Raw genomic sequence first — 230,686 nt, 5'->3', positions numbered from 1 at the left:
CACAGTTATTTTTTTGTGCCAAGCCAAGCAATTCTTCCGCTTCCCATAATTCTCGAGTGAATGGCTTTTCGACAAGGACGTGTTTGCCGCGTAACAAGCAATCTTTTGCGACTTCGTAGTGATACTGCGTTGGCACTGCGATAATGACACCATCAACGAGGTCAATCCACTCTTTGTAGTCAGCAGATTTGATGACATGAGGTGTTGTTATTTTTTTTAAGTTTTTTTCGTTTGGATCAGCCACACCAACGAGTTTTATATGTGATGATGTAGCGCACACAGAGGCGTGATAACCACCCATGCGACCAAGGCCAATAATACCAATTGTTACCATAGTTTGTTACTGTTCTGTTGATGGGTTAATCTTGTTTTCATCTAGTAAGCTGCGGCGCGATACGCCTCGTTCGCTTGTTTCAATAAAAGCAATAAAGTCTTGTACGAAAGAATTTATTCCCCAGGACTCAGTATCTTGTAAACGTTTAAGTTGGTCAAGTGGCTTTTTATCCTGATAGAAATATCTACAGACTTTTTTAAGCGCATTGATATCGTCACTTGTTATGCCAGCACGACGTAGGCCAATTGCATTAAGCCTAACAAAATGGGCCGGCTTTCCATCAAAAAGGCAGAATGGTGGGGCATCTTGACGAATACCACTAAAGGGAGCAAGTGCACTATATTTCCCAACGCGACAAAATTGATGGGTTGCGCTATATGCCATGAGCACGGCGTTGTGCTCGACGTAGGTGTGTCCACCCAGACTGACATTATTCGTTAAAATAACATTGTTTTCAAGTGTTGCATCGTGTGAAACGTGCGCATAGCACATGATGTAGCAATTATCACCAATACGCGTTTGGCCGTCGGCATACTTGGATGCGTGGATGCTTGAATATTCGCGGATTTCACAATTTTTACCAATGCTAATTGAACCCTGTGCAACATTTACGCCAAGGGCTTGAGCTGAGAAGCCGATGCTAACATGTGGATAAATTTTGGTCCCCGCACCAATTTTGACATTGCCGGTGATGACGCTAAACGCACCAACTTTAACTCCAGGTTCCAAAATTACGTCTGGCCCAAGCAGGGCCGTTGGATCAACAAAGGTCTGTGTACCTGTAAAAAATTGTTCGTGCTTGAATGAAGTATGAGGTGTTGTCATAGTGATAGTTGTTAAATAACCCAGAAAAAAAATGATAACCACTCTAAAGTGGTTATCATTTCAATAAATTCATTGGTTGGGGTGGTAGGATTCGAACCCACGCATGGCGGTACCAAAAACCGCTGCCTTACCACTTGGCTACACCCCAAAAAGTTCAAAGTAAAATAACAAAAGTTAAGCAGTTTGCTCTTCGCCAGACGATTTTTCGTACTCAGCAATGATTCTGTCTTCAATCATTTTTCGCGTGTCTGCATTCAATGGATGGACGATGTCTTTAAAAGAACCGTCTTTTTTCCTGCGGGATGGCATTGATACAAACAACCCCTTATCACTCTGGATAATTTTCATATCACGCACAATGAAGCAGTTATCAAAAACCATTGTTGCATAAGCCTTCAACTTTCCTTCATTAGCAGGAAAAATCTTTATTTCAGTAATCTCCATTGACCATCCTTTGTGTAAAACTAAAGGCTGCGAGACCTTGTTACTGCGCTCTCCCTCGCACCTGTTCCTTAGATAACGTTCAATCATGTGCAATAATCTAAAGCTTAATGGGCCTTTTGTCAAATTTTTTTACTATTTAATGCAAATAGCTGCTCGAAGCTTAGCAGATCGTGATGATGGGTTTTGTTTAATTTCTTCGTCTGTAGCAACTATTGGCTTTTTGGTAATAATTTTTAGGGCGTCTGAGTGTTCTTTAAAGAAGGTTTTAATTATTCTATCCTCCAGTGAATGGAAGCTGATACAAACCAATTTTCCATCAGGCGCGAAGTGATCAAGGCATGCCTTAAGAAATGAATGAATATGTGCAAATTCGTCATTAACTTCAATGCGTAGTGCCTGAAAAGTTCTTGTAGCAGGGTGAATGTGATGCTTAGCTTTGAAAAACGCCGCGGGCATGATACGTTCGATGACCTCAATGAGGTCGCCGGTTGTTTCAAAACGTTTCTTTTTCCGTTGCTCAACAACTGCGTGTGCAATTTTACGTGATTGTTTCTCTTGCCCATATTCAAAAAGGACATCGGCAAGTTTTTTTTCTGTGTATGTGTTGAGTATGTGAGCAGCCGTTTTCTTGCTGTGAGCTGCGGACATGCGCATATCAAGAGGGGTGTCTGTTTGAAATGAAAAGCCTGCTTTTTGATGAATTTGGTGCTGAGAAGTGCCTAGATCAACAAGTGCACCATCAATGTGTTTGATGTTTTCTTTTTTGAGCACTTTTGCCAGGTGAGCATAGTTTGCCCACACGACATTGCATCGATCGCCAAACTCTTCTTCTAGCGCGGCAGCATTGTGTTCAATCGCTTCTTGGTCCCAGTCTAGGGCTAAAACGTGTGCCTGTGGTTCTGCTTGTAATATGGCACGGGTATGGCCACCCCCACCGAACGTTGCGTCGACATAGAGCTTGCCTGGCTGAGGGTCAAGGTAGGTTAAGACTTCATTGGTCATAACACTAATGTGGTGGTAGTTTTTTGTTTGTAACGTGCCATTTGGGGTTAATTTTTTTTTCATTGTTTTAGTGTGCCAATCGAAATATTTATTTAATGTTTGTAAAGTCTATTTTCCGTGTTGGTTTAATGGTGTAGTCGATAAAGTCACTGGTTAAGCCATATTCTTCAACTTTAATGATAATCTTTTGATTGTGCAATCGCCTTAATTCACCAAGGTGAAGCTTTCGGTGAGAGTCAAGCAACTCATACGTTGCTTGTTGTGCAATTTCAAATTCATTTTCGTTAAAGAGTGCTAGATAGCCTCGTACATATGTTCTGTCTCGGTTTGCAAAGAGCGTGTCTACATCAATCATTGCTTCTTGGCCTGGCTCAAGTCTGAGTAGCTCAGTTTTGTCAAAACGCCACACGGTCATGTCATCCTTGGGCTCAATTGCGGCGATCCATTGTCCCTTTGCTCTCTTCTGGTAAACGAAACAGGTTACATAAATTGCTTGGCCTGTTTGGTTTTCAATCATGAAGTCAAGTTCTTTAACTGCTTTGACCGGTTTCTGCTTGTCGATAAAGTCATACTCCAACTGTTCTCCGTGAAAGCCATAGCGTTCAATTTGAATAACGACCTTCTTTCCTTTGAGTTTACTGAGCTGATCAAGGTCAAGCTTCTTTCTGTCTGGTAGCAGCTGATAAGAGGAAAGTTCAGCCTCTTCAAATGATTCACAGACACCCAGATATCCAAAAACATAATTTCTGTCACGTTCGTCAGGAATGGTGTCTATATCGATGGTTGTTTTTTGGTTTGGGTTGAGTTGATAAATTGGTGATTTATCCCAACGCCAGTTTCCAAAGTCACGGTTCTTGATGTATGAGAAACAGGTAACATACAACGTTTTTCCCGTTTGGTTTTCAACATCAAAATCAATTTGAGGTACTTGCTTAGGGCTATCTTGACCACCTTCTATGACGGCGCGCAATGTGTAGTCAACCATGTTTGTAGGTAGCGTTGTGGGAATATGCCCCTCGCTGCTTGCGGCCTGCAAGGCTTCAGTGGGTAGTGCTGCGGGTATAGTCGCATTATTTGCAGGATTTTGGTTTTGCTTTTCTTCTTTGCCGCAGTTTGCCAGCATTAAGCAAGCGTGGACAATACAAGCATACAAAAGATATGATTTCTTTTTATTCATAACGTACATCTCCTTGGCTAAGCTTTCTTGCAGCTTAATCGGTCAAAATTTCTTGTTCAATAACTTTGATTTTTTGCTCAAACGAATGGTCAGTTTTAAGTAGGCTGTCAATTTTTGTTAGTGCGTGAATGACAGTTGAGTGATCGCGTTTTCCGATGAACGATCCAATTGTTTGTAGCGAGCTATGGGTTAATTTTTTCATGAGGAAGAATGAGATTTGCCGTGCGAGTGCAATGTTTTTGTGGCGTTTTTTTGATTTGATTTCTTGCGGTGAAACACCGTAGTGTTTGCCGACAACCTTGACAACATGCTCAAGTGATGTGTCTTCATTGCGTTGCTCATTGAGCGTTAAAAGTACTCGTTTGGCCATTTCAAGCGTGATGGGCTGATGTGTTAAATCTGCAAAGGCAGCAACCCGCACCAATGCTCCCTCAAGTTCACGAATATTTGAGCGAACGCGTGAGGCTATGTAGTCGGCAACTTCGTCAGGCAAGTGAATGTTGTGTTGGTCTGATTTTTTTTTCAGGATGGCGATTTTTGTTTCCAAATGAGGCATTTGAATGTCTGCGACAAGCCCCCATTCCATACGTGATTTAAGTCGACCTTGCAGACCTTTAATGTCCTTGGGAAAAGTATCTGACGAGAAAACAATTTGTTTATGTTTTTCATGAAGCGAATTGAATATGTGAAAAAAGGCTTCCTGTGTTTGTTCCTTGTTTGACAGGAACTGGATGTCGTCAATAAGAAGCAGGTCAATTTTTTGATATTTACTACGAAATTCGCGTGAGCGGTCAAAGCGTATACAGTTGATGAATTCGTTGATGAATCGATCAGCTGTTTCGTAACGAACATGCAGGCCGGGGTTGTGGCGACGTACTTCATTGCCAATAGCATGTAGCAGGTGTGTTTTGCCAAGGCCAGTTCCGCCATAAATGAAAAGTGGGTTGTAGACTTTTCCTAAATTCTTGCAGATTGCAAATGCAGCAGCATGTGCAAGTGAGTTGCTTGGTCCAACAATAAAGCTACTAAACTGATACTTATCATTGAGGTGGCTTGATGTGACGGGGCGTGCCTTTCTCGTTACCTTAAGCGCCGCAAAATTTGTATGGGGAGCCTTTCCAACAGCTGTTATACGAGTGTCATCACCCTGGTTTCTGGGGTTGTAATGAACAATTGAAGCTGGCAAAATTGTGTGCGTAGGTTTTGGTGGTTCAGGTTCAGTGTCTTGTTGGCTGCAAGTTAGGTTTAATTTTAAATCGGTTGAGTGAAGAAGACGACCGAGGTGTGTTTTGAGCAATGTGAGGTAGTGATCGCGAATCCATTTGCTTACAAACTCGTTTGGCATTTTTAATGTCACGGTTTTTGTGGCAGGATCCCATTGTTCAAGATTGACCGCCTTAAACCAAGTTTCAACAATTTGGCTACCAGCTTCAGCTTTCATGATTTTTAGAAATTCATCCCAAACAAGCTGCACAAGACCTCTTTTTATTTTGCTCAGTGACAAGATTTTGATGTTGTGTTAAAAACATATATCAATGATGTGTAAGGTGATACGTGTGCAAGTCAGTATATCAAACAGAGGTCGTCTTGAACACGAAAAATTTAACATCGGGTTGTTATGATCAGAAAATATCGGCACTTATTTGTTCTGTGTTCTGTTATATTTTTTTCTCCAGGCTGTGGAAAGAAGGGCAATAAAGGTTTGGCTCGTACATACCACAAAATGGCGGTGGCTCACCTTACCGATCAAACGATGAGTGATAGCTCTCTCAGGCAAGCATTGGCATATGTTGATCAGGCACTTACTTTGGTGCCGGATGCTTGGCAGTCTTTGGCACTCAAAGCAACATTGTTATTCAAACTTTCTCGGCATCAACAAAGTATGGACTGCTTTGTTCGGGCGCTCAGTTGTTGTACAACGTTACAGCAAAAAGCTGATGTGCGTAACAATTATGCTTGTGTGTTAGCGCAAAACGGCAAGCAGGAGCAGGCTCTTGAGCTTTGGCATGAGCTGGCATGCGATCAGCATTATCTCACCCCTGAGGTAGCACTCGTCAATCAAGGTAAGGTATTGGTTGAGCAGGGTAAATTTTCTCAAGCAAAGCGCTGTTTTGCAGATGCTGTAATGCGTGCTCCAGATTTTTTAGATGCGCGTTATTATCTCGCGCTTGTTGCCAGTTGGCTAGATGATTGGCTGTTGGCAAACCATGAGCTTGAAAATATTCTATTTGTGGCACCTGATCATGCTGGTGCGCAGGCACTCAAGGCATATGTTGAGCAATGTAAGAATGGTCTGTACAAACAAGCATGAGCTGCTAAGCTGAAAACTTTCTTCAGATAAGCATTTTTACGAAATTTAAGGGGAGTGATATGAGAAAAATTAATTATTGTGCTTTGCTTGCTTGTGTTATGAGCATGGCAAGTTGCGGTGATAGTACAACCAATAAACATTCATTACGGCGTGGAGCAGATAGCATGCAGGTCAGATTAGTGCAGTCAATAGATGACATTAAAGCCTCATTTCCTAAAACAATAGAAGAGATTGAGCATATTATTGAAGATACCATCAAACACGTTAGTGCACAGCTTGATGTGATTATAGCAATTGACAAAAGCGATCGCACCTTTGACAACACAGCTCGCGCTTTTGATCTTGCTGAAGAGTTTTACCACACGAGTTTGACGCCCCTGCATGTGCTTGAAATGCTCAGTCCGGAGCAAACAATGCGCGAAGCGTGTCATAAGGCTATCATAAAACTACAGACGTTTTATATCGAGGCTTTTGAGAAAAAGCCTCTCTACCAGGCGTTTGTAGATTTCCAGGCAGATGGAGCAACACGTGAACAACTCTCTGATGAACAACATTATTTTTTAACTGAATCAATCAAAGATTTTGAACGTGCCGGCTTCAAACTTCCTGATGAGCAGTTTGCACAAGCGCAGGCGCTTAAAAAAGAATTATCAGAGCTATCATTGCAGTTTGAGACAAACATAGCTCAGGACAAAAGCGCAATTACAGCAACGGAAGGCGAGCTTGATGGTGTTGATCCAGACTATATTAAGACGTTAGAGAAAAATGAAAAGGAACAGTACGTTGTCAAGTGTAATTACCCGGCACGTTCTGAGATTATGGAAGAGTGTCATAACTCAAAAACCCGAGAGCGTTTTTACCGAGCGTTTCAAAATCGTGCCTATCCGGCTAACAAAGAAGTTCTTGAAAAAATTATTGCAAAACGTGATCAACTGGCAAAACTGCTTGGGTTTGAAAGTTTTGCGGCACTCAATGTTGACAGTGTAATGGCTAAAACGACTGATCGCGTCGAGCAGTTTCTTGACGACTTGACGGGAACTATTGGCAGTAAGGTGGAAAAGGAACGAGCAGAGTGGACCAAGCAGCTTCCCGATGGTGTTCAGCTAGACGGCGATGGCAAACTTAAGCCCTGGGACATGGCGTATCTTAAAAATCAGTATAAAAAGAAGCACTATAGCTATGATGAGCGTGAAGTTGCAGATTACTTCCCTGTAGAGCATGCGCTTAAAGGTGTCTTTGATATTTACCAAGAATTTTTGGATTTGCAGTTTACAATGTTGCCGATTGACCAAAGTTGGCATGACCAAGTACAACTCATTGAAGTACGTGATCGTCAGTCAAAAGCATTACGTGGATATGTGTTGCTTGACCTGTATCCTCGTGACAACAAATACTCTCACGCTTGCGAAATTGGTGTCGTTTCGACCAAGCTTGACAAAGGCGTGCCAACGCCAGCTTTGGTTGTTGTTGTTGCCAACTTTCCTCAGGCAATGGGTGACAAGCCAGCGCTGCTTAAATATAACGACCTGACTACCTTCTTTCATGAATTTGGCCATGCAATGCATCAAATCCTGGGTGTGACGGAAATGGCGTCGTTTTCGGGAACAAGTGTTAAGCGAGACTTTGTGGAAATGCCTTCACAGATGTTTGAAGAGTGGTTGTATGACAAAAAGATGCTCAAGATGGTTAGTTCGCACTACAAAACTGGTGAACAATTGCCAGATCATTTGATTGAAAAAATTCAGCAACTCAAGAGTTTTGATTCAGGTTTTTGGATTGCGCGTCAAGCCGTGTTTTCATACCAGGCGCTTGAATATTTTAAGGCTGGTGGTGTAAAAGATCTTGATGGTATTTGCAAAGAGCTTCAGACGCGTCTTCTGCCATATGTTGCGTACGAACCAGATGCTCATCATTGGGCATCGTTTGGACACTTGACCGGTTATGGCGCCAAGTACTACGGCTATTTGTGGTCAAAGGTGTTTGCACTTGATATGTTTGAGCACGTTAAACGTGAAGGGTTGTTGAGTAAGACTGCCGGGCAGCGTTTGATTAAAACAGTGCTTGGTCGAGGTGGTAGTGTTGACCCAGAAATCTTGCTTAAAGACTTTTTAGGCAGAGCGCCAAGTCAAGATGCGTTCCTAAAAGATTACGGTATTCGCTCGTAATAAAAAAAAGTCCCCAGTCATCAGACCGGGGACTTTTTTTGCAGGTGCAAATTTTATTTGCATCCACATTTATCTTTAGACATGTTGCATTTTTTGCACATTTTTTTGCCGTTTTTTTCTTGCTTGCTACTGCATTCTTTACCTTTTTTCTTGCAGCAGCAACCTGGAGCAATGGTACAAGCAGCAAGTAATGCACAAAGTGCAAGTGCAGATTTTTTTGACAACATAACGTGTCCTCCTAAAAATAGTGTTGAACATTCACATTAATTTTTATTTTTCTTCATCACTCTTGCACAGGATAGTCTTTCAAAACAAGATTTTACACAAATCAAATGTTATTGATGTTATCCTGGATGATTGTTTCACCAGATTTTTGTTTTTTGCGCGTAATTTGTTCAAAGTAACGGGTAATGTCAAGGCTTGCCAAAATCTGTGCTTCGGTTTGCACATTGCCAACAACAAAGATGCGTGGCAGAATTAGCTGTTTAGTTTCATTTTCTATGAAAAAGTTCCCCTGTTCGATATACAAATTTTTTGGGTCAGTCAAAATCGTTACCGTGATGGGGCTTATTTGTTTATTTTCAGGCAAGTGAACTTGCTGCACCTTCCACCATCGTTGCTGTTTGTTCTCGTCAGTTTCTACGTCTAATTGGTATAGCTCGGTGGGGTTGTTGTTACTGTCTACATACTGCGCGTGTGAGACGGTGTGCCCCTGCACCCGTACCAGTTCAATGCGCGGGGTCAGTGCTACGTACAATCTTGATATGTCATGACGCAGTGGAAAGGTAATTTGTCCGTCTGTGTCGGAATAATCAACATAACCGCCATACAATGCGATAAAACCACTTACCTTGGGTAGTAGGCGTGAGCGGAGTCCGTTTTTCACCATTGTTTTGCTCACTTCTGCCGGTGTTTGTTTTTCTAACATGTCAAAGTCAGCCTTGAGCTTCTCATCATCTTTAACGTTTTGCGCTACAGCTGCAAGCACATCGGCCGGAGGCGGCTCAAGATACATAACAATGCGGGTGTCAGCTACCAAGCTGGTTATCAGCATGCATACCAACATAAAGATGGTGATGGCAACGGTCGCCTTTGTTTTGTTTAGTATCATGATCGTTCTTCCCCCTAAATTATTCGGGGCTATTTTCTTTCTAGTCAATGCCCTTTATACTGACATCGTAGCAGATTTATACAGTGAAAATCTATATTTTTTAATAATTGAAATAATAAAAAGGGAGCGGTATGGTCAAAATGAGCCAAAAATCACCCGATCTTCTTTGGCAAGAGTTTGCCGATCAGGAAGGATTAAATCCCCAACAGGTCGAGCAATTCAAGCAGTATGAGTCATTTTTAAACCTGCATAACCAGCAGTTTAACCTGACAGCGATTACTGATCTTCGTTCGATTTTACGCCACCACTTCAGTGACAGCCTTGTACTGCGCCAATGTTATGAGCTACAGGCTATTTCTTCAATTGCTGACATTGGTACAGGAGCAGGGTTTCCAGCGATTCCACTCAAAATTGTCTTTCCCCACCTTAAGCTCGTGCTGATCGAGGTTAACCACAAAAAGCGTCAGTTTTTGACCGATTTGGCTAATGTGCTTGGCCTTGATGATGTTCAGGTCTGTGAGTATGACTGGCGTACATTTTTGCGTATCACCGACTATGAAATTGATCTGTTTGTTACCCGTGCTGCGCTGGATCCACTTGAGCTGATCAGGGTCTTTAAGCCAGCATGTGTTTACAACAAGGCAGAGCTTGTGTATTGGGCAAGCAAAGACTTTACACCGCAGACCAAAGTGGTGCCGTTTATCAAGCGTGAGCATGTATACAAGATTGGTAGCCGCTCGCGTAAGCTTTTGTTTTTTGGTAAGCCGTAAGGATAAAAGTTGGTGGTTGATTTTGAAGTGGTGGTGTGAGAGGACTAAAGTGATTTACAAAAAAAGAAGCTCCCGAAAATCGGGAGCTTCTTTTTTTGTTTTTACAGAGTAGATGACTATTTATTGAGTTTGTCTAGTACAGCCTGGACTGTTTTGACGTCATTGTCAAAGTCCTCATCACCAAGGCCCCATTCTTTTTCGGTACCTTTAAGGGTAAGATTTCCGTCTTGGTCTTTTCTGAAGTATCTATCAGCAATAGCGGTAAGACTACTTTGCTCTGTAGGAGTCAGCTGTTTACCTACAGTACCAAATTTGTTGTGTGCAATAACTTGGAATAACAGGGTCACCGCGTCGCTTGCATCCTTGCCAGCGCCATTATTTGTTGTAACTTTGTAGGCGAAATTTTCAGGTTTCTGGTTATTTTCAACTGCATTTTTAACCAACGTGTGTAATGCTTGACGGTCTGCTTTGTTTAATGGTTGTGAGTCGTTACTAAATCCACCAGCACCGTTTTGAGTGAATTTTGTAGCGTTTGCTAGGTTTCTGCCAAGAGCAGTTCGACGTGTTGCAATAGCGTTTGCGACAGCTGCAAGTTTGTCTTTTTCACTTTGAGCTTGAGTTGCTGCTTTATATTTATCATTCAACTTCTGCATACGAGCTTCCATGGCTTTCAGATCAGCTTCAGTTTTGTTATCAGCGTTGAAGCCATCAAGGGAAGCAAAGTGGTAAGTTCTTAAGTCAGCATTTTTGCCAGCAGCAGCTTTTACTTTGTCGCGTAATGCTGTAAAGGCTGCATCATCAAGATTGTCTTTGTTTGCATCTTTAAGTGCGTTGATTTCTTTTTCAATATCAGCTTCAACAGTAGCTTTTACTTCTTGATCAAGAGGATCTGAGCTTGCGCCAATAGCGTTGAGTTTTGCAAGCAATGGCTTGAGCTGACCTTCAAGAGCTGTTGTATCAAAGGCAGGAGGATTTGGCAGTGTGCTTGTGCCTTGGCCAAAGCTACCAGCTTGGTCAGCCAAGAGTACTACTGCATTAGCAGCAAGTGCGAGTGCGCAAAGCTTACGTTGCTTGGAAAAGTTTTTGCTTTCCAAAAAGTGTGAGAATGAGTAGAGCAGAGCATCAATGTCTTTAGCAACAAGACGGAAGCGTTCTGTCATTTCGCTTTCTTGGCATACAAGTTCTACACCGTTTGGCAACACTCTGAAAAGACCACGTCCTACAGGAAGACCGTAGCGATGAAGTTGCATCATTTTTTCATTGTCCAATGTTGTTCCAGTTTTGTCATCAGCAGGTGCTTCGTACGCATCTTTTTGTTGGATTGCTTTGATGTCTTTGTAAACAGCTTGTGACTTAAGAGCAAGAAGTGCAAGATCACGTAGCAATGCAGGTGCATGGCTTAAAGCATTTGTGCGTTTATGTTCTGACTCAGCATAGTCAATGATTATGCTGACTGCATCATGCGCAGCATCGAGTGCATCAGCCGCAAGTTTTGGCTTACGTGCTTCAGCACCAAAACGATCATCATAGTGTTTTTTGTGCAAATTCAATTGTGCAGCGGTTGCACCAGCACCGGTTAGCATGCCAGCAACACGCAGCGGTGTGTTGGCTTCAGCTAGCAATGAGCTGCCCAAAAGCGCAAAGCTCAAGGTTGAGCTTAAAAGCTTTTTAGAAAGGGACGAAATATTTGTTTTGGGGGAAAAAAAGTCCATAGAATCCTTCATATGGTAAAGTGTAACTTTTGTTTTCTACAACGACGGCAAAAAGTCTATCAGCTTGTAGGCAAAAAGCAAATGCTTTGGATTTTGCAAGCAATTTTGCTTAACTCGCTACGTTTTTTGTCTTTGGTTGTGCGGGTCATGTCATGGGTATCCTCTTGCAAGTTTTGTTGGGCCCTCATTTTTTGAAAGTGATCCAAGAACATAGCACAATCACCTAGCGATGTCACGTTTTGTGGGTAAAGTGCATAAAAAGAGCCCCGACGTTTTGCGCGGGGCTCTTTTTAGTATCTTCTGATTTTGATATGGGTGAATTATTCCGCTGCACTTTCGATAGAGTGTTGAGCGATTGCAGCGTTTACTTGTTGTTCGAGTTCTTCGAGTGTTGTTGGTTTGTCGCCTTGCTTAAATGCTGTGTGTGCTGTCTTGAGTCCAACAAATTTCTCAAACTCTTCAGTGTACAAAACGTCTATGAGCGCAGTTGTCAATGCATCGGGTGTGTCGCTTTGGATAAGGTTTGTTATGGATTCTGCTGTAAAGCATGGTATAAGCCCGTCAGGAATGTTTTTCAGTTCTGGGAAAAATTTGCATGCTTCTTGCAGGACTGTGCGAATGATATTGTCATCTATTCTGACGGCAGGGTGACCGGGCTGCCTGGTTGTCGGATCAAGTTGCTTAAGCATTGTTAGCCACTGTCCTTTGAATTGGGTATCGAATGCTTTTTGAAGTACGCTTTTATACAACTCCTCGCTCAAGCCTGTAAGCTTTTTTACTTCGGGCACAGTAGTGCTTGCAGTTGCCTCTTTTCTTTTTTCTTCTTCTTCACGAGATTCGCGTTCTTCACGCTCCTTGCGTTCTTGCTCCTCTTCTTCGCGTCTGCGCTTTTCTCCAGCTTCGCGTTCTTCACGTTCTTTGCGCTTGCGCTCTTCGGCTTCACGTGCTAATTCTTCTTCGCGGGCCTTTCGTTCGCGCTCTTCTCTCTCTTTTTGTTCGCGTTCTTCGCGTTCACGTTCTTGCTCGGCAGCGCGCTCTTCTTCTTTGCGTTTGCGTTCTTCAGCTTCTCGTTCTTCACGCTCTTTGTGCTCGCGCTCTTCAGTTTCACGTGCTAATTCTTCTTCGCGGGCCTTACGTTCGCGCTCTTCTCTCTCTTTCTTTTCGCGTTCTTCGGCTTCACGTTCTTGCTTGGCAGCGCGCTCTTCTTCTTCTTTGCGTTTGCGTTCTTCAGCTTCTCGTTCTTCACGCTCTTTGTGCTCGCGCTCTTCGGCTTCACGTGCTAATTCTTCTTCACGCTTACGTTCTTCGGCTTCACGAGTTTCTTGTTCTTCTCTCTCTTTCTTTTCACGTTCTTCACGCTCGCGTGCTTCACGTTCCTTGCGTTCTTGCTCTTCTCGTTCACGTCTGAGTCGTTCTTTCTCAGCTTCTTGTTCCGCTCTGCGCTTACGTTCTTGTTCTTCACGGACTTTGCGTTCTTGTTCAGCCTTGCGTACTCGTTCTTGCTCGGCTTTGATTCTCTCTTGCTCTGCCCACCATGCATCTTCAGGTGTTTGAGTGAGCACATCGTGGCACATTGTTGCTGCTTCAACACACAAGAGCGCCATGAGTGCTAAGGGGAGAGCGCCTTCATGTGCATGCGTGCTGATATCATAGCCGGTTCGTGCAATCATACTACAGTCATGCAAAACGCGTCGTGCATATGGTGATGTGTTGGGAAGTGCTGCAACGATGTCTGCCGTTGTTTGGGCAAGATGTGCAATATCGTCTTTAGTTAGGAGTGTCCAATTTTCTGGCTCTTGTTGAGCGTGTGAGTTGTTAGTGTAGAGGGTATCGCAATCTTCTGGCTCTTGAACCCATGCTAAGATGCTTTGTGCAAGCTGGTGGCTTGAGCGCGCTGTCAATGCTAGGTGTGCAAGTGTATGCGGACGCGTCAAAAAACTTTGCTGGTCAGTAACACTTTCCCGGTAATCGGTAATGAGCTGAACCAGGTCGGTGCATAGTGTTGCACCATCAAGGGCTAGCTTACTGGGAAGGTGTGGTGGGGGTGATGAGGATAGATGATCGTCAGGCAACGCGTGCGTATGGTATACATGCAGCCCACTGCGTGCAAGGCTTGCTATAACTTCGGCACTACGTCCCCACGTGCAAGGCGTGGGTTGGTGTGGGGAAGCGGCTCTGAGCGGTGTGCTCAGTCCAGCTATCAACAGTGCCCATACCATCATCTTTTTATTGATACCGTTCATGAAATTCTCCTTTAAAACGGTGAAACAGGTTTTTATGGTACAAAAAAGCACTGGATAAAAATGTCATACACCAAGTGTATGAAGACATACACGCAATGTAAATAACAAAAAAAGAAGAGGGCAACATGCGTTGCCCTCTTTTAAGTTCTCTGGTTGGTTGTTAGTCTTTCGGTTTTATCGCTTCAAATCGCTTTGTTATATCGGCTAGCTTTGCACGAGTTTCTGGCTCGTTAAGTGTGCATTTGCTTTCACCTTGTAGCTGCCCAAGGATCCCTGTAATTTCGCCTTCAAGCGCTTCAAATTCTTTGACTTCGTCGTCACCAGAATTGTGATCACCAGCTCGAACCTTAGTCGAGCCATACGGCAGAATTTTGTTCATTAAAGCTTCAAAATCTTTGTTGAAACTATCGATTGTTTTTTGGTCCATAGTTTTTTTGTTTTTCTCGTGGTATGCACGCACAAGGTTGCCAAGCTCTTCGTAGTTAGGCTTAATGGTTTGATTATAACGCCCGATGTTTTTACTTACTTCACCTTCTTTATCCGTAACTGACTGATAACCAGTCACCGCTCTGGCAGCCTGTGAAATGCCACTATCTGGGTGATATAGAAGAGTCTCTGCACGCTGGTATGCCTGGCTAAGTAATTCCTGTACGTTAGCCTCTGTTGCTTCATTGCCTGAAAGAGGTGGTAGTTCTGTTATTGCAACAGCTTTTTTATATCGATCCCTAGCAAGTAAGTCAGAAATAAGTGTGGCAGGGTAAGTTGCACTCCAGTGAACGTTGTGTTCTTTATCATACTCTACGTTGATTACTGCTTTTACTTGCTCAAATAAGTCCATGTTCTCAAGGTACGACCTCGTGGCAAGTTCTTCTTCTGGTATTTGATCTGTGAGACTATCACTATGACTATTTCGTTCAAGATAGTATGCATTTATAGCCTCTTGCAAGATTTCTCTTCTTTCTTCAACGTTCATTTTTTCGATTTCTATACAGCGCTTGAGGCGATTAAGGTCGTTTAGATACATTGAGTCGTTGTAGGCTCCAACTTCTGTTTTCTCTTCTTTAGTGCCTGCAATATTTACCGTGTACTTTTTGACAGTCATGTCTTCAAGCGATGCACGAGCGATGCTGCCGTTGTACACATGAGTGGCAGCATAAGGGAGGCGTTGCATGTTAGCCGATGCAAATGGTCGATGTGCACCCTTGCATTGAGAGCCGTCAGCACAAAAGTAGATTGGGGTGTCGCCAAGCACACCGAAGTCAATCCCTGAAGTCTTAAGATGGGCAAGCGTCGCTTCTTTTTCACACTCGATGGCCATGAGAGTAACCATCTTGCTCAGGCGTTGTTTGATGACCTCGGCCGTCTCTGGAGAATTGCTTGTTACAAGTTCGGTAAGCATGCGCTTGATGTCGATGACAAACTGTTGCTTTTCTTTTTCTTCTCTTTGTTTATGATTCTCACTAACAGCACATACCTCATACAGAGCTTCAATGCCAGTGGCAAATGCTGTAGCAAATTCACCCATAGTTTTAGGTGCATCAAGAGCAGTTTCTAGCTGGCCAAGTGCAGTATCTGCTGATTTGTACTGTGCTTTAGCCTCTGTGCATGCTAGTTTAGCCATGGCAGCGACATCGGTAATTGTTTCTGGTGTAATTTGTCCTAGTATAACATCTAGTGCTGCTTCAGTTTTCATGACCTGCGCGTACACTGACTCGTCTTGGACTGCTGCGCGCGCCTGGCCAAATTCACTTTTGTTCAAATGTTGGATAACGCTATTTACTTGTTGATGTGCTTTGGCTGCCAGTGCAAGCAGTGCTTTGCCTTGAGGGGTGTCGTTGCCTGCTTTTGCAGCTTCGGTTTTAAGTTTGAGTTCAGTCAGCTTCAGCTTAAGAATTTTTGCAGATGCTTGTGCAAATTCATCGTATGCTGCGTAGTAAAGTTTTTGACATACATCAACTTGCTGGAGAAGAAAGTTTGTGTCGATAAAGTGTTTGACTCCAATCCATTTGGTGTATTGGGCATGCATTCTATCAAAAGCATCTTGGTAGGCTTTAGTTGCATCCGCATCGTTAGCGTCTTGTGTGTGAGCTACAATGGTGGTAACAAGCTTCATAAACTCTGGAAACTGCTCAGGGGCCTTTTCAGGCATTGCAACGCCCAGGTCTGCAAAGAGTGGATCGTTGAGTTGCTCTTGACATAGCTTGACAACGTTTTGTAAGAAATGTGTAAGATCGGCAGCTACTACTGCATTTTTTTCTTCAACCTTGGGCTCTTTAAACAAGCTAGCCAAATCAGCGCCATAGTTTTGGTAGAGCTTTGTTACAGCCGCTGCGCGTTTAGACTCGTCGGCCAGATCGCACATGATTGCAAACAGGCTTGGTTTTTCTTTTTCTTGTGCAAGTGCAGCCTCTTTTGTTTCCTCGCTTGCCAACGCGTTTTTCACATCAACTAAATGAAGGAGGTCGTCGAGTTCTTTCTTGAGTTTGATCAGTTCTTGTAGCGCGGCTAATGGGTTATTAGCATTAATGTTGACACCTTTAATCTCATTAATTTTTTGCACTACAGGGTGTGTTGGTGCCAAGTCAGTAACATCTAATGCCGCAACTTGCTGTTTGATTTGTTGAGCACGCTGTGCATCTTTTTGTTTACGTGCTTGGTGTGCAGCTTCAAGATCTTTTTTCATTTGTTCAAGTTTAGTTTTTTCTAGCTCAAGCTCTGCTTTTTCTTGTTCGGCTTTTTGGCGAGCAGCAGCCTTTTGTTCATTTTCTTCCGAACTGTTGGTTAGTTTTTGAAAGAAGTTAGGCGAGGCTGCATTCTCTTCGCGTGCTTTGTCTGCAATAGCTGCTGTATTCTGCGCGATTTGTTTTTGAAGCTCTTGCTCGGCTTGGGTAAGGTCGGCCTCGCTTGCAGATGCTAGAAGCTCTTTCATTTGTGCTTGCTGAGCAGGGTTAGCGGCTTGTATGTCAGCAGCCATTTCGAGTGGTTTTTTCTTGGCAAATGCTGTCAGGTCGCATGCTTGTAGTGTTGCAAGCTTTTCTGTAAGTTCAGCTTTAGCAGCAGCAATTTTTTCGGAGGTGTCAGCAGCTTTTTTTATTTCTCTAGCTTGTTTGACCTGCTCGTCAATGACTGTATTTGCTCGCTCTTGATCTGCTGTGAGTGCTGGTTGGCCAGCAGGTGCAGGTGTTTTTGTTTTTTCAATGTCAGAGATAATTGTTTCTAGTTCTCCACGAGCTTTCAAAAATTCTTTTTTGAGTTCAGTGATGGCTTTGGTGATTGCTGAAACCTTAAATTCCCAGGCAATGATTTCTTTGGCGATGGTTTGCTCGTTTGCATCAGCTGGGACAGCTTTTATTTGAGTTGCTATTTTTTCAAGTATTTGTTTGTGTGTTTCAAGTTCTGTGTGTTTGTCGGCTGGTACCCGTGCTTTGCCTGCGTCTGTAAAAATTTCATCATTGAGAAGTGAGGTTACTTTGGTGTCGAGTACATCAAGGCCAAGGCGCTGTTTGTCTGCGGCAGCTTGTTCGATTTGCTTGTCAATGGCAGCGGTATCTTGTTGTCTGCGTTCAAGTAGTTTTCTTTCTTCTTCTTTGAGCTTTCTTTGAGCATCTAGGTGTTTGCGCTGTGCGTTACGGTTTTCTCTGCGCGACACATCTTTCGCTGCTGGGGCTTTCTTGAGATCTTGGTGTGCCTGATCAACAGCTTTCATTTGCTCAATCTCGGCAAGTTTGCTATCGATGCCTTTGACTACATTGTCAGCATCGGCAATTTTTTGACTCTCTTGCGTAGAGAGGTCTGTGTTTGTTCGCAGCTCGGCTACTTTGTCTGCAAGCTTGGTTTTTTCAGCCTGTAGAGAAGTTTGTTGTTTTGCGTAAAAATCATTGAGTTGCTGTTGAAGTTCTTCTTGGGTAACCGTTGATACATCAGCTTCTTCTTTAAAGGATTTTTGAGCAAGGGGGCTGTTGTCTGATTTTTTACCAAGATCGACGCTTGATGAACGTTGACGTTTGGGTTTGTTTTTAACTTTTTGATCGGCTATTTTTTTGTGTTCTTTTTGTAGATCAATTTTTTGGATAGTCTCGTTGACCTGGGTTTTTAGTGTATCAAGTGCGTCAAAATTTGCAGCGCGTGCGATCGCATCAGCTTCAAGCTGCAGACGCTTTGCTTCTTTTTCTTCCCAAATTTGTTCCGGTGTTTGTGTTGCAGCATCAGCAACAAGGTTAGCTGTTTGGGCCAGTAAGCATGTTGTCATAAGCAGCGTGAGCGCACTGTCATATCTGTGCTGGCGAAGCTCTTGGCAAGTACGCAACATGGTACCAATGTCGTGCAGGAGGCGGCGTGCATAGTCTGATGTGTTTGGTAGTGCGGCTGCTACGTTAACTGCACCTTCAGCCACAGGAAAGCCATAAGTGTGTGCAAGCACGAAATATTCATTGGTTACAACTTCAAAGAGTGTGTCAATGATGGGTTGCAATGTTTGTGTTATTTGTTCTGGCAACTGAAGTGGAAACTCATGTTCAAAGAGCTCTATTTGCTCGTCTGAAAAAAGTTTTGAAGCTGAGTGTGCACACTGGTAGCCGCTGCGAGCGGTTAGTGCAAGGTGGACCCAGGTATTAAGTCGAGCTAGAAACGCACGCTCTTGGGTGGCGCTTTCGTTGTACGAAGAGATGAGGCGCGTAATGTCACTAGCCAGTGTTGCTCCATGAGCTGCGGTTTTGATAGCGATGCTTTCTGTATGATTTGCACACAGACATGCTACAGTGTTTACCACACTGGTTGCTATTTCAGCGGTGCGGCCGTGGTTATTTGTTTTTGCAAAAATATGAGTAGGCGCTAAAAACATACTTGCAACATAAACCGTTGCGGTAAGGCGTGCAATTTTTTTCTGTAATCGTTTGTCGACCATAGTTAAATCCTTTGTTTTACGAGGTCAATTGGGGGTGTTATTTTTTCTTTTTGTACATTTTTTGTGCAAGACCATGAAAGTTTAACAGGGTTTTTTTTCCAGTTCAATTTTTGTACAGTTTAGATACTTTTTTAATGTTTTTGTGGATTTGGTTTTTACGTAACCTCAAGTGTTTGACTTGCGGTGTAGGCAACACGCATGCACTGACATAGTACGAGTACTAAGCATATGCCTTTCTCTTTTGAATATGGTGATTGAATGAGCATAGTTTGCACAAGCCTGCAGAGCAGGGCGCATGCGCGAGCGCATTGACGAACTGCCTTTTGTTGCGCAGCGTTAAGACTTGTTGTGTGCGTGTACAGATGGGCCAGCGTACTGACCAGTTCAATAGTTGGTGCAAGGTATAAATATGTTGTTTGCGCCAGCGCATCGTCTGTTAATGTTGTGCGCAAAGCACTTGGTTCAAGGCAGTCTTTGTCCTCATCAGGCATAAGTTGTAGGTCAAGCGCACGGTCAAGGCTGCTAGCAGCAGTGCCAATGTTGCTCAGCATGAGCGCGAGTTGCGTTGCTGCGTCATAACCATTTTCAACAATGCCATCACTTGCGCACGTGCTGACAAGTGTTGTCAGGTCATGGGCAAGGGTGAGTAAGACGCTTGCTACCTCACAGCTTGCCAGTTGCTCGGGTGTGGCTGTTTTCGCTTGGCTGAGTTGCTGTTGAGCCGTCAGCGTGTGGGAGAGTGTACGCGCAGTGGCCAGCGTTGCGTTAATGTGCTCCAGCCATGGCGATGCAGAGGTAGGTATGATGAGCAAAAGTATAAGCAGTAGTATTTTTTTGTTCATGGTGCGTGGTGTTATGTTCTGTCTGTACCATCAGGATTTTTGCCAGCTTTTATGTTGTTCCAGGCTTCTTGGACTGCTGCGCGCTGTGTTTTAGTATCACTGTCTTTTGCCCTGGAGTTGGGAACAAGATCGATGAGTTGGTCGACCTTGCTGGTATTGGTGTTGATACTTGCATAGCCCGTTTTTGATCCTTGCCCTGTATAGAGACGAAAAAGAAGGTCGGTTATTTTTTTCTGTAGCTTACTTTCTGGGATAAGTCTTGCTAGTTCAATTTCTTCCTCGAAAATGTTGTTTCCACCAGTGAACCACCCCCCTCCCAAAAAGCCGCCAGTACGGAGAAGTGGCTGCATTAAGCTGACCAATGCATCATAGACCAGATCTGCGACTGTTTGATCATCTGCAGAGTTATCATTGAGTTTAGTTTTGAGTTCTGCTAGTTTTTCGACCCACAGTTTTCGAGTTGCAGTTCGCTTGTGGCTTGGGGTTTTGGAGATAAGATATTTTAAACGCTTTGTTATTGTGTCAACAACGGCAACTTTATTTTCACCCATCTTGCTCTTGTAGTATTGATATCGAGCGGTTTCATCTTCTTTGCTTGCGTTGCTTGGTGCGTCTATAAATCGTTCTGCAGCGGCGACAGCTTGTACTGGTACAGGAAGGGTTTCAATCGCTTCTTTTTCTGCGTCAGGTGATTGTTGTACATTGTTAATTTTCGAGAGTGTACTTAGCCATGTATTGAAATATTGTTCTTCAAGTTTTTTAACTGCAGATTCATCAAGACCTTGCCGTGTTGCTTGAGTAGCAAAGTGTAAATCAAGTACGTCTGTTGCTTTAAGGGGTTGGCCAGTTCTTTGCTTGTTTTCTACTTCAGCTTTCCAGCGTTGATAATCAAGCAGCCTTTCATTGAGAGGTCTATGCTCAGTGTCGCTGCCATCATCATCATCTGAGTCTCCACCCCCATCGCTACCACCAGTATCTTCGAGTGCAGTCTTAATTGTATTGAGTGTAGCTGCAAGGTCTGCGTGTGCATTGATTGCTGTGGCAGCATCCTGAAGAGGTTCAAGATCATCTTTGAGACTGTTTGCTGCAGTTTTGAGAGCATCGATGTCTGCTTGATCTGGGTCAATAAGATTTGCAAGTTCTTCTGTAAATTTTTCTTCATCTTGGTCAACATTATTTTTCAGAAAGTCTTTAAAGAGCGGTGACTTTTGGATGTATTCCAGATGTGTTTTGTGTTGAGCAAGTGTTTCTTGGTTTTTGTCAAAGAGTGTGTTTGCTTTGAGCGCTTTGGTAAGTGCTTGCTGATCAGCATTAGTTATTTTCGCTTCAATGGTGTGCTCATCGGTTGCCGCAGCTCTGATTTGTTTGATGAGATCAAAGTTGTCTGCGAGTGTTTCTAGCTTTGTTGGCAAATCTGCGTCAAGCGACGCATGCTTTTTGAGTTGATCTTTATGGGATGCGTCTTTGTACAGGTCATCAAGAACTTTTTGCTGCAGCGTTGACAGGGTGAGTTGCGGTGGGCGTGGTGGCTCTTGCTGTATGATGCGGGCAACATCCCAGAGCAGATTAACGCATTCTAAAAATAAAAAGAGCATGAGGCGTTTGCGGTCTTGCGAGTAATATTTGCTTTGCAAAAAGAGTGGGAGCAGTCGAGTGACTGACTCAAAGTTTTGCAAAATGGTACAGGCGTTTTTGTTTGCAGTGTGGGCATCTGCTAGTTGAAGACTCGCGCGTAGTGGTGGGAAAGCATAGACGGTGAGTTGTTCAAGCAGTTTCTTGCCATCAAGCATTGAGCGTCGTGTATCCTCAGGCATGAGGTCTGGGTCAAGGTCGTCGACATCGATGGTGAGTAAGTCGGCAAATAAATTTTTAGCATCGTAGAGTAGGTAGACGGTACGACGCAGTGTCATAATGTTTTTGCCTGCGTTGTCATCAACATATGCTTTAAGCAGAGCGCTGATATCGGTCAGAAGTGCACATGTGTCTGCCGTGATTTTTGCATAGATGGTGTTTCGGCCAAACGGATTTTTTTTATCCATGTTGTGCTGGTAGTACAGTTCGCTTGCACAGCTTGCCGCAGCGCTTAGGCCATACGCTGCGCGTACGCCAGTGTTAGCGTTGGCGCTGGTGTGTGCCAGCAAAATCGTGCTTACAAGGTAATAGATCGTTGCTTTGGAAAAAAAATTCATACAAAGCCCTTTGATGTAGAGACGTATTCATACTTACTGAAAGTGAGGGCATTGTACCACTGTAGGGGGTAAAATTCAAATGATCTGTCTATAATGGTGGTTTTGAGCAGATGGGGCTTTTTTTGTGTTTCTGCTTGTCGTGAGGTAGAATTAAAAAATGTTAACTTTAGCCTTTAAGTTGGAGCATAAAATGGAAAAAGAGTCTGTTACATCTTATTCATTTTTTAAAAAGCTTACGCAATTGCCGTTTGTTGATGCGATATATTTGTTTGGTTCTCGTGCGCGCGGTGTGAGTGATGAGCATTCGGATATAGATTTGGCCATTGTTTGCCCTCAGGCAAATGAGTATGATTGGCTCGAAGTTGTTAAAATTATTGAGCAGGCAGATACACTATTAAAAATAGATTGTCTTCGTCTTGATGCCTTAAGTAGTAAAAAACTTAAAAAAAATATTCTAGAAGAAAAAAAGATCTTGTATGAAAGGAATAGCCATGACTGAACAAGCGAGGCGGCGAGATAGTGTTGAGAGCTTGGAACAGGCACTAAAGAGATTGGGGGAGGCATTGGCTGAGTCGGTTGATGATAATCCCATTGCGATTGATGGAACAGTTCAGCGCTTTGAGTTTAGTATAGAATTATTCTGGAAGGTCTTGCAAAAACTTTTAAGAGATGAGCAGGTGGTTGCCAAGAGTCCTCGTCAGGTTATGCAAGAAGCATATGCCCTTGGCTGGCTTAAGGATGAGGCGTTGTGGCTTGAGATGGCCAATGCGCGCAATCAAACATCACATACTTATGATGAAGATTTGGCGGTAGAGATTTATGGGAAAATAAAAAAGTTTTACCCTCACCTATGTTCTACATTTGAGTTTTTGAAAGAGAATGTTATTAAAGATCGTGTGTAATGAACTTACAACTTCTTGATTCCTGCTCGGAATTCGGGACCGTGAGTGAGTTAGCATAAGAGCTTGTATTGCTAAACAAAGACGAGGGCTACTATGATAACGGTAGCCCTCGTCTTTGTTTGTTATGCTTATTTCAGTGCTTGTTGTAAGTCATAAAGAATGAGTAGGCCATTGGCCAGGGTAAGCATGTTAATTGTTTGGCGTGCATTGGGTTTATCTAAGAATCTGATTTTGTTTGAACGCAGGCGTGCTAGATTTTCAAAATCGTTTGCAAGATTGCGTACGTGTGCGTTGATATCGCCGTGTGCTTGTGAGGCGATAACTGCCGCAGCTGCTTCAAAGGCTGCATAAACATACTTGTGTTGTTTTTCTTGGTCATTACGTTCGAGATAGCCGACTAAGTCATCGTAGGTTACTTTAGAAAGATCTGGAAATTCTGACAGATCAAGCATCTTAACAATTTTTTGAATATCTTCTTGTGTGGGTTGAGCTTGGTCTGGGGTAGTATTTGCTTCTGGTTGAGCTGATGGTTGTTCTACCGCTTCGGTAGTTGTTGTGGTATCTGTGGGTGAAGCACCTTCTGGTGCAGGGCTTGGGTTTGGTTCAATGCCTGGTGATGTTGCTTCTTGTTCTTGTTCGTCGGAGAGCTCTTCTTCATTGCCATATATTTCTACCAGGCGCATAAGGTTGTTTGAAAGAGAGTATGCATCGTACAAGCTGCCGAGTATTTTGCGCCAACAACCTTTAATGTTTTCTCGCTCACCGGCTATGGCCAGTATGGTATTTGCTAGGTGCATGCTGTCATTTGCGGTGCTTGTTGCAAGACAGCATTTTTCCGACTTGTCATCGTGAGAGACGTATGTGTGCATCATGCTTGTCAGGCCTTTTGCGCCAGCAGTTGCTGCTTCAGCGCGATTCAGCCACTTGTCAGCATTAGTGGATGCTGCATTGACTGCGGTAAGCGATAATGTGCCCAGCAGTGCAAGCACACACGTTATGTTTTTGTTGTGTGTGTCCATGAAAACCCTTTCGGAGGTTTTGTGGTTAAAAAAATATTAGTGGCTGTAGAAAAATGGTGCATGTAGTACACGTTATACTTCAACAATACTTTCATTTTTAACGTTCTAATAATGCATCAACGGGGTTGAGTTGCGATGCTTTGTAGGCAGGATAGTATCCAAAAAAGATGCCGACCATGACTGACGAACAAACAGACAACCCAACAGATGTTGTGGAGACAAAAATTGGCCAGCCGAGAACAAGACCAATGATGCTTGCTGCGCTTACGCCAAGCATCAGGCCGAGCAGACCGCCTATTAAACAGATGACCATTGACTCAAGTAAAAATTGGGTCAGTATGTTTTGGGTCGTAGCGCCCAGAGCCATGCGGATGCCAATTTCTCGTGTTCGCTCGGTGACAGAGACGAGCATAATATTCATAATGCCAATACCACCAACAACGAGTGAAATTGCAGCGATAATGAGGAGTAAGACGTTAAGCACCGCAGTCGCTGCATCTGCTGCCTGGGCAATGTCATTTTGAGTAAACAGCGTGAAATCATCGTCGTCCTGTGGTTTGAGGCGGTGTTGTTGGCGTAGGACAGCACGCACTTGGTTGCTTGCAACTTTAACGAGGTCTTTGCTGGTGGCATTCATGATCAAGGCGGCATAATTTTTTGTCCCAATCACTTTGCGTTGAATGGTTGTAGTTGGTGCATAGACCATATCATCTTGATCTCGTCCGTCTGGTGTTTTACCCATTTCTTCAAGAACGCCAATAACTTTGAATGGAAGTTTTTTTATGCGAATGACATGGCCAATGGGATTGGTGTTGCCAAACAATTCTTTCGCGACGGTTTTGCCTAGCAGCGCAACTTTGGTTGCGCTGCGCAGGTCTTGCTCAGTAAAATATTCACCCTTGGTAAGCTTCCAGTTTCGAATGTCAAAATAGTTGGCATCGACGCCAGTGATCATGGTTTGCCAATTTTGTCCTTCAAAGACAACAGTTTCATTAGTTTGAAGCCCGCGTGACATTTGAAAGATTGCGTCACACTCGTCTCGTATTGCATCAAAGTCAGAATCTTTTAGGTTCAAGCTTATGCCACCTCGTTGAGCCATATTTTTGGGCGTTGTTGCCAAGACAATGATAAAGTTGGGGCCAAGTTTTTGAATTTCTTTGGTGACTTGATATTTTGCGCCATGACCGATTGCCATAACGGCAATGATGGAGACGACACCAATGATGATGCCGAGCGTGGTAAGGAGTGCGCGGGTTTTATGCTGACCAAGAGAGCGTAGCGCTGTAGTGACCAGCATGTTGATGTTCACTGTTTTCCCCCCTTGTCTGTGTCGGTGTCTGTTGGAGCATCTGTGCCTTGCTTGCTTTCTTTGTCTTTGATTTTTTCTTGAAGGACGAGCTTTTTGTTTATGTGGTTTTGGGCTGCACTGTTGCGTTGTTCATTTTTTTCATGTTCAAGCGAACCATCTGATAGTTGTCCATCTTTGAGATGCACTATGCGATGGGCCTTTTGTGCAATATATGGTTCGTGCGTTACCATGATGATTGTCATGCCTTTTTGATTGAGCAGCTCAAGCATTGCAAGAATTATTTCGCCAGTTTCTGTATCAAGGTTTCCGGTAGGTTCATCAGCAAACATAATGGCCGGATCATTTACCAAAGAACGCGCAATAGCAACGCGCTGCTGCTGCCCGCCTGAGAGTTGGTAGGGAAAATGGTCCATGCGATCAGCTAGTTCGACGTTGGTTAATATTTCTCGCGCTTTTTCGCGTGCCTTGACCTCGCCCGTTTTTGCATATAACGCAGGTAGGGCAACGTTGTCTAATGCTGTTAAGTTTGGCAGTAGGTGGAATTTTTGAAAAACGAAACCAATTTTTTTGTTTCTTATGTGTGCAAGCTCATCGCGCGTTGCACTCATAATGTTTTCGCCTTCAAGTAAATATTCACCTTCGGTGGGCTTATCAAGGCAACCAAGGAGGTGCATAAGTGTTGACTTGCCCGAGCCTGAGTATCCCGTAATTGCAACAAATTCACCTTTTTCAATGTTGATGTCCACGCCTTTGAGCACGTGAATTTTGTTATTGCCTATGGTAAATATTTTGTGCAGGTTTTTTGCTTCGATCAGTTTCATTTTATCTGCCTATGCTGCCTGGCTTTGAAAATATTCTGTCGAGCACAACGTTTGCATTATTATTTGTTTCGTCAATGCGTGTTATAATGTGGTCATTTTCAGTTAGGCCCTTTAAAACGTGTGTGTAACGACCATCATTAATGCCGAGTAAAACCTCAACTTGCTCAATGGTATTTTCTGGCTCTTTAAAAAGCCAGACGAAGTCTTTGTGCTCGGTGGCTACTTTGCTGCGGGTTATTTGTTTTGAATGGTCAACATAATGTTTATGTTTTTTGAGCGTTATATTCTCTTTTTTGCATATATCTTTGAGGGTTAAATAGTTGATGCGCAGTGTTTTGTTGGGGATAGTAAGCGCATTTGTTTGCTCGGAAACTTTAATATCAACGTTCGTCGTCATGCCAGGACGGAGCTTAAGGTCTGGATTTTCGACATCGAGTTTTGTTGCAAAGGTAACAACGTTTTCAACGATTTTTGCTTGATATTGGATTTGAACGACTTTTGCATGAAAGACTTCTTTGGGAAATGCATCAACTGAAAAGATGGCCTCTTGGCCCTCTTGTATCATGCCAATATCAGCTTCATCAACGTCGATTCGGGCTTCCATTTTTTTAAGGTTGGTTGCTATCTTGAAGAGTACGGTAGTTGAAATAATTGCTGTGACACCTTCCCCGAGGTCAACTTTTCGTGCAATAACAGTACCGTCGTCGGGTGATTTAATAAATAAATTTTCATAGGTTTTTTTTTCTACTTCGTAGGCATAAAACGCTTCTCGAACACGAGCCTGGGCGACCGTGTAATCCTGTGTAAATTTATCAAATTGATCTTTTGCGAGTTGACCAGCTTCGTAAAGTGCTTTTTGCCGTTCGTAAAAAGCTTTTTGGTATTCAAGTTGTGCTATTGCTTGATCGTGAAAAGCCTTTGCTTTGTTCATGGCTGAATCGCCGACTCCATTGTCAATAATAGCCAGTACTTGACCTTTTTTGACGATGTCGTTGTCATCTACAAGAAGCTCTTGAACAATACCTGGTACGAGTGGACCAATGGTGATGTGGTCTTTAGCCTCAAGGTTGCCGGATGAGTTTACATACTGAACAAGGTTGCGTCGTTGCGGTTGCTGCGTATGGAATAATGTTTTTTTTTCTTTTTCAGGTTTGAAGATGAGGTACATGGTACCGGTAATGATACCGATTAGCACCATTGAAAAAACTATTTTTTTTATCATTACACTCTCACTCTCTCTGCTCTGCGCACGTGTCTGTTATTTACGCGCTCTAGTATAGCGATGAGTATAACAAGGTGTGTAGTATTTTGTACAATTTTTGCTGCTACTGTTCGATGAGTGCTTTGACAGGGTCCATGCGTGCTGCCTTTTGTGCTGGATAGTAGCCAAAAGCAACGCCTACACTTATCATGCTTGCGGCAGCGATAATGATTGCTGATGGTGTGTGGATAACTAACCAGCCGGTAAATGGCTTGACCAGGTAGGGTATGCTAAAGCCAAGTGCAATGCCAATTGTTCCACCAATAAAGCATAGTACGAGCGCCTCGTATAGAAACTGGCACAAAATGGTTGAGTAGGTTGCACCCAGTGACATGCGAATGCCGATTTCTTTTGTGCGTTGGCTGACTGAGGCGAGCATAATGTTCATAATGCCGATGCCGCCGACAATAAGAGAAATAAGGGCGATAATTATTAACAGCAAGGAGAGCGTGTGAGATGACTTTTGTGCTGCTTGCAACATTGAGAGTTGGTCGTAAATCATGAAGTCATCGGGCATGCCACGGGTAAGCCGGTGTAGTGTTCGTAGCCGTTGTCTGATTTTTTTTACTGCTGTTGGAATAAGTGAAGCGCTTTTTGCCGATAGAGCAATGCCATGGATATAATTTGGCCGACCAAAGTTTTTTTGCACCGTTTTTATGGGCATAAAGCTTTCATAGTTTGGGTTATTCATGCTCATATCGATAGTAGACTTTGCAAGAACTCCAAGGACGGTGTAGTGGTGTGGGCCAATTTGAACTGTTTTACCAACGGGGTTTTGTATGCCAAATAAATCACGTGCTACTTGCCAGCCAAGCACAATGACGCGGGATCCTTTTTGTACATGGTAATTGAGAAAAAATGAACCGAGTTCTATCTTATTGTTGTTAATTTTTAAGGCATGCTCGTTTGAGCCCTTGAGGAGCGATTTGACCGTGTTGCCTGAGTAGCTAATTTGTTGTGAGGTGTACGTGAAGGGTGATATATGAGCAATTTCAGGGACCGTTTTTTGCAGGAGTGCAGTATCAGATGATTTTAGTTTTCTGATGACACTTTTTGTTTTGGCTGACACCTTGCCTTCTGCCATAAATGAGCCGGGGCTTATGTAAATGCTGTTTGATCCGGTTGCAAGAATGTCTCGTTTTATTTTTTCTTCAGCACCTTTGCCTATGGCCATTATGGCAATAATTGATGCTGTGCCAATGATGATACCAAGGCAGGTAAGCAGCGAGCGGCCCTTGTGATGGTTGAGCGTGTGGAGAGCTGTTTTTATCAGGTAAATATTATTCATGGTTATGACAGTCCGGAGCCGAACATTTTTTGATAAAAATTTTCCATTGGATTTTTTTCATCAATGTCGATAATGACATCATCATACTCAGAGAGTCCGTGTAAAACTTGCCAATGTAAGCCGTCGGTAATGCCGAGCGTGACGGCTCGTTGAGTAAAGTTATCGTTGGCTAAAATCCATACAGACTTTATGTGTTGGCCTGCATGTGCTTGTTTGTACTGTCTACGTTGATCTTTACTGAGTGGGGTGTGGGTTTTATCAAGTATTTTTGCAATGGCCTTGATCTGATCAAGCGTAATTTGAAGGGCTAAGCCGTTGAGGGCCAGTGTATTTGATACTTTATTTATGTTGATTGTGGTGTTGACGATCATGCCTGGACGGAGTAGCAGGTCATTATTTTGTAGGTCCGCTTCAGCTTTGTAATTTATTTGTTGCTCTGCATTTTTACCTTGAGTGTGCGGGGTAATGCTGATTTGTTTTATGATCGATTTAATTTTTTTGTCAGGAAATGAGTTTACGGTGCATGAAATTCTTTGTCCTTGACGAATTAAGCCTATGTCGCTTTCGTCAATATCAATGACTGCTTTCATGGCAAAGGTGTCTGGTGCTATTTCAAATAAGGTAATATTGCTAATGTCGTTGGCTATCATTCCCTTGGTTGCGTTGATGGCAATGACGATGCCATCATCAGGGGCTTTAATGCGTGTAGAATCAAATTCCATTTTTGCTTTAGCTTCTAACGCTTGTTCAGTTAAAAGGTCTTGAAGGGCCTTCTCTCTGTCTTTACTGATTTGTTCAAAGCGGTCTTGGGCAAGTTGGCCTGCCCTGTGAAGTGCCTCTTGACGACTGAAAAAGTTTTGTTGGTAATCGTATTCTGCCGCTGCTTTTTTTACACGGTGTTGGGCGGCGATGTAGTCGAGGTCTTCTTTGCCGGTGTCTATGATTGCAAGGAGCTGATCTTTTTTTACACGATCATTTTCATTGACCAATATTTCGCGCACAAAGCCAGGCTGAATGCTTCCTATCTTCATCACATTTTTGAGTTCGAGCACGCCAGCAGCAGTGACGGTTTGTTGCAGCGTTTTACGAGTTGGTTTTTGTGTTGTGTAGGGTAGGGCGGTGGGGTGCGTGAAATGTTTTTTGTATAGATAGGTGCTCAGTAGAGTGATGACAGCAATAGCTAAAGTGATGGTAATAAACGTTGCTTTTTTCATAACAGCTCCAAACAGAGGGGGCTTTGGTGTTTTTTAAGCTATCACCAGTGTAGCATGATTTTTTGGGGATCGTGTGAAAAAGCTGGTGCGTGGACCATATGTGTCAGTTTTTTATGCACCCTGTGGGTTGAGGTAGTTAAGAAAGTATGACAGCATGGTGGTTATGAGCGTGCAGAGAAGCATGATTTTGGTGTCATGTTGGCTTGGTACAAATTCTTTAATGTTGGGAATTTTTGCAAGCGTCTCGGAGCATTTTTTATGGCAGCTGTCGATGAGCTTTTCAATTTTTGTGTCTTTAATTGTCTGCTTTAGGGTGTGTTCGAGCAAAAAACTGTGCATGTAAAAAATGACGGTGCAGAGTGCAACTATTAACTCGTTATTGTGTGTGAGTTGTTGTTTGGCAAATTCTATGACGTCAAAGTTAGAATCGGTGAAAAATTCTGACTTGTAGATGAGTGCGAGAATAGTTCCGTTAAGAATGAGATCAGCAATTTTTTTTGAGTTGGAAACTTTTTGGGATGCATCATTGGTTGCTTTACACAAAAGGCAAAAGTTAACTAATTTTTGAAGTAGTTTTTGTGCGCCACGAGTTTGTTCGCTAACAGCAGGTATTGCTAACGCTAACGAGTCTATGGTTACATTGTTGGGGACACTTTGGTTCATTGCCCAGAGTGAGTTTGGTGTCACAATGCACGAGATCGCATATGCAAAAAATAGTATCGATTTTGATGATATGTTCATTAGAACCTCCAGTCTTACTCATTGTTAGTAAGTATCCATTTCTAATAGAATATACCGATTTTATTTTAATGTCAAATGGGATATCTTGATAAAGAAGGGGGGTGATTGTCAGAGGTTTGAATGGGGGAAAGTTGGGTGTTTTTTCGTAGCAATAAAAAAGACCGAGCGTTAGACTCGGTCTTTTTTGTCCAGGTGTTAATTTTTAGGCGTTTATTGTTTTTCCTCAAACTCAGCGTCAATACTGTCGTCTTTGCCTCTAGTTTGTTCCTGTTGTTCGCCTTGGTGTGTTTGATCTGATTGGGCTTGCTGATTTTGTTGTTGCTCTTTGTAAATGTGCTCTGCAAGCTTATATGATGCCTGAGTTAGTTGTTCGTTTGCTTTTTGGAGTTGTTCCGCATCGTTCTCATGTTCTTTGAGCACTTTTTTAGCATTTTCAATTTCGGTCTCAACGGTGCTGACATCAGCCATTGGAAGCTTATCTTTGTTTTCCTTGATCATTTTTTCGGTTTGCATGATTGTGTTGTCGAGTTGGTTGCGTTTTTCAATGGTCTCTTTGGTTTTCTTGTCTTCAGCTTCGTGTAGTTGTGCATCTTTAACCATTTGATCAACTTCATCTTTTGACAGACCCGATGAATTGGTGATGGTGATGTGTTGCTCTTTGCCAGTTCCTTTGTCTTTTGCTGAAACGTTAACAATACCGTTTGCGTCAATATCAAAGGTTACTTCGATTTGAGGAACGCCGCGAGGAGCTGTTGGAATGCCATCAAGGCGGAAGCGTCCAAGCGTTTTGTTATCTTTAGCAAATTCGCGCTCACCCTGAACCACGTGAATATCGACAGCTGTCTGGTTGTCTTCTGCCGTGCTGAATACCTGTGATTTTTTGCTTGGGATTGTTGTGTTGCGCTCGATCAGCTTTGTTGCAACACCGCCCATTGTTTCGATGCCAAGCGAGAGTGGAGTAACGTCAAGAAGTAGTACGTCAGTTACATCACCAGCCAGAACACCACCTTGAATTGCTGCTCCAACAGAGACAACTTCATCTGGATTAACTGATTTATTTGGTTCTTTACCAAAAAAGTCTTTAACCATTTCTTGGATTTTTGGCACACGGGTTGAGCCACCAACTAAAATGACTTCTTGGATGTCTGAAGCCTTAAGGCCTGCATCATCGAGTGCTTTTTGGCATGGGTTGAATAGACGCTTGAAGACGTCTGCACATAGGTTTTCAAACTTGGCGCGGGAAAGTTTTGTGACCAAGTGTTTTGGTCCCGACGCATCGGCAGTGATGTATGGCAAGTTGATTTCAGTTTCTGTTGTTGATGAAAGTTCTATTTTTGCTTTTTCTGCAGCCTCTTTAAGTCTTTGAAGCGCCATTTTGTCGTTGTGCAGGTCGACGCCATGTTCTTTTTTAAATTCATCAGCTAAGTATGAAATGATGATTTCATCGATGTTGTCACCGCCAAGCATGGTATCGCCGTTGGTTGATTTTACTTCGACGACGCCGTCACCAACTTCAAGGATTGAAACGTCAAATGTTCCCCCACCGAAGTCGAACACAGCAATCATTTCGTTCTTTTTTTTGTCTAGACCGTATGCAAGAGCAGCTGCAGTTGGCTCATTGATGATTCGTTTAACATCGAGCCCTGCGATTGTACCAGCATCTTTGGTTGCTTGTCGCTGAGCGTCATTAAAGTAAGCGGGTACGGTTACCACTGCTTGGGTAATCTTTTGTCCAGTGTAGTCTTCTGCCGCTTGTTTGAGTTTTTGTAGGATGGCGGCCGAAATTTCTTGAGGCGTCATGGCTTTGCCATTTATTTCGATGGCGACATCGCCGTTCTTGCCCTCTACCAGCCTGTAAGGCATGGTTTTAATTTCTTTTTCAGTGAGCGAAGAGAACTTTCTACCAATGAATCGCTTTGCTGAGAAAATAGTATTTTCCGGATTTGTGATTGCTTGACGTTTGGCGACTGAACCAACTAGGCGTTGCCCATCTTTGGTGAAAGCAACAATGGACGGAGTTGTGTTGTTACCTTCCTGATTTGGGATGACCTTTTGGTCCCCACCTTCCATGAACGAGACAACCGAGTTAGTTGTTCCTAAATCGATACCAATTATTTTTGACATAATGACCTCGAGTTCCTTTTAAATAGGCTTTGATAGGGAGTTTTACTTCTAATTTTTGACTAAGAATAGTTTAGTGGGCTAATGAAGATGTGTCAAGTTGCACTTAAGAAAATTTTAGTGCAATCGACTCAAGATTTGCGAGGCGCTCACCCTGTAATTACTATTTGTGTCTGATAATTAACCAGCTCACTGTGAGTGCAAAGCTGCTTTGTCTGCCGTGTTTATAGGGGGGCTGATCTATACTCGTTGCCTGTTTTGCGCGATCGCGCACTCCACCTCCCCCCTCATGCCGTTTACTCTGGAGCTTATGGGTTCGGGATGGATGCTTGAGGGTGTGATATGAAAGTTTTTTTAACGAGGCATGATGGGCTTGGTTACGTGTTTATATAAGGAAGATTATTAGAAAGGGTGTGACAGTGGGCTGACCTGGGGAATAGACGGGCTTGTACGCAGCCTTGCTCAACCAATCGGACGACATGCTTGAAAGCTTTGCAGGCAGACCTATCGAACGATGATAAACGCAAAGTACCTATTTGTTGTGCATGCAGCAAACTTTGCTAAACGCTGATCGAGGAAATGATGAATAGACACAAGAGAGAACATGCAAGCGTCACCAGCATGTACGATGTATTGGTAACGAACCGCGGCTTAAGCCTCCATTGGAAAAATGCATGAGAGGCTATAATTGCAAAAACAATGCAACGAATAACAATGAGGAAAGTGAGTATAGAGAAGGGCGTTGCATAGGGATTTGCTTCGAAAGCAAAGTAGAGCAGGCCAAGCTCAATGAGCTTAATAAGCAAAAACTTGCTGGATTCTTGTTCTACGATATAAAACTGCTCATAGATCATAAAGAAAAATTCGGTGAAGGTAATAAGCAAAAATATCAGTGAAAGGGAGACGGTAATACTTGTAACTTCGTGTCGCTGACTGAGCCTGACGATAGGGTGATAGTTGATTAAAAGAAACAGGGTTGGGGGTGCTATCAAATTGACCATGCTTTGGCATAGCATGCCAAATGCTTCTTTCTTTGTGCTTAGGGGGCTTTGCTTAAGACTTGCAAGAAGCGCATTGCCCGAAAATCCTACCGAGTATCTAATGATTGATTGTAATGAGTGAGCAAATGAGCTTGACAGGTAGAAGAAGCCAGCAGACTTAAGGCCAAACTTGTAGGCGAAGAGTGGGGTAAGAAGATTGGATGTGAACATATGGCGTGCAAACCTTAATATACAATTGCATATACGCATAGCATAGGTTTTTGAAATTGACGCCTTACGAATCTGGTCTATATCATGATCTGTTAGATCAGTGCTTGGTAGTCGTATGACGTATCTAACTGTTAGAACGGAGAAAAGAAGTACGCACAAAAGAGAGTCAACGAAATGTGGGAAGAATATAAGCTCAAGCGAGAGGGTCCACCCCATAACAAAGAAGCAAAACCATATTGATGCTTTATACAAAAAAAACAACGTTAACTCAATGACGACCACCTGCTTGTTAAGAAATATTGTATGAAGCAAGTAACGCATAAAGCTGCGCACCGTCTCAAGTACGATGATACACGGGGCTATCCAAAACATTGAACTTTGAGTGGATAGGAACTTGGGAAGAAAAATATAGGTACACAGCCCTGTGCATAGGATGATAAATGGAGTATTGGGCAACAAATAATAATGCACAAAGGTGTACACAAAACTTTTACGACTTTGCGTAAACAGTGAGGCGTATGAGGGGATGGTGTTAGAAGCCCCAAAATCCGCAATGTAAGTTGTAAGGTAAATAAGAGAGAATAAAGCTCCGACGATACCGTAGCTTGCATGTGTCATATAAGAGAAGAGCAAAAAGATATGAAATGATTTAACCACTTCATACATAATGCTTCCCGCAAGGGTCCATTTAAACCCGTATTTGAAGCGCTGGGCCTTGCCCAAATCAATGGTTTGCGTATTACTCATAGGCTTTATATTATTAAAAAACGAAAAAACTTTCTCACTAACAGTTCATTATACATCAAGATTACGCCATTGGGAAAGGTCATTTCGCAATAAATTTAAGAAAATTATTATCTTTGCTTATAATAGTGTATCATAATAACATGATTACAAATGACACCAAAGAGGGGCTAGCCGGAGCGGTTGGAGGGGGTTGGCACTCTGCACTTTTTCGGGTATCATATATATCAGGTGAAAGTGTAGGAGTAGTTACTAACCTTGGGGTTTAGGAATGCTCGTGAATTATGCTGGGGGTGCCCTTCGTAATTTTACGCAAAGGGATTGGTTTAATGTTTGAACTTAATGAGCATGTTGTATATCCTGGCCACGGCGTTGCCTTGATCAGCGATATTGTTGAAAAAGAAGTTGCTGGTAACAAAATACAATTTTTAAAACTTTCTTTTCTCTTTAGTGATACGACCATTTTGGTTCCTACCTATAATGCCAACAATGTTGGCATACGAAGGCTGAGCTCCCCCGATGTGGTTTCTCAGGCGCTTAAGGACTTAGCTACGGCAAAAAACAAGAAAATTGACGCTATCGATTTTACCCCAAGTGGCTGGAACAAGCGCAGCAAAGAGTATCAGAATGGGATTCAGGGTGGTGATTTGTTAGAAATAGTAGACATCTACGGCGACTTAATGAATATATCACAACACAAGGAGCTTTCTTTTGGGGAAAAGAACATACTGCAGCTTGCTGAAGATCTTATTTGTCAGGAGATTCAGACGGTGAATAAGAAAGACTCCGACGCAGTCATTCGATTGTTGCGTGCCCCATTTCGTCAATTTTCTTACCAAGGGGAGCAAACCCTCAAGGGTGGCGATTATACCTCATCAGTTAATATGTAAGCCATGAATCGCATAAGCCATGCTCAATAATCGCATCATTGTAATAACAGGACCCACCGGTTCGGGAAAAACAGCGCTATCGGAGAAGATTGCCCAGCGACTAAATAATATAGAAGTCATCAATGCTGACGTTGGCCAATTTTATAAGCCATTGAGTGTTGGGACTGCTAAGCCTGATTTGGCAAAGCAGCCTTTTAGGAGTCATTTGTTTGATGTTTTAGATGAACCCGAAGACCTTGATGTTGCCGCCTACCGCGATCGCGTTAAGGTACTGATACGTGACATTTACGGTCGCGGGAATGTGCCGGTTGTTGTTGGCGGCTCTCTTTTTTATATCAAGGCTCTCTTTTTTGAGCCACACCATCATGTCGGTGAGGTAAATGGCTCTGTTGGTCCAAAAAATCCCTGCAAGCTTGAGGTCCATGAATCTGGCAATTGGGATTTATTACGTGATATAGATCCCTGTCGCGCAGCAAAGATTCATCCAAATGATGTGTATCGGATTAATCGGGCGCTAGAGTTGTGGCGCAAAACAGGTCGTTTGCCGTCTGAGTTTGTTCCTCAGTTTAATCCCCTGTGTGACGCTTTTATTGTATACCTCGGTTGTGAAAAAGATTATTTACGAAGTCGACTTAAACAAAGAACCGATGAGATGCTTAGTCATGGTTGGCTTGAGGAGGTCGAGGGGATTCGCGGTACAAAGTGGGAAGCATTTGTCCGGAGAAAAAAGCTTATAGGATATGTGCAACTTCTTGATTTCATCGAAGGTACATTGTGTGAAAATCTGGATGAGGTTAGTAAAACAATTTTTGAAAAAACATGGCAATATGCAAAAAGACAAAGAATATTTTGGGATAAATTTGAAGATGATCTCCTGGAGGGTCTATCTGGCAAAGGTGATCATGATACGATTATTAGCAGGCTATCTATATCGGGTGATTTATGGATAAGCGCCATGGTTGATGATATTGAGGGGTATATTAATAAATATGACCTGCAGGTTCGTGATAATAGTGAATTGTTTTGAATTTTGGCCGGGTTGTTTTTCGTTGGCTTGCCATGTTACCACATTGTCCCTCGTTGAAAGTTTGCGTGGCGAGCGATTTTGTTTGCCTTTCTCTTTTGCTTTATCTGGACGACATTTTGGTGAAATGTTAAAAAAAATTTGGAAAAAATATTGAGTTGCGATAGACTCCATTCTAGTTTTTTATTACAAAACCTTAATACTTGGAGAAAATAGTATGATTGGTTCATTTAGAAAAGAGATGAAAAAGTGGCACTCAGTCCTATGGATCGTTTTTATTTCCATGGCCTTTGGTACCGTTGGATTTTTATTTTTTTCACCACAAAACGTTAACTTTATGCGGGTTGCTCGCGTTAATGGTAGATCAATACACCTTAAAGAGTACTATCGCTCTCTAGCTCAGCTTCAGGAGCGCATTAACACGCTCAAACCATATGCAAAAATGTATGGACTCTCTGAGGATATGTTTATTAAATCTGTGTTGGGTGTTTCAAATCCAGCCGAATTTGCGCTTAACAGTGCTGTCAAAGACCAGTTGCTAGATAGCATTGCAGAAGATCTTGCGGTGCGCGTAGATGGTGAGTGGTTTAAACAGGAGTTGGTCAAGTCATTACCCGAGCTTGTTGATCAAGATTCAAAATTTGATGTAGATGCTTACGAGCGTTATTTGCAGCGCATGTCAATAACTCCAGCAGCCTTCGAGAAAGAGAAGGAGAGAGAGTTTTCTCGTAACCTTGTTCAGCAGCTTGTTTACAATATGGCGTATGTGCCCAATAATGTAGTGAATGACTTTTTGCAAGCGGACTATGGTAAAAAAAGCTTTGAGATTATGGTTTGTCCGCAATCATTTTTTGACAAGAAGGCGGAAGAAGAAAAGGTATCAGATCAAGATTTAGAGGCTTACTTTTCTAAACATACGGATAAATATAGAGTTCCAGAAAAACGATCTGGTCGTTATTGGGTTCTGTCAATTGATGAGTTTAAAAAACAAATTGAGATCGACGATTTAGCTGTAAACAGATTTTATGAACGGAACAAATCAAGCCTATTCAGAGTTGCGCCTCAAATCCAGCTTCGCCGCATTTTGCTTGCGTTGCCTGAAGGGCACACTTCTAAGCAGCGGGATGATTTATCGTACAAAGCAAAGAATTTGCAAAAACTTCTTATTGAAAGTCCAGAGCGCTTTGCAGAGCTGGCAAAAAAACATTCTGATGACAAAAAGACTGCAGCCAATGGTGGCTTAACAGAGTACTTCTCTCGTAATACCTATTCACAAGCAATGGAGGCGCTAGCGTTTAAGCTTCGTGACAATGAAGTCTCCGAGCTAATCCGTACTCCTGAAGGGTTTGAAATTGTGCAGCTTGTGGGCAGAAAGAAAGCTTACGAAAAACAGCTTAACGATGTTCGCGAAGAAATAGTGGATACATTGCGCGCTAAAAAGGCTCTAGCAAGTGTTAAAGCCGACCTAGAGCGCCTTGTGCACACGTATAAACAAGAGCCCACTGCTTTAGATGAATTTATTCAAAAACATGGGCTGAAGGAAAATAAAACATCGTTGCTTTCTCAGGAAGATACACAAAAAACAGAACTTGAGGGCAGTCTGGCTGCAAAGCTTTTTGCTGGCAACAAAGCAATTGATGCCATTGGTCATTTTGCACATGAAGAGAAGTTTGTGCTTTATCAGATCTCAGACATACAGAAGTCATATGTTCCAAAGCAATCGATCTTGCAGGATCAAATAAAAAGTGACTATTTGAAATCAAGGTCCCGCGACAAAATGAAATCTTTTGCGCAGGATTGGAAAAAGGCACTTTTAAATAATCAGATAACCTTGGAAGATCTTGCAAAGAAAGAAGGATTTGCCCACGTAGTTACAGATAAGATCATAAAAAACACAACCAAAGTTAAAGGGCTGGAAAACTTCGGGACGCTTATCCAGAAAATGTTTGTAATGAGTGACCCATCTCAAGTTGTGCAGCATAGACATGAAAACACTCTATATTTTGGTCGACTAAAAGAAGCCGATGATCAGCTTAATAAGAGAGCTGAGCGAGATCGGTCAAAATTAATTGAACAAGAGAAATATAAAACAAGGACTACGTTGCTTGGAGCATTTATTGCATCTTTACAAAGAAATGCTAAAATAGAGATTGACAATAAGGTGTTAGAAGCCCCTTATGGCAGACAAGCAACCACATAAAAAAGAGAAAGCTATTTTATGGCAGCAAATACAGCAACAACAAAAAAAGATACTCAGCCAAAAGATGGTATTATTCCTGCTTTGAGTGAGGAACGAGCCAAAGCCCTGAAAAGCACTTTTGAACAAATTGATAAGCAGTGCGGAAAAGGGTCGGTTATGCTTTTGGGTCAAAAGCCCAACCTGAATGTTGAAACTATCTCGACGGGGTCGATCCTTGTTGATGATGCTCTTGGCGTGGGTGGCTTACCGCGTGGTAGAGTTGTTGAAATTTTTGGGCCTGAAGCATCAGGTAAAACCACGCTGACTTTGCATGTTATTGCGCAAGCACAACTGGCAGGAGGTGTGTGTGCATTTATTGATGCAGAACACGCTATGGATCCAACCTACGCTGAGCGTGTTGGAATTGACATAAATAACTTAATTATCTCTCAACCTGACTATGGTGAGCAGGCTCTTGATATTGCAGAAATGCTGGTTCGCTCCAATGCTGTTGATCTAGTTGTAGTTGATTCTGTGGCGGCGCTTGTTCCTAAAGCTGAACTCGAGGGTGATATGGGTGACCACCATGTTGGCCTACAGGCTCGCCTAATGTCGCAGGCCTTGAGGAAATTAACCGCTATTGTGAGTAAGTCACGTGCCTGTTTAGTTTTCATTAACCAAGTGCGTAGTAAAATTAATGCTATGCCTTTTGGGGATAAAGAGACAACAACAGGTGGTAATGCGCTTAAATTTTATGCATCATTAAGACTTGATGTACGTCGAATTGGCGCTCTCAAAAAGAATGACAAGCATTTTGGCAACAGGGTATTAATTAAAGTTGTAAAAAACAAGCTTGCTCCGCCATTCAAGCGTATAGAGGTAGATTTGATCTTTGGTAAAGGTATCAGTCAAGAGTTAAGCCTACTAGATGCAGCAATAGAGCATGGCATCATCAAGCAATCTGGTGCATGGTTTACCCTAGGTGACGAAAAGCTTGGTCAAGGCCGAGATAACTGTCACAAGAGATTAGAAGAAGATAAAAAACTTTATCAGGAAATTTTCAATCAAGTCAAAGAGAAAATGAAAGAGAAGAGCTAAGGTGTTCATGGTGAACAATAAGAAAAAAGAAGGTAACCTGGCAAGTAAATATTTTGTAAATGACCAAATCAAGGCCCGTGAGGTCATTGTGATTGATCATGAAGGGCAAAACTTGGGAACCATCCCAACATCTCAGGCATATCATCAAGCTCAGGATGTGGGAATGGATTTAGTTCAGGTTGGTACTAAGGATAATGTTCCTGTAACGAAATTCATGGATTTTGGGAAATTCTTGTACATCAAGAAAAAACAAATGCATGATGCCAAAAAACACCATAAAGTTATTCATATTAAAGAAATTAAGATGCGACCAAACATTGGCGATGGTGACTATCAGACGAAACTACGCAAGGCTTCAGAATTCTTTCGTGATGGAAAGAAAGTTAAGTTTACCTTGCAGTTTAAAGGTCGTGAGGTCACTATGATGAATGACCTGGGACCACGCTTTTTTGATCGAATAGCTGAAGATATAAAGAAGATGGATCTTGGTTCATTGCAAGAAGAAAAAGATAGTAGAAGCCATATGTATTGGTCAAAAATATTTGCAATAAAGTAAGCTTTAAAATATTAATGTTATTTAAGTAATTTAAGATAATTGTACGGGATATATTTATGCCAAAGATGAAAACACACGCTGCATGTAAAAAGCGTTTCAAAAAAAACCGTAATGGTAAAGTGAAAAAAACAAGTGCTTACAGAAGGCACCATGCATGGGCGAAATCCCCAAAGCAAGTGCGTGAGTTACGTTGTGCTTCTTATGTTGAAGGACAACAGCGCAAAAATATTTTAATTTTAATGCCATATTAATTGATTAATAATTTTATAGAAACGAGGTTTTAAATAATGAGTAGAGTTAAACGCGGCGTTGTAACCAGAAAAAGACATAAACGCCTCCTCAAGCAAGCAAAAGGTTTCTGGGGTCAGCGTAAAAATATTTTTAAACGTGCAAAAGAAACATTGCTCCGCGCGATGCGCTTTGCCTATATCGGCCGTAAACTAAAAAAGCGTGACATGCGTTCACTGTTTATTACCAGAATCGGTGCGGCTTGCAAACAAAACGAAACCTCCTATAGTAGCTTCATGCATGGACTGAAAAGCTCTAATATTGAGCTTAATCGAAAGATGCTTAGCCAGTTGGCAATTTTTGAACCAAAGGCGTTTGTTGAACTAGTGCAGATTGCAAAAAAATAAAAATGTATTGCAATTCCCTTTGGGAAAGCGCTAGGCTCTTTTTAGAATAAAACATAAAAAGCACAAATATTTCTTTGTGGAAAAGGAAGAGAATGAAGTATTTAGAAGAGCTTGAACAGAAGGTTCTTCGACTCATTCAACAAAAAGAAGAGCTTCAGATGCGTTACGATGGGCTCAGCCAGCAGCATAAGCAATTGCAGGAGCAATATTGCCAGCTTGAAGCTTCATTAATGAAAGAAGTTACGACAAATAAAGAGCTAACTCAAGAAAAAGCTACAATTATTACGACCATAGAAGAATTACTTTCGACAATTGATTCTCTCGAAAGTCTAGAATAATGGTTTTGTTATGCGTAAAAAGATAAAAATATCATTGCTTGGAAAGTCATATTCTATCGTTACTGATCAAGAGGCTGAAACAATTGAGCGGGCAGCTCGACTTGTTGAAAAAATGATCAAAGAAAAGATGGAAAAAATGGTACTCCCTGATACTGAAAAAATTGCGCTTGTTGTAGCCCTTGAGCTTGCTACGGATCTTGAATTAAGTAATCAAAAGCTTGATGCGTGGGAAAATAAGCTAGAACGCTTATCTGCTACGATTGATAAAAATTTTAGCGTTTGAGCCGTTTTTTGCTCTTCTTTCTTATACTTTTTTCCTTTTCTCTTCCTCAAAGAATCTAATTTTTTGCTTTTCTGATTTTTAAATAATACAGATTGGGGAACAATCATGATTATAGGATTTGAACCGCTTTTGTTTTTAGGTGGTACGGTTTTGGGCTGCCTATTAACGGGTGTTTATTTCTTTTTAAAGAAACAGCAGCTCGTTAGAGCAAAGTCAGCTGTACAAAAAATGATGAAAAACACCAAGGAAGACATTGAAAAAGAACGCAAAGAACGACTTCTCGAACTCAAAAGTGAAATAAACCGTAAGCGCAGTGAATTTGATATAGAGATAAAAAAAGCTCGTATGGAGCTCCAACATATCCAGAATAAATCTCAAAAAAAAGAACAATTGCTTGATCAACGCGAGTTGATGATTGATGAGTTGCGCCGCGAGCTTCAGCAAAAAGAACGTGATCTTGCAAAGCGTCTTGATAGGCTTAGTTTTGATGAAACAAAAGTCAAAAAACTGTATGAAGACTTAATGAGCAAGTTAGAGCGTTTAAGTGGCCTCAAGCAAGACGATGCTAAACGCATTTTATTTGAATCACTTGAAAAGGAAGTACGCCTTGCAAATCAAAAATGGATTGCCAAGGTGGAATCGGAAACCAAAGAAATTGCTAAGGAAAAGTCTACCTCAATACTTGCTTCAACTATGCAGCGTTACCTTGCGGAGTCTGTCACATTGCATTCTTCAAGTGTCATTCAGCTTCCTAACGAAGAAATGAAGGGTCGCATCATTGGTAAGGAAGGAAGAAATATTAAGGCTCTTGAGATGGCAACGGGTATGGAGTTTGTCATTGGTGATACTCCCGAAATTATTACCATTTCGGGGTTTAACCCGATCAGGCGAGAGATAGCCCGTCGCTCCCTGACAAAACTTATCCAAGATGGTCGTATTAACCCAACAAGAATTGAAGAAACTGTTGCTAAGTGTGAGGCTGAACTTGACCAAACGGTGCTCGAGATTGGTCATCAAACAATTCTAGAATTTGGCTTTCGTGGTGTTCATGAAGAGATTGTCAAACTTCTGGGCAAACTTCATTTCAGAACCAGCTACACACAAAATAACTTAATTCACTGTAAGGAAGTTGCCTATTTCTCACGTATGATCGCCACAGAACTTGGCCTCGATCCAGACCTTGCTGCTCGCGGGGGACTATTGCATGACATTGGTAAGGCTGTTTCTGCAGAGGTAGAGGGACCTCACGCTATTATTGGTGGAGATTTAGCAAAGGAGTATGGTGAAGATCCTCTGGTGGTCAATGCTATTGCAGCTCACCACGAAGAGGTTCCGCCCATCAGTGTGTACTCATTTATTGTGCACATTGCCGATGCTATTTCGGCATCTCGCCCAGGCGCTCGAAAGGAAACGTTGTCAACATACATCAAGCGTTTAGAGCAACTTGAAGAAATCGCTGGTGGATTTGATGGTGTTAAAAAAGCATACGCGTTGCAAGCTGGCCGTGAAATTAGGGTTATTGTTAATGAAGACTCACTTGACGATGAGAAGGCGCAAATACTTTCACGTGACCTAGCTAAAAAAATAGAAGAAGAAATGGCATTTCCTGGCGAAATTAAAGTAAATGTAATTCGCGAAAAACGCTTTATTCAAGCAGCTCGATAGTTAGGAACGATGAGTACAGTACGAATTTTATGCATAGGTGACATTATTGGCCTGCCGGGGCAACAAGTTTTTGCAAAGTGGATTGATAGGCTAAAGCAAGAGCATGCTGTCGATGCGGTACTGGTCAATGGTGAAAATGCTGCCAAAAATGGTCGCGGTATTACACCTCAAATTATTGATTTTTTCAAAGAACATGGCGTGTCGGTGGTTACCACCGGCAACCATGTTTGGGGTCAGAAAAACGTTTATAACGCACTCAATGAACGCAATGATATTGTGCGTCCAGCTAATTACCCTCCAGCTTGTCCTGGTAGGGGGTATGCTTTTTTTACCGTTAATAAAACAACGGTAGCTGTTATTAACGTCCATGGGCGTGTTTTTATTCCAGATTCTTTAGATTGTCCCTTTAGAACCATAGAGTCATTGTTGACGTTTGTAGGCAGCAAAACAAATGTAATCTTGGTTGATATGCATGCTGAAGCAACATCTGAAAAGCGAGCCATGGGATTTTTCCTTGATGGCAAGGTTTCTGCGGTGTATGGCACCCACACCCATATTCAAACGGCTGATGAGCAAATTTTGCCTCAAGGCACTGGATATCTAACCGATCTTGGTGGATGTGGGCCGCTGAATTCTATTATTGGTGTAAATTATGATCAGGTAATGGCTAAAATACTTTCGCACCCAAAAGCTTCGCAGTTTACCGTTCAGACCACGGGCCCCATGGTTCTTTCTGGAATTTGGTTTGATATTGATACTGCTACTGGCAAAACGGTAGCCTTGAAGCGAATTCGCCTTGTTGACAATGACATTGTCATTGATACAAGCAAAAAATAACTAACGCCATGCTTGCACGCTTTTTTTATCAACGGTTTATGTCTTTTTTCCTGTTGGCTGCAAGTGTCTGTTTTGTTTTTTTTACTTCGTGTAATGTTTTTTTGCGTTTGCAATTTATTCCGTTTCTTGGCGCCATTCCTCTGGTATGTTGGTACATGCTTCCGCTTATTGGGATTTATGCCTTTCCTTTTGCATCAAGCTTTGCCGTAGCTCATGTTTTGGGGAACATTATTGCGTACAATCAAGATGGAATGATTTATTTTTTGTCTGCAGCCAGATCTTCACTCCATAGGGCCGTACTGCTGTTTTCGCTTACACTTGCGGTTTTGTATGCACCACTTGTATTTGAGTATGGACCACAAAGCTATAGCAAGGGGAAGCAGTTTTTGCTTATTGCGGCAAAAGAGCAACTTGCAAAACTGGAGCCCGGCAAAATTCATACACCATTTCCCGGATTTATGGTGTCATTTGCTCAAAAAGAGTTTTTAGAGAATGGCTATGTCGAGCTGCAAAAGATAATGGTTGCACTTATGCATAAAAAACGGGGAGCCCAGTTTTTTGTTGCACAACGTGGTCAACTGCGTGACAATATTTTTCAGTTGTATAATGGCTCTGCGTGGATGCAGCAACAATCGGGTAAAGAACACGTTGTGCACTTTGGGCACAGCAGGCTTGACCTCAAGAGTTTCTTTCAGTCTGATTCTATTCAAGAAGACAGCAAGCTTGGGCATGTTAAATTTACGTCGCTGGCTAAACTGCTTCAGCATGCCAAACATAGTCGAGAAGCTTTGTTTGAGTTACATAAACGTGTCACAACGGTGTTATGGCAACTGTTCTTTCCACTTTTGGCCTGCTTGGCCATGATGCTCTGGGGTCAAGGTTATAGCAACATACTCCGCTCGATTATGCTTTCGGGTGGTTTATATTTCATATACTTTGCAAATCTTGGTATTGCACAAATGTGCTCGAAAAATCATCTATTGAGCTTCTTTTTATTATATATTCCTGTGTTACTATTTTTCTCAATACTGCTTGTATTGTACAGGCGTCGTTTTTATTAACTCACCCCAAAATGCTCGACTTCAATTTACCCTGCCTGCAAAACTAAACATGGTGGGTGTATGATAGTTTTGTAAAACAAAAAAGGGGGGGGAGGGTTATGAATAATTACGTGTGGGGGCTGCTTATTTTATGTTTGGCAAGCTCTTTGTGTGGTCAAGGAGAAGAACGCTCACTTGATCAAGCAAAAGACGGTTTGCTTGCAATTTTGGTGCATGTTGGCCAAGAAATGCAAAAACTTAATAAAGATAATGATCCCAGTGGCCGTCTACTGTACGGTGTGTTGTTTCAAGATATATTCAATGCAAATGGAGAAGCCAGGGCTGTACTGACCAATCTGGGCAAACGCTGCGATCATGCAATAGCAGCATTTTATACACTATGGAGTGGTACGGGACTAACGCCTTGTACTGCGTGGCACTTGTATCAAATACATCAAGAGTTGGCAGATTTTTTTAATCAAACTATAAGCCAAATTGCTCAAAACTATGGGTTCAAGGTTGAGTTGGACTCAGCCAGAAGATTGGTGCTGTACAATCAAAATGGCTTTGATAAGCAGAGTTCCATACGCTACAAGGGGGTATGCAAGGTGGTTCAAGCCCTCGTGCGAATTATGGACAAGATTCACCTCAATCTTGAACTAAAATTTCGTAGCATCCTGACCAAACTTGGCTATACGGGAGCAATACTGGCTCTTTATACCTGCTGGTCGATCATATCAAATTATATAGAAACCTGCTGAACCTCATAGTGTGTCTGATAATTTTTATCAACATCAAAAAGAAGACGCTTTAAAATCTATAAACCCGTCTTCAAGGTGAGGGTGTGCGTTACAAAAACTTTCAATTTTTCATTTTGTGTCGGATAATATTTTTTATCTCTTGAATTGCTTCATCTAAAACATCATTTCTAACACGATACTCAAAGGTTTCATCCTGCGCCAGTTGCTTCATTTCTTCAGCTGCAAAAGCAATTCGTTGCTCAAGAGCTTGACCGTACTCGCGACCACGCTTTGTTAGCCGATCTCTAAGTGCTGTAGAGTCTGAAACATATAGGCCAATCATAACCGCTTCAGGAATCAATCGTTTAAGTGTGTGAACCCCAGCCAGATCTGTCACCATTACATACACATTCCCCGTAGCCATCCCGTTAATAATCGAACGCGGAGAGCCATAGTAATGGCCAGCGTATTGAGTCGTTTCCAAAAAAAATCCCTCATTAATTTTACGCTTAAATTCAACGGGCGACAAAAAGTAATAATCATAACCCTCAATTTCTCCTGGCCCCATTGGCCGAGAAGTGTACGTAACTACTTTTTCAATAGGCAATTCTACTGCAAGTTTATCAACCACCCCACGTGCTACCGTTGTTTTGCCAGCACCCGATGGTGCAGCTATAACAAAAAGTTTGCCGTTATTCATTATTTTCCCTCTATTTATATCCTTTATGCACATGCTGTAAATGACATTGTGTTTTATTATGTTAAACTATCAGTTCTATTGCAAGAATAGATAACCAGTAAAACCCTTATAGAGGCGAAACACTATGGAAAAGCTAGCCGATATTAAAACAAATTTTGCACAATGGTATCAGGACGTTATTGTTCAGGCTGAACTTATTGATGAAAGTCCAACCAGAGGGTGTTTTGTGTTTCGCCCCTACGGATATGCTATCTGGGAAGAAATCCAAAAAGAGCTTGATGCTCAAATAAAAGCAACCGGTACCAAAAACGCTTATTTTCCATTGCTCATTCCAGAGTCATTTATAAAACGTGAAGCAAAACATATTGAGGGTTTTTCGCCAGAGCTTGCTGTTGTCACCATTGGTGGAGGTAAGGAGCTTGAAGAACCTTTCGTGGTACGACCAACCTCTGAAACCATTATTTACCACATGTTTGAGCGCTGGATTAAATCATGGCGAGATTTACCGCTCAAAGTAAACCAATGGGCCAACGTTGTCCGCTGGGAAATGCGCACACGTCCATTTGTCCGAAGCCTTGAGTTTTTGTGGCAAGAAGGACACACTGCCCATCGTACTCAAGAAGAAGCGCGTGAGATGGCTCTCCAGGCACTCAATATTTACAAGCAGCTGTATGAGGAAATGCTGGCAATACCAGTTTTTGCCGGTGAAAAATCAGAAAGCGAACGTTTTGCGGGAGCCGACACAACCTATACCATTGAAGGACTCATGCAGGATGGTAAGGCGCTACAAATGTGTACCTCACATATGCTTTCACAAAGCTTTCCAGCATCATTTGGCGTACAATATCAAGATGATGATGGGTCACTTAAAACACCGTTTTGCACAAGTTGGGGCATGACCACACGCAGTATTGGGGCCTTGCTTATGACGCACGGCGACGAATTTGGCTTGCTTATGCCTCCACGAATCGCTCCAATCCAGGCAATTATTATTCCGATTTACAAAAAAGACGATCAACGAGAAGCCGTAGAACAGCAGTGTAAAAAAATTAAGTTGATGCTTGATGAGCACAATATTCGCGCTGAACTTGATCTGGACACACAAACATCTCCTGGCGCAAAATTTTATGCATGGGAACTTAAAGGAGTTCCAGTACGAATTGAAGTTGGCCCTAAAGATCTTGAAAAAGATCAAGCGGTCTTGGTTAACCGCGCAGAGCATGATAAAACAAAGAAAAAACAGTTTGTCAGCACAGACATGCTCGTCAGCCAAACAACACAGCTTCTTGAGCTTATTCAAAAGCAACTCTTTGCACAGGCAAAAGAACGCATCGAAAAACAGCTGCACCATGGGGACAAACTAACAGAATTTGGCCCGAAGCTTGAGCAAGAGCAGGGAATGTATCAGACTGGCTGGTGTGGCAGCGCTGCATGCGAGAAAGAAGCAAAAGCTTACAAAGCAACTATCCGCTGCCTGGTAAACAATGGAACTCATAAAGACTGCTTTGCCTGCTCCAACGCAAGCACAACCGATGTATTTGTCGCAAAAGCATATTAAGGGAGACGTGTATGCCTCAGGCAATCGATTACATTGCTCAGTTTCATGCATTTTTACTTACCGAGAAACGTGTTTCACAAAACACGTTTCTCTCATATCGCAACGACCTTGCTCAATTTGAGCAGTTCTTGAAAAAATCAAAAGTAACGTTAAAAAAAATTACCAAAGTCAACTTGAGTGCATTTTTAAAACACTGTAAAAAACAAGGCGTTTCTGCCCGAACATTGTCACGAAGAATCTCAAGCTTGAAACTTTTTTTTAATTTTTTACACGAACGATTTGGTTTTACAAACTACGGTAAAACACTTGTTTTTCCCAAAGTTGAAAAAACATTACCCCATTATCTAACCGAGCAAGAAATCGAACGCTTACTCAATGCTGCAAACAAAGATTCGTCTCCAAAGGGCATACGCAATAAAGTCATGCTGTATTTGTTGTATGCAACGGGTATGCGTGTTTCAGAACTCGTCAACATTACTGTTGATCAACTTCATTTTGACACGGGCTTTATTCATTTGATTGGTAAGGGAAAAAAAGAACGCATGGTACCACTACCAAAAAACATTCTAGAGCTACTCACATATTACCTTGAAAACGTCCACATCAAGCTTTTGCCTAAAAACATGATGGCGCTACAACGTAGTAGTACTTACCTTTTCCCTACGCGAACCGTTGGCACCAAAACAAAACCCATGTCACGCCAAACTTTCTGGCTTATTCTTAAAAAGTTTCTTTCACAAGCTGGTATTTTTAAAGATATCTCACCACACAGCCTACGTCACTCTCTAGCAACACACTTACTCAAAAGCGGCGTTGATATCCGCTCACTACAGATGATTTTAGGACATGAAAGTCTGGCAACAGTACAAACCTACACGCATCTTGGTAACAACGAAGTTCGTAAGATTTACAACAAAAAACATCCACGTGCATAGGTCGCCGACTTTTACATTTTTGAACAGGCATTGTATACTTTCTCCAACGAACTTTGAACATAAACTTCTCAAAAAAATGGGTAGATCATGAGTGGACAGTTTACCGTCAATCCAAAAGAATTACTCAGTCTTTTAAGCGCGATGCAGCCAATTTGCAACAAGCGCACGACACTTGATGTAACCGAGACAATTTTATTTCATGTTGCTCCTCGCGAATTAACATTGAAAGCAACCGACCTTGAAGTAAGTTTGCAATCAACAATGCCTATTGAAAGCGACCTGGATGGCACAACAAGCTTTCTTATTTCTGGACGCCGCATTTTTGAAGTCGTCAAGGAACTGGACGAGCCGATTACGCTTCATCTACATGACACCAGCTTGAAGCTTGTCTCAGGCAGCGTTGAGCTTGTTCTCAATATTAAAGACGCGCAACAATTTCCACCATTTCCAGAACGCATAGAAAATTTAATGGAACTTGACGGACAGTTTTTACTCACACTGCTTAACAAAGTTGCATTTCTTATACCAAGCAATAACGCAAATCCAGCGCTTAACGGTTTGTTGTTTGAGGTTGGGCCGCAACATCTTGCAATGGTCGCCACTGACGGACACTGCCTTGCACGCATCACAACGGCAAAATACACACTTGAAGAAGAAAAAAACTGGCTTATGCCTAAGCGTGCCATCGTTGAACTTAAAAAAATTCTTGAAAGTGGTGATGACAGTCAAGCAGTGTTTTTGGGAACCTGTGGCAACCAAGTAGTATTTTCCGGCAAAAACTTCAATTTTTTCACCAAACTTATTTCTGAAAAATTCCCTACTTACCAAGCAGTGCTTGACCGCGAAGGCTTTATGCCTGCGCGTCTAAGCAAAGACGCTTTCCTGCGCACACTCAAGCGTACAAGCTGTCTGCTCGCAGGCCAATTTGTCTCAACCAACTTTACCTTTGACAAAGGCGCAGTCCACGTTAATTTGCACAACAAAGATGTTGGTCGCTTGGAGGAGTCGCTCACACTGGAAGAGTACGATGGTGACGCTATTGAAAGCCGCTTTTATTCACCGTACCTGCTTAATGGCCTCCAGGTTTTCCCGGACCAGCAGGTAGCATTTCACATCAAAAATAATATTAAGCCAATTATTTTTGACACAAAAACTGAAGAATACGACATGACGTACTTGGTTATGCCGGTCTCACTCAGTCAAACAGGCCAAGAACAATAGCATTGTAACGTGTTTGTTAATACGCTTACGCTAAAAAATTTTCGTTGTTTTACCGAAAAAACATTTGAGTTTGATCGTAAATGTGTTGTTATTGAGGGTCTGAACGGGTCTGGTAAAACCAGCATTTTGGAAGCATTACACTACTGTTGTTATCTTCGCTCGTTCAGAACACATGTACAACGAGAGCTGATCAATCTTAACAATGACTATTTTTTTGTTACCATTAATGCACAGGCCGATAATGGCTTGGAAACAAACGCCATAAAGATCGGTTATAATCAACGTGAGGGCAAAGTTGTCAAACTCAATGACAAAGCAGCAACCTCATATAAAGATCTTATAACTCATTACCGGCTCATCACACTCACTGCAGGTGATCTGCAGCTTATTCACGGCGCACCTGAGTTGCGCCGTGACTTTTTAAGTTATGCCTTGCTCTTACAAGACCCAAGCTTACTGCCTGTTTTTAAGCGTTACAGGCAAATCATGCAACAACGTAACAAAATGCTTGCTGATGCACACCGAACACGAGCCGCAGTCAAGTATAGCGATCAGATTGAGGTGTGGAGCCAAAAGCTCTGGGAAGAGTCATTTGCTATCTGCGACCAGCGTACGCATTACCTTGAACAGCTTGGCCAGGTTATTAACCAGCTTCTTGAGCAATATTTTACTAATGACAATACGGGGCTTTCGGCTAGCTTGACCTACAAACACAAGCAAGCATATGGGCAAAATTTCACTTCTTTCTGGCCTGCATACCGCGATAAACAGCTGCATCGAGAACTTGCACTTGAGCGCAGTTTATTTGGGGCACATTTAGACGACTTTTTAGTAACGTTTCAAGACAAAAATGCCCGTACCTACGGCTCACGTGGCCAACAAAAATTACTTACACTTTTACTTAAAATTGCTCAGCTAAAGCTACTTTGCGACCAAGGGCTTTCAAGCATTTTGCTTCTTGACGATTTTATGACTGATTTTGACCAAAACTACCTTGCCCGCTGCCTACAACTTTTGTACGACTTACCTGGCCAGTTCTTTGTCACAGTGCCAGCTATTACCACACCAGTCCAACAGCTACTTGCAAGCAAAGACTGTCAGTTTATTAAGATTGATTAAATCACTATTTTTTATTTTGAACCAACCATACCTATCAGCCTAAGCATCTTAAGCTTGAGTACATGGAGTAGACTGGTAACATCATTAACCTTCGGGGTTCCTGCTTTAGAGCCTTTTACTGGAGCAAAAAGATAATCGATGATTGGTTGAGCATCAGTTTTAAATTCTTTCTTTAATGCTGGAACAATACCTGGATAGTTCTCATCCTCACGGTTTTTCAATTTATTGACCGACACAACAAATGAATCTTCATGCATATCCCAATCCTTACGCTTAAGACCTTTAACAGCTTCATAGTAACCTTCATAGAAGGCTTGGGCAAAAGTGTATCTCAATCTATATTCTTTGAAGGTTTCAAGATTTTTTCCCGAATCATAGTATGGATTAATATGCTTGCCTTTACCTTTATCCCATTGTTCGGTAAATGTCTTAACATTCCTTTCAAAAAATCTAAACCAAACTCCCTTGAAAATAAACTCCTCTGCGCTGTAGTAACTAGCAAGTTTACTTGAAAAGCCCAACAACCTTGGAGTGTCTTCTTCGTACTCAACTTCCCAGGTATTTGCTAGGTCTATTCGATAGAGCTGCTTTTCACTGGGTTCATATAAGCAATTTTGTGATTCTGGATCACCGTATCGCAAAATTGAGTTCTTTTCTGTGAAATATGCACAGGTTAAATTGCCCATTTGCTCACCAATGTCACGTCCCATTTCATCCAATTGCTGTTCACTATAGTTTGTAATATTATTTGCCACCACATCCAATGGCTTACCTTTAGCAGCAGACATAAGAACAAACGAGATATCGTTGCTGCCGTCACCACCTTGGGCAATAGTCCCGGTCTCGTAATATTTGACATGTATCGGTAGTTTTTTACTTGTATTCTTTTTTTTGTATTTGTTGATAACAAGATCAATCTTATCGACAATCCCTTCGGTAATGATTTTTTGTTCAGAGTCTATGCCATCCCGGTCTCTCAATATTTTAACCACATAGCCAGCCGATTGATTTGTATTATCAGTTGCCGTAATAAAAATAATATGAGTCGAGTTAGATGCAGAGCCTATAGCACTCGAAGGATCTGACCCACCCCCACTTGTTTCATGAATTTTTTGATTTGATATCTTTGTAAACAACTTCTTGTACGGCGAGTTTTGTCTAAGATAAGCTACTACCTCATCCAAGATATGCTGACTTTCAAGCATTAGAACAAAATGTATTACTTCGCTATTTTTGATGATACCACCACTCTTATACCCCTTATCTTTGGTGAACGCATTCAAATTGCTCTTATTATCAAAAATTTTAACAACATAACCCACAGTCAACCAATTGTCGCCTTGAGTTGATATAGAAATAATATGAGTTAGCCCATTTTTTTTACTACTTGGAACATAGATCTTTTGTTCTGTGATACTTTTAAACTTATCTTTGATAGTCGCCTCTTTTTGAAGATAGCCGACAACTTCATCGAGAATATCTTGCTCTGAGAGAGCTCCATCTACTGACCCCGCCCAAGCGACCAGTCCTAAAAGAAAAACCGTTACTATTTTTTTCATGATCTTTAACCTTCCCCTTAACCCTTAACCCTTAACCCTTAACCCTTAACCCAAGGGTTAAGGGTTAAGGGTTAATTAATTACCATTATTGTAAAGTATTTATGTAGGTTTTTTCAATTAAACAGAACAGATCAAGCAAACCATACCCCAAAATTATTGTAGTATTGTCCTACCATAGGACTTTTCATCGTTTTTCGACCATTCCTTAAATTACCATTAAAAATTATTAATTTACCATTTGACAATATACGTGGGCCTGGTAGGATAAAAGAGTGCTCGGGTGGCCTAGGCCAGCTGGGACAAGGAAAATAGAGGTTATTTGTGAATGGAGGTTATATCGTGAATAATGGCATAAAATCATTATCTACAGCGCTTATTGCGGCCCTAACGGCTGTTGGTACGCCATGGATATTGGTCGATCGAACCCCGGTTGAACCAATCGCTCCTGTCCGTCCAGCAAACGTTTGTGTTGTTGCCAGACGTCCTGTTGCCCCAAACCAGGGTATTGTGGATCGTAGCAGTGCTGTGCAGACCCCATCTATCAGCTTTTCGCGGCAAAAGTCGGCCCAACCAGCTGGCCAGCAAGGCCTTAACTGGGGAACACAGACCCAAAGCCCATTTATTCAAAAATCAGTCGTAACAGGCCGAAATTCGGTCCAAGCGCCTATTTCACACCTTGGATGTGATGCCTTCCATTCAGAAGGTAATTATAGCAAACGCGGTAGCATCAGCCCCAAAACTATGGTTGCTGGCTCAGGTAGCCACTACCAGCCACGCATTAAACAGCCCAAAAAATCTCAAAATACGGCTTCTTGTGATAGCATCACCATAACCAATGGACAAGATAGTAGCCTTAAGCCACTCATTCCTCTAGTCAATCAGGCTACAGACCCTGAGCTGCTGTTAGAAACATATGGTGATGATTTAGACCCAGCAATGAGCTATGATCCGGAATCAATCAATGAGTTTGCCCCAGAGCAAGGAGCAGAAACCGAAAATAGACCAGAAACAACGCCTAAAACGGCAATACCTGGTATACCTGTACCACCAGCAATCCCAGCTCCTGGCCTAGGTGGCTCAACAGGGCCAAGCGCATCAAAAGCAACCCCAGGCGGACCAGCTAAAGGCATGAGTGGTGATAATGCTGACGATTCATTCCCATTTTCAGCTGCAGACTTTGCCCACGGTGGGGAATCAACAGACAAGAAGCCACGCGAGGAACGCAAAAGATATGGTCGCAATAATGCCCGTTTTATCGCCGGAATAAAGCGCAAGCAAGAAGATGAAAAACAAAAAAATAATCGTCTTGATGCCGAAAAACGCAAGTTTGATAAACAAAATAAACAAGATTTCCAGGATCAGGTCAATAAGCGTAAAGCTGAACTACAAGCGGAACAATACCAAAGAGGCGCAGAAAAATTCAATAAAGCGCGTCAGGCAATAAAAGATGCCAAATCGATAGCCGACAAAGAAGCTGAAAACGCTCGCTTGCTTTTGGCGGAAAAGAAAGAAAGCAAAGAAAAACGTGATCAAGAAAAGCTTCAAGCTGAGGCCGAAAAGCGCAAACTTGCCCAAGCACGCAAAGAGCTTGAACAAGCCAAAAAAGAAATTGAAGCTCAAGAAGCCGAAGAGCAAGCAAAACTTGAAAAACTAGCAGAACAGGCAAAACTTGAGCGCGAACAAGAAGTTAAAGAACTTAAAGAAAACAAGCCTGTTAAAAAGAGACTTGCACAAGAAGAACAGGCGCGCAAACAACGCCTTGAAGATGCTGCTCGTAAACGTGCTGAAAAAAAGCAACTGCGCAATCAAGCGCGGCAAGAACGTCTTGCCAAAGAACATGAGCGCCAGGCACGCTTGAAAAATGCTACTAACAAGTCATTATCCCAACAAGAAAAAGCATTACAAGCTCAGACGCGCCAGGATCTGGCAGCTGAGCGTACAAAAATAGATGCAGAACTAGCGCAAGAGACAACTCAGCAAATACTACGTGAAGAGCAAGCTCGCCAAAAGCAGCTTGAGCAAGAAAAAGAAGCACATGAGCTTAAACAACGTCAAGCACAAGAAAAACTTGAGCAAGAAGAACAGCAAAAAGCATTAGAACGTGAACGGTACCGTGATAAACTTGAGGAAATCAAACAAAAAAGGCTTGCTCGCCAACAAGCAGATCAAGAACACTTAGCACAACAACAAGCTGCTCAGCAGGCTCGTCAAGCGCAAATCGCTCAAGAACGCCAAACAAAACGTGATGCACTCAAGCAAAGACAAGAGGAGCGTAAGCAAATAAAATACAATGATAATCGAGCGCAATTTGAACAAACGATTAAAAACAAATCTCAACAAGAAAAGCTAAAAACACAAACAGCGCAAGCAAAAGCCCTAGCTGATCAAGAAGCAGAAATAGCTAAAAATACAGGTTTTACTCAAGCCATAGAAAAACGTAAAGCAGAGCTTGAAAAACAAGTCAATGAAGTAGCACAGCGAGCAGAACAAACAAAAAAACAAGAACTTGCTGAACTTAAAGAGCGTGCTCCGGTTACACAAAGACTTACACAACTCGAGGAGCAAGCTCAACAAGAACGCATTGCTAAAGAACGTGAAGAGCAAGCGCAATTGGAAGCTATTAAAGAAAGAGAAAACAAGAGAGAAATCGCTACTGAGCAAGTACGTGACAACTTCGCCCAAGACGCGTGGAAGATTCAAGATGAACAAGACCTTATCAGCCGCTTGGAACTAGTAAGTGAACGGGCAAAAAAAGATGTATTACAAACACTCAACTTTGGCGATGCTCAAAAAACTGAAAATCCGTTTGACGTTGTAGAAAAAAGTAAAGGTACATCAGAGCCTGCCGGACAGGTAGGTCCGTCAACCGAACAAAGTTTTGTGGCAGACGATATAATAACCGCACAATATGAACGTGGTGGTGATAGTGCCCAAGCAGAACTTGCACAACGTGAATTGGAACTAGAAGCTTTGCAAGAAGCGCTTGCTGCACACCACAGGCAAATACCAGAAAGTGTGGATACTCCTCAAGTAGAATGCCAATGGACCCAAGAAGAGCTAGAACAGTTTGAACAAACACTCAGGCAAAACATAGCTTCTCAAGGTCATGGTCAAGCAACTGTTACACTTGATCCAGCATTTACGCAAAAACTTTTACGTGAAGTACAAAAGCGCAACGGTAAAGGATCTGCAAAATCTGCACCTGTTCCAGCTGCAGGAAGCACAGTAAGTTTGCCAAGCCTTCAAACAACTACACAACAACCACTGCCTTTTGATAGAGATGCAGTGTCAGCACAATTGCAACAGGCACAAAAAGCCGTCCAGCAGCAAAAACAAATGAGGCTTCCTGTTGGTAGACCGCAGGGGCAATCTTTTGCAATACCAAATCAGGTAAATACGCCATCAGTGCCGATTCAGCACTTAAACTTGAGTAGGACTAGCATCATACCACAACAGCCATTACCTCAACTGCAGCCACAGTTTAACCAAGGTAACCATGGAAAAAATATTAACTTTAGCTTTAGACCGCAGCAACAACCACAACTACCTCGCCAGGCAGTAGCAACACCAAGAATGCCACAACAATTACACACACCGACACCTCCGCGTGTAAACATGCCTCGCGCCACAAACATAGGTAGGTCTGTAAGCAAAATTGGCAAATTTATTAAATAAAAATGGAAGGGAAACTAATGAATACAAAAATAGCCACAATTCACACTGATAAACTCGCTAAAATAGCAATTCTTTTTTTAACCTCACTCACATGGTTTGGGCCGCAACCAACAAAAAGCGGCCTAAACCAAAGTACTGAGAATCAACCATTTTATGCCTTATTTGGCATTGATCCTGTGCAAGTACAACAAGAAAGCGTGGGGCAAAAGCAGGGGGAAAATAATGGCTTTGAGAATGCACAAGTGGTGCTAAGCTCATCAACAACAGGGCCTACTAAAAAAACTATAAGCCCAAAAAGGCTCTCAAAAAAAGACGCAAACGAGAAAAGAGCCACCCCTCAAAAGGCATCACAAGGTAAAAAGCCTATTTCGCAAACTGCTGTTTCTACTGACGGGAACAACTGGCACGTAGGAGCGCAGATGCAAAACCCGTTTGAATATTATCCTGTAATCGATGCTGAAAGTACAACAAATCACAAGCTTGCTGACTCAGACAACATTGGGTATAGTTTACCATTTGCAAACACGGGTTTTGGCAACTTTGGTTCACCCGATTATTCAAAGACAGAAGCGGGCGAGCGCAATGTACCTGACTATAATAACTCCCCAAACACCGAATACAGCAACCGCGGCGATGGAGAAAACCTTGGCAATATCAAGCAACCAAGCAATGACACTGTAAAAGATGAAAACAAAGACGACGATGCAGGCCAACTCCTTACAAAAGGGGATGGTAACGATGGTCTGCCAGCACCTCTACAACCCGTAACTGATTCAGGGCCACTGTTTCAAGGACAAGAGGACACTGAGCAGAGTCAGCCGCAGCCACAACCTACTAACGTTGACGGTGAGCAAAACAGCCAAGATCTTTCCAACACCGTGCCAACACAAACCTCTGATCAACCAACGGTACAAGTGCCAGCATGCATCGAAGCATTTGCAAACTTAGATAAGGCTCTGGATCATTATATCAACAAGGTACTAGGTTCAGAAATTTTGAAAAAACACGGAAAAAGTTACCTTGTTTTAGACTTTTTAACGACAAAGCCACAACGTAAAGAACTGCTTGAAAAGCGTGTACAAAGCGCTATTGCAAGCCTGAGCTCATTACAACAAGACCTCGCTTACGCAAGCCCAGAACAAAAGCAAGCCATTGCACAAGCGCTTACAGGATATGAGCAGCAGATTACACAAAAATTTGATACGATCATTGACACCGTTGATAAAGTGTCTGGGGATGACCCATTAATACTTAAAACATTAAACAATAATCACAATGCAAGCTTTACATTAGCCGACCTTGACATTGCAGGACAGTTCAAAACATGGAAAAGCCAGATTTGCAGTCCACAGGAACATGGCTCCAGTTGGACCTGGACAGGCTTTATGAAATGGGGTGGACTTGCACTAGGTGCTGCTGGGGCAGCTTATTACTGTTGGAAAAACCCTGGGCAAGTGCTTTCGCTCCTTGCTAAAGCAGGTTTTAGAAAGGGCATATAGTGAAAATGTTAACTGGTAACAACATCCATAATGCATTATCGTTCTTTTTGGCTATAAGCTTTTTTACGGTGCAGGGGGCTGAGCAACCCTATCGTAATCAACTAAAAAGAGACGGCGGAAAAGAGCACCATGCACAAATATCTTACCTGGTACCATTAATGAAAAAACTTGATGAGGCAAATCAAGCTTTTAATACGAGCTTTCCATGGAGTACGGTGAATAATTTTTTGAATGAACTTAAGCCTGAAGAGATCATTGGAACAAAAACGAGTCAAGGAGAGCAGGGTAAGGTTTTATCTATTAAACAACTGGAAGAGCTAAGCAAAGCTGTCGAAGTTTTTAAACGGAATCTTACACAGCATAACAATCAATCACCAAGGCGAATGGATACTGCAAATGAAAAACTTTTTAAACCCTATACAGAACTGATGGCTACTCAGCTAAAAAATGCCTCAAATAATCAAGATGCAGCTCGCACAAAAAGGCTTGTCGACATTGTAGAGCAAAGCAATACTCTTCAAGAAGCATGTAGCAACAATCCGACAATAAAAGAAGCTGTAGAAGCTACCAAACAAGCTAAACATGACCGTGAGCTTGAAACGTTTGAGCAAACACCTAAAAATAAAGCCCAAGAAGAAGTAGCAGGCCAAGCAGAATCCAACGTGGTGATGGTTACCGATTCAGAGCCAGCAGAAGTTCAAGATGACTCAATAGATCCGCTTCCTACCATAATTCCATCCGAACAACAAGGCCAAAGAACCCCCACAGAGGCAAAAATTTCAACAGGCCCTATAAAACCTGATAATAGTACCTCTTGGACCTCTTATTGGGCTCTATACACTGGCATTGTCCTTGCATTATGCCTTGGTTTCTATTGGTATTACAACCAAATGCCAATACCGGCCTCATCTGCAGTAACGGCTCCACTTCGCGTAGTAAAACCTATGCCAGTAGTACAAAAATCAACCCCAATTATTAACCCAATCAAGGCCCCGAAGATGATACCCCAAGGCTGTGAGTACTTTCACACCTTCTTTGATGATGGAACCATACTTCTCGGGAGCCCTAACTCTTAGCCAATCATGTCATCCTGAAGCATCGTGATTATTCAGTTTGTACGCATCAATCGATAATATTCCAAACTGCATTATAAAAATAGTAAAAAATAAATAAAGTTATAATTTTATTTATTTTTTACTATTGCCTATCAGAGGCCCTTATCGGCAACTACAAATCCTTAAATTTACTAAGTGTATATAATAATACCCATTTTTTATATAATCCATTTGCAATAACCAATCCTTACTATAAGCTCATAGTAATACAAAGGTGAAATTTAAAAAATTAAGGTGAGGTTAGTACGAGAAGCCCTTCATGTCCAACCAAGTTTTCCTCCATTTTCTTGGGGACTCCAAACGAGGGGCTTTTTGTATTTTGGCTGAAAAGGGTGGTTGTTCATTTTACTCTTTTCCCCATATCTTGGATTTCGTTCGATTGGTTTATCCTCCCATATTTTTTTAGTGGTGACGTTAACTGGTGAGGCGTTTGACTTTCCTGGCAAATAGTTTACCATGGTTCTCCCATTGGATAGTTAAAGTATTAAGCATTCTCGGGTTGAGATTACTTGCCCAAGACCTTTGTTTTTATATACAAACTGTCTTTATGTTGAAATTTATTCAGATTATCAGCTTATTTATATTTTTCTTGATTTTTTCATAAAGTGTAATAAGCTATAGCTATCATGAAGTTGAGATTCATTTTTTGACTTCATTACTACTCTCCTTTCTCCTTTTTCCGTCATGCAGGATTTTCTTGCATGACGGTTTTTTTTGATATCAGCATTATTGGAATGCATAGCTTTTGACAAAATTACTACATTAGAAAAACACGAGACAAGTACTGCCGCGACCCCAAGTTTGTTGACCAACGACCAATTGGATTACCTCCCCATGATTCTTTTCTCTGTGGTCAAATTTGACTGCCTTTTTTTAACCCTGCCAACATAGAAAAAATGATTATAGTTATTGAGGTTAATTCTGCAGAATTAACCTCAATAGATTAGCTTTCCACTCAAAATAACACGGCGCATAAATTTAACATAATATTTATTATCGGAATCGATGAATATTACAAACCTGCAATAGCAGGCTATTTTGATTTGCTTTAACGAGAAAGTTTACATGTAGTTTTTTGCTATATTGGAATACGCCTGCTCAGTCCAAACACCACACAGACAAACTGCAAGCGCATCAGTTATATCGTTTTTTGAGATGAGAAATTTTTGGTGTAAGTTTGGAAACAACCGGTGCACCATCAAGGCAACTTGGTCCTTACTTGCACCCCCAAAACCGGTGACGGTTGTCTTGACCTGTTTGGGGGCAAACTCGGAAGTTGGAATTTGATGTTGGTCGGCAAGCAGGTATAAGATTCCACGTAAGTACCCCAACTTCAAAAATGTCTGGGCATTCTTTCCCAAAAATGGAGTCTCGAGTGCTATGTGAGAAATGTGAAGTTGTTCAATTTTGTCTTTGAAGAAATGGTAAAATATTCCAGTCCGCCTAACAAGCGAATCCGATGAACGCATTTTGAGGTAACCACAATCAAGGAGTTGAACCCCATTTGGCTTTCTTTGCATTACCCCAAAACCCGTAACCGAAAAACCCGGGTCAACCCCTAGGGTAATACATGAGGTTTTGACCTTTTCCACTTTTTTACTCCCTCTCCTTTTTTGATTTTTTTAAATGAGCGCTTGCTCGTCTGCAATGTCTACAAACTGAGCAATGTCTCCTTTGAAGTTTGCGTAAAACGAACCAACGGGTCCGTTGCGCTGTTTGCCAATAATGATTTCGGTCAAATCAGGATGTTCGGTATCAGGATTATAGACCACATCCCGATAGATGAAAAAGATAACATCGCCATCTTGTTCGATAGCTCCCGACTCACGAAGGTCAGAAAGCATAGGTCGCTTGTCCATCCTGGTTTCAAGGGAACGCGACAACTGTGAACAAGCCAAAACGGGTACATCAAGTTCCTTGGCCAGCGCCTTAAGCCCTCGAGAAATTGCCGATATTTCTTGTGTCCGATTCTCAAACCGCTGGTGTGAACCAATAAGTTGTAGATAGTCAATAATGATAAGACCTATATTTTCTTGAGCTTTTAGCTTTCTTGCCTTTGCTCGAAGCTCCATAATGTTGATGGTGGCGGTATCATCAATGAAAATACCGGCTTCTGCCAGTTTGGCAGCCGTATTTGTTAAAGTCATCCACTCCTCAGAGCTAACCATGGCATTACGAATCTTTTGATGGGCAATGCCTGACTGGGTCGATAACATACGCAAGACTAGTTGTTCGGCAGACATTTCCAAAGAAAAGATGGCAACTGGTGCGCCACTGTTCCAAGCGCTAAGCGCCATATTAAGTGCTAAGGCCGTTTTACCCATTGACGGTCGGGCTGCCAAAATAAGCAGGTCGCCCCGCTGCATACCCGAAGTCATCATGTCAAAATGAGTAAACCCACTGGGAACCCCAGTCACACCCTCGCGGCATGTTTTGACTTCAGCCAGCTGCTGAAAAGTTTTTTTTAGTACCGCGTCAAGTTTGACAAAGGTGGGAATGGTCAGGTTGTTTGAAATCTGGAATACTTTTTTTTCTGCAAAATCAAGCACTTCATCAATTTCGTCTACTTTTTGCTCATAGCAGTGTTGTATAATTTCCGATGCTGTACTAATAAGCTCTCGCAATGTTGACTTATCTTTTACGATTGCCGCGTGCTGGGCAATAAGGCCAAGAGCAGGTATATTTTCTTGAAGCTCCATAAGGTATGGGATACCGCCAACTGCTTCAAGATTATTTTTTGTTGCAAGCAAGTCTTGCAATACCAACAAATCTATGCGCTTGTTTTCTTGAGCAAGTTCAATAATTGCTTGATAAATAACCTGATGGGCATAACTGTAAAAATGATGTGGTTTTAAGATGTCCGAGACAAGCGTCAAATTTTCATCATTAAGCAGTATCGCTGCCAATACTGCCTTTTCTGCCTCGATGTTAGTGGGTATATTTTTCCCACCAACATCGGACAATGAAAACTTCTGCCTATCCTTTTTGCTTTGGGGGGCATGAGGCATAGGTAAATCCAGATATGAAACGTGGCTTTTTTATTCGCCTTCTTTTGCTACTACTTTAAGGGTGAAAGCTGGTCTTAATTTTGATGAAAGACGCACAATGACCTTATGTTCACCAACCGAACGAACAGACTTTTCAAATTCGATCTGCTTTCTGTTGACCGTAATGTCCTTATCTTTGAGGAGTTGCACAATCTCATCGGCGCCAACCGACCCGTACAATTTACCGTCATCGTGTACACGTTCTTTAATGGTCAAGTGCATAGTTTTAATACGTTCTGCAAGCATACCAGCCTTTGACGCAATTGCTTCTGCGGTTACTCGTACCTGTTGTTGCTTACTTTCTAAAAATGACATATTTTTGCCTGTCACTTCCAAAGCAAACTTGCGTGGTAGCAAAAAATTATTTGCATAGCCGTCAGAGACATTGATAATTTGTCCTGACATACCAACTTTTTCAACATCTTTGAGCATATAAACTTTCATACGCCATCCTCTTTTGTGATGCATTATCCTACAGTTTTTTGAATTTTCCTTAGTATACCTAAAAAAGCAGGTAATTGGTACGTCATCTGAGTAATTGTTTATACCCAAAATGTCCTACATATACCGTTGGCATTTGTATGCAAGCAGCTTTTAAAGTTGCCGCTGTCTGCATCAATTCTCTAAAGCTGGGAATGAACCAGCTATCATTAATGAATAAAAAAATGACAAATTGCTTATCAGAGCCCGCATGCCTCCGTTCTGCTAAAAAATCCACAATCCGTGATGTACAAAAAAATTCAGAACAAATTTGAGGCAGAATAATAACCTGGTCATTGAGAATGAATTGTTGAACGCCAATTCCTGGTTTCCCCCGAGACAAATTGCAGGCTAGATCAAATAAACTGTGTCGACTATTTGATAATCCTTTAAGAATTTTCTTGGTAAATTTGGGAAGATATTCGCATAGTGGAATTTTGTGTTTTTTGACATAGATTTGCATTATCGGACACGAATGTAAGTATTTAAATCCTGGTCGAAGAAAAGCTACACTTTGATACACTTTTTTTTCATATTCGTAAACTGTCCCAATAAGAAAAATGCTGTTTTTATACAGTGCCGCATTCCATAACTTCTGGTCATCGTTATAGTCATTTATAGCGAAAGGAAAGGCGCTTTCCGGAGCGCACAGTATATGTATTTTTTCGTAGTCATTAGAGTTTTTCTGTTTGCTGACAGCGCTGGTTAATTGGTGGTATACACGTTGCGCAAGATGCGCAGGCGTTATTAGCGCCCGCTCCTCTTTGCTCATTGCGCGATTAACGAGCGGTTCAATGTATGTAAGATCGCATGATTTATTAAATCGACGATAGCTCTCAGAAAGTGTTTGTCCCGGAAAATACACAGAGCTCACGCTAGCAAGCAGAATGCAAAACCACCGGTATCGCGCAAGCGGAATAAACGGATTTAAAAAAGGATAACCCTCTACTCTACCAAACAATGAAAGTGCATAATGTTCGATCGCCACAAAATAGGCTACAGCTGTAACAAAAAAAGCCGCGGTAAGGCTATGGGTTTTTGTTAACCCCAAAAAATTACGAACAAGGGTATAACTCAAAAACCAACATCCTGTGAGCAGTGAAAAATAGAGGACTATCAAAAGATACAGTGACGCTGAGCCAGTAAGTGCGCATGTACTCTGTGTTCGTAATAACTCAAAAAGCCAAAAAAAGTGGCTGCCATGCACACAAACTCCCCATAAAACCCCGTATCCCAACGAGCGCTTCAACGTAGGCACAGTTGCAGATAATACATATGCAAGGATACCTATGGATGCAATAACCAAAAATGATAACCCCGGGTAAAGAAACGCACTATTGTGACAAAGTGCCGAGAGTAAAACCATCAAGTACATATGCTTCCTTGCCCTCATGCTCTATGCGCCTCATCAGACAACGAAGGCTACATATAACTTTATGGTTCTTGCTCAGCAGGGCCTTTATAAAAAGTACGTCATCGTTTGGTTTTTGTGCAAGCTTATCGACCATAAAAACAAGCTGCATTCCTTGCAGGGACCTCTGTAAGTTAAGGTCTATTTGTGGTAACTGTGACAACGGAAAAATGAGTGGTAATTCCTTTTGTACTTGTTCTGTATTCAAGAGTGAGAAATTTGACCGCGCAAACATAATGCCCTCTTGCAATGCTATTTCTGTATAATAAAAACGCTGGTAAAAACGTACGCGTTCTCTTGCAATGTCAAGATCTAAACCGCTCTGTATCCACCACGATATACCAATCATGCTTATCAAAGCAGCGAATGTCATAACCAATAAAAGAGCCGATCCTCTTTTTATATCGTTCATAACACTATTCGATTACGCAAAGATACCGTTTGTCGAATGACAGTACCCTTTTTGTCGGTGATAACAACATCAATTGCTTTAATATGGCGTGTTTTACTGTCCAATTGGGGCTGAAACTTACACACGGCACAATCAGCCTTAACAACACCAACAGACCGCTTATTCCAAACACAACGAGAAAAATCATATTCACCCTGACTTCGAGCAAATCCGTATGGCTTAGTAGCCCATCCAACGCACACAGTCGTTACCCCGCCCTGGTGATTCAAAACTTTTTTTTTAAAAATATTGTACTCAAAGTCCCAATCTCGCAAAAAGCATGATGCACCAAGAATATCCCGATAGATGAGGTCACTAACCATGCCATACTCAAGGTGCTTGCTAGCATTTACAACAACCGAAGTCCCCTGTTGATAGCTTCTGCTCAAAAATAGATACATCATAACCACAAAACTTGTCAGTAATACCATATAGCATATAAGCTCAATGAGCGTAAAACCACACCGACCACGTACAATCATGAGGGCTATAACAATGTCAGAAGTGTTAAAAAATCTCTCTTATTGTTCTGTTCTTGCTTGTATGCGCACACCCACAACAGGGGCACCTGCGTCACCTGCAACCGAGAGCCAGGCAAAATCTTGCGCCACGCCATCATATATAATGGCGTCAGTGAGTGCAGGCTGCGCCCCTGCTCAACCTGTATATCATTACTCATTACACCCTCTTCCTGCTCCATGTCCAACCTCCCTTTAATTCGCTCAACATGACTAACAATCTTTAATAAAGCCTGGTTTTTTTGGCGGGCATGTCCACACTGAACCGCAATAATGGATTGCAAATGCACAAAACAACACAGCACAATACTCCCGGTAGCCAATGCAATAAGCATCTCAAGTAACAAAAATGCTTTACTATTTGCTTTCATCGCACAATAATTACCGATTTATTTACTTGCCTACCATGAATCATCTAACCTGAAAAATATACCATGGGTGGGTTTTCTTTTTAATCATACTTACAAGACGCAAGGATTATTATGGTGGTATCAGCATTAGCCCGTATGCTGTCTGTTTTTACCTGCGCACTTTTTATAGTTATTTGCTGTAACCATAGTGTTGCACAAGACGCGGCTACACTTGAAGATTTTTTCAAAAATATTGATATGGAACAACTAGCCAAAGATATGGAAAAAGTCTTCGCAGAAATTGAGGAGATGGAACAAAAAGAGAAAGCCGAAAAACAACGTCAAACCGAAGAAAAAACCTCTACAAAATCGCCACAACAAGCGGCTCCACACAAACCCCCTGTGCCAACAAGCAAAACAACCAAGCAGCTTTTTCTTGAACCTGAAACAATGACTATTCAGCAAGGCGGAAAAACTCAAACTGTCCCCACGCCACAATCACTCCAGGCAGCACAAGAAATACTCTCCTTATTTGCCCAATATACTCAAAAAATAGACACTCGCATTCAAGGTTCATCACTCTTTGGCCCTGAATATCAAGAACGCTTTTTGAAACGATTTGGTAAAAACATAGATGCGGTTCAAGTCGCCTCAGACCATATCACAAGCAAGCGCGCTTATCAAAGCGTTTTATTAACTCCACCGGCGCAAAATAAACAACTTGCCGACCAAATGCAGGCTATGCGAAAGAAAATTATTCAGGCAATTAATGAGCTGGAAAAGGCCCATGAAAAAATTGTTGCCACATCACTTGATGCCGCTCAAAACGAAGAGGACAGCGACTTTGACAAATTACAGCAAATCAAAAAACAGCAGGAACAACAACCACTCCAAAGTATCGACGCACCTGAGCGTCAACAAAAACAGCGTGGCAAAAAATATGAGCCAGAAGCTGATGTAGACGAAGATGAAATAGAACACGCAGTTCAAGAACAATCAATACCTGAAAAACCTACACAACATCAACCTCGCCGGACTCCACCTCAAACAGATTACTTTTCCTACATAATGATTGCCCTGGTAATACTACTGTTAATTGGCTTAGGTTTTATAAGCATTCAAAAATTTATAGCCAGCCAACAGCAAGAAAATAATGACAAAGATGAAGAACAGGGAGAAAGCAAACAGGATAATAAGGAGCAAGATCAAGATGATAAATAAAAAAAATACATTCTTGTTTACCCTGATTGCCCTAGCACACGTAACAACACTATATCCAGCAAGCCTTGAGCAAGAGATTATTGATCTTTTTATAAAGTATGTTGAGCCTCTCTCGATAGATCTTATGAAACTTACGCAAAGCAAGGAGGCGCAGCAGCTCCTTGAGGAACGTAAAAAACAACGGGAACAAGAAATTAAAGACTTGCAACGCAAACAGCAACAGGCACAGCGCTCATCGGGCTATCGTCCATCATCTTCCTACTATCGTCCATCTTCTTATTCATCTTCATACTCTTCTCCTTCTTCGTACTCAGGATCTGGGCGCAGTAGAGACTATTCAAGCGCAGGTAGTTACCAGGACACAGGAGGCGGGTCAAGCTGGCAACCATCATCATTTGATAAAAAATCACCATCATCTAAAACCATGCTTCCGGATCAAAAAGATGACACAAGCAAAAAGAAAGAAGATGCCGAAAAAAAGAAAAATGATGAAAAAGGTCTTTTGCAAGATGAACAAGCAAAACAGCGCTACATGGAAGCGCTAAACGCACACAAAGCCCTTATTGGTGCGCTTAAACAATTTATTAAAGATACAAGCAAGCAGCCTGCACAACAGCAACCTGCAAAAGAATCCTTAGAAAAAGACACCAAGCTCTACTCCTCACTCCTCAAAACAAAATCTTTAAGTAAGGTTAATGATGCATTTGTCCAACGAGAAAGCTCACTGCGAAAGCTCCTAGAGCCCGAAGTGAAAAAGCTACAAACAACTCCCGACTGGAAAAACACCTTTGACTCATATAAAAGCGCATTACCTAAAATACTCGACATCGTTAGTTATCAACCAGACCAGAAGCTTGCTGAAGCTGAGCTTGCCGAACAAAAGGCTGGGACTATGCTATTGATCAATATTAGAGATGATCTGGCCCGCAGCAATCGTGAAAAAGAATTTGCTAAATTCATTAGCGATCATGATGGTAAGCTAACCGCTCGTTATAACCAACAAGCACAACCACTTATTGCCAAAGCAAAAGGAAAAAAGAAAGAAGATGTCGAAAAATTACAGGCACTTCATGACAAACTCGACGTTGTTTTAAACAGATTCCCAGCCCAGATGCAACTTGAAAAACTCAATACGCTCAAAAATAACTTGGCACAAAGCCTTCCAGCACCACCAACACCACAAGAGCTGGCACAGTCGGCCCACAAAGAATTAATCGACCAAATTAAAAAAGGAACCGAGGCTGCAAAAAAATCACCCGAAAATTTTCTAAAAAATAAATACGTGGCAAAATTGATCCAAAATTTTGCTGTCCGTGACAAATTTTTGCAAGCACTTGATGAAGAAAGTAAAACGAAGCTAACTGGCAGCGCACGGGAATGGAAAGCAATATCTCAAGAGCTGCAAAAATTATTACCACCACTTGTAATATGCATCACAACGCTATCAACGGGTGCGGCTCATGGCCAAGAACATCAAAAGGCCCAATCGTTAATGCATAAAATACAAGATGAACTCGAACAATTTGGTGACGAAAAGTATTTTGAAGACGCGCTAGAAGTGCGTGAGAAAAAAATCCTGGAAGAATACCAAAAAGAGTTCAACGCTATAGAGGGAAAATTAAAAGCAGGTGGTCTCACCCCTGACGCAGGTAAAAAACTCGGGGCCCAACGCCTTCAGCTTGTTGAAAAATATCAACAGATTATCGTTATTTTGTCCCAATATGGCCGACAACAGCCCCCCTTTCCTGCTTCGTTTAGCGAGTTATTAAAACACCACGAGGCCTGCAGGAAAATAGTCCCAGCCCCCACTCCATAATCACTAAAACATCGAGTCAATCGACCTTTAGTCAATGCCCCCCAGGAGTTTATTGACTATTTGAATATTTAGGTGATATTATTATAGATAAGGACTCATACGCCCATGTAATCGATTTAAAAGGAGAATAACCATGAAAATGTTTCGTTCAAATGAAGCAATTCAAACAATAGTGCTGCTCACTACCGTATTTGTTGGACTCTTTCAAGCATCGCTTCAAGCTCAATCAAAAGTAACCTTCCATAAATCACCTGATGAGCGCATTGAGGTTGTTAAATATGATAGCCAAACAAAAGTCCCTGACGATAAATATGTAGACGAACGCCTGTCAGAAATAAAAGCAAACTTTGAAAATATTGCACTGGCAATTCAAAGTAGACAGCAGAAAGCAAAAGAGTTTTACGATCAAATGCTTGCAGCAAAAAAAGAGCTTACCGATCAGGTAGCAACCGTCAATTCGATTAAACAGCAACGCACGGCTGTCAATGAGGCTATCAAAGTTGCAAAGTCAGAAGTCGAGCAAGCACAAAAACAATTACGCGCAACAAAAAAAGAAGAAGAAAAGCAACGCATGCGTACTCAGCTGGGGGAAAAACAGGAACAATACAAGTCGCTTTTAAACCAGCGCCAAACGCTTAAAGCATCTATTGCTCAAGCCCGCACCCAACTTCAGGCCGCCCGTAGCAAATTCAAAACTATACGCCAACAAACAAAGAATGAATTAAATCATGTAGACAGTATGGTCGACAAGTTCAAATCATGGGCAGGATCCCAACGAGCACACCTTGATCGCATAAAAACAGCTGCAGAATATGGACGAGCAGTTTCATCAGACAAGGTAACAACTATCGAAAACGTTATCGCAAGCGGTATCAACGCACAGCAGAGTGTTGTTACACCAGCAGCAACAAACAATAAATTGTTACGTGATCAAATGTCGGTTGACGAAAAGGCAGAAGATGACCTTGAGGCTGCTGCTGCAGGGACAAGTGTGGAAGCCACATCATGAAAATCAATCACAATGCCTTTATAAAAGTCATTACTGCTAAAATACTTTTTTGGATGTCATTGATTATTGTTATTTTAAGCATTTCACACATCACACGCATTTAAAATAAGGATACCATGCTCCAGCGCCTACGTTATAACATACTTTTTTGTAGCCTGGCACTACTGGCAGGAGGCATTTCAGCACAAACAATGCCCGCACAGATACACGTTGATCAGGCAAATAAGGATTTGTCCCAGTATTTTTATAAATTGAAACAACGATATAACCTCGTCATGACACAAGAGGCTGTACAAAAACACATCCGCAAAATTGATGAAATTGTTCATCATACAGCAGGGCAAGACATGTATATTCGTTCCACGACCCTTGTTCCATTGAAAAAGCAACTCAAAGAGTATCTCAAGTTTATGTATCCTGACCAATTTCGTCTAACAGCAAGCTCTCAGGGATTTTTTTCACGAGGCATCGCACGCAAGCGTATAAAAGCTGAGCTCATGCACTATCTTGAAAATCAACTGAGCATAGCTGACAAAGATCACAGGCAGGCGCTCTATCAACAAGTTAAGCAAAACATTATTAGACCTCAGCTCACATCACTTTCACTAGCAGAAAATGGACAAGTCACCATTAGTGGAAAAAATGTTGAAACAATTCTCGATCTAGCACGCAAAGAACTTTCAAACGTACTTGTCCCTAATTTCACGAAGACGCAATATTCGAAACAGGCTTCAAAAAAAGGCCGCTCCCAAAAAGGACGCTTGCTGGGGTTATTCAGACATTAAAGCACAAAGGGCACCTTTAAATGGTGCCCTTTGTTTTTTTCTCATTTATCGTGCTTCAACAATCACACTGCAACGAGGACATAGCTCCTGCTGATCGCTTTCAGTTGACCACTTCCAACAACGTGGACACTTAACACCTTGTGCGTGTTCAACCGCTACTTTCAGCCAGTCAACACCAGTCTGTTCAAGACCTTCTTTACTCTCAGGGCGCTCAACCTGAGAGACAATACACCAATCTTTAAGCAGCCCATTGAGGGTTTCATAGTCTGCCAGCGTCTTTTCAAAGTATGAAAGCATATTTGCCTCGTGAGAATCAGGTTCAATAAAAATCCGCACGCTTGATTCCAGTGAATGTTTTATCAAACCTTGCTCTCGCTTGCCCTCGATTGCCTTGAGGACATTGTCTCGCAGAATTTCAAGAATCTCCCAACTACTACGCATAAAAATTGGATGGGAAAGTGTAAAGGTATTTTGCGTTTGAGTGTGAAGAGGTATTGTCGGATCGTTATTTGATCCATCTTCCCAAATGTCCCGAATGTAGGCAAAGTCCTGTAGATGAATGGAGTCACCTTTACCACTTTGGTAGTAATCAGAAACCTCTTCTGCTAGAAACGACAAAATAGGAGCCATTAATTTGGTAAGAACATCAACAGTATGAAAAATAACTGTTTGAGCTCCGCGGCGTTGCTTGCTTTGAGCATGCTCAACATATAATCGATCTTTGACAATATCAAGATACAAAGCACTAAGATCATTCGTACAAAAGTTATTGAGCAGGTGCACAACCGAAGTATAGTTGTATTCATCGTAAGCTTCTTGAACTTTTTGGCTTAGATCATACAGCTTAACCATTGCATATTGATCAAGTGCATACAGATTTTCAAACCTTGTTGCATTTTTTGCAATATCAAAGTCATATAAATTGGACAGTAAGAAGCGACAAGTGTTACGAATTTTTCGATACATTTCTGCAACATTTTGTAACAGCTTTTCAGAGATAACAATATCTCCCGAAAAATCTGAACTCGCAACCCACAAACGCAAAATATCGCGGCTATAGCGATCAACAACATCTTGCGGAGCAACAACATTGCCAACCGATTTTGACATCTTACGCTTTTGCTCATCAACAATAAAACCGTGTGTAGCAATAGCACGCATTGGTGCATGATTATAAAGAACAACACCACACAATAGAGCACTCTGAAACCAGCCACGATGTTGATCTGATCCTTCAAAATAAAGGTCAGCCGGAATACCCAGTCCTTGATTATTTTTTTGAGCAAGCACTGCGTAGCTACTCACACCAGAGTCAAACCACACATCGAGAATATCTTTTTCTTGTTTAAATGTTGTAAGGTCGGCATTTGCGCATGACGGGCAGGCAAAACTTTGATCCAACAAGCCTTCACTTACCATCTTGTCTGGGGTTATGCTATCCCAGTACTCGATACCATTTTTTGCCACACGTGCAGCAACACGTCTAACAAAGTCAGCCTCCAAAAATGGCGCTTCACACTTTTCACACAACAGCGCTGGAATAGGTACGCCCCATTGTCGCTGACGAGAAATACACCATTCAGAACGATTTTCCACAAATGAGTAAAGTCTATTTTTACCCCATTCTGGCACAAATGTTACTCCCTCAATTGCATCAAGTGCACGACGGGTTAAGCTATTTTTTTTCAAATCACAAAACCATTGTTTTGTCGCACGAAAAATAAGCCCGTTATGACACCGCCAACAATGGGGATATGAGTGTCTGATACTTCCTTTGTGCGCTAACTTGCCTCGCTCAGTTAATGTTTTAAGTACCCAAATCTGACCGTCGGGAACAGTCATACCTTCAAGTGCTGCAGGCTTAATTTCATTGGTGTAACGACCTGCCCCGTCAAGAGGCGAATAGATTTCAAGGCCATACTTGAGCCCAAGCTGATAGTCTTCAGGGCCACACCCTGGCGCGGTATGAAGTACCGCAGTCCCTTCTGAAGTTAAAACTGAATCATCAAGCAACACCGGCACGTAAAAATCATCATGGAGCGGATGTAAAACTTTTTTGCCCTGAAAAACTTGGGCATCCGCACATGCGAGTTCAACTTTTTCAATTCCCAATGCAGCACAGACACTGTCAGCAAGATTACGTGCCACCACAATGGCCTGGCCCTCTTCTTTACTTTGTATTAAGGCGTATTCTGTTTCTGGATTCAAAACAACAGCCCGGTTAAGTGGAATCGTCCAGGGCGTTGTTGTCCAAACAAGCAAGCTAACATTTATCGCTGGATCTTTTTCAAAAACAATTGGAAAAACCTCACGTGCAACATCACTGTCCAATGTAAAGCAAACATAGATTGATGGATCTTTACGCTCATTGTATTCAATTTCAGCTGATGCCAACACAGTTTGACATGATGCGCACCACGGAACCGTCTTGCCCTTGTGCTCGATATAGCCACCTTCTACAAACGATGCAAATGCTTCAAGAATTTTGCTTTCGTAAGCTGGATCCATTGTTCGATATGCATGCTCATAATCTGCAAACTTACCAAGCTCTTTGAGCTCTTTTTTTTGAATCTCTATCCATCGCTTTGCGTAATCACGACAATACTTTTTAAAGACGATCGGATCAATAGAGTCTTTTTTATTTTCAATATCATGCTCAGCAGTTACCTTTAACTCAATGGGTAAACCATGACAATCCCAACCAGGCACAAGTGGCGCATGATAACCCAACATGCGTTTTGACTTACACACAATATCTTTAAGAATATACGTTAACGCATGCCCCAAATGAAGATGTCCGTTTGCGTAGGGTGGACCATCGTGCAAAATAAAAGTAGACTTGGTTCTGTTTTTATCTGAAGCCCGCTCAAAAATATTTTGGTTTTCCCAGTGCTGCAAGATATCTGGTTCTTTTTGATTTGCATTTGCTCTGATTGAAAAATCAGTTTTTGGCAAATTAAGTGTCGATCTAAAACTATTTTCTTTTTTCTGCTCAGCCATAGCGTTGGTCCTTGCCATCAAGTATGTCTTATTTTTACTGCCTCGAGTAACGTTTGAGAGCATCTAGAGTAGCACGTTTTGCGCAAGCTTTCAAAAAGTAATACCCTACTCTTTAGGGTTAAAATTACAAAGAGAAGAGTAAAATGGGGCAGCGAGAAAGAAGTAACAGGGCAAGATTGACAAAAATGCGACATAAATATTGATTATCAGACGCATTGATTAGTTTCTGACTTAAAGGTCCAAATCGATCATATCAAGTCTTTTTTGATAGATCCCCTGCTTAAATGAAGCATTATGCCATTGCTGAAAGATCTCTACCGCCTGCTCAGGGGTAATAAAATCTGCGGGCAGCACCAACACATTCGCCCCATCATCTTCGCGAGCTAATCGGGCAATGTCCGCACTCCAACAAAGTGCTGCATATATCTTCTTATGCCGGTTAGCAGCTATGGAAATCCCAACACCAGAACCACATAGCAACACACCCTGCTCTGCCTTACCCTGCAAAAGATCATTGCATACACGCTTTGCAAAAACCGGATAATCTGAGCGTTGCTCAGAAGTGGCACCTTGGTCTATCCAAGAATAGGCAGAAAAATAGGTTATTAAGTGTTGTTTAAGCTCATACCCCCGATGATCAGCTCCAATAGAAATCTTCATCTTTAAACAACTTCTTTTCTTTGAGGTTTTTTAGGTTCCACTCAAAATCACAACTATGGTACGGTGAGCTCATGACCAGCACTGGAACAATATCATGTCCATCAGCCCGCTCTGATTGATCTAGTTGCTCCAGTTGCTCATACCCATCGTCTCCACCCTTAGGCTCTTTTGGTTCAGATTGCTCGCTGCCAAACACAACTCTATACGCCGCTTTCACGGGCTTAAAGCAACGATAACGTGTTCCAAATAATGCCTGTAGCTCAGGCTCCAGGTCAACCTCTTTAATGTAAGTCGCCTTCATATGCTTAAACGGCTTTTGCTCTAAATCAAGCTCCGGATTTTTGCCTCCAGTATCATACAACTCAAGGCGAGGTAGCCACAGTGCATCCTTATCATTCAGGTTATCGTGCATCCGAGCTTCACGTATATCTGCCAAAACATAAAAAATATGCGATTTTTTCAACTTTTTTGCGTAATCATCATGCAACCGTTCTCGCTGCTGCTCATTCAGGCCCCGGCGAGTTGCATAGGCATCGCAGTATTTTTTAGCTACTTTCTCACTGAACCAAAGTACATCAAACGCCGCCAGTGTCTGAAACTCGTCATAGGCAGTTTTGCTGCGCAGATAGTGATAACGGAGCTGTAGCTCGTCTTCAATAGTCTCCGCTTGAGGAACCTCTGGACCAATAATGTCATGATATTTAACACATGAACTCGTCAAAAATATTACACACACACCCGCAATAAGCCTTGCTACGGCACCCTTTTCAATCATATACCTGTCTTTCATTGCTTACACTGATTGGTTTCTATCCGTACGGTCTTAGTATAGCCATACTGACCCAATTTTGAATAAAAATAAATACAGGGCCATGACATCAACCTAGACACTCTAAACGGCATACCTACGCCCCCCAATGGCCCAAAGTGCCGTCTAGATGGGCACTTGACAAATATAATTTCTCATTGTAAATTAATAAGAAAATGGATATTGTGTGTATAAAACTGGAGGTTACTCATGAATTATCTAAAGAAAAGCTTATTACTCACGCTGTTTTGCTTGTTCGCCCTAGGGCAAACAACGGTTGCCCCAATGGCGGCAGCTCAGCCGTTTCTTAGACCTATTATGCGTCCAACTGTTTCGATTCTTAATGCTTTGGGGGCAGTATCCACAGTAGTAACACTCAAGCACTACCTACAGGATACCAATAACACCAACACTCGAACCGTTATGCCTTCAAACATTGGCACTAACGCTCCTATCTCACCATCAAGCGCCCTGCCTCCGTGCCCAAATTACATTAGTTGGCCAACTCATGGACTCTATCAAATACAAAAAACATTGTCGTCAAACCCTTTTATTAATATTCCATCAGAAGCGGTCATGAGCCTTGTTACTGCATGGCCATATTTTCTCACCAATGACATCAGAACAGCATCAATACTTGCTTGTGCTGACAATGCAAGCCGCTTGATTGAAAACAAACTCAACCCTGCAGCTCCAACTCTTTTAAGCACCTTTGCATTTGCTTTATTTGCACATGGTGGCAGCATTATCAAGCCTTTTGGCCTAACCGGAAAAACATCCAACATCATCACAGGCCTCAGTCTTGCAATGATTGCATACAATTATGCTAGCACGTTTCGTTCACTGCCCGAAAAAGAAAAAACTATCAAACGCATATCTAAAGAATATACAAATAAGTACACAAGTGCTGCCAAACCAGAAATAAGTGCAGACCAATCTAGTAAATTTTGTGAGTCAATGGGACAAACAAAAGAACTTGAGAACAAGAAAACACACCTACAGCTCATGCCCGCAGCAATTCTACTTCGCTCAGTTCCACTGGTTCTTCCATGGATAATGAGCAACTATTTCCCAGCACGCGCATAGCCGCACACAAAGAAAAGCAGCACAAACTTTACAAGAGGCCGCCTCTTTCGTTATTCTTGGGCTTGATAAACTCTTCAACCCATAAATCAAAGTTTTTTTATGAGCCCTACACGTCTGATTACTTGGCGATACTTAACCTACAGACACAAAAATAGCAACATCGCGTTCATGATAAAGGTATGTTTTCTAGGTATTTTTATCGGGACTTTTTCGTTAATGCTCACCCTAATAATCACCAATGGCTTTGAAAAAGTTATCAGCGAAAAAATGCAAGGCCTTAATGCGCAAATTATCTTATCATCACCAGGTAATCGCCTTGACTACTTACAGCTCAGTTCAGTGCTTAAGCGGGAATTTTTTGACAATATTCAAGCCATTAGCGGTAGCAGTATCAAGCAGGCACTTTTAGAGCAAGATGAGCAACACACCGTTCTTTTTTTAAAGGGAATAGATCCTGTCAATGAGGGCAACGTTACCTCGTTCAACAGCAAAATCACGCATCCCAAGCAAGCAACACTGCAAGCGTTGATTAATGAGAACAACCTATTTATAGGCCATCGAACAGCAAGCGATAAAGGCTTATCGGTGGGAGATGATATCACTCTGCTCATTCCTGAGCCCGGCGGAAAAAAGAAAATTAACTTACGGAAAAAACAATGCAAGGTAGGCGGTATTTTTAACGTTGGTCTAGAAGAATATGACAGCAATTTTGCTTTTATAGATCTTGAAACATTCAATGAACTCTTTGACCAACAAGGCGTTGAAACCATCACTCTCAAGTTAGCACAGCCACAACTTATCTTCCCACAACTCAATACTATAACCCAACTCATTTCACGCTCATGGTGGAAAGATGTTTATCTCTGGGTCCAAAATCGATTGACACAATCCCTATGGCCAGAGCAACATGAACAACAAGTCGTAAACAAGCTAAAACAACGCTTCCCCCGCCTACAAATCAACACATGGAAAGACTTATACCCATCGCTGGCATCATCGCTCAAGCTTGAAAAATATGTGAGCTTTTTTGTGCTTGCGCTCATCACGCTTGTCGCATGTATGAATATGGTCTCACTGCTGTTTATGCATATCGAACAAAAGCGCCCAGACATAGCCCTACTAAAAACAATTGGTATGTCGCATACGCACATCCGCTCAATTTTCATTCGAATCGGGCTGAGCATCACCCTTTTTGCATCATCGCTCGGCCTTGCATGCGCGGCTATCGCTGGTTATTGCTTGCAAGCATACCCCTTCATCAAGCTGCCCGACGTATATTTTGTCTCACATCTGCCAGCTCGTATGGACTGTGAAATTTTTGTTGTTGTATTTTTAGCAACATTACTACTCGGTTTCTTGGCAACATGGCTGCCTGCACAACGAGCAACAAAAATTAATGTCACACAGGTGCTTCGCCACGAGTAAACATAAAAATCCCCCCAGGTTATTCTGGGGGGATTTTATTTCAGACAATTAATAGTCTTTATTCTTTTCCTGAGGTAGCAACTCCTCCAGTACTTAATGAACTCACAGGACTTCTGCGTCCACCAACTAAAGTAGTTTTTACTCTTAATTTACCAATTTTTTCTTCTATATATTTTTCGTATTTTTTCAAGTAAGCGTTATACCTATTTTCTATTTTTCGGTATTGTTCACTGTTTGGATCAATAATACAGGCAAACGTTCCTAAGCAGGAGTCTCTTAACGCACGAAAATCACTAAGAAAGCTTTCTAGAAAGCCATCCTCAAAGGCCTTACAAGAAACATTCTCGTCAAGAAGAAAAGCAGCATTCAACCGAGCAAGCAACTTTTTCTCTTGCTCTCTAAAGCTTTCTGCATAAGCAAGCGCTTCATCTTCTTGATCTACATCAACATACAAAGCCACTGAATTACTAAATCGTATAGCAACTTTATCACCTTGGTCATCCCCATAATACTCAGCAGCGCTAACAAAGCCAAAGCTCGACCCTAGTAAAAGCCCTACTACAAGCACCTTCGAAATAGTATTCATAATAACCTCCATTGAGAAAAACAAACCGGGGAACAAGTCCCCGGTTCTACCATTTTATTTTTATGCTTTCTTACTTTTCGCTCGCTCAAGCTCTTCTTGCATACTTTGCTCAAGCAGCTGCATAAACTCATTCATTTGCGTACGCTCTTCCTCGTTCATGCTGGTATCACTTGCAACTTCACTGCGCATTTGATCAATAGCTGCACGGGCTTTCTGCTCACGCTCTTCTGGCGTCATACGCTCAAACTCTTCTTGAGCTTTTTTCATTTCTTCGCCAAGCTTTGCAAGCTCTTCCTGATTAATGCCACTCGATGCAACGTCTCCACCAGTAATGCCTGGCAATTGTACGCCTTTGCTCAGGTCCTGCGCAGATTCCTCTTGCTCAGTAGCTTCTTGAGTAACATCGCCTTCTACCTTTTTCTTTTTCTTGTTTTTGTCTTCTGACTGATCACCACCTAGAACGTCTTCCTTTTTTGACTCTTGCTCAACTGGTTGCTCAGCATCCTGATTTTGCACTTCTTGCTGGTCAGTTTCAACTGCATCCTTTTCTTGTCCATCAACTTCTGTTTGCTCAGGTTCTTGAGCTTGAGGTATTTGACCAACTACTTTTTGGTCACTTTCCTGCCCAAGATCAACTTGCTCAACCACCTGCGTAGTCGCCTGTTCCTGCTCTGCACGAACACAGCTCGAGCCCAAAATAATGGTAATAAACATTAATACAAGAATATTCATCATAACCTCCTTTGGTTAAATAACATTTTCTCCATTTTGCTACATATTTCCATTTGTATATATTAATCTTACCATCCGATAAAAATAAGTCAAACGGGACCCCAAAGCAATAAAAACTACCTTCCAGAGGGTAATTTCATAAAATCTTGTCCCGTTACGAGGCCTCTATCAAAAAAAGGCCTATTTTTTCCCATAACCGCTACAGGAAGCCTTTTTGGCAAAAAACCTGATAATTTCCCTTGCCCAGTACGCAACCCCAGTAACACCCGCCACGGTACTTATGCCTAAACAAACAACTCCCCGCTTCGTAGCCCATTCTCGATCACGCTTCCACTGCTCGCCAGACACGCTTGAATCAAACATGGCGTCTTGCACTCGGCCAAAATCCCTAGCAAGCAGGCATAAAGGCCCAAGTACCGCTATAACCCAACAGCAAAACAAAACAGGCGTAGATACATTTAAATGAGCCCGTTTACAATCAAAATCTTGCTCACAACAATGCCGCTCAACAAGCTTTATCAGAATATCTCGTTGTTGTTGGCTCAATGTCAGTGTTTGATCATTAATAAACTGCTCACGCTGGTTGTAACTTACGTCTTGCTGGGCAAAACATGAAGATGTCAGAAATAAACAAAATATCGTAATAAATAATCGCACCATCGCTATTGCCCCCTTGTGCTAGGTCTTTAAACAAATGTAAACAGAGCATGGTTATACCATAAAAAGGGATGAAACAAAATTTTATACTGCTTCGTCTATCTTTTCGCTATGCTTGAAAAAAGGTTTTTTTCAGAAAGGAGAGAAAATGGCACTCAGGACCATTAGACAACTCGACGTTGCAAACAAACGCGTTTTGCTACGTGCAGACCTCAATGTTCCCCGCCGTGAAGGCAAAATACTGCATGATTATCGTATCAAAATGCTTGTCCCAACAATTAACTACCTGCTTGAGCAAAATAGTAAAATTATTCTGGCGACACATATCGGCAGACCAAAACCACAACAGGAACATGACTTCGTAACCCATCCACTTTCAACGCGCATGCTAGTCAGCTGGTTCAAAGAGCATGGCTTTGCGATTGAGTATGAATCAAATCTTGAGCAAGCGCAGCACCTCAGCCACGAAAAACCCCAAACCATTCTGCTGCTTGAAAATATGCGTTTTTTTGAAGGGGAACAAAAACCAAGCAGCTCCTTTGCGCAACAGCTGTGCAACCTTGCCGACATTTATATTAACGATGCCTTTGGCGCCGCTCATCGCACAGACACATCGCTTACGCTCGTACCAAAACTATTTGATAAAAAAAGCAAAGGCATAGGCCTACTCATTGAGCGAGAAATGTCCGAACTTGAAAGACTCCAACATACCCCAGACCAACCATTTATCCTCGTGCTTGGTGGCTGCAAAATAGGTAAAAAAATTCCAATCATTGACCATTTTCTCTCACAAAAAGCACACCGAGCGGAGCACGTTTTACTTGGAGGAGCAATTGCCCTAGTGTTTCTAAAGGTACAAGGTCTTTTCCAAACAACGCTCGAAATAGAACCAGCATCACTGGCCTGGGCAGAAACACTTCTTAAAAAAGCAACCCACAAACAAATTAACCTACACCTTCCACTTGACCTTGTTTGGCATGGGCACGATAGCACACAGCTACAGACAACGTCAGTTCAGGAACTGGGCAAAAGCACTATTTCAGTTGTTGATATTGGCCCACAAACGATTGAACTTTTTACCGAAAAAATTAAAAATGCTGCCACCATTTTTGCAAATGGACCAATGGGTATTTATGAAAACAAGACCTCTCAAAAAGGCACTAGAGACGTGCTAACCGCCATCGCTGACGCTGAAGCATTTGCTATCATTGGAGGGGGAGACATTGTTGCTGCAGCTCATACATTTGGTGTCGCCGATCGGATTAATTTTTGCTCAACCGGCGGTGGAGCAACGCTGGCTTACTTAGCGGCACAAGATCCCCATCAGCAACTTTCGGGGCTAATGCACTTATAGCGCTCGTAGCACAACATTAATCCCAAAGTGACCTCACGTGAAATGACCACGCAGGCTTATCAGGTTTTTTGAAATAATGGCGCAGTGACCAGCCATGCGCGGCAGATATAAGTACAAATGAATGCATATGAGCAATATGACTCGCCGTTGCAAGCGTATACACCGTACCATCCCATTGCCGCACCATACCCTTGCCCACAACGATACGCTCACGCATATTGTTGGTACCATTAAGCTGACTAAGTTGTTCATCAAGGTGTTGATGCCCACGAATAACACCTCTAACCGCAACGCGCCGGCTTGAAGCGCGCTCAAACCATCGCCAACTCATAGCCTTGCCCCAAATGAGCACTTTTCTACGGTAAGAAATAGTCGCAAGCTCTGCCCCAAACTGTTCAGTCAAAAAATCGTTCCAACACCCGCCAAACCGAAGCGAATAAAAACTTTGAGGCTTACAAAAATCAATTACCCCCTGCTGGCCAATCAAATCAAAGCGCTCATGCTCGGTCCATAACTGCTGACATTCCTGTTCAAGGTGCTTACGACTTTGCTCACTAACCAACTCATGCATCCCATGTAAACGGTCAAGTTTTGTCAGCAACTGAAAGTTACTCTGTTCATCAGCAAGAAAATCATGTGGATTCCAACCAAGTTCAAGCCCTCCATGAGTAAATAATTGATACTCAACCTTATCAGTCTTGCCATTTCGATTACCAACAAAGACTGCATGGGGTAAATATTCAAACCAGTGAAGCAGTTGAGGAAAAACATAATCGGGAATAAAATCACGCAGCTGATCAAGCAGCGTTACATGCTCTTGAAACTTTCCCTGGCTTTGTTGTTCACGCAAACGCGCCTGAAACCGAGTACACGTATACGCGTCTTCGTGGTTTCCTCGACATAAAAAAACATTGCCTGGGTTGGTTACAAACAAATCAAACAGGAGCGCCATAACGGGAATGCTGGCAGCTTCACGATTAACGTAGTCCCCCAAAAAAACAAGATAAAAATCGTTAGTAAGAATTCTAAGTCTCTGATCAAGATATCCAGCTTCGATTAATTCAGTCAATACGCTGCCCAGAGCATACAGGTCTCCGTGCACATCAGCAATAACCGCAATCTTTGCATGCTCACCAACAATTATTTTTTGAGCGAAAGGAGTCTTAAAACGATCAACATCATGCGCTGCATTATCATAACCTACAGCATTTGCATCTAAAAAATTTTCATCTGGCCTACATTGTTCATGCCACGCACCTTGCTTAAGATTATCTGTTGCAGCACACACAAATTGCGTAAGCTTTTTTACAAAGACATCTGGTGTAACTGCCTGAGCATACTGCTGACACCACACTTGCAACTCCTGCCTGTTTCCCGTCCACACTACGCCTTGATTCATAATTTTAGCCCTTTTAACATGTCTTTGTTTTTTTGCGTTGAGTGCTGATCATCCTAAAAGGTTTGCCTACCTCTGTCAAATGGACGGCAACACAAAACCTCCATCGCTACGTTATTTTAATTATGCACTAAAAAAATAAGTGTTGTCTGCAAACAAAAAAAGGCGTATCTAACAACCGTTAGCTACGCCTTTGTGTACCTTTGTCACACGTGCATGGTGCGCGACAAAGTATACGAATGAATACTACTTACCTCCAAGAACATAAATTAATTATAAACAAGAAAATTTTTTAAGTAAATATATTTTAAATAAAGCACATTTTTTGCCGCGATAAAAATACAATATGAATTCACCAAAAGATTTAAAACACAACCATGAAAAAACAATAAAGAACGTCCTACCTTACAAGCTCAATAGTAATTTGCCACAAAGCTTGAATCTTGTAATAACTGGGTGATAAGCTTACAGGCAGTCCGGGGGGCACGCGCAAGACAGAAGTTTAGTCCAACGGCAAAGGAGCGCCATGATGCTCAACGATCAAGAGAAAAAAGAGGCAACAACAAACGACGTACTACAGTCAGAGCAGCATCCACCTAAGCAACCATCTCCCCCCCCTCCATCATCACCACCCGAAGACGCTACAGGATCAATACGATACAACCGTATTTTTATTCTTGATACTAATGTACTTATTCACGATGAGCGTGCAATCTATGCGTTCAAAGATGTCGTTGTTGGCATTCCTTTCATTGTACTTGAAGAGCTCGATACATTTAAATCTGACACTGGAGAGCGCGGACGCAATGCGCGCGCTGCCATTAGAACACTCGACAACTTACGATTTCAAGGAAGCTTAAGTGAAGGAATCCCATTATCAGACACAGCAGGCACATCGCTACTCAAAGTATTTCCAAACCCACGAGCCTGTACCGTAACCGGCGAAGATATTGTTTGTGACATTAAAGATAACATCATCATACAAACCGTGCATGACCTCACGCAACAAGGAAAACAGGTCACGTTAGTAAGTAAAGATATTAACGCCCGGGTCAAAGCGGACGCATTGGGCCTGGAGGCGGAAGACTATGCAAAGGGCAAGGTAAACTACGATCAATTCTATAAAGGCTGGTTTAGCATTCAAGTTCCAGCTATGGAGCTTAAAACCCTGACGGGAAAACGTCTAGCCCCATTCGTGAGTGATCGGGAACTCTACGCAAATCAATTCATTATCTGCGAAAGCGAAAATAACCCAGAAAATTACCGCTTATTCAGATTTATGGGTGGCAGCACATTTAGAGAAATACATCCAAGCATGATCATGAACTCATTCGGCCCTAAAAATATCCAACAAACCATGGCGCTTGATCTGCTGCTTGATGATGATGTACAACTCCTTACTTTACTTGGCCCAGCTGGAACAGGCAAAACATTTCTCGCACTCCTGGCCGGTCTTTTTAAAGTTGCCCATGAACGAGTGTACCGACGCCTTTTGGTAACGCGCCCCGTTGTTGCACTCGGTTCTGATATTGGTTATTTGCCCGGTGATCTGCAAGAAAAGCTCCACTACTGGATGCAGCCCATTCATGACAACCTCGAGTTTATTTATAGCCAGTTTTCAAAAGATGAAGACGCTTTTGACAACCGGGAGAGGGACAAGAAAAAGGGAGACAAAAAACATAAACAGCACAACGGACACCGTACCTTTCATCAAGACCAGGCAAGCCGTGTTCAACAGCTTCAACAAAAAGGAATCCTCAGCCTTGAGGCCATTACCTACATGCGTGGACGCTCAATCCCTTTTCAATTTTTATTCATCGACGAGGTACAAAACTTAACACCACACGAGGTAAAAACCATTGTAAGCCGTGCAGGCGAAGGAACTAAAGTTATTTTGGCCGGCGACCCCTACCAAATTGACTCTCCGTACCTTGATTTTACAAGCAACGGCCTGACCGTCACCACTGAAAAATTCAAAGAACACTCAATCTTTGGCACGGTCTTTCTAGAAATTAGCGAACGTTCGGAACTGGCTAAACTAGCCATCGATGTGTTATAAACTTACTGATGTTTTTCAATCTCAGTCAAGAAGCGGCCAACGGTCTCTTCTTGATTGAGATTAGTATTGTCAATAACAATTGCACCGTCAGGAATTTTGAGCGGGGACTCGTCACGCGTGCTATCACGCTGATCACGCTCTTTTAAATCTTGAGCAACCTGCTCTCGCTCCATGTGAATCGACTTACGGTTGCTGTCAGAACAAACACGATCTAGACGCGTATCAAAATCAGCGGTTAAAAAAAACTTAACATCAGCATCGGGAAAAACAACTGTTCCACAATCGCGGCCATCAGCTACTAAGTTATAATGGTCCGCAAGGGAACGTTGAAAGTCAAGAAGCTTTTGCCTAACGAATTTAAACGTACTCAAGTATGAAACAAGGTTTTCAAGTGACACATCACGAATGCGATGTGTGATATCCCGGTCCTGAAACAAAATATGAATTCCTTGATCATCATACTTGTATGTTATTTCAGAGACAAAGTCTAAATCTTTTTCATTGATAAGCTCTGGCTTGCGCAAAAACTTTTGACAACAGATGGTGCCTTTTTGCAAGATCAAGATATAAGCAAGTGTCCGATATAAAAGCCCAGTGCTCAGATGGTAATACCCCAATTTTTTAGCAAGTGCTCGGGCAACGGAGCTTTTTCCACTTCCAGCGGGACCATCAATCGTTATAATCATGTTTATACCTTTTTATTCTTTTGAGAATAAAGTCTTAAAAAGCATATCAAAAATCATCCACACCTTGTCTTTCTCCCCCTTTAGAATAGACTTTCATACAAGAAAGGCAAATGAGTTTACTGTTATTTAGACGAGTACGCAACTATGATGATGAAAAAAAATATACATGATAAACCAACCCCACTCATGCAGCAATATTTCGATATTAAGGCCCAATACCAAGACACGCTGCTCTTTTTTCAAGTTGGTGATTTTTTCGAGCTGTTCTTTGACGATGCCAAACTCGCCTCATCATTTCTTGCAATCGCGCTAACCAAGCGTGGTAAAAATAAGGGTGAAGATATTCCACTCTGTGGCATTCCGGTTCATGCCCTCAATCACTATCTGATCAAGCTCATCAAAGGCGGTTTTAAGGTAGCATTATGCGAACAACTCTCAAAGCCCCAACCAGGCACCGTGGTTGAGCGCGGCGTCACCCGAGTGCTTACCCCCGGAACGCTGACTGACGGCCTTATGCTTGATGAAAAATCAGCATCCTATCTGCTGACACTGTTTCCAACACGCGAAAACCTGGGTATGGTTTTTTCAGAGCTACTCACTGCACAAATCTTTGCAACCGTCATTCCCACGAGTCAACAACGGTTGCTCGAATCTGAGCTCACCCGTTTTTTCCCAGACGAAATTGTACTCCCGGCCACGGCACAAAACTCAAACTTGCTCACACAGCTAAAAAAAATGGGATACTGTACCAGTATCATAGATCATCCAGGTCTTAATATCGAGCCTATTCATGTGGACGAACAAGAGTACGAAACTAAAAACTGGCTCCAGCAACAATTCAAACAAAGCGTACATGAACAAATTAACCAGCAGCCCATAGTTTGCAGCAGCCTGGCACTCTTGCATCGCTACCTACAAAAAAATAACGCGCCGTCACTCACACAATTCAAAACAATACAATTTTACCAACCAGACGACTACTTACTCCTTGATAGCACCACACAAAAACACCTCGAACTGGTTAAAAACAATAACGATGGAAGCAGAAAAAACACCCTTCTCTTTGTCCTGGACCAGGCAAAAACTCCGATGGGATCGCGTACCATCAAAAAATGGCTAACCAAGCCACTGGTACAAAAAGATGCCATCACCGCACGCCACGAAGTTGTCAAACAACTTCACGCACGACCAACATTGCTCCAACTACTTGCTGATCAGCTCAGTTCAATTGCCGACATTGAACGCATCATTGGCCGCATCGCACTTTGCTCTGCAACGCTGCACGATTATACCACGCTCAAAACCTCACTCACCCATATCCCACAGCTCAAGCAGTTTTTGCATGACAACCTCACGGGGGATATAGCCCATACCATGCACAAAAGCATGTGTGACTTTACCCCGCTAGTTCAACTGCTTGATGCAAGTCTGAACGATGACCCCAGCCAACCTTACATCATCAAACCAGGTTTTGACCAACGTATTGATCAACTCAGAAACCTGATTGAAAACAGTCAACAGTCAATTGCTCGCCTCGAAGCGCATGAGCGCAGTAAAACAGGCATTGGTAGCCTTAAAATTGGCTACAACCAAGTTACCGGCTATTACATTGAGGTGACCAACACACATCTTGATAAAGTTCCCATTCACTACCTTCATCAACAGAGCCTTTCTGGCAGAAAACGCTTCATCAACGAGCCACTTAAAAATCTTGAGCAAGCCATTTTGAGCGCCAATGCAGATATTGATCAAGCACAAAAGGCTACCTTTGAACGAATCAAAAAAGATGTCGCCACATACCTCAACTCGCTGCGCACGCTCGCGCAAGCAGTTGCACAATGCGACGCACTTTACAGCTTTGCAGCAGTTGCCCATGACCAACACTACACCCAACCAACATTTAATGATGCACATCGTTTTTCCATCACACAGGGCCGACATCCAGTTGTTGAACGAACACAGCCCATTCGCTTTGTTCCCAACGACACAGCCCTGGACGATGACCAGTCGGTATGGGTAATCACCGGCCCAAATATGGGTGGTAAGTCAACCTACCTGCGCCAGGTCGCCCTGATCAGCATAATGGCACAATGCGGCAGCTTTGTACCTGCTCAGGCAGCTAGCTTGGGCATTGTCGACCAAGTCTTTACTCGAATCGGCGCATCAGACAACGTTGCCGATGGCAAAAGTACTTTCATGGTTGAAATGGAAGAAACAGCGCTTATCTGTGCCAATGCAACGCAAAGCAGCCTCATCATCCTTGACGAAGTTGGACGGGGCACCAGCACCTTTGACGGTATTGCCCTGGCTCAGGCCATTTTAGAGTATATCGCCGACACCATTAATGCCCGCTGCCTATTTGCTACCCACTACCATGAGCTGACCACATTGGCACAACATAAGCCGCACATCGCCAACTACCACATGGCGTGTCACAAACAGGGCCAACACCTTAATTTTTTGCACACCATCATTCCCGGTATTGCCAGGGGCAGCTTTGGACTCGATGTTGCAAAACTTGCCCATTTGCCCGATGCAGTCATTGCTCGAGCACACGAAGTTCTACACCTGCTCAATACCTCCTCCCTGGCAAGCCAAGACGCATCAAAGACACAAATAACACCTGCCAGTAGCACCAATCAAACATATCACCCTGCTCTTGAGTCCCTGCAATCACTTGATTTAGATGAATTAAGCCCCAAACAGGCTTTCGATCAACTATGGAAACTCAAAAAGCAGCTCCAGCAGAGCATTTGACAAAAATAAGATACTATGTGAAAATAGTACCATGTAATACTAAATTACAAATAACATTTATATAGTTTTTCAAAATGGAGGTATCATGAAAAAATATATTCTACTCTCACTCATGCTTGTCGCTGCTACCAACCAAACTCATGCTGGCTGGTTTTCCTCTGATGAGGGTGAAAATGTTCGCACGGAAAGGAAAGAAACTGCACATCAAGCTGCACAAAAATTTGCTATCTTTTCTTTCTTAACTAGCTTGAGCTTTTATCGTAGTACCAAAGCGTTTTTTTCAAAACCACTTAAAAACGAAAACGGCTTAAAAAGAAAAGCGTATCACTTCGCATGCCTAGCCATGACAATGCCATTTCTTGCTTATTTTACAGCAAGCACATGGGGAGCGATGCAACAGGCTCATAAAAAAAACAACAACTCGCCATTTTATGAACCACCAATAAACTTTACAAAAAGAACTATACGCGACCTAGCAATCGAAACAGACAACATGGCAACACTTTCACGCAGCACCTTGTCAAGTATAGCCGACTTCTGGACAAAAACGTACAACACAGGCGCTGACACTTGTAAGTGGATTAAAGAACGAGTAGGTGCAAAAAAAGGTTAACCACGCACCCCGGCATGGAGGCTTACTATGAAAAAACGTATCACCTTGGCACTTTTGATTGCGTGCTTGGCGCAAACCGCAAACATGCAATCGCCAAAACAAATCAACCACGAAGAACACGAGCGAGCGGTTAAGTTTAGCCTTCTCTGGGCTTTTTGTTGGACAATGAAAGTGAAATCTTTTATCCCGGAAGCACTTCAAAAAATTACACGCCTGTATCCACGGACAGCCCCAGCAGTAACTAAGGCTAAAACCTTAATGCCAAGTTTCTTCAAAACTCAAAAATCACGTTTGATTAGAACATGCCAATTTGCATTTTGGTGGCCCCTCAATATCTACTTCGGCTTAAAAACACTACAGGCCATTCGCCAAGCACATCCAGCAGCCAACTTCATACATTCGGGCTCACATTTTGTTTCAACCATACGCAAAGATATCGTTGAAGAATCCAAAGAAATTAACAAAATAATCACCCAACTTTTCAGCTATACTAAACAATAGCACGCCTTTTTTATCGACTTTTAATGACCCCAATTCTTTTACAATGTGGTTTCAACACACACTCGCTACACTTAGGGGAAATCGGCACGCACACATTTTGTCCCCACATAACCAGCAAATGATTCCACACCGTCCAATATTTTTGTGGTAACACCTTTTTAAGCTGCTGCTCTGTCTGCTCAACCGTCTTTGTCTTAATCAGCCCTAGCCGATTTGAAATACGGTGCACGTGCGTGTCAACGCAAATAGCCGGCTTGCCAAACGCCATGCCAAGCACCAAGTTGGCAGTTTTAGGCCCAACACCATCAATGCTGATCAGCTCATCATACTTATCGGGCACTTTACCACCATACTGCTCAAGCAACACATTGCTTACACCACGCAACACTTTTGCCTTATTTTTGTAAAACCCCGTTTTAAAAATGATGCGCTCAAGCTCACTAACCGGCAACTTCAACAGCTGCTGTGGCGTTTTTACCCGAGCAAAAAGCTCACGACATACATGTACGGTGGTACTGTCTTTTGCTCGCAAGCTCAACAAGCATGCAATCAAAATAAGATATGGCTCGTGCCCAAACTCATCAATGACAATGTCAATAAGCGGCTGCATAAAACTTTTTGTGTTTTTTTGCAGCAGGTTAATCAATTTTTCGATATACTCATGCTCGCTCACACTTTTCCTCTTAGTTGGGACTGTTTGAAGCCAATAACAAAACGCTTTGCCATCTGCCAAATGGTTTGTCTACACTGATGAATGTTTCGTCACTATCATACAAACGCGCAGACGTACAAGGAGGCCTTTGTGGATATTGCACAGTTTAAAGAAAAAGTAAAAGATTTTTTATCATTTTTAGAGGTTGAAAAGAATGCCTCAGCTCACACGCTGCGCGCATACGCAAGTGACCTTGACCAGCTTTGTGCCTTTTGGGAGCGTATTAAAGAAAAAGAGAAAAAGGTTAAACTCGATTTGGACACCGTTTTGCGTCGCTACGCTGTCTCACTTTTTTATAAAAAGGTAAGTAAGTCATCACTAGCACGCAAACTCTCAACACTACGCTCATTTCAGCAATTTTTACACAACCAAGGCATTAAACTCACCATCAATCTCAAGTCACCACGTCTGGACAAAAAACTACCCGCAACACTCAGCGTTGATGAAATCTTTTATCTGCTTGATGCTATCAAAAACGACAACCTCCCCACCAAGTTTCCACACCGCGATAAGTCAATTTTTGAGTTAGTGTACGCAACCGGCATTCGCTGTAGCGAATTGGTCAACATCAGGCTTAACGACATCAGTTTTAGTGAGCGAGCAATCAGGATTTTGGGCAAAGGCCGCAAAGAACGCATTGTCTTGTTTGGCGCAAAAGCACAAAAACAACTTGAGCAGTACATCAATATTGAACGGCCAACGCTGCTCAAAGATGACAATGAACCCTACCTTTTTTTAAACTATGCCGGCAGCAAAATTACCACACGCTCAGTGCAACGTATTTTTGAAATGTTTCGCAAATTTTTAAAAGTCGACCGTACCCTGACACCGCACAAAATCCGCCACTCATTTGCCACACACATGCTTCATCAGGGCGTTGACCTACGCGTCATTCAAGAACTGCTCGGACACAAAACAATTTCAACCACCGAAATTTACACACACATTTCAAACCAGCAGCTGGCTAAAATGTGTGACGAAAAACATCCTCTCAACAAACTTGACCACTTGGTAAATAGCGATGACTAGAAATTAATAAATTTATATGCTCTCACTCAGACTAAGATAGCTACCCGTACAAAATTTGCTTGCTAAAAAAAATTGTCATTCCCGACGCCGTCCATTACTGTCCAAAGTGATACAAGAATAGTTGTAAAGAGACGAATTGTTACGCATCTTGATATTCCAAATTCGTCGTTCCCGCGAAGGCGGGAATCCAGAACTTGACTAACCATTATCTGGATCCCCGACCGAGCCGGGGACGACCCAAGGGGGGAATGTGTGTCCCGCAAAAAAACTTATTTCAAAACACTTTGGACAGTAATGGACGGCGATCGGGAATCTAAAAAATTCAAAAACCACCTTAAAACTTAATTATTTTTTGCAATAACTGTAAAATAAAAAAGATCCCCGATCGTCCCCCTGATCAAGCCAGAGGACAGGCTCGGGGATGACGACAAAAAAATAACATACGCCACCCAAATACCATACCTACACACAGGACCTTACGATAATTATGATAACAAACACAAACTATCAACTACTCGACTCTGGCCACGGCCGCAAACTCGAGCAAATCGGCTCAACACGCATCATCAGACCAGACACAAACTGCGTCTGGCAACCACGCCTGCCCAAGCACGAATGGAGCAAAGCACACGCAACATACGCAAAAAACAATGCTGACAAATGGGCTTGGCAGCATAAAAAGGGCTTACCCCCTGACTGGCATTTCCAGTACGAGTACAAAAAAATATCAATCTCCTGTCAGCTCAAAGCGAGTGGCTCTAAAAACATTGGCGTCTTTCCCGAACAAATGGCCAACTGGTCATGGATGATTGATGCAATCACCCAAAGCAAAAAAGACTTGTCAGTTCTCAACTTATTTGGCTACACCGGCGCAGCCACTCTTTGTGCAGCTGCTGCTGGGGCACAGGTTTGCCATGTTGACGCGTCAAAGCCCAGCATCAGCCAAGCTCGAACCAATGCCCAAAACAGTGGCCTTGCCAATGCACCAATCCGCTGGATAATTGACGACTGTGCAACCTTTGTCAAACGAGAGCTTAAACGGGGCAAGCGTTACGACGCACTCATTATGGACCCACCCTCATTTGGCCGCAGCCACAAAGGCAAAATCTTTGAGTTTGAAAAACACGTACTTGAGCTGCTCCAATTATGCACACGTCTGCTCGTACCCCAGCCTCACTTTGTTATTTTTAACGGGTACTCGATGGGCTTTTCGCCTACCGTACTTGCCAACGTACTTACCGACTTTTACCCAGACGTGACCCTTGACGTTGGTGAACTTGAACTAGCTCATGCCAGCGATAAACGCATGCTGCCCTGCAGCCTTTATGCCCGGTTCAAAGGATAAATGCTACCAAAACTTTCTTTATTTCTTTAAATCTGTTATTCTTTACTTAAGAGCAAGTAAAGAATAATTAAAGGAAAAGAAAGGCCAACCATGAAACCTCAAACGAATGAATTTTCTCGCCTAACAATCGATATTCCAAAACAAGACCACAAACGCCTGAAAGCTCTTGCTTTGGTAACCGGAAAAAGCATGCGGCAGCTTGTCATTGACTCAATTGAGCACCTCTACACAGAAAAAAAACCCAATAAAACAACATGCCAAGCAATCAAGGATACTGAACAAAAGAAAAATCTTGTAAAAGCAAAAAATATCGACGATTTATTTGAGAAATTGGGCATCTAGGCAATGTTAATAGCTATCTACCAAAAACAATTTACAAAAGACATCCAACGCCAAAAAAAGCGCTCCAAAGATATGTCCAAGATAAGGCAGATCATGCAAGCTTTACTTGAGTCAAAAAAATTACCCGTAAAAAATCGTAATCATAAACTCAAGGGCCCATACAGTACCTATTGGGAATGTCACATCGAGCCAGACTGGCTTCTCATTTACAAAAAAACTGACACCGAAATCATTTTTATTAGGACTGGCACACACGCCGACCTCTTTTAAGTCTGGCTCATGCCAGTGACAAACGCATGCTGCCCTGCAGCCTCTATGCCCGGTTCACATCATAAAGACATCAAGTCCTACAAATTATTGACCACTTCGCCCAACTTCTGCCAGCATAAGATTGTTATTCTTTTTTTTAATAACAATCATATGTCTTGCTGAGCTATGTGCTCTGATTTATCCAGGTACTGTTTGAGCATGACACAAACAAAGGACGAGTGGTATGAAAATAAAGACACGTTCCCTTCTATTGTTGGCCTTATCAATTGCAATGCTTTTAAACTCTGGCACCATCTCCCACGCAGCCGATCCAACCCCACCCGCACAAGACCTCAACCTTAACTCACCAGAAGCTGTTGAGCAGCTCAAGCAAGACGTGCTTGCAACAGAAGATATGAAAAAACTCATTGCACAAGCCCCTCCGACTAACCTATTTGTTACCTCCATTACCAGTAACACACAAAAAATACTTGAAGCACTTGTTGACCATATCTGCTCACTCCTCACTGGTACCCACATAAAAAAAGAAAAAAATCCCCTCACACTCCCTTCAGAAATTACTACATTCTTTATCAACAGCAGTTATCTTGAATTAACAGAAACAAAAATAACAGAGATCCACAATACCAACATGTTTCAACAAGGCAGTAAGCTTGATGAGCTGACACAAAACTTTGCAAACAAAATAGACACATGGATGCAAAACATACAAACAACATTTGGCATAGACCTGACACAGACAGCTTACCATTACTATGCACACGCAGGCCCTACAAGCATTAACACCAGAGATAGTCTTGCCGAAAAAATAACAGCAACACTCAAAGCATACAATGACGAGCATGGCAAGCAGACACAAACCGAACCAACGCTGACTTTACTACAAATTATGAAATTAAAAATGATGGATCTTATACACAAAATTAGTGCTAAATAAAAAGGGAAACCCATGGCAAAGCAGTTATCCCATACAATGTTTGTAGTACTAATAGTTACTTTTTTGTTTACGAGCAGTGCGTGGGGAGCCGAATCATCTCAGAAAGAATCTGATCTTTCCCTAAAAACAGACACTGATATAACAACACTTTATAACAACGTCTTAGAAAAAGATTCGATTAAAAAGCTTATAGCTGAAGTTAGCCCCAGTTGGATTCCCTGGTCTTCAGGTCAGCCAAAAACTAAAAAAACTCTTGAAGATCTCATCCTACTTTTTTGCGAACTACATCAAGGCATCGTCATTCCTAGAGATAGACAACCGAGCCTTTTCTCTGCAGGGTTAGCCACATTTTTCACAAGCAACAAGTACATAAGCTTAACAGAGGAAACACTTAAAAACATTAATGATGACGAAAGCAAAATCAGCAACCAACTTGTAAAGCCATTCATAGCAAAAGTGAACACATGGTTTCCAAGTGACCTTCCATCCTTCACAGGTACAACCAACCAAAACTTTGTCCACCAAAAATACTTAGTCGATGTAACACAGGCCTTAAACATCAACCACCTAAAAGAAAAAGTAAACAATGCTAAAGTAGCCTGGAAAAAGACACAAACTTCAACACCCCCCGAAAAGAAAAAAAGTACTCCAGAAAAACCATCACAAGATGCAACACTCACCCAGCTACAAATTATGAAGCTAAAAATGATAAATCTCATGCACAAAATTAGTGCCAAATAAAAAGGAAAATGATGGCAAAACTAAACGTGTTTAGATTTTTTGTCGTACTAGCCCTAGCGCTTTTGCTCAGTGGTCAGGCATGGGCCATGTTTAGTGGTACGCCAAAATCTGTAACGCTCATAGTCGATCAAACAAAAGTACAAGAGATTACCAATCAAGTTAAAGGGCACCCAAACATAGAACCGCTTTACAACGAGCTTAAAGGGCTTGAGCCAAAAAAGGGATTTTGGGAAAGCGTAGGCTCCGTGCTTGGGGTCTCAGGAACAAAACCTAATACAACGGCTTATGAACAAACCAAAACAGCGCTTAATCAATACATTGAATTAACATGCAAACTTCTCACCGGAGCACAATATAGTGGAGCTATAATGACTCAACAGAGAGTTATGCCCACGCTACCTCAAGTCACAACAAAGCAATCTGCTATGCAACAAGCGCTGGCCAACAACATCGCAAACCAGCTAGCACAAGTGATAACAGCAAATGATATACAAACTATCCACAATGACAGAAGTTATAATCTCTTAGTCTCCAAATTGAACACACACCTCCTGCAAAAGACAACCGAAGAGAAACCAAACACGTTTAAAACCCAAGTTATAGACACTGTTACCGATTCAGACGGAGTAACCAAATATAAAAACACAGCACCCCAAACAACTGCCTACACTTTCTTTGCAGGAGCTCAACCTCAAGATCCAAAAACTATACATGACCTCTCAACAAAAGTAGAGGCAGCAATCAAGCTACAAAGCGAGGCAAAAAAAGCTGCTGAAGATGCAAAGAAAAAAGAAGCAGAGAAGAAAAAAACTGATCCTCACCCCGAACCAGAACCTAAATCGGCAAAGCCGGAGCCTGAACCGACGGAGCCGGAGCCAGCCACTGAACCAACCCCAGAGCCCACGATATTATCTGCATTAAACAAAAACCATGAATACAAAATAACATTCGACGAATCCTGGAAGCTACCGCAACAACAACAAGGGCTGATCACCTTTAACGTTGGCAAAGGGCAAAATGATTTTTATGTCGGGCTCTCACCCACAAAACAAGACCCCGTCAAAACAGAGGAATTGCAAGGCTATGCCATCGTCTTTGGCGGATGGGAAAACTCAAAATGGGCAATTTTTAAACATGGAGACAGTGAACTAGTTCACACTGCAGACCATGCCGTACAAGCCGACAGCGAAAGCAATCCATTTTGGGTTCAATTTTTTGGCAACACCATTACCGCTGGCTACGGCGACAGCCCAAGCGAAGAGAACACGATCCTCAAGCACCGCGTAGATAAAGGTATAAAAAATATCGCCTATGTTGGCTTTGGTGGTGCCGGTACCATTAACTTTAGTGATATCAAGATTGCAGTAGCTGAAGAAGACGGAGCAAAGGCAGACGAGCTAGAAGCAAGAAAAGCATCACTACCAAAAGCTGAACACGATGACTACAAGAAGAAAACCAAAGATCAAGACAAAGCAGCAGAAGCTGAGAAGCGTGCATATGAACGTCTACGCAAAGAGCGCGAGCAACGCGAACAACGTGCAAGGGAAGAGCGAGAACAACGCGAACGTGAGGCACAAAGAAACCAAGAGCAGCAACTCGTTGAACGAAACAAAAAGCTTGAAGAACTGAAAAGCCTAAAAAACAAGCATATTAAAACACACAAAGCAATATTAACAGAGCTTGAATCAGAACCAGAGTCCCCTGAGAAACAAACTGTTATACAAGCAGTTAATGAACTGATCTTACTTCTTGAAGCATCACCTGATGCCTACAGCACAGAACAACTTACCCAACGAATTGCACAGATACAACCTCAAATTAAAAAGGTTCTCAGCGCCTTAAAAAACATGAAGACTAAAAAACCAGAACCTGCTTCAGAGCCAGAAAAACCTAAAACCGTCGACGTTGATCCAGTGTTTGCCCAAGTAGCACTCACCAAACTCAAACTCAGCAACCTCATGTATCTGGTAAGCGGTGCAAGCGCGCCAAAGGCGGAGCCAAAGAAACCAGAGAGCGAGCCGAAAAAAGAAGAGCCAAAGCAGCCAGATACAGAAGCTAAAAAATCTAGTCCCGGCGCTGGCGTACCCTCAGGCGGTAGCGGCCCAAGAATGGGGCAAGAAACAAAAGGTCGAGCAGCTCCTAAAAAAAGAGCCGCTGCAACTCAAAAGAGCTTTGAACAAAGGCAAAGAGAAAAAGAAGAACGTGAACGCAGAGAAAAAGAAGAACGTGAACGCAGAGAACAAGAAGAGCGTGAACGCCTAGAACGTGAGCGCAGGGAAGAAGAAGAAGAACGTAAACGTAAAGAGTCAGAAGCACCACCAGAAGAGGGTGGTGTAGAAGTTGATGAAGACGATGATGCTCAGTTTAATGCAGTCAAAAACCTGTATGAAGACAAGCAAGACTATACCAACTCACAGCACAAAACAGAAATAGACACCCTAGCAGCCAATCTTCTGCGTTACACCAACCAGTTACTGCAAGGTTCTGGGGTAGATAAAAAAGAAGTTAATGAACTTGTTGCAAGTTGGGTATTAGCTATGGGTGAAGATTTTCATGGGTATTTTGAACACCTTTTCAAAACCTATAGTGATACAAAAGCTCCTATTGAATATTTCGATTTTAATAAAGCTGGCGAGCTGCACATACAAAGACAAAGAGGTCAAATGAAAGAGCTTGCCCAAAAATCATTTAAAGCAAAAAGACTTGTTCCAACCATTCACTCAGACGACGCAGAGCAACTTGTCGCAGATGCTGTAGCAGAATGGCGAGAGGCGCAGAAGAAGTAGTAGCTGTAGGAGAATGGATCACGGCTCGTGGGCTCCCCTGGTCAAGCCAGAGGACAAGCTTGATGACGCGTGTTCGGTCCGGGTGACTCCCCTGATCACGCAAGAGGGCAGGCTCGTGGCTCCGGACTTGATGATGACGAGTATTACATTGCATGGCACTAAAAAACAGAGGGGGAGCTATACGCTCCCCATAACTTTGAAACGTCATGCAGCAACTTGTACTTATAACATAGCATTCAATCTCGTCACCCTGGACTCCGATCCATTACTGTCCAAAGTGTTACTTTACGTTTGAATGCGATATTTTTTTATAGACGTTTTTTTCTGGGGGTCATCCCCGACGCCGATCGGGGATCTCCTTTGTAAGAATCATACAACCCTTACATCATTTATTTCACTTTTAATTTTTTAGATCCCCGACCAAGCCGGGGACGACGATTTTTTTTTCGCAAGCAAACTTGTCAGTCGTAGCCACCTATCTTCTCAGCAGGCTTTCTCAACACTTTGGACAGTTGTAGACGCTGCTCATGAATCGTTATCCCCCTGGTCAAGCCAGAGGATGACGAGAAGAAACCCGGATGCCCCCTGAGCAAGCAAGAGGGTAGGCTCGCTCGATGACTATTCAAAATCTAAAAATAATCAATCTTCATCGCCGCTTTAACCGACTGCATGGTCTGACTGGCAACAGCACGTGCTTGTTCTGTGCCTTCCTGCAGCAACTGCATAACTTGGCCACGGTCTTTGGCAAGCTCCTGACGGCGCGTTCTAATCGGTTCAAGTAATGTCTGCAACACTTCATTAAGGCGTTTTTTCAGTACCACGTCACCAAGCCCACCACGCTGGTAGTGTGCCTTAAGCTCAGCCACTTCATCAGTGCGCTGGTCAAAAATATCAAGGTAGGCAAACACCGTGTTGCCCTCAACTTGACCCGGGTCGTTAACATGCACATGGTTAGGGTCGGTGTACATGCTCATAACCTTTTTGGTCAGTTCATCAGGCTGGTCAGAAAGAAAAATAGCATTGCCCAGTGACTTACTCATTTTTGCTTTGCCATCAAGGCCCGGCAAACGCCCAGCCGTTTGCGGGATAACCGCCTGCGGCTCACGAAATACAGGCCCATACAAACGGTTGAACTTGCGCACAATCTCAGCCGTTTGCTCAATCATGGGCAGTTGGTCACTGCCTACCGGCACCAGGTCAGCATTGACAATGGTAATGTCGGCAGCTTGGTGAATAGGGTAGACAAAAAAACCGACGGGCAAGCTGTCGCCAAAACCACGCTGTTTAATTTCGTCTTTGACCGTTGGGTTGCGCTGCACACGCGCAACGGTCACCAAATTAAAATAAAAAATGGCAAGTTCGGCAATTTCTGGAATCATTGACTGCACAAAAATAGTGCTGAGCTTGGGGTCAATACCAACAGCCAAATAATCTAACATCACTTCAAAAATATTGTTACGCACTTTTTCTGGGTTGTCTGCGTTGTCGGTTAGTGCCTGCACGTCAGCCAGCATAACATACTGCTTGCCCTCATGTTGCAGTTTAAGTCGATTTTGCAGCGAGCCAACAAAGTGGCCCAAGTGCAGTGGGCCAGTTGGACGATCACCCGTTAAAATAACCTTTTGTTGTGCCATGATATCCTTTAAATTTATAAATTTTCTTGTTTCCATTCACCGATTGTTTTTGCCTGCACATCAAACGAAATACCAAGCAAAACAATCCGTTTACCTTTATTTAAGAATTTTTCGTAATAACGCTTTTCATGTATTTGTGCAAGCGCGTTGTCAGCGCTACAACCAATTTTAAGTTCAATGATATAAATAACATGTTCGTGTTCAAATGTTACATCAATGCGTCCACGCGCTGTGTGATCTTCAGCAATAGGCTCAAAACCTGCAACCAAACAGGTCACATAAAAAATAGTCTGATAATGTTTTTCTGTTGATGCATACAAATCATATGGAATTTGTGTCATCAACTCTTTAAACAAATCTATAAATTTTTCTAGCCTTGACTGGCAAAGAGCATCACGCAACGCCTCGGCATAACTCTCAACAAGCGTCGGCTCAGTTTTTAGTAAGTTTTGAATAATACACTCTATAAATGACTGCTTAACCTCATGATTTGGATAACCAAGCAGATAGCGGGAGCGATTATTTTTAAACACATAATCCTTGATTGTTAAATATCCAGCCTGAACCATAACTGTTTGCAAGTTAATATTGCTCAGCTCAAAACTGCTGAGCGTACTTTCACTTACCCAACTGTTGTCAATGTCCTTGGGGGCAAGCTGCCCCTGCACAAACAGTTTTATTAAAAATGACGGGCTACCAGTCTCCATCCAAAAATTTTTGAATTCTTTTCGATCAAGCAACGACAAAACAGATATGGGATTGTACAAAGAAATTTCTGAGCAGGCGCTAAACCGATATCCATTGTACCAAGACCTCACCTGGTCGATGAGCACAGATTTGTGCAAGCGTAACCGCTGAGCAACGAGATCCAAGTGGTCTGCAAAATAATGCTCTATCTCAGCTTGCGTATACCCACATAACGCAGCATATGTTCCATGCATGCTTAAGTCAGTTAAATTGTTCAATCCAGAAAAAATAGATGTTTTTGAAAACCTACTTACCCCGGTCAGAAAAACAAACCGTAAGTATTTCTGCAAATCCTTAAGCGGAGCATACAGGCAACGCAATTCAGTCCTGATACACTCGGCATCTTCAATATTGTGCAAATGTTGTAGTAGCGGCGCATCGTATTCATCAATTAACACCACCACAGGACCTTTTCTGGCACACTGCTCAACAATTGCCTTAAGTTTGTCACCTGCATGCCAACTTTGGTCGATAACAATATTGTGCCTACGTGCAAGTAGATCAAGGCAAACACCTAAGCTTTGCCTAAAGGCCTGAACATTTTGACAGGAAACACTGGACATATCCAGGCGCAGCACAGGATATTTTTTCCATCCCCAATCACTCTTATCAATCCAAAGGTTTTTGAACAATTCCTTTCTGCCTGAAAAAATAGCATCCAACGTTGAAAGCGTCAGCGACTTACCAAAACGACGTGGACGTGAAAGAAAGTAGCACGACCCGGAAGAAATCATGGCATAAACATATTCGGTTTTATCGACATAAACATAGTCATGCTCGATAATTTGTTCAAAAACTTGTATACCTAGTGGCAATTTTTTTAGCTTCACCGTGTTCTCCACACGCAATAGTATCACGCAATAGTATAATGCTAAGCTATCTCTGGCAACCTGCTTATGCGCTTTGTATGCTTTGCAATTTTTTTGTGTTAGGTTGCTTACAATTCAAACTCGTCATCCTGCCTACGAACCGGAAGCCACGTCTTTCCCAGATAAAATAGTAGGTTCTATCTTTAGAAATGGACTCCGGATCAAGCCCGGAGTGACGAGCCTTGGATCGGGATCTGGCCTAGCCAAAGCCAGAAAACAGACCTGGTGACGAGAAAAACATCAGGGCGACAATAACATAGTCAACCTGGAACTTTTTGCCGTAACTCTTTGATTCAATCATGTCAAAAAGGAGCATGGAATCTATGAAAATATTATACTATTGTAGCAGAGCACGCGAGCTCGGTATAGGTGGCACCTGCAATGCGCTAAAAACACGCCTCCATCGAGCCACATTTGGTCACACCTGGCGCACCAAGGCATTAGCAGGCTCAGCTGGACACCACTGGAGCCAAGTAGCAAAAACACACACCCTTTCGGCCGACTTTGAGCAATTTTGGCAGAACCTACCGGCAAAAAAAATAGTGCACAAACTCATTGCACACCCCCTCATTACAAGGCTTGCGCCAGAACTGAGCACCGACCCGTTTGAGCTGATCGACCAAGCAGACCAAATTTGTGACGGCAACATTGCAGTACTTGGATACGAGCCATTTGCCTTTGGCCAAGGCCCGATAGACTGGCACACTGACCACCAAGCCGCACGTCACGGTTTTACCAGCCCTACCAGCTGGCAAACTGCATTTTACCAACGTATAACCGCCTCACCCTGCGCACACGGCAAAGACCAAATGCCCGGCCCCGATGTTAAAACCTGCTGGGAGCTCTCACGCTTGCATCAGCTTGTCACACTCGGGCTGGCTTACCAACAAGCAGAACAAGAACGTGCCGTTGGCTATGCACAAACATTTCAAAAACAACTCACTGACTGGATCACCAATAACCCATATCTGCTAGGCATCAACTGGGTCTGCCCTATGGAAGTTGGCATTCGTGCCATCAATATGGTTTGGGCGCTCACGCTTTTTTCTGATGAGACAACGTTGCCAAAAACTTTTTGGCAACGTGTGGTGTGCAGCCTGTATGACCACTTGCACTACCTTGAAAATAATTGGGAAACCAGCGACCGGCCAAACAATCATTACCTTGCAGACTTGCTTGGTCACGCCTATCTTACGCTCTTTTTTAGGGGTGACATAACCTTGAATTATCAGACACACATTCAAGTTTTGCTTGATCAATTTAATCAGCAAATTTTTGGCGAAGGCACCAGCTATGAAGGCTCAACCGCCTACCACAAACTCGTGTGTGAAATGCTTGCCCACCTGCGCGCACTCTTTGCACTCACGCACACGTTTATGCCAAACCAACTGATTGTAAAACATGTGCGCATGCAGCAGTTTTTAGATGACTGCACAGACCATGGTGGCAATACAGCACGCATTGGCGATGATGATAGCGGAAAAATTGTTTTTGGTATAGCCACAAAGCCACAAACTATGCCTAATCTTGCAACCTATCATGACTTTGGCATAACCATTGTACGCGGTCAGCATTGGCACATTACGTTTCGTCATGCCAGCTACCAAGACAGACAACCATCAGGACATTTTCATCAAGATCAATTGGCTGTTACCATCTCGTGTGATGGGCAGCCAATTTTTATCGACCCTGGCAGTTTTGTCTACACACCGCACGGACAATGGCGCAATCACTTTAGAAGTTGGCAACAACACAACACCTTTGGCCTTGCCAACACCAACAGCATTAAAGGGCAACAGGACTTATTTGTCTTGCCGCAAAAAATCAGCACCGCACACCCCCACATTGAGTATAATGATCAAACAATCACCATATCAGACAGCTATCAAAGCCAACAAACACTGCCAATAGCATACCGGCAGCTACACATCACCAACAATACCGTCACCATCACTGACTGGTGGCAGCATACAAATGATAACGAGCAACCACAGACTGCCACACACACAAGCATGTGGAACTTTGTTTGCAGCCCAGACATCACGCTGGAACAGCAACAAGATGGCTTTTGTCTATCGCCTGATAAAAAAATAAGTACGATTTTTTTACAATCTGACGCACCATTTAGTGTGTGCCAAGATATGAGCTCCCCCTCTTACGGCCAAAGCCGCCCAACAAAAAAACTAACCGCCTGTTTACCATTTTCACAAACTCCTATGCGAACGGTGCTACACAGGCTTTAGCTCAGCACAAGCTTAACAGTGCGCTGCAATTTGCAAGAATTTTTTTACGCTTTTCAAGCCGCATGTCATTACCACCGTCAAAAATTAAGATGCCGTGGTTACCATGCCGTTGCTTCCAGGTAAAACAGGCAGGATTTTTAACATCAAACGCTTTACACAGTGCATCAATTTCATCGGGTGAAAGCGTGTGATCATTATCGTCTTTGTGATTACGCAAAAAACTTTTGTTGTTGAACGAACGAACACACTTACCAAATGGCGCTTCACACATATCTTTATGAAAGGCATGCGGCTCTTGCCAGGGATCTTGCTTGTGGTACTTGCAATCATCTTTACAATACCCGGCCACACCACGTGAACAATCAAAATCGGGATTATCAACGATATAAATTGACCGGTTTAAGCCAAAACAACTGTCGTGGCCAAGCTCATGCAAAACAAGCTCCGGCAAACCTTGAATTTCGTGATGGCATAATATTTTATGTGGTAAACTGACAAGACTATCGAGCAGACTCTCCTCATGCTCGTGTTCTGGTAGCTTCATGACACTCCTTTCCTTTTTTACAGACGAGTTACCATTCTCACATACGCGTTTCCTTGTTTTATTGCTTGCGCAACATCATTACCTCTTCACCTTAGCTCTTTTTCCCGAACAGAACAAGCCTTAAAAAACTAGCCTACAGACTTACCTTTTCAACAAGCAAAGACAGATTCACACCACGCGAGGCCTTGGTCAGCACAAGACTGTCATCTTTGACAATCATACGCTCAAGTTCTTGTTGTGCCTGCTGCCAACTATCCACGGTAACGACGTTGACTGCTTGCAACAGCGGTGATGCTATGTGGCGCGCACGCTCTCCCACCAAGATTAGGCCATCAAGTGGCGCAAGTTTTGCAAGCACACGCCCAATCTGCCGATGCCAATAGAGCTCTTTTTCCCCTAACTCAAGCATATCGCCAAGCACGGCAATTTTTGAACCAGCAACCTTGATTTGCGAAAATGCTTCCAGTGCGGCACGCATACTTTCAGGGTTTGCATTGTAACAATCATTGAGCAAATTACCCTTCCCATTTCTCAGCTGCTTAAATTGAAACCGTCCCTCAAATCCTTGATATGCTTGCAAGCCACGCACAATCAAATCAAAAGGAATTTTTAAAAAATAGGATATGGCAACTGCGCCAAGCGCGTTAACAACAAACCCTGGATGATTGCCATTAATCGTCACATCAACTTTTTTACCGTAACATTTGAGCGCAAAATGGGTAACAAGGTTACCATCTTTGTCTCGCTCTATGCGCACCTTGCGCGCCTGAATATGATTTTTTGTTTTAAACCCAAATTTTGCAATGGGATGAGGATAAGAAAAATCTGTAAGCAATGGCACATCGCCATTAATAATGCCAATGTCGCTCCCCCCAAAAAAATCAAAGAGCGCACGCTTTTGCGCCGCAACACACGTAACAGAGCCACCCAGGCCCTGCAGGTGCGCGTGTGAAACTGTTGTAATCAAGCCAATTGTTGGTCGCGCAACATCAACAAGCTCGTGCATCTCGCCTACCTGGCTGATACCCAACTCAAGCACAGCGGCCTTAACATTGCCGGGTACATTAAGCAAATTGTAACACGTGCCAATAAGCGTATTATAATTTTTGTACGAAACAAATGCCGGAAAATCGGCCGTGCGCAAAATGGTACGAATCATTTCTTTCGTCGTTGTTTTACCAACAGACCCCGTTACTCCAACAACCGGGCAGCGTAGCTGGGCGCGCCATGCACGAGCAAGATCTACAAACGCTTGCATGCTATCTGGCACATGAACAATCACCTTGCCAACGCGATCTTTTGCCGGCGCGGCTTCTAGCTTTCGCATACCGTCATCATCAACCAATACACCACAGGCACCACGCGCAAGCGCATCGGCAACAAAGTTGTTTCCATCAACACGCGCACCCTTAAGGGCAACAAAAAACTGTTCCGGCTTTACATGCCTGCTATCAATAGAAACAGTCACTTCACGTGCTTGCCACTGCTGTTGGCCTTCAACACTGATAGATGCATACGGCAATGATTCCTTTAAGAAAGCATGATCAAGTTGCATAGTTCCTCCATAAAGAAAGGTTCCCCCCTCCGAAAGCTACCCTCTTGTTTAACAAGGGAATCAATCGGGGATCTTTTTTTATAACGTAAGTCCACCAATCAAAACAATTAATATTCTTGATTGGTGAAGAAAAAGCACAATCGATAAATGTCACAAATATCTTTCTACTATGTCGTGCTGAACTTGTTTCAGCATCCAGATAATGATTTTTCCTTTGTCTGGATCCTGAAACAAGTTCAGGAAGACATAAAAAAATTCTATCAACAAGTACAATTCAATAGTTTCTTAACTACCAAACGCACATTTTATGATAACAAACACCAGACCTCTCAATCCTACACCACAACTAAAAACGAAAAAGATATGAATTCAGCACGCTGATGTCAAGCCTAGCGAATAACCTTACGCGGTTTACCTCCCTGACTTGGTGCAATAATGCCATCCGCTTCAAGTTGTTCAATAATGCGCGCAGAACGGTTAAAACCAATACCAAACTGGCGTTGCAACCTTGAAATTGATATTTCATCTTGCGACTTGATAAACTCAAGCACCTGCTCATATATTTCATCACACTCACCAGAAGAGGCGGCGCTCTCATCAGCTTTAAGTACCTCATGCAGGTTTAAATACTGTACACTTTGTTGCTCTTTCCAAAAGTTGTTGACCGATTCAATTTCTTTTTCAGAAATGTATGCACCATGAACACGTTTAATACCAGACGTAGATGGATGCATATACAACATATCACCACGCCCTAACAACTTTTCAGCACCCTGCCCATCAATAATAACGCGCGAATCAACCTTACTTGAAACACGAAATGCAATGCGACTTGGAAAGTTAACCTTAATGATACCCGTTACAACATCAACTGATGGACGCTGCGTTGCAACAATCATATGAATGCCCGATGCACGTGCCATTTGTGCAATGCGCGCAATCAGTATCTCAACTTCCTTACCCGCAACCATCATTAAATCGGCAAGCTCATCAATAACCACCACAATATAATGCATTGGCGAATAGGTTTGTGGACTTTTAGCTGACAGTGCTTGATATTCTAACATATTACGCACACCACACTCTGCCATCGTTTGATAACGAAGCTCCATTTCTTGCACAATCCACTTCAACGTTTGCGTCGCACGTGATGGATGCGTCACAATCGGAAATAACAAATGCGGGATGTCCGCATACAATGAAAACTCAAGGCGCTTGGGGTCAATCAGGACCAAACGTAGCTCTTGCGGTGAACGTGTAAACAGCATGCTATTTAAAATGACGTGCAGCCCAACCGACTTACCAGCACCGGTTGCCCCACCAATGAGTAAATGCGGCATGCTCACCAAATCTTCAATCACTGGCCCGCCAACCACATCAACACCAAGCGCAAGCGGCAATGCCATTTCCTCACGAGCATTGGCAAACTCGGGAGTACTAAAAATTTCTGAAACAAACACCTGCTCACGCACATAGTTTGCAATTTCAAAACCTACCGCGTTTTTGCCAAGAATTGGAGCAATCGTTCTGATGCTGCTGGCAGAAAGTGCCATAGCAAGGTCGTCTTCAAGTGCGGTAATCCTACTAATTTTACTATCAATTTCTGGCTCATATTCAAACAGGGTGATCAATGGGCCAGGCTTGATGGCGCTTACTTTACCCTTTACGCCAAAGTAGGCTAACTTTTCCTCAAGCTTTTGCGCACGGTTGGTAGCTTCGTGCATAACTTCGTGTGCCTTGTCTGAATCGTTTTGCGCAAGCAACGAAAGATGCGGCAGCTCGGTCACAATTGAACCGGCAACGCGCAATAAATACTGTAGACGCTGCACCACGCTTTTACCCTCAAGCATAAGCAGCGGAGCAAACAAATTGCATGCAATGCGCGTGTTAGGCAGCATGGTAATTGTTGTTCCCAGCAGGCGATATTCGTGCCCTGTGTTGTAACACGTTTTTTGAGCAAAGCGTTCACCACTTTGCTCGCTTTGCTCGTCATAGCACGGTTGCTCTTGAAAAGATTGTCTCGAGGCTGGCGCCTGTTGTGTTGAACCAAAAAAATCAAACATAGCCGCACGAGATTCCTGATCGTCATCAATTTTTACCGCCGCTTGGTGCTGCGCAGAAAAAGCTCGCAGCTCATCGTTGTTAAGATGAACTTGCAGTGGCCACACCCACAGCTGTAAACACTGGCCCGTTACCCACACGGCAGCCCGCCATACACTGAGCACGGCAAACACCAGTGAGCTGGCAACCATGCACAGTCCAACATAGATGGTTTCAAACAATGCAAGCAGGCTTGGCATTAACGGGTACCGCAACAACACACACGCGCTTGTCCATACTGCACACAACAACAACACACTGCACCCACCATAACCAAAAATTGGGTGGAGCACCTGCATGAGACTGTTGCCAATAAATCCACCGCTCCATTGATACTGAAAAGAAAGTGCAATGTGTGAAACCACTGCACAAGAAACAACTAAGGAAAAAATACTTGCAAGCACACGCACACCTTCACGTGATAACTGTGCTCCCTGCAATAACCGCGCGGCAAGCAATGCCAAAAAGACGAGTGCTACATACGCACACAAGCCAAAGGCATAAAAAAAGAGCGCTGCAACATGCGCGCCCACGCTACCACACCAGTTATTGACCTGCACATGCCCACTGATGTAATGCAAAAGCGAGTTGTCCGCACCATTATATGAAAGACAGGCAAGCAAACAAAACATGAGCAGTGCTGCCAACAGTGCACCAACAATCTCACGTTGATACGACCACGCTAACACACCATTTTGTTTCAGCGACAAACGCATTCCTTTTACATTCATGTTCCTCTCCCCCCGAACACTTTTTTTATAACGCTGTTTCATATGCTTCGAGTATACATCGTCGTTTTTCACTTTTTCAATACTTCAGAACATCAGCAACACACATGTGCTCAGCAACGGCACGAGCATGTACCAGGCACAATACCACAACCGTTTGGTTTGCACCATCTGCCAAACTACAAAAAAGATCCCTGCAGCCAGACAGGTTGTCAAGACAAACAACATGTTGCTCATCCCAACCGCATGCATCGCTGCAAACGCACCGCCATGCACACCACGCGCTGCAACGGCAGTTACCAATGGCAAAAAGACTAAAAACGTACACGTAAAAGCACGATCACGCCGCAGCCCATATGCTCGCAAAAATGTGTACACAAATGCAAAACGTGACAGCCCCGGCCACAGCAAACTAACACTTTGCACAAGGCCAAGCTGCAGTGCACCAGAGTAGGTCATACGCGTTGTACGCGCTTCATTTTTTTGCCAACGCAACGAAAATAACACCAGCATTGTCAGCGCAAAACCAAGCGCCAAACTCAACGGGTGTGCGCACACACTCGTGTAGAGTGGTACATTTTTTTTCAACACACTACGCACGCCGTAACAAACAACCGTCACACCATCGGCAATGCCAACAACAAGTGCAGCATGGACAATAATGCGTGCAAGCCTGGCACAACTTGCACGAGTAAGCATAAAAAAAATAACACGCTTGATAAGCGCGGCATACAACCACAGAAAAAAAATAACATAGACAAACAACGCACTCACGTGTGCACAATCATCAAGCAACTCAGGCAATACAACCGCTTGCTGATGCAACCGCGCAAACATGTGCAACACAAGCATAACATGACCAGAACTACTGATTGGTAACATTTCAGTTATCATTTGCACAAGCATTACAACACACACGTCATTCATACCGTCCCGCTTTCAGTCAATCTTTTAAACAAAAAAAGTTTTCTTACTTTTCCGTCGTTTTTTTATGCAAAAAAAAATTTTGTGTAAAAAGTATTGCATCCGTCCAACCTTTTTATATAAATTTAACTTTACAGAGATTTGTATAATTTTCAAAACGTAGTGTGAAGTGAAAAACGCGAGGACAAAAAAGACTTGATATCTTGAACAACATTCGTTACGCTTGACTGGTCTCATTAAGTCAAGCAGTGTGGAAAATGTACGCGATGGTGACGCATTGATCAAGTCAACGAGCTCCTTGTAAATTAGGTAGGGTCAATGTGTGCCGAATACATTTTGAGTGGAAAGGAGGTCGTGCAGAAAACGATACAAATATTTTCATGATTATTTTTGCAAGCAATTAAAATTGTATAAAAAATTTTAGTGCATGGTACTTTAAGGTCACAAGTTAAACGTTATAATTTGTGGGGTATACGAATGAATAAAATAAAAGCCCTCTTAGCCGCATTGCTGACCGTTAGCTCAGCATCGGTTTTCGCTCATAACAATAAAACCTTCTTAATGCCACGTCCAAGTAATGTCAACTTGGCCATGGAATACACCACGTTCGCACGCATGATTGACAGACACGCCGAAGATAAATTTGGCGCGAATTTTCAAGTAGTTCCATTTTGGATGGACTCATCATCAAGCAGTGAACTCGGCACATACTTCAGCTGCTGTGGAAAAGCATGTGACACCAAATGTGACACAAGCTGCTCAACAGGCACCTGCGGCACCTGCTCAAGCTGCTGCACTAGAAGTGAAATCACCAGAGATCCAAGCTGCTGTGGCACTTGCAACTGCGACCCATGCAAATGCAACACCGGCTGCAAAACAAAATGCGGCACCTGCTGTGAATTTAAAACAGAAGATGTTGGCTCTATAGTTAAGCGTGATGGTACCAGCGACGGAACAACGGCGTCAACTCCAGCTGCAAAATCAGCTGTTGACACGGTTGACTGGCGCTACATCGTTCACGATCACAACAAGCAACTCTCAACTACTAATGATAAAACAGCAAAAATTTGCACAAACCCAGACGCAGAACGTTATGGTGCACGCTTTGACTACTACCAAAGTTTGGATAAACTCCTTAAAGGCTTGTACTTTTATGGCAACATGACTATTGAACATGTTGAACATAAAATGAACATGTTTGTACAGAGTGACGACGAAACACTCAAAAAACAACTTGAAAACTACTACAGCGGTGCAAAAGTAGACAACAAAGTTGGTACTGCTGACACAAACTGCCAAAAAGAACTCTGCAAACTGCGCATCGACCGTTGCGGTTGCAAAGGTCCAGATGATGAAACCGGCGTTTCAGACATCGACTTAGGCCTTGGCTATCACTTCCTCTACAAAGATGACTACCGTGCAGCCCTTGCGTTTGCAATCACCATCCCAACGGGTAACGACCCAGATGGCAGATGGTTGTTTGAAAGCGTACAAGGTAACGGTAACCACTTTGGTGTTGGTTTTGATTTCAAATCATGGTTCAAACTATGGGGCGATGATCACAAGCACAACCTCAAACTTGATATCGCGGTTAAATATCGCTACCTGTTTGAAAGCTGTGAAAACCGTGCGCTTGGCATTGAGTGCCCTGGCCGCCCATGCAGCCCATGGTACCTTGTTGCAAAAGATGGTGACAAATGCTTAACACCATTTGCTAACGTGTCAACCTGCCTTGGCGTTGATGTAACCCCTGGCAGCCAAGTGAACGCACTCTTTGGCTTGTCATACACCAACTGCGGTTTTGTATTTGACTTTGGTTACACACTCTACTACCGTGAACAAGAGTCAGTCAAACTCAAATGCGGTTGCGACGGATTCCCTAAAGGTTGGCACTTGGTCGCTCGTAATGCTGAAATCGATCAAACAAACGGCTTCAGCAAAGACAACCAAGCAGAAAGAAAATCTGACGGCACACCACTTGAACTTACTTCAAGCAACGTCAACACACGCGTAGCAGAAACACCATCACAGTTTAGCAACAAAATCTACGGTGGCCTTGGTTACTTCTTCCATGAATGGGAATATCCATTGATGATGGGTCTTGGTGGTCAGTATGAATGGGCTTCAAGCAACAGCAACTACGACAACTGGGGTATCTGGGGTAAAGTTGGCGTATCATTTTAATTGACGCCTCTTTAACTTAGTTGATAAAAAAAGCCGGTGCCTATGCGCCGGCTTTTTTTATGGCTTTTTTTCTTGAAAGGAATACTTCAAGTTCTGGATCCCCGATCAAGTCGGGGAAGACGTAGTTTTTTGTAGCCTAACTTTCCAAGAGCAGCCATCTTGATCTTGTATCTGCCTAACAACCCAACACTCGTCGTTCCCGCGTAGGCGGGAATCCAGAACCTGCCCTTCATATAAAATTTTACAAACACAAACATGCTACAAACCAGTAGCTCTCTTTTACCCAGATTCCCGATCGGCGTCGGGAATGACTCCTACTCAATTGCATATGATTTTACAAACAGCGCTTTGTACAGTAGTGGCTCATCACCAAGCCTGTCCTCTGGCTTGCCCAGGGAACCGTTCCCGCATAGGCGGGATCCAGAACCTGCCTTTTTTATCAAACTCTTCAGATTCGCCTCATGCGCATGGTATGCTAAGCAGGATTAGGTCCCAGACAAAAACTTTTCCGGGGGGAAAATAAATGAACAAGGCAAAATATCTACTCGTGCTCTGTCTGCTTTGTGCAGGTATTGCTCACACAACACGGCCGCTTTTTGCAGCCGAACAAGAATCTGACCAACAAATGCCTGAAAGTGACGTGATTGACGAGCAAGGGTATGATGCCGATGATGAATACGAGTATGAAGACGAATACGTAGTAGATGAATATGAACAAGATGACCAGGCGGCGCAAGATGCTCAAGCAGGACCAGAGCCTGATCCTGACCGTGCCGTTCATCTTCGCTCATTGCGCTCACAGGGTGCGCCACGCCGTGCACGCACGCAACGCGCCTCACGCGGCCGCAGGCCAGGACAGCAAACGCAGGCAGCGCTTGAGCGTCGTCGTGGTGGACAGCGCGGCCGACAAGTTCGTGGGAGCAAAGCACGCTCAACACAACGCCGCATGCTGCGCAGCACACGCTCGCAACGCTCAAGCAGAACGGGTAAGCGTGGCGGCAGACGCAGAGGTGGAGCTGGCAGGCGGGCAGACTACCGTGTTGGAGGACGCCGCATCAACCCACGCGCCCAAAACGTACGAAAAGATCCGAGTCGCCCTCATTCAGTCACACACATTGGCATGCGCGCAACACGCTCACAAGAGCGTAAGCGTACCTACGCAGGTGTGCCACCACGCTCAATGCAAACCGCTCCAAACCAAGCTCGTCTACAACGCTACCTGCAACAAGCAACGCCTACACAACGCCCTGCTCGTGCACGAGCAAGCTCACAAGACCGTCGCGAACGCCGCAAAGCAGCTCGAGAGCAACTCAACACCAGAAATTATGATCGCTACATGAACCGACGTGGCCAGGTCACTGGCGTTGCCTACGAACCAGAACCGGAAGCAGTGTATGAAGAAACACCAATAGAAAGCACGCAACCACTTGCTGGCCAATCGCTTGGCCTTGATACTAGCCAACCGGCTCAACCAGCAGCTGAAGCAGAAGAAGAAACGCCTGCTGGCCAGCAACAGGAGCAAGCAGAACCAGAGGTAGAAGAAGCAGAACAAGCAGAGCCGGAGGTGGAAGAAGAACCAGCAACCGAACAAGAGCCAGCCGAAGAGTCAATGCCTGAAGGTGACTAAGGAAGTTACAAATTTCTGGATTCAGGGGATCTATTGGGGACCTCATTTCTTTGTACCTGTTTCAATTTTTTAGATTTTCGACCCCCACTTTCGTGAGGGCTGTCGGGAATGACAACTTTTTTATTGTGTGCAATCTTGTCGGTTGCAATTCTTTAATTCTCCGAGAGATATTTTCGCCACGCAGCAATAACAGATGTCATCACCCTGATTCAAGATGTCGTCACCCTAATTAAAGTATTGTTGTAAAGTTAAATCCAATAAAAAAGGGGTCATCCCCGAGTCCCATCGGGGATCTTGTTTAATTGTTACACCATTATTTTTTGTTACACTATCAGTATCTGAGAAACGCTTGAAGAAGTGGAACCGAAGCTGGAAAATGGAGCTCATAGAATCAACGAATCCCAACTGGCAAGATCTATCTCATGTGTTATTTAACATTGATTAAAATCTAGATCCCCGATGGGACTCGGGGATGACTCCTTTTTTGTTGTTTCTTGAGTTAACAACAAGGCCGAGATGACTCAAAAAAATTATAGCCTCTCGCACTCGTCATACCGGGCCCTGTCCTCTTGCTTGACAAGGGGATACGAGCCGGTATCCATTGTGACACTCATATGTTATGTACGATGCGTTTATTCTTTAGAAATGGACCCTGGATCGGAGTCCAGGGTGACGAGGTAGATTTGCATATCCTCTGACTTGATCAGGGGATCATCCCCGACAGCCCTCACGAAAGTGGGGGTCGAAAATCTCATAACTCATAAAAACACATCCAAAAAAACAAAACCAAACCCCGCAAAATACCGCAACCATAACGCTTCTAAAAAAAATTAAAAACATGTGACAAAATTCTTGATTCTTTTCCCTGTTGTGGTCTACGCTTAACTCAAAACAAGAAACAGCGTGCGGCGTGGTTTGTTTTAACATGATGCACCCATCGACAAACATGCCCTGCTGATCATGTGTAGAAGAGAAAGGTAAAGGTTTAAGACCTTGTAGATGGGAAAAGGAGAAAGACAATGACGCATAGATCTTTTGTACATGCGCTTTTGGTTGCAGTTATGTGTGCGGGCACACTTTTTGCAGGCAGCGATGACCATACCGGCAAAACATACATGGCAACGCGCCCCGACATCAATGACCTCATGACTGAATACTTCACGTGGCACAAACACACGCATAAAAAAGATTCGCATCACACCAAATTTCAAATCACACCATTTTACAAGCAATCACAAAATACCCGTGAAACGGGAGGATATTTTGGCATTGAAAAATGCAACATCGATCGCTGCAAAAAAACAAACAGCATTCGCTTTGACAACACGAGAACTATCGTAGATCCCGATGGTGCAGCAGCTACTATTACCCCAGCAGAAGGTGCTGAAATTGACGATCGTCGCATTATACCAACCAACCCCTTTGCACCAACGAGCCAAGAACTTCGCACAACACTCACCTGGAAACCACAACACGAAAGCTACGGTGTTCGTCTTGATTTGATGCAAGACATTATGCATCCATTTACCGGGCTCTATTTTAAAATGAGCATGCCGCTCGTGCACGTTGCCACCAGTATGCGTGCTCGCACCGGCAAGAATGTAAAAGGCGCATGCAAAACCGACAGCTGCGACCCATGTCCGGTAGCGTGCCCAACACCAGCCTGCCCAGTTGACACTGACTGCCCATGTGATGACAGTTGCGACCTACCAGAACAAAAAGCAAAATTCACACAGCTACCACTCAACGAGTGGAGTGCTCATGACTTTTTTGCTGGCCGTGTACGCAATGTCGACCCAGCTCTTGATGCCTCTGGAGATCCTGAAAACAGAGAAATGCTCTGCCCGCTCACTCATGCAAAAATTGATTGCCGCCGCAGCGCGCTGGGTGTTGCCGACATAGACCTCATGCTGGGCTACAAAGTTGTGCATAAAGAAAATGCACACGTCTTTATCAGCGCTGGTATCACCGCGCCAACAGGTAACAAAGTACGTGGCGAATATCTGTTTGAGCCAATTTATGGTAACGGTCGCCACATCAGCTTTAATGCCAACGTTGAGGTTAGTGGCCGCCTATGGCACAACAAAAATGGCCGCGTAGATGGTCACTTAGTTGCTAACTACCGCTACTTAGCTGAAAAAACTGAAACTCGTACCCTGTCACTCAAATGCATGCCATTCAGCCATTATTTTGCTATCGGCAAGCTTAATGCACCAGCAGGCACTCCACTCTTTCCAGCTGCTAATGTGCTAACCACCGACCTGCGTGTAAAACCAGGCAGCTTGTTTGACGCGCTTGCATCACTTTCATTTTGTTCAGGAGGTTTTGTGGTTGATGCTGGTTACAATATGTTCTGGAAAGACAAAGAGTCTGTTTGGCTCAAGCACTGGGAAGATGACAAGTATGCCCTGCCTAAAGCTATTCCAGGTTTTCTAACAATCAACCCATTAGAAGAAGACGCTGTAGAACTGATGATCAACCGTGATGTCCTGGATGTTGAAGCAGCCAGAACACCGGCTCTGTTCACCCACACCCTTGGTGGCTCGCTGGGTTATGTGTTCAGCATGTGCGGCCTCCATTCAAGTGTTGCCATTGGTGCGTCATATGAATTTGCCTCATCAAATGCTGACCTTGAGCGCTACACCGTTTGGGGCAAAATGGGCTTTGCATTTTAAATTATAACGTAGTAACAGGCAAAAAAGCGGGGAATGTTCTTAATCCCCGCTTTTTATATGTAAAAAACAAATAAAAGACTTGACTATTTGAATTATTAATTACTACCATGATAATAGTACAATGTATAAGTTTGGTAGAATTAACAATACATAATCTCAAATAATACGGGGGAGTTACATAATGAAGCAAACAGGAGTAAGAGCACGCTACGCGACAATCGCAACATTTCTGACGTTGCTCATCAGTCTATGCTCATTCAGTCCATTAGCCGCGGCGTGGAACTTTGGAATAATTAGCAAATTATGCAAGGACGCTGATGCACGCCTTGAGAAAACAGCAACAGATATCGATAAAAAAGGTGCGGATGACATCGAAACAGAACTACTCGATACAGTCACCGCTATCGATGGGATGCTTGCCGGCATCGACGATGCAACGGCCGAAAATAATATCATTAAAAAGTACAAGAGCGCTAGTGGTGCTGGCCTGCCACTGACGAGTATTAATTTCACGCCAACAGCTGCAAATCCATACTCAAACAGCTGGGCAGGTAAAATTAATGCTCGTATCGATACAATCGCCAGCGAAATGGATGACTTCATTAACACCTCACCCTCACAAGCAGATGCTCAAAAAGTGTTAACAGCATACACTCAGTTTCAACAAGCGCTGGAAAGGCTTTCAAAAAAATTACTCGCACCTGACTCATTCAAAAGTGATGGCGTACGACGCGATACACAAAAATCAGCCGACGCAACTAAATTCCTCGCGCACACTAACCCTAAACTCATTTCATCTATCAATCCAAACGTAAGCAGTGTTACCGGAGCTGCACCACTGGTAGCCCAAATTGCTACCAAGCTCGCACCAATCGCATCTCCACCAGCACCAACAGGCGCTGCAGCAAAAGATGCATTGTGGACTGCAATCAAAGCTGATCTAACAACAGCTGACCAGAAAGAATCTAAGAAATTTTTCAAGGCTGGCGCTGATGATGCACTAAAAGCCGCTCATACAGATATTACAGAATTAATGAAAGACACCAAGGGTTTTGCTAATGAAATTTTTGGAAAAATTATAGCCGCTGCACCAGATGAGACAGATGCTGCCGCAGTCAAAGATGCAACACTAGCTGCGTTGAGAGAGGTTGCTGCTGAAGCTATAAACAACGACGTCCTGCATGAATTTAACAAAAGCCCTTTCCACGTTGCTGCAACCTTCAAAGCCGATGCTGACGCATCAGCACTCGTCAAAATTGTTAAAGCACATCATGCTGATATAAAAAATATTCATGCGTCTGGAACCCATGGTCTAGCAGGTGAAGCAAACAACATGCTAGAAGTTCTGGCAAATGATGACGCAATCAGTTGCGTTACTAACATAGCGAATAACGCAGCTCCTGCAAGTCTACTCACTACTTTTGTTAACCAAGCAATACCACTTGCTCCTGGGCCAGTTGCAGCGGCAACAGACGAACCAACCACTAAAAAACACCTCGACCTTCTCCTCGCTTTTAAAAAAGTCAAGGACGCCCGCACTGCTAATACTGGCAAACTAGGTAATTTTGAAGGTGCATTCGCGGCAAATAAGTTTGAAGCAGCAACAGTCAAAAACTCTCTTGAAACCATTGTTGATAAACTCATGGAGCACCAACACCACAAGCACTTCGCGTTGGCAGATGCCTACGACGCTCCAGGAACAACATTTGAAGCAGCAAAAAGCCCTGCCATGACAAAAACCCTTGACAGCCTGCTGTACAATTACCCAACACCAGGGGTGGTAGGAGCTAAAGTTGACTTAAGTGGTACAAACCCAAATGTCATGGGTAAATCTAAACAAGAAGTTTTTACCTACTTCACAAACAATATCTTGAAGCTGAATATCAATACCGTTCAAAAAGCCGCTGAAGACTACCATACACTCACCATTGCAGGTGCACCAAACCGTGCTAAGTGGACAAGCCAGCTTTTCAACAACTACAACTTGTATGACAACATTTTCAATCTTGCAGACGCCAACACTTCAAAACAAGTCGTCAAGCGCTTAAAAGACATCGTTAGTGACACCGCGCCAACAAGCTCTTTACGTGATGCGATTTTGTTTGAAATCAGCAATAAAAGACTTGGCACATCCGGTTCAGGTTGGTGGGCGACAATGACTGCAACATTTAGAGCCTGGCTTGGAACAGCTTCTGATCCACAAAAAAATATCTTAGAAGCACTCAGCGCCATGTCATGGCATCACCAAGACGACGCTAACATTGTCACTAACGCACTGCCTGCTTACAGCGACTTAAGCGCACGCTTAACCGATCCACTTGTTCAAGCACTTCATGACTTGGCACAAGTAAGCAAAAATCCAACCGAAGCTAATTGCAAAAACGCTTCTGTAGCAACACAACATGCCGCAATTGAAGCACTATACGGATTTTACAAAAATCCTGCAGATGACACTGATATCGCTGGCCATGATATTTATCCAAACGCAGCGTTCATACAAGCAATCAAAGACAGTGCAGACGCAGCAGCTACCGAAGACATTCTCAAAAACATTATGAACGCACACATCGAAAAGTCACTCATCGATGGCAATGGTCACACAGATATCATCAAAAACTTTGATACCAAACTAGCAGCAGTCAAAGCTGGTACCAATGCTGAGGTAAAAACAGAATATGATACCAGCATTGCCGCTGTCCCAACAAGCAAAACAGCGTATGAAAACTACATCGATACACAAAAAGCAGAAATTATTACTGACGTCTATGGCAAGGCAGCTGATGCAAATATAGCACTTGCCCATTACGCAAGCATAACAGGCTTTAACGGACTGAATGCAGCAGTTGATCCAACAAAGCAAACCTTTGCCAAAACCGTTGCAGACAAATTGGTAGCAAACGCCAAAGCAAAAATAGCTAAACTAGCTAAGACAAGAACTGCAGTACACACTGCACTGAAAGACTTGGCTGTAAGCGCAGATGCGCAAGCAATCTTAGGAGCAGACGCTATAAAACAACGACAAGCACTTAATCTGTTGAACAATGATCCTGCAGCACTTGGTGGCAAAGTTACAGCACTCATTACAGAGTTAGGCAACAAAGATCTTTCAGGACTTAATCCAGCACTTCAACCAATAACCAATGCACTACAGGCCCCACCATTTAGTGATGGTTCACTTAGTGCAGCACTCAATGCGTTTAACGATGTGATCAATGCTGCCAACAAAACAGCCAGTGATGGTGCTACTAGCCTAAGTGACTGGTTTACTGCAAATAAAGCAAATCCTGGAGCAGCCGATGCAGATTTTGACAAAACAGACATTGAGGCACTTAACACTGCTATAACCAAAGCTAAGGCAACAGCTATCAATACCATCCTTGGCCTTGACTTAGGCGGCATCGATGCAGCCATTGCAGCAGTTGGAACTCTACCTGCTAAAGGCGCTGGCGGCGGAGGCGGCGGCGGCGGAGGCGGCGCTGGCGGAGGCGGAGGCGCTGGTGGCGCTGGTGGCGGCGGCGGAGGCGGCGGCGGCGGCGCTACTAACACCGTGCTTGTGTTCAAAGCAGACCCCGTAGGTACTTTAACCCAAATTAATAATATTGCTCTGTCCCTTGACATTACCGCCTTTGATGTTGACGCTGCCAATAATGCTACTCTAGATGATCTTGGGAAAGAAATATGTGAGAAATTCAATACTGCTATAGGTAAAAATAAAGATGATATCTATAACAAAAAAACTGATTTCGATGAAGCAATCAAAGATCATTATGTTATCCTTAATAATGGAAATGCAGCAGACATTGGAAAAAAAATAGATGATTTGGGCAAAAAAATAAAAGAAAAGTTTCCAACAGCAGGTACTAATGAAAAGAAGAGAGGAATGTACCTTGAAAAAATTGGCACACAATTACAAGTCATCGCATAGAATTGCCAGACCTAAAATTGAGAAAGGAACTTATCATGAATAAAACTACTTATCTACTACTAGCACTTGCCTCCTGCTTCTTTATAAAATGTGACGGCAGAAAACATAACGCCGGTGATATTAACACTAAGACACAAGAGGAAAGGTTACTAACACACCTAAAAATTAGAGACCGTGCATTTAACGACGTCGCCTTAAAAGAAGCGGCAGGGTTGGCGGGAAAGAGTGATGATGCAAAAAAAGCAACTTATGCTACTATTGCTGGACTCTTAAATGTAATAGAATTTGTTGAAGATCCATCTGATCCAGATGATGAAATTAAGGTGGTTAAAGACATCAATGATCCGGCAACGCTTACTGCAGCTAAAAATGACATAAAAGACATGCAAACACTGGTAGCATGGGCACAAAAAGGAAACAGTCCCGAGCAGCAAGCTTTAAAGAACCTATTAGGCATAAAATAACAAAGTACGAAATTAGGTAAAAAAGAGGTCCTGGAAACGGGGCCTCTTTTTTTATTGCCTGTCGGGGGGGGAGGACCCGGCATCCATGAATATACACCGCACTTCGTCATACCGGCCCACGAGCCGGTATCCATGAGAATGCTCACCTAGGTTTTAGATGTGATCTTCAAAAATGGACCCTGGATCGGAGTCCAGGGTGACGAGCGTGTAGATCAAGTCCGAGGATGACAAGCGTGTGGAATTGGGGATGACCCTCTTGTCAAGCAAGAAGGCAGGCTCGAAGTCGGGGATGCCCCCAAGGCAGGCAAGAGAGCAGGCTCGGGGATGACTCCCTCCAGGCTTCGGGGCCAAGATCAATAAATATGCTCAGTAATAATACACCTCATTGATCCAGTAAGTCGATAAGATCGTCAGGCGCTAGAAACGTAATGGTAATATCATCAATTTTTCTTTTAAACATCTTTTCAATATTGCTAGCCACAACAATATTTTCTCCTATTGGATAGTGACGCCTGAAACTTGTAAAATTTTTAATCAGTGCTTTAAGAGCAATCGCATCTTGATTAATAAGAAATTTGCACTCTATGGCAGTAATCGACTTATTTTTTCGATGTTGAATAACAAAGTCAATCTCATGCCCACTTTTATTACGCCAATAATGAACCGTCCGCATTTGAAGTCGACCAAGCATTTCATTCAAGACACAATGCTCCCACATAAAGCCTACATCTTCTGCTCTTAACGCTGTTTTACCTTGCGCATAACATACAAAGCCGGTATCAAACCCATACACCTTTGGAGCCATAACAATCTCGGTCGGCTTATGCGTTGAAAAAGGCCGTAACACATGCACAACAAACGTTTCTTCCAAAACATTCAGATAATTAGAGATGGTCGCCCTGCTCACCTCACAAGGTGCCGTATATCGAGTTGCCTCAAAAAGCCCCCCGCTATTTGCCAGCAATAGCTCGGCAAACTTTTGAAATGCAAAGCGTTTACCAATACTGAATATATCTTGTATATCCTTTGCCCAGTAAGCATCAATCCATTCCTGAAAATACTTTTCAGGGACTTGTTTTGCTGTAAAAAAAGAGGGTAACCCACCAAATAGAAAACGGTGATTCAAATCAGTGTTACCAAACAAAGCAAGATCTTGAAAAAGCATAGGCGAAAGCCAAATTTCAATCTTTCGACCCGTTAGCGTGTCTTTAAATTTTGCACTAGCACCCAGCGTTGATGAGCCTGTCGCAATAATTTTAACGGTGGGATAGTGATCCGCAGCGAGCTTTAAAACCTCTGAGGGATTATCAAGACGATGAATTTCATCGAGTACAACCCGTGTATTTTCTTGCCCCTCAAGAAAACTTTCAGGATCTACCAGCATCTGCCTAACCCTAGGGCTCTCACAATCAAAGTACTCAATGTTATCAAGACTCTGGCATAAGCTTGTCTTACCAACCCGTCTAACACCCATTAACCAAATAACACTCCGCTCTTTCCAGGATCTTTCTATTAACGCCTGCCAAAAATTTCTATTAATAATCATACTCACCCTTTCACTACTATATGTAAGGTCAACTTAGCACATAGTAGAACTATATGTAAAGTCAACTTAGCATTTAGTAGTAAAATCGGCCTCTGCCTCCAAACACACCATCACCATCTGTTTAACCAACGCCTCAGCCTCATCTTCACTCAGCTGCAAACACCCATTGCCCGTCTGGTAGGCTGTATGCAGCTGTGCTTGCCGCTTTGCACGCTCCGGCATGCTACCAGATCGAGTTCGTGGTGTATCGCTGCCAGACGTACCATCCCATTGGCCAAGACTGCGGGCAAGCTATCGAAGTCGGGGATGACTCCCTCCAGGCTTCGGGGCCAAGATCAATAAATATATACCGCACTTCGTCATACCGGCCCACGAGCCGGTATCCACACGAGCACGGAAGTAAAGCGTAGATTTGACCTATGGACTCCGGATCAAGCCCGGAGCGACGAGTTGAGGTATCGCAAACTTGACCCACAAGTAGTAGTGCTACAATTTATATGAAAATCACGCACAGTAATGGCTCGTGGGTTGCAGTGACCCCCTGATCAAGTCAGAGGGCAGGCTCGGCGGGAATCCAGAACTTGATTAACCATTATCTGGACCCCCGACCAAGCCGGGGGCGACCTAAGGGGTAATAGCATGCACCTTCAAAAAAGATTATTTCAAAACACTTTGGACAGTAGTGACTCCGATCCAGGGTCCATTGTTTTCCCCTTGGGGTGGAATGACTAGTTATGGATCCTGAAACAATACTCTGATCAAGTCAGAGCACATGGTTCAGGATGACGTTATTTTATACTCATGACGTCATCCTGAATTTGTTTCAGGATCTGATTATATTGCATAGTCCTTTGTATCGACGTACAATACTTCGATCGGTAATCTTATTTTCATTAAGGGAAATCATCTCCAAGTACTTGTCATGCTGGCCCTACCAACTCGTCATACCGGCCCACGAGCCGGTATCCATGGTAATACTAATGTGGGTACAGATAACGGCATAGCCGCCCCCGACAAACGTTTGGCTGGGTACAGGCCATATGCTATACTCATGCTTTATGTTTCTACACGATCAAGGAGATCTAAAAATCATGAAATTTTTCAATACCGCAGGCCCAATTAATCCAGCAGATCACTATTTTGTACCAGATAGATTTAATGATAACCAAGTACGTCAGCTCATTGAGCAAAAAAAATACTTTATCTTGCATGCACCGCGTCAAAGCGGGAAAACCACGGGTATGGTCCAGTTTGTTAAAGAGCTAAACCAGCAGGGCAAATACAAAGCGCTTTACGTCAACATTGAAGCCGCGCAGGCCGCGCGCAGTGACGTTGAACAAGCGATGTTTACCATCATGCGTGCTATTAAAAATGCTATCAGTCTCTATTTTGGCCAACAAGATGTTGGCTATCTCCACCTGGAAGAGACAACAAAAACCTCTGATATGATCTCGGGTAATAATCTTGCAGATTTTTTACAATTTTGGTCAGCCAACTCAGACAAGCCAATCGTGCTATTCATTGACGAAATTGACTCTCTGGTTGGCGATACACTCATTTCCGTGTTGCGTCAGCTGCGTGCTGGCTATGCAAGCAGACCAGGCTTTTTCCCTCAGGCTGTGTGTTTGGTGGGTGTGCGTGATGTGCGCGACTACCGCATCTGGTCTGACAGTGCACAGGCAACGGTGTTGGGTGGTAGCGCGTTTAACATCAAGGCCGAAAGCCTTACCCTTGAAAATTTTAGCCTAGCCCAAACACGCTACTTGCTCTGCCAGCACACGCACGAGACAGGACAAAAATTTACTGATGATGCAATTGAGTATGTCCAACACCTGACGCAAGGCCAGCCATGGCTTGTCAATGCTCTGGCCTACCAAGCATGTTTTCGTGATGTGACGGACCGAGCACAAACAATTACCAAAGACATTATCGAGCGCAGCAAAGAAATACTCATCCAGCGTCGAGATACGCATATTGACCAGCTGGTTGATAAATTGCGCGAGCCTCGTGTGCGGGCAATCGTTGACAGCATTGTCAACGGAACCACTCGACCGCAAGATTTTCCGACCGATGACGTGCAGTATGTGCTTGACCTTGGCCTAATTTGTAAACGTAACAAAGGGCTTGATATTGCAAACCCAATCTATCAAGAAGTGATTCCACGCGAGCTCACCTACACCACACAGCTTTCACTCACACAGCAAACTGCCTGGTATGTTGATGAAGATGGGCAGCTGAATATGACAAAGCTGCTTGAAAGCTTCACCCAATTTTATCGCGAAAATTCAGAAATGTGGCTCGAGCGCTTTGCCTACAAAGAGGCTGGACCTCACCTACTGCTTATGGCATTTTTGCAGCGTGTGGTTAACGGTGGTGGCACCATCCACCGCGAATATGCCCTTGGCCGGGGACGGCTTGATATTTTAGTCGGCTGGAAAGAGCAGCGCATCGTCATCGAGCTTAAAGTTGCACACAGTGCCAAAACAGTTCCGGACGGCCTGCTGCAAACAGCCGAGTACATGGACGCCAACAATGCAACTGAGGGGCACTTGGTTGTTTTTGACCGTAGTGAGGGTAAAAGCTGGGATGACAAAATTTTTACCCGAACTGAGCAACAAGGAAAATGGACCATTCAGGTATGGGGTTTGTAGATTAGGGCAAACCAAGGCTTAGTGACAAGCCGTCCCTGACAGTATAACAAACACATCATTGCATCATGTAAGTTTTTGGCTAAAAACAATATTTCTTTTATCCAAAACTTACCTTTGACAAAACATCCTTGTAAATTGAAAAGCCTAATTCCAATTTACAAGGATGCAGTATTTTTGCCGATCAGTAAGCATTTTTCATCCGTGCATTGCGCACATTTTGCTTCTAGCAGAACTATATGTAAAGTTAACTTAGCATTTAGTAGCAAAATCGGCCTCTGCCTCCAAACACACCATCACCATCTGTTTAACCAACGCCTCAGCCTCATCTTCACTCAGCTGCAAACACCCATTGCCCGTCTGGTAGGCTGTATGCAGCTGGTCACATCGCTGCACAAACTGCTCGGGCACAAAGGGGCGATGCAGCAGCCACTGGTCCATAAGCCGCTCAAGCACCTGCACAGCGCTCTCCCGTTGCGGCTCACCTTTGCGATTGAGCCAAAACATAATCCCCACGGTGCCAGCCACCCACACCAGTACGCCTGCAAGGGCGATTAAATCGTTCATTTTTTTCATGCGCAGCTGTGCTTGCCGCTTTGCACGCTCCGGCCTGCTACCAGATCGAGTTCGTGGTGTATCGCTGCCAGACGTACCATCCCATTGGTCAAGACAGCGGGCAAGCTCGTCGCCCAACTCTTGGCGCAAGCCAGCATCGCGATTAACGCTTCCTGTAGGCTGATCCAAGTAGTAACGGGCCGCAACGCGAAGCAGCATACAGCTACCATAACTCAGCCCCCCGGCCACACTGCCAGCACAACTCAGGTTAAGCACCTGCCTGACCAATGGGTGCAGTGGATCATACTTTTTACACACTCGAGGGCTCAGCAATGACTGAAAATAGGCATAATGCTGCTTGGGGCTTTCTGTTTTTTGTTGCTCTGCACGATGCTGCGCAACGTGCTCTGTATGAGCCGCTCTACTATCAAGCTCTTTTTTTTGTTGAAACCCACACTTTTGACACACGTACTCCGCGTGGCCAGCTTGCACCTGACTCATAATAAAACTGGTATAACACAGAGAATTAATTACGATTAGAAATGTAATTACAGTTTGAATTTGAGATGTACGATGGTGATCATATTTTTTTTGCATAGCCCGTCCTTTGCATGCAAAACGATAAAACATCGAACCAATGGTGCGATTGAGTATATATACTTTTTTTTGTTTGGCAAATCTCTTAAAAAAATTGCGCAATATCAATAAAAAATTACTAAGTGCGTTTGACTCTATTTTTTTATTGATTTACTATTGCAAATAGCACATGAGAGGTCTCAGTCTAGAGGTGCAAAATACGTCGCTGTTACAGGAGCTCGGTAATCAAGCGTAGTATTTTATAAACTATCTAGCCTCACCTTGCACCTTAACTGCGTTAGTTAATGTGATCATGCGCAAACGTAAATGTAGGTTTATCTTCATTATGGAGGATTATTATTATGGTTACACCTAACAAAAAAATCATGGCTGCTGTTATTGCAGTTGGTTTGTTTGCAAACGTTAGTGCTACTGTTACACAAAGCAGACAAGACATTTGCACAAGTAACAACACAGTTGTTGCAAGCGTTGCAGAACACTTTGCTCAACAAAAACCAGAAAACAAGCAAGATGGCGAGTTCTTACAAGAATTAGCAGATGGTCTTCAAGTTACCTTTACCAACAAGGAAACGAATCCAACAAGACTTGACAACTTTAAAAGCTTAATGACCGGTAAAGTTGGTTATGTTTCAAAGTCAGGTAGTTTTGTTCCACGTATGGCGTCAGTTATTAAGGGTTTTCAAAACAAATGTAAAACTGCAAAACTCGACAACGTTGATGCACTCACCACTACTGTTGTGAACAAAATTAAAGCTGGCTACATTGACAACATCACACAGGCTTACTCAAAAAATGCAGCTAACGAAAAGCAACACATCACGGATGCTCTTATTGCTGCTCTTGAAAACAACAGCCACGTTGTAAGAAACACAGCATTGGCTACTGGTCTTGCTGGTCTTGGCTACCTTGGTTACACAAATCTTGATGCTATCAGGGCTGTTGCAACTAAAGAAAATGCTACCAACGCTCTGGGCAAAGTTGCTGGTTTTGTGCCAAGCAAGCAAGCATGTGTTGACTTTGGTAAAGCTGGTCTTGAATATGTAACAGCTAAAAATGCTGGTATCGCTTCAGCTGCTCTTGTGGCTGCTGGTCTTGGTTACTGGAAAAAAGACAAACTTGCTCAAGCTGGTCAATGGACAACTGGTAAAGTTAAAGCTGGTTATAACTGGACAGCTAACAAAGTTAAAACTCACAAGAAAAAAGCAATTGCTGCTGCTGTTATAGCTGCTGCTGGTCTTGGTTACGCAAACCTTGATAGCATTAAAGGCTTTGCACAAGCTGTTAAAGGTCTTGTTGTTAAAGCTCCAATTGCTCCAGTAGTAGAACCAACAATGCTTGAAAAGTTTCAAGAAAACGCTACTAAAGCTGCTAAGCTTGCTGGTACGTTGACTGGTATTGGTGCTCTAGGTTTTGCAACAGAAGCTGCTGCAACCGCAGTTGCACTTGGTACCGTTAGCATGCCAACAACTGCAGGTGTTATAGCTGCTCTTGCTGCTGCACGTGCCGCTGCTCCTGTTGCTATGAGCAACCTTACCGCTCAAGCTGCTGCTCGCAGTGGTGCTGCACTCGAAGCTGTTAAGAACATCGTTCCTACAGTAACAAACAATGCTTCAAGTGTTGTTAATGCTGTCAGAGCTGCATTAACAAAATAACTTTCATCTAAGACACACAACCCAATCCCTTTTAAGCCTTCTTGACCTTCCTGGTCAGGGAGGCTTAAATTGTTTGTGGGGATTTTTTTTGGGGATCATGCACTTGCGTGTCGTCATCCTGAACCATGTGCTCGTGCTTGACACGGGAGCTGATCGGGAATCTTGTTTTCATTACTAATCGTTGGCCTGATCAATAAAAAGTGTTTCAAGCGAGATCCCCGATGGGCCTCGGGGATGACCCCCCAGAAAAAAATGTTTACTAAAAAATATAGTATTATAAGAATAAAATAACACTTTGAACGGTAGTGAAATAAATTCAGGGTGACGTCTTTTCGTTCAGAGTACGTTCTCTCGACTCAGAATGCCCCCCTCAACTGAGAGTGACACCTTCTCACCCCCAGGGTGACGTCTTCTCGACTCAGGGTACATCTACCAAATGCAGAATGCTTCTACCGAGTTTAAGGCAACGTCTCTCTATTTCAAAGTAACATTTCTTTTTTTAAGAACAACCTTGCTTGGAGAATTGGCATACAAAAAATTTGTCGTTCCCGACGGAAAAGTTGCGCCCCTCGACGTCATCCTGAACCACACACTCCCCGACCGACGTCATCCTGAACCACACACTCCCCGACCGACGTCATCCTGAATCACGCACTCTTCTCGACGCCATGCTGAACCATGTGCCCTGACGTCATCCTGAACTTGTTTTACAACTGTCCAGAGTGTTGCTGTAAAGTTAAATCCAATAAAAAAGGGGTCATCCCCGAGTCCCATCGGGGATCTAGATTTTAATCAATGTTAAATAACACATGAGATAGATCTTGCCAGTTGGGATTCGTTGATTCTACGAGCTCCATTTTCCAGCTTCGGTTCCACTTCTTCAAGCGTTTCTCAAGCGTAATTGCCTCTTGCATAGAAAGACTAACTTTCACCCACACAAGCTGAGAAAGATTATATTTTTGCGTAAAGCCAGACACCTTTTTTTGTTTGTGCTGCAAAACTCTTTGAGCAAGGTTACTTGTAACACCAATATACAAAGTCCCACGTGGTTTGTTTGCCATAATATAAACATAAAAAGCCATAGTCAGATGATCCTCGACCAACAATCTTTATCAAGAAGACCCTGAAACAAGTTCAGGGTGACGTCTACCGAGTTCAAGGTACGTTGTTCTCTCGACTCAGAGCGCCCCCCTCAACTGAGAGTGACACCTTCTCACCCCAGGGTGACGTCTTCTCGACTCAGGGTGCATCTACCACCAGATTCAGAGTAAAAATCTCCTCCACACAGAAGAACGCAACATTCACCTATCCTTACATGACGTCATCCTGAACGAAAAGACGTCATCCTGAACTCGTTTCAGGATCTCTATTTTCATCAGAGTATCGTTTCAGGATCTACACTAACGTGGAGTACAAATCATCCCACTCTGGGTTTAAAGACTCAATCAAATTAACTTTCCACTCACGATGCCAACGTTTTAATTGCTTTTCACGAGCGATAGCCTGCTGGCCATATTCAATTTTTTCAGCCCAGACAAGACGTGTCAGATTATATTTCTTTGAAAAACCATCTAGGGTCTTTTGCTTATGCTGCCAAACTCTACGTGATAAATTATTGGTAACTCCTATGTACAAAGTCCCACGTGGTTTGTTTGCCATAATATAAACATAAAAAGCCATAGTCAGATGATCCTCGACTAACAATCTTTATCAAGAAGACCCTGAAATAAATTCAGGGTGACGTCTACCGAGTTCAAGGTACGTTGTTCTCTCGACTCAGAATGCCCCCCTCAACTGAGAGTGACACCTCTCACCCCCAGGGTGACGTCTTCTCGACTCAGGGTGCATCTACCAAATGCAGAATGCTTCTACCGAGTTTAAGGCAACGTCTCTCTATTTCAGAGTAACATTTCTTTTTTTAAGAACACCTTGCTTGGAGAATTGGCATACAAAAAATTTGTCGTTCCCGACGGAAAAGTTGCACTCCTGACGTCATCCTTAACTACACACTCCCCGACCGACGTCATCCTGAATCACGCACTCTTCTCGACGCCATGCTGAACCATGTGCTCTGACTTGATCAGAGTATCGTTTCAGGATCTCTCTAACGCAATCAAAATATCGCTTCAGAATCTCCGTTATAATTTAGTTGCCCCTACCAAACACAAGCGCAGCATTACCACCACCAAAACCAAAGGAGGTAGAAAGCGCATGTTCAACAGAAAGCGTGCAGGCAGCATTTGCAATATAGTCCAGCTCGCAAGCCGAATCAGGCGTGTCTAAATTAATAGTCGGCGGCAATACGCCATTATGAAGTGCAAGCAAACAAAATGCAGCCTCAGCAGCACCAGCTGCACCAAGCATATGCCCGGTCATTGATTTTGTACTACTTACACGAACGTGATTTTTCTGCTCAGGGTCAGCATAAGTGCCAAACACCCGTTTAAACATTTTTGACTCAGTTGCATCATTCATCGGCGTTGAGGTGCCGTGCGCATTGACATAACCAATGTCTGTTGGTTGCAGTCCAGCTTGATCAAGCGCCTGCAAAACGGCGCGTTGCGCACCAAGCCCATCTGGCTGCATTGCCGTCATGTGAAATGCATCACTGGTTGCACCATACCCTTTGATAGTACCGTAAATAGTTGCACCGCGTGCATAGGCAGACTCTGCACGCTCAAGCATAAGCATAGCAGCACCTTCTGCAATAACAAATCCACAACGTTTTTGATCAAACGGACGACTGGCCTGCTCAGGAGCGCCCGGCCAACGAGAAAGCGCACGCATGTTGTAAAACCCTGCAAGCGTAAGCGGTGTAATGCAACTCTCACTGCCACCAGCAAGCATGTAGGGAGCGTATCCGTCACGCACAGCGCGAAATGCAAAACCGAGTGCATCTGAACTTGAGCTACAGGCATTTGCAAACGCAAGCACCGGCCCCTTCAAACCCCATTGCATACTCACCCAGGCTGGTGCCATGTTGGTAATTGCTTTGGGCAGCGCAAAGGGCGAAACGCGGCGGTGGTGACCGTCTTTGTCTGCCTGTAGTGCCGACTGGCAAATGACGTCAAGCGCACCAACGCTGACGCCCATGTACACACCAATGTGGTCACGTACTGCTTGGTCTGCATCCAACAGTGCGGCATCAGTAAGTGCTTGATGGGCCGCAAGCAACCCAAGATGCATAAATCGATGACTGCGTGCTTGATCTTTTGCATTAACAAGATGATCAAGCGCTTCTTGCTCACCACGCACCAACCCTGCCATTGCATGTGGTTGCTGAGCATATTCGTCTGACTGAAGCGCAACAATGCCGGATTTGCCAGCAATGGCATTGCGCCACGTTGTTTGTGTGTCATTGCCCAGCGGGGTTACTAACCCAATGCCTGTTACAACAACCTCATGCTGCTTGGTCATAGCAAGCCGTATTATTTGGTTCGTGCAGCGTGGATAAGCGTTACCGCCTCACCAACTGTTTTAATTTTTTCCGCATCTTCATCTTTAATTTCGATGCCAAAAGTTTCTTCAAATCCCATGATGATTTCAACGATATCGAGTGAGTCTGCACCAAGATCTTTAAAGGTAGACTCTGAGGTGATATTTTGTGCTGGAATAGTTAATTTTTCTGCGATAATTGCGCTTATTTTTTGAAGCGTATCTTCTTGTGAGAAAGCCATGGTAAAATCTCCTAACAATTGAGGGTGCAATACATCCTTACTTTTTTCGTGCCTTAAGGCCATATAAGCATACCGCATTCATAATTTTTTACCACTTTTGTGCACATAACAGCATGTACAAGGCTACAGTTATTGCAGGCTTTGTAGGAAAAAATCGTATATTAAGAAATTTAGTTAGGAGGAAAATAAGTTCAGGATGCCCTGATCGGTATCGGACAAGGGGGAGTGTTGGCATGGGCTATACCTCACGTCATCCTGAATTTATTTCAGGATCTTTTCTCTCTTACTTAGCTAGATGCTGAAACGATACTCTGATCAAGGTGCTACTTGTCAAATCATATGCGATTGAATAGGCGTCATTCCCGACACCGATCGGGAATCTTATTTTCATTACTAATCGTTGCTACTGATCAATAAAAAGCACTTTAAACGAGATCCTCGATGGGACTCGAGGATGACACCTTTTTTGTTGGATTTGAGTTAACAATGAAATAAATTCAGGATGACGTCAGCAGAGCACATGGTGCAGGAAGACACCGTTTGTTGTACAGCATTACAACCCCTTGTCGTCATCCCAAGCCTGTCCTCGTGCTTGACAAGGGGATACGAGCCGGGATCCATGCAAACCTAGCGCTCCCACCATATTCTTGATATCTTAAACGCTAAAAATAGTAACCATCTAACCAGGAACCAAATCATGCAGCACACACTCCACGACAACGCAGAGCAAGAATTATTCGCGCTTTTTGAACAACTTGACATCCCCTACACCAACACAACACATGAGCCAGTCTTTACCGCCGACGAGGCATCATTTTTAAAAGCAAAACTACCAGGTGCTCACTGCAAAAATCTTTTTTTAAAAAATAAAAAAGATCAATTTTTTTTGGTTGTTATGCTCGACAGCACACGCCTTGACCTCAAACAATTTCAAAAGCAGTACGAACTTGGGCACTTATCGTTTGCTAACGACGACTATCTCATGCACTATCTAGGCATCAAACCCGGCTCAGTTTGCCCGTTTGCAGTGATCAACGATACCCAAAAAATGGTCCGTGTTATTTTGGATGAAGAGATGATGCAGCATGAACAGGTAAACTATCACCCACTCAGAAATGATATGACGGTGACCATATCAAACAATGATCTAATCAAGTTTTTTGATTACACAGGTCATGAATATTCAATTGAGGCGCTACCAAAGAAGTGACTTTCTTTAATAAATAGCTTTAGTCTCTTAGCAAGGGTCATCCCCGGCAGCCCTCACGAAAGTGGGGGTCGGAGATCTAGATCCTCTGGTCAATCCCCTTGTCAAGCAAGAGGACAGGTCAGAGGATGACGCCGGTAGTTTTTGCCCATGATAAAAAAAGTAGCACCTCTGGAAGAGACATTACATTCCACCAGCAACTTCAACCACCTGGCCAGTGATATAGTCAGCACGACCAGACGTCAAGAAAAGCACAAGGTTGGCTACATCTTCTGGACTGCCAAAACGTTTGAGTGGAATGTAGTTTAAAATGTTTTCACGAACTTGATCAGAAAGCACATCAGTCATCGGCGTTGTAATAAATCCGGGAGCAATGGCATTAACAAGAACATTACGTTTGGCATACTCTTGTGCAAGTGACTTAGTCAAGCCAATAACACCTGCCTTGCTGGCAACATAGTTAGCCTGACCAGCATTTCCTTTGATGCCAACAATGGAGGCAATGTTGATAATGTATGATTTTTTTTGACGAACCATACGTGCAAGCGCTTGCTGAGAACATAAAAATGTTCCTTTGAGGTTGACCGCACACACACGGTCCCAGTCTGCCTCACTCATACGCACTGCCAAATTATCTCGGGTGATACCAGCATTGTTAACCACCCCATCAAGTGTTTGATCTGCCAGCTGGACGCAGACATGTTCAAAGCCTGCCTTTACCGAAACTGCGTCAGCAACATCAACTTGCACATACTCAATACCCAAGCCGGCAAGCTGACTAACATGCTGATCATCAGACGGTGCACAGTCAAAAATAAAGACGCGATCGCCACGCTGCGTCAGCCCACACGCAATGGCATAGCCAATACCACGCAGCCCACCCGTGACGATAATATTTTTAGGTTCGCTACTCTTGATTGTCTTCATGAATTATCTCTTTGCCAAAGTAGCGTAAAATCTTTTTCAGATCGTCCATTGTATTAAATGAAACAATTTCTTTTTCTGGCCATACACGCTTCAACATTTTTGACAACTTTACGTTAGGGCCAACCTCAATGATCAAATCACATTTTTGAAAATGATGCATCGATGGCCACCACTGCACATGCCCGCTCATTTGCTGCACCAACGACTGTTTGATTTCTTCGTTATTTTTGACAATACGTGCTTGCACATTGTTAACCAATGGAACAGCCAAATCCTTAAAATCAACTTTAACCATGTACATACCAAAATGTGCTTCAGCCTCTTTCATCAGTCGTGAATGAAACGCTCCGGCAACGTTGAGGGGTATCACCTTGCCCCGCTCCGCCTTGATGTCATGTGTAACCATTTCAATTTCTGGACTTGTGCCAGAAATAACAAGCTGATCGGCCGTATTATAGTTGACGATTTCAAGCACATGCTCAATTGAATTTGGTTGGTCATACTGCTCACACAAGCGCTGCAACTTGTCAAAAGAAAGCCCGAGCACCGCAGCCATGCTGCCCGGAAATTTGCGTGTTGCCTCATCCATAAACAGTGACCGTTTTTTGAGCAGGTACAACCCATCCGGAAAACTAATACCACCAGCAGCAAAAATTGCTGCATATTCACCAGAACTGTGACCAGCAACAACGTCTGGCGTTATGTTATACTTTTTGTTAAGCAATGCATACAACGATGCACTCACCAAAAAAATTGATGTTTGAGCATTGACCGTTTCACGAAGTTCTTTATCTGATGAGGCAAAACAAAGACGTACAAAATTTTGATCCAAGCACATAGATGCTTCTTCAAAAAATTCTTGTACCAAGCGTTCTTGATCATAAATTTCTTTACCCATGCCAAGAAACTGAGACCCCTGGCCAGGAAAAATCATACCAACTTTCATAATATTCCTCCGAGCAGACGTGCCGACACCCCCCTGCACGCATTTACTGTGTAAGCTTTTGTACTAATTTTTGAATGCGCACCTGGGCTCGATCAAAACCTAACAATGCAATCATCTCAAAAACCCCAGGACTTGCAGTCCCTCCTGTTAACGCTAAACGAAGAGGCTGTGCCAACGCAACAAGTTTTACATCATGCTGCTGGCAGAGGCGCGCAGCTAATGTTTTAATTGCCTCCAGGTCCCCAACTGGAACAGTTGCAAGATCTTTTACAAAATCACCAAGTAATTTTTGTGTGTTTGGAGTTAGCCATTTTCCTGCTAAACCCGTATCAAGCGATTGTGGATCTTGTGAGAACAAATATACCTGCTTGTACAAATCACACAGCGTTGTTGCTCGTGCTTTGTACAAGTCAATAAGCTGATCAAGATTTTTCGGCCATGCCTGTTGCAAAGCTTGATGATATTCTGGATTAAGCACAGCAATGCACTTAATCAGCTGCGCAGCGCTTAGCTCGCGCATGTACAAACCATTGAGCCAATCAAGCTTTGCCCCGTCAAAAACGGCCCCACTTTTACCAACATGCTCAAGTGAGAAAAGCTGTATCAACTCCTCGCGAGAGAAAACTTCACGGTCACCATGCGCCCAGCCAAGACGCACAAGATAGTTGCACAACGCGTCTGGCAAGTATCCTTTTTCACGGTAGTGGTCGACTGAAACAGCCGCGTGCCGCTTGCTCAGCTTGCTCCCATCAGCTCCTAGAATAAGCGGGATGTGAGCAAATTGAGGCACCTGAAAACCAAGTGCCTGATACAACAACACTTGTTTGGGTGTATTAGAAACATGGTCCTGCCCTCTGATAACGTGTGTAATGCGCATGAACACGTCATCAAGCACCACACACAAATTGTACACCGGAGAGCCATCGCGACGAACAATGACAAAATCATCCAACTGGTCAAACTCCGTTGTAATATCCCCCAATACCTTGTCAGTAAACGTTACCGTTGTAGCATCTTCTGGCAAAGCAAAACGAATAGCATGCGGTTTTTGCAGATCATCATCTGAAAACGGCTTACCTCGACAGGTGCGGTCATATTTTTTCCCAACTCCGTGTTCAAGGCGACTCACCACTTCATCTGCTTTTTCGGGCTGACAAAAACATGGATACGCTCTACCACTTGCAAGCAATGCACGCACTGCCTGGAGATGGTCACGCTGACGCGCTCGTTGATACACTAATGGTTCATCTGATGAAAACCCCATCCACTCAAGGGCCGCAAGCTGAGCATCTTTAAACTCATCTTTGCTGCGCTCGAGGTCGGTGTCTTCAATGCGAAGCAAAAATTGCCCGCCATGGTGGCGAGCATAAAGCCAATTAAAAATGGCGGTACGAAGCCCGCCAATATGCAAAAAACCTGTTGGAGATGGCGCGAAACGTACACGTACCGCGCTCATTTTGGTACTCATCAGCTCTTCCCTGTAATGCTAAAAGTCTGCGCTGATAAGTTTAAGTTTTGGTTTGACCAAGTCTGCATAACCAGACTGTAGCGGTGAATCTTTTCCGCTATATTTTACTAACAACTCTTGCCAGTAATTTTTTGCTTGAGCAAAATCTTTTTCCGTCCAGAAATAGTACCCTACATGATACAGCGCTTGCTCATGAGCATAGTGATGTGGTGTTTGTGCTGCTTGTACAAGTGTTTGCACACCCTCTTGCTTGAAGCGCTCATTGCCACTATCAATTTTTACTAGTGCATTTTTAATGCTGTAAAAATCTTTAAGTTCCTGGCTTTTAATAAGCTCTATTGCTTGACTGAGAGCTTCAATTGCTTTTTCTGGCTTATCAAGTCGTTGCAACGCGTCAGCCTTGTAGGTTAAAAAAATGCCTGCAAGTCCGGAGCCTTTATTTTGCTCGAACGCACGATCACACACACGCTCTACTTCTTGCCATTTTTCATCAGAAGAGGCAAACACTGGTATATCGGAATTATCATCCGCACTTTTTTTACGTGAAATTCTACCCTCAAAAACCTTAACGACCTGCATCAAATCATAGTGAGCTTTTTGCTGCATACGTGCAAAATACCATTGATAGCCAAAATATCCTGCTACCACAACTGCCACAACTGCCGCAGCTAATAAAACTTTTTTCCACTGCGCAATTAAAGCATCAAGCGCACGCTCAAACCATTCAACAATGTGAAAATGTGAAAAATCCATAGCCTCTCCTAAGAATTGTTTATCTTAACTAGCCTTGTTTACTATACCTTGTGCAAACAGCAACGCTCGTTCAATCGCCTGTGCATCTGCATTGCCATGGCACACTATAACGTTTCCTTGTACCCCTAGTAACAGCGCACCTCCACATCGCTTAAATGCTAACCTTGCATCAAGCTCTTTGTCAAATCGTGCTTGCCAATTGATAAGCGTATGTTTTGCTTGTTGATCCTGTTCTCCCGCAATCGACTCATGCACAAATCCTGTGTACACAGCACCCATTGCCTCTACCGTCTTAAGCAATACGTTACCTACAAAGCCATCACACAACACCATGTCGACCTTATGCGCAAGTACATCGCCCGGCTCTATATAACCTATAAATGACTGTCCATACGCCGCTTGCAAATCTTGATATGCTTGTTTGAGAACCGGTGTCCCCTTTGAAGATTCGTGCCCATTAGAAAGGAGCCCGATTTTAGGAGCATCTATTGCGACGTTCGCTCGCAAAAACTTTTGTCCTACATGAGCAAATTGTAAAAAATAATCCGGCCTGCATACAACGTTGGCGCCTAAGTCAAGGACAAATACCTCTCCTTTTTGCGTTGGCAAAAATCCACCAATCGCAGGACGGGCAATCCCTTCCTGTCTACCAAGCAACAACGTCGCCGCGACCATGAGCGCACCTGAATTACCGGCTGAAACAACTGCCTGCGCTACTTTGGAATGAACAGCGCCTACCGCTTTAACAAGCGAAGCATTTTGCTTTTTTTTAACCGCGAAGACAGGCTCTTCATCCATTTCAATAACTTGATCTGCATCAATGATTTGTATGTTGTACTGCTGCCAACCTGGATCAAGCGCACTGCATTTTTGCTTAATGAGCTCAGCTGGGCCACTTAAAACAAGCGGCACCGACTGCTTTGCGGCTCGCAATGCGCCAGCAATAACTGGATCCGGTGCAAAATCACCGCCCATAACATCAAGCGCTATCATATCACCTAACGCGGATCAGTTATGTGCATTATTCTTCAGATGATGATGACGTTGGCTCTTGAACAGACTCAGCTGCTAGGCCTGCAGCCTGCCCCTGATCTCGCTGTGCTTGACGTGCTTGACCTCGCTCATACATGCGATCGGTCTTGGTACGCAACACCTTACGTCCTTTGTAGTAACCACAGCCATAGCAAATTTGGTGCGGATTAACTGGTGACTGGCATGTTTGACATACACTTGCAGCGTTGTAGCTTAACCCTTTGTTAGCAGAACGCTTATCTCTACGTGATCTCGATACTTTCCGTTTGGGAACTGGCATGGTTAAAATTCTCCCTGCAATATAAAAATAACTTGCAAAATAAAATTCAAAAGAAATAATTAAGTAACGAGCATAAAGTTTTAACGCGATTTTGTCAAAATAAACTCGCTACTCCTGTTGTAAAATTGCATGATTTTGGCAAACTAATGTTAAAAGTTTTAAAAACAGAAAATAATATTTCTATTGGGATTTATTGTTATTCTAATGTCTTATCAAATACTAATACCGATCAGCTGAGGGAGATTATTTATAATGTCTAAAATTACCATGGATCTGGTTAAAGAATTACGCGAGAAAACACAAGTTGGCATGATGGACTGCAAAAAAGCATTAACCGAAGCTGACGGCGATCTTGAAAAAGCAATTGAGCTGCTTCGTAAAAAAGGTGCCGCCGTTGCTGCAAAACGATCTGAAAACACCGCTGATAACGGACGCGTTGAAGGATACGTTGCTGACGACTTTACCTCTGGTAGTCTTGTACACGTCACTTGCGAAACAGACTTTTCTGCAAACACTACAGACATGCAAAACTTTGGACAGGCAATTGCACAACACATTAACGAGAAAAATCCTGCAGATGTTGAAGCGCTCAACAAGCAGCCAATGTTTAATAATGAAGCGATGACCGTACAAGATCAACTTAACGAGCTGTGTGCAAAAATTTGCGAAAACATTCAGGTTGGCTCATTTGTCCGCTACCAAGTTGAAGGTAATGGCGTTGTTAACAACTACATTCACGCAGGCTCAACCGTTGGCGCACTTGTTGAACTTGCAACTGACAAGCCAGTTGGCGAGCACGCACAAACTGTAGCACAAGCAGCAAAAGACATTTGCATGCAAATTGCTGTAACCAAACCTATGTGCATTACACCAGACCAACTCGACAGTTCAGTTGTAGAAAAAGAACGTGACATTGCACGCGAACAACTTAAAGCAAGCGGTAAACCAGATAATATTCTCGAAAAAATTATTGACGGAAAACTTAAAAAGTTTTACCAAGATGTTTGCCTTCTTCACCAAGCATTTATCAAAGATGATAAAAAAAGCATTGAAGAATACCTTAAAGAAATTGGTCGTACAACTGGCCTGAATATTTCTATCAAACGTTTTGTTCGCTTTGGTGTTGGTCGCTAACGACCTGGACGTTATTTATGGAACGTATACTGCTCAAACTGAGTGGCACTATTTTTTCACCACGCAAAGATGGTGAGATTCCTGCTCGTGCAATTGCTCAGCAAATTAAAACACTGAGCCAAACACATCAGGTTAGCGTTGTCATTGGTGGCGGCAATTTTTTTAGAGCTCGCAGCCAAGGCGTACAATTTGGCTTGCAACAACCAACGGCTGACACCATTGGAATGTTGGCAACCGTGAGCAATGGCCTCATGCTCCATGATTTTTTGGCACAGCTTGATGTTAGCTCCTGTTTGCTTTCTGCACTGCCACTGCCAAGCATTGCTCCTCAAGTTGGGCCACAAAGCCTTCGGCTCGCACTGGAAAGCAATCAGGTCATAATCTTCATTGGTGGCACCGGCAATCCGTTTTTCACGACTGACACTACCGCTGTTATGCGCAGCCTACAGGTGGGCGCAAAACAACTGTGGAAAGGAACAAACGTCGACTACGTCTATGATGGTGATCCCAATAAAAACAAAAAGAGTAAAGCACTTAAAACATTAACGCATCAAGAAGGGCTCGATTTAAAACTCGGCATTATGGATCTGACTGCAATCAGTCTGGCCCAAGAATATAACCTACCAATCCGTGTTTTTAATGTTTTTAACGACAATGCACTTGAGCATGCTGCAAACAACCCAACATACGGTTCAATAATTACAACCGAAGATAAGTAAAGGATACCTACTATGAAAGAAATTGCATTTTCAGAAGGTGATAACAAAAGCTTTGAAAAGCTTCTACGCACAGATATGGAAAAACCAGTTGAACACTTTAAGAAGGAACTGGCATCGCTGCGCACCGGACGTGCTACTATTGCACTCCTTGAAAACATTCGCGTTGAATGTTACGGGCAATTAATGACGCTGCGTGAGGTGGCAACACTGGGAGCTCCTGAGAGCCGTTTACTTACCATTCAACCGTGGGATAAAAGCATTATCGGTGAAATTGAAAAAGCAATTGCAACATCAGATCTTGGCGCTGCACCAATCAACGATGGCGAGCTTGTTCGCATTCAACTACCACAAATGAGTGCATCTCGTCGTGATGAGCTGGTTAAGCTTGTTGGTAAAAAAACCGAAGAAGCAAAAATAGGCATCCGTAACGTTCGTAAAGAATTTCATAACGAACTCAGAGATGCTGAAAAAAAACGCATTATCTCAGAAGATTTTGCCAAAAAGCTCAGTGAACTTTTACAAAAAGTAACTGATGAGTTCATCAAGACAATTGATGGGATTCACGACAAAAAAGAAGCTGAAATTAAAACCGTATAGTTTTTGAAGGGCGCCTTCTGATAGGCGCCCTTTTCATTTGAGTCTACATTAATTATTTGGAGAAAGGAGAGTTATGGTAAGAACGGCAAGCTCAATACTTCTTGCTATCTTTTTTATATGTACTGCTGCTCTGGCAAAAACCGTAGTAATTACTGATGACAAAGGCAACAACGCCTTACACCAAAGCACGTTTTTTCCTCTCGAAGAAAATGTGCTCATCGAAGAAATCAAAAAATATGCCCATGACAAAGATATCCTAATAAAGTTGTTGGAGCATCGCAATCATGAAAACCACACCCCCCTCGAGCATGCACTCTTACATGCTCGCATCAAGCAAGCACGCATTCTTTACCAGGTTATACAGAAAGTAGGAATCAAGAAAAAGTTTGACCCCTTATTGATAGGGTACCTTCAAAAAATAAATAGCCAAGGTGGTATTGCTAGCCTAGCAGAAGAGGGAGAAGACACCTCAATAAAAATAGCGCTTAGTGCACTCTTTCTGCAAACAGAACAAGCGGCTATAGAGCCAATGTTACATGCATACGAACCACAACTGATTGCAGCAGCACAAGAGTATAATAATTCCACTTTTTTATACTTTCTTATTCTCCTTGGGTGCCATGCACACCAAACACTCCCTCAAGATTATTTTCCTAAATCCTAGATTTATTCTATGTTTTTTTTATAGGCTAAAGAAAGTTTATTTAAAATCAGGAGGAGTGATACCCTTGGGAGAACCATATTTTAGACAATATTTTTTTATTTACCTGATGTTGTTAGTAACTAGCGTACATGCAAAAAACGAAATTCTCATAACTATTGAAACATGGAGAAAAGATACAAGTTGTCACCATGCTCTCAAGCAAAAGATTATTAGTATTAAGGATCCTGGCAAACTAAAAGTACTTCTTACAGACAGGAACAACGAACAAAACAAAACCCCCTTTGAAATCGCAGTAGACTTAGATAAAAAAGAATCAGCAGCACTTTTAGCTCTTATAATGTATAACCTAGGCATACCACTGCTTCTTGAAAATTACGAGTCACTCAGTACTACAATCAGAGATAGAATTCTTGAACGCTGCCCTCATTTGCAAGATAATAGACCTGAGAAAGTTGAATAATAATGAATACTCTACTTACCACTTTTTTTACAATCACAGCGTTGCTCTCTTGCTCTTTTTCTTTGATTGCAGAAGGACCTAAAATTGACTACGAGTTACTCCATAACACTGTAGATAGTGCTGATGATGCAACAGATGCTGAAGAAATTAGCAAGCTATGTTCTGATCTATCCCAGCACGTTTTAATGACACTCCTGCAAACTCGCCTATTCAACTTTACTCCTATTGACCTGGCACTTGCTAAAAACAAACCCAATATTGCTTATGCTTTGCTTAAGGAAATGGAAAAATTAAATATTCCACTAGATTACTTAGTTCACATTGCACAAGACATAACTAATGTAGTCTATTACAGACGTAGGCATCCATCTATCCATATGGGATGGAGCGCCATGGCATTTGCTTTACCCAGTTCAGCTACCGAAATATCGATTGAAGACAACCGGCTCTACCAAGCCTTAAAAAATCAATGTTTTGATGAAGTTTGCTATATACTCAACACTCTCCGACTCTTCTCAAGTAAAGACAATATAAAAAACTTTCTTATTAAGTTCACAGACCAGTCTGGTAGCAACCTGCTTGATTTTGCCTTTGAAAGTAAGTCCCCCCGCATTATAGTGCTTGTTTTTGATTTCTTTAAAGAATACGCCCCAGAAGAGTACAAAAAATGGGTAAACAAAAACAGCGATATTTTCCCCTTCACCTTTGAACTTTGCGATCTTTCTTCTATAAATTAAAACTCGTAAAAAAAATCTCGCTTTTTTGTTCTATCCATTTATCCTTTATGAGTGACCTATTACAACAATCAACCAAAAAATTAGAGTGCTATCATGGACGGAAATATTATAATTACTAATCTGACCAATCCCCCAATCCTTTTCTTCCTTCTTGGGATGGGTGCATCATTTTTACGTGTTGATTTAGAAATACCCAAGTCACTTGCAAAATTTTTGTCACTCTATCTATTACTTGTTATCGGTTTTCATGGAGGCGTAGAGCTGAGTAAGGCGGGCATAACGCTCAACATCATGCGCACCATCATGGTGGCTATCGGGGCATCAATTCTAACCCCATTTTATACCTTTTTCATTTTACGAAAAAAAGTAAAAATACATGATGCTGCAGCAATCGCGGCAACATACGGAGCAGGGAGTGCGGTAACATTTGTAACCGCTGCAAACTTTTTGTATTCACTCAACATACCGTTTGGTGGTTACATGGTTGCAGCTATGGCCCTGATTGAGTCACCCGCCATCATGTCTGGGCTTTACCTTTATCACGTCTATAATCCACAAAAACAAGAAAAAAAATCTGCTCAGCAGGCTCATGCTATGCGTGAAATTTTTTTGAACTCGTCAGTATATCTTATGCTCGGCAGCCTTCTTGTGGGTATAATTGCCGGCGAACATGGATTTACAGCACTCAAGCCATTTACCAGCGATATCTTCAAAGGCATGCTCAGTTTTTTCATGCTCGATATGGGAATTATAGCCGCAAAAAGAATGTGGGAGCTGAAGGCCAATAGCCTTTTCCTTTCCTGCTTTGCTCTTTGTATTCCGCTAATCAATGCCATAACAATTATCACACTTTCATACCTACTTGGTATCAGCAAAGGCAATTGTCTTCTATTGTGCGCCTCATGCGCTAGCGCTTCTTACATCGCTGTACCAGCCGTTATGCGTCTGATCATCCCTGAAGCAAGCCCTGGAATTTACATTCCAATGGCACTGGGAATCACCTTCCCATTCAACATAGCATTCGGGTTGCCATTGTATTTTTATATTATTAGCAAAGTCTTGTCATAGCCACAGGGGGAGGAACGTATGTCACCGTTAAAAAAAATTGAGATCATAGTTGAAGATGTACAGATTCAACACATCACGCAAGTAGTTGATGAACTTAATTTACCAGGCTACACGGTTGTCTCTGACGTCTCCGGACGCGGAACCCGGGGATTAAAGGACGGGCAAGGGCTTGACGGTACGTATTTAAATGGCTACATAATCGTCATCTGCTCGGTCAAACAAGCTGAAGAACTGATCAAAAATATTAAGCCTATTCTTGAAAAATATAGTGGCATTTGTGTAAGCTCAGACGTTGAGCAAATCTAACTATCCTAAAAGTTAACTCCGAATTAAAAAAAATCCCAGCAGTAGGCACGCAAAAAAATTGCAATCTTTCCCCCTATAAATCAGATCTCTTTTAAAAAAATATCGCTTTTTTGTACTCAATTTTTTTATGCTTCACCCATAGACAAACAATCATAAGCTACATAAGACTGAGAAGGAATTATGAGTAGCAATCTTACCATGGGCATTGCTATGACAGCAGATAAAGTCATTTCATAACCCCTGGGGGCCTTTTTTATGAATGCTATGAAGAAAATAGAAATCATTGTAGAAGCTGTCCAACTTCCTTACGTTATCATGCTTATCGAACAGCTCGCCCTGCCTGGCTACACAATCATTAATGGCGTTAACGGCCGAGGCGAAAGCGGGGTTCATGATGGACAAGGCCTTGATGAAACATGTGAAAATAGCTACATCATGGTTATTTGTTCTGCTCAAGGAGCTGAAAAATTAACCTCGCTTGCAATCCCACTCATCAATAAGTACGGGGGGATTTGCATCAGCTCAGACGTACTACAGGTTGAATAATTCAATCGCGGCAACAGACAAAAAAACGGTTCCTACAGAAATTTCACTCTTCCTCTAAGCAAGAAAGATAGAGTAAAAAAAAGAGATTTCCGACGGCTACTTTCGTGAGTGCCCATCGGGAATCTCTCAAAAAATTTGATAAGCTTTGATATATCTTATGCCATATTAATGTGATACGCAAAGTACAGCACAAACAGACTGATAAGCGCAAAACCTGTTTGACGAGGAACTTTACTATCACGCAGCAGTGCAATACACATCACAACGACGGCCGCAAGCATGAAGAAAAACTGCGCATGAAGGCCAGCCAGATTTACTGGTTTGCCTGAAAATAAGGCTAGTAGGCCCATAATGAGTGTGCCTTGTTCAAATACGGTACCAAGCGTTGGCCCTATTGCCAGGCTATATTCTTTGCGGCGCAGCGCACTAAGACTCAATGAAAGCTCTGGCAGTGATGTTCCAATGGCAAGAATGGTTGACCCTATTGTCTCAAGCGGCAACATAAGCAAACTTGCTACCTCAGTGGTTGAGTAAACAATAATTTCTGAAACACCCATCACAAGACCGAGACTTGCAACTAATTTGAGTACAAGCCCCCAGCGTGATTTTAAAAATGTATCAGGATGCTGCTCAACATCGTGTGTAATGCTTGTTACTTCCTCGTCAAGCATGTCGTGTTCATGTCGATTTTTCCACATCCATCCCATAAGGCCTACGTAGACACCAATCAGCATAGCACCATGCACTCGCGTGAGTGGTTGTACGAGGAAACCAATCATGAGAACGAAAGCGGTAAGAGAAAGCATAAGCAACAATTTACGGCGGTCAGACTCTGACACGGAAATGCCCCGACCGGCAAGCAAAAGCGTCAAGCCGATGACCAAGGCAATGTCGGTAAAATTAGCACCTATCAAGTTGCCCGCAGAAACTTCACTGACCCCCTGAAACGCGGAAGTCAGCGCAACAGCAAGTTCAGGAACGTCTGCTGCCATTGCAAGGACAATAAAGCCCAAGAAAAATGTCGTCAGGCCAAAGGCCTTAGCAACTTCCACTGAGTAATGAACTACTAGATCTCCAGACCACCAAAGAACTCCCAATCCCCCCGCTACGCAAACTAGGTGCGTAGCCAGCGCAAAATCCATATGGCACTTTCCTGTAAAAAGGCTTAATTTAAAACATTTTCATGCATCGTCTTGATAACCTAACCCACGAGCTGTTAAGTATAGCCTGAGTTCAATCTCTTGCAAAGCGTCTTTTTTATTTTTCCTTTTGTCCTTAAAATAAGGGATCTTTTCCGTCGCACTCAACTTTTAGGCAAAGTTGGACTATACTGCGAGCTTGTTAATGGCAGGAAGACAGTTTAGCCTACCCAAGCACAGGGCACCAAAGAAAAAAATAAGAAATCATGAGCAAACACTTTACCCACCTTCATCTTCATACTGAATATTCACTTCTTGACGGTATGATCAAAGTTCCCGACCTTGTCAGACATGCAAAAACACAAGAATGGAAGGCCGTTGGCATTTCAGATCATGGCAATATTTTTGGTGCCGTTAAATTTTTTCAACTGGCAAAAAAAGAAGGCCTTAAGGCTGTTCTTGGTGCTGAAATGTACTTTTGCCCAGACATTACTATCAAAGATGCAAAAAATAAGTATTTTCACCTCATCTTGATTGTCCAGAATCGTGTTGGCTATCAAAACTTGTGCAAGCTCATGGCAATGTCGTATGAACAGGGGTACTACTTTAAGCCCCGTATTGACTATGCAATGCTTGAAAAATACAGCGAAGGCTTGATCAGTACCACTGCCTGTGTGGGGGGACATATACCGTCACTGCTGCAAGAAGAAAATTATGATGAGGCACAATCTCGCATAGAGTGGTTTGTAGACGTATTTGGCCGTGATCGTTTTTATTTTGAGTTGCAACCTGTAACATTTGAAAAACAAGCACTTGCGAACAAACTCTTGTTTGAATACAGTGCAAAAAATAACATCAACTGTATTGCAACATCGGATGCGCACTATCTATGCCATGATGACAAAGAAGCTCACGAAGTACTCCTGTCAGTACAAACCAAAGGACTTTTGTCCGACCCTGACCGCTACAGTTTTGGTGAATGTCAGGCGTATGTGCGCAGCACACAAGAAATGCTTAACGCTTTTCCTGAACGAGAAGATCTGATTTGGAATACAGGAAAAATCGCAGACATGTGTGAGTTTGAGTTCGAATTTGGCAAACTTTTTTTTCCTGCGTTTCCTGTACCTGAAGGCTATAACGAAGAAAGCTTTTTTACCAGGCAATGCCAGGACGGACTGCAACGCCTAAAAAATGGCAATCTTATTCCTGCTGACAAACACGAAGTATACGACACGCGACTTAAGCTTGAAATGGATCTGCTCATTAAGATGGGTTTTGTTGGCTACTTTCTGGTTGTTAGTGATTTTATTCAGTGGGCAAAACAACAAAATATTTCTGTGGGCCCTGGGCGCGGTTCTGGTGCCGGGTCGCTCGTTGCATGGGCAATGCAAATCACTAACGTCGACCCTATCAAATATAACTTACTCTTTGAACGCTTTCTTAACCCTGAGCGTGTCAGCATGCCTGACTTTGATATCGATTTTTGCATAAACCGACGCGAAGAAGTGATTAACTACGTTAAAGACAAATACGGTCATGACTGCGTCTGTCAAATCATCACGTTTGGTACCATGATGGCAAAGGGCGTGATCAAAGACGTTGCCCGCGTCCTTGGCTTTCCTTTTCAAGATTCAAACGCAATTACCGACCTTGTTCCTGACCAGCTCAAAATAACAATCAAAGAAGCCATCGAACAAGAGCCCCGCCTTAAAAGCTTGATTGAAAGCAACCCTGAAATTGGGCGTCTCATTGACATCTGTTTTAAACTTGAGGGTGTCACACGCCATGCGTCAAAGCACGCTGCCGGACTGGTTATTTCGCCTGAGCCGTTGGCTGGTTGCCTGCCCCTTTACATTCCACCCAAAACCCATGACCTTGTTGCTCAGTATGCGATGACTGAACTTGAGGCTATTGGCTTTTTAAAGATGGACTTTTTGGGGCTAAAAAACTTAACCGTCATTGACTATGCACTCAAAGCAATCAAACAAAATCATGGCGTTACTATTGATCTTGATCAGCTTACCCTGGATGACCCTAAGACATTTGAACTTCTGTGCAAAGGACAAACGAAGGGCGTATTCCAATTTGAATCCAGTGGGATTCAAGATGTGCTCTGTCGCCTGCAACCAGACAAGTTTGAAGACCTGATCGCCGTCAACGCACTCTACCGGCCGGGACCATTAGGATCTGGCATGGTGGACGACTTTATTGATCGTCGTCATGGTAAAAAAGAAATTGTGTACATGTTCCCTGAGCTTGAGCCTATTTTGAAAGAAACGTATGGCGTTATCGTTTACCAAGAACAGGTTATGAAAATCGCTGGAGCCATTGCAGGGTACAGTCTAGGTGCTGCTGACATTTTACGTCGTGCCATGGGTAAGAAAAAAGCCGAAGTAATGGCAGAGCAAAAAGAAAAATTTGTTGCTGGGGCAAAAGAAAAAGGCTTTGACGAAAAAAAAGCAGCAGAACTTTTTGACCTGATGGCTTATTTTGCCGGGTACGGTTTTAATAAGTCACACTCAACAGCATATGCGCTTATTGCCTACCACACGGCGTACTTAAAAGCAAACTACCCCCACGAGTTTATGGCAGCTCTGATATCCTTTGAAACACACAATCCAGACCAAATGACCAACTATCTACAAGAAATGAGTGACATGCACATTACTGTGCTACCACCATCAATTGCAGAATCTGAAATGTCGTTTACTGCCAGCAAAGATGGTGTGCGGTTTGGGCTTGAGGGAATTAAAAATGTTGGGCATGCAGCCCTTGAAAACCTTATCACCGAACGAGGCAAAAAACCATTTGCTGACATGCTTGATTTTTGTAAACGCATAGACCTGCGCGTTGCCAATAAACGCGTGCTTGAAAGCCTTATTTACGCTGGAGCTTTTGACAGCCTACCTGGCAATCGAGCACAAAAAATTGCAGAGCTTGATAAAATTATCAACATGGCACAAGAGTACAAAAAGGCTGCCGAAACAGGGCAAATGGGACTGTTTGGTGGCGGTGTACAAGTCCATGAAAACGAACAAGGCCAGCGCTACACATTTGCGTTGCTCGATGACTTTCCAGACAAAGAAAAACTGGAAAAAGAAAAAGAAGTTGTTGGCTTTTACCTCAGCTCACATCCTCTCAAAAGTTATCCCGTTGTTAAATGGCTTGAGCACACACCATTTGCAAAGACGCTTGAACTCCTTGAAAACATCACCTCACTGCGTGAACCAACGGTAACCTGTTGTGGGCTTGCACAAAGTCATAAAGTCATAACCACCAAAAAAGGCGACCGCATGGCCTTCATGCAATGTGAAGATTTTTCTGGGCATGCCGAAATTATTATTTTCCCTTCTTTGTTTGCCAAAGTTGAGCAGCTCCTGGATGAGCACAACGTTTTTGTCATCAAGGGCAACTTAGATATTACCGCACAAAACAAGTGTAAAATTAAGGCGCAAGAGCTCATACCCATTGACAGCTTACTCGATGAACAAAACACAAAGCAGCATGTTACATTAACACTACCCAGACAACCATCGCAGCGCACGCTTGAAAAAATCAAAGCACTCTGCCAGCAGCAAGGTAGCGGCAGTCCTTTAACATTGCGCTTTCATGAAAACGAGAACTTGCTCGCTCTCCATGCGCAGAAAAAGATATCTTACTCGATTGATCAACTCAAGGAGCTTGAACAAGAGGGCATTGCTATCTCAATGATTTTGTAAAAAATGTTGCATCAAATCGGGTGCATGGTGTTGACACACTTTTTTCATCGTTTGTATTGCCCAAGCACGCGTTTGCTCCCGCTCTGGGGTGTTGAGCGTTTCGGCTATTAGCTTTGCAAACTTTAGCAACACTTGTTCATCAAACTGATGCTTACTCTGGCGCTGGGCTAGCAGCTCAAAACGTTGTTCAAACTTATCCTGCAAATCAGCAAGTAGGTAAAAATAAATCAATTGAGCCAGAATTTCGTCGTTATGTTCATTCATACTGAGCATATGTTCGTAGATTGCAATCGCGTTGATCAAGCGTTTTTCCTTTTGGTACAAAAATGCAGCTTTTTTGTACCGTTCAATCGACTGGTCATAGTCATCAAGATGCCACAAGATATCACCTTCTATCTGCAGCGTATAAGCACGATCATCAAAAGAATGTGCCAGCAACCGAAAGACGTTGAGCGCCTTTTCCTTCTCCTTACGTGCTATCAAATTTGACAACGCAAACCAGGCGACGCTGGTCCTTTCGCCCCCCTGCTTGGCATTACTACTCATAACCGCTTCCTTTCTCCCTATGTAAGCCCTTTTTGGGCATTCAAGCACTATAAAAATAATCCCCAAATTGGGGATTTTATTACCATAGCCTACACCTGTTATACCCACTCGGTCAGGAGAAGTAAATAGACAAGCTAAAAAGTGTATAAAGCTGCTATCCTGCGCCCAAATCAACGTTTCCTTGCGTAACTTAGGCTTTTTTCATGCACTACCCACAACTGGCCCAATAGGCCAGTTGTAAATACTATTGCAATGCAAAAGCTACCTGGTATACAATAATACTATGCAACATATTTATATTTGGAAAAATATTATTCAGGGTACGGGGCATGAAAAATACTAGGGGACACTCACTATCTCGCTACACATTATTAGCTCTCGTCTTGATTGGACTGGGACAAAGCTTGCTTTGCACCATAACCTTTGATCCAGCAATTGACTTGGATAAGAAATCCTTTACCTATGAAGCAAACTATACGGCACGCGCATACGAACTTACTCAAATCGCTAAAATAATCAGCAACACATCGCTTAGTCAAGATCGACAACAAAAATTTTGGACATTTTTAAAAGAAATTTTTAAGCAACCCTATACCTTTATTCCCACACATGACGACTTTACTGATACAGATGAACACTTTGACTATAATAATCCTAACAGATACCTAACGCGTATTAACATCCAGCTTCCGAACGAACCGGCAAATAACGGGATAGCTTGGTGCAGTTGCCCTAGTCTTTCAAACGTTATGCGCGTTGAAACAACGCTCAAACAACTTAACGCACTCAACACAACATTCCCACCCGACTCAACACCTGCTATTGTCCATACTACCTTTGGGCCGGGGCAAGGCGCGCAACTGTACCTTTTGATTAAGGGTATGTTAATACTTGGTTACCAAAACATTACCATTCAGATGATTGAACCCGCACAACCGCCCACTGACAAGATACAAGCGCTACTCTCAGCAGATGAAAACAAGAAGGTTACGCTCATACATTTCCCAGATGTTTACAGCCTTAAGGCTGAAGATACCACCAAAAAAAGTCATAGTTTTGACATCATTGATCTCCCAACAGACTATGAAAGTTCTATAGAGCAAAACTATACACCGTCACAACTCGTAACAATTCAACAGCTAGCAGAAAATATACAGCTTAATGACGAAGAGTCTGCAGACATTTACAAGCTACTCGAAGGTGATGGTACCAACCAAAATTATCTCGTAGCAGAATACAATCTTACAGACGAAGACGCTAGTGCAGACGCGATTGCAAGTAGGGCTCGTGTGCTTAATGCACTATCAAGCCTTTCTAAAAATAACAAATTCAATGAGACCTTAAAAAATCTAACCGAAGAAAATTTTAATAAACTGTTTACAAGTGAATATGAAAAAATAAGCTTTGCTCGCATTTTTGATACCATAACTACTCTTCAAATACATCAAGAGAATACGAAAAGCGATACAGTTAGTGCCCTTTATGACCTTTTTTGTTGCGTTACACTTATTAATGAACAAAATGGGTATGATTTGATACATGCTAGAATCAACAATACCTTATCAGGCAAAGACCTATTCTTTGAAATTCCTTCTGAAGAAGATGAAGAAGAACCAGAACCAACTCTTCTTTCTGCAGCACAACTTGAAGAACTAAAAAAACTAACACGCACAGCATTCATAAACAATAAAAGCAAGTCACAAACTCAGGTGACTCAATCTGTTATAGAAACATTTGAAAAATTTATACAAAAACATGAACCACAATCCACGCTCTCTGTTCAATTACATCGCTCTATTTATGGAGAATATTCGTACTTGGTTGAGCAGAATAAAATATCAAACAACGCAATCGTCTTTGAGTCAAATAACCAAAAAATTCATTACTCGCAAGGCTCTTTTTATCCAACTCAAGAACTTTACGACGACTTTAGTAAAATCTTGCCTGATTTTGAAATTCCAGCAGATTTTGCAACTCAAGCCATAAATCAACTAACTAACATGTTGCAGCTGCTCAAACTCAAAATGCTGCGACTTATGCAAACACTAGCTAGTGAGATCTGACATGCAAAAAAAATTATTACTCACAACACTCATTTTTTTAAGCATACAAAATTATACCATCAAAGCTGCCGGAACTGACGCTTTCACGTATGAACCGGTTGTTAACCGCACAGACGCCGATGCATGTAACGCGGATCTTGAAGACACATCAGCTATGCTGGCTGATCAAAGTCAATTTATATCTCTGACTCAGGACCATAGAAAAGAATTATGGAAGGTACTCAAGGAGGCTTTACGTGAAACCGAACGAAAATCTCATCACAAAAGAAACAGCTGTGTTTTAACGCTTAAACATAATAACGGCGCTATAATCACCACGCAAACAAAAACAGGAAAAAATGAGCCTGTAACATTTAATTGGTGTACCTGTGAAAGCTTAACAAATATTGACCGTATAAAAATAATACTCACACAGCTTGCCCAGCTTAATAACAATTTCCCCCCAAAAACTCAGAAAACTATAGTACACACGTCATTTGGTGCTGGAGTCAATTTTTTACAACAATATTTGCTAGCAAAAGGCCTGGAAATTCTTGGGTATGAAAATATAGGTTTCAACTTCATCGAGCCTGTAGAGCAAGATTTTGAGCGTACTACTATTTTTAAAAATCAGTTTGGTAACAAGCTCACCCTCAACTGGTACAATTCTGTTTACGAAATGCTAGCAAAGCCAGAAGTTAAAAAAAGCCATAGTTTTGATGTCATCGATGTACCTACAGTTTATAACTATTACATTGATTTTAGAGATAATCGTGTCGTGGGCTTTGATATAGAAAACTTTGAAAAAATAAAATCGTTAGATATAGACCCCAATTTTCATTCCGCAATAAGTAATTTTCTTGCAACGGGTAAATATACAACAGAGTATCCAAAAGGCATGTACAAAAAAGATATATTGGATACTTTATTTGCAGAACTGGCTACATCCTTTACAAAAAAAACCAATGTAAAACCAACTATTAACATGTGGTTCTTGGTACGACAGAAACCCCATGAGGAGCACAGCTCCTATCTTTATCACTATATTTTTGCCGCCGTAAAAGATATTATGCAAACAGCTTATCTTATCGACAAAGCAACAAAAGCATACCCTGAAAAAAGTCATATATGGGATGAAGTTTTTACCGGCATCAGTGTTAAAAGAAGCCCAAACAACACGTGTTTTTTAATCAACACACTTCCTAACGGGAAAAAACAACTCATCATCGATGGCATGAGAGAAAGCAATCACGCTGTTAAGAGTGATTTTGCTAAAGTCATTGCTGACAAATTTGAAACTATTAAAGAAAAACCACTCCCCGAAATAATCTCTGAGCTTACACAAGAAATAACCACGCAAATCAATGAGAAATATAAAAAGAGAGCAGACGAGTTCACCGTCTATCGCAACAGATCGCTCTACAATGAATTTTCATATCTGGTTAAACAAAACAAAATTTCTGATGATGCCATTGTCATTGAAGCAAATGAGAGAACAATCAACTTAACCCGAGGCAGTTTCTGGCCGACGCTTGAACTGTACATACGACTCCAGGCAACAACTCAAGCCATGAACCCTCATTTGAAAAGTACATCCCCGAAACCAAGCAAACAGCCAGAACCAACTCCACAACCGGCCCAACCAGCCGCTCAGCCAAAACCGGCTTCTACTCAACAACTTAAACCAACCACAGCACCCAAGCAACCAAAAACTGATGCCCCAAATGAATTTACAGCCATTTTACACGTACTCAAACTCAAGATGCTGCGACTTATGCAGACAGTCAGACAGTCATAAGTTCGGCTTGTTTGCAAACGAAAAATCAGCATGCTATACTCTCGCAAAAAGTCAATTGATAAGAATCCCTAAACGAAAAAAGTCATGATATCCTCCCAAATAATTGACGAAGTTAAAAAGAGACTTATTGAAACATATGACCCCATTGCAATTTACTTATTCGGATCATATGCTTCAGGAAAACAAACTGATGACAGCGACCTTGATCTTGTTGTTATAGTTGAGACTTCTAATGAAAAAACTTATAAACGTCCAATAAAGGGGCATAAAGCTCTTTTTGGGCTAGGTATTGCTAAAGATCTTATTGTTTACACCCAAGAAGAATTCAATAAATTTTCACGTGAACCTAGTTCACTCTGTCACCAAATTCATGCCTCCGGGAAACTGATTTATGCAAAGTCATAAAGAATGGCTACGGTTTGCCCGTGAAGATTTACTTGCAGCTAAAACACTCTTGAAGGTTGAACTATTTTCTTCAGTTGCATATCATGCCCAGCAGGCCGCAGAAAAAGCCCTCAAGGGTTACCTCGTTGCACAAAAATATAAAATCATCAAGACACATGACTTGGTTAAACTGCTTGAGCTATGCATGCAGTTTGAGGGAAAATTCGCACAACTAGCAACGATAGCCCAAGAATTAACGCCACTTTCAACAAAATTTAGATATCCCTCTGAGTTTGACATCCCTGACCAGAGCGACGCTAGAACTGCCATCAGCCAAGCTCAAAAGATCATCACCTTCGTTTCTCAAGAATTGGACAAATCGATAAAACAAACAAAGCTTTTCTAACAAACCAGCTGTTTGCAAACGAAAAATCAGCATGCTATAATTGCCCAGGCATAGGGCAAATACTAACAATACCCCAACATAAGGCACGTCCATGAGCGCACATTCAGCAACTGACAAATGGAAACAATGCACTCAGCAGGCACTCACCGGTAAAAGCGAACGTATTGCAGCTCAAACAGCAGCTGGCAAGCTAACCGCACGGCAACGGCTTGAACTCCTACTTGACCACGACAGTTTTTGCGAAACGGACCAGCTTGTAGTCTCTCCCATCCTCCAAACCAAAGAACCCACTGATGGTGTCGTTACCGGTTTTGGTACCATTAACGGACGAAAGGTTGCCATCTACGCTCAAGATTTCACCATCAAGGGCGGCTCACTGGGGATGGCCCATGCACAAAAAATTTGTAAAATCATGGATATGGCTGCCTCCATTGGCTGCCCCATCATTGGCTTGATTGATTCAGGCGGGGCTCGCATTGATGAAGGCATTCATGGCCTGTCTGGCTACGGCGCAATCTTTGCCCGCAACAGCAAATACTCTGGTATTATCCCACAAATTTCGGCAATTCTGGGCCCATGTGCTGGCGGTGCGGTCTACTCGCCCGCATTAACCGACTTTATCTTTATGACTGAACAGATTAGCCAAATGTTTATCACTGGGCCACAGGTTATTGAGCAGGTGACTGGCGAAATCATCACCAAAGAGGCACTTGGTGGCGCACAAGCGCATACCCAACGATCTGGCGTTGCCCATGTGGTTAGCGCTACTGAACAAGAATGCTTTGAGCAAGTCAAACAGTTACTCAGCTACCTGCCCGACAACTACAAAATGCACCCCCCTGCACTGCCATATGACGATACTAGCCCTAGTCGTTTTGAAAACATCGTGCCTGAAAACGTCATGCAAGGCTACGACATGAACAGGCTCATTGGTCAACTTGTTGATTCAGACAGCTTTTTTCAGATTCAACCTAACTTTGCCAGCAATATTATTGTTGGTTTTGGCCACATTCAAGGCTATAGCGTTGGCATTGTAGCCAACCAGCCATCTTGCAAAGCTGGCACCATAGACATTGATGCATCGGTCAAGGCTGCTCGATTTATTAGATTTTGCGATAGCTTTGGTATTCCTATCGTTTCACTGGTCGATGTACCCGGCTTTTTATGTGGTGTTGAACAAGAGCATGGCGGGATTATCAGACACGGGGCGAAATTACTTTACGCCTATGCAACAGCCACTGTACCTAAGATTACCGTCATCATTCGTAAGGCATTTGGTGGTGCATTTATCGTTATGGGCAGCAAACAATTGGGGGCTGACTTCAATTTTGCTTGGCCAACCGCGCAGATCGCCGTACTTGGCCCTCAGGCTGCTGTCTCCATTTTAAACCGCAGAAAGCTTGCGCAGGCCGTGGAACTCGGCAAAGAAGCCACAAGTCAACTCAGAGCCGAACTGGAAGCTGAATACAGCCAGCAATACCTGAATCCATTGGTAGCAGCCCAGCATGGCTATATTGATGGGATTATTGAGCCAAGCCAAACCCGCAACCAAATTGCCAAAGCCCTGGAAATCACCCGCTCTAAAGTCCAAGCACTACCAGCACGCCGACACGGCAATATCCCCCTCTAGATAGTCATATTGGCTACTTTTCTTACAACCTAACTTTTTCACAATTACACAAAAATTGACCATTTGACAATTTATGACACTGTGGTACGATAGCAATAAGAGGTTAATTTTTCTTAGATTAATGGGGGTTACCGTGAAAAAGTTTATTCTATGTCTTGTATTATCACTGACTACAGGCTCTTTGCCAGCTGCAGAATCAACAGCAACAGTGCCACGCACTGTCTCACAAAAACATGCTAACGAGCTAACATCTATCGTAGAAAAAGCAAAAGAGCTCATCCTGGGCTGTACGGCAGAAGAAAAAGAACATGTATTTAATCTGATAGAAGTTGAAAGTAAGATACTTGAACTCTATCTGCTCGAAATAACGTGTATTAAAAGTAAGCACAAACAGGGAAACAAGTTCGATTCAGATACGATAGAAACCTTGTACGAAACGTACTTCGCGTTAAGGGCACAGTTACTGGAAAATCTATCAGAGGATTTGCAATACACTTTATTGTCGATAAATCAAAATCTTGAAAGTACATCTAACGCCCTCTCAATTAACAATCTTCTCAATTTTTTCCGACTACAGCGCAAACTTGCCACCAAAATGGACAATTACCTGACCGCTGTTGAAATTTTACACGCCAAATGTAAAGATACCCATCTACCCAAATTAAACCTTGCTAAAATGGTGATCCAAACATTCCCCAATCTCACAAAGGTAAAATATCTGAATATCTTGACCACGTTCTCCCACGGTGAAGCAAGAACATTGTTTATTAAGGGGATTCAAAACGCTATCGATGAAACTTACGACTTACAAAAAGCACGTCCAGATCTAGCAGAAGGAATAGATCAGCTTTATCAAGCAGGGCAAAGCTTTATAGACGAAATACATACTCAAAGAAAAATCTGGGAGAACATAGACAAAGATAATATCACACAACACCTTTGCCTACAATTTATACCTCTTGCTAAAACTTACCAGCAGCTAGCACGTGTAGCAAAAAACGAAGACGTCTCACTCTTTCCATTACTATCGTTTCTTGGCTCAAAAGAAACTGTAGATATTGAGTCTATTAAAAAATACCGCGAAACACTTACCAATTTAATAAAACTCATAGATCAATGTTATAAAAAAAATCTCGTCACATTTCTCGACGAGCATACCAAAAACAATACAACCGCATTATTCGCTTTGCTAATATCGCTGGAAGAAAATAAAAAGGAAGCTCAGCCTCTTGATGAGAGGTTCATAAAAATATCGCTCGCTATCAATATTGATAGCGTCAAACAACAGGCGTTAGATCAAATAAATAAAGACTTTACTAACTTTCAAAACATTGCCCAAGCAGGTTTTAATAAGATCGATTTTACTCACACAGTAAACGCCCTTAAAAATAGGCTTACTGAATTCATACCATATATGATGGTTACGCAACAATTCAGTGCTCAATTTACACAGTTTTTCAATATGCCATGGCTGTTAGAAATTATAGAAAGTATCCCCAAACTTGAAACAATCAAAACCCAAGACGATAACGAAGACTTTTTACCCGATTGTTTGAAACAAAAACCTAAGGGTAAATCTCGCAAACAAAATAAATCAAAAGAAAAAAAACAGCCTTTCCCTCCAGCAAAAAATCTTGTCAGCAAACCGTCACCTGAACAACAGCTCTGCGATGCTATAACAACACACCTTGAGCAGCCAGTCACCACTCATCAGCTCACAAAACCAACAACCAACGCTTTCCCAACATATGAATTTCTTGGTGGGCAGTACAGCGTGTTTCCTGAGGAAAAGGATAATGACCTTAGGGCTCGCCTAAAAATTAACGAATTTAATACGCTGTATAAAGAGACGCTAACTCGAAGAGATCGTAACGATGATGAAGAAAGTTTAACACGCCACACTTGGCCTGCTCGTATACATGATCACATTGAGCGCTCACTCATTATCGATCCCCATAATGAAGAGCACAAAAAACTAGCTAATGATCTAGGCATAACATTTGCAGATGACCAAATAGTCTGCATTTTAAGGGGGGAAATAACATACAAACCAAATTATCTACACTTTGAAAAGAAAACACTCAAGGGAGCATACGTCTATATTTTCAAAATCGAAGGCGGTAAAACATATTGCTGCCATCGCTTTTTCCATACGTATAGAAAAAAATAAAACTTATGATGGAGGTTCAATGAAAAAACTTATGCTATTTCTGGTATTTTTACTGCCTGCTGGTTCTTTATTTGCAGCAGAGAAGTCCTGCCCTATTCCAGCACAGTCGTCCTCGCCTGATTCATCACTGACAGACTCAGGCTCAAGCCAGGAAAGTGACTCATTCGCCTGCATTGATGCCATTTCACATCGTGCGCAACAGGACGGGGCATCAGACAAGTTAGCTAACCTACTCACGATTGAGGGCAAGATTGTTGAACTTTACCTAGTCGAACTTGCCGCGGTCATGAACAAAAAAAATAATGGTATGGATCTGGACGCAGCTACAATCGATGACCTCTATGATCAGTTTTTTGACCAACGAGAACAATTATTACGTTCATTTTCACCTAAGCTCAACCAACTCCTGGAAGAATTCCAAGTTACCATAGAAAAACAGGGCTATTATTCTTTCAATGACATTCTCAACTTTTTTCGCCTTCAACGCCAACTTGCTCAAGCAAAAGTACATTACTTGCAAAAAGTACGCATCACCAATACTTGCCTACAGACAAAACCCATTCCCCGAAATAAGCTCAACATGCTAGAAGGACTTAGCGCTCTTAAATCGCTTGCTAATAACATTAAAAAAGATACTGACATTTTAAAAATGCGCTACTTAAACATTTTATGTGTTAATACAGAAGATGAATGCATGGGACTAGAGTACCTTACACCCTACCTTCAAATACTTTGTGCAAATCTACCATATAAAAAAGCAGTAACAGACTTACTCTCTGCTGCAAATAACTTTAAACGAGAGCTCAAACGACAAGCAGAAGTCTGGACAACCATAGATCGAAACAAAATTGTAGCTGAGTTGTTTTCAGGACTTAGTACACTAGCAGGTAGTTATTGTAAACTCTATCAGACCCTAACAAATAACAAACCAACCAATGTTTTCCCACTCATTAATCTTGTATCCAACAAAAACATTCTTGAGATGGATTCATTTTTTGAGAAAGTAAAAGCAATCAGCTCAGACATAAAAAACTCCTCTGATTGGATGGAAAAAGTACTCCCAAGCATAAATAAGGCTTTGAACCATCTAGGGGTTAAGCGTGATATGCTCGAAACAACATCAGTCCCACAAAAAATTGACCTCCTTGGCAAATTAATACAAGCCAAAAACAATAATCCAAAAATTTCAAGTTTTAAGGATCTGCACAACAAACTTCAAACAGCAAAAGATGTGGTCATAAATCCCGTAGCTCAAAGAACACTAGAGCTCAAACATAATCTAGAAAACGCCTACTCAACCTCTATAGCTGCAGCTGGGCTCAAAGAATTATTTGAGTTTACCCCCTTCATGGTTCCTCATTCTGGTGGAAAAAATTCAGTGCCTGAAGCATTTATGACATGCTTCATGATACAGAAAGTTATTGACAGCTTTGTAAAAGCAACTGGTCTTGAAAGTATTTTAGAAAAAGCAAACTCAAGCAAACTTTCTAAAACTACCACAGAACAAGAGGCAACTCCCCCAGAAAACAGTACAAAAAAAGAAACGGCAGAAATAGATACATCAGAAAATGTTACGTCTAAGCAAGACTCAGACACTGATGGCAACACAATTAAAAAAACGCAGCAAAAGAAACGCTTAAACAAAAGAACCCGTAACTCATGCCCAACCGCTCAACATTTGATTGATTTAACACGCCAATTATTCAACTCATCCTGCGCACAACAACCTAACGTTGAAAATTATGTCGAGTTTCAAGATGATGATAAAGTTTTTAGTCTCTACCTAAACAAATCAACCAACAAGTTAACTACAAAGCTCGGACGCAAACACGCAGATCAAATACTCAGAACAACTCATGATCCAGCACTGCGAAGAGAATACCGTGATGACAGTCAAGAGAGTCACATACGCCATGTTTTCCCAGACGGCATAGATGAGTATCTTGATCGGGCAACAGTACTTGAAAATTTTAGCCAAGATGACAAGGAAATGGGAGAAAGGCTCGGCATACACCTAAAAAACAACCAGATTGTCTGTATTCTTGACGGTGTACTGCAATACAGATCGCACTACCGTAATCTCGATTCGACCCTTAACGGCGGCTATGTCTACATCTTCGACCTTAAAGCAAAAAAATGCATCCACCGTTTTTTCCACACCTACAAAGATGGTAGTGGTCGAATGAGAACATCGTAAAAATATATTTTTATAGATAGTCTAGAGCTTTGCAATCTGGCAATGATAGGATTGCAAAGCTCTAGTTGTCTTATCTGTCAACCAGGAGTCATCGCACCATTGCACATAGTCTATAAATCTTATTCTCCCAGCAAAGAATCGTAAAAAACAATTCCCATCAAAACTAATCACATCAAACACTTCATTTTTAAGGTCAAAAAAAGAAATATCATCAAGTCTAGTGGGCATACACTCACCCCTGATGAGTGAGCGCAGCATAGGAAAATTCTGCTCACATCGCCCTTGCTGTTGGCAGCCCTGCTGGAGATACAGCGTAAAAACTGTATGCAGCAAATATTGCCAATCATCAAACCGCCAAATATAGTTGTGTAACAAGAAGTAGTAGGTATCATCCAAAAACTGTTGGTACCACTTACTTTTCAAAAGCATAAGCGTTGCACAGTCGATCAGCACTGCTTGATTTAACGTGGGCTTAGGCCTGCTGTGGCAAATTGCTTGCGCCGGCTCACCAGACACTGCCTGCGTCACACTGAACACCAGTAAGCACACACATAATAAAAAAGTCTTCATACTCGTCCCTTCAATTTTTTCTTGAAAAATTATATGCCTTATATCATACTGCAAAAAATTTAGACAAAAAAAGTTTTGTCACGGTTAAGAAAAAAATATGAAAAACATTTACCGGTATGCCACGGCAGTAATTATTAGTTTTACTCCCCTTTTTGGGGCTGAACTACCCCACCCCCAACCTAACTGGATGATCAACGCTATTAATGCAAGACTTGTTGAGATACACGCGGGCACAGGCAAGCTCCTGTATACCCTTAGCAATGCTTTTTCGCCCACAGCAATAAATCAGCAACTCGCTCTGGATATTGCAAAGATTTACATACAGGAATACATACAAATAACAACATGCTGTTCAGACCAAAACAATACAAATCCGTTGCACTACGCTATGCTCACTCCTCAATTTCCGCTAGATCTTCTAGAATGTCTCATCAGCAAAATGAAAGCCGAGAATCCTCAAAACTTCAACACCAATTACCTACATGGCGAAAGTAAAGCCCATGGCACACCACTGGAGTCCGCGCTAAGACAATTTGGAACGCTCGGTGAGACTGAAAAAGAAGTTACCTTAAAAAAAATTGCCTGTTTAGTTGATAAACATGGCGCTGGCTATGACCATATTACTGATCCAGAGCACCTTAAGGTTATTAAACAAGCTCTTGCACAGCAAAAAGCATAACTCTTGCACTTATTTGCCCATACCAGCTACACTTGTAAAAATAATAAAAAATCTAAGCACATAACAACAATTAAAGGAGCTTGTGAGTCGCTTTGTAAAAGTTTTTTTATTGTCTTTGTGCACACTCTGTAACACTAACCTTAACGCTATGGAGTCACGCACTGATGATGACATCATGCTAAAAAGCTTCATGCTTAAATATTGGTCATCACGTATCCCATGTACTTACACAGACAAGGGTCAATTGGGGGATAGCGATGAAGGAATCCTTAGCTTTACCCCATCAAAAGAACACTTGTACTCGTTTTTTTCACAACAGCAAGATAATGGCAAGTGGCCACTGGAGCTAGCCTTTGAAAAAACATTAAGAATTTTCATTTCAGCAGTCAAAACTATGCTTAACGCCGACTTCAGCTGGGAACAAATTCTCCAGTACTGCCCAGGAAACGAATCCCCACGTGAAAACTTTGAACAGTTTATGCAAGACCTGCTCAGCAGTCCTCGTGAAAAAACAATCCCCTACGAAATAAAAGAGGAAAATGAAGGCAAATTGTTTTGCATAAACCCCAGAGACATTATTAGCCTTACTACCACACGTGACAAAGAAAAGAAACTACCACTTGAACGTGCATACGAAAAGAAAAACATGCATCAATGTTTGCGCATTCTCCAAATCATGTCTAAAACAAACTCTTGGGAAAGCATTCTGTTATTAGTGCCCTAAATTAGAGAATGCTATTGACGCCCTTGCTCAAAAAACGCTACCATACTCGTTAATGTTAATAAATTCTCTTTAAATACAAAATTAACCAACTATCTTGGGGGATACCCTATGCGGCAACCATCTTTTTTTCACCGACTCTCTAGAACTCAGAAGATCATACTACTTGCACTAATATGCATAGTCATCGTAACAATTCCCGCCAGCAAGAAAATCTACAATTGGGGCCGTGGTCTTTACCAGACACAAGCATCTCTTGAAAAAATTCCAGAAGAAGTAAAAGGGTCTGTTATCAGCCTTAAAAATCTTAAACCAGAACATTTTATCGATATGCACAATGTGTTCTCGCGCACAGTACGACAAGGTCTTGAGTTTCCTGAAACCATTAACCTGGCATACTCTATTGAATATTTTCAACATCAGCTCAACCGACAAAAAAACGGAGAACTTATTGTTTATGCAATCGTTGACAACAAAGACAATAAAATTATTGGCTCAATTAATATTCGTGAACTTAATGACGATGACCCTGGTCAAATGGGTTGCTGGATCAACGAACAATACTGGGGAGGCGGCCGTATTCAAGAGGCAATTGACTTATGCTCACGCATTTACTTTAGGCTAAAAAAAGAGAAGTCCTACACCGCACACGTACGACTCTGGAATAAGCGCAGTTACCACGCACTCAAAAAAGCTGGGTTTGTAGAAACTGGCTACTTCTACGAAAACGGCACCCCAACTCGCTACATCCTTGAACTAAAAAATCCATATCTATAAAAAATTGCCCCCCTTTGCAGCAATCCTTCATTTTTCCTACATTTTGAGTATGCTGGTTTGATAGGCATAAAACCTAAATAGAAAGGAGCTTTACTATGGCGGAAAATAAAAAAATACTGTTTGTATTGATGCCTAAAGGCTATCAAGAGGTTGAGTTTAATGAACCATATCAAGCCTTAACAAACAAAGGTTATCAAGTCGATGTAGCCGGCCTTGAAGATGGCAATGCTACCGGCCATCGTGGCAATACTTTTAAACCAGACTTTTTACTTTCTGAGCTAAACGATGAAGAGCTTAGCAGCTACGATGCCATGGTCATCCCTGGAGGACCAGGATCCCAAGACTATTTATGGGACAACAGGGAACTGCAAGAAACGGTTATGCGATTTCACAGCAAAGGCAACAAATTACTTGCAACTATTTGCAATGCCTGTGCCGTTCCTGCACAAGCCGGTTTATTACGAAATAAAAAAGCTACTATTTTTCCGGCTCCCCCAAGCATTGCGCTCCTGGAACAGGAAGGTGTAACATTTGTTGACCAAGGCTGCATGACACTCGAAGACATCGGTATTATAACAGCACAAAGTCCAACTGAAGCCAAAGCATTTGCAGATGCAATTATACAATTTTTAACCCTAGGACAAACACAAGCATGAGCACAAAAAATCCATACTGTGTGCAAGACGACTATCCCAAAACGCTTATCGTTGGGATCTACGGCCCAATGACCCACAACAGCTGCCCTGACTGTCATTATGATGAATTCGTTAGTTTAGTTAAAACACTCGAGTTCAAATATGACGAATCACATTTCATGAAATTGCGCAGCATTGACAACAACATCTTCTTTACAAAAGGTAAGCTTAACGAAATTAAAGAGCTGTGCAACGAACATGACATTGAGCGAGTACTCTTTTCAGAACTTCTTTCCCCTGTACAAGAACGAAATCTTGAAGAAGCTCTTGGTTGTCTTGTCTGGGACCGTGAGCGACTCATTTTGGAAATATTTAAAAAGGCGGCACACTCATCTGAGGGTAAAATTCAAGTTGAGATGGCTGAAATTGATTATTTCAAAACACGTATCATTGGCAAAGGTCGCGAACTAGCACAACAAGAAGGTATCATCGGAACTAAGGGCCCCGGCGAAACACAAAAAGAACAACTCAAGCGACAGTTTACCGAAAAGCTTCGTCAAGCAAAAAAGCGCCTCCAAACACTTGAGCGATCGCGTGAAACGCAACGCAAACGCCGTATTGGCAAAAAAATTCCACTTGTCTGCTTAATTGGTTACACAAATGCCGGAAAATCAAGCCTACTTAACCATCTGACCAAAAGTCACGTACTGGCCGAAGATAAACTCTTTGCAACACTTGACACGACAACGCGCGAACTATATTTAGGCGCTGACAAAAAGATATTGCTCTCCGATACAGTTGGCTTTATTAACCAACTGCCACACAACCTGATTGCGGCATTTAAATCAACACTTGATGAACTACAATATGCCAATCTCCTCTTGCACGTTATTGATGTCAGTAACGAAGGCTGGAAAAATCAGGCTGACGTTGTTAACCAAACATTGAGTGAGCTTAGTGTTGACAAACCAATATTGCACGTGTTTAACAAAATAGACAAAATACCTAAGCACGATCATAACGCACTCATTCAGGAGTTAGAAGAAAGTTATCAGCCATACATCTTCACGCAAACAAAAACTAAAGATGGTGCCGAGACGTTGTTTGATTTTTTGCAAAACTATCCGTTTTGAGGTTGAAATAAGGAGAGTAAATGAATATTGCCATCAACGGTTTTGGTCGCATTGGAAGAGCACTGCTACGCTCAATTTTTGCAGATCATCAGGCACAACAGAAACTTAACATTGCAGCTATCAATATCGGTCCATCCAAGCTATCAGCTGTTGATCACCTATTTAAGTATGACAGCGTTTATGGACCATTTCATGGGCAGGTTGATTTCAAGAACACTTTCCTTGAAATCAACGGAAACAAGATACAGATTTTTTCAGAATCAGAGCCTGAAAAACTTCCATGGGGGAAAATGGACATAAACTGGGTGGTGGAAGCAACCGGCTGTTTTCGTACTAATGAACTTGCCCGTAGGCACTGTAACGCTGGTGCCGGTAAAGTCTTGATTACAGCCCCAAGCCCTGACGCTGATGCAACGGTAATACCAGGCATCAACGATTCAAGCTACAATGGCACCCAACATACCGTTGTTTCACTGGCAAGTTGTACAAGTAACGCATTTGGTCCACTTTTACAAGTACTACAAGAAAATTTTGGCGTTGAACAGGGCTTGATGACCACTATTCATTCCTACACTAACGATCAGGTTTTGCTTGATGTTGAACACACAGATCCACGCCGTGCACGAGCCGCAGCCCTCAACATTATCCCAACAAAAACAGGCGCCAGTAAGGTCATGACAAAAATTTTCCCTGCCCTTGAGGGTAAATTGTCAGCGCAAGCAATTCGCGTGCCAACACCGGTTGGCTCACTCATTGATTTCACCTTCACCAGCAACCACCCGCTCAGTACAGGCATCATAAATGGCGCATTCCAAGCAGCATCACAAGGTTCACTTAAATCTATCTTGCAGTATACCGACCAACCACTCGTGTCTAGCGACTTTGTTGGCAACCCGTACTCCTGTATTTTTGACAGCTTGCTCACACAAGTGTCTGGCAATATGGGCAAGGTCTTTGGCTGGTATGACAATGAATACGGCTATTCGTGCAGATTGAAAGATTTTTTATGCCTGCAAGCCCTAACAAAATAATCGTTCATACTTTGCTTTGATCCACCAAAAATGTAGGTACTTTATTTTTTTCGCTTCACATCAACGCAAAGTTAGTCTAGACTGTTTTAAAATTTTGAACTTTACGCAGTAGACATACTGCGCCAGTAAATGGGGGCCCATAGCTCAGTTGGTTAGAGCAGTCGGCTCATAACCGAAAGGTCCCAGGTTCAAGTCCTGGTGGGCCCACCATTTATTTTCTGCCTTCAAAAAGCACATAGTGCTATTTCAAAAAAAGGTCTAGGTTTATGAAGATCACGGCTATATGGCAAAATCTCAAACAACTTGTTGCCCTTGATAACACGCTTCTCCAACTTAAAAAAGATATAGAACAAGCAAAACATGAAATTGCTAACAATGCTCAGCAATCTGAGAAATTAGAAAAAGAAGCCGAAACTAAAAAGTCCAATATTTTCAGCAAGCAGAAAGAAGCCAAGCTGGAAGAGTTAACCGCTCAAACACTTAAAGAGCAAGAAATAGCCAAACGAGAGAAGCTTGATCATGCGCACGATCAAAAAGAATATAAAGCACTTGAAAAAGAACTTGAAACCATTACAGCCCAGCGCATAATGCAAGAAGAGTTGCTTATGGACAAGTGGGTGCAAATTGAAAACGAAACGCAAAACCTTGAACAATCACAGGTCAAAAATCAACAAAAGGTTGTTGAACTACAACAACTAGCCCAGTCGCTAGAAGAAAAACTCAACGATCTAAAACAGCAAGAAACAAGTATTACAGAGCAACGAAATCAAGCTCGCACTGCCGTTCCTGAAGAATGGCTGGTTCGCTACGACCGAATGAAAAATAGCGTTCCTGATCCTATTGTTCCTATGCTTAATGAAAGTTGCAGCTCATGCTACTATGCTATCCCAAGACAGGATAGAGCCAAATTACGTCTGTCGGGTATTTTGCATTGCAAAAATTGTTATCGCTTCCTCTATTGCGATGAAAATCACGACGAAAATGAACCAACTACGAATGAATCAACCCAACCGACAACTCAAGAAGAAAAACTGTAACATATGGCTCTGACAAAAAAAGCTCCCGCTACTCCAAACAGAAATACTCACTCCAAACGTTGGACTGTTTATATCGATGGTGCCGCTCGCGGTAATCCCGGACCCGCTGGTGTGGGTATTTATGCACTCAATGATGATCAGCAAGCATTTTTAAAACTCCACGCATATCTAGGACATAAAACAAATAACCAAGCTGAATATTTAGCACTCGTCTATGCTCTTTTTTCCCTCACTAACCAGCTAAAGAAATTAAAAAGTCAAAAAATTTTTCTATCAATTTTCTCTGACTCAGAGCTCCTGGTCAAACAAATGAGCAATTTATACAAAGTTAAAAACCCGTGCCTTGCCCAGCTTAAACTCATTGCTCAGGAGATGCTTTCGGATATAGAGCACGAATTTTGCCATGTAACACGTGATAAAAATACTCACGCTGATGCACTTGCAAATCAAGGAGTTGATGAACGGCAAAAGCTCCCTACAACATTTCTGGCATTTCTAGCAGACCATAACCTTATCATTTAACGGCGAAATACATCATTATGCGCAACAAATCTGGACTTTTTTTACTATTCTGTACCTTCGCACTTTCATACATGCCAACAGTGTTTACGCATTCCTCATTAAAAAGTAAACCGCTTCATCGCAAGAAAATTACTCCCAAAAATATCCGCGTTCTACTCCACGAACATGATGCACGCAAACAACACCGCTTTACCGTTACTCTTGACCCAAAAAGCAATGACCACTTTATCGTTGAAAGTCCAACCGGAATCGGTAAAAAAGAAACTGTAAAACAAAAAACGATCACCCTGGTTTGTTGTAAAAATGAGCTCTACTACAAATGCAAAGACTGCAAATATAGACGTATTAAGCACCACGATATTTCCATTGCAGGATCGGGGGACAAAATTTATTTAAATGACACCTGCTACCACGGTAGTATCAGGTTTGTTATTGATAGACCTACATCAAAACTACCTGTTGTTAATACCGTCAACCTAGATGATTATATCTATTCAGTTTTGCGCTTTGAATGTATTACCTCGTGGCCGATGGAGATGCAAAAAGTCCAGGCTGTAACGTCACGAACATACGCCGCATACCTGCTGCAACAGGGACAGAAAAAAAATCCTCTACATCATTATTACGACATAAAGAACACAAATTTTCACCAAATTTACAAAGGATCCCATAACTACGCTCATTTACGTGAAGCAGTAGAACAAACAAATGGTCAAATTATGACCTACAAAAACTCAGTTGTCCTAGCCATGTTTGATGCCTGTTGCTCAGGCATTATTCCCGCTCATGTCAGCAACCACGAGCACAGCAACAAACCATACCTGTTCAGAAAACGACAGTGTAAACACTGCTCAAATTGCAACCTATACAACTGGAAAGAAGAACTTGATAGCGCACAATTGCTCGAAAAACTTAAAAATCATTATAAAACTGGTGCAAAGTTTAAAAACTTTGGCAACCAACTTATTGACATAAAAATCATTGACAAAGACGAAGCCGGCCTTGTACACCAGGTAAAGCTCTTTGGTAAAAGAAAAACGGTAACACTCCCCGGTCATGACCTACGCCTTGTTGTACAGGGTAAAATGAAAAGCCTATCATTCAATGTTAAAAAAAATAAAAATCGCTTTGTGTTTAACGGCAAGGGATTTGGCCATCAACTTGGCCTCTGCCAGTGGGGCGCTAAAGAGCTTATTAAAAAAGGCTGGAAATATCGTGAAGTACTCTCATTTTATTTCCCCCACATAAAGATCAGCAAACTAACTTAGGTCATTAAAAAAATCTTGGAATAATATATGCCAAACTATCGAACTCATTTGATTGGTGGCGCATTTACATACATGGCAATCTGCTGCCTGCTTGTTTTCACACAGAAACACTATTCGTTGAATTTTGCGCAACTCTTACTCGGACTTTATTTGAGCCTTTTGGGTTCTATTTTTCCCGATATTGATATTAGAAGCAGAATGCAGCGCCTTTTTTTACTGTTTGTCAGTCCAATCTTTTTCACCGCTATCATTTATCAGCAATGGAAATTGCTCATTATCTTGTCTGCCAGTATTTTATTCATCACCCTTGTCAAGCATCGTTCGCTTACTCATAACATCTGGTTTATCCTTGGATTACCTCTATGCATAGCCCTTCCAACAATTGCCTACACACGTCTTGCAACACATGTGGTTTTTCTAATGTACATATTTTTTGTGTTCGGGGCATTAAGCCATCGCTTCCTTGACTATGGTCCTCGAAAATTCTTTACCAGATAGCGTATTCACAAACCATCAACATAAAACCCTCTACCAATCGCATTTGACTACTAGCCCCCTAAGTGGAAAACTAAAAGGGTCCCCCTTCTATATCTTCTATCATCATTCTTAATTAAAGCTACAAATCTCAACCAGATGCATAACAACCAATCATTACATGAAAGGAATCTTATGCTTACAAACAAAGAATTCTACGCGACAATCTAGCGGGGGAAATGGCGGTTATTGGAATTTATGGTATAGCCGTAAAATTGGCTATACCATAAATAATGTCAATGCGTTGCGTGTTGTAATACGCTCAACATCAGCAACATCGATCTGTTTTACATCAGCAAGACTTTGGGCTATCAAGGGAATATAGGCAGGTCTGTTTTGCTTGCCACGAAACTGCTGTGGAGGCAAAAACGGTGCATCGGTTTCCAAGATAATGTGGTCTAAATCAATACTTTTGACCACCTCTCGCAGCTGCTCATTTTTGGGATAATTGATTGGACCATCAATACCAACATACAACCCCCAGTCACAAACTACTTTTGCAAATGCCTCATCTTGCATAAAACAGTGAATAACCCCTCTAACCATTTTTTTAGATGCATAGGGCTCGAGTACCTCAAGCACTTTTTCTCCCGAATCGCGTACATGAATAACTAATGGAAGATCATGTTCTATGGCAAGTTCAATATGTGCTTTAAACGCATCTACCTGACGCTGAGTAAAAAAGGGTTTATGATAAAAATCAAGACCGGTCTCCCCAATCGCTACAATGTTATTCTCTTTCTTATGTTTAACCAAGTCTTCAATCTTTTTAAAATCGTGTAACCACCCAGAGCCACAGTCACAAGGGTGGATACCCACAGTGGCAAAAACAGAATCAAATTCTCTGGCTATTGCGACACAGTTTTGACTTTCAACAAGACTCGTACCAACGTTAATGATCTTTTTAACACCTGCCTCTGATGCCTGAGCAATAATATCTTTAAGGAGAGGAAAGTGTTGCGGCTGCAACGGCTGATCAAATTCTTTTTTTACAACAATATTTAAATGGCAATGCGTGTCAACAAACATAGTATGTTCCCAAACGTATCGAGTAAGCTCTCTAATTTTTCCTCACTTCAGCATATCATGGAAAAAAAATATAAAAATTATTCATGCCCCCAACAAACTTTCATTCAGACAAAAAAAAACCATACTGACCGTAAAAACAACAATATTTAATATTTTTTAAAAATAACAATACGCAACATCAAGAATTATCAACATTGTATCAGTCGTTTTTCTTGACAAACGACAAAACACAATCTAAATTTCACACTGTAACTGTAATGCAATGATGTCTAACATTTTTAGGAGATAAAACCATGAACAAGAGCGAATTGATAGCTGCACTCAGTGAAGAAACAAATTTCAGTAAAAAAGACATTGCAAAAGTATTGGCCTCTTTTACACGAATCATCGAACGCACCCTCAGAAAAGGCGGAAAGGTATCATTGACCGGTTTTGGAACATATTGGATCTCACATCGTCCAGCCCGTGTTGGTATCAACCCAGCGACAAAGGAAAAAATCCAACTTCCAGAAGTACGCGTTCCACGCTTTAAACCAGGTAAACACTTAAAAGAACAAGTACGCTCAGCATAGAGGCAGGACTCAACACTTTATAATGTTTTCCAAATACTCCTTAAAACTATGCACCCTTTTTCGTGTGTTAGGGCCGGTAGTATTATCGGCCTTTTCAATTTTGTGCGTATGCCTTCTTATCAATCCAATCGCATGCGCACTTGACCCATCCTTTCATCTTCTCGCAAATCGTGGGCTTGGTAAGGTAACACTTTCTTTAATTGTTATTGCACATATTTTCTTGCTAACCTGCTTTGCTAAACATAGTTTTTTTCAAAAATTTCTTGATACTAATGTCCGCTTTTTCAAACGGCCAACTTGGCTCAAAGATTTTTTTAGTTTTTTTGCTATCTTTTTGCTCCTTCACATTTTATTTCTTACTACACTATGCCTGAGCGGCTTAGTTACCTATACTCCAAGTGGATGGACCCGACTATCAAGTATGTGGGCTAATTTGTTATGGGGTTTTATTGTCACGTTTTTTCTAGCCTGGAGCGAGGAAGTAATCTTTAGAGGAACACTGTATCTCTACCTTGAGCAATCACTCTCACCAATCAGCAGCGTTACGCTTACTTCATTTGTTTTCATGCTGGTACATGACCTTTCAAATCCATTTGTTTTTTTTGGCAGTCAGTGGCGCCTTGGTTTGGGGCTATTCTTGCTTGGCATGCTGCTTAACCTAATATTTACCGCTACAAATAAGCTCTATACCGGCATGGGGGCGCACGCCGGCTTGGTCTACGTTAAGGTGGCCCTCCGCCGTTTGCCCCTTTTAAGCTACCCAACCCTTCCGTTTTGGCTTTCAGTCGACCTACGGCAGTCTTTGGCCGTTCACGCTCTCTTTTGCCTGGGTATCATCATAGCCCTGACAGCCCAAAAACCCTCTTTTTTTAAGGCAAAATCTAGCTTTTGACCTCTCCAAAATGCTACGGTAAAGACAGAAGGATCCTCTTATTAGCCTTTTTAGAGGCCTGATGAGAAAAGGATCTTACTATACCGACTTAAGCAACACTATGGCCTGAATCATATCGCCATGGTCCTTGGGGGAGGAAAAAGGGGATGAAAAATATCATCTATATTCTTTTGGTCTGCTGTTTGCTGCTAACTGGCTGGATGTCAGCAAACATTCAAGACAACTATAAGCTTGCAAAAAACGAAACGACTGCGGGCAAAAAAAAGCTTCTTATTTTCACAAGCAAGGGCGGCAATGGCCATATGAATGGAACTGCAGCACTCAAAGAAATGCTTGGAGATCAGTATGATATACAAGTAGTAAACCCCTTTGAAACTATCTTTCGATCACTTGATATCGTACGCAAGCTAAGTTTTGGAAAATCAGACTGGGAAAGTCTGTATAATAAGCTTTATCAAAAAGGTATGACTAACGTTAATAACTTCATGTGTAAAAAATTTGGGCCGTGGCTTGAGCGTAGCAACCGCGAAGAATTTGAAAGACGACTGCATATCTTGCTCGAACAAGAAAAGCCTGACCTCGTTATTTCGATTATTCCGCTTATTAATTTAGCGGCTGGCAATGCAACCAATAAGCTGAGCATCCCTTTCATTGTTGTCACACAAGATGGCAACCTCAAACTGTGGAGTCTTGGCCTTGAAAACCTCAAACACGAAAATTACGCCATAACTATTGGTATGAATACGCCAACAACCCGAGAATATTTAGAAAAACAGGGAATTTCCCACAACAATATTCATACAATCGGCTTCCCCCTACGCCAACCATTTTTCCAAAACAAACACAAAAAGGTCAAAGAAATAAGGCAAGAATGGAATATTCCGCAAGACAAATTTACTGTCATGATGATGATGGGTGGCCCTGGTGGCAGGCAACTGATCAAGTTCACTGAAGAAATTTTACGTAACAATCTTGACGTACATCTACTCATCTGCTGTGGCCGAAACGAAAAAATCAAAAATAACCTGGAATCATTGCTTTCAAAAAAACAAGATATCACTTTTACCCTTGTGCCTTTCACCAACAAAGTTGCAGACCTCATGGCGGCTAGCGACCTACTTCTCACCAAACCTGGGCCCAATACAATCGCTGAGGCCGTGCAAAGCTACCTGCCAATTGTTGTTGACGCAAGCATGACCACACTCTTTTGGGAACGCGCAAACATCAAATATGTCACTGAGAATAACTACGGGGAAACACTCACTTCGCTGAAAAACCTTGCTCCAATTATCAGAGAATATATGCACAAACGTAAAACTCAGCCCAAAGAGACATACCATGCATACAACCAATTCAACCAAGAAATTGTCAAACTGATTGCCAATATGCTTGAAAAAAAAGCTCTTCAAACGGCACAACCCCTATCTGACAAGCAAGCCACTAAGCTTGCAAAACAATAACAAAACCCTATTTGTCATACAATGAAAACTTGTATACTGACTATCAACCTCTCCACCTAAAATCACTCTAAACCACTTCTCAATCGCCTGTAATAGGTGATTTCTACACCCTTAAATTTCAATTAGGGCGATAATACTACATATTAATCAAGATTATTTCATATAGCCTTTTGACAACTAAGTGCCGTACAATTAGGATAAAACGAAGCATGAGCCATAGAAAGCTTTGCACTGGTAGATACTAGCATGGGCACGTATCAAATGTTTGTTATAACTAAATGATGGAGTTTATATCATGAAAACCATATTCAAATATCTGCTATTATTCGTTTCACTTACAATAACGTCACTTTTCTGTAAACAACCTACACCCGACGCACTCAAGACCGCCTTTATAGCAATCCTTGATGAAAATTATATTGGGCTACAGGAATATATTAAAGATGGTTACGATGTTAATGCACAGCCAGACATCTTCCTGACCGAAAAACACAAGTTTTTCAACCTCTTTGACATGAGCAGTATTGTTGATAATAAAGGATTATACTTTTTTATTGAGCAAATAGATTTCCTTAATGCCCTTCTAGGCGAAAGAAATACACTGCTCCATACAGCTGTTGATTTAGGGCATTCAAAATTCGTTGAACTCTTACTTAACAATAACGCTAATCCAAGGGTTCAAAATATTTACAAGCAAACAACGCTTCATTTTGCAGTTGAACGACTTAATAACAAATTACTCGAAAATAAAATGCGCATAATCAAACTACTTTTGGAGAAAGGCGCGGACATCAATGCAGAAGATCAAAATGGCTTAACCGTACTCGACTACTGCTGCGAGAAAAACCATAATGAAGATTGTTACTATACGGTATGCAAACTACTTCTTGAAAAGGGAGCCAATGCACATAAAAAAGGTCCCCACAACATTACAGCTCTTGATAGAGCCCGAGATGCAGGAAATACCAAAATCGCGAAGTTATTATCCCAACATATGAAAAAAACAAAGTAGCAAAAATACAAGCAACAAGATAAAAGAGGGCACGCTTTTTAGCGTGCCCTCTTTTAATAATAAAACCGCCGAATAGCAATGTTGTTGATAATCCCCAAACTTGCCAGCGTAATCCACAAGTGCGAAATACCATAGGTACACAAGGGTAAGGGAATACCCACCACGGGCAGCAAGCCAATCACCATGCCAATGTTGATGCAGACCGACAGCATAAACGGCATAAGCAAGCCCACTAGCACAATCTGCTCAAAAAAAAGCTTTGCATAAAGGCCGATGTAGACAATGCGGCCAATCAGCATGCAAAACAGAGCAATAAGTACCAATGCTCCAAGAAAGCCAACCTCCTCACACATAACTGAAAAAATAAAATCTGTATGATCTTCGGGCAAGAAACCAAGCTTATTTTGGGTACCCTTCAACAAACCTTTACCCATCAGCCCCCCTGAGCCTATGGCAATTTTTGACTGCTCGATGTGATAACGCTCTTTTTTTTCATCACCATACCCAAGCAGTACAAGTACCCGCTTTTGCTGATACGGCTTAAGACACTTCCACAACACTGGGGCTGCAACAAGGCTTGCTAAAGCTAGCACTAGAAAAAAACGCCGATCAAGGCCAACAAACCAAAACAACGCTAGTCCGGAAAACAGCACAATCAATGCAGTCCCCAAATCTGGCTGTTTTAAAATCAGGACAAAGTTAAGTGCAAGCGTTGCTAAGGGAAAAAGATACTCACGAAACGAAAACTGATAATCTACAAAGTACTTAGGCACCTCCAGCTCTGCAAAATAAAACGCAACAAAAGCCGGCAAGAAAAATTTGATCAACTCAGACGGCTGCCCACGAAAAAAATATAAATTTATCCAGCGCTTGGCCCCCATGCCAATCCATCCCCCAACAAAGGTGTACAACAACAAGGCCATCGAAACAAAATACCCCCAAAATCCCCATCGTATAAATAAGCGCAAATCAAGAATAGAGAAAAATGCGTACAGTCCAAGGCCAATAAGTGAGCCAACTACTTGCTTTTTAAAAAAGAGTGAAAATGGCTTTTGCGGTGTGTAGGTAGCACTAAAAACAAAGAGCAACCCAATGCTCAAGATAGTGAGCATCAAAAAAAAACTTGCCCAGTCAAAATAACGAAGATACCGCCGTGGCGTAAACATGCATTTACCTTGTTTTATGGTATACTAACATTTGAATTATACCATGAATAGATCCTGAAATAAATTCAGGATGACGTTGTGCAAGCGAGTGACGTCCCGTTAGTGGTACGTAACCAATAATTGAAAACCCACCAACCCAGCCGACAGCATGATCCCACGAATACTTGAGCTCAAAAATTTTCTCAGCTACGGAAATCAGCTTCAAACGGTTGATTTTAAAAACCATAGCCTCATATGCCTGTCTGGCAAAAACGGTCATGGTAAATCTGCACTGCTTGATGGCATTACTTGGTCACTGTGGGGACAAGCACGTAAAATTAGTAGCACAAGCAAAGCCGATGACGGCCTGTTACACCTGGGCCAGACACGTATGATGGTCAGCTTTGAATTTGAATCATCAGGAACCATTTACCGAACACGGCGCGAATATGCACGTACACATGGCAAACCATATGCAGCGCTTGATTTTGAAGTCTTTGACCACGAACAAGATCGCTTCGTCTCACTCACTGACAAAACTATTCGAGCAACACAAGTAAAAATAGAAAAGACTATAGGCCTTGATTTTGCTACCTTCATCAACTCATCATTTTTGCGACAAGGCCAGTCAAACGAGTTTTCAAAAAAATCACCCAAAGAGCGCAAACAAATCATTGCAACAATCTTGGGTCTTGAAAAATATGATTTATTGCAACAGCAAGCACTTGATAAAACACGCAGTTTTCAAGAAAAAAAGAGAATCCTGTTGCAACTACAAGAACAACGTGAACGTGAGCTAGCACAACGTAGCGAACTAACTAACGCTCGTGAAAACGAACAAAAAAAACTCGCTGAAGGGCAAAAACTACTTGATCAACTCCAAACAAAACTTAAGCAAACACAAACAGCTTACGCAACACTTGAAGCAACAAAAAAAAATCTCGAGCGGCTACACCTTGAACAACAAGAGCTTGCCAAAACAGCAGAAGAAAAAATAAAACGCTTCGATCAATTGCGTAAAGCCTGGCAGCTCGTTCATGCGCGCTCACTCAAACAAAGCGATTTTCCTAAACTCGAAAAAGAAAAAAAAGATTTTGCCTTACAAGAACAAAAGCTGCTTGAGCACAAGAAAAAACAACTCTTATTGCAAGAGAAATTATTATCACTCAAAGAGCAGTTGGCCAAAAAACAGGCGGAGCTCAAACAAGAAATTGAACAAAGCCTGCACTCGCGCCGACGTGAGCTTGAAAAGCAACAATACCATGCTGCAACGCTTGAAAAGACAATCAAAGAGAAAGAGATCGCGCAAGCAACATTGGTAAAAAAAATTAACGAACAAGAAAAAAGCCTTAACGAACTAGCAGAAAAACTTAAGTCATACGAACAAGAACAAAAAGAGTATGAGCTTGTAAAGACACAGTTTGAAAAGCGCAAAAATTTCTATCAACTCTTTGTGCAAAAAGGCAAATGGCTACAAGCACAGCTCAGTGAATTTGAACACAAAAAAAATACACTCAATGACCCTGACAATCCTGCATGTCCGCTCTGTGAACAACTCATTACGCAACGACGCAAACAATTTTTAGCCCAACAGATGGCAAGTCAAGAACAAACATTTGCTCACCAACATACCCGAATCTACGCCGTTGTAAAAAAACTCAAGGCACTTTTGCTTGAGCAGCACGAATTGGTTAAGCAAAAACAAGCGCATCTAGAGTTACTTACAAAACAACAGGCCCAACACAAAGAGTGCCAAACACAACATATTCACATGCAAACAGAGCTTGCACAACTCAAGCAGCTACAAACTGACCTCGCCAAAGAAAAAAACGATCTTGAAAAACCACTGACTCAAGCATCACTTCAACTTGAAAAAGAAGAGAAAACATTGCTTGCAAGTATTGGCAAACATCAGGCCATTACTGAACTAGAGGCTCAACTCAAACAGCTTGAAAAAGAAAAAGCAGCCATTCCTTTTGACGAAGATGTCTTTACCCACATTCAGCAAGAGCTAACACGTATTGCCAAGGAGCTGGCAAGCTTTGAACAGCTCAGAACAGAGCTCGGCAGGCAAGATCAACGTAAAGAATCGATCAGTACTCTACGAGATGAGCTCAAAGCAATCAAAGTAAAACAGGCAAACCTAACCAAAGAATGTAACGAACTCACGCAACAGACTAAACAAGCAGCACAGCTTGAGGCAATCAAAACAGCACAAGAGGCCGAACACGAGACGCTACTTAAAGCAAAAGAGACACACCTGCAAGCCATTGGTAGCTTTGACGCGCAGCTCAAACGGCTTGATCAACTTGAAAAAGACAACGCCAAACAAATTAAAGAGCTTGACGAGTACAATCAAGAGATTGATGACTACCAAGAACTTGCGCTGGCTTTTTCAAAAAATGGTATTCAAGCATTGCTCATTGAAGACGCCGTTCCTGAAATTGAGCAAGAAGCAAACGATATTTTAGCGCGTCTTACCGACAACCAAGCACAAATTTTTATTGAATCATTGCGTGATTTAAAAAAAGGAGGCGTACGCGAAACGCTGGATATCCACATAACCGACACACTCGGCAGCCGTGCCTATGAAATGTTTTCAGGAGGTGAGGCATTTCGTATCGACTTTGCCCTGCGCATTGCCATCTCAAAGCTGCTTGCACGCCGTGCTGGCACTACGCTACAGACACTTATTATCGATGAAGGCTTTGGTTCGCAAGATGAAGACGGCCTTGCACACATTATGGCATGTATTCATGCTATTCAATCTGACTTTGCAAAAATTATTGTCGTCTCACACCTGCATGAATTTAAAGATAATTTTCCTGCCCATTTGGTCGTTGAAAAATTGCCATCAGGATCTGTTGTCCGGCTTGAAGAGCGAGGATAACCGTCTAAAAATCTAAACGGTGAGGCTCCTTGGCTTACCTAACTTATTTTTGTTAACTTCTTGTTCCGCTTGAGGCTGCTCTTGCAGCTCATAAAAAAAGATATACGGATCTTGTGTATCAGTGATAAAGCTTGCTAGCTCATCACCTTGCAAATCAGTGACCCGTTCATCGTTGTAGCGTGTCCATACCTGGTCATCCTTTCCACCACGCACTATTGCAGTGTAGTGACCAGAATTGGCGGACTGACCATGGTGGTTAATAACTGAACGCAGTTTGTATCGATTGACCGAACCATCCACGCCTTTTACTATTAAATCTTGCAGTGGAAATGACACTGCTACATTATTTATTTTCTCAGTACTACCCTGCTCAAAAGCAAATCGACTAAGATGGACAATCAATACTGGCGGGACCTGCTTGATCATTGATTTTTTTGTTGAATTTGTATTCCCACAGCCAGGTTTTTGACATGCAATATTCTCAACAGGAGCAACACGAAAGTACCCGTCCATGAGTTCTTGCAGCCTGTAATGAACTACTTGACTGTGTGCTTGAGTCAAAATTGCATCGACCTCAACATCTGACATATCATCTTTAATCTGAGCCATCACATCAGCTACAGAGATTTGCTCCGGCAAAGACAGCGAAATTATATGGCGTGGTTCTGCACGCTCAGCAAGTCTTTTGTGTCCGTGTTGACAACAGAACAGATCTCTGGTTTGCAGCATGCATGTTTTATCAAACAAAGGTTTTAGTGATTTAAAATCATACAACCTATTAAATAACAACATGCTTAAAAATTCCTGCGCATCCTGCTGACGAGTATCATCGTCCTCTGGGAAGATTTCCTTACGCAGCGCTTCATGAAATTGCCCATATGCTCCATTCACATTTTTTTTCTGCAACAGTCCATCCCAAAAGGATGTAATTTGCTTACACGTTTGGTCATCACATTTTGCCATCTCATCTTTAAGCACAGACTGAAACGCAGGAATGCGTAAAACTGCTTGCATTGTTGCATTCATGAAACAACTATTACCAAAGTTTGCAAGACCATAGGGTACATCTACATTTGTTCTCGGCTCAAAAAAACTCTTAAAAACACCCCACAACGTTTTTTTAGGTTGTTCTTTTGCTTTTTCAGTATCACTACTTACTTTTTCAGCTTGCTTATCTTCTTGCTTTAAGTCTTCTTCTTTTGCCTGGACAGGCTCATGAACATTAGGAATATTTGGAGAATACACGTGAACAGTAATATCGGTATCCGCACACGTTTCTAAGCAAGCAATACATTCGAATGTTTGATTCTCTAAATTTTGTTTATGCTGTGTTCGCTTGAACAGACAATCGGAGCAATAAACTGTTCCTGGATTTTTTTGACTACAACAAGCAAGCGTATAAAAATAGATAAAATCTTTGTTTAATACCGGATCAAACTTTTTACCCGCTTGATTACGGTCCTCACATGAACAGCAGTGTGTTGGAAGCTGGTCTTTGGCAACCGTTTTTGATTCCATGTTATCAAGTCTCAGCGCCTGTTGGCCTTGAGTTTTAAGTGCTTCTTCCTGATCCTTATGCATTTTTCGTACATTTTCACGCTTGGGACCATTGACGATATGGTCACGTACCATCAAACCAACAGTGCCTAGAGCAAATACAGCTGGAACAAAAAGTTTTCCCCACCCATCAGCTGCACTGATAGGCTGTATGCTCACACTAGCAAGCACAGCGCCTAAAACAATCGATTTAAGGGATAAAACCTTCATGATACCTCCATTATTTATCAGAAAACTCCATTTATTATTTTCTATTTAGAAATATAACATATAAAAAGAGGTTTCACAAGGGGGCGTAAGGCCCCTTGTGAGGGGCATTTAGAAATAAAAAAGGACCGGTTTCCCGGCCCCCCTAATTTTTGATAGATCCCCAATCAAAGTCGGGAATATTGCATTGACGGCTTAATAGCCTAGTTTGCAGGCATCAAGTGCAGTTTAGGCAAAATATCGGCTCCATCAAACAACCTACCCCATTCTCGAGCTGCAGCCACACCTTTAAGACCACGCTGCTGGAACGGCTGGTTAAACATCAAGCTACCCATACCATCAAGAATGTTAATCATCCCATCATAGCCGCGGGCTCCTTGCATCATTGGCAGGAGATAAATTCTACCACCGTTTTTTACCATTTCACCGGCATTACCACCACCAATGCGGAATTTTGTGCTTGGTGCACGATCAAGACGTGGGCTGTCCTGTGCCATATTCAAAAACATATTGCTACCCTGTTTATCTTTAACGTATACATAGGCCATCTGGCCATATTTAACAGGTTCCTTGCTGTTCATAGCTTGAACGCTCCCACCACAAACAAGGCCTGTAGCTAACACAACCAACATCATTTTTTTCATCATTTTATTCTCCTTTAAGCTTTTTTATTCACTTACAGTTGAGGTATTGGCTTAGGTTTTGGACTTGGCACCTGCCCCGGTCCCCCCGGAGCTCCCGGCATTGGCTTAGGCTTTGGGCTTGGTATAGAGTCCGGAATACCTGATTCGGGATTTGGTGCTGGTTTAGGAGCTGGTACTTCCTGAATAGCAGCATCACCAAAGTAGGTAACTACAACATCCGGGGCTGCAACCCGCTGAAATGTTTGAGTTGCATTAATGCACAAGGCGCATGCCGCAAATAGAATGCCGTTAATTGCTCGTTTTATACCCATGGTAACCTTTATTCAACTCTTTCCATGTAAAAAACATCTTGTCCAGAAAGGTTGACAAGCTCCTGGAACATAAACAGCTCATCGTAATACAGCCCCCCAGAAAGCAACATTGAAATCGGTCCTCTCAAAACATTTCCCGGAGCAGCTTCAATGGTTACACCAACTGGCTCAAGTTCAACATTATCGTTCGGCTGAATGTGTGCTCCATCCTCACCACCTCTGATAACAAAAGCAACAGCGTCAGCAGCACCACTAAAAAGCTCAAGTTCTCCACTCTCATTCACACCCAAATACTGGGCACTATCATTGGCATCTTTAACATAAATCGTAACTGTATCGCCATAGAGAACCTCCTGCGCATGCATTAACCCTGTAGCAGGCAAACATATAGCACAAACTATGACAAAAACACGTATCAGCCAGAGAAACAGTACATTTTTCATAGGAATACTCCCCTTTGAGTAAAACCATAATCTTAGTAAACTTGACCATCTTTTAATTTCATAATAGATAATATTTACCAGGAAAATCAACTATTTTGACACTTTTTTCAAAATATATATTTCACAAATCCCCCTAAAACAAAGAGTTTGGATAAAAGCTTGACTCTGAAAAAATCGATACGCTATGGTCTTGGGCAGTACCATGCACCTCATATTTCAAATTTCAAAGCCATAGACAAAGGCAAAAAAGCGAATTGTAATGGTAAAAAAGATATTGCCGTCAGTTATACTGCTCTTGCTGTGCCCAATCGTTATTTTCATCTCATTGCGCTACGGAATGGAGCGGCAAGATATGATAGCGGTAAAGGCTGAACAGAAAAAAGAAGAAGAGAAGGTCAAACAAAAAGAGGCCAAAGAAAAAAAGGCCAAGATAGAACAGGAAGAAGAACGCAAAGGTCTTGTCGTAGACAATTCCAAAGAAATAGTCTTCGGGCAATCAGCAGCGTTTAGTGGTTTTTTTGGCCTATATGGAACAATTATAAAGAATGCAATCAACAGCTGTTTTGCACAGGTCAACAAAGACGGCGGCATCAACGGTAAAAAGCTGCGCCTGATTAGCATGGATGACCGATCAGACCCACTCCTGACAGAAAAAAATATCAAGGAAATGAAAGAAAAGCACGGTATAACCATGTTTTTAGGAACAATGGGAACCCGTGGGGTGTTAAAAGTTCTCCCGCTCATCGAACAGCAAAAAATTAGCATGTTCTTTGCCTGGGGTGGCGACCCCAAACTTGAAAATCCCTCACTTAAAAATGTCATTAATGGATTTGGCCTCATGGGACCGCAAGTAAAAGCCCTGGCCGATTATTGTCTAAACCAGCTCGGATTGAGTCAAATAGCTATTTTTCACTCAGACGGCAATTTTTCAACAGCCGCAGCCCAACAGCTTGAACGAGAGCTACAATCACGCGGCATACAGCCACTTGGCATCGTTCCTTACAATCGCTTTACCCTCGACATACAACCCAAAGCTGACGAACTGGTCGTTCTTGACCCCCGTGTAGTCATTTGTATTTCGAGCAGCTCTCCAACGGTAAAACTTATTAATCGCTTTTGGGAGCATGGCCATTTTGGCACACGGTTTATCGGCATCGACTCAAACCTGTTCGTCAACGACATACTCAAGGGTAAAGGTGTCCAATTTTCCCACACCTCAACCGTGCCAAACCCACGCCTGAGTGAACTTGAGATAGCAAAAAATTATCGCAAGCATCTCAACTTACACGCTCCACACGACACATTTAATATTCTTTCGTTTGCTTACTACGTATGCACGTCATTGATTGTGCATGCCATAAAAAATATTGATGGTGACTTTAGCCCTGCAAAGCTCATTGAACAGATTGAAGCAAGTAACAATGTTGATCTTGGTGGTATTAGCATTACCTTCAATCCAGCTAACCGCTACGCCTTTGGGCAAGAGATATGGGTGATTTAGATGAATAAAACCAAAGAACTGTTACAAGCCATACTCAATCTCATTACCCATACGACGTTTCGTATTTTTGCTATAGCAACAACATTGGTCTACATTGCCTTGGTTATCGGTTGGCAATTTACACAATTTGACGCAGCACAAACAGAACCAGTTCTGCTCAAGCCTGATGAGCAAACTCAACAACTTTCATCCAATGTCCGTACCGGCCTACATATACATTCATTCCCTCGTTTCTCATTTGTTCAAAACGATTTTTTAATGGATGGCATCATATGGTTTCGCTTCCCTAAAGGAACAGAATCAATAAAAACACTGGATGATTTTTCCATCCAGTACTCCCTGGTCAAAGACGATAAACTGCTTTTCCGATCAGATCCAATCATAAAACTATTAGGCGATGAGGTTCTAGTTGCCTACCACATCCAGGTAGAATTCAAAACCATGTTACGCTTTAAAAACTTTCCAATTGGTGATCACTCACTGCACATTATTGTACAAAACAGAAGTATAACACCACAGGAACTTATACTGACCGCTGATCAACGAGACTTAACCATCAATCCTGAAAACCTGATTGAAAACTGGTCGATACGAGCAAAACGAGCAAGTTATGGCTACATAAAATCAATTCTGTGCCCAGAGCAAGCTGACATGCACATCAGTTATCCATGTGTCGTCTTTTCAATCGACTTTAAAAACAACGGAACACGAGACTTGTTCTCGCTGTACTTTCCTATGTTTGTGCTATTTTTTATTGCATTGTTCTCGCTACTCTTTCGCATTACTGATACATCACGCCTTACCTACATTGCCTCAGCAGTACCAATTCTTGTGTTGTTCCGAATGGTGATTCATCAACTCTCGCCTATCATTGGGTACACCACCCACATCGACTTTGTCTACTACACACTTGTTATGTTATCGCTCTTAATCCTTATTTTCCAAATCTATGTTATCTTGACCATTCAAAAGAAAAAAATCGGCGAATCATCCTCGCATGAGGCAAAAGAGGCCCATGAGTACATCCAAAAAATGAATGATGTTTTGTTCATGGCCATTCTTGTTACGCTTATCATTGCACTCATCTTTGTGTATCATAGATAAAAACTGAGACTCTATAGCTGTTAGAAGTAAAGACTCATCAACAAAGTCACACAAATTGTCTTCCTGAACTTGTTTCAGGATCCAGACAAAGGTAAAATCATTATCTGGATGCTGAAATAAATTCAGCACGACACTGGCAGTTGAAGCAACGTACACATATACATCCTCGTCATCCCCAACTTGATTGGGGACCTAGAACTTGGTCAATCCACAAATACAAGAATTACGGATCTATCGAAAGGTCACAATGCCTCTTTTTATTATCTTCATTCTCTACAATAGTCTTCAACTACTCTTTTTACCTTTCCTTCCACTCTATCTATTTATCATCTCACGCAATCGAAAAGTACTTGGCAATCTTCCCGAACGCATTGGCATTATCCCCAAAGCAAATCCGGCAAATAATAATATCTGGTTTCACGCCGTCTCTGTTGGCGAAATGCTCTCAATCCAGCACATGCTTGAAACCATCAACACACGGATTGCAAACAGTGCCACCTACTTAACCGTTGGTACCGTGGCAGCAAAAGAATTGGCTCGTGGACAGGTCAAGAGCAATTACCTGAGTTTTATTCCCTACGACTTTTTGCCTTGCGTTCTTATCGCTTTTGCTCGCATAAAGCCATCAGCGCTCGTGCTAGTTGAAGGCGAAATTTGGCCAAATTTATTGATAATTGCACGATGGAAAAAAATACCTGTTTACATGGTCAATGCACGCATGAGCACACGCTCTGCCCGTCGTTACCGATTGCTTGGCATGTTTGCACGTCCACTCCTTAAAAGTTTCAAACACATCTATGCAAAAAATGCTGACTCACGTGATCTGTTTACCTCACTTGGCATTGATGCTGACCACACCAGCGTTTTGGGTGAGCTTAAAGCTTACAACGTTATGGAAAAGAAAAAACATATCGAACGGGAAATGGCCGTCAGCCGACTAGAGCACGCTACACTAGAAAAAGAGTACCAAACGCTACTCGTCGGCTCAGTACATGAAGGAGAGGCGCAAGTCTACATTGACCTGTTCTCAACACTGAAAAAAGACCAACCATGCAAACTCATTTTAGCCCCACGCCACTTTCACTGGCGAGAAAATTGGAAAGCTATGCTGGACAAAGCTGGCCTACGGTATAAAGAATGGGACAATTCAACTGACACCCCACTTGATCGCCTTGATGACCAAGCCTATGCTGATTTTAATGACTGTGATGTTATCGTTGTTGCTAAGCTTGGTATCCTATTTAACCTTTATCCTGTCGCTGATTTGTTTTTTTTAGGCGGAACCTTTGTCAAAGTTGGTGGACATAACCTGCTTGAGCCGACAGTCTGGCAGGTACCAACCTGTGTTGGCCCCTACCACTACAATTCACAAGATCAAGTTGAAACGCTGCTTAAAGTTAACGCAATCATGGTGTGCACAAATGAAAAAGAACTCACTATAAATGTTGGCCAACTACTTGCAGACAAGCAAGAACTGAAAGCCATGGGACAACGTGCCTATGAGTGGCTGGAGTACGAGGCTACGCGCGTTGAAAAAGCGCTTAATGAATTGTATCAGTATTTGAAATAAAGAAAGCCCCACTTCCGTGGGGCTTTCTTCTTTAGTCATTTGAAAGCTTGTTTAGATATCCATCTTTTCAAGTCCAGTTTGAGCCTGCTCTAGCTCATGCCGTTGCATGTGTTGCTCAAGCAGCAAACGCGTTTCATTATTAGCGTAATCAAAAGCATTTTTATTTTCAGGAACAGAATTCTGTATTGTTGGGTCAGCACCATACTGCAGCAAAAGCCCAATCACATACAGCGGTGCTTGACGCATGCAGGCAATAGCAAGCGGTGTATTGTTGTAAACCACGTAGTCATTGATCCAACGCGTTACCCCCTGATTTACCTGTTTTATAGAAGCACCGGCTTGGAGTACTTTTTCAATAATCCCAACATTTGGGTTTGACTCCGTTATCGCTTGCACAAGAGGAATAGCGGTTGCTCCTTTCTCATAGCTGCATACATCCATACCCTGACTCAGAAGATACACAAAAATCTGATCACCACCCTGACCAATAGCGGCTCGAACAGGACATGTCTTTAACGTGTTATTCCATTCGTTTACATCAGCACCAGCTTCAACGTTCTTTTTGACCATCTCCAGGTCCCCATTTTTGATAGCTTGTATAAGCAAGGAACTCAGTTCACTTAGCCTCCGGTATTCATCCCTTAAAGCTTTAACCAAAAAAGTCTCTTTCACGTTATAATAACCACTAGGGAAGAAGTTCCATGCGCGAGCGAGTTTAGAAAAATTTATATGTTCTTGCGTTCTGCTTGTATCATCAGATGTTGGCACTTTTATGTCATCGGGCAAATCAACGATACAACGCAAATAACGTGCGGCAAGCACATAACACATTCGCCGAATGTCATTAGTGTTACCTAACAAGGTTTTATGATAGCTATCAAGCGCATCTCGGTCATTTCTAAACAAAGCATCACAAACAAGTGCTGCCGCTAAGTGAGCTCGTTGCTCAGAGCCAATCGGCGTTGATCTCAACATCTGCAGAGCAAGCGTTATTCTATCAAAATCTCTACCAGCAATCTGCGCATTTCTTAGTTTTTTGCAAGCTTGCTCGTACCCATAAACATAAGAGACAGACGAAAAGATTACAGAGAAAATAATAGAAACTACCAACAGTTTTTTGATTTTGGCTACCACAGTGTTCCTTGCAGACTATGTTTTCACGAAGATACCACAAGCACGCAGTCTAAAATATTTTTTGTACGCAGACAATAAAAAAGGCCAGCGACTGCTGGCCTTGAAATTATTTCTTTTTCTTGGTCTTAGCTTTTGTAGCCGTACGCGATTTTGCTCGCGTCGTCTTTGCCTTAACCTTAACGGACTCGGCCAAAGCATGCTTGAGCACTTGGTCCATGTGGTCAACATAAACCACTTCAAGTGACTTATCAAGCTCATTGGCAAACTCAGCAACGTCTTTTTTGTTAGACTTTGGCACCAGTACTTTCTTGATACCAAAACGTTGCGCAGCAAGCAGCTTTTCTTTCAAGCCACCAATTTGCAACACACGACCGCGAAGCGTTACTTCACCAGTCATGGCAACATCATGCCTAACTGGAATTTGGGTAAACGCAGAGGTCAATGCCGTTGAAATGGTAATACCTGCTGATGGTCCATCTTTTGGAATAGCACCTTCTGGAATATGCAAGTGTACATCAAGGTCTGAATAAAAGCTTTCTTTCAAACCCAAGTCTTTTGCACGTGAGCGAATGTAACTCATCGCTGCCTGCGCAGACTCTTGCATAACTTCACCTAACTGACCAGTCAGGGTTAAGCCGCCCTTGCCCTTGAGCACCGTAACTTCGATCTCAAGCAAGTCGCCACCAACCTCAGTCCATGCAAGGCCCGTAGCAACACCAACGGTTGAAGTACGCTCCTGCTCATCTTTGCGATAGTGCGGTACTCCAAGCCATTTTTCAACAAGCTCCTGATCTAGGGTAATTTTTTTAACCGTCTTTGTGCTCTTCTTTTTCAAAATGCCCAAAATACCTTTACGCAAAATCTTTGCAATGACACGCTCAAGCTGGCGAACACCGGCCTCTTTGGTGTATTCATCAATGATTTTTGCCAAAAGTTTATCTGAAATTTCAACATTTATTTTATCCAAACAATACTCTTTTAGCATCTTTGGAAATAGAAACTTTTTAGCAATCTGCAACTTCTCATGATCGGTGTAGCCTGAGAGTGAAACCATTTCCATACGATCAAGTAGTGGGTATGGAATTCCCTCAACCATGTTGGCTGTAGTAATAAACATTACCTTGGACAAATCGTATTCAACTTCTAAAAAGTGATCTACAAATGATCTGTTTTGCTCGGGATCAAGCACCTCAAGCAATGCAGCTGCGGGATCACCACGAAAATCCATCGCCATCTTGTCTACTTCATCAAGTAGAATGACTGGATTCATGGTCTTAACTTTTTTCATTGCCTGGATAATTTTGCCCGGCATTGCACCAATGTAGGTGCGACGATGACCACGAACTTCGGCCTCATCACGCACACCGCCAAGCGAAATACGTACCATCGGACGCCCAAGTGCTTTTGCTATAGAATCGGCCAGTGATGTTTTACCAACACCAGGCGGCCCCACCAAGCAGATGATTGGTGAACGTCTAAGCCGTGAACCTGCAAATTTTTTCGTTCCAATAAATTCAATGATACGGTCTTTTGCTTTTTGCATGCCAAAATGGGTTGAGTCCAAAATCTCTTCAGCACTATCCATGCTGACAGTATCTTTACTCATTTTGTGCCACGGCACGCTCAACAGCCAATCAACATAGTTTCTGCTCACTGATGCTTCTGGTGATGTCGGCTGCATTTGCTCAAGCCGCTTAAGCTCGGCGTCAACCTTTTCAAGCGCTTCCTTGCTGAGCTTTAAGCGCTTTGCTTTCTTGCGTAAATCTTCAATTTCTTGGTGGTAATCTTCTCGCCCAAGCTCACGCTGAATAGCGCGCATTTGTTCGTTTAAGTAATAGTCTTTTTGATGCTTTTCAACTTGACTTTGTACACGCTTGCGAATATTTTTCTCAGCCTTTAAAATTTCAAGCTCTTTTTGCAGTAAGATGCTCAAATGCAGTGCGCGATCTTTCAGATCAATAAGCTCTAAAACCTTTTGGCGCTGAGCAAAATCAAGCTGCATTTGCACGGCAATGGTGTCGGTCAAGTAATCAAGCTCACCAATCTCTTTGCACAGCGTTAAAACATCACTTGAAATCTTCTCATTCAGATTCACATACTCTTTAAACAGATTAAAGAGATTACGCCACAATGCTGCACGTTGTGCATCTCCAAGATCTTGAATCGTCTGCAAATCTTCTACGTACGCAGACAAATAACCATCCTGTTCTTGTGTATGCACGAAGCGGCAACGAGAAATACCTTCTATTAAAATTTTGAGTGTTCCATTTGGCATACGCGCAACCTGCAAAATAAGAGAGCGCGTCCCATATTCGTAGATATCTTCGCCGGTTGGGGTTTCAGTATCGGATGACTTTTGCGCTGTGACAAAAAGCTCTTTATTGCCACGCATAGCCTGGTCAACCGCTTTGATCGAAATCTCTCGACCTACTACAACTGGCACAATGCTTTTAGGCAGTGCAACCAAGTTTTTAAGCGGCAAAACAGGGAGGAGTGAAAAAGCATCCCTTTTTACAGATTCTTCCATTGATTTTATCGATTCTTCCATGAGCATCAAAATAATTTAAAATTTGAACAACAAAGCTTTCAAATGCATATCATTACCTGTTTAGTATAAACGTCACACCAAAAAAGCCAATAGCGTTATAACCAAGCAAAGGCAGATTACATGGCCTCTTTAGGCAATATGACCTGATGCTGTGTTGATCCATGGGCACTTTCATGAAAATATGCCCTAAAAAGCACGCAATACCACTTTTAGTAAATTCAATTTGAATATAACTACGGGAATATACTTTATTTGTGTACAAAAAAATAAATCCATGACAAACTAGTAGGAAATTCTTGCACTAAACTGTGAATATTTTGATGCTGCAAATTCACTCAAAAATATTTATTTTTTTTGTAAGAACGGTAACCTTAAGGGAAGTGTATTTTTACACACAACCCCTTCAACATTGAAAATTATAGGCATCAGAGGTTCTTAGCTACTGTCCTAAGACGCAAGTCAGACTTAGGATAACGAGATGTAAACATAACACAGAGTTAGTTTAACCAAGTGGAGAGTCTTGATATGCAGAGTAATAGCCCCTTAGGCGCCATACGAAGTTTGTGGAGTATCAAAGAAGAATTCAAACTTAAAGTTTACTTCTTGTCGCTAACATTTCTTTTGATGTCGGCATGCCTTGTTATCTGGCGTCCTCTTAAGATTGCTGTCTTCACAAAAATGATTGGTGCTGGCTATATTCCAGACGCAAAAATCTACTCCCTCCTGTTCATTATTCCACTTATTATTCTTTACTCAAAACTTGTTGACTGGTGCCGACGGCATCACCTTTTATATTATTTCACGCTCCTGCACGGTGCGGGCGGAATAGTTTTTGCCTATCTGCTCTCGCATCCCGTCATAGGAATTGCAAATACCCACGCTAGTCCAGATCGCTATATTGGATGGGCGTGGTATTTTTTTATGGAGAGTTTTGACGCATTCTTTGCGACGACCTTCTGGTCCTTTGCCTCTTCGGTTAATAATCACAAAGATGCCAAAAACTACTTCGGTTTCTTTGTTACCGGCTCAAAAATTGGCGGGCTACTTACTGGCGGAGCGCTGTATCTGATTATGCTCTCTACAAGCATCGAAAGCCAACTGATTCTCCTGCCACAAGTACTGCTGGGCGGTAGCTTCTTTTTATTTGGAGCGGCTTTTTCTGTATATCTGCTTATAAAAAAAGTTCCAGACAAATATATGCACGGATATGAAGCTGCATATCAACTTGAAACAACAAAACAACTTGAACCAAAGTCGTTCATACGATCACTCAAAAGCAGCATTGACGGACTGCTCATCATTATCAAAAACCCATACGTACTGGGCATTTTTTCTCTCGTCGTTTTTTATGAGGTAATGGTCGTCATTTTTGACTGGCGCGTCACATTATACGCAGATGCTATCCACTCTACCGTCGGTGGCATGACGGGGTATTATGCCTTTTATTACATGATTTTAAATGTCATCGGCCTTGCCGTATCATTTTTGGGAACCACACCACTACTACGCGTGCTTGGCATACGTTATTCGCTTTTTGTTTTCCCGCTCCTCTGTTTATGCATGATGTTGGTAACCTTCTTTTTCCCAACCGCATGGGTCTTTTTCTGGGTTCTTGTGGGGCTTCGTTCATTTAACTACGCAATCAATCATCCAACACGTGAGGCACTCTACATCCCAACAACCAAAGATGTCAAATTCAAGGCAAAAACCTGGACCGATGCGTTTGGCTCTCGCATTGCAAAAAGCTGTGGTTCTATTTTTAATGTTGCGCTCAAAAGCACAAGCCCCGCGTTTGCTGTAGTAGCAAGCATCGGGCTCAGCCTAGGGCTAACAAGCCTGTGGCTAATTATCATTTATTTTCTGGGCAGAACACTTCAAGATGCTATTGATAATAAAAAAGTCATTGGCCAAAACCAACAGCCAGTCCAAGAAGCACAAGCACCGGCGCCAGCACACATCAAAAAGCCAGTTTCTGTATAAAAATTGTATAACCATAAACGCTTAAAAGAGAAAGTTATAGGGACCCCATGCTCCGCTCAGCACGTTACAAAGTACTCTCAAAAACCATTAATTATTTTCAATTTAATAAAAATGAAGCGATTAAGCTTATCTGCCTAGGGTTGTCATTTTTTTTCGTTATAAGCTCATATTCAATTCTTCGATCGCTAAAAACTTCAGTCTTCCTTGGCCTTGTCGGCAGGGAATACAAACCGCTTGCAAAAATAATCGCTATTTTTTTCACACTTCCAGCCATTTTATGGTACTCAAAACTCATCGATAAACTTAAGCGCTATCAAGTTGTCTGCTTTTTTTTCGCTTTCTATGCACTGCTCAGTGTTATATTTGCCTACCTGTTTGCGCATCCTGTGTACGGTCTGCGTAACGCACAAACTGGCTATGCCCGCATGACCGGTTGGGCTTTTGAGCTTTTCATGGACCTTTTTCAGGCCCTGGTTGTAAGCGCTTTGTGGGGCTTCATCAATTCAATTAGCACCACGAAATTTGCAACACAAAGCTACGGCTTTATTGTTGCAGCATCGCGTATTGGCGGCATTAGTGCACCGATACTGTCATGGTTCTTGCTCGAGCGTACTAATCTTGCCGGCTGGTACACCATCTCGCTGCTCACCCTTATGACTTCGGTGTTTTTACTGCTTGCAGCCTACTTCATTTTAAAAATGATCAAAAAAGTTCCAGAGCAAGATCTTTATGGTTATTGCCCTATGGAAGAAAAAACACACGCAAACCCAAAAAAACTTAAAAAGGGACAAAAGCCTGGCGCTTTTGAGGGTCTTAAATTCATTATTCAGCAACCTTATGTCATGGGCATTTTTGGTCTTGTCTTTTGCTTTGAAATGATCAATATGATTTTTGACTACCAATTTGACGTACATCTGGCTCTGGCAACTAATGCTGACATCCAACTTATGAGCAAAGTGACAATGCTTTACACAGCAACCTTTCAAGGCCTTAGCTTTTTCTTTGCATTCTTTAGTACCTCAACATTGCTCAAGCGCCTTGGACTGACAACATGTCTGCTCATCACACCCGCAGCAATCATGATTTTAAATGGAACACTCATGCTGTACCCTAGTCTTGCAACGATCTTTGTCATCATGGTTATCATGCGTGCACTCAACTACGGCTTCAATCACCCACTCAGAGAAATGCTCTATATTCCAACGATTAAAAATATTCAGTTTAAATCAAAAGCCTGGATTGAATCGTTTGGCAGAACTTTTGCAAAAACCTCAGGCTCTACTATCAACCAAATGAGCATAGGCGTGAGCCCAATATTTGCAACAATGCTCAGCACAGGGGTGCCCTTTGTACTTACGCTTATTTGGGCCCTTGTTGCACTACTAGTTAGCAAGACGTATCTGTATACCATCAAGCACAAACTGCTGATCGGTAGCACCGACCAGGCAAAAGAAGAAACAACATAACCTGACTATGTGTAATAAGAGCCGTAAAACGCTTAAAAAAATAAGTCCATGTACTTGCCATTGCAAGCATATATGATAGAATATTCGTACTGTACGTAATTATCGATAATCATTTTATCGATATATAGTTGTAGACCTTGTTTCTTGATTTATGGGTGGTCGCAAAGACCTTGAGAAACAATAGTAAAACCCAAAAGGATTTTTCTTATGCTTAATTATAAAGAAATGCTTCAAGCTGGCATTCACTTTGGTCACAAGACATCACTCTGGTGTCCTAAAATGCGCCCTTACTTGTGGGGAGCAAAAAACAAAATTCACCTTATTGACGTTTCAAAAACTGCATTACTTCTTGAACGAGCAGGAAAATTTGCAAAAGAAGTTGCAAGCAAAAATGGAACGTTTCTTTTTGTTGGCACAAAAAAACCAGCACAAAAACTTATCGAAAAATATGCATCTCAAATGAAAATGCCTTTTGTTATCAACCGTTGGGTTGGTGGCACCTTGAGTAACTACGACCAAGTTAAAAAAGGTATTTCTCGTCTTTTACACTTGCGCGATGTTACTAAGAAATCAACAACATTGTACAAGAAAAAAGAAATCGTCATGATCAATAAAGAAATTGATCGTCTTGAAAAAAATATTGGCGGCATTATTGGCTTTGATTATCCACCAGCAGCTGTCATCATCGTCGACCCTAAAAAAGAGCAATCGGCAACAAAAGAAGCACTCAAACTCGGCATTCCAATTATTGCTATGGTGGATACTAACACCAATCCTGCAGGCATTTCATACATGGTTCCTGCAAACGATGACTCACCTAAGTCCATCGAGTTTGTTCTTAATTACTTAGTTAAGAACATCGAAGAAGGCGTTGAAATTGCCAAGACAGCTAAAGCTGAAGAACAATCTGCTGCAGCAAAAGAACGTGAAGCAAAACGAGCTGCTAAAAAAGCCGAAGCTCCTGCTAAGGCAGAGTCAACTGAGAAAGAAGCCCTAGCTAAAGCTGAAAAAAAAGCTGCTCCTGTTAAGAAGGTAGCTCCTAAAGCTGCTCCTGCTAAAAAAGCTGAAGAAAACACTGAAAAAAAAGAAGCTAAGTAAAGCACGCTTTTTTGGAGAGGTGGCTGAGCGGTTGAAGGCGCACGATTGGAAATCGTGTATGTTCCGAGAGGGGCATCGAGGGTTCGAATCCCTCTCTCTCCATATAAAAAGTTCGTAAAAATGTTAAGAGCCATTTAGTTTGAAACTAGATGGCTCTTTTAAAGAAGAAGCTTTTTTAGAATTTTATTCATGATTTTAAGAAATAAACCATTGACGAAAAATTAAAACATTGGCTACGATTATGCAGATGGTAGTTCATCTAATAATAAATAGCCCCTTTAAAGAGAGGTTTTTTATGCAGAACGATGTAATCGTTTCCTCAGCACTTTTTGACTCAATTATTGAACAACTGCTGACACTGCTTGCATCACTAACTGAGCAAGAAGATACTCATGCGTCTTTACTTCAAGCACAATCACTCCCTACGCTGAGCTATTCGGCGGGATTTGACGACGAAGATGATGAAGACGACGACTGGGACGAAGATGAAGACGATGAGTGGGATGAAGACGAAGACGATGACGAGTGGGACGACGACGAGGATGATGACTAATCGATAAAGATACGCAATATAAATATAAAAAAAGAGCACCCAAATACCGGTGCTCTTTTTTTATTACTTGCAAAAAGAGCCTATTCTGGCATACTTATCAAAAATTTGGGACGAGATAAGCAGACGGCTATCAAATCTGTCAGGTCCGGAAGGAAGCAGCAGGGGTAACTGGTCACTGTATCTTGTCCCTTTTCTTTTGCCAATACTTTTTATACACTGAACAGACTATGAATATTTATGCACTCCTTGCCCACCACAAAAAAGACTCACTGTGCGGCCATCTGTACAAAGAACTTGTTACCGACCTTGAGCGTCGAGGACACAACGTAGACTCGCTCTACCTGTATGAGCACGCCGCAGACATTCCTTTTTGGATACCATCAAAACCACAGACCGAACGAGAACAAGCTCAACTTGCATTTTTTGAGCAAAACAAACAACGCATTATGCAAGCAGACGGCCTGCTCATCGTCTTTCCCATCTATTGGTACTCGGTACCAGGCATTTTAAAGTGTTGGATTGATTTGATCAGCACGTATGCATGGGAAATTCCACAGCGTGGCGCACGCAAGGCAAACCCTCGGCATTCAATTAAAAACGCACAGTTCGTCAGCATTGCCGATTTGCCAAACTGGTACTTGCGTCTTTTTACCGGCAACACGGCACAACGTCAACTGCGTGAAACATTCAAGTTTATGGGTGTACAAAATATTGCTCACTACCAAATTGGTAGTGTACACACGCTCAACACTGACCGTGTTGATAAACATGTAAGTAAGTTGGTCACACAATCACAAAAACTTTTTGGCTAGTTTATGCCGCCGTCGCAGCCAGACGTGCTGCTCGTGATATGTCATCCGGTACCGACTTGGGTTGTTTTTTGTCCGGCAAACTAATTTTAGGCACTGTTTGCCGCAAAGATTTCTCAGACTTTGGTTGTACGGGCACTGATGTTTTTGGTACGTCAAGGTCTCGTACACCTTTCGATTTTTCCTGCCCTTTTATCTCAACAAAACCAGGTTGAACTTTTTGTTTCCTCTTATCCGTTATAGTTTTTTTATAAGAACTTACCCGATCATTAGTCAAAATTTTACCAACATCATCAGTTGTCTTAACACGAGAGTCTGTTTTGCTTTTTACTTTTCGTTCACGATCAAGAACCTCTGTCGTCTTTACACCCTTTCTGTACATATCCTCCTGTCCATACTGTTTGCCTGCCACTCGTTCAAGCTCTTCGATTATTTGTTTAAAAGGATTTGCGTACATTTTTTCATCATAATTATCTCCTAGCTCTTTTTTTATGGCAGCATTATCACGATCAAACCGAACGCTCCGATCACGAACAATATCTAAAATACTCTGTCCTTCTTTATTTCTCAGCGTCACATCAGCACCCTGATCAACTAACATCTTAAGTCCCTGTACATCGGCCGACATTGCACGGTAGTGAAGCGGGGTATTGCCCAGACTATCAACAGCATTAACATCTAGACCTTTAGTAAATAAGAATTCAAGTACACTTTGCTTTTGATTTCCCTCGTCATCAAACATCCCAAAACTAGGAGCCTTGTGCAGCAACGTCATACCATTCTTGTCCTTGACGTTTAAATCTGCACCTTCGTCAATAAGAAATTTAACTCCGTCGATTTCTCCAAGAGCTACGCTATAATGCAGCGGGGTATTGCCATCGACATCAACCGCGTTAATATCTAGCCCCTTATCAATAAGAAACTTCATATCATCCGGTAAAAACCCAGATCCAGCTGCAACATGTAGTAAATTCTTTTCAGTAAAATCTTTAACCGTCACATCCGCACCCTGCTCAACTAAAAACCTCATCCCCTTGTTATTACCACCCCCAACAGCCTCCATTAATGGGGTTTGACCAAGTGAAGTTACCAAGTTCAAGCTATCCTGTCCGCCATTATCTAACAAAAATTTAATAATATCATCATCACCAAGCACGTGTGCTGTCCTGGCCAATGTATGCAGCACAGTTTGACCAGCCCAGTCCCTTTGGTTAACATCTAACCGATAGTCAGTAACAAGCATGCGAATGACATCACTCCCTCTTGAGTCTACTGCATGCAGCGCAATTTCAGGCAGTAGTGGCAATGCAGGACCAAAACGTCCTTGCAAATCACCGTCCAAAATTCTCTTCCCTCCACTTTCAATCAAAATCTTCGCTGTCTCTAAATCACGCACCATATGGAGGGGAGTCTGCCTTACATTGCTCACAAGTGTAGGGTCAGCGCCTTTTTTCAACATAAGCTCTATCAGCGACAGCGACTCACCATCAACTATAACTTTATCAGCTGGGCCAAGTTCATCACGCTTTGCTACTATTTCGTGCAATGGGTTTTGCCCTCGCACATCAAGAATTGGGTTACCCCGCTCATCATTCAACACTGCGCCTTGATTAAAAAGCAATTGCGCAACATCAGCACGGCTAACAACATGTAGTATGGTTTTCCCCTCATCGTCTCGCGCATTAACGTCTGCTCCACGATCGATTAAAAAATTAACCTGTTCTTTGCTGCCCCTTTCTGCCATTTCATGTAACAATGTCTGCCCACTTGGCCCCTTTTGATTAATATCAAAATCCTGCTTGTCAGACATGGCAATAACCTGATTAAAGTCACCTGCATAAATGGCATTAACCGCCTTAAACCAGTCATTATACTGTTCTTGTGCACATACAACTGTTACTATAAAAAAAAGACTGCTGAGCGCTATTATTTTTTTCATTACTCATCTCCTAGTGCAAAATAACCTGACAAACATCTTTTGAAGTGTAGCGGCCCTAGAACAAATCAGGCAATATTTTATTTTTTGCAATCTACTGATTTATCACACTTATCAAGCGTAGCATCTTAAGTTTAATTGCCTGTAAAAGCGATGCTATGGGATCCATCTGCACACCAGTTTTTTGCGATAGAGGCTTAGCGAATATGCTCGAACCAGGCCTCAAAAGTTGATTCATTTCATTCCAGGTTTCAGGAAGTATCTTCCCATTCATCTCATCCAAAAGCTCAAGTACCGTCTTGCCAGCAGCATTTTGAATAACAAGATTAACTTTATTATGTTTTGGTTGCCCCGTAGACGATTGATACTTTCTATCCTGACTCAAAAATAATCTGATAAATTGAGGCTTGCCTTGACGTACAGCATTATGCAGTGCGGTATCTCCCGCTTTATTCTTTAGGTTTATATCTGCGGGCAAATCTAAATTTAAAATATGCTCAGCCCACGTACCTTTGTCTTTAAGCACAAGATATTGTAATACCGTTAAGTCACTACGACTTCCATTACGTGATGCACCTTTTTCAAGCAAATGTTTAAACATAGCAAGATTATCTTGGTCGATTGCTGTATGCAACACACCTGCTGTTTTTATGGTAGCGCCCAGCCCAAGCAGGTAATCAACCGCCGGCACATCATTGTCTTCAATTGCATACAGTAGCTGCTGATTCAAATTATCTCGTAATGGTCTTTTTAACGCATCGCTCGTTGTTAGGTCCCAAGGCGTTCTGCCTTGGCCATCTTTGACGTAAATGCGCGCACCCAAATTGAGTAGAATAGTAACAACTGATAGCCGTACATGCTCAAGAGCATGGTGCAACAAGGTGCTACCCTTATAATCCTGTAAGCCCTTGACATCAATTTTTTTAAAATAATCCTGTGTATAATGTTCACGCTCATCATTGCTGATCACACGAAATGCAGCACGCGCAATTTTATTGGTATCAACCATTTTTTGTACTGTTTGATCGGTTATGACCCGTGCTGGCCTCACACTTTTCCAAAGCAAATAATTAACCATCTCATGATTTTTTGCATTAATCGCATAATCAAGTAAATTTTTACCAGTTTCATCTTGCTGGGTAGCATCAAAACCAACTGCCGTTGCCTGCTCAATCAATTGTTTTTTACGCTCATTTGGCAACGTAGACTGAACAAGACGACGCAACAAATCAATATCGGATAGGTTCTTTCTCTTAACGCCAAGCTCTCGCTCTAAACTTGCCCGTACAGTTTCTTTTGAAGCCTGTTCACCCGCCCGCCCTGCTTTCTTTTTTACCTGTTCTTGCACTAGTGATTCGTCTGACAAAAGATTCAATCGTTTTTTACGCCTTTCTTGAATGAGACTAAAAAGCTCCTTAGATCCGCCTTCTCTATCTGGATGTGCTATTACAGAAAACTGCCGATAAGCATCGTTAATTAACGCTTTCCCTGGAGATGCAACAATAACATTTATCAAGGTCTGTAGATCATCGCCTGCATGTGCCGACGTCGGATCGGCAAGCAATGCAAGGATTGCAGGCTTACCGTTTGCCAACTGCTTTGGAGTTTTACCAGCTCCATCTTTCTTTTCTGTATCCGCACCACCAATAAGCAAAATTTTAACCAAGTCTTCATGGCCCTTTTCAGCAGCATAGTGAAGCGGCGTTTTGCCAAAATTATCAACAGCATCAACATTAATCAAAACGTTCTCATTGTCAGAAAAGAGCGATCGTGCTGCATCCAGTTGATTATACAGTGCTGCAATGTGTAAAGCAGTTTGCTTTTCATCATTGATGCTGTTGGGGGAATAATCACGCACCAATTCTTTAACTTTGCTCCAATTACCGTTTCGCGTTGCACTATGCAACTCATACATGTCAAATTTGTCCTCGACTGCACCTACAGAACCAAAAATCATCGCTGGTAAAAAAAATAACCATACTCTTTTCATCGCAACCCCTAACATCACTGACTCACAGCACCTAGCAAATGCAGTATTTTAAGTTTAAGCACCTGTAACAATGAAGTCACTGAATCTTGCACCTCAACAGCCTTTGGCTTGGGATCAGAGGGCCCTGGTTTTGCCGAGGTCTCACCTAACAACATCCCTTCAATCTCATCCCAGACGGTCATCTTACCGGGCTCTTCATCTTTTTTATCATTCAGAACATCACGCACAGTTTTTCCTCGAGCATTTTGAATGTTCAGATCAACTTTATTAATTTTTTCTTTTAAAACAGGATCTGTAAATTGTTTATTTTGGGCCAAAAGAAGTTTTACAAATTCAGGTTTGCCCTCTTTTATAGCAGTATGAAGTGCTGTATCACCTGATACATTTTTCCCTTTCACAACGAAGTTTACCTCTGCTGGCACATCAAGACCAAGCAAGTATTCAGCCCATTCGTACTTATCTTTTTTTATCAAATGCTGTAACAACGACATACCATCTCTAAATGGATTACGTCTCGTATTGGGATCATCTCTAAACTGGGCTTCAAAAGCAATTTTATTGTCTTTTTCTAACGCCAAAAATAAAGGTGAATAACTCGTGCTCAGTACATTTTTTATTTTTTTAGCCTCTTCGTCGCCGCCCTCGGCACTCTTAGTTATCTCATCTAAAAGTTCCCTGGCACTTTTACCGTCGTTGTTTTTTGCTCTCTCATCCGCACCACATGAGCGAAAAAATTCAACGAATTCCCATTTTTTATCTTTAACGGCCAAGTGCAACAAACTATCCCCGTCCTGCCGTTTTTTCGGAACGTAATTAACTTTTGCTCCCGCTTTGATAAAAACGTTGAGCAGCCTGAATTTATCATCTTTAATATCTGGCAAATTCCAAGGACTAATATCGGCTTGCTCGATATCTCTAGAAATCTCATAAACACGATACAGATGCGGATTTCTTTCTTTTATTGCTGTCTCAAACCACTCAAATTCACCTTCTGCCATTGCTTTAATATCAAGGTCATTAAAGACAGACACATTATCCCCTCGATTAAGATGCCAACGTATCTGCTCATCACCCCAGCGAAGGAGGTCATTAATCTCACTCCAAGCTTCCGAACTAATTTTCCCTTCAACGTCATCAAGCACATCTATCGCACTGTGACCCAAATTATTTTTGATTGTCAAATCAACTTTATTTTGAACATTCACTTTTTTTGCTGGGCTGAAAAACTGCTTGTCATGGCCCATAAACAACCTGACAAAATCGAGCTTTCCATTAAAAACTGCAAAATGCAGCGGGGTCCATTGACTTGTTGGACTTTGCTGATTTAAATAAGCCGGCAGCTCTAAATCTAAAATATATTTTGCCCAATCCAACCTATCTTTCAAAACAAGGTACTGTAGGACTAACATATCATCTCTGCTTCCATTACGCGGTGCACCTTTTTCAAGCAAATGCTTAAACATCTCAAAGTTATTTTGATCGATTGCTCCATGCAATACACCTGTTGCTTTTATGTTAGCGCCAATGTCAAGCAGGTAATCAACCGCCGGCACATCATTGTCTTCAATCGCATACAGTAGCTGCTGATTCAAATTATCTTGTAGTGGTTTTTTAATTGATGCGTCTATTGCTAAATCCCAAGGAGTCTTTCCCTCATTATCTTTAACATAAATGCGTGCACCCTGCTTGAGCAAAAGATTGATGGCTTTTCCCGTACCACTATAGACGGCATCATGTAGCAGTGACCTCCCATTCTCATCTCTGATATTTTTTACATCCAAACTCGCTAAATATTTTTCATTAAGATTTTCATGATTTTGATCACGCACTACTTGTTTTGCCTCTCTGGCTTGCTTAATACGATCAATGAGTTTTTTTATTTCATCGTCTGTCACTGGTTGTGATGGGCGAAGACCAGCCCACAAAAAGTACTCTACAAGCTCACGTTCATTCTTTTCAAGAGCATGATCAAGTGGCGTTTTGTCATCAACGTCAACTTCATTATCACTAATTCCTTTGCTTCTTGCTTGACTGATCAAACGCTCTTTTTGTTCAACAGAAAAATTTGACAACACCAGCAAGTGCACGGGGTTACGCTGCTGTGCGTCAACGTGTGTTTCATCAAATACTGTCTTATCAAGAACATCTGCAACGCGTTGCTCATCGTTGCTTTGCAATGCTTGTGTAAAAATCGTTATCGGATCATGCTGAGCAAACAGTGGCCCTAGTTGCTTAAGCTGCTCTGGCTCAAACACGGTTTGAGCCAACTCTAAAGGCGTTTTCCCTTTTTTTGATTTACTGTTGAGCGCATCCCCAGCTCCATTAAGTTCAAGAATTTTTTTAAACAATGAACTGTTCCATTGGTCACTATCATCGTCCCATACCCGTGTAGCCACATGCAGCACGGTCTCACCGATTGAATCTTGCACACACACATCAAGTTTATCGGAATATTTGTCTAAAATAGTGTTGGCTAATGCAACCTGCCCCATACGCACGGCATAATGCAATGCGGTCTCTTTTTTCTCGCCAAAAACTTGATTGACATTTTTATCCAAAAATAAGTATAAAAAATTATTCTGCATATCTTCATCGGCTAGTGCCATACCAAGCAGATAAACGTCATTCCTATTTTTTACATTTAATGTCTCTTGTTCGATGGTAAACGGTGCTAAAAGCGCCTGGACCATGTCAGGCACCTTCATTTGTAACGCCTTATGCAGTGGCGTATTCCCATCACGATCTTGTGCAACTAAAACTGCCACATCTTGCGCAGCGCTCAGCACAATCTTAAGCCACTCCAAATGCTTTTGCTCAACAAGGTGGTGTAAAAACGTTCTACTTGCGGTATTTTGATCGGGATACAAAAAATTGATTGTGTGACCTGCATCAACAAACTGTTGTGCTATTGCTTGCAACGTTTTCTTTTTTGCTTCTTTTTCACGTGGACTTTCAACCCTTTGCCTAATCAGCTCTTCATACTGCTGGTATGCTTGACCAAGCAGATTTCCATTCGCCCTATTTTTTATACTGTAATCGAAAAACTTTCCCGGCAACCGATACTCATTAACATAGTCAGGATCATTTTTTTCTGCCTCAAGTACCTGACGTATGGCATCAAGATCAATATTTTTCAAGGCGTTTTCAACATCCGTTGCTCGCTTGTTTTGCTTGACGTTGTCATTAAATAAATAGTCTTCGTAGTCAGGATTGGCTCGCTTAAAATCATCATTCTGGCTATATCCCTTAAGCCACATACGATAGTGCGGTGATGTCATTGTTTTATACGCTTGATCGATCGCCTCAAACTTTTCCCTGTCCGGAGCAGCTCCAGAATCTGGATGATAGCGCGTCATAAGCGGCTTTAATCTCGCATTTATATCCTCAACCGATGCATCAAATACCAGTGTTATACCCTGGTCTTTTAGCGCAACATGAGGCCCGTTGGCTGGCTCGCCGGCAAACAAACTACTGACACCCATCATACACAGCGCAACCAACACAGCAGTACAAGCGTTCGTGTTCATTCTCATACCTTCTCAACCCTACAAAAAATTATTTTTTCCCTCGATCATGCGCCCGAGCTTGACCACTGCCGCTGACAACACCTAGCAAATGTAACATTTTAAGCTTGAGTACCTGCAATAGTGAAACTGCTGGCTCTTGCGGCTTGGTCTTAGCTTGTTCAGCTCCTGGCGTTGGTCCTGTTCCTGGCTCCTTTTTCTTACTAGAAGACGCCGGGTCGGCCTTGAAGAAGTCAGGATCATTCGTTGAACCCTGTTCCAGGAGTGTAATGATTTTTGTTAATGCTTCATTTTTTGGCTGAGACTTTGCCCATGTAAGAACAGCATTTTTATCAGTATCAGTTATTTTATTTTCCAGGGTCTTACCTGCTTTATTCCTGTAAGACTTGTTGTGCCCAAGAAATAAATTAACAAAATCTGGTTTACCCATTGATACAGCAAAGGCTAACGGGGTATAACCTGCTTTATTCTTCGTTGCTGCTATATTTGCTGGCGTTGGTTCCCGATTAAGCAGCTCCTTGGCCCATTCGAGCTTGCCTTTATAGGTCAAATACTGGATAGGTAACACCCAAGCACTTTCAATAAAATGCTCTTTGTTTGGTGAAATTCCCTGCTCTAAGAGATAATCAAATATATCTTTGCTGTCAGCATAAATAGCCCAATGCAATAGACCCCAGACGGCAACATTCTTATTCATCATATCATTTTTTGCCTCACCTGAAAGTTTATTGATTTTTTCAAAAAATCGCTTAACCAACGCTACCTGCCCACGTCTAATGGCTTCTTGAATCATTGGTTGTAAAATATCAGTCACTTGATGAAGCTCACCTTCAAATAGTTTGTTAACAAAAAGATTTAAGTTTTTAGGATAACAGTTCTCCTTCAAGATGAGATAGCGCTGCGCAACAATATTGCCTGCCTCTTCAAAAATCTCAAAAAGACTTTCAAAGTCATCATTTTTCCAACCTTTATTTTTTAACGCTGTAACTATGAAATCAACTTTGGCATCAGCCCCTAACAAATGCAATGGTGTTTTCCCATCCAAATTTTTGAGCAAAATAAAGTTCTTAGGTGCTACATTATGTATTATAAGCTGTTCAACTATTCTAGTGTTAAAACCTCCAACTTTGTTAGACTGATTAATTGCAGCATGCAGTAATGTGTTCCCCAAGGGGTCTCTGATATCAGACAGGTCTCTTTCACCACTAAGAGCTTTTTTCAAAGCTTGTACACCACCATCCTGAACGTAGGTCACATATACTTCATATTTCATATGCGCTGCATTCTTTCTTTGTAAATCAGGATTATCGTCAAGATAATCCATAAATGATTTTCCAGAAGAATCTGTAAGATTTACATCAGCACCAGTAAATGCACTCAACAACATGGCTATTTCAGACTCTTTTTTTGCAGCTGCAAGTAAAAGAGGTGTATTCCCCTGATTATTTTTATTATTTACAAAACCTGAAGAAAGCTTTGAGCGTAGTTGCAAGATAAGCTTCTTTTTATTCTCAGGCGTAAAATTTGAGTCTACAATTGCATGTAGTATCGTATTCCCTTGCGCATCAACAACATTTTCATTAAATGTAGGACCAGCTATATAGGCTGCAGTCTTTTCGTAGTTTTTTTGGTTAATGTAAGAGAAGAACTGCACCGCATATTGGTCAAACAGCTTTAAAATGGCTACTTTATCAGGGTGATTTGCATTTTCCAAAACCTGCCGTGCAGTTAATCCATTATGATCAACTAAGCTCAAGTCAGGTCCCCGTTCAAAGATTTTTCGTATATCAGCAGCAGAAAATTCATTTTTTTTGACGATCAAGTGCAAAGGAGTTTCAGTTTTTTGACCCGTTAAAACAATTTTTTCATCTTGTTCATTTAATTTCTCTTTTTTAGCTTCAACGTTATAGATAATCTGAGCATTAACATCAACCTGTTCGCGATACTTTTCTTCCATAAATAAAGAGAAAAAATCTTTTTTTCGTAAATGAATCGCTTGATGCAAAGGGGTCCAGTGAGAATACTGATTAGTATGTACACCAAAATCGTAAAACTCTTGAGTCGGACTTGCTCCTGCATCAAGCAAAAGACGTGCAACATCTATATCATTAGGACCATTTTTCATAAGAGCTCTATTAAGCGCTGGTTTTCTATAACCAGGTGTGGTAGATTCTCTGGCGAAGTAATCAACTACCAGAAAATTATTATTCTTTATCTGCTCAGCACATGATGTAAGACATGTAACAAAAATCCGTTCACAAGCTGAGAAATCCCTGAGAGCCTCGTTCACTATCATGGTAAATGGGGTAAGATACGGAAGTGCTGAGCTGTCATATTCGTGAAACAAATTAATCTTCTTCGAAAAAAGGTGCTTTAAGATGCCCTCATCTTTACTTGTAAGAGCTTTTATAAATACTGAACGCTCTTCAGTCCCCACATAAGGATTCTCATAATGAACATCAGCACCATGCTCAAGGAGAGCGTCCAATAATGCATAATCCTGACTGCTAGAAACTTTAAACTCATTGTATACAGCCATTAATGGACTTTTTGAACTCCACCCACCACCAAAATCTTTATGTAGATAGTTAAGCGAAATATGATTTTCTTTAAATTTTTCAAGCGTCTTTTTGACGGCTACTACATTTGCACCCTGTATGTTTTTGGCAAGCTCAACAGAAAGTTCATTGCGCCTTTTCTCAACATCATCAGTGAAAAAGTTTTTTCGACGCTCGTATGTATCTTTTATAGCAGTAAGAAACTTTTTTACACCATCATATTCTTGATTATCTATCCGTACATTTTTTCTATCAACGCTGCTATGCCATTTACGTAAAATATCTTGTATCGGCCCTTCGTAGGTGTTTATTTTTTGATATTCACTGGACAAATTTTCTTTAAGTATATGTCCAATAATCGCCCTATCAGCCCCCCTCTCCACAGGCTTCTCTATGAATCTATCAACGTGATAACGCTTAGCATAAAGTTTATACGCAGCATCAACAATGCTCTTATTCATATTAACTGTTACCACCCTCGCAAGCTCTGCTTGAGTCAAGCCTTTAAGATCATCTGCCTCAAGTTGTGGTTCCAACACTTTCCTGACTTCATCATTATTCCACAAATAGCCAGGGCTCTCTTTTTCTGCATAGATTTGATATGCAGTCTTACCGCCATTATTTTTTACCTTTATGTTAGCTCCGGCGCTAACTAATTTTTTAATTACATCCAAAAATTTGTATTCAAGAAGCTGAGACCCAGCTTTACAGACCAGGTGTAATGGGGTATTGCCTAATGCATCTTTTTTATGCACGCAAGACGGATCTGCACCTACGAGCATATCTATAATGCTTACAATACGGTAGGAGAAAAGTTTTTCACCCCTTTGCACATTTTTCAGTGCACTATTTAAAAATATATGAAGAAGAGACCCCTCTGAATACTGCTTGTTTGGGTCAACATGCTTTGCCAGACCAGCAATCTCCAAATAATCATCGACAGACTTACTATCTGCTTTGCGTAGCAACTCTTCCAACCGAAACAAACCAAGTTCATTTTCATCAGGTTTGAGCAGTGTATCAAGTTCTTTGATCTCGGCTTTAGCTAGCAAGGTTTGATCTAATTCTTTCTTAACATCCATAAAAAACTGGGGCATACTCTGTCCAGATTTTGTACGACCTTTAGTATCTGCCCCAGCTTTAATTAACATTAAGGCCACGTTGAACTTCAGGCCTTCCAGAGCAAGGGACAAAGGACTTTCACCATCACTAGCCATCGCATTAACATCAGCGCCAACATCGATTAATGCTTGTACTAATGTTTCCAATTTTTTCTTTGGAAAAGTAGCATAATCACTCAAAAACTTATGTAAAACTGTACTTTTTCCTGATTTATCAACCAAAATAAATCGCGCAATTTCATTATCAAACCTAAGTAATTCTAAAAAAAATTTTTCATTAATATCAGAGGTTTGACGCACCGATGCAAATAACGACTCTATAAGATCCTTCCTATAGGGCTCTGGGACAGTTTTGTACAATTTTGTAATTTTATCAAAAGCCTTAGTCCTCCATAAATCTGCCAAAATCATACGATTACTAAAGGCCTTGTCATCAAGAATGCCTTCTGTAATAAATTTTTGAATTGCGGGAATGACTTCTTCGTCATAATTTTCATTCTTAAGCAAATGCTGAAGAAGAAAGTGGTTGTCGCGTACCGGTCTTTTCTTCAGCATATTACTCAATGCACCTAGACCTTCTTTTTTATGCTCTGCTGCAACGCACATCATGTTTTCATAGTCTTCTGCGCTTAGACCTTCAAGCTTTATTTTGTCCAGCAAGGAAACAATCACCTCATAGGCTTCATGTTTATACAACTTCGCAATATTGCTCGCGCATACTTCTTTGCTTAATAGACCCTCCTCGAGCAGCAACTCAATGAGCTGATCTCTTTGAGGCATACGAGCCTTGCCAATTTGCAACAAAACATCTAACAATTTAGCATCATCAGGTATCATTTTTTTTATGATTTCACTGATGACACGTCTCCAGTCATTCTCTTGCTTTTTACTTTTGCCATACCAAAATCTTACCAAGAGGTCTTGAATAAAAAAATCATCTTCCTGGACAATTTTAGTAAACACGTCACGTTTTCCCGCAAAAACTTTTAAAAGAAAACCAGGAGAAATATCAAAAGTTCCTGCTGCATTGGATATATACTTTGACCAATCAGCATCAGATATTTTATCCATACCAGCACCATGGCCAAGCAACAAATCAGCAATTTTATACCTCTCGCTGCTTAGCGCCCCCCCTCCTTCTTTTTGAAAACTTTTTTCAAGAGGGGTTACACCCTTGCTGTCAGCTTTATTTACAAGACCCTTGCCCCCTTCAGCCTGAGTAAGAAGCCACTCAACAATATCAACATGTCCTTTTTTTGTAGCTTTCCATAGCGCTGTTTCGCCATCTTCATCAACGGCGTTAATCACTTGTGGGTATTGCCTCAAAATAGCCTTCATCGCTTCAAGGCTATTATCACGCGGCACCGTTGAACCTCGCGCAGCGTTTGACAAAAACTCGCTTTTTTTGTCTCTAGGCACAACATCTGCAGCACCCAAAAAGCCGCCAACCATCACCTGTGCAATAAGCAGCACTCCAATAACCGTACGTACATTCATTATTACCCCTCGCATAAAAAATAAACTCTTTGCGTTAAGGGTACTAAATCAGCAACAGCAGAAAGAAGCATATCTGAAATTTTGTATCAGATGTGCTAGACGATAAAGTTTTTTACTTTCCAGCAACAGCACCGAGCAGATGCAACACCTTAAGCTTGAGTGCCTGCAGTAGTGACAGCATTGGCTCTTGCGGCTTGGCCTGAGCTCCTGGCGTTGACCCCGGCTCTCCTGTTGATTTTTGCCCTTTCCCTTTAGAAGACTTGGACTCAGCGGCTTGACCTTTTTGCAACAGTTCAACTATTTTCTCAAAGGCTGTAACAGTTTTACCCCCTGCTTTCATTCTGGCAACTTTAGCTTGAGCGCACGCCAAAGCAGTCTGGCCCTTCTTGTCCGCAATAGATCTATCTGCCCCTCGCTCAAGCAGCAACGCAACCGTTTCCCGGCGTCGGACAGGGGTCACATTATCTTTGCCGCTCATACCAGCAGCTTCATACATGCCAAGGATTGCAAGATGCAGCGATGTTCTGCCCTCATTTTCCTGCGCATTAATGTTAGCACCCCGGTCAAGTAATATTTTTATAGCAGAAGTTTGACCATTTTCAGCCGCACAGTGTAATGGTGTTTGGCCATCACTATCTACTATCGCCTCAATTTGTGCGCCTTGCTTAATCAACTTCTCCATTATTTGACCAGACCAGTTAGATGACTCCCTAAAAAACTGTGCTATGAAATGAAGTGGTGTAAATGAGTGCACCTTCTCATTAATTTGCTTGCCTGCATTAGGAATAATGTCTCGAAGCAATATATAACCCCATATATGTGCCCAAGCATCTTGTTTTGCAGAGGCGAAACGCTGCAAACAATCGAACATAAAATTGCCTAATTCATCAGATATACCAAATGTCTTGATAAGGTGATTTAAGATTTCTATCAGAGAGCTATCAACCCCGATAAGAATATCATGCTCTTCTAACGCAGCCATAAAACTATACGCAAATAATATGTAATGGCTACCCGTTTTTTCATACAACGACACGTTTTGTGGTTCGGTCAACCTTACAACATCCATGAATTTATTTGATAGAATAGCTTTTTCAAGTTCGTCGTAGCTTTTTCCATCATCATGATCATCAGGATTAAGTAATTTTTCATACGCTTTGTGAATCATTACAAATTGCTCGTTACTTCCCTCTTTATCTGGGTGATATTGCACGGCTAGCTTTTTGTATCGTGCTCTTATCTGCCCTTTAGTTGCATCCTTAGACAAGCCCAACACAGCATAATAGTTTGACGGATCGCTAAAATTTGGCTCAGCGGCAAAAACACTCCCAAGCATTACTTGCATCAAAAAAAACAGTCCAAAAACAGTACAGATATTCATAACGAACTCCCATCGCCCAACATAAAAAATAGACTCTTTGCATTAAGAATAACACCCTGACGGGGGGAGAGATAAGCATATCTGAAAATTTTGTATAAAACGTGCCAGACGATAAAGTTTTTGCTACGCTTGTCAGATCAGCATAACCATTAGGAAAGATTGTTGTATGGACACACCCAATAAAAATTCCTTGTCAGAAAAATCACCAACAGCCAGCGGACTCAACCTTGCACGCTCATGGCGACCGCAAACATTTGAGCACATTGTTGGTCAACATATTCCCGTCAAGATGCTCAAAAACAGTTTGTATCTAAACAAAATCTTTCCCGTATACTTATTTGCTGGTCAACGGGGTTGTGGTAAAACAACAACCGCACGCGTATTTGCAGCAGCAATCAACTGCGAGCAGCTTGAGCAATTTCGCACAAACCCAACAACGCAGCTATTGCCGTGCCAACAATGCAGTTCGTGCAAAGCTATGGCAAAAAGCGCTCACCCAGACTTTATAGAAATTGATGCCGCATCGCACACCGGGGTTGACAATGTTCGCTCAATTATTGACTCGTCAAGTTATATGCCTATGCAAGGGCGCAAAAAAGTATACTTGATTGACGAAGCACATATGCTCTCAAAAGCAGCATTTAACGCGCTGCTCAAAGTACTGGAAGAACCACCAGAAACAGTCCTGTTCATCTTAGCCACAACTGAAACACACAAAATTCCCGAAACCGTACTTTCTCGCTGCTTTCAAGCATTATTTGGCCCCATCAACACAACACTGCTCAAACAACATCTGCAGGAAGTATGTAACGCTGAAGCTATTGAAATAGAACCAGACGCACTTGAGCTGATTATCGGGCAAACCGATGGCTCAGCACGAGACGCACTCAATCTGCTCGAGCGTGTCCGCTTTTCACACACACTGGTCAGTTATGAAGCAGTTGTCGATGTACTTGGGCACATTGCACATAAAGATTTGTACGCTCTTTTTGGTCACATTATCGCGCAAGATGGCACTGCGCTGCTTGCACATCTTGACGAAATCAACTTTAGCCAACGCAATGCTACATTACTTTTTGATATGCTGGTAGAGTTATGCCGCAGTTTGCTGCACGTTAAGTACGGCGTTAAGTCAGCACTACCAAGCAACGATGACCATGCCCAAACCGTCAAGCATTTAGCTGGGCAATGTTCACTCAATCGCCTGCACGCCATTATGCAACTGATGTGGAGCCAAGAAGAATTATTTTTAAAAACACCTAAAAAACACGCGTTTTTAGAACTCATGCTACTCCAGCTTTGTGAACAAGTTAGCTCACTTGACCTTGAGCAACTCATTAACGCCTGCAACACTGGTGGTGGCAGTCCAACACTTTCGCTGCCCAAGGTAACCCCGCCAGCTGAACGTATTGCAAACCCTATAGCAACACCACAGCCACAGGCAGCCCCACTTGAGCACGCAAATCCACACGCTCAAGCTTGGGCCGGCTTTTTAACAGCACTTGAACAAGCAAATGCAGACCCAATGCTACTCTCAATATTTCGCCAAGCAAGCGTTCTCCGCTTAGACCAGGAACAGCAAAAAGTTCACCTCGAGCTGGCCCACGTCGGTACGCTATTTACCGATAAAATTACAGATACAAAAAAATTATGGTTACCTGTTTTGGAAAAAACACTGGGCAACTTTAGCGATTTTATCTTACAGGCTGGTGGCACTAAAACAAAAACACCCGCTCAACGAACCAGCACACCGCTGCCCCCCTTGCCAGCAAAGCAGGTCAGTAAGAGCTTTTCACGCGTAAACACCCAAACTAAACGAGCACCAAGTGCGCCCAAAGAAAACCATGAAGAGCCTATCGATGTTCGTGATGAGCAAAAATGGCCCCTGACTCACTTGATCATGCGCTTTTTCCCGGGTAAAATAAGAAAAGTTAAAGTTGTCAGGTAGTAGTTTACCCTCACGTCCCCTTATCATAACTGTGTACATATTATGACTAAAAAAGTATCGCTCCCTACTGTTTTGCTTGTTGGCCGCACCAATGTAGGCAAATCAACATTGTTCAATCGTCTCATTGATGACAAAAAAAGTATTGTCTACGAACAAGAAGGTGTCACTCGCGACTATCTGCATGAAACTATGACATGGGACGGTAAAACATTTGACCTGATTGATACCGGAGGCTTTAGCCTTGCACGCGGTAAAGATGAAATCACTTCGCTGGTTGAACAACGTGTACGCCAACAGCTGACAATATGTAACGTCATTGTTTTTGTCTGCGATGGTAAAAACGGCATGATCGAACACGACCGCCTCATTGCGCGCGAACTACATAAACTCAAAAAACCAGTACTCCTGGTCATCAATAAAGCTGACAACCGCAACGCCTTTTCTGAAAATATTCATGAATTTCAAGCCCTTGGGTTTAAAACCATTATTCCCGTCTCAGCACTTCATGGTAGTGGTATTCGCGACTTGCTTGACACCGTTGTAGCCCAACTACCTGCACGTGCGCAAACGCAGTACCTTAGCGCAAAACCTGAATACAAAGTAGTAATTTTAGGTAAGCCTAATGTCGGCAAGTCATCACTAACCAACTTGCTCATGCGCCAAGACCGAGCCATTGTCTCAGACATTGCTGGCACCACGCGTGAGGCAATTTCTGAAATGATTTACCACGCACAAGACTTGTTTGAGCTAACCGACACGCCCGGTGTACGCAAGCAAAAAAAGGTTCGTGACGATGAACTTGAGGGAATGATGGTCAAAAGTGCACTGCGTGCGGTGCGTGATGCTGACGTAGTCATTTTAATGATCGACACAACGCAGGGTACCGTTAGCGATCAAGAACTTAAGCTTTTGTTTTATGCCTATGAGCAAAAAAAGATGGTCATGGTGCTGTTCAACAAAACAGATATCTTGGACGACTACAACAAAAGTACGCTGCTTTCAACGCTTGATGAGTACGAATTTATTTTCAGACGCATTCCACAATTGTGGATTTCATGCATGAGCAAAAAAAATGTCAGCCGTATCTATGGTGAGCTGGCAAAAATGCGTGAGCGCTGCACACAAAACTTTAATTCAATCCAAGTTGACGAACTTATTAAAGCAGCACTGGGCCGCCACCCCCTTATGCACAACAAAATGAAGTTACGCGTTCATAAAGTTAAAGCAATCCCTTCACACATTCCAACCTTTGACATGAAGGTTAACTTTCCAGAGTGGTTTGGCGAATCAGAAATTGCCTGCCTTGAAAATATTTTGCGTAAGAATTTTGACCTCAAGGGTTGTCCTATTTCTATCACTGTTCATACATAACAACGTCCATCATGCTTGAAATTGTCAACCTCAGCAAAACACTTGGCAAGCATGCTATCCTGCATGATGTAACCTTCAGCATACAACAGGCTCGTATGATTGCCTTTCTTGGGCCAAACGGTGCGGGCAAAACAACGCTGTTTAAAACCATTATTGGCCTGCATCAAACGCCACCTGCAGACCTAAACAATAAAAAAAATGTTGTCATGTTTGATGGGCAAGTCATCAACTCCTGGCCCGTTCACCAGCGTGTTGCGCACGGCTTGTTGTACCTGCCACAAAACACATCACTTTTTTTACAGATGAGTGTAACCGATAACCTCAAGCTCGTTTTTTTGTACCATCCTTTTTGGCAGAACAAAACTGAAGAAGAGTTTAATCAGCACGTAGCAACACTGCTTGCTGAAACAAATCTAACTCCAGTACAAAACAAAAAAGCACATATGCTCTCTGGTGGGCAAAAGCGTAAACTTGAGGTGGTACGCAGCCTATTGATGAATCCAAAGCTATTGCTGCTTGACGAACCATTTGCAGGCGTTGATCCAAAATCGATTTATGAACTCAAAAAAATCTTTGCTCAGATGGTTGCTCGTGGCATCACGGTTGTGATCTCTGATCATCACGTTGAACAGCTACTCTCAATCGCTCAAACCGTCTTTGTTATGCTTGATGGAAAAATCGTCACATCAGGTACACTTCAAGAAATTTTGCAAAACCGTTATACTAAAGAAACATATCTAGGTTCTCAATTTTATGAGGAAATGTCTGACCGCTTTTTAACAAAATAAAAAAGGGAAAAACATGGACATCAAAATAACGTTTCAAAGTATGGACCATTCGGGCCCGCTCGAGTCACATGCACGTCAAAAGCTAAGAAAAATTGCTGACTTTTTCAAAGATGAAGAAAGCATGCAACCATTCACCGTTGAGCTCTGGATGAAGGCAAACAAACTTCACCCGCACCATCGTGCTGAGCTACACGTTAAGACACCACAGTTTAACCTCAATGCGCATGATGAAGGCACTGACATGTACGTGTCAGTTGATAATGCTATTGATAAAATGGTAAAACTCATCACCAAGGAAAAGTCCAAAGTGCGTGATAAACAACGCAAAGCAGATACCGACAAAAAAATCTTCACCAAAGAATTGGAAATGACTGAAAACATTCCAAACCCCGACGATTTAGCAAAAAAATAATTTTACTTAAACGATACAAAGAGAAGTTTAATGAAAAAATCCATGATAGGCGTAGGCCTACTGGCTTGCGCCTTTACATGGGGGAGTAGTGTATATGCAAAAGAGGATGGTAACAAAATACGCTCTGTTGATTCCAATAATGTAAATAAAAACCTATTCGAAGCATTATCTAATAAAAAACCAAGCCTGGTATTCAAAGCACTGCAAAATGGTGCAAACCCCAATATACGTGATGAGAACGGTCAAACGCCACTGCACATCGCCATTGATAAAAACGATTTTACCAGTGCCCATTGGCTCTGCTTCTTTGATGCTGAAATTGATACAACGCCCTCTGGCAATTGCTCGTCACATCTTGATTATGCATTCTTCAAATATTCACGTGCAGGAATAGAAAAGACGCAAAAAACGATACACGCACAAAAGGCAAGCAAAGAAAAGGAAGAACAAGAGCGATTAGCTCTTTACCGTTTTTTGTCTGTTGTGAGTGCAATAAGAAAAAAATTTGGTTCACTCAATCAACAACTAAAACGTCGTAATACGCTGCTCCATTTAGCCATAATGCTTGATTCAGAAAACCATTTACGCCAACTACTCTTCGCCTTTGATGCAACCCCCAGCTTTGAGATCAATCACAATCAAGCAAATGATGCAAATTTGACCCCACTACACCTGGCGATACACATCGGCAACTTTTCTCAGGTAGTTATGCTCTGTTTACGTACCCAAATAACTGACGCTCACAGAAAATACGCCTTCGAAAAAATGTTAGATGCAAAATGTCGCGATCAAGCTCAAGCGCAATCAATATACAAATTGCTCAAAGTAGTGGGCGAAATGACAGCTAAATATGGGCCTATTCCAATTAGGCCACGCTTTAAAAACGGTAGTATCATACACTGCAACACGCTATTTCACTTTGCAGCACATTGTAATGATGAAGAATTAACTTCAGCATTACAAGATGTATACAAAAACATACCAGAACTAAAAGACATAGATTTACACACAGCCAACTGCTTAGGACAAAAACCTCAGGACATAAAAAATAAGAACACCAACCATAAAAACCATGGCGGTATTGACTTAGACTATGTTAAAGAAAACAATCCATATCTTTACGATTTTCTTATGGTAGGCCTAGATAGTTAAAGATAAAAAGAGGAGCAAGGAGCATGAACTTTTTTAGCATACAAAAAAAAATATATAGCTGTTGTTTTCTTTTAATGCATACATCCTGCTTTTGTGTGGCATCCACGCCCCGCTTGTCTATGCAGCAGCATGTGGCCATTGAGCAAGATTACAATCAAAGCAAAACTGAATTGCGCACAATCTATACAAAAAAAGACCTTCAAGAATTGACCCTTGCCTTAGAAAGTGGTACAGCGCAAAATATCATCAACTTTTTCTCCAACGTCTTAAGCCCGCATGCCACTGAACAAGGGCTAAAAAACACGCTCCTTCATGAGGCAGCGCGTGACCAAGAATATGGCCCACAGCTTGCGGGCGTACTTATTGACTACTATGACGTTAACGTAGATATGCAAAATCTCTCAGGACAAACCCCACTCTTTACCGCAATTGATCGAAACAATTATACTGTTGCCCAACAACTACTTGTTGCAGGAGCAAACCCTGAAATAAAAAATTTCCTTGGCGTAACGCCTCTTTTTCACGCCATACTCAAGGCAGATGAGGAACTCATTACCCTTTTACTTCAACACGGTGCAGATGCAAACTGCGTATGCACTACAACACAGCTCACACCACTGCACAATGCCGTTCAAAAAGGATCTGTCTTCGCTACCCAACTTTTACTTGACCATGATGCAAATATCGATGCTCAAGACGCTCATGGCAACACACCATTGCATTATGCGGTTGATCAAAAATTTAATGACTTGATCACCTTGCTCCTTGAAAATAATGCCAATACCTTTGCCACAAACAACGGCGGTTTGAGCCCCATTGAGATGATGCTTGGCTATGATGCAGACCGGTATAAGTCGCTGATCTTGCCACAAACTTCTAGGCCTGCCAATACAACACGTAAAGACCCTTCTAAGGCGCTACAAAAATGCAATAATTACTCGAACACATAACGGCAGGCACGACGAAAACAAGATGCTGCCAAGTAACCCATACCACTTACGCTTTAAAAAAGTTGCATATAAGGCCGAAATAGAAAAATAACTTGCGGCACAAAATACCACCAACAGCTGAAGCATGCGCACAAACCACACAGGCATGATGGAATACAAAAAGGTCGTTGTACACAGCAGCCAAACAAACAGCAATACCTTGCCGCAATCAAAAAACAAAAAATCAATGACTACTAACCGTGCAAGCGGAGAAAGCCACAACAACCCCATCAGATAAGCAAACATAACCATGATCAACAACACATAATATTTTTTAAATGTCGTTGTCCGTAAACCGTGCTCCCACTCGCAGCGCACCTCACGCCAATTGCGCTCAAGTGTATCCAGAATCTTAAACTCGCCATCCACAGCGTCTTGTCGCTGGTTGATAAACATAGCACACGTGTTGCTTTGCAAAAACTCATCATCGCACACATCTTGTCTACACTCACATGCCAAAACATTTGCCTCACGCCAGAGAGGCACACATACATTGACCGGCATTGTTGTGTTATCATGCTGGCAAACCAAACAAGCAACGTACACACAACTTTGGCGCAAACTCTGTTCACACAGCATTGGCTGCTGTAGCACAAAGTCAAGTTGAAGCCAACAGTCACAAGAATCGATCAAAAGTTTTTTATTTTTCCGAAATGCTTGATCATACACGACAACTGGGTTACGTGTTGCACGCCAGCTTTGCAGGGTCACACACGGTGTATCAATGGAAAAACGCAATGAATCTTTAACAATACCCCGCTCAGTCTGCTCGAGTTGCATATGCAGCCAGATTTTTTTAGACTGCAATATATTTTCAACATCACTGGCGCACGTCACATGCAAGCAATGGGCACTATTGCCAAGACTGTAAATCCCAATAAAAAAGACAATAACCAGCACAACACACTTTTGGGTCATCTCGCTTGCAATTTTATTAAAAACTTTATTTTACCATCATCACGTGCCTATGATTTTACTCAAATCACATCAACAAAGTAATTAAAAAATAAAAAAGGACACCCATGGCAAAACGAACGCACTATCGCTGCATATTCATCGCTGCACTGCTACCACTTCTGTTGCTCACAGCGCACGTCAAAGCAGAAACAAAAAATATGACCCCGCCGCTTACGGTGGTCATTATTGCAGACTCATTCGGCTCGCAGTATCTTCCCAAACTACGCAAACATTTTCGCTATGGTTTAAAAACATTGTTTGACCAAGGCATCGTGTACACACACGCCTATCACCCCCACGCAATTCCGGAAACAACACCCGGACACAATGCACTCTCAACCGGAACACTCCCCAAAGACCATGGCGCTGTGCTCAATCAATGGCTTGACCAAGACGGTAAAAAAGTTGCCTATGAAGATGACGATCATCCCAAAGCCGCAGTCATTACCGATGCACAAGCCTACAAAGATGGTAAGTCTTCGCGCAATACAGCCGTTGACTCACTCAGTGATCAATTTATATTTCAGTCCACAACGCATACTCAATACAAAGCCTTTGCGCTTGCTTTAAAATCATACCCTGCACTTTCATGTGCAACACGCATGGGCAAAGCAATTTGGTTTGACCCACACGCAGGTCAGTTCACCTCAACTACTGACTACTTTCAAACATTGCCCGACTGGTTAACAACGTTCAATAAAAAGGCGAACTTTGCCAAGGCCAAAAAAAAGAAATGGAAAACGGTCTACGGTCGTCGACACGAAGCGTATCAATTTCCGTTCATTGACAACTACGATTATGCGGGATTTACATTTAGTCTGGCTCACGAAAAATCTATCGACGTGCAAAGTCACAAACCACGCAGCCCGTATGAACTCTTCTTAAAAACACCAATCGCAGGACAAAAATTATTTGATCTAGCTCAAGCATGCGTCAGAGCAAACCTTGTCAAACAAAATGACCGTATGCTGCTCTGGATCAGCCTGAGCAATCTTGATCTTGTCGCACACATTTATGGACCAGACAGCCTTGAAGTTATTGACACCATCTACCACATTGATAAACAAATCCAAGAGTTCATGACCTTTTGTCAACGCAAAGTTGGCTTGCAACGTTGCCTATTTGTCTTCACTGCCGACCATGGCATGTGCCCAATTCCCGAACTAATGCACAAGCGTGGCTACACGCAAGCCAGGCGCTTGCTTGGCCCAGAGTTGGTCAAACAGCTTAATGAACATATTGAATACATCATGGGCATCAAAGACATTGTCGTTGGTTTTGAACCAACCTACTTTCGCTTAGATGATGATGCCTTTATTGCCCTAACCAAACAAGATCAAGAAAAACTGTTAAACGAACTTAAAGCCAAACTAGGCGAAATGGAAGGGATCAAACGCGTTTGGACAAAGGACGAACTTGCAGACAGACATTGTAAACAACACCAGGCTGAACGTTTTTACCAAACACAAATGTACAAAGATCGTATGGGTGATATTATCTGTCAACCACAACCGTACTGTCAGCTCACCAATTACCCGACCGGCACCGCACACCTTTCACCCTACCGCTACGACACACAAGTTCCAATCGTTGTGTATCAAAAAGGTAAATATGAAAACAAAACCGTCAACGAAAAGGTCTGGTCACCGCAGCTACCCGTCACACTTGCAAAGTTGATGCACATCAGCACACCGTCAGCCAGTACCTATTCGCCTTTACCGGAGCTTTGGCAATGATAAAAAAAATCTTACACATTTGTGCGCTCCTCTTTGCACTTTTATGCTGCAAGTTAGTTGCCGGCCTGCCTGAGCCGCGCGTTGTTATGGTTATTGTTGTTGACCAACTCGCCTACCATTATATTGATAAGCTTGAGCATTTTTTTAATGACGGCATCAAGCTCATGCGTAACAAAGGCATTAACTATGAACGTGCTTTTTTTGATTACGGTGCACCCTCAACCGCGCCAGGACACGCAACACTAGCCACCGGCACACTACCAAAAAATCATGGCATAATTTTGAACAGCTGGATACGCGATGATGGTAAACACATTAAATGTGCCCATGACGAACATGATGGCGCTGCTGTCTATAAAACAGTCTCTTCATTTTACGACAAATGCCGCAGTGCACGTCAACTAATGGCTGACACACTCTCCGACCAACTTGTTATGGCATCAAACGATGACGTTCAGCACCAAGCAATTGCCCTCTCTCTCAAAGACCGTGCCGCAATCAACATGGCAGGCACAAAAGGCAAGGCTATCTGGATGGACTTTGTTGGCAGCCGATTTACCAGTAGCAAGGCATATTTTGAACTGTTTCCAGCGTGGCTTGAACAATTCAACACTTCAATCAACCTTGCACATCGTATCGACTTTGAATGGATCTTGCGGTATCCACGCTCCCACTACGCATACCAGTTTAGTCACCTGCATAACTATGACTACTGCGCTATTTCGCAGCCTATTGCCGGACAGGGAAAAGTTATTTTTGATGAAGTATTACAACATCGTAAAACACATAAAGCAGCTGATCCAAATGCAGATACTGATTATGAAGAGAACGGCAAAAACGGTGACAGCCCTCATAAAAACACCGGCACCTCACTGCTGTGTAAAACACCAGAGGGAAACCAAATTTTGATTGACTTGGCAAAACTGTGCATAGACCAACACCTCAAGACAAACAACAACGGAAAACTTCTGCTATGGGTTTCGCTTTCAAGCCTTGACATGCTAGGCCACGACTACGGACCACACAGTGCAGAGGTACTTGATATGATCTATCAGCTTGACCGCCAGCTGGGCAACTTAATGCGTTACGCACAGCGACGTGTTGGACGAAAGTCAGTTGTCATGGCCATGACGGCCGATCACGGTGTTGGTCCCTTGCCTGAAGTTTCACAGGACATGGGCCTTGACCTGGCTCATCGCATTATGGCGCCAGACCTGGTTAAGGGTATGAATGACGTGATCGAACAAAAATATGGGCTTAAAGAAATCGTTAGTTTTTTCAAAACTCACCAGTTTTATTTGAACAAAAAAGTATTTGATTCGCTTGAGGCACAAGAACAAAAAAAGATTTTAAAAACACTTAAAAAACACCTCAAGCAACAACCCGGCATTGCCAACGCCTGGACGTATGCCGACCTTGACGAACACGACAACCCAGCCTTTGACAAAACCATGCTCTACAAAAACCAGCTTTACCCCAATCGCAGCGGCGATTTGATTTGCATGCCAGCACCCTACTGCCTACCAAGCAAGCACAGCACGGGCACCGGCCATCGTACGCCGTATGACTACGATCGTCACGTCCCCCTTTGCTTGTATGGCCATGGGCTGGGCAAACCGGGCAGTAAAATTATGCAAACCGTTTCTACCACGCAACTTGCTCCAACACTTGCAAAATTATTGCGCATTAGCGCACCCTCTGCGTGTGTTGACCCTGCACTGCCTGGGTTTTGATGTAGATCCCGGCTCGGTGGCCGGGCTGACGAGTGTTGAACCAAAGCACCTATCCCCCAACACCCCCTTAAATTATTGCCTATTTGAATTATTTAGGACTAAACTAAAAGTAAACGTAGACTACACAAAGACTGTCAAAATATACCCTTAAAAACAAAAAAGGATGATCTGATGAAGCATTTCATCATCCATCGCCGTTTTTTTGCACTACTGGTTCTTGGAACCGGTCTGGCCCTGCTCAGCTCAAGCACAGTCAACGCAGCAGACAAAACAGCTCGAAAAGACAAAGCTACCAGAAGAACAGAAGCTACCCGTGCACAAAAAGGCCTGGCAAAAATGCAGAAACTACAAACACCAGAGGCCCCCACGGTCAAAGGCCTTAAAAAAGGTCTAAAAGAAGAAATTAAAGCCTACGCCCCACTCAGCAAACGCGAAAAAACAAAGAAAAGGATCGAGAAGGGAGAAGAGGCCGTCGAAGCCTACAAGTCAGAAATAAAGACACTCGAAGAACAACAAACAGCGCTTAAGGCTGCTGGCAAAGAGGGAAAACTTGCAAAAAAATCAAAAAAGAAAGATAGCCGCCAAAAGGAGCTTGAAAAAGAGGAAGCAAAATTAAAAAAACGCCGAGAAGAACTTAAACAAATTGAAGAAGACAAAACTGTAAAAAAAATAAAAGAAACTCAAGAAAAGCTTGAAGAAGCAACAGGGCACCGAACTGAAGCAAATAAACTTGCCGAGGAAAGCGCACAAGAGGCAGCAAAAGCAAAAAAACTAGAAGAAGAGGGCAATTTCGAAGAAGCTCAGAAGGCTACAGAAAAAGCTGAAGTGTTAGACAGCAGTAGCAAGGAGCTCACAAAAAAAGCTGAAAATATTGAAAACGCCATCAAAGTTAACTTCGTCAAAGAATCAGAAATTGACAGTAGCATTCTCAACGCTGAAAAAGAACTTGGCAATCTCAAGCAAGATTTCTCTCCATCTGGTCTGAAAAAGAAACGTGAACTCAAAAAGCAACTTCGACGACTCAAACGCCGTCAAGAACTGCGTGATGCCGCTATCGAAGAACTCACACCGGTCACAGACCGCATCACACAAGCTCAAACTAAGCTTGCAGAACTTGAAAAAACTCCCAACCCTACCAAAGCAGAGCAAAAGCAATTGCGCCGCCTCAAACGCAAAGTCAGAGCGCTCAGACGACAACAGCCACTTCCAGATCAAATTAAATTTGCAAACGATGATTTAAAAGCGGCTGAGACAGACTTTCTCAAAACCGTTGATGAAAGCAAATTTATTGATGACGCAGGCAAACAAGTCAAGCAAGAGCTTGAAAGAACACGTACCTCGCTCAAAGAGCTTGAAGCAAAAGATCCTAAAACCGCTGACGATCAACTCAAAATTCAATCCAGCAGAAAGCGCATTGCCCAGCTTGAGCTCAGTCCAACATACGTAACCAAAATTGACCCTGACGCACCACTTGATAAGCAGCTAGAAGAAACAACAAGTCTGCTTAAAACACTGCAGCGCAAAACACCACAATCAGACGAAGACCAAGCTATGATCAAATCACTTGAAGAAAATCAAAAAATTCTTGAGGACGGCGTCAAGCAAACGGCAAAGCTCCGCCTCAAACAAAAGCGTTTGAAAAAAGAGCAAAAGCCTGAAGAAAAAATTGAAGAAATGGAAGGCATGATTAAAGAGTTGGACGCCAAAATGAAAGAATTGGGCGACCCCAAGCTGGCAAAAGAGTTTGAAAAGCGCAAAGACAAACTTCAGAAAAAAATTAAAGAAACTGAAGAATTTGAGCTTGGCGCACGTCCATTTATCCAGCGTATACAAAAACAAATTGACGAGGCACCTCCAGGCGAGAAGGCAGCGCTGCAAGCAAAATATAAAAATAAACTCAAACAGCTAGAAGAAGAGCTTGGCCCGCAAGACGCTTTTGAAGTATCACGACTCAACTATGAAAAAATTAAAGATGACCCTAATGTGCCAGAGGCAACAAAAGTAAAGGTACGTAAAAAGTTTGTTGAAAATCGTGAAAAATATGAATCAAACGAGTACCTACAAAAAGACAGCAAGCACCTGGCTGAAAAACAAGCACGACTTACACCAGAAGCTGAAGCTGAGGCTAAAACAAAACTGCAAGCGAAAGAAGCACAACTTAAAGAGCTAACCTCAGGAGTCGGCCGCTTTAAACCAGCCAACCGTGAAGAGGCTGATAAACTTAGAATGGATATTGCTGATCTTAAATCTGAGCTCTTAGTCGAAACCAGCAATCAACAGCAAGTACCAATCAAGGCCAAGCTGCTGGAATTTCAAATCAGTCAAGCAAGTGGTAGCAAAAAAGAAAACCTTGAGGCCGAGCTTGACGCACTCAAAGAAAGTAACCCTTCGCTTTTCAAAGAAGATGGCAGCCTGGTGCGTGAGCCTGAGATACCGGCTGGATCTGGAGACAATCCAGAAAAATATCTTACAAAGCAGGTAAAAGAATTTAAAAAAGAGGCTGAAGCCGCACAGAAAAAAGTTGGCCTGTCAGAACAGGATATGATTGACTTGGAACGCTTTGGTTTTATCAAGGGTGGAGACATGAGCTTTACCAAAGGTATGGAAATGCAAACGATGAAACAGCAGTTTGGCATGTCAAAGCGTGGCAAAAAACAGCAAAAAATGGAAAAAGATGAAGACTGGCTGATCGGTTCTGAAGTTGAGGCTGGCACCGGCAAGCGACGTGGCTTTGTCATCAAAGGCCGAGACAGCGGGGCAAAAACTGAGGATGCTCCAGAAGGTGAAATGGTTGGTATACACAAACTCATTGGCCGAAAAATCAAGCGCGGCTACCGCAAGCAAAAAGAAGCAGTCAAAGAAGAAGGCAAAATCGGCTACTTGAAAAAACGTAAAAAGAGCCTTGCACTTGCAGCCGTTGCTGTTGGTGGTGTTGGTGTTATGGGCATGATGATGTCTGGAGGCATTGGCCAAAGCGAGGAAGAAGACCTGGCCGGCCAAGAAATGTTTAACCAGCAAATGGGTAAAGCAAAAGGTGAACTTAAAAATGCAGATGAAGATCTTGATCTGGAAACCTACTTTGATGAAAGCGAACTGGAAGACGTAGAAACCATTTTTGAAGATGTTGATGAACTGCTAGGCCAGACAAAAGATACACCGGCAACTGACGTAGCGTTTGAAGCCGATGATTTATTTAAAGATATCGAAGCAACTGCTGGCTCCGGCTCCACCACACGTGATGATGGTGAACTGTTCGGCGACCTTGATGAGGGAGGAGGCAGCAGCCTTGATGACGCTGATTTGTTTTTTTAATGCAACAAAAAAGGAGTTTTAAATCGTGAATAGATTAGTCAAATTATTGCTGCTCAGTTTGTGCTTTATGGGTATAGATGTTGCACAAGCCAGTGAAGCAACAAAAGCATTAACCACACAAAAATCAGGTGCGGCAAAGCCTCGACCACAGTCAATGATGCTGCAACGTTCCACCTCTGCGGTCATCAGTAAACCTAAAAAAAGTGACATCACACCCTTCTCTGGAAAAAGTAAAGTGCTTGGAGATGAAGCAACCGAAGACGCAAAATTTGATACTGAATTTGATATAACACTCAAAAAAATTGAAACAAAAAAGAAGAAGGATCCAAAATTTGCCGAAACGCTAGAAGATAAGTGGACTAAGTCTACGGTAAAACGTGCTAACAAGTCGCTTAAGCGAGCTGAAAAGGCTTCTCAAAAGTTTGACGAAACCGCTCAAGAATTTGACGCTTCAGCAGCTAAAGCACAAGAATCAATAAAAAAGACTGAAGCTACCCTAAGGCAAATCAGAGAACAGGACAAGACTACCGAAGAAAAAGTTACTCAACATTCGACCAAAGTTGAAGCCATCATCAGCGTAAAGAGCTCAAAAAGCCGCAGTAATCAAACTCGCCAATTCCTTGACGGAATTACAGAACCAGAGGTAAAGGATGCACTACTATTAAAGTTTGCCGAAGAAGCAAAAAATATACGTGATCCAAAAGAGCAACTTACATTCCTTTCTATGCTCAAACAGCAAGCGAGCAACCAAGACTCTGAAACTGCTCTCACAGTTGCTCGAACTTCGCACACGCTAGCTGCTGACGCAGTTAAGTCTGGCAAGCTTAGTTTAAGTAACCCTAAAGACGTAGAATTAATATCACAAGCCACTGACCTCAATAAAGTCATAGAAGCAGACATAGCCAATAAAGCTGAGCCTGCACAAAGTGTTGCTGTTGTTGCCGATGCACTCAATGTACTTAAAGACTCTGATGGGGCACAAGAACTAGCTAACGCTGCAATGCAAGAAAAACTTACTCCAGCACAACAACGTATGGCCAAAAGCCAGTTCCTGCTTACAGCAGCCGGAGAAGTAACAAAAATTAAAGACAAAAAAACACGTGAAGCAGAAAAACAAAAATTATTAGCCGGAGCCGGCAATGACAGTGAGCTTAAACGCTCAATCGAGCTCAAGCTTGCAGACGAAACGCCACCAACTCGTGGGCAACAACTGAAAAAAAGTACCGTTAGAATGCTTGATAAAGTTGGCGGCATGTGGCCAAAAACAAAAGGCGACGCTAACAAGAAAAAACGTCGTATCCTTGGCGGTATTACCATCGGTGTTGGCCTTGGCCTTGCAATCGGTCTGATGGCAACCATGATCGCCGTACCAATCATCATGTCACAACGTAACGAGCGTGAGTCTGAAATGGACCAGATCAAGGCAGAAGAAGGCCTGACCGTAGCCTCACCTGAATATCAACAAATGCTGCAAGAAGATATTACAAGACTTGAAGATGATGAGTACACCGTTGAGGTTGTGCGCGATGAAAATGGCAATATTATCGCTTATGCGGCAAGCAAAGAAAATGCTGATTCAATCACGTTTGAAGACAGCGACGCACTGATTGCAGCCATTGACAGCATGCTTGCCGAAGCTGAAAAAATGCAAGCCGAGGCTGAAGCAATCGAGCCAGGAGAGCAAAAGCTTGATGCTGAGCCGGCCCAGCAGGAAGAGCCTGATGAAACAGTTGTTGAAGCGTTTGATGAATAAAGAGTTGTGGAACAAACAAGTTCTGGATCCCCGATCGGAGTCGGGGATGACGAGTCTTAGGCTTGGGGATGACCTTCATGAGAACCCCCAGGGGGATAATACTAATCGACGTCATGCTGAACCATGTGCTCTGACTTGATCAGAGTATCGTTTCAGCATCTTGCTGCACAAGAAAGAATAGATCCTGAAATAAATTCAGGATGACGTCAGTAGGAGCACATGGTACAAAAAGAGACCGTTTGTTATACAAGCATTACAACCCCTTGTCGTCATACCGGCCGCCGAGCCGGTATCCACGTTAACACTTAGGTAAATAGTTAGGCTTTATCTTTAAAAATGGACTCCGGGTCAAGCCTCCCCTGGTCACGCCAGAGGACAGGCTTAGTAACGAGATTGTGTATCCGAGTACTCCTCTAGTCAAACTAAAGGACCAAGCCGGGGATGACCCAAAGGGGTAAAGCAAGTAGCTAAACAAACAATAGAGCTACTCACCAAGACGTCTTCCTGAACTTGTTTCAGGATCTAGACAAAAGTTAAAATCATCTGGATGCTGAAATAATACTCAGATCAAGCCGAGAACGACCCAAAGAGAACCAAACCAAAGGGGTGGAGCTACCAGGCTCCGCCTCTTTTTTTTAATGCGTGTCATACTCTTTTTCAAGAAATGAAGTAAGCCCATATGCTGTGGTGTCTTCAGCCATAGGAAAACTTCCCATACCCGGATAAATAACGTACAAATGATCTAGCTTTAAATCAGCACAAGCAATGCGCATAGATGAAGTAATTTTTGGGGCATCACTGTATTTAAATTCAAAGCCAAATCGTTTACCACTCCTGAATAAAAGGAGATCAAGCTCTGCACCGCTTTGTGTAGCCCAAAAAAAGCATTCATCTTGAGTTGCTCGATAGTAACGAATAATTTCTTCAAGCGCAAAGCCTTCCCAAAATGCGCCAAGGCGCGGGTACGAGGAGAGTTGCTCTTGCCCTCGTATTCCTAAAAGCGCATGCAATATACCACTATCACGAAAATATATTTTCGGCGCTTTTACTTGCCGCTTGCTAATATTTTCAAACCACGGATGCAACGTACGCATCATAAATGTTCCAACCAATATGTCCAAATATTTACGAACCATATGATCACTGATTCCAAGCGAACGTGCAATTTCGCTCGCGTTAAATGTTTGTCCGTGATAATGACACAGCATCATCCAAAAACGATATATTTGCTGAACTGGTATCGTAAAGCCAAGGCTTGGAATATCACGCTCTAAAAATGTTCTGATATACGCCTCTCTCCATTTAAAACTTGTATCAATTGATTTGGCAAGATATGAACGAGGAAATCCTCCTCGCAGCCACAACTCTTTACTCTCCAGTACTTCAGTGAAAGAAAAAGGTGCAACCTCTATGTAACCAATACGCCCAGCAAGCGTTTCTGATGACTGGCGAATTAAATCACGCGATGCACTCCCCAAAATAAGCAACTTACTCTCCGGGTACTTGTCGATAAGCACACGTAGTACTGGAAAGAGCTCTGCAATCCGCTGAATCTCATCTATGATGATCATCTTCTTTTCTTGCATAAGCGGCTCAAGCAGCAGCATAGGATTATCAAACTTAGAAACATCTTGTGGATTTTCTAAGTCAAATGTGACGACATTGTCCTGCGGCAAGTCTACCGCAAATTGCTGTGCCAACGTAGTTTTACCCACCTGACGGGGCCCCAACAAGGCACAAGCGCTGTGAACATCCAACTGAAGTCCTATTTCACGTAAATACTGTTTTCTTTGCATAACTAAAAACCCCACAAAACACCTTGTAAATTTTGAATATATTTATAATTTACAAGGTGTTTTGTGAAAAATAAAGGATTTTATTATAAAAAAAGCACTTTCATCAATGTCTTGTGCATGACAAATCAAAAATAGTAGGCTCAGGTCGATTAAGACCTCTACCCGATCAAAATGAGGAGAAAAGACTGTGAAAAAGTTTATGTACCTGATCATTCTTATCTACCTGCTCATGGACGGCAGTGTGCTACCATCAGAGTTTAAAGCAGGCAAGGCCCCAACAACTAAACCCAAAACGTCGTCTACCATTGGAACACGCAAGGCTCCTGAGGACGATGGCAGCTCAGCACCAAAAAAAATAGTCATCCAACTTAAAGACACCAAAGACGTGCAACAGCCAACAGCAGGTGACCTCAATGCATTCAAACTAAAAGCACCACCAAGTGCAGGCAGAGAACGAAAACAAGCTGCAGGCCTTGACCCTTCGCTATTCAAACAGAGCGAGGTACAAGCAAAGTTTGCCGAAGCAACCAAACGCAAAGCAACCGACGTAGCCAAACAAGAAGGCAGCATTGGCGAGCGGGCTGAGGAAGTAGCAGCTACAGCACGAGGCCAAGACGTTACTCCTAAAGCTAAACAAGCTCCCGCTCAAAAACAAACACCAGCTCAGCCAGCACCAAAAGATCCCCTTGACGATCCCTTTTTTAAAACAGGCTTTGAAACCGATCCGTTCAAAGATGCTGGAGCATTTGACTTTGGCCCACCAAAAGCAGAACCACAAGTCAAACGTAAGCGACAAAAACAACAGGCTGAAGTTGAAGAGGTAAAACATGAAAAAACAAAAAAAGAAGTCGTCAAGGGTGGCCAAGATACAACAGCTACCCAAGTAGTCGATGTCATGAAAATTGAGGATCCCACCCAGCGAGAAAAACAAGTAGCCAAACTCTTGGCTGATGCATCTGAAAATCCTGCACGCAAAAAAGAGCTGGTCATTGCCATCGCAAAACAAATCCCAGACATGCCTGAGGACGAGCAAGGTGCCTTTGCCAAATTTTTAAGAAAAGAAGCCGGCCCAGAACTTGAGGGGAAAGTGAATGACTCCATCACCAGCGTAGGCCTGGCGCGCCTTGAGCAATCAATCATTGACGAACCTGACCCAAGCAAAAATAAGGTTCTAATGGAAAAAGTACAAAAAGCTTTTGGCCTTGACAAAGCTGGCGAGCAACCCGCTGACCGTATGGCACTGTTCAAACAGGTTATGGACACAGCAGAGAGCGTACCTAACGCGGTGAGAGTTCTCAATGGCGTCATTGGTAAAGGTGAGGATGTGCAAGACGCACAAAAAGATATGCTCAGGGCAGCATCTGAAGCGTCAAAAAAAATAGAGGACAAGAAAACGCGTAAGTCAGCGCAACAGGAAATTATGCAACACGCACAAGAACTCGACCAAAATTTTGGCAAAGAAATAGAAGAACAACTTGACAAAAAAACGTCACGAAAATCTCAACGCCTGAGCGAAAAAACATTGGCAGCTACGCAAGATGTTGCCAATGCCCTGCCAGCAACAAAGTCCAAAACAGGTATGTCGAAAAAGAAAAAACGTATCCTTGGTGGCTTGATGATTGCTGGCGGACTTGGCCTGGCAGCCGGCATTGGCCTGCTGGTGTGGCAAAGCATGGAATCGTCTGAGCGAAATGAAACCGAGCAAAACATGGACCAGATAAAACTGGACAACGACTACACGCTTGAAAGCAAGGGCTACCAAGACATGCTGCGTGATGATATCAAACGCCTGGAAGAGGATGGTTACACCGTTGAGGTTAGTTACGCCGATGGTGACATGATTGGCAGCTATGTAGCAACCAAAGACGACGCACCAACCATTACCTTTACTGATGTTGAATACATTGAGCAGCTCGTTGAAAGTGAGATGGCAAAGATGGCAGATACAGAGGTAGGCCAGGAACCGTTGAGTAAAGAAGCTGAGGAGAAAAAAGAAATAGTTGAGAGCGATATATTGGAAGGTTTTGAATAAATCAACCTTGTTGATAAATATGGACCCCGGATCAAGTCTACAACGCTTGTCCAGAGTGCTGAAAGTATCTGCTGGGGAGTTAAAGCGTTGCGACCAACAAAGTTGTATGCAGAAAAAAAATTTGTCATCCCCGGCTTGATCGGGGATCTAAAAAATTAAAAGTGAAATAAATGATGTAAAGGTTGTATGATTCTTACAAAGGAGATCCCCGATGGGCCTCGGGGATGACCCCCTTCTCTTTGTACTTGAATTAACAATAAGCATTTCAAAACACTTTTGACAGTAGTGGCCCACGAGCCGGTATCCAATGAACAGAGCGTTAACAAGAATAGTAAAAAATGAAAGGAAAGGAGCATGTATATGAACAAAAAACAGACACTATTACTTTGCAGCCTGCTGCTAGGCTTAAGCCAGCAGGCATGGTGTAGTGAGGCCGCAGATGCACTAAAGGCAGCACGAAAAGCCGCTGAAAAAGGCGCAGCAGCTATGGGGCAAAGACCTCCGTCACAATATACAAAAACACCAGCCGATGCAAAAGAGCATGAGGAAAAAAAGCAACAACGAGCCGCTCAACGCAAAGAGGCTGAAGAAAAAAAGCGTGATGGCGCTATGGAAATCGCACAAGCTCTTAAAGAAGAAAAATTTGGGACGGGACAACAACCATTAAGACCTCTTCCAATGCCACCGTCACAAAAAACTGAACCAATAGAAAAAGAACCACCAGTACAAATGCGCGCTCCTGAAGAAGTAGCAAGACTACAACAAAACCGCCTCAAAGCAAGCATACTATCACAGCCAGTTAAAGAGGTACCATTAACTAAAGAAGAAAAAAAACGTCTTAAAAAGCTAGAAAAAAAAGCTGCTAAAAACATAGAAGCCAACTTGAAAACGGCAGAAGTGAAAAAAGATTACGACCTTCCCCCTGATGATGATGTACCCCCACCTCCCTACAGCTTGGTAGACCCTGCAATTACGAAGGCACTCGATGACAACAACTCCCCCAACAATCGAGCTATAACAGCAGCTGAGATTCCAGGAGTTCTTGATGTTGGCGCTGCAAAAAACATTATTAAAACAGCAAACATTTCTGAAGCAGAAGAAGATGGTACAAAAAAAGAAATTGATGCTGTTGCAGCAGGCGAGAAAAAGGGATTCAAAGCAGCGACCGTCAGAACGTTTGAAAAAATTGGTGGCTCAATACCTGGCAGCAAGGGCTGGAGCCCAAAGAAAAAACGTACCGTTGGTGCCATGGTCATGTTGGGCGGACTTGGCCTAGTTGCTGGTGGCATTGGCCTAGCCGTTTGGGCAGCGGTTGAGAGCGGCTCACGTAACGAAACTGAGCGAGAAATGGATATGATCAAAGCTGAAGAAGGCTACACCCTTGAGACTGATGCGTATCAACAAATGCTGCAAGACGACATCAACCGCCTGTCTGCAGATGGTTATACCGTCAGCGTTACGCGTGATGACGCTGGCAACATTGTTGCCTACAGCGCAACACAAGAAGGCTTTGCCAACATCACCTTTGAAGATAACGAGTACTTGCGTACAATGATTGAAAACGCTATGCAAGAACAGAAAGAGGCCGAGTCAGAACAAGAAGTGGTATTTCGGTAATCTTGACAATGTGGGGTCACGCTGCCTGGCGTGACCCGCCCCACCAAACAACCCAAACCATTGCATTTTACCCCCCATACTTTTTAAACTGAAAGTGATTAACCCTGGTCTTGCACAGGCCAGGACCATGAAACCGTAATAATCTCTGGGGGGAGCTAATAATGAAACCGTACAAAATACTGTCATTACTGTTTGCACTTGCACTGGGCCTACTGTGCCCGCAAGCAATGAGCAAAGAGGGCAAACTGAGCAAAGCTGACGATGTAGAAGAAGCAAAACAAGCAAAAGCTGCGCAGCTTAAAACATCTAAAAAAGAAAAAGGGGTGGAAGGCGGCGCCTTTGCTCGGCTTCGTGAAAAAGTACTTGGTACCAAAGACGAACCCATGGACGTGGGAGCGTTCAAGCTTGATCTTGGTAGCGGCATAGGTGCTGCAACAAAAGCAGGTGAACTAGCCAGTGAAGATCCACTAGAAGCACAAAAAATTAAAACGCTGCAAGAGGAACAAACGCAAGAGGTCAAACCAGCTGAACTGGTCCCTGCTGCAAAACAGTTTGGCTTGGGAGCAAACCCACTAGCTCATGGAGGCAATGTCAGCGCCATGATAGATACGCAAAAAGCTGCAATTGCCAATGCCCAAACGGCTGATGCAAAACTCGAAGAGCTTAACACACTCATCCAAAATCTTCCGGGGAAAATGGACCCGACAGCACTGGTTGGAACCGACAAAGTTTTGGGAATTGTCAGAGCCATAGAAGAAGATATCGCTAAAAAAGCTGCAAGTGGAACAGCTGAAGAAAAAGCACGTCTCTACAACTTGGCAAAAATGCTTAACGACAAAATGCCCGAAGATACGCAAGATCCTGACAAGTTAGATCTGAAAAAACGGCTCAGCGCGATTGAAAATCAATTCAATCCAGAAAAAGCTACGCAAGAGACAACCGTCACCAAAAAGAAATCTAAATTAGGCACAAAAGGTAAAGTCGGCATCGGGCTGGTTGTAGGTGGTCTTGGTATTGCTGCGGCCACAACCGCGGCGGTCATCGCCGCAGAAGAAGATGAAGGCGAAGAAATTGATACATCAGGCTTTTTCCAAGATTAACGCTTAGTTATCAAACATTGCACGAAACTGAAGGGCAAGTCGATACGACCTGCCCTTTTTTGATGGATCAACCACCTCTAAAAAACCTTGTTGTAGCCACTGTTTGCATAACGCACGTGCACTGCGCTCCTTAAATCCGAAAAGTTTTTGCACGTCACTGGATGTAATAACATCTTGCTTGCTAAAAAGTGTTAGTGCTTTACGTTGTTTACCGTCAAGGCTGCGCATAATTTGCATTTGATCTGGCAATGTTTTACTTTTAACTACTTGAGCTTGGGCAAGCACTGCTTGACACGCTTGCGCCATGCCGGTGCAAAAATACTCAAGCCACGAGGTAATGTCAGCTTGAGCACGGCCAATATAGTAGTTGTGAGAAGGCCCTATGCTAATGGCCTGGTAATATCCAGGCAAATCTCGAGCATAATATTCTTCAAGACAAAACAGCCCCTTCAGATCATAACCACTTTGATGCAACATAAACGTTGTC

Annotated in this window: 183 protein-coding genes, 3 tRNA genes and 1 other RNA gene (2 of these 187 cut by a window edge); 108 read left to right on the top strand and 79 right to left on the bottom strand. The window is 42.4% G+C overall.

Translation table 11 applies throughout. From position 1 onward, the window contains the following. From H6679_05060 to dnaA, 7 genes are all read right to left on the bottom strand, one after another. Positions 1-334: the 5' end (the start) of a Gfo/Idh/MocA family oxidoreductase gene (locus H6679_05060; protein ID MCB9493616.1), read on the bottom strand. 611 nt of this gene lie to the left of the window's left edge; the window shows 334 of its 945 coding nt (coding positions 1-334); it begins with the start codon at positions 332-334; the stop codon falls past the left edge of the window. 6 nt (positions 335-340) lie between these two features. Continuing rightward, positions 341-1,159: an acyl-ACP--UDP-N-acetylglucosamine O-acyltransferase gene (lpxA, locus tag H6679_05055; protein ID MCB9493615.1), complete on the bottom strand. Its 819-nt coding sequence runs from the start codon at positions 1,157-1,159 to the stop codon at positions 341-343. Between the two features lie 73 nt (positions 1,160-1,232). Continuing rightward, positions 1,233-1,307: transfer RNA gene (locus H6679_05050), tRNA-Gln, on the bottom strand. Positions 1,308-1,333: 26 nt separating this feature from the next. After that, on the bottom strand, positions 1,334-1,603 hold the full coding sequence (gene spoVG / locus H6679_05045) for a septation regulator SpoVG (protein MCB9493614.1): 270 nt from the start codon (positions 1,601-1,603) through the stop codon (positions 1,334-1,336). 132 nt (positions 1,604-1,735) lie between these two features. Further along, on the bottom strand, positions 1,736-2,668 hold the full coding sequence (rsmH, locus tag H6679_05040) for a 16S rRNA (cytosine(1402)-N(4))-methyltransferase RsmH (protein ID MCB9493613.1): 933 nt from the start codon (positions 2,666-2,668) through the stop codon (positions 1,736-1,738). 25 nt (positions 2,669-2,693) lie between these two features. Continuing rightward, complete coding sequence (locus H6679_05035) at positions 2,694-3,782, bottom strand: hypothetical protein (protein ID MCB9493612.1); 1,089 nt, start codon at positions 3,780-3,782, stop codon at positions 2,694-2,696. A 34-nt stretch (positions 3,783-3,816) separates the two neighbouring features. Further along, positions 3,817-5,256, bottom strand: a complete 1,440-nt coding sequence (gene dnaA / locus H6679_05030; GenBank protein MCB9493611.1) for a chromosomal replication initiator protein DnaA — start codon at positions 5,254-5,256, stop codon at positions 3,817-3,819. Between the two features lie 144 nt (positions 5,257-5,400). Here dnaA and H6679_05025 point away from each other — a divergent pair, with 144 nt between their 5' ends. Next, on the top strand, positions 5,401-6,093 hold the full coding sequence (locus H6679_05025; GenBank protein ID MCB9493610.1) for a tetratricopeptide repeat protein: 693 nt from the start codon (positions 5,401-5,403) through the stop codon (positions 6,091-6,093). A 59-nt stretch (positions 6,094-6,152) separates the two neighbouring features. After that, positions 6,153-8,258: a Zn-dependent oligopeptidase gene (locus tag H6679_05020; GenBank protein ID MCB9493609.1), complete on the top strand. Its 2,106-nt coding sequence runs from the start codon at positions 6,153-6,155 to the stop codon at positions 8,256-8,258. A gap of 53 nt (positions 8,259-8,311) precedes the next feature. On the opposite strand, the gene H6679_05015 is transcribed toward H6679_05020, so the two are convergent. Together H6679_05015 and H6679_05010 are read right to left on the bottom strand one after the other, a co-directional pair. Next, positions 8,312-8,485, bottom strand: a complete 174-nt coding sequence (locus tag H6679_05015; GenBank protein ID MCB9493608.1) for a hypothetical protein — start codon at positions 8,483-8,485, stop codon at positions 8,312-8,314. Positions 8,486-8,586: 101 nt separating this feature from the next. Then, on the bottom strand, positions 8,587-9,369 hold the full coding sequence (locus H6679_05010; protein ID MCB9493607.1) for a hypothetical protein: 783 nt from the start codon (positions 9,367-9,369) through the stop codon (positions 8,587-8,589). A gap of 131 nt (positions 9,370-9,500) precedes the next feature. Here H6679_05010 and rsmG point away from each other — a divergent pair, with 131 nt between their 5' ends. After that, positions 9,501-10,139, top strand: a complete 639-nt coding sequence (gene rsmG, locus H6679_05005; protein ID MCB9493606.1) for a 16S rRNA (guanine(527)-N(7))-methyltransferase RsmG — start codon at positions 9,501-9,503, stop codon at positions 10,137-10,139. 116 nt (positions 10,140-10,255) lie between these two features. Here rsmG and H6679_05000 read toward each other — a convergent pair whose 3' ends face one another. The 5 genes from H6679_05000 to H6679_04980 all read right to left on the bottom strand — a co-directional run bounded on the left by H6679_05000 (position 10,256) and on the right by H6679_04980 (position 22,028). Then, positions 10,256-11,863, bottom strand: a complete 1,608-nt coding sequence (locus H6679_05000) for a hypothetical protein (protein MCB9493605.1) — start codon at positions 11,861-11,863, stop codon at positions 10,256-10,258. Between the two features lie 308 nt (positions 11,864-12,171). Then, positions 12,172-14,094, bottom strand: a complete 1,923-nt coding sequence (locus tag H6679_04995; protein ID MCB9493604.1) for a hypothetical protein — start codon at positions 14,092-14,094, stop codon at positions 12,172-12,174. Positions 14,095-14,254: 160 nt separating this feature from the next. After that, positions 14,255-18,997, bottom strand: coding sequence for a hypothetical protein (locus tag H6679_04990; protein MCB9493603.1), 4,743 nt, complete (start codon positions 18,995-18,997; stop codon positions 14,255-14,257). Between the two features lie 155 nt (positions 18,998-19,152). Then, entirely contained in the window at positions 19,153-19,839 is a 687-nt protein-coding gene (locus tag H6679_04985; protein MCB9493602.1) for a hypothetical protein, read from the bottom strand. A gap of 11 nt (positions 19,840-19,850) precedes the next feature. Next, complete coding sequence (locus H6679_04980; GenBank protein ID MCB9493601.1) at positions 19,851-22,028, bottom strand: hypothetical protein; 2,178 nt, start codon at positions 22,026-22,028, stop codon at positions 19,851-19,853. A 190-nt stretch (positions 22,029-22,218) separates the two neighbouring features. Here H6679_04980 and H6679_04975 point away from each other — a divergent pair, with 190 nt between their 5' ends. Continuing rightward, positions 22,219-22,527 carry a nucleotidyltransferase domain-containing protein gene (locus H6679_04975; protein MCB9493600.1) on the top strand — a complete coding sequence of 103 codons (309 nt, stop codon included), beginning with the start codon at positions 22,219-22,221 and terminating at the stop codon, positions 22,525-22,527. Further along, positions 22,520-22,930: a nucleotidyltransferase substrate binding protein gene (locus tag H6679_04970; protein ID MCB9493599.1), complete on the top strand. Its 411-nt coding sequence runs from the start codon at positions 22,520-22,522 to the stop codon at positions 22,928-22,930. The genes H6679_04975 and H6679_04970 overlap by 8 nt, the downstream gene beginning before the upstream one ends. Positions 22,931-23,058: 128 nt before the next feature. On the opposite strand, the gene H6679_04965 is transcribed toward H6679_04970, so the two are convergent. The 9 genes from H6679_04965 to H6679_04925 all read right to left on the bottom strand — a co-directional run bounded on the left by H6679_04965 (position 23,059) and on the right by H6679_04925 (position 34,662). Next, positions 23,059-23,949, bottom strand: coding sequence for a hypothetical protein (locus H6679_04965; GenBank protein ID MCB9493598.1), 891 nt, complete (start codon positions 23,947-23,949; stop codon positions 23,059-23,061). Positions 23,950-24,046: 97 nt separating this feature from the next. Beyond that, a complete protein-coding gene (locus H6679_04960; protein ID MCB9493597.1) occupies positions 24,047-25,258 on the bottom strand; it encodes an ABC transporter permease in 1,212 nt (403 codons plus the stop codon). Then, positions 25,255-26,073 (bottom strand): ABC transporter ATP-binding protein, encoded by an 819-nt coding sequence (locus H6679_04955; protein MCB9493596.1) that lies wholly within the window; start codon positions 26,071-26,073, stop codon positions 25,255-25,257. Before H6679_04955 ends, H6679_04960 begins: the two co-directional genes overlap by 4 nt. Positions 26,074-26,080: 7 nt before the next feature. Next, positions 26,081-27,301 carry an efflux RND transporter periplasmic adaptor subunit gene (locus H6679_04950; GenBank protein ID MCB9493595.1) on the bottom strand — a complete coding sequence of 407 codons (1,221 nt, stop codon included), beginning with the start codon at positions 27,299-27,301 and terminating at the stop codon, positions 26,081-26,083. A gap of 103 nt (positions 27,302-27,404) precedes the next feature. Continuing rightward, complete coding sequence (locus tag H6679_04945) at positions 27,405-28,628, bottom strand: ABC transporter permease (GenBank protein ID MCB9493594.1); 1,224 nt, start codon at positions 28,626-28,628, stop codon at positions 27,405-27,407. A 2-nt stretch (positions 28,629-28,630) separates the two neighbouring features. Next, positions 28,631-29,842, bottom strand: a complete 1,212-nt coding sequence (locus tag H6679_04940) for an efflux RND transporter periplasmic adaptor subunit (GenBank protein ID MCB9493593.1) — start codon at positions 29,840-29,842, stop codon at positions 28,631-28,633. Between the two features lie 111 nt (positions 29,843-29,953). After that, on the bottom strand, positions 29,954-30,583 hold the full coding sequence (locus H6679_04935; GenBank protein ID MCB9493592.1) for a hypothetical protein: 630 nt from the start codon (positions 30,581-30,583) through the stop codon (positions 29,954-29,956). A 210-nt stretch (positions 30,584-30,793) separates the two neighbouring features. Then, positions 30,794-32,707 (bottom strand): molecular chaperone DnaK, encoded by a 1,914-nt coding sequence (gene dnaK / locus H6679_04930; protein ID MCB9493591.1) that lies wholly within the window; start codon positions 32,705-32,707, stop codon positions 30,794-30,796. A 557-nt stretch (positions 32,708-33,264) separates the two neighbouring features. Beyond that, complete coding sequence (locus H6679_04925; GenBank protein ID MCB9493590.1) at positions 33,265-34,662, bottom strand: hypothetical protein; 1,398 nt, start codon at positions 34,660-34,662, stop codon at positions 33,265-33,267. 326 nt (positions 34,663-34,988) lie between these two features. Here H6679_04925 and H6679_04920 point away from each other — a divergent pair, with 326 nt between their 5' ends. From H6679_04920 to H6679_04860, 13 genes are all read left to right on the top strand, one after another. Next, entirely contained in the window at positions 34,989-35,549 is a 561-nt protein-coding gene (locus H6679_04920; protein ID MCB9493589.1) for a hypothetical protein, read from the top strand. A 19-nt stretch (positions 35,550-35,568) separates the two neighbouring features. After that, a complete protein-coding gene (miaA, locus tag H6679_04915) occupies positions 35,569-36,576 on the top strand; it encodes a tRNA (adenosine(37)-N6)-dimethylallyltransferase MiaA (GenBank protein ID MCB9493588.1) in 1,008 nt (335 codons plus the stop codon). A gap of 238 nt (positions 36,577-36,814) precedes the next feature. After that, positions 36,815-38,773 carry a peptidylprolyl isomerase gene (locus H6679_04910; GenBank protein ID MCB9493587.1) on the top strand — a complete coding sequence of 653 codons (1,959 nt, stop codon included), beginning with the start codon at positions 36,815-36,817 and terminating at the stop codon, positions 38,771-38,773. Between the two features lie 18 nt (positions 38,774-38,791). Then, complete coding sequence (gene recA, locus H6679_04905; GenBank protein MCB9493586.1) at positions 38,792-39,850, top strand: recombinase RecA; 1,059 nt, start codon at positions 38,792-38,794, stop codon at positions 39,848-39,850. Positions 39,851-39,857: 7 nt separating this feature from the next. Then, positions 39,858-40,406, top strand: coding sequence for a translation initiation factor IF-3 (infC, locus tag H6679_04900; GenBank protein ID MCB9493585.1), 549 nt, complete (start codon positions 39,858-39,860; stop codon positions 40,404-40,406). A 56-nt stretch (positions 40,407-40,462) separates the two neighbouring features. Next, complete coding sequence (gene rpmI, locus H6679_04895) at positions 40,463-40,657, top strand: 50S ribosomal protein L35 (protein ID MCB9493584.1); 195 nt, start codon at positions 40,463-40,465, stop codon at positions 40,655-40,657. Between the two features lie 36 nt (positions 40,658-40,693). Beyond that, positions 40,694-41,041 carry a 50S ribosomal protein L20 gene (gene rplT / locus H6679_04890; protein MCB9493583.1) on the top strand — a complete coding sequence of 116 codons (348 nt, stop codon included), beginning with the start codon at positions 40,694-40,696 and terminating at the stop codon, positions 41,039-41,041. A gap of 92 nt (positions 41,042-41,133) precedes the next feature. Further along, entirely contained in the window at positions 41,134-41,379 is a 246-nt protein-coding gene (zapB, locus tag H6679_04885) for a cell division protein ZapB (GenBank protein ID MCB9493582.1), read from the top strand. Between the two features lie 10 nt (positions 41,380-41,389). Further along, a complete protein-coding gene (locus H6679_04880) occupies positions 41,390-41,662 on the top strand; it encodes a cell division protein ZapA (GenBank protein ID MCB9493581.1) in 273 nt (90 codons plus the stop codon). Positions 41,663-41,767: 105 nt separating this feature from the next. Beyond that, positions 41,768-43,327 (top strand): ribonuclease Y, encoded by a 1,560-nt coding sequence (rny, locus tag H6679_04875; GenBank protein MCB9493580.1) that lies wholly within the window; start codon positions 41,768-41,770, stop codon positions 43,325-43,327. A gap of 9 nt (positions 43,328-43,336) precedes the next feature. Then, a complete protein-coding gene (locus H6679_04870) occupies positions 43,337-44,164 on the top strand; it encodes a TIGR00282 family metallophosphoesterase (GenBank protein ID MCB9493579.1) in 828 nt (275 codons plus the stop codon). Between the two features lie 8 nt (positions 44,165-44,172). Further along, positions 44,173-45,225: an LptF/LptG family permease gene (locus tag H6679_04865; protein MCB9493578.1), complete on the top strand. Its 1,053-nt coding sequence runs from the start codon at positions 44,173-44,175 to the stop codon at positions 45,223-45,225. 98 nt (positions 45,226-45,323) lie between these two features. After that, positions 45,324-45,965 carry a hypothetical protein gene (locus H6679_04860; GenBank protein ID MCB9493577.1) on the top strand — a complete coding sequence of 214 codons (642 nt, stop codon included), beginning with the start codon at positions 45,324-45,326 and terminating at the stop codon, positions 45,963-45,965. Positions 45,966-46,065: 100 nt separating this feature from the next. On the opposite strand, the gene H6679_04855 is transcribed toward H6679_04860, so the two are convergent. Continuing rightward, positions 46,066-46,644: a guanylate kinase gene (locus tag H6679_04855; protein ID MCB9493576.1), complete on the bottom strand. Its 579-nt coding sequence runs from the start codon at positions 46,642-46,644 to the stop codon at positions 46,066-46,068. A gap of 124 nt (positions 46,645-46,768) precedes the next feature. Between H6679_04855 and H6679_04850 the strand changes: the two genes are divergently transcribed. The 4 genes from H6679_04850 to recF all read left to right on the top strand — a co-directional run bounded on the left by H6679_04850 (position 46,769) and on the right by recF (position 51,477). Beyond that, on the top strand, positions 46,769-48,202 hold the full coding sequence (locus H6679_04850) for a proline--tRNA ligase (protein ID MCB9493575.1): 1,434 nt from the start codon (positions 46,769-46,771) through the stop codon (positions 48,200-48,202). Between the two features lie 11 nt (positions 48,203-48,213). After that, positions 48,214-49,137, top strand: a complete 924-nt coding sequence (locus H6679_04845) for a tyrosine recombinase (protein ID MCB9493574.1) — start codon at positions 48,214-48,216, stop codon at positions 49,135-49,137. A gap of 87 nt (positions 49,138-49,224) precedes the next feature. Beyond that, positions 49,225-50,358 (top strand): DNA polymerase III subunit beta, encoded by a 1,134-nt coding sequence (gene dnaN, locus H6679_04840; GenBank protein MCB9493573.1) that lies wholly within the window; start codon positions 49,225-49,227, stop codon positions 50,356-50,358. Positions 50,359-50,367: 9 nt separating this feature from the next. Continuing rightward, a complete protein-coding gene (recF, locus tag H6679_04835; GenBank protein MCB9493572.1) occupies positions 50,368-51,477 on the top strand; it encodes a DNA replication and repair protein RecF in 1,110 nt (369 codons plus the stop codon). A gap of 11 nt (positions 51,478-51,488) precedes the next feature. Here the strand turns inward: recF and H6679_04830 are convergent, their stop codons facing one another. Further along, positions 51,489-53,036, bottom strand: a complete 1,548-nt coding sequence (locus H6679_04830; GenBank protein MCB9493571.1) for a hypothetical protein — start codon at positions 53,034-53,036, stop codon at positions 51,489-51,491. A 339-nt stretch (positions 53,037-53,375) separates the two neighbouring features. Between H6679_04830 and H6679_04825 the strand changes: the two genes are divergently transcribed. The 3 genes from H6679_04825 to H6679_04815 are packed head-to-tail and all read left to right on the top strand — an operon-like array spanning position 53,376 to position 59,286. Then, positions 53,376-56,711 carry a hypothetical protein gene (locus H6679_04825; protein MCB9493570.1) on the top strand — a complete coding sequence of 1,112 codons (3,336 nt, stop codon included), beginning with the start codon at positions 53,376-53,378 and terminating at the stop codon, positions 56,709-56,711. A 17-nt stretch (positions 56,712-56,728) separates the two neighbouring features. Continuing rightward, complete coding sequence (locus H6679_04820) at positions 56,729-58,210, top strand: hypothetical protein (protein MCB9493569.1); 1,482 nt, start codon at positions 56,729-56,731, stop codon at positions 58,208-58,210. After that, the gene (locus tag H6679_04815; protein MCB9493568.1) at positions 58,210-59,286 is read left to right on the top strand and encodes a hypothetical protein; all 1,077 of its coding nucleotides are present in this window, start codon (positions 58,210-58,212) and stop codon (positions 59,284-59,286) included. The genes H6679_04820 and H6679_04815 overlap by 1 nt, the downstream gene beginning before the upstream one ends. A 1,100-nt stretch (positions 59,287-60,386) precedes the next feature. On the opposite strand, the gene H6679_04810 is transcribed toward H6679_04815, so the two are convergent. From H6679_04810 to H6679_04780, 7 genes are all read right to left on the bottom strand, one after another. Beyond that, a complete protein-coding gene (locus H6679_04810; GenBank protein MCB9493567.1) occupies positions 60,387-60,917 on the bottom strand; it encodes a crossover junction endodeoxyribonuclease RuvC in 531 nt (176 codons plus the stop codon). Positions 60,918-60,947: 30 nt separating this feature from the next. Next, the gene (gene dnaB / locus H6679_04805; GenBank protein ID MCB9493566.1) at positions 60,948-62,333 is read right to left on the bottom strand and encodes a replicative DNA helicase; all 1,386 of its coding nucleotides are present in this window, start codon (positions 62,331-62,333) and stop codon (positions 60,948-60,950) included. 30 nt (positions 62,334-62,363) lie between these two features. After that, positions 62,364-62,816 carry a 50S ribosomal protein L9 gene (gene rplI / locus H6679_04800; GenBank protein MCB9493565.1) on the bottom strand — a complete coding sequence of 151 codons (453 nt, stop codon included), beginning with the start codon at positions 62,814-62,816 and terminating at the stop codon, positions 62,364-62,366. Between the two features lie 82 nt (positions 62,817-62,898). Then, on the bottom strand, positions 62,899-64,059 hold the full coding sequence (locus H6679_04795; protein ID MCB9493564.1) for a hypothetical protein: 1,161 nt from the start codon (positions 64,057-64,059) through the stop codon (positions 62,899-62,901). 127 nt (positions 64,060-64,186) lie between these two features. Further along, positions 64,187-64,675 (bottom strand): hypothetical protein, encoded by a 489-nt coding sequence (locus tag H6679_04790; GenBank protein ID MCB9493563.1) that lies wholly within the window; start codon positions 64,673-64,675, stop codon positions 64,187-64,189. Next, the gene (locus H6679_04785; protein MCB9493562.1) at positions 64,672-65,196 is read right to left on the bottom strand and encodes a prepilin-type N-terminal cleavage/methylation domain-containing protein; all 525 of its coding nucleotides are present in this window, start codon (positions 65,194-65,196) and stop codon (positions 64,672-64,674) included. The genes H6679_04790 and H6679_04785 overlap by 4 nt, the downstream gene beginning before the upstream one ends. A 5-nt stretch (positions 65,197-65,201) precedes the next feature. Beyond that, complete coding sequence (locus tag H6679_04780) at positions 65,202-65,603, bottom strand: hypothetical protein (GenBank protein MCB9493561.1); 402 nt, start codon at positions 65,601-65,603, stop codon at positions 65,202-65,204. A 111-nt stretch (positions 65,604-65,714) separates the two neighbouring features. Here H6679_04780 and H6679_04775 point away from each other — a divergent pair, with 111 nt between their 5' ends. From H6679_04775 to H6679_04760, 4 genes are all read left to right on the top strand, one after another. Then, entirely contained in the window at positions 65,715-66,803 is a 1,089-nt protein-coding gene (locus H6679_04775; GenBank protein ID MCB9493560.1) for a hypothetical protein, read from the top strand. Beyond that, complete coding sequence (locus H6679_04770; GenBank protein ID MCB9493559.1) at positions 66,793-68,619, top strand: hypothetical protein; 1,827 nt, start codon at positions 66,793-66,795, stop codon at positions 68,617-68,619. The genes H6679_04775 and H6679_04770 overlap by 11 nt, the downstream gene beginning before the upstream one ends. Positions 68,620-68,752: 133 nt before the next feature. Next, positions 68,753-69,628, top strand: a complete 876-nt coding sequence (locus H6679_04765; protein ID MCB9493558.1) for a hypothetical protein — start codon at positions 68,753-68,755, stop codon at positions 69,626-69,628. Between the two features lie 116 nt (positions 69,629-69,744). Continuing rightward, the gene (locus H6679_04760) at positions 69,745-70,413 is read left to right on the top strand and encodes a hypothetical protein (protein ID MCB9493557.1); all 669 of its coding nucleotides are present in this window, start codon (positions 69,745-69,747) and stop codon (positions 70,411-70,413) included. A gap of 45 nt (positions 70,414-70,458) precedes the next feature. On the opposite strand, the gene ileS is transcribed toward H6679_04760, so the two are convergent. The 3 genes from ileS to H6679_04745 form a co-directional block, all read right to left on the bottom strand. Next, positions 70,459-73,476: an isoleucine--tRNA ligase gene (gene ileS, locus H6679_04755; protein MCB9493556.1), complete on the bottom strand. Its 3,018-nt coding sequence runs from the start codon at positions 73,474-73,476 to the stop codon at positions 70,459-70,461. Positions 73,477-73,644: 168 nt separating this feature from the next. Further along, positions 73,645-74,073, bottom strand: a complete 429-nt coding sequence (locus H6679_04750; protein ID MCB9493555.1) for an RpiB/LacA/LacB family sugar-phosphate isomerase — start codon at positions 74,071-74,073, stop codon at positions 73,645-73,647. Further along, positions 74,051-74,863 (bottom strand): hypothetical protein, encoded by an 813-nt coding sequence (locus H6679_04745; GenBank protein ID MCB9493554.1) that lies wholly within the window; start codon positions 74,861-74,863, stop codon positions 74,051-74,053. Before H6679_04745 ends, H6679_04750 begins: the two co-directional genes overlap by 23 nt. A 228-nt stretch (positions 74,864-75,091) precedes the next feature. Here H6679_04745 and H6679_04740 point away from each other — a divergent pair, with 228 nt between their 5' ends. Together H6679_04740 and H6679_04735 are read left to right on the top strand one after the other, a co-directional pair. After that, complete coding sequence (locus H6679_04740) at positions 75,092-75,967, top strand: hypothetical protein (GenBank protein MCB9493553.1); 876 nt, start codon at positions 75,092-75,094, stop codon at positions 75,965-75,967. Positions 75,968-76,135: 168 nt separating this feature from the next. Continuing rightward, on the top strand, positions 76,136-77,392 hold the full coding sequence (locus H6679_04735; protein MCB9493552.1) for an ABC transporter permease: 1,257 nt from the start codon (positions 76,136-76,138) through the stop codon (positions 77,390-77,392). Positions 77,393-77,450: 58 nt separating this feature from the next. Here H6679_04735 and H6679_04730 read toward each other — a convergent pair whose 3' ends face one another. The 3 genes from H6679_04730 to H6679_04720 all read right to left on the bottom strand — a co-directional run bounded on the left by H6679_04730 (position 77,451) and on the right by H6679_04720 (position 79,370). Then, positions 77,451-77,978 carry a hypothetical protein gene (locus H6679_04730; GenBank protein MCB9493551.1) on the bottom strand — a complete coding sequence of 176 codons (528 nt, stop codon included), beginning with the start codon at positions 77,976-77,978 and terminating at the stop codon, positions 77,451-77,453. A gap of 60 nt (positions 77,979-78,038) precedes the next feature. Next, positions 78,039-78,710 carry a hypothetical protein gene (locus tag H6679_04725; protein ID MCB9493550.1) on the bottom strand — a complete coding sequence of 224 codons (672 nt, stop codon included), beginning with the start codon at positions 78,708-78,710 and terminating at the stop codon, positions 78,039-78,041. A gap of 180 nt (positions 78,711-78,890) precedes the next feature. Beyond that, complete coding sequence (locus tag H6679_04720; GenBank protein ID MCB9493549.1) at positions 78,891-79,370, bottom strand: hypothetical protein; 480 nt, start codon at positions 79,368-79,370, stop codon at positions 78,891-78,893. A gap of 145 nt (positions 79,371-79,515) precedes the next feature. Here H6679_04720 and H6679_04715 point away from each other — a divergent pair, with 145 nt between their 5' ends. Beyond that, positions 79,516-80,721: a phosphoglycerate kinase gene (locus H6679_04715; protein MCB9493548.1), complete on the top strand. Its 1,206-nt coding sequence runs from the start codon at positions 79,516-79,518 to the stop codon at positions 80,719-80,721. Positions 80,722-80,737: 16 nt separating this feature from the next. Here H6679_04715 and H6679_04710 read toward each other — a convergent pair whose 3' ends face one another. Then, entirely contained in the window at positions 80,738-82,120 is a 1,383-nt protein-coding gene (locus tag H6679_04710; GenBank protein MCB9493547.1) for a serine/threonine protein phosphatase, read from the bottom strand. A 523-nt stretch (positions 82,121-82,643) separates the two neighbouring features. Here H6679_04710 and H6679_04705 point away from each other — a divergent pair. Next, positions 82,644-84,176, top strand: a complete 1,533-nt coding sequence (locus tag H6679_04705) for a PhoH family protein (protein MCB9493546.1) — start codon at positions 82,644-82,646, stop codon at positions 84,174-84,176. 2 nt (positions 84,177-84,178) lie between these two features. On the opposite strand, the gene cmk is transcribed toward H6679_04705, so the two are convergent. Beyond that, positions 84,179-84,862, bottom strand: coding sequence for a (d)CMP kinase (gene cmk / locus H6679_04700; GenBank protein ID MCB9493545.1), 684 nt, complete (start codon positions 84,860-84,862; stop codon positions 84,179-84,181). A 150-nt stretch (positions 84,863-85,012) separates the two neighbouring features. Here cmk and mutS point away from each other — a divergent pair, with 150 nt between their 5' ends. From mutS to H6679_04685, 3 genes are all read left to right on the top strand, one after another. Further along, positions 85,013-87,619 carry a DNA mismatch repair protein MutS gene (mutS, locus tag H6679_04695; GenBank protein MCB9493544.1) on the top strand — a complete coding sequence of 869 codons (2,607 nt, stop codon included), beginning with the start codon at positions 85,013-85,015 and terminating at the stop codon, positions 87,617-87,619. Positions 87,620-87,704: 85 nt separating this feature from the next. Further along, on the top strand, positions 87,705-88,232 hold the full coding sequence (locus H6679_04690) for a hypothetical protein (GenBank protein MCB9493543.1): 528 nt from the start codon (positions 87,705-87,707) through the stop codon (positions 88,230-88,232). A 27-nt stretch (positions 88,233-88,259) separates the two neighbouring features. Further along, a complete protein-coding gene (locus tag H6679_04685) occupies positions 88,260-88,733 on the top strand; it encodes a hypothetical protein (protein ID MCB9493542.1) in 474 nt (157 codons plus the stop codon). A gap of 10 nt (positions 88,734-88,743) precedes the next feature. On the opposite strand, the gene H6679_04680 is transcribed toward H6679_04685, so the two are convergent. Then, on the bottom strand, positions 88,744-89,343 hold the full coding sequence (locus tag H6679_04680) for an endonuclease III (GenBank protein MCB9493541.1): 600 nt from the start codon (positions 89,341-89,343) through the stop codon (positions 88,744-88,746). Positions 89,344-89,535: 192 nt separating this feature from the next. Here H6679_04680 and H6679_04675 point away from each other — a divergent pair, with 192 nt between their 5' ends. The 7 genes from H6679_04675 (at position 89,536) to H6679_04645 (ending at position 96,895) form a co-directional block, all read left to right on the top strand. Further along, positions 89,536-90,474: a tyrosine-type recombinase/integrase gene (locus H6679_04675; GenBank protein MCB9493540.1), complete on the top strand. Its 939-nt coding sequence runs from the start codon at positions 89,536-89,538 to the stop codon at positions 90,472-90,474. A gap of 487 nt (positions 90,475-90,961) precedes the next feature. Next, entirely contained in the window at positions 90,962-91,819 is an 858-nt protein-coding gene (locus H6679_04670; GenBank protein MCB9493539.1) for a class I SAM-dependent methyltransferase, read from the top strand. A 90-nt stretch (positions 91,820-91,909) separates the two neighbouring features. Beyond that, a complete protein-coding gene (locus H6679_04665; protein ID MCB9493538.1) occupies positions 91,910-92,161 on the top strand; it encodes a hypothetical protein in 252 nt (83 codons plus the stop codon). 3 nt (positions 92,162-92,164) lie between these two features. Continuing rightward, on the top strand, positions 92,165-92,431 hold the full coding sequence (locus H6679_04660) for a type II toxin-antitoxin system YafQ family toxin (protein ID MCB9493537.1): 267 nt from the start codon (positions 92,165-92,167) through the stop codon (positions 92,429-92,431). 223 nt (positions 92,432-92,654) lie between these two features. Continuing rightward, complete coding sequence (locus H6679_04655) at positions 92,655-93,368, top strand: hypothetical protein (protein ID MCB9493536.1); 714 nt, start codon at positions 92,655-92,657, stop codon at positions 93,366-93,368. A 12-nt stretch (positions 93,369-93,380) separates the two neighbouring features. Then, positions 93,381-94,109 carry a hypothetical protein gene (locus tag H6679_04650; protein ID MCB9493535.1) on the top strand — a complete coding sequence of 243 codons (729 nt, stop codon included), beginning with the start codon at positions 93,381-93,383 and terminating at the stop codon, positions 94,107-94,109. An 11-nt stretch (positions 94,110-94,120) separates the two neighbouring features. Next, a complete protein-coding gene (locus H6679_04645; protein ID MCB9493534.1) occupies positions 94,121-96,895 on the top strand; it encodes a hypothetical protein in 2,775 nt (924 codons plus the stop codon). A gap of 629 nt (positions 96,896-97,524) precedes the next feature. Here H6679_04645 and trpS read toward each other — a convergent pair. Together trpS and H6679_04635 are read right to left on the bottom strand one after the other, a co-directional pair. Then, positions 97,525-98,529 (bottom strand): tryptophan--tRNA ligase, encoded by a 1,005-nt coding sequence (gene trpS / locus H6679_04640; protein ID MCB9493533.1) that lies wholly within the window; start codon positions 98,527-98,529, stop codon positions 97,525-97,527. A 14-nt stretch (positions 98,530-98,543) separates the two neighbouring features. Continuing rightward, positions 98,544-100,106: an ATP-binding protein gene (locus H6679_04635; GenBank protein MCB9493532.1), complete on the bottom strand. Its 1,563-nt coding sequence runs from the start codon at positions 100,104-100,106 to the stop codon at positions 98,544-98,546. A 362-nt stretch (positions 100,107-100,468) separates the two neighbouring features. Here H6679_04635 and H6679_04630 point away from each other — a divergent pair, with 362 nt between their 5' ends. Further along, complete coding sequence (locus H6679_04630; GenBank protein ID MCB9493531.1) at positions 100,469-102,388, top strand: heparinase II/III family protein; 1,920 nt, start codon at positions 100,469-100,471, stop codon at positions 102,386-102,388. Position 102,389: 1 nt separating this feature from the next. On the opposite strand, the gene H6679_04625 is transcribed toward H6679_04630, so the two are convergent. The 4 genes from H6679_04625 to H6679_04610 form a co-directional block, all read right to left on the bottom strand. Next, on the bottom strand, positions 102,390-102,932 hold the full coding sequence (locus tag H6679_04625) for a hypothetical protein (GenBank protein MCB9493530.1): 543 nt from the start codon (positions 102,930-102,932) through the stop codon (positions 102,390-102,392). Between the two features lie 133 nt (positions 102,933-103,065). Then, positions 103,066-104,487, bottom strand: a complete 1,422-nt coding sequence (locus H6679_04620; GenBank protein MCB9493529.1) for a UDP-N-acetylmuramoyl-tripeptide--D-alanyl-D-alanine ligase — start codon at positions 104,485-104,487, stop codon at positions 103,066-103,068. 389 nt (positions 104,488-104,876) lie between these two features. Continuing rightward, on the bottom strand, positions 104,877-107,318 hold the full coding sequence (locus tag H6679_04615; GenBank protein MCB9493528.1) for a DNA translocase FtsK: 2,442 nt from the start codon (positions 107,316-107,318) through the stop codon (positions 104,877-104,879). 84 nt (positions 107,319-107,402) lie between these two features. After that, positions 107,403-108,242 carry an undecaprenyl-diphosphate phosphatase gene (locus H6679_04610; GenBank protein ID MCB9493527.1) on the bottom strand — a complete coding sequence of 280 codons (840 nt, stop codon included), beginning with the start codon at positions 108,240-108,242 and terminating at the stop codon, positions 107,403-107,405. A 474-nt stretch (positions 108,243-108,716) separates the two neighbouring features. Here H6679_04610 and H6679_04605 point away from each other — a divergent pair, with 474 nt between their 5' ends. From H6679_04605 to H6679_04585, 5 genes are all read left to right on the top strand, one after another. Further along, positions 108,717-110,423: a hypothetical protein gene (locus H6679_04605; GenBank protein ID MCB9493526.1), complete on the top strand. Its 1,707-nt coding sequence runs from the start codon at positions 108,717-108,719 to the stop codon at positions 110,421-110,423. 523 nt (positions 110,424-110,946) lie between these two features. After that, complete coding sequence (locus H6679_04600; protein MCB9493525.1) at positions 110,947-112,050, top strand: hypothetical protein; 1,104 nt, start codon at positions 110,947-110,949, stop codon at positions 112,048-112,050. Between the two features lie 1,019 nt (positions 112,051-113,069). After that, positions 113,070-114,725 carry a hypothetical protein gene (locus H6679_04595; protein ID MCB9493524.1) on the top strand — a complete coding sequence of 552 codons (1,656 nt, stop codon included), beginning with the start codon at positions 113,070-113,072 and terminating at the stop codon, positions 114,723-114,725. A gap of 181 nt (positions 114,726-114,906) precedes the next feature. After that, entirely contained in the window at positions 114,907-118,650 is a 3,744-nt protein-coding gene (locus H6679_04590) for a hypothetical protein (protein ID MCB9493523.1), read from the top strand. 35 nt (positions 118,651-118,685) lie between these two features. Next, complete coding sequence (locus H6679_04585; GenBank protein ID MCB9493522.1) at positions 118,686-119,114, top strand: hypothetical protein; 429 nt, start codon at positions 118,686-118,688, stop codon at positions 119,112-119,114. A 382-nt stretch (positions 119,115-119,496) separates the two neighbouring features. On the opposite strand, the gene H6679_04580 is transcribed toward H6679_04585, so the two are convergent. Then, entirely contained in the window at positions 119,497-120,660 is a 1,164-nt protein-coding gene (locus H6679_04580) for an ATP-binding protein (protein MCB9493521.1), read from the bottom strand. A 66-nt stretch (positions 120,661-120,726) separates the two neighbouring features. After that, positions 120,727-120,882 carry a hypothetical protein gene (locus H6679_04575; protein ID MCB9493520.1) on the bottom strand — a complete coding sequence of 52 codons (156 nt, stop codon included), beginning with the start codon at positions 120,880-120,882 and terminating at the stop codon, positions 120,727-120,729. An 869-nt stretch (positions 120,883-121,751) separates the two neighbouring features. On the opposite strand from H6679_04575, the gene H6679_04570 reads away from it, so the two are divergent. Continuing rightward, a complete protein-coding gene (locus H6679_04570; protein MCB9493519.1) occupies positions 121,752-123,311 on the top strand; it encodes a DEAD/DEAH box helicase family protein in 1,560 nt (519 codons plus the stop codon). A gap of 249 nt (positions 123,312-123,560) precedes the next feature. On the opposite strand, the gene H6679_04565 is transcribed toward H6679_04570, so the two are convergent. Continuing rightward, positions 123,561-124,460: a hypothetical protein gene (locus H6679_04565; protein MCB9493518.1), complete on the bottom strand. Its 900-nt coding sequence runs from the start codon at positions 124,458-124,460 to the stop codon at positions 123,561-123,563. A gap of 341 nt (positions 124,461-124,801) precedes the next feature. Between H6679_04565 and H6679_04560 the strand changes: the two genes are divergently transcribed. Then, positions 124,802-126,112, top strand: coding sequence for a hypothetical protein (locus tag H6679_04560; protein MCB9493517.1), 1,311 nt, complete (start codon positions 124,802-124,804; stop codon positions 126,110-126,112). Between the two features lie 788 nt (positions 126,113-126,900). Here H6679_04560 and H6679_04555 read toward each other — a convergent pair. The 4 genes from H6679_04555 to acpP all read right to left on the bottom strand — a co-directional run bounded on the left by H6679_04555 (position 126,901) and on the right by acpP (position 129,789). Further along, positions 126,901-127,194 (bottom strand): GIY-YIG nuclease family protein, encoded by a 294-nt coding sequence (locus H6679_04555; GenBank protein MCB9493516.1) that lies wholly within the window; start codon positions 127,192-127,194, stop codon positions 126,901-126,903. Between the two features lie 313 nt (positions 127,195-127,507). Continuing rightward, positions 127,508-127,792, bottom strand: a complete 285-nt coding sequence (locus tag H6679_04550; protein MCB9493515.1) for a GIY-YIG nuclease family protein — start codon at positions 127,790-127,792, stop codon at positions 127,508-127,510. Positions 127,793-128,257: 465 nt separating this feature from the next. Beyond that, positions 128,258-129,529 (bottom strand): beta-ketoacyl-[acyl-carrier-protein] synthase family protein, encoded by a 1,272-nt coding sequence (locus H6679_04545; protein ID MCB9493514.1) that lies wholly within the window; start codon positions 129,527-129,529, stop codon positions 128,258-128,260. A gap of 11 nt (positions 129,530-129,540) precedes the next feature. Beyond that, positions 129,541-129,789 carry an acyl carrier protein gene (gene acpP, locus H6679_04540; GenBank protein ID MCB9493513.1) on the bottom strand — a complete coding sequence of 83 codons (249 nt, stop codon included), beginning with the start codon at positions 129,787-129,789 and terminating at the stop codon, positions 129,541-129,543. Between the two features lie 697 nt (positions 129,790-130,486). On the opposite strand from acpP, the gene H6679_04535 reads away from it, so the two are divergent. Then, a complete protein-coding gene (locus H6679_04535) occupies positions 130,487-130,999 on the top strand; it encodes a prolyl-tRNA synthetase associated domain-containing protein (GenBank protein ID MCB9493512.1) in 513 nt (170 codons plus the stop codon). A 180-nt stretch (positions 131,000-131,179) separates the two neighbouring features. Here the strand turns inward: H6679_04535 and fabG are convergent, their stop codons facing one another. From fabG to rpmF, 6 genes are read right to left on the bottom strand one after another with little or no spacing between them, the layout of a single operon-like run. Beyond that, on the bottom strand, positions 131,180-131,923 hold the full coding sequence (gene fabG, locus H6679_04530; GenBank protein ID MCB9493511.1) for a 3-oxoacyl-ACP reductase FabG: 744 nt from the start codon (positions 131,921-131,923) through the stop codon (positions 131,180-131,182). After that, the gene (gene fabD, locus H6679_04525; protein MCB9493510.1) at positions 131,904-132,869 is read right to left on the bottom strand and encodes an ACP S-malonyltransferase; all 966 of its coding nucleotides are present in this window, start codon (positions 132,867-132,869) and stop codon (positions 131,904-131,906) included. Before fabD ends, fabG begins: the two co-directional genes overlap by 20 nt. A gap of 43 nt (positions 132,870-132,912) precedes the next feature. Beyond that, positions 132,913-134,337, bottom strand: coding sequence for a glutamate--tRNA ligase (locus H6679_04520; GenBank protein MCB9493509.1), 1,425 nt, complete (start codon positions 134,335-134,337; stop codon positions 132,913-132,915). Between the two features lie 18 nt (positions 134,338-134,355). Then, positions 134,356-135,090: a hypothetical protein gene (locus H6679_04515; GenBank protein MCB9493508.1), complete on the bottom strand. Its 735-nt coding sequence runs from the start codon at positions 135,088-135,090 to the stop codon at positions 134,356-134,358. A 24-nt stretch (positions 135,091-135,114) separates the two neighbouring features. Continuing rightward, positions 135,115-136,083 carry a phosphate acyltransferase PlsX gene (gene plsX, locus H6679_04510; GenBank protein ID MCB9493507.1) on the bottom strand — a complete coding sequence of 323 codons (969 nt, stop codon included), beginning with the start codon at positions 136,081-136,083 and terminating at the stop codon, positions 135,115-135,117. 28 nt (positions 136,084-136,111) lie between these two features. Beyond that, positions 136,112-136,402: a 50S ribosomal protein L32 gene (gene rpmF, locus H6679_04505; protein ID MCB9493506.1), complete on the bottom strand. Its 291-nt coding sequence runs from the start codon at positions 136,400-136,402 to the stop codon at positions 136,112-136,114. Between the two features lie 252 nt (positions 136,403-136,654). On the opposite strand from rpmF, the gene H6679_04500 reads away from it, so the two are divergent. From H6679_04500 to H6679_04460, 9 genes are all read left to right on the top strand, one after another. Continuing rightward, complete coding sequence (locus H6679_04500) at positions 136,655-137,536, top strand: elongation factor Ts (GenBank protein ID MCB9493505.1); 882 nt, start codon at positions 136,655-136,657, stop codon at positions 137,534-137,536. A gap of 17 nt (positions 137,537-137,553) precedes the next feature. Next, on the top strand, positions 137,554-138,255 hold the full coding sequence (locus H6679_04495) for a UMP kinase (GenBank protein ID MCB9493504.1): 702 nt from the start codon (positions 137,554-137,556) through the stop codon (positions 138,253-138,255). A gap of 12 nt (positions 138,256-138,267) precedes the next feature. Continuing rightward, complete coding sequence (gene frr, locus H6679_04490; protein ID MCB9493503.1) at positions 138,268-138,852, top strand: ribosome recycling factor; 585 nt, start codon at positions 138,268-138,270, stop codon at positions 138,850-138,852. 73 nt (positions 138,853-138,925) lie between these two features. Continuing rightward, the gene (locus H6679_04485; protein MCB9493502.1) at positions 138,926-139,516 is read left to right on the top strand and encodes a hypothetical protein; all 591 of its coding nucleotides are present in this window, start codon (positions 138,926-138,928) and stop codon (positions 139,514-139,516) included. 64 nt (positions 139,517-139,580) lie between these two features. Continuing rightward, positions 139,581-139,976, top strand: a complete 396-nt coding sequence (locus H6679_04480) for a hypothetical protein (protein MCB9493501.1) — start codon at positions 139,581-139,583, stop codon at positions 139,974-139,976. Between the two features lie 2 nt (positions 139,977-139,978). Further along, on the top strand, positions 139,979-140,713 hold the full coding sequence (locus H6679_04475) for a hypothetical protein (GenBank protein ID MCB9493500.1): 735 nt from the start codon (positions 139,979-139,981) through the stop codon (positions 140,711-140,713). Positions 140,714-140,806: 93 nt separating this feature from the next. Next, positions 140,807-141,781, top strand: coding sequence for a sodium-dependent bicarbonate transport family permease (locus H6679_04470; protein ID MCB9493499.1), 975 nt, complete (start codon positions 140,807-140,809; stop codon positions 141,779-141,781). An 18-nt stretch (positions 141,782-141,799) separates the two neighbouring features. After that, positions 141,800-142,087, top strand: a complete 288-nt coding sequence (locus H6679_04465; protein MCB9493498.1) for a hypothetical protein — start codon at positions 141,800-141,802, stop codon at positions 142,085-142,087. 255 nt (positions 142,088-142,342) lie between these two features. Further along, positions 142,343-142,633, top strand: coding sequence for a hypothetical protein (locus tag H6679_04460; protein MCB9493497.1), 291 nt, complete (start codon positions 142,343-142,345; stop codon positions 142,631-142,633). Between the two features lie 155 nt (positions 142,634-142,788). On the opposite strand, the gene H6679_04455 is transcribed toward H6679_04460, so the two are convergent. Beyond that, positions 142,789-143,775, bottom strand: coding sequence for a sodium:calcium antiporter (locus tag H6679_04455; GenBank protein ID MCB9493496.1), 987 nt, complete (start codon positions 143,773-143,775; stop codon positions 142,789-142,791). 263 nt (positions 143,776-144,038) lie between these two features. Here H6679_04455 and dnaE point away from each other — a divergent pair, with 263 nt between their 5' ends. Then, the gene (gene dnaE / locus H6679_04450; GenBank protein MCB9493495.1) at positions 144,039-147,491 is read left to right on the top strand and encodes a DNA polymerase III subunit alpha; all 3,453 of its coding nucleotides are present in this window, start codon (positions 144,039-144,041) and stop codon (positions 147,489-147,491) included. On the opposite strand, the gene H6679_04445 is transcribed toward dnaE, so the two are convergent. Then, positions 147,477-148,037 carry a hypothetical protein gene (locus H6679_04445; GenBank protein MCB9493494.1) on the bottom strand — a complete coding sequence of 187 codons (561 nt, stop codon included), beginning with the start codon at positions 148,035-148,037 and terminating at the stop codon, positions 147,477-147,479. The two genes, dnaE and H6679_04445, sit on opposite strands and share 15 nt — an antisense overlap. Before the next feature lie 329 nt (positions 148,038-148,366). Here H6679_04445 and H6679_04440 point away from each other — a divergent pair, with 329 nt between their 5' ends. The 7 genes from H6679_04440 (at position 148,367) to H6679_04410 (ending at position 158,664) form a co-directional block, all read left to right on the top strand. Then, positions 148,367-150,100, top strand: a complete 1,734-nt coding sequence (locus H6679_04440; protein ID MCB9493493.1) for a hypothetical protein — start codon at positions 148,367-148,369, stop codon at positions 150,098-150,100. Between the two features lies 1 nt (position 150,101). Further along, positions 150,102-151,877, top strand: a complete 1,776-nt coding sequence (locus H6679_04435; GenBank protein ID MCB9493492.1) for a hypothetical protein — start codon at positions 150,102-150,104, stop codon at positions 151,875-151,877. Between the two features lie 84 nt (positions 151,878-151,961). Then, entirely contained in the window at positions 151,962-152,282 is a 321-nt protein-coding gene (locus H6679_04430) for a nucleotidyltransferase domain-containing protein (protein ID MCB9493491.1), read from the top strand. Then, a complete protein-coding gene (locus tag H6679_04425; protein MCB9493490.1) occupies positions 152,269-152,667 on the top strand; it encodes a HEPN domain-containing protein in 399 nt (132 codons plus the stop codon). Before H6679_04430 ends, H6679_04425 begins: the two co-directional genes overlap by 14 nt. A gap of 91 nt (positions 152,668-152,758) precedes the next feature. Beyond that, positions 152,759-154,297 carry an acyl-CoA carboxylase subunit beta gene (locus H6679_04420; protein MCB9493489.1) on the top strand — a complete coding sequence of 513 codons (1,539 nt, stop codon included), beginning with the start codon at positions 152,759-152,761 and terminating at the stop codon, positions 154,295-154,297. A gap of 133 nt (positions 154,298-154,430) precedes the next feature. Further along, entirely contained in the window at positions 154,431-156,467 is a 2,037-nt protein-coding gene (locus H6679_04415) for a hypothetical protein (protein ID MCB9493488.1), read from the top strand. 19 nt (positions 156,468-156,486) lie between these two features. Then, complete coding sequence (locus tag H6679_04410; protein ID MCB9493487.1) at positions 156,487-158,664, top strand: hypothetical protein; 2,178 nt, start codon at positions 156,487-156,489, stop codon at positions 158,662-158,664. A gap of 21 nt (positions 158,665-158,685) precedes the next feature. On the opposite strand, the gene H6679_04405 is transcribed toward H6679_04410, so the two are convergent. Then, positions 158,686-159,234: a hypothetical protein gene (locus H6679_04405; protein MCB9493486.1), complete on the bottom strand. Its 549-nt coding sequence runs from the start codon at positions 159,232-159,234 to the stop codon at positions 158,686-158,688. A 97-nt stretch (positions 159,235-159,331) separates the two neighbouring features. Here H6679_04405 and H6679_04400 point away from each other — a divergent pair, with 97 nt between their 5' ends. The 11 genes from H6679_04400 to H6679_04350 all read left to right on the top strand — a co-directional run bounded on the left by H6679_04400 (position 159,332) and on the right by H6679_04350 (position 167,535). After that, entirely contained in the window at positions 159,332-159,913 is a 582-nt protein-coding gene (locus H6679_04400) for a hypothetical protein (protein ID MCB9493485.1), read from the top strand. Positions 159,914-159,995: 82 nt separating this feature from the next. Next, the gene (locus tag H6679_04395) at positions 159,996-160,637 is read left to right on the top strand and encodes a hypothetical protein (GenBank protein MCB9493484.1); all 642 of its coding nucleotides are present in this window, start codon (positions 159,996-159,998) and stop codon (positions 160,635-160,637) included. Between the two features lie 108 nt (positions 160,638-160,745). After that, a complete protein-coding gene (locus tag H6679_04390) occupies positions 160,746-161,411 on the top strand; it encodes a GNAT family N-acetyltransferase (protein ID MCB9493483.1) in 666 nt (221 codons plus the stop codon). Between the two features lie 95 nt (positions 161,412-161,506). Beyond that, the gene (locus tag H6679_04385; protein MCB9493482.1) at positions 161,507-162,067 is read left to right on the top strand and encodes a DJ-1/PfpI family protein; all 561 of its coding nucleotides are present in this window, start codon (positions 161,507-161,509) and stop codon (positions 162,065-162,067) included. Further along, positions 162,064-163,179 (top strand): GTPase HflX, encoded by a 1,116-nt coding sequence (gene hflX / locus H6679_04380; protein MCB9493481.1) that lies wholly within the window; start codon positions 162,064-162,066, stop codon positions 163,177-163,179. The genes H6679_04385 and hflX overlap by 4 nt, the downstream gene beginning before the upstream one ends. A 20-nt stretch (positions 163,180-163,199) precedes the next feature. After that, positions 163,200-164,210: a type I glyceraldehyde-3-phosphate dehydrogenase gene (gene gap / locus H6679_04375; protein ID MCB9493480.1), complete on the top strand. Its 1,011-nt coding sequence runs from the start codon at positions 163,200-163,202 to the stop codon at positions 164,208-164,210. Positions 164,211-164,343: 133 nt separating this feature from the next. Beyond that, a tRNA-Ile gene (locus H6679_04370) sits at positions 164,344-164,420 on the top strand. Positions 164,421-164,476: 56 nt separating this feature from the next. Then, the gene (locus H6679_04365) at positions 164,477-165,247 is read left to right on the top strand and encodes a hypothetical protein (protein MCB9493479.1); all 771 of its coding nucleotides are present in this window, start codon (positions 164,477-164,479) and stop codon (positions 165,245-165,247) included. Between the two features lie 3 nt (positions 165,248-165,250). Further along, the gene (locus H6679_04360; protein MCB9493478.1) at positions 165,251-165,769 is read left to right on the top strand and encodes a ribonuclease HI family protein; all 519 of its coding nucleotides are present in this window, start codon (positions 165,251-165,253) and stop codon (positions 165,767-165,769) included. A gap of 80 nt (positions 165,770-165,849) precedes the next feature. Further along, the gene (locus H6679_04355; protein ID MCB9493477.1) at positions 165,850-167,037 is read left to right on the top strand and encodes a SpoIID/LytB domain-containing protein; all 1,188 of its coding nucleotides are present in this window, start codon (positions 165,850-165,852) and stop codon (positions 167,035-167,037) included. Positions 167,038-167,064: 27 nt separating this feature from the next. Further along, complete coding sequence (locus H6679_04350; protein MCB9493476.1) at positions 167,065-167,535, top strand: metal-dependent hydrolase; 471 nt, start codon at positions 167,065-167,067, stop codon at positions 167,533-167,535. 255 nt (positions 167,536-167,790) lie between these two features. Here the strand turns inward: H6679_04350 and H6679_04345 are convergent, their stop codons facing one another. After that, positions 167,791-168,600 carry a TatD family hydrolase gene (locus tag H6679_04345; GenBank protein MCB9493475.1) on the bottom strand — a complete coding sequence of 270 codons (810 nt, stop codon included), beginning with the start codon at positions 168,598-168,600 and terminating at the stop codon, positions 167,791-167,793. Positions 168,601-168,893: 293 nt separating this feature from the next. Here H6679_04345 and H6679_04340 point away from each other — a divergent pair, with 293 nt between their 5' ends. From H6679_04340 to H6679_04325, 4 genes are all read left to right on the top strand, one after another. Continuing rightward, the gene (locus H6679_04340; GenBank protein ID MCB9493474.1) at positions 168,894-169,172 is read left to right on the top strand and encodes an HU family DNA-binding protein; all 279 of its coding nucleotides are present in this window, start codon (positions 168,894-168,896) and stop codon (positions 169,170-169,172) included. 22 nt (positions 169,173-169,194) lie between these two features. Further along, positions 169,195-170,064 (top strand): CPBP family intramembrane metalloprotease, encoded by an 870-nt coding sequence (locus H6679_04335; GenBank protein MCB9493473.1) that lies wholly within the window; start codon positions 169,195-169,197, stop codon positions 170,062-170,064. Positions 170,065-170,210: 146 nt separating this feature from the next. Continuing rightward, positions 170,211-171,524, top strand: coding sequence for a CDP-glycerol glycerophosphotransferase family protein (locus H6679_04330; protein MCB9493472.1), 1,314 nt, complete (start codon positions 170,211-170,213; stop codon positions 171,522-171,524). A gap of 295 nt (positions 171,525-171,819) precedes the next feature. Further along, a complete protein-coding gene (locus H6679_04325; protein MCB9493471.1) occupies positions 171,820-172,536 on the top strand; it encodes an ankyrin repeat domain-containing protein in 717 nt (238 codons plus the stop codon). 53 nt (positions 172,537-172,589) lie between these two features. Here the strand turns inward: H6679_04325 and H6679_04320 are convergent, their stop codons facing one another. Beyond that, positions 172,590-173,702 (bottom strand): rod shape-determining protein RodA, encoded by a 1,113-nt coding sequence (locus tag H6679_04320; protein ID MCB9493470.1) that lies wholly within the window; start codon positions 173,700-173,702, stop codon positions 172,590-172,592. Between the two features lie 148 nt (positions 173,703-173,850). On the opposite strand from H6679_04320, the gene H6679_04315 reads away from it, so the two are divergent. Beyond that, complete coding sequence (locus H6679_04315; protein MCB9493469.1) at positions 173,851-176,571, top strand: SMC family ATPase; 2,721 nt, start codon at positions 173,851-173,853, stop codon at positions 176,569-176,571. A gap of 12 nt (positions 176,572-176,583) precedes the next feature. Here H6679_04315 and H6679_04310 read toward each other — a convergent pair whose 3' ends face one another. The 4 genes from H6679_04310 to H6679_04295 all read right to left on the bottom strand — a co-directional run bounded on the left by H6679_04310 (position 176,584) and on the right by H6679_04295 (position 179,733). Beyond that, entirely contained in the window at positions 176,584-178,338 is a 1,755-nt protein-coding gene (locus H6679_04310; GenBank protein MCB9493468.1) for a ubiquitin carboxyl-terminal hydrolase, read from the bottom strand. A 200-nt stretch (positions 178,339-178,538) separates the two neighbouring features. Then, a complete protein-coding gene (locus tag H6679_04305; protein ID MCB9493467.1) occupies positions 178,539-178,982 on the bottom strand; it encodes a hypothetical protein in 444 nt (147 codons plus the stop codon). Between the two features lie 29 nt (positions 178,983-179,011). Further along, the gene (locus H6679_04300; protein ID MCB9493466.1) at positions 179,012-179,290 is read right to left on the bottom strand and encodes a hypothetical protein; all 279 of its coding nucleotides are present in this window, start codon (positions 179,288-179,290) and stop codon (positions 179,012-179,014) included. Positions 179,291-179,298: 8 nt separating this feature from the next. Further along, a complete protein-coding gene (locus H6679_04295) occupies positions 179,299-179,733 on the bottom strand; it encodes a hypothetical protein (GenBank protein MCB9493465.1) in 435 nt (144 codons plus the stop codon). 259 nt (positions 179,734-179,992) lie between these two features. Here H6679_04295 and H6679_04290 point away from each other — a divergent pair, with 259 nt between their 5' ends. The 3 genes from H6679_04290 to H6679_04280 all read left to right on the top strand — a co-directional run bounded on the left by H6679_04290 (position 179,993) and on the right by H6679_04280 (position 183,908). Then, positions 179,993-181,234, top strand: coding sequence for an ABC transporter substrate-binding protein (locus H6679_04290; protein ID MCB9493464.1), 1,242 nt, complete (start codon positions 179,993-179,995; stop codon positions 181,232-181,234). Next, positions 181,235-182,338 (top strand): hypothetical protein, encoded by a 1,104-nt coding sequence (locus H6679_04285; GenBank protein ID MCB9493463.1) that lies wholly within the window; start codon positions 181,235-181,237, stop codon positions 182,336-182,338. Between the two features lie 247 nt (positions 182,339-182,585). Further along, entirely contained in the window at positions 182,586-183,908 is a 1,323-nt protein-coding gene (locus H6679_04280; GenBank protein MCB9493462.1) for a hypothetical protein, read from the top strand. A 51-nt stretch (positions 183,909-183,959) separates the two neighbouring features. On the opposite strand, the gene H6679_04275 is transcribed toward H6679_04280, so the two are convergent. Both H6679_04275 and lon read right to left on the bottom strand, forming a co-directional pair. Next, the gene (locus H6679_04275) at positions 183,960-185,042 is read right to left on the bottom strand and encodes an ankyrin repeat domain-containing protein (GenBank protein MCB9493461.1); all 1,083 of its coding nucleotides are present in this window, start codon (positions 185,040-185,042) and stop codon (positions 183,960-183,962) included. 106 nt (positions 185,043-185,148) lie between these two features. After that, complete coding sequence (gene lon / locus H6679_04270) at positions 185,149-187,569, bottom strand: endopeptidase La (GenBank protein MCB9493460.1); 2,421 nt, start codon at positions 187,567-187,569, stop codon at positions 185,149-185,151. Positions 187,570-188,115: 546 nt separating this feature from the next. Between lon and H6679_04265 the strand changes: the two genes are divergently transcribed. The 7 genes from H6679_04265 to H6679_04235 all read left to right on the top strand — a co-directional run bounded on the left by H6679_04265 (position 188,116) and on the right by H6679_04235 (position 193,499). Continuing rightward, on the top strand, positions 188,116-189,570 hold the full coding sequence (locus H6679_04265) for a hypothetical protein (protein ID MCB9493459.1): 1,455 nt from the start codon (positions 188,116-188,118) through the stop codon (positions 189,568-189,570). 47 nt (positions 189,571-189,617) lie between these two features. Then, a complete protein-coding gene (locus H6679_04260) occupies positions 189,618-191,036 on the top strand; it encodes a hypothetical protein (protein MCB9493458.1) in 1,419 nt (472 codons plus the stop codon). Between the two features lie 207 nt (positions 191,037-191,243). Then, positions 191,244-192,134 carry a 30S ribosomal protein S2 gene (gene rpsB / locus H6679_04255; GenBank protein ID MCB9493457.1) on the top strand — a complete coding sequence of 297 codons (891 nt, stop codon included), beginning with the start codon at positions 191,244-191,246 and terminating at the stop codon, positions 192,132-192,134. A 13-nt stretch (positions 192,135-192,147) separates the two neighbouring features. Next, positions 192,148-192,236: transfer RNA gene (locus H6679_04250), tRNA-Ser, on the top strand. A gap of 193 nt (positions 192,237-192,429) precedes the next feature. Then, positions 192,430-192,687, top strand: a complete 258-nt coding sequence (locus H6679_04245; GenBank protein MCB9493456.1) for a hypothetical protein — start codon at positions 192,430-192,432, stop codon at positions 192,685-192,687. Positions 192,688-192,791: 104 nt separating this feature from the next. Beyond that, positions 192,792-192,882: signal recognition particle sRNA small type (ffs, locus tag H6679_04240), an RNA gene on the top strand. A 32-nt stretch (positions 192,883-192,914) separates the two neighbouring features. Beyond that, positions 192,915-193,499 carry an NAD(P)H-dependent oxidoreductase gene (locus H6679_04235; GenBank protein MCB9493455.1) on the top strand — a complete coding sequence of 195 codons (585 nt, stop codon included), beginning with the start codon at positions 192,915-192,917 and terminating at the stop codon, positions 193,497-193,499. A gap of 1 nt (position 193,500) precedes the next feature. Here the strand turns inward: H6679_04235 and H6679_04230 are convergent, their stop codons facing one another. The 5 genes from H6679_04230 to H6679_04210 form a co-directional block, all read right to left on the bottom strand. After that, on the bottom strand, positions 193,501-195,435 hold the full coding sequence (locus H6679_04230; protein ID MCB9493454.1) for an ankyrin repeat domain-containing protein: 1,935 nt from the start codon (positions 195,433-195,435) through the stop codon (positions 193,501-193,503). A 91-nt stretch (positions 195,436-195,526) separates the two neighbouring features. Continuing rightward, positions 195,527-197,422 (bottom strand): ankyrin repeat domain-containing protein, encoded by a 1,896-nt coding sequence (locus H6679_04225; GenBank protein ID MCB9493453.1) that lies wholly within the window; start codon positions 197,420-197,422, stop codon positions 195,527-195,529. Between the two features lie 14 nt (positions 197,423-197,436). After that, a complete protein-coding gene (locus H6679_04220; GenBank protein ID MCB9493452.1) occupies positions 197,437-200,949 on the bottom strand; it encodes an ankyrin repeat domain-containing protein in 3,513 nt (1,170 codons plus the stop codon). A 28-nt stretch (positions 200,950-200,977) separates the two neighbouring features. Next, the gene (locus H6679_04215) at positions 200,978-206,122 is read right to left on the bottom strand and encodes an ankyrin repeat domain-containing protein (protein MCB9493451.1); all 5,145 of its coding nucleotides are present in this window, start codon (positions 206,120-206,122) and stop codon (positions 200,978-200,980) included. 112 nt (positions 206,123-206,234) lie between these two features. After that, positions 206,235-207,503, bottom strand: coding sequence for an ankyrin repeat domain-containing protein (locus H6679_04210; GenBank protein MCB9493450.1), 1,269 nt, complete (start codon positions 207,501-207,503; stop codon positions 206,235-206,237). Positions 207,504-207,669: 166 nt separating this feature from the next. Between H6679_04210 and dnaX the strand changes: the two genes are divergently transcribed. The 6 genes from dnaX to H6679_04180 all read left to right on the top strand — a co-directional run bounded on the left by dnaX (position 207,670) and on the right by H6679_04180 (position 214,124). Further along, a complete protein-coding gene (gene dnaX, locus H6679_04205; protein ID MCB9493449.1) occupies positions 207,670-209,451 on the top strand; it encodes a DNA polymerase III subunit gamma/tau in 1,782 nt (593 codons plus the stop codon). Between the two features lie 42 nt (positions 209,452-209,493). Then, positions 209,494-210,822 (top strand): ribosome biogenesis GTPase Der, encoded by a 1,329-nt coding sequence (der, locus tag H6679_04200; protein MCB9493448.1) that lies wholly within the window; start codon positions 209,494-209,496, stop codon positions 210,820-210,822. An 11-nt stretch (positions 210,823-210,833) separates the two neighbouring features. Beyond that, complete coding sequence (locus H6679_04195) at positions 210,834-211,610, top strand: ATP-binding cassette domain-containing protein (protein MCB9493447.1); 777 nt, start codon at positions 210,834-210,836, stop codon at positions 211,608-211,610. Between the two features lie 13 nt (positions 211,611-211,623). Continuing rightward, a complete protein-coding gene (gene raiA, locus H6679_04190; protein MCB9493446.1) occupies positions 211,624-212,022 on the top strand; it encodes a ribosome-associated translation inhibitor RaiA in 399 nt (132 codons plus the stop codon). Between the two features lie 30 nt (positions 212,023-212,052). Beyond that, positions 212,053-213,174, top strand: a complete 1,122-nt coding sequence (locus H6679_04185) for an ankyrin repeat domain-containing protein (protein ID MCB9493445.1) — start codon at positions 212,053-212,055, stop codon at positions 213,172-213,174. A 119-nt stretch (positions 213,175-213,293) separates the two neighbouring features. After that, positions 213,294-214,124 carry an ankyrin repeat domain-containing protein gene (locus H6679_04180; protein ID MCB9493444.1) on the top strand — a complete coding sequence of 277 codons (831 nt, stop codon included), beginning with the start codon at positions 213,294-213,296 and terminating at the stop codon, positions 214,122-214,124. Here H6679_04180 and H6679_04175 read toward each other — a convergent pair. Next, on the bottom strand, positions 214,092-215,081 hold the full coding sequence (locus H6679_04175) for a hypothetical protein (protein ID MCB9493443.1): 990 nt from the start codon (positions 215,079-215,081) through the stop codon (positions 214,092-214,094). The two genes, H6679_04180 and H6679_04175, sit on opposite strands and share 33 nt — an antisense overlap. A 104-nt stretch (positions 215,082-215,185) precedes the next feature. On the opposite strand from H6679_04175, the gene H6679_04170 reads away from it, so the two are divergent. The 4 genes from H6679_04170 (at position 215,186) to H6679_04155 (ending at position 223,654) form a co-directional block, all read left to right on the top strand. Beyond that, positions 215,186-216,856 (top strand): alkaline phosphatase family protein, encoded by a 1,671-nt coding sequence (locus H6679_04170; GenBank protein MCB9493442.1) that lies wholly within the window; start codon positions 215,186-215,188, stop codon positions 216,854-216,856. Next, entirely contained in the window at positions 216,853-218,589 is a 1,737-nt protein-coding gene (locus H6679_04165; GenBank protein ID MCB9493441.1) for an alkaline phosphatase family protein, read from the top strand. Before H6679_04170 ends, H6679_04165 begins: the two co-directional genes overlap by 4 nt. A gap of 171 nt (positions 218,590-218,760) precedes the next feature. Beyond that, on the top strand, positions 218,761-221,901 hold the full coding sequence (locus H6679_04160) for a hypothetical protein (GenBank protein MCB9493440.1): 3,141 nt from the start codon (positions 218,761-218,763) through the stop codon (positions 221,899-221,901). A 25-nt stretch (positions 221,902-221,926) separates the two neighbouring features. Continuing rightward, positions 221,927-223,654: a hypothetical protein gene (locus H6679_04155; GenBank protein ID MCB9493439.1), complete on the top strand. Its 1,728-nt coding sequence runs from the start codon at positions 221,927-221,929 to the stop codon at positions 223,652-223,654. 635 nt (positions 223,655-224,289) lie between these two features. Here the strand turns inward: H6679_04155 and H6679_04150 are convergent. Then, positions 224,290-225,450: an ATP-binding protein gene (locus H6679_04150; protein ID MCB9493438.1), complete on the bottom strand. Its 1,161-nt coding sequence runs from the start codon at positions 225,448-225,450 to the stop codon at positions 224,290-224,292. A gap of 187 nt (positions 225,451-225,637) precedes the next feature. Here H6679_04150 and H6679_04145 point away from each other — a divergent pair, with 187 nt between their 5' ends. The 3 genes from H6679_04145 (at position 225,638) to H6679_04135 (ending at position 230,199) form a co-directional block, all read left to right on the top strand. Continuing rightward, positions 225,638-227,482, top strand: coding sequence for a hypothetical protein (locus H6679_04145; protein ID MCB9493437.1), 1,845 nt, complete (start codon positions 225,638-225,640; stop codon positions 227,480-227,482). A gap of 360 nt (positions 227,483-227,842) precedes the next feature. Further along, positions 227,843-229,099, top strand: a complete 1,257-nt coding sequence (locus tag H6679_04140) for a hypothetical protein (protein MCB9493436.1) — start codon at positions 227,843-227,845, stop codon at positions 229,097-229,099. A gap of 161 nt (positions 229,100-229,260) precedes the next feature. Then, on the top strand, positions 229,261-230,199 hold the full coding sequence (locus H6679_04135; protein MCB9493435.1) for a hypothetical protein: 939 nt from the start codon (positions 229,261-229,263) through the stop codon (positions 230,197-230,199). A gap of 3 nt (positions 230,200-230,202) precedes the next feature. On the opposite strand, the gene H6679_04130 is transcribed toward H6679_04135, so the two are convergent. Continuing rightward, positions 230,203-230,686: the end of a Fic family protein gene (locus tag H6679_04130; GenBank protein ID MCB9493434.1), read on the bottom strand. 605 nt of this gene lie beyond the right edge of the window; 484 of the gene's 1,089 nt are visible here — the last part of the coding sequence; its start codon lies off the right edge, out of view; the stop codon is at positions 230,203-230,205.

The organism is Campylobacterota bacterium (assembly GCA_020633995.1).
GTDB lineage: Bacteria > Babelota > Babeliae > Babelales > RVW-14 > JACKCO01.
Note: the sequence above shows the minus strand (reverse complement) of the source record. Positions and strands in the feature narration are given on the sequence as shown.

Coding starts and splice junctions, on each gene's coding strand:
- lpxA (MCB9493615.1), bottom strand. CDS start 1,159: ATGACAACACCTCATACTTCATTCAAGCACGAACAATTTTTTACAGGT.
- spoVG (MCB9493614.1), bottom strand. CDS start 1,603: ATGGAGATTACTGAAATAAAGATTTTTCCTGCTAATGAAGGAAAGTTG.
- rsmH (MCB9493613.1), bottom strand. CDS start 2,668: ATGAAAAAAAAATTAACCCCAAATGGCACGTTACAAACAAAAAACTAC.
- H6679_05035 (MCB9493612.1), bottom strand. CDS start 3,782: ATGAATAAAAAGAAATCATATCTTTTGTATGCTTGTATTGTCCACGCT.
- H6679_05025 (MCB9493610.1), top strand. CDS start 5,401: ATGATCAGAAAATATCGGCACTTATTTGTTCTGTGTTCTGTTATATTT.
- H6679_05020 (MCB9493609.1), top strand. CDS start 6,153: ATGAGAAAAATTAATTATTGTGCTTTGCTTGCTTGTGTTATGAGCATG.
- H6679_05015 (MCB9493608.1), bottom strand. CDS start 8,485: ATGTTGTCAAAAAAATCTGCACTTGCACTTTGTGCATTACTTGCTGCT.
- H6679_05010 (MCB9493607.1), bottom strand. CDS start 9,369: ATGATACTAAACAAAACAAAGGCGACCGTTGCCATCACCATCTTTATG.
- rsmG (MCB9493606.1), top strand. CDS start 9,501: ATGGTCAAAATGAGCCAAAAATCACCCGATCTTCTTTGGCAAGAGTTT.
- H6679_05000 (MCB9493605.1), bottom strand. CDS start 11,863: ATGAAGGATTCTATGGACTTTTTTTCCCCCAAAACAAATATTTCGTCC.
- H6679_04995 (MCB9493604.1), bottom strand. CDS start 14,094: ATGAACGGTATCAATAAAAAGATGATGGTATGGGCACTGTTGATAGCT.
- H6679_04990 (MCB9493603.1), bottom strand. CDS start 18,997: ATGGTCGACAAACGATTACAGAAAAAAATTGCACGCCTTACCGCAACG.
- H6679_04985 (MCB9493602.1), bottom strand. CDS start 19,839: ATGAACAAAAAAATACTACTGCTTATACTTTTGCTCATCATACCTACC.
- H6679_04980 (MCB9493601.1), bottom strand. CDS start 22,028: ATGAATTTTTTTTCCAAAGCAACGATCTATTACCTTGTAAGCACGATT.
- H6679_04975 (MCB9493600.1), top strand. CDS start 22,219: ATGGAAAAAGAGTCTGTTACATCTTATTCATTTTTTAAAAAGCTTACG.
- H6679_04970 (MCB9493599.1), top strand. CDS start 22,520: ATGACTGAACAAGCGAGGCGGCGAGATAGTGTTGAGAGCTTGGAACAG.
- H6679_04965 (MCB9493598.1), bottom strand. CDS start 23,949: ATGGACACACACAACAAAAACATAACGTGTGTGCTTGCACTGCTGGGC.
- H6679_04950 (MCB9493595.1), bottom strand. CDS start 27,301: ATGATAAAAAAAATAGTTTTTTCAATGGTGCTAATCGGTATCATTACC.
- H6679_04945 (MCB9493594.1), bottom strand. CDS start 28,628: ATGAATAATATTTACCTGATAAAAACAGCTCTCCACACGCTCAACCAT.
- H6679_04940 (MCB9493593.1), bottom strand. CDS start 29,842: ATGAAAAAAGCAACGTTTATTACCATCACTTTAGCTATTGCTGTCATC.
- H6679_04935 (MCB9493592.1), bottom strand. CDS start 30,583: ATGAACATATCATCAAAATCGATACTATTTTTTGCATATGCGATCTCG.
- dnaK (MCB9493591.1), bottom strand. CDS start 32,707: ATGTCAAAAATAATTGGTATCGATTTAGGAACAACTAACTCGGTTGTC.
- H6679_04925 (MCB9493590.1), bottom strand. CDS start 34,662: ATGAGTAATACGCAAACCATTGATTTGGGCAAGGCCCAGCGCTTCAAA.
- H6679_04920 (MCB9493589.1), top strand. CDS start 34,989: ATGTTTGAACTTAATGAGCATGTTGTATATCCTGGCCACGGCGTTGCC.
- miaA (MCB9493588.1), top strand. CDS start 35,569: ATGCTCAATAATCGCATCATTGTAATAACAGGACCCACCGGTTCGGGA.
- H6679_04910 (MCB9493587.1), top strand. CDS start 36,815: ATGAAAAAGTGGCACTCAGTCCTATGGATCGTTTTTATTTCCATGGCC.
- recA (MCB9493586.1), top strand. CDS start 38,792: ATGGCAGCAAATACAGCAACAACAAAAAAAGATACTCAGCCAAAAGAT.
- infC (MCB9493585.1), top strand. CDS start 39,858: ATGGTGAACAATAAGAAAAAAGAAGGTAACCTGGCAAGTAAATATTTT.
- rpmI (MCB9493584.1), top strand. CDS start 40,463: ATGCCAAAGATGAAAACACACGCTGCATGTAAAAAGCGTTTCAAAAAA.
- rplT (MCB9493583.1), top strand. CDS start 40,694: ATGAGTAGAGTTAAACGCGGCGTTGTAACCAGAAAAAGACATAAACGC.
- zapB (MCB9493582.1), top strand. CDS start 41,134: ATGAAGTATTTAGAAGAGCTTGAACAGAAGGTTCTTCGACTCATTCAA.
- H6679_04880 (MCB9493581.1), top strand. CDS start 41,390: ATGCGTAAAAAGATAAAAATATCATTGCTTGGAAAGTCATATTCTATC.
- rny (MCB9493580.1), top strand. CDS start 41,768: ATGATTATAGGATTTGAACCGCTTTTGTTTTTAGGTGGTACGGTTTTG.
- H6679_04870 (MCB9493579.1), top strand. CDS start 43,337: ATGAGTACAGTACGAATTTTATGCATAGGTGACATTATTGGCCTGCCG.
- H6679_04865 (MCB9493578.1), top strand. CDS start 44,173: ATGCTTGCACGCTTTTTTTATCAACGGTTTATGTCTTTTTTCCTGTTG.
- H6679_04860 (MCB9493577.1), top strand. CDS start 45,324: ATGAATAATTACGTGTGGGGGCTGCTTATTTTATGTTTGGCAAGCTCT.
- H6679_04855 (MCB9493576.1), bottom strand. CDS start 46,644: ATGAATAACGGCAAACTTTTTGTTATAGCTGCACCATCGGGTGCTGGC.
- H6679_04850 (MCB9493575.1), top strand. CDS start 46,769: ATGGAAAAGCTAGCCGATATTAAAACAAATTTTGCACAATGGTATCAG.
- H6679_04845 (MCB9493574.1), top strand. CDS start 48,214: ATGCCTCAGGCAATCGATTACATTGCTCAGTTTCATGCATTTTTACTT.
- dnaN (MCB9493573.1), top strand. CDS start 49,225: ATGAGTGGACAGTTTACCGTCAATCCAAAAGAATTACTCAGTCTTTTA.
- H6679_04830 (MCB9493571.1), bottom strand. CDS start 53,036: ATGAAAAAAATAGTAACGGTTTTTCTTTTAGGACTGGTCGCTTGGGCG.
- H6679_04820 (MCB9493569.1), top strand. CDS start 56,729: ATGAATACAAAAATAGCCACAATTCACACTGATAAACTCGCTAAAATA.
- dnaB (MCB9493566.1), bottom strand. CDS start 62,333: ATGCCTCATGCCCCCCAAAGCAAAAAGGATAGGCAGAAGTTTTCATTG.
- rplI (MCB9493565.1), bottom strand. CDS start 62,816: ATGAAAGTTTATATGCTCAAAGATGTTGAAAAAGTTGGTATGTCAGGA.
- H6679_04790 (MCB9493563.1), bottom strand. CDS start 64,675: ATGAACGATATAAAAAGAGGATCGGCTCTTTTATTGGTTATGACATTC.
- H6679_04785 (MCB9493562.1), bottom strand. CDS start 65,196: ATGATTGTACGTGGTCGGTGTGGTTTTACGCTCATTGAGCTTATATGC.
- H6679_04780 (MCB9493561.1), bottom strand. CDS start 65,603: ATGAAAGCAAATAGTAAAGCATTTTTGTTACTTGAGATGCTTATTGCA.
- H6679_04775 (MCB9493560.1), top strand. CDS start 65,715: ATGGTGGTATCAGCATTAGCCCGTATGCTGTCTGTTTTTACCTGCGCA.
- H6679_04770 (MCB9493559.1), top strand. CDS start 66,793: ATGATAAATAAAAAAAATACATTCTTGTTTACCCTGATTGCCCTAGCA.
- H6679_04765 (MCB9493558.1), top strand. CDS start 68,753: ATGAAAATGTTTCGTTCAAATGAAGCAATTCAAACAATAGTGCTGCTC.
- H6679_04760 (MCB9493557.1), top strand. CDS start 69,745: ATGCTCCAGCGCCTACGTTATAACATACTTTTTTGTAGCCTGGCACTA.
- ileS (MCB9493556.1), bottom strand. CDS start 73,476: ATGCTCTCAAACGTTACTCGAGGCAGTAAAAATAAGACATACTTGATG.
- H6679_04750 (MCB9493555.1), bottom strand. CDS start 74,073: ATGAAGATTTCTATTGGAGCTGATCATCGGGGGTATGAGCTTAAACAA.
- H6679_04745 (MCB9493554.1), bottom strand. CDS start 74,863: ATGAAAGACAGGTATATGATTGAAAAGGGTGCCGTAGCAAGGCTTATT.
- H6679_04740 (MCB9493553.1), top strand. CDS start 75,092: ATGAATTATCTAAAGAAAAGCTTATTACTCACGCTGTTTTGCTTGTTC.
- H6679_04735 (MCB9493552.1), top strand. CDS start 76,136: ATGATAAAGGTATGTTTTCTAGGTATTTTTATCGGGACTTTTTCGTTA.
- H6679_04730 (MCB9493551.1), bottom strand. CDS start 77,978: ATGAATACTATTTCGAAGGTGCTTGTAGTAGGGCTTTTACTAGGGTCG.
- H6679_04725 (MCB9493550.1), bottom strand. CDS start 78,710: ATGAATATTCTTGTATTAATGTTTATTACCATTATTTTGGGCTCGAGC.
- H6679_04720 (MCB9493549.1), bottom strand. CDS start 79,370: ATGGTGCGATTATTTATTACGATATTTTGTTTATTTCTGACATCTTCA.
- H6679_04715 (MCB9493548.1), top strand. CDS start 79,516: ATGGCACTCAGGACCATTAGACAACTCGACGTTGCAAACAAACGCGTT.
- H6679_04710 (MCB9493547.1), bottom strand. CDS start 82,120: ATGAATCAAGGCGTAGTGTGGACGGGAAACAGGCAGGAGTTGCAAGTG.
- H6679_04705 (MCB9493546.1), top strand. CDS start 82,644: ATGATGCTCAACGATCAAGAGAAAAAAGAGGCAACAACAAACGACGTA.
- cmk (MCB9493545.1), bottom strand. CDS start 84,862: ATGATTATAACGATTGATGGTCCCGCTGGAAGTGGAAAAAGCTCCGTT.
- mutS (MCB9493544.1), top strand. CDS start 85,013: ATGAAAAAAAATATACATGATAAACCAACCCCACTCATGCAGCAATAT.
- H6679_04690 (MCB9493543.1), top strand. CDS start 87,705: ATGAAAAAATATATTCTACTCTCACTCATGCTTGTCGCTGCTACCAAC.
- H6679_04685 (MCB9493542.1), top strand. CDS start 88,260: ATGAAAAAACGTATCACCTTGGCACTTTTGATTGCGTGCTTGGCGCAA.
- H6679_04680 (MCB9493541.1), bottom strand. CDS start 89,343: ATGCAGCCGCTTATTGACATTGTCATTGATGAGTTTGGGCACGAGCCA.
- H6679_04670 (MCB9493539.1), top strand. CDS start 90,962: ATGATAACAAACACAAACTATCAACTACTCGACTCTGGCCACGGCCGC.
- H6679_04665 (MCB9493538.1), top strand. CDS start 91,910: ATGAAACCTCAAACGAATGAATTTTCTCGCCTAACAATCGATATTCCA.
- H6679_04660 (MCB9493537.1), top strand. CDS start 92,165: ATGTTAATAGCTATCTACCAAAAACAATTTACAAAAGACATCCAACGC.
- H6679_04655 (MCB9493536.1), top strand. CDS start 92,655: ATGAAAATAAAGACACGTTCCCTTCTATTGTTGGCCTTATCAATTGCA.
- H6679_04650 (MCB9493535.1), top strand. CDS start 93,381: ATGGCAAAGCAGTTATCCCATACAATGTTTGTAGTACTAATAGTTACT.
- H6679_04645 (MCB9493534.1), top strand. CDS start 94,121: ATGGCAAAACTAAACGTGTTTAGATTTTTTGTCGTACTAGCCCTAGCG.
- trpS (MCB9493533.1), bottom strand. CDS start 98,529: ATGGCACAACAAAAGGTTATTTTAACGGGTGATCGTCCAACTGGCCCA.
- H6679_04630 (MCB9493531.1), top strand. CDS start 100,469: ATGAAAATATTATACTATTGTAGCAGAGCACGCGAGCTCGGTATAGGT.
- H6679_04625 (MCB9493530.1), bottom strand. CDS start 102,932: ATGAAGCTACCAGAACACGAGCATGAGGAGAGTCTGCTCGATAGTCTT.
- H6679_04620 (MCB9493529.1), bottom strand. CDS start 104,487: ATGCAACTTGATCATGCTTTCTTAAAGGAATCATTGCCGTATGCATCT.
- H6679_04615 (MCB9493528.1), bottom strand. CDS start 107,318: ATGAATGTAAAAGGAATGCGTTTGTCGCTGAAACAAAATGGTGTGTTA.
- H6679_04610 (MCB9493527.1), bottom strand. CDS start 108,242: ATGAATGACGTGTGTGTTGTAATGCTTGTGCAAATGATAACTGAAATG.
- H6679_04605 (MCB9493526.1), top strand. CDS start 108,717: ATGAATAAAATAAAAGCCCTCTTAGCCGCATTGCTGACCGTTAGCTCA.
- H6679_04600 (MCB9493525.1), top strand. CDS start 110,947: ATGAACAAGGCAAAATATCTACTCGTGCTCTGTCTGCTTTGTGCAGGT.
- H6679_04595 (MCB9493524.1), top strand. CDS start 113,070: ATGACGCATAGATCTTTTGTACATGCGCTTTTGGTTGCAGTTATGTGT.
- H6679_04590 (MCB9493523.1), top strand. CDS start 114,907: ATGAAGCAAACAGGAGTAAGAGCACGCTACGCGACAATCGCAACATTT.
- H6679_04585 (MCB9493522.1), top strand. CDS start 118,686: ATGAATAAAACTACTTATCTACTACTAGCACTTGCCTCCTGCTTCTTT.
- H6679_04580 (MCB9493521.1), bottom strand. CDS start 120,660: ATGATTATTAATAGAAATTTTTGGCAGGCGTTAATAGAAAGATCCTGG.
- H6679_04575 (MCB9493520.1), bottom strand. CDS start 120,882: ATGCCGGAGCGTGCAAAGCGGCAAGCACAGCTGCATACAGCCTACCAG.
- H6679_04570 (MCB9493519.1), top strand. CDS start 121,752: ATGAAATTTTTCAATACCGCAGGCCCAATTAATCCAGCAGATCACTAT.
- H6679_04565 (MCB9493518.1), bottom strand. CDS start 124,460: ATGCAAAAAAAATATGATCACCATCGTACATCTCAAATTCAAACTGTA.
- H6679_04560 (MCB9493517.1), top strand. CDS start 124,802: ATGGTTACACCTAACAAAAAAATCATGGCTGCTGTTATTGCAGTTGGT.
- H6679_04555 (MCB9493516.1), bottom strand. CDS start 127,194: ATGGCTTTTTATGTTTATATTATGGCAAACAAACCACGTGGGACTTTG.
- H6679_04550 (MCB9493515.1), bottom strand. CDS start 127,792: ATGGCTTTTTATGTTTATATTATGGCAAACAAACCACGTGGGACTTTG.
- H6679_04545 (MCB9493514.1), bottom strand. CDS start 129,529: ATGACCAAGCAGCATGAGGTTGTTGTAACAGGCATTGGGTTAGTAACC.
- acpP (MCB9493513.1), bottom strand. CDS start 129,789: ATGGCTTTCTCACAAGAAGATACGCTTCAAAAAATAAGCGCAATTATC.
- H6679_04535 (MCB9493512.1), top strand. CDS start 130,487: ATGCAGCACACACTCCACGACAACGCAGAGCAAGAATTATTCGCGCTT.
- fabG (MCB9493511.1), bottom strand. CDS start 131,923: ATGAAGACAATCAAGAGTAGCGAACCTAAAAATATTATCGTCACGGGT.
- fabD (MCB9493510.1), bottom strand. CDS start 132,869: ATGAAAGTTGGTATGATTTTTCCTGGCCAGGGGTCTCAGTTTCTTGGC.
- H6679_04520 (MCB9493509.1), bottom strand. CDS start 134,337: ATGAGTACCAAAATGAGCGCGGTACGTGTACGTTTCGCGCCATCTCCA.
- H6679_04515 (MCB9493508.1), bottom strand. CDS start 135,090: ATGGATTTTTCACATTTTCACATTGTTGAATGGTTTGAGCGTGCGCTT.
- plsX (MCB9493507.1), bottom strand. CDS start 136,083: ATGATAGCGCTTGATGTTATGGGCGGTGATTTTGCACCGGATCCAGTT.
- rpmF (MCB9493506.1), bottom strand. CDS start 136,402: ATGCCAGTTCCCAAACGGAAAGTATCGAGATCACGTAGAGATAAGCGT.
- H6679_04500 (MCB9493505.1), top strand. CDS start 136,655: ATGTCTAAAATTACCATGGATCTGGTTAAAGAATTACGCGAGAAAACA.
- H6679_04495 (MCB9493504.1), top strand. CDS start 137,554: ATGGAACGTATACTGCTCAAACTGAGTGGCACTATTTTTTCACCACGC.
- frr (MCB9493503.1), top strand. CDS start 138,268: ATGAAAGAAATTGCATTTTCAGAAGGTGATAACAAAAGCTTTGAAAAG.
- H6679_04485 (MCB9493502.1), top strand. CDS start 138,926: ATGGTAAGAACGGCAAGCTCAATACTTCTTGCTATCTTTTTTATATGT.
- H6679_04475 (MCB9493500.1), top strand. CDS start 139,979: ATGAATACTCTACTTACCACTTTTTTTACAATCACAGCGTTGCTCTCT.
- H6679_04470 (MCB9493499.1), top strand. CDS start 140,807: ATGGACGGAAATATTATAATTACTAATCTGACCAATCCCCCAATCCTT.
- H6679_04465 (MCB9493498.1), top strand. CDS start 141,800: ATGTCACCGTTAAAAAAAATTGAGATCATAGTTGAAGATGTACAGATT.
- H6679_04460 (MCB9493497.1), top strand. CDS start 142,343: ATGAATGCTATGAAGAAAATAGAAATCATTGTAGAAGCTGTCCAACTT.
- H6679_04455 (MCB9493496.1), bottom strand. CDS start 143,775: ATGGATTTTGCGCTGGCTACGCACCTAGTTTGCGTAGCGGGGGGATTG.
- dnaE (MCB9493495.1), top strand. CDS start 144,039: ATGAGCAAACACTTTACCCACCTTCATCTTCATACTGAATATTCACTT.
- H6679_04445 (MCB9493494.1), bottom strand. CDS start 148,037: ATGAGTAGTAATGCCAAGCAGGGGGGCGAAAGGACCAGCGTCGCCTGG.
- H6679_04440 (MCB9493493.1), top strand. CDS start 148,367: ATGAAAAATACTAGGGGACACTCACTATCTCGCTACACATTATTAGCT.
- H6679_04435 (MCB9493492.1), top strand. CDS start 150,102: ATGCAAAAAAAATTATTACTCACAACACTCATTTTTTTAAGCATACAA.
- H6679_04430 (MCB9493491.1), top strand. CDS start 151,962: ATGATATCCTCCCAAATAATTGACGAAGTTAAAAAGAGACTTATTGAA.
- H6679_04425 (MCB9493490.1), top strand. CDS start 152,269: ATGCAAAGTCATAAAGAATGGCTACGGTTTGCCCGTGAAGATTTACTT.
- H6679_04420 (MCB9493489.1), top strand. CDS start 152,759: ATGAGCGCACATTCAGCAACTGACAAATGGAAACAATGCACTCAGCAG.
- H6679_04410 (MCB9493487.1), top strand. CDS start 156,487: ATGAAAAAACTTATGCTATTTCTGGTATTTTTACTGCCTGCTGGTTCT.
- H6679_04405 (MCB9493486.1), bottom strand. CDS start 159,234: ATGAAGACTTTTTTATTATGTGTGTGCTTACTGGTGTTCAGTGTGACG.
- H6679_04400 (MCB9493485.1), top strand. CDS start 159,332: ATGAAAAACATTTACCGGTATGCCACGGCAGTAATTATTAGTTTTACT.
- H6679_04390 (MCB9493483.1), top strand. CDS start 160,746: ATGCGGCAACCATCTTTTTTTCACCGACTCTCTAGAACTCAGAAGATC.
- H6679_04385 (MCB9493482.1), top strand. CDS start 161,507: ATGGCGGAAAATAAAAAAATACTGTTTGTATTGATGCCTAAAGGCTAT.
- hflX (MCB9493481.1), top strand. CDS start 162,064: ATGAGCACAAAAAATCCATACTGTGTGCAAGACGACTATCCCAAAACG.
- gap (MCB9493480.1), top strand. CDS start 163,200: ATGAATATTGCCATCAACGGTTTTGGTCGCATTGGAAGAGCACTGCTA.
- H6679_04365 (MCB9493479.1), top strand. CDS start 164,477: ATGAAGATCACGGCTATATGGCAAAATCTCAAACAACTTGTTGCCCTT.
- H6679_04360 (MCB9493478.1), top strand. CDS start 165,251: ATGGCTCTGACAAAAAAAGCTCCCGCTACTCCAAACAGAAATACTCAC.
- H6679_04350 (MCB9493476.1), top strand. CDS start 167,065: ATGCCAAACTATCGAACTCATTTGATTGGTGGCGCATTTACATACATG.
- H6679_04345 (MCB9493475.1), bottom strand. CDS start 168,600: ATGTTTGTTGACACGCATTGCCATTTAAATATTGTTGTAAAAAAAGAA.
- H6679_04340 (MCB9493474.1), top strand. CDS start 168,894: ATGAACAAGAGCGAATTGATAGCTGCACTCAGTGAAGAAACAAATTTC.
- H6679_04335 (MCB9493473.1), top strand. CDS start 169,195: ATGTTTTCCAAATACTCCTTAAAACTATGCACCCTTTTTCGTGTGTTA.
- H6679_04330 (MCB9493472.1), top strand. CDS start 170,211: ATGAAAAATATCATCTATATTCTTTTGGTCTGCTGTTTGCTGCTAACT.
- H6679_04325 (MCB9493471.1), top strand. CDS start 171,820: ATGAAAACCATATTCAAATATCTGCTATTATTCGTTTCACTTACAATA.
- H6679_04320 (MCB9493470.1), bottom strand. CDS start 173,702: ATGTTTACGCCACGGCGGTATCTTCGTTATTTTGACTGGGCAAGTTTT.
- H6679_04315 (MCB9493469.1), top strand. CDS start 173,851: ATGATCCCACGAATACTTGAGCTCAAAAATTTTCTCAGCTACGGAAAT.
- H6679_04310 (MCB9493468.1), bottom strand. CDS start 178,338: ATGAAGGTTTTATCCCTTAAATCGATTGTTTTAGGCGCTGTGCTTGCT.
- H6679_04305 (MCB9493467.1), bottom strand. CDS start 178,982: ATGATGAAAAAAATGATGTTGGTTGTGTTAGCTACAGGCCTTGTTTGT.
- H6679_04300 (MCB9493466.1), bottom strand. CDS start 179,290: ATGGGTATAAAACGAGCAATTAACGGCATTCTATTTGCGGCATGCGCC.
- H6679_04295 (MCB9493465.1), bottom strand. CDS start 179,733: ATGAAAAATGTACTGTTTCTCTGGCTGATACGTGTTTTTGTCATAGTT.
- H6679_04290 (MCB9493464.1), top strand. CDS start 179,993: ATGGTAAAAAAGATATTGCCGTCAGTTATACTGCTCTTGCTGTGCCCA.
- H6679_04285 (MCB9493463.1), top strand. CDS start 181,235: ATGAATAAAACCAAAGAACTGTTACAAGCCATACTCAATCTCATTACC.
- H6679_04280 (MCB9493462.1), top strand. CDS start 182,586: ATGCCTCTTTTTATTATCTTCATTCTCTACAATAGTCTTCAACTACTC.
- lon (MCB9493460.1), bottom strand. CDS start 187,569: ATGGAAGAATCTGTAAAAAGGGATGCTTTTTCACTCCTCCCTGTTTTG.
- H6679_04265 (MCB9493459.1), top strand. CDS start 188,116: ATGCAGAGTAATAGCCCCTTAGGCGCCATACGAAGTTTGTGGAGTATC.
- H6679_04260 (MCB9493458.1), top strand. CDS start 189,618: ATGCTCCGCTCAGCACGTTACAAAGTACTCTCAAAAACCATTAATTAT.
- rpsB (MCB9493457.1), top strand. CDS start 191,244: ATGCTTAATTATAAAGAAATGCTTCAAGCTGGCATTCACTTTGGTCAC.
- H6679_04245 (MCB9493456.1), top strand. CDS start 192,430: ATGCAGAACGATGTAATCGTTTCCTCAGCACTTTTTGACTCAATTATT.
- H6679_04235 (MCB9493455.1), top strand. CDS start 192,915: ATGAATATTTATGCACTCCTTGCCCACCACAAAAAAGACTCACTGTGC.
- H6679_04230 (MCB9493454.1), bottom strand. CDS start 195,435: ATGAAAAAAATAATAGCGCTCAGCAGTCTTTTTTTTATAGTAACAGTT.
- H6679_04225 (MCB9493453.1), bottom strand. CDS start 197,422: ATGAAAAGAGTATGGTTATTTTTTTTACCAGCGATGATTTTTGGTTCT.
- H6679_04220 (MCB9493452.1), bottom strand. CDS start 200,949: ATGAACACGAACGCTTGTACTGCTGTGTTGGTTGCGCTGTGTATGATG.
- H6679_04215 (MCB9493451.1), bottom strand. CDS start 206,122: ATGAATGTACGTACGGTTATTGGAGTGCTGCTTATTGCACAGGTGATG.
- H6679_04210 (MCB9493450.1), bottom strand. CDS start 207,503: ATGAATATCTGTACTGTTTTTGGACTGTTTTTTTTGATGCAAGTAATG.
- dnaX (MCB9493449.1), top strand. CDS start 207,670: ATGGACACACCCAATAAAAATTCCTTGTCAGAAAAATCACCAACAGCC.
- der (MCB9493448.1), top strand. CDS start 209,494: ATGACTAAAAAAGTATCGCTCCCTACTGTTTTGCTTGTTGGCCGCACC.
- H6679_04195 (MCB9493447.1), top strand. CDS start 210,834: ATGCTTGAAATTGTCAACCTCAGCAAAACACTTGGCAAGCATGCTATC.
- raiA (MCB9493446.1), top strand. CDS start 211,624: ATGGACATCAAAATAACGTTTCAAAGTATGGACCATTCGGGCCCGCTC.
- H6679_04185 (MCB9493445.1), top strand. CDS start 212,053: ATGAAAAAATCCATGATAGGCGTAGGCCTACTGGCTTGCGCCTTTACA.
- H6679_04180 (MCB9493444.1), top strand. CDS start 213,294: ATGCAGCAGCATGTGGCCATTGAGCAAGATTACAATCAAAGCAAAACT.
- H6679_04175 (MCB9493443.1), bottom strand. CDS start 215,081: ATGACCCAAAAGTGTGTTGTGCTGGTTATTGTCTTTTTTATTGGGATT.
- H6679_04170 (MCB9493442.1), top strand. CDS start 215,186: ATGGCAAAACGAACGCACTATCGCTGCATATTCATCGCTGCACTGCTA.
- H6679_04165 (MCB9493441.1), top strand. CDS start 216,853: ATGATAAAAAAAATCTTACACATTTGTGCGCTCCTCTTTGCACTTTTA.
- H6679_04160 (MCB9493440.1), top strand. CDS start 218,761: ATGAAGCATTTCATCATCCATCGCCGTTTTTTTGCACTACTGGTTCTT.
- H6679_04150 (MCB9493438.1), bottom strand. CDS start 225,450: ATGCAAAGAAAACAGTATTTACGTGAAATAGGACTTCAGTTGGATGTT.
- H6679_04140 (MCB9493436.1), top strand. CDS start 227,843: ATGAACAAAAAACAGACACTATTACTTTGCAGCCTGCTGCTAGGCTTA.
- H6679_04135 (MCB9493435.1), top strand. CDS start 229,261: ATGAAACCGTACAAAATACTGTCATTACTGTTTGCACTTGCACTGGGC.